Consider the following 230,686-nt stretch of genomic DNA (forward strand, 5'->3'; position numbering starts at 1 on the left):
CGATCTCCGCGAACGGCGCGCGATCCGGGCCGGCAATTTCGACCGTACCGTTCAGCGGCCCGTCGAGCGCGATCTGCGCGACGAGTGCCGAAACGTCCTCCGCCGCGATCGGCTGGAACAGTCCGTCGCCGATGCGGACGGTGCCGCCTTCGGTGCCGAAATCGGCGATACCGCCGATGAACTCCATGAATTGCGTGGCGCGCACGATCGTGTACGGCACGCCCGCTGCCTCGATCGCCTGCTCCTGCGCCACCTTGGCCGCGAAATAGCCGTTCTCCGGCATCCGGTCGCAGCCGACGATCGACAGCGCGACGTGATGGCGCACGCCCGCTGCCACTTCGGCCTTGCCGAGATTGCGTGCCGACGTGCGGAAGAAGTCCAGCACCGCCTGCGGCTCCCACGACGGCGCATTCGCCACGTCCACGACAACGTCCGCGCCCGTCAATACGCCGGCCAGGCCTTCGCCCGTGACGGTGTTGACGCCGGTACGCGGCGATGCAGCAAGCACCTGATGGCCGGCTTCGCCGAGCAGCGTGACGACCCGCGAGCCGATCAGGCCCGAACCACCGATGACAACGATCTTCATCGCAAAATCTCCTGACGAAAGGATTTGACTGAAACGTGCGGAGTACGTGACGGGCGCCGGATCCGATGAATCCGGCCATGACCGTCGCATCGCGTGGCGCAAGTGTGGAAGAATCATGTCCTATCCAGAAGTGCCAAGAATCGTCGATCAGACTGATCCATGCCGCGTCGGCTCCCCTTACCCACGAGACCGTGATGTCTGCGCAAACGCCCGCCCTGACCATCGAAATCGACCGGCAACGCCAGTTGCCCGTCTATCTGCAGATTTGCGAGCGGTTCAGAACAGCGATCGCCGCGGGTCATCTGCGCCCCGGCGATCGCGTGCCCGCGTTGCGCGGGCTGGCGACGCAACTGAACACGGCGCGCGGCACGGTCGAACAGGCGTACACGATCCTGGTCGACGAGGGATATCTGCAAATGCGCGGCGCGGCCGGCACGTTCGTATCGCCGTCGCTGCCGACGTCGCTGACGCGGTCGGCGCCCGCACGTGCCGACGAGCCGGCACGGCACGACCACCCGCCGCCACGGCGTCCGCAGCCGATCGCCGTCGCGATGAGCGGCGAGCCGCGCCCGTTGCAACCCGGGGTCCCGGCGCTCGACGCATTTCCGCGCAAGGTATGGCATCGGCTCGTGTCGCAGCGCGCGCGTGGCGGCGATCGCGCGCTGCTCGGCTACCCGAATCCGGCCGGCTACCGGCCGCTGCGCGAGCACATCGCCACTTATCTGACGCTGTCGCGGGGCGTCGCCTGCGCACCGGAGCAGGTGTTCATCACCAGCGGCTACCGCGCAACGCTGGAACTCGTGCTGCGCAGCCTCGCACGGCCGAACGACCGGGTGTGGTTCGAGGATCCCGGCTATCTGCTCGCACGCGGCTTTCTGTCCGAGACCGGCGTGCAGCTCGTCCCGGTGCCGGTGGACACCGACGGCATCGACGTCGCGCGCGGCATGCAACTGGACGCGCACGCACGCTTCGCGCTGGTGACACCGTCGCATCAGAGCCCGCTTGGCCATACGCTGTCGCTTGCCCGGCGCATCGCGCTGCTCGACTGGGCCGAAAAAATGTCGGGCTGGATCGTCGAGGACGACTACGACAGCGAGTTTCGCTATCTTGGCCGCCCGTTGCAGGCCCTGAAGAGCCTCGACCGGCGGGATCACGTGATCTATTGCGGTACCTTCAGCAAGGCGATGTATCCCGGCTTGCGGCTGGCCTACGCGGTCGTGCCGGAGCGCGCGGTGGAACGCGTCGAACGCGTGGCATGCAGCATGAACGCCGGCTCGCCGACGCTGTTGCAGGCTGCCCTGGCGGATTTCATCGAACAGGGGCACTTTGCCCGGCATCTGAAGCGGATGCGCACGCTGTACGGCGAGCGACGCACGCTGATCGTGCGCGCCTTGCGACAGGTGTTCGGCGAGCGGCTGATCGTCGAATTGCCGCCCGGCGGCATCCAGTTCGCGGTGCGGTTCACCGAGGGCCCGGACGGACCGGTCGACGACGTCGCCGTTGCTGCCCGCGCCCGCGAAGCGGGACTCGCGGTGTTGCCGCTGTCGATCTGGTACATGAACAGCCACACGCAGCAAACACCGCGCGGCCTCGTCATCGGGTTCGCGAACGTCGCCGATGCGGACGAAGCCCAACGTCACGCACACACGCTGCGTGCGTGCCTGGGCCGTTGACGCGCGGCACGCATCGTGCGCAAGTCCGGATTGGTGCCGAAGCGGCAACAGAGTGCGCACGTTCCCGGCACTACTGACCCGCGAGACCCGCGATTACGATGGTTGCCAGACAGGTCCTGCGATGAATCGCCATGCGCAGGCCCGGTAGTCCCGCTTCCACAGATCAGGAGAACGGATCATGACGCAACGCATCAACTACTTTCAGCAATCGCCTGAACTGACCAAGAAGCTCGTGGAACTCGACGGGTTGCTCCAGAAGACGACGATCGAGACGCCGGTCCGCGAGCTCGTCGAGATTCGGGCGTCGCAACTCAACGGTTGCGCGTTCTGCGTCGACATGCACATCAAGACGGCAAAAATCCACGGCGAGCGCGAACTGCGTCTCCATCACGTGGCGATCTGGCGCGAGTCGACGCTCTTTTCGCCGCGCGAGCGTGCCGCGCTCGAATGGACCGACACACTGACGCAACTCCCGTCGCATGGCGTGCCGGACGATCTCTACGAACGCGTGCGTGCCCACTATTCGGAGAAGGAATTGTCGGATCTCACCTTCCTCGTGGGCGCGATCAACAGCTGGAACCGGCTGAATGTCGCGTTCCGCATCGTGCCCGGCTCGTTCGACAAGATGTTCGGGCTCGACAAGGCCAACCTGGAGTGACGACATGAAACGCATCGTGCTTGTTCTCGCACCGCTGGCGCTGTCGCTGCTGATGCCAGCCCAGCCGGCAGCGGCCGCACCGCAAGCCAGGGTGACACAGCTGACCACGGAGCCGTTGCCCGAGTATCCGGGCAAGGAAGTCGAAATGATCGTGGTCGATTATCCGCCCGGCAGTGTCGACCCCGTTCATCGTCACGACGCGCACGCCTTTGTCTATGTGCTCGACGGCAGCATCGTGATGGGCCTGAACGGCGGGAAGGAGGTCACGCTCCACGCCGGCGACACGTTCCACGAAGGCCCGGAGGACGTGCATACGGTCGGGCGGAACGCCAGCAGCACGAAGCCGGCAAAGTTCGTCGTATTCCTGATCAAGCACAAGGGCGCGCCGGTCCTTACGCCCGTGAAATAGCAGGATCGTCATCGCAGCCTTCGCAGGGCGCCCGGAACGCGGGCACCTGCGTACGCTGCGGCAACGCCGGAGCCGCGTGCGTAAAACGCTCAAACGTTCTTGATCGCACTACCTTGCGTGGTGGCGTCGACGAAGTGATCCGCCGGCATCGGACGCCCGAGCAGGAAGCCCTGCAGCGAGTTGCAACCGAGTTTGGTCAGGAACTGCTGCTGCGCGGTCGTTTCAACGCCCTCCGCGACGATCTTCAGGTCGAGTGCCCGGCCGAGCGCGACGATCGCGGAAATGATCGCGGCATCTTCGGTATCGTGTTCGAGATCGCGGATAAATCCCCGGTCGATCTTGAGCTCGCTGGCCGGCAAGCGCTTGAGATAGAGCAGGCTCGAATAACCCGTTCCAAAATCGTCGATGGAAATACGCACGCCCATGTCGTGAAGCTGCTGCAGGATTCTCAAGCTGGCGTCCGCGTCGCGCATCGCGGTGGATTCGGTGATCTCCAGCGTCAGGCAGTGCGGCTCCAGCGCGTGCCGTTCCAATGTGGCCTGCACGACCCGGATCAGGCTCGCGTGACCGAATTGCAACGGTGACAGGTTGACCGCCATCGTCCAGTCGGTCCGGCCTGCATCGCACCACACGCGCATCTGCCGGCAGGCCTCGTCCAGGACCCATTCGCCGATCGGCACGATCAATCCGGTCTTTTCCGCGATCGAGATGAACTGATCGGGTGCGATGAGGCCGCGCGTCGGGTGCATCCATCGCAAGAGCGCCTCGACGCCGATGATCGGCCCGTGGGGCACGTCGAACTTCGGCTGGTAATGCAGGACCAGTTCACGCCGCTCCAGCGCCAAACGGAGTTCCTGCACGATTTTCAAGTGCTCGCGGACATTCGCGTTCATCGATGCTTCGAAGAAACAGTACGCGTTCCGGCCGAGCGCCTTCGCGTGATACATCGCGGCATCGGCGTTGGTCATCAGGTCCCGGAAATCGCTGCCGTTGCCGGGATAAAGCGCAATACCGATGCTGGCCGACACGCGCAATTCGTGCTCGGACACGCGGAACGGTTTCCGGATCACCGCCAATACCTTGTCCGCCACGTCGGCCGCGTCCGCGGGCTCGTCCACCGCCACGACCAGCACGAACTCGTCGCCACCCAGACGGGCAATCGTGTCCTGCGAGCGCAGGTTCGCGCCGATGCGCCGCGCCACGTCGACCAGCAACAGATCGCCGACATGATGGCCATAGGCGTCGTTGACCGCCTTGAATCCATCGAGATCCATGAACATCAGCGCGAAACGCCCCTTCTCGCGGTCGGTGTTCTGGATGGCTTGATCGATCCGGTCTTCGAGCAGCACGCGATTGGGGAGCTTGGTGAGGTTGTCGTGCAGCGCCAGATACGTCAATTCCTGGTTGGCTTCGGCCAGCGACGTCGCCAGTACCGCCGTGCGGGCTTCCAGACGCAGATCGAGGATGGAAACGACCAGCGCGATGGCGAGGATGGCCAACGTGGCAACGACGATGACAAGCGCCAGCCAGCCGGCATCCAGGCGGGAGCCGGCTGCCCCGCAGATGCTGCCTGGCGGGAACCGCGCGGCGGCCATCCCGGTGTAGTGCATGCCGGCAATGGCGGCCCCCATCAAGACGGCGGAGCCCAGATTGAGCAGGCGCACGCGATTCGAGTGGGTCCGCCGAATGAAGACGATCCACAACACGGCGCCCGACGCGACCACGGCAATCGCGACCGACAGGCACACGAGCAACGGATCGTACTGGATGCCCGGCGACATGCGCATGGAGGCCATGCCCGTGTAATGCATACCCGCAACGCCGGCGCCCATCAACATGGCTCCGCCGCCCAGTCGGTGCCACTTCAGCGTGTCCTGGCAGACGAGCCAGAGCGCACACGTGGAGCAGACGATGGCGATCAGCCACGAAAGCACCGTGATGGCCGGATCGTAGCCAATTGGAATCGGCAACGCGAAGGCGAGCATGCCGACGAAATGCATCGACCAGATGCCCGTACCCATCACGCAAGCTCCGCCTACCAGCCACCAGTGTGCGGCGTGCCCTCGAGCGGTTTTGATACGCCCGGCCATGTCCAGCACGGTGTAGGACGCCAGAATGGCGATCAAGAGCGAAAGAAGAACGAGCAACGCGTTATAACTTGTCGGCAGCATTGTTATTTACAGATCGCTTTCAATTCGACGGTGACGAGACCACAGGTTATCCGGTGTCTGCGCAAATTCGCATGAAGGTTGGGCACAAAAGTAAAGCGGTGCCCGAAGGAATGAACTGGTTGTGTGACCAACCAGACGATTCCAGCGACCACCGCTTGCAGGGCGGATCATAAACGCGGCCTCCCGTTCAGGGAAGGATTTACCGCTGCGGGCCGGCGAAGCGCGCAGCCGGGAAGCGATACGCCCGTGCCTGGATTGGCCCAGGCGGAGATTTTACGGGCATCGGCATGCACGCCATCGGGAGACCGTGCGTCATGCTGGCGTCGGCATCTTCGCGAAGTGGTCGTGGACGATGACGCGCGACCGGCGAAACTCGAGATGCATCGACAGCACTGCCATGCGGTGATGCCCTCCCGCCGGGAGAACACCGCCCATCGCAACGATTCCGGGCAAGGAAGCCCGGCACAAGCCGAACGCCGCGCCGTGTCCGGACGGCGAACCGGGCCCGGAAGCCATTCAGCCTGAATGGCCTGGGCACGCGCGCGGAATCTGTCGCCCAGATTCGCGCGGCTGCGTTCACGGCTTCGTCACGACTTACGTGCCGCGGATCGCCCCGACCGTCGCACGCCGCGCGCCGCTCATTCGAACCGGCATGCCGCGCGCGGCAGCGCCGCGAGCGTGTCGCTCGACCATTTCAGAAGGCCGTCGAAGTTGGCGCGGTTGTCCGCCGGACAGAAATCGGCGAGCCTCATGCCGTCCGGGCGCGTGTACTCGACATTGAACACGGCCTTGTTCAGCGCGATGAAGCTCGCGTAGCCGTCGCACTCGTGGAACCTGTTGCACTGCTCGTTGAGCGCCCAGTCGGCGACCTTCGCCATCGCGGTGGCGATCCCCGAACCGTTCTTGAGGCCCATCGACATCCCGCGATCGTGTGCGGCGGCGATCAGTGCCGTGTTGTAACGCAACTGGTCGTCGCGCGTCAGCGGAAAACCCGTTTCCTGCCGATAACTGTCGTCCAGATCCGGTTCGATGCCGTCGCAGCCCTTTTTCTTCGCCCGGTCGAGACGCGCCAGCATCAGGGGCATCAGGATCGCGGTCTGGCGGATGTCCAGCCAGCGCTCATGATCTTCGTATCCTTCGACGGGGTTGCCGAGCACGCTGTCGGGAAACTGGTTCGCATCGCTGCGGCCGTCTTCCCGGCCGCCGGTCTCCATGTAGCAGACGACGTAGATGCCCTTCGCCTTCAAGCGCTGGATCGTCGCCGCGTCGGTCTGCTCCATGTCGACGTCGAACATCTTGCGGGAATTGTTCACGCGGTCGAGCACGGTCTCGTTGATCGTGTTGCCGTCGATCTGCCATTGCCAGCTCGTGCCGGGCGCGAGCGGCTTCCAGGCCGCGGCCGGCGACACGCGCATCGTGGTCGCCGCGACGGTGGTGCCCGGTGCAGACACGTCCCCATCGCCGCCGCACGCGGCAAGCAGCAGCATCAGCGCAATTGAAGCGAGTGATCTTGCAGACATGGCGAATCCTTTGCTTTCTTGGCGGCTTGTCAGGATGCGAGGGTGCGAGGAACACGCGAGCAGCGGAATGCGGGCGATGCATCTGCCGATGCCGCGGTGGTACGGGAATGCGCGAGGCACGTCCGGATGGTAGGCGGGAACGCCGCGCCGATCTGTTCCGATTTGTCGATTTTTGTCGGCGCGGCGGCGGCCACGATCCTGCAGATCAGCTCGCACTTGAGCAGCAGTTGCCGTTCAAGGTAGGCACCCGGCCGTTCCTCCGGTTGCCGGTCGTGGAAACCGGAAACCACGGGAAACTTCGTCGTGATATGGACGGCCCCCGCGGTCTCCTCCCTGGCCAGACTTCATTCATTTTCCGGGCGCCAGGCCGTTGGCAAACCGGTTCGTATAACCGAGCGTACCGACACCGCCGATGGAGTTGCATGTCGACGACGCGGCACCGGGCGGACAATCGACGTCACGGTCGAACGACCAGAAGTGGACCCCCACGAGGCCATTCTGTTTCACGAACTGCGCAACGGTGTCTGCATCCGCCGGCGTAAAGGTTTCGCCGGCCACATCGTTGCCGCCGATCATCGGCGTCAGCTCGATCTGGCTGTACGGTACACCCCAGTGATCGTGCAGGTTCATCGCCGCCTGCAGCGCCGACTGCCCCATCTGGCAGGTGCCGTTCGCGACCACGCAGTTCCCCGCCCCGGCCGACCCGTAATCCATCGTCATCAGGTTGATGGTGTAGTTCTTCAGGCCGGATGCCTGGATGGCCTGCATGACCCAGTCGCCATACACGTTGAAGCTGTCGGGTGCGCTGGCGCCCCAGGAGCCGGCCGTGGTCGCTCCCTGCTGGGAAGGCGCCAGTGTCGCCAGCGTAAAGCTGAAGCGCAGGCCGGGATAATTCTGCTGGGCGACTGCCACGCGCTGCACGAGATCGTTGATCACCTGTTGCGTCTGCCCGCCTTCGATATCGAAATCGATCCCGATGAGGTTGCCCGATGCATAACGATTGATGAAGGTCGCCATGCCCGCATCCGTCCCGCACGTGAACATACCGGCCGCACCGCCGGTGGAAATCACGTAGTTCACGTTGGCCGCGGTGAAAAGCGGCACATTGGCGGACGCCATCGCGCCGCCGTCAACGCCCGCCCAGTTCTCGCTGCCGCATTCGCCGGTCGCAAACGCGAGCGTCAGCGTACGCACACCGGCTGGCAGCACCGACAGCACCGGGCTCAATTGACCGGTCACGTTCGACGAGATGACGTTCGTGTTCCAGTTCATCGAAATCGTCGCGTCCTTGTACGGGCTATATACGAATGCCGGCGCCGTACCGGTACCCGCCCCGCCCGCCGTGGCAGCGCCAGTGCCGAAAGACGACCATGCCAGCAGAAGCGCCAGCGCACCCCTCAAGGTCGATCGCTGCATGAATCCGGATTGGTTGCTCTTCATGTTCATGCCCTCATCGCGTTATACGCATTACCGGCAGCGGTCTTTCACGCAAACCATGCCGGGGAATATTTCAGGAAGACGCGCTTCGTCCATGCGGGCGTAACGGAAAACCGACACGTGACATGGACGTCAATCACTTGCACCATTGATATGCACTACATAATAAATATCGTGATCAGATCAGCCCCGGGGCTTCCCCATCTGATGACCAGGTCATACTTTCACCGCCGTGTAACTGCCTGCGGCGCCGCTCGCAATATCGTGGAAGCTTGCTGCACAGGCTGGCATCGCTGCGCCAGACATCGAAAGCAACGAAAATGAAAGCGAAACCGCATGTGCCTTACGGCTGGTTTCATTTCTCGAACCCTGTCTCTCCGTCACTGGTCCATGATTTCCCCCTTTTCGATTGGCAAAGCTCCGCTCAGGTCGAATTCAAAAAGTCGACCTTACAAATTGCCATCTGAAGACAAATTTCGATATTGATGCTGTTTTTATATCAACGACGTGAAACGCCCCGACTTTGGTCAATGCCGATGCAGCATGTCATGCCTCACGTTCGCGCAAGACCGGAGGTCTGCAAGAACGCGATGCAAGCGGTATCGTCAAGTTGTCACGCCGGCCCGTGATGGCATGCCTTCGGCACGGTGGCGGATACCGATATTTCGGCGGATGATGGAGCGATGATCCAATCCGGCACCCGCATTTCAACTGGTCTGCTACTGGTTATACTACATAATCATCCGGCATCAACCCCGGAATCGATTACTTCAAACAATATCGAAATCCGAAATATTCAATCGATTGCATTGCCATATTGCAATTTTCTCCATTCGACAATTCAAACCGGTATCTCGCAGCCATTTGGCTTATTGTTCAAGTCGACGAGATTCAGGCGATGCGCTCGTGCTTCATCATATTGGCGACCGCCCCGCCATGACGCCATGGTTGCCGTTCCCATCCTTGATGCATTCAACGAAACCGGAGGCAGAACATGACAGTCAATGTTGCCGCCCAAGAATCGACCGGCACCGCCCAACGGGTCACCCGGGTGTACGCCAGACTCCTGCTGGTCGGCTTCGCGCTGACGCCTGCGTATCTGATTGCCTACCTGTACTTCTTCCAGGACCCGTCACTGAAATTCGAGAACCACGCCTTTCACGAACTTGCGATCGCGGCTGCCACGCTTGAAGGCGCATTCGTCACCTATGTCTGCTGGCGGTGCTACAGCCTGTCGGGCGAGCCATTGCTACGCTGGCTTACGCTGGGTTTTCTGGGCTTCTCCCTCATCTATGCGCTGCATGGCATGTTCACCGGCATGGCGCATCACAACCTCTGGTTGTTTCTGCTGTACGGTCCGGCCTCGCGCCTGACCATGTCGATCTTCGCTTTTGTCGGGCAACTCACTTATGGTCGCAAGGCCGACAGCGCAGCGATCCGCGGCCGGCGCCGCACATGGCTTGCCTGGATCGCCGTATTCGGACTCGTCGACGTCGCAGTCGCCGCGGTCGCCTACTCGCCGGTGGCCGGCAACCTGTGGGTACGCCTGTCGATGGAGGGGGGCGCACTGCTGTTCTTCAGCGTGAACGTCATCGCGCTGGCCGTGCGCCGCATCCGTTCGCCGTTGATGACGATCTACGGTATTTCGGTGACGTCGTTCGCACTGTCCTCGCTTGCTTTCATCCTCGCGCGGCCGTGGAATCACATGTGGTGGCTGGCGCATGCGATTTTTGCGGCCGGCTTCTTCCTGCTCAGTTTCGGCGTGGTGCAGGCCTTTCACACAACCCGTTCGTTTTCGAAGATCTACAGCCAGGAAGAACTGTTTGCCCGGTTGAGGGAAGCGATGGCAAGGACGGAGCGAGCGCTGCAGGCGCTTCAACGTACCAACGAAAAGCTCGAGCACCTGGCGGCCACGGACCCGCTCACGGGTGCGGCCAACCGGCGGCAATTCATCGAAAGCGTGGAAGCGGAAATCAACCGGGCAAAGCGCAACGGCGCGCCGTTCTCGTTGCTCGCGCTCGACCTCGACCACTTCAAGGCGATCAACGACAGTTACGGGCATCAGACGGGCGATCAGGTATTGCAACGCTTCGTCAACAAATGCGCCGATGCGATCCGGCCGTACGATGGCGTCGCGCGGACGGGCGGAGAGGAATTCATGGTGCTGCTGCCGCACGCCGCGCTGGACACCGCTCAATCGATCGGCGAGCGCATCCGCACGGCGATCGCGGGCGAGCCGTTCGAAGCAGGCATCGGCGAACCGATCAAGGTCACCGTAAGCGTCGGCGCCTCCGAATTCGGTCGGGACGGCGAGACGATCGACGCGATCCTTCGCAAGGCGGACGAACGCCTGTACCGCGCGAAGCATCAAGGTCGCAACCAGGTGGTCGCCGGGTAGCCGGTTGCCGTATTCGTATCCGTACTCGCCACCGCGTCCCCGGCAGACGTTCTTGCGCGACCCGCATGGTCACGATGCCAAAACCGGGCCGACCCTGGATTGCGCAAGAGTGTGAATCGCATGCCCCCTTCGCCAGGGAATGCGCGGCCGGGTTCGAGAGACACCGCCTCGTCACGTACCGGCATGTCCGCGCCCCCGAAAATCCCGGGTTAGTTTCCGCCCCGGGCTTCTCAACCGGACGAAACCGCTTCCGCAGGCCTCGCCCCTGCCTGCCTGCCGACGGATCGTACACCGACATTCTCGATGCCCCGCCAATACGCTGAGAATGACGGGGCGCCCGGGATAATTCCGTTTTCGAACTCAATCGAATCATGACGCCCCGGGCACCGCCGAACGCGTCATGGCGCAGCAACATCAGAACGGGCTGCGTGTCGTATCGCCATTGGTGAACATCGCGTCGACGACCTGATAAAACGCCATCGCCGTATCCGCCACTTCCCAGACCGCGAGGATCACGTGGTAACCGCTACGCATCGGCAGCCGGCATTGATGAATGGTCGGTTGCTGGGGCACCAGGTTCGCATTCGGGTCCCAGTATGGCTGGCCGGGATTCTGGATCGTGCAGAAAGGCGTGGCCTCGAACTGCGCGCGCGTCAGCTTTTCCGACGGATTCCAGTCGGCGCGTGTAATGAAGTAGTTCCAACGACGCGTCTTGTGCACGGCGCTGAATTCCCATTTGAAGTTCTGCAACGCGCCCGGACGTAACGGGATCTTCTGCCAGCGGCCGGGCGACTGCTCGTTCAGCACGGGCAGCGGGCCGTTCGTGCTGGCGCCGGCGATTTCGCCGTCCATCGGTGGCGCGGCATTCTTCGCATCGTTCGGCGCGAACGGATCCGACAGGCCGCTTTGCGTTGCAGGGAAGAACTTGCCGTTCTCCATCGCGTTCGCGTGCCACGCGTCGACAGGACAGTCCGGATTCTGGCCTTGCGTGCACAGCACGATGCGCGAAGGCGGTTCGGTCAAACGGCCGTGCGCATGCGCACCGACCGCTGTGACCAGTAGTGCCATGCCAGCCAACGAGCGTGGCATCACGGAAGCAACGTATCTGCGGATGATCTGATTCATGATCCCTCATGGCATTGATGTTGGAATGAAGGTGTGCACATCGAGCCCGCCGCAAGATCCCTGACCGAGATTCCTGTCGGCGGGTCGCCGCGCACACCGATCGGCAAAAGCAGAGGTCGAATGAAACCGCGGTAAGCGACGATGCGCGAGCCCCGCACCTTCCTCGCGACCTTGAAACACGTGTATCGAACTTGAACGCAACCCGGAACTACGCTCCGTCCCATGCAATCCCGGAGGCCCGCTCGAGCCCGGGAAGCGCTGAATCTTGATCGCACGGCGGCCCCGTCAACAATCGCGCTGATGACCGTGACGCCACTCGGCATGTTCGCTAGCGGCTGACGGAACGACGCGGTCGACCCAGCCCCGGTAGAACGCGCGGTACTTGAGCACGAGCTTGTCGTACTTGCTGTACGCGCCGCCGCCATCCGGCTTCATCCCGTTCCAGATCTTGACGTCGTACCCTGCAGCCTGTCTGGTCTGGAGTCCGAACAACACGAAGTCGGTCGCGCGACGCAGCACGCCGCCCACCTTCTTGATCGAGATGAGCATGTGCATGACGTTCTTGCCTTCGCTCACCGGCGTCACACACTGGAGCAGCTTGTATTTGGCGTCTCCGTCCAGGGCGACGGTCATGACGCACCCGCCGGGGTAGCCATCGAAGTGCAGGTTCATCTGCGACATGTTCAGGCCAAGCGCGCGCGACAGCATGCCGAGGGGCCCGAAGTACCGGTTCACGGTGAAGTCGATCCCGGCGCCGAACCACGCACCGGCCCGGGCCAGCGACTCGACCTCCGGCCACTGGCGCCAGTCGTCGAAGCGCTTGAGCTCGAAGGCCGAGATCGGGAGCGCGTGGACAGGGGTCGCGTGCTGCGCGTCGTAGAAGTTCTCGACGATCCGCAAAACCGCCGTCGTCGTCTCGAACGCGAAGTGCAGGTGCATGAAGTCGCCGTTGTCGACGTCGGCCGCGGCGATTTCGGGCAGCGGGTGCAGCGGCTGCGGGGAGCCGTACCAGACCCACACGTAGCCGTATCGTTCGGCCGTGACCAACGTCGGCTGGCGCGCCCCGCGCGGGACGGGCTCCAGCTGGCGCACCGCCGTGCTGTGGCCGGGGATATGGACGCACTGGCCCTGCTCGTCGTACTGCCAGTGGTGAAACGGGCACCGGATGCACCCGTCCTTGACCTGCCCGTCGGCGAGGTTCGCACCAAGGTGCGCGCAGTGGCGGTCCATCACCACGGCCCGCCCCGTCGCACCGCGCCACGCCACACACGGCCGGCCGAAGAGCGTCAACTCCGTCGGCTTGTCCTTGAGGTCGCCCGAGCGCATCGCGACGTACCAGCTCGCGGCCAGGCGCGTGGTCGCGTCGTACCCGCCCGACGGATACTCCCTGGTGCCCGCTTGATCCAATTGAACGTCGTTCATCATATTCGTGCCGGTGTCGGTCGACTACTTCAGCGCCAAGCCGATGCGGGTCGTGACGTACGCCCTGAGCAGCGCGAACATCGGGTTGTAGTCGAAGTACCTTTTCACCTCTGCCGGCGCGCTGGTCTGCGTCCAATGCAGCAACTTCATCGCCGGCAGCAGGCTGTACTTCGAGTTGTTGAGCTGCGGCTTGGCCCCGGTGATGCAGTACCCGAAGCCGAACATCGGTTTGGCGAAGTCGCGTTCGTCGATGAGGGCGTGAATCCGCGCCGCGGCCTCCTCGGCCGGTTTGCGCCCGGCGCTCACGGCCTCGACCTCGGCTTTGGCGTCGTTGAACAACTGGTAGTACCCCTCCATGTCCGCGCACAGGTACCCGAGGTACGGGGGGTTGTCGTCGAGGCGATCGAGGTCGCCCTCGTCACGCGACGCACGGAACCTCGCGTGGGCCTGCACGAGCCGGAACTGCCCGAGGATCGTGCCGACCGCCCACAGCCGGTGGAACGCGTCCCACAGGCGGAAGTCCGTGAACGCCGTGTAGCAGCAGCTGACGAAGTCGTCGTTGTGGTCCAGAAGCTTCTGCTGCAGGCGCTCGATGTACTCGAAGCGCTCGGGGGAAAAGTCGTCGTCGCGCAGCGCCTTGATGAGGCGCGCCGCGAGGGCGTGGATGGTCACCGCGGTGTTCTCGAGCCCCCGGGAGAAGAGCGGGTCGATGAACCCGTTCGCGTGCAGCATCAGGCAGTAGCGGTCACCGACGCAGGCGCTCGACGAGAACTGCAGGCGGTCGGTCTTGACCCAGTCGCGCACCGGCACGGCGTCCCGGAACTGCGCCCCGATGCTCGGGAACCGCGCGAGGAATTCGTCGAATTCCTGCTGCGCGGAGATGTCCGTTTTCGGGTAGACGCGCGGGTCGAGCTGCAGGCCGACGCTCACCAGGTTGTTGGTCGAGCGCGGGTGGTTGTTGAACGGAATCACCCAGAGCCAGCCGCCCGCGAACATGTGGTGCAAGGTCCCCTCGTGCCAGCGCCAGCGCTGCCCCTTGACCTTGAAGATGTCGTCGAACGGCTTGACCCCGAGCATGTGGGTGTAGAGGCTGCGCGAGTGCGTCTTGAAGCGGCACGGCTCTTCGCGGAGCTTGAACTTGGTCGCGAGCGGCGCGCGGGGTCCTCCGCAATCGATCATGTACCGGCCGGTGTACCGTTCGCCCTGGGCGGTGGCCACGCCGACGCCGTCCTTGTCTGCGTGATATTCGGTCACGTTCGTCTTCTGGCGGACCGTGCAGCCGTATTTGATGGCGGCTTGCAGCAGGTAGGCGTCGACGTCTTGCCGGTAATAATGGCTCTCCGGCCCCCACGGCAGCTCGGGAATGACGCACTGCGTAAATTCCTTCGGGTCGTGCTCCTGGCCGGGCTTGTGGAACACGAAGCCGAAGTTGCGCTTGATGCCCGTGCTCGACGCGACGTAACGCTGCGTCGCGTAGAACGACGTGATGCGGTCAAGCTCCGGAATGCCGTAGCGATCGGCGATGATGCGGTTCATCAAGGACGTTTCGGGGATCGACGATTCGCCGATCGTGAACCGCGGGTGCGACGACTCCTCGATGATCAGCACACGAAACCGTTGTTTGGCCAGGATCGCCCCCATCTGGGTGCCGGACATGCCCGAGCCGAGGATGATCACGTCGAAGTGGTTGCTGTCGTGCTCGTTCGCGGTGCTCTTCTGAGTCATGGGGGCAAGCTCTCCTGGTGAGATGGAACACATGGCCGCGCGCGTCAGGGGTCAGGTGTCAGGGCCCGTCGAGCGCAGCACGGAGGCGAGACCGAGCGGCCCGCGTGAGCGTCAGCAGATCGCCGAGCATGCTGGGCGCGTACCCCCCGCTGCCGATTGCGGGTCCGCTTCGCCCGGCTTCGTACGTCCGCTCCGCCAGTTTGAGGTGAGGCGCCCGGAAGTGCAGCAGGACCTCGAAGACCCGCTCTAGGGCCGCCAGCCCTGCCCCGACAGACTCGCCCCGCGCGCGGGCCGCTTGCGCCTCGCCGAGCACGCGGTCGACGAGCGCCGGCTCCCCGGCGAACCGGGCGTAAACCGCCCTGAACGCCGGAAGCACGTAGGGCAGGTAGGTCTCCTTGAATTCTCGATAAGCCGGGTGGTCCGATTGCGAGCCCCACAGGACGTGCTCCAGCACGAAGAGGGGCATTTCGACGGCACCGGGGCCGAGGTAGCTCTGGCCTCCGACTCGAATCGGTTCGTAGAAGGGGCGAAGCTCGTCGTAAAAGACTTGCGGCGAGATGAAGCGGTAAGCGTAAACGATCGATTCGACCATTTTCTGAAGATAGGCCGCCAGCTCGTCGCTCCCTTCCGCGAACGCGGGCGACTGCAACGGCACGTCGGACAGCTCGACGATCAACGCGATGGCCGCCTCGAGGGCCGCCATCGAGATGCGCACGCTCTCGAGCAGGTGCGCTTCGTCGCGCAGCCCGGTGTAGCTCCGCTGCGCGTCGGCCGCCGCGGGGTTCCAGACCGTCACATGCAGGAGCGTCTCGCGCGGAGGCAGGTCGGTCGCGCGCGCCAGGTCAAGCAGCACCGGCTCGAGCCCGGGCACCACGTCCACGGGCTCGTGTCCGTGCCGTTTGAGCGACCCCAGGAAGAATCCGATGTCCCGCATCGCGGCGGCGGCTTCGACGAAGCCCCAGCCGGACGGCATCCCATGCGCCGGGAGGAACTCGCGCAACAGACCGACGATGCCGGGCACGTCCTTCTTGCGGTTCAGGCCCGGCAACTGCAGAACGAGCGCCCTCGCCCGCAGCGGATCGCAGGCCGCCACCGTGGCGTGCGTGGCCGCGAATGCGCATGCCCGGCCCAGGGCGCGCTCCACTACAGGATCTCCGGCGTTGCGAGCGCCGGCCCGGACTGGCTGCGAGACAACCCCGCGTCGCCCTCACGCAGCGACCGCAGGTAGTCGTAGTTCGTCGGCAGGCTCGTCCGCAGACGCTCGGCCTCGCGCCGGATGCGGGCGAACATCGCCTCGGCCTTGTCGATCGACTCCGGCCGGTGCCGCAAGAGCGGCAGCGACCGGTCCGGCAGCATGCCCAAGCCGGCGAAGATGCAGTAGTAGTTTCCGTTCAACCAGAAGTTCTTGAATTCGTAGTCGAACGTTTCGTAGTACGTGGCGTCGTCGAACGACGTGGTGGTCAGCGGCAACCCCGCCCTGTAACGTTCAACCTTCTCCCTGATGGCGTCCGAGAGCCGCAAGTCGTGCCGGTTCGCGAGCCAGAACGGTGTGTCGTCGCGCGACGTGGTGAAATAGTGCGCCTGGACGAAATCCCGGCAGTCGTCGAACATGTAGACGATCTCGGCGTTGAACGCGTCTCTCAACCGCGGATCGAACGAGGCATCGGGGAAGTGCTTCACGAGCTGGTAAAGCGCCGCGTAGATAAAGTAGATCCCCGTCGATTCCAGGGGCTCCAGAAAGCACGACGACAGCCCGATCGCGACGCAGTTGTTGACCCACGCCCGCCCGTTGCGCCCGACCCGGAACTTGATCTGGTTGAGCGGCTGCTTGTCCGGGAGGCCCCAGAGGTTGAGGAAGTCGGCAGTGGCCTGGTCGCGCGAGGTGAACTTGCTCGAGAACACGTAGCCGCTGCCGAACCGTCCCAGCATCGGAATCTTCCAGGTCCACCCCGAGTTCATGGCGATCGCGGAGGTGTACGGCTCGATCCCCACGCGCGCGTCGTCGTTGGGCACGGCGCTGGCGACCGCGCTGTCGCACAGCAGGTAGTCGGACATGTCAATGAAGGGCTCCTTCAGGGCCTGGTTGATCAAGAGCCCTCGCATGCCGGAGCAGTCGATGAACAGGTCCGCCTCCAGCGTCCGACCCTCCTTGGTGGACAGGCTGGAGATGTAACCGCGCTCGTTCAGGTGGACCTCCACGACCTCGTCGACCACGCGTTTCACCCCGCGCCCGACGGCCCAGCGCTTCAGGAAATCGGCCACCAGGTGCGCGTCGAAGTGCCACGCGTGGGGCATCTGGCGGGTGCCGTCGGACAGGCACGGTGCCAGCTTGGCGTCGAGCGCCTCGGGCTGCGGATAGCAGGCGTACTCCATCGGCTGCTGGAAGCCGTGTTCGCGCTTGCGCAGCCAGTAGTGGGTAAGCGGCACGCCGTCGCAGTTCGGCACGCTGCCGAACAAATGGTAGAAGTAGTCGTCGCGCGAGGGGTCGGGAGACTTCCTCCAGTTCACGAACTTGATGGCGCTCTTGAACGCGCCGTTCACCTGGGGCATCCACTCCCGCTCCGGTATCCCGAGGAAGTCGAAGAACACCTTCTGCAGATTCGGGATGGTCGCCTCGCCCACGCCGATCCGGGGGATCGCCTCGGACTCGACGAGCGTGATGTTCGCCTGCTGCTGAAGCGCCCGGACGAGGTACGAGGCGGACATCCAGCCCGCGGTGCCACCGCCCACGATGACGATATTCTTGATCGGATTGCTCATGACACGCTTCCCATAGGATTCAAAACCCGAATGGACTTCTGCAACGGTGGTCAATTGATCCGCATTCAGAATAAGCCGACGATTATTTAAATCAAACTGACATATTTGACAGTATTTTTATTTTTCGATCACCAGATTTCATTGCATTCCATCGAAATTCCACACCATCAGCGTCGGGGTGAAATAATTTCGAATTGAAGTTTATATTTGTGAACAGCTTGATGATTAGCGCACGATCACTAAACAGTCCCCACTTGCCCCCGCCAGACGAATTCTCAAAAATTCCGAGTCAATAGCAATGACTATTGCATCTTCTCCGATTTTAATTAGATACATAAAAAATCAAACTCCGAGCCCATATCGCGCAACGAGTAAATGGAACAAGCGCTCCCGGTGTTTCAGAATTTCAAACGCGAGAAAGAAGAGTTGCCAGCGACGCTCTCCACCACCTATGATTCCCTGACAATATTCTGGGAACCTCCTTGGCATAACAATTATGGGTACCGACACCATCGCCTTGCATGCCACGCGAAGTCAAAGAAGAAATTTTTCTCTTGTGCCGTCGGCGCCGCGCTATCGAATATGACGATCATCGGACCGGCGGGACTCGGCCCCGGGGGCGGTAATCAAGCCGGCTGGCAGCGGTACGGTGTCAGGATCCCGGCTGGCCGGCTCATCTCTCAAGGACATCAACAGATCAAGCTCGATCGCGCTCTTTCTCGTCGTCGAAAAATCAAGTTATCGCGTGTGCGTCGACATTCCGGCAGCCCATGACAAATTCACTCTTCGTCACTCTCAGCCATAGCGCAATCAATAATTTCACAAAGTAAATCGTTAGAAAGACGAGGTTAGTCGATGTTGACATTGAGTCCCATTCTAAAAATGTCGTTCTACGTCGCCATTGTGCTGCTGGTACCCGGGCCGACAAACACGCTGCTGCTTTCTGCCGGGCTCAAGCTGAATCTTCGTGGTGCGTGCAGGCTGGTCGCGGCGGAGGCGTCAGGCTATGTGATAGCCATTACCGTATGGGGATTTTTTCTCTGGTCTTTGGCGACGCAATATCCATGGATAGTCAGCTGCGTAAAGTTGATCAGCGCCATGTTCATACTCTACCTCGCAGTGAGTATGTGGCTCAAAGGTGCCAACTTTGATGCGACTGACTCACCGCCGCTGGGGTTCCGAGGGCTTTTCTTTGCGACCTTGATGAATCCCAAGGCTTTGTTATTTTCAAGCGCAATTTTCCCGGAGGCGGCATTCAGATCGCTCGATATTTTCTTGTTGTCGACAGGCGTATTTCTGATCACCCTGATTCCGATAGGACTGGTATGGTCCCGGTCGGGGCGGCTGCTGCTCATGAATCGTGCGGAAGGTCGATTGGCTTCTATCGTGTTACGGTGCTCCTCGCTTGTGTTGCTGACGTTCGCAGCAACGCTGGCCAGTTCCGTGCTCAATCGGTGAGGCGGTCATGGCGCGCGCTTTCCTCCTTGCATTGCCTTCGTCAACACGAACACTAAAACGACACTAAAAATCGCGGCGCGAACCGGTGCTCGGTAAACATCGGCGGCTCGTCGGCGTCGTACGCGCCGATGATCGCGAAAGCCGCGCGCGCCGGGTCACCGGGCGGCTTGCCCGACACCGCGCGTGCCGCCGCGCGGCGCTTACCCGCCGTTTCCGCGTAGTCGTCGATCCGACTCGCGGCTTCAATCATCGAACGCCCCGCCCAGTCGGTGCGAAACGCGCCCGGCTCGACGATCGTCACGCGAATGCCCAGCGGCGCGAGTTCATGAGACAGCGATTCGGACAGGGCCTCGACCGCGAATTTCGTCGCGTGATAGTAGCCAGTTGCGGCAAACGCGACGAGCCCGCCGAGCGACGACATGTTGAAGATGTGGCCGCGGCGCTGCTGCCGCATGCCGGGAAGGATCCGCTGCGTCAATGCGTTGAGGCCTAACACGTTGACCTCGAACTGCGCGCGGATCTCGCGCTCCTCGCCTTCCTAGATCGCGGCGAGATAGCCGCAGCCGGCGCTGTTGACGAGCACGTCGCTCACGCCGAAACGCGATCGCGCCTGTTCGACGGCGCTTGCGATCGAGGCCGGATCGGTGACGTCGAGCGGCGACGCAAGCGCGCGTTCGCCGTACCGGCCGGTGAGATCGGACAGGCTGTCGGGCCGGCGGGCGGTCACAACCGCACGCCGGCCGCGTTCGAGCACGGCGTCGGCAAGCGCACGGCCGAGGCCGGACGATGCGCCGGAAATGAACCACACGGGCGATTGATCGTTCATCGGTTGCTCCTTGGGGAAACGGTGGTTCAGCTCGTCTGGCCCGTCGGCCGGATCGTGAGTTCGTTCACGCTGACGCTCGCCGGCGACTCGATCACGTGGCGTACCGCGCGCCCGATATCCGCCGGTTGCAGCGCGATCGCACGGTATTCGCGCATGAACGCCTGGGTCTGCGCGTGCGTGATCGTGTCTGCCAGCTCGCTTTCGACGACGCCAGGATTGATGCAGGTAATCCGCAGTGCCGGATGCTCCTGGCGCAGGCCTTCCGTCAACGCGCGCACCGCGAACTTCGTCGCACAGTAGACGGCGGCGGTTGGCACCACCGACAGCGCGCCGATCGACGCGATGTTGATGATCTGCCCGGCGCCACGCGCGTCCATGTGCGGTAGCACGGCCGCGATGTTCCACAGGACGCCCTTGATGTTGACGTCGATCATGCGGTCCCATTCGTCGTGATGGCCGGCCGCGAGCGGCGACAGCGGCATGATGCCCGCGTTGTTCACCAGCACGTCAATCCGCCCCCACGTTTCCAGTGCCGCAACCGCGAACGCCTGCGCCGAACGGCGCTCGGTCACGTCGAGCGCGCAGGTCTCGACTGCCGCGCCTGCCACGCGAAGATCGCGCGCGATGGCGTCGAGCCGGTCCGTGCGCCGCGCGCCCAGCATGAGCTTCGCGCCCGGTACGCCCAGCTCGCGCGCGATGCCTTCGCCGATTCCGCTCGACGCGCCGGTGATGAGAATGACTTTGTCCATGACACCTCCCTGTTTCGATGACAGGACGATATCGTTGCTTCTCTGTCGCTTGTAGATGGTGAATACTGGATGGGTTGGTTAGCGTAACTGGACAATGATATGGACCTGAATCTTCTGCCGCTGCTCCTCGCCGTCGCGAAAGAACGGAATTTCCGCGCCGCGGCCGACCGGATGGGCGTCACCCGTTCCGCGGTTAGCCAAGGCATCCGGCGGCTCGAAGACACGCTCGGCGTCGCGCTCGTCGTGCGCACCACGCGGTCGGTTCAGTTGACCGACGCGGGCATGCAGCTGGTTCAATCGCTGGAAGGGCCGCTCGTCGACATCGGCAGCGCGCTCGATGCAACGGGCACGACCGACGCGCCGCGCGGCCATCTTCGGCTCACGGCCACGTCGATCGCCGAACCCTTCCTGTCAGGTCCGTTGCTGGCAAGCTTTGCGGAGTGTTATCCCGACATGACCATCGACGTAACCGTGACGGACGAGGAATTCGATATCGTCGAGCGCGGATTCGATGCCGGGATCCGGCTGGGACAGGTAATCGAGAAGGACATGATTGCCGTGCCGCTGGGCGGCGAGCAACGCGAACGGGCGGCGGCCTCTCCCGGTTACGTCGAGAAGCACGGCGCGCCCCGTCACCCCGACGAGCTCGTCCGGCACCGCTGTATCGGCTGGCGGCTGGCGCCGGAGTTGGCGCCTTACCGCTGGGAGTTCGTGGAAGACGGCCGCCCTTTCGACGTCGCGGTCGAACCACAACTGACGACGAACGATCTGCGCCTGATGCTGCGTCTCGCGCTGGCGGGCGGCGGCATCACGTTCGCCCCCGAGGACTGCCTGCGCGCGCATTTCGACGACGGCTCGCTCGTGCCGTTGCTGGAGGCGTTCCTGCCACCGTTTCCCGGCTTCTTTCTCTACTTTCCGCAGCGGCGCAACATGGTGCCGAAGCTGCGGGCGTTGATCGATCATGTGCGGAAATGGCAAGCACCATTCGGCGCTTGCGATTGACGCATGCCGCCCCACGCGAAGACGATGATGTGCAACCGCCAGACCGGCCCCGGATCGACATACTCCCCCGTTGGCCGGCAATTCAGCGCTTCGTAGACGTAGGCAAAAATAAAGTAGTCGCCGTGCGCGGCGTCGCGAAGATCGTGTCAACTCCCCGCGATGGTGTTGCAGCGCCCAGCCGCAATGGTCACGTGTTGTGCGCCCCCCCGAGTTTGAATTGGCAATCGTGCCGTAGTGGTAAGGTTCCTTTCATGCCGTTCGCCGATGTCTGCGTAAGACAATTCCGAACGTTGGGGCGATCCGATGACCAACAACGCCTATACGACAATGATTCTGGCATCCAGGAAGCGTGGAACCCCGCGGAATTGTCAATGCTCGTCAGCCGACATACCGGCAGTCGCCCGTTGGAATCGAAAAAATTTCTGTTGTATTTACGGCAACTTGCATTTATCACGGCGATCATGACCCGCCGTGTCGCGCGCCGATCGAGCGGCTTCTGCCCGAGGGCCGCCACCGTAATCGCTGACGGCGCAGCAACGAGCGCATTGCAAGTTTTCCATTCATGACGCGCTAATCGAAAACCAGCCCCCGCAGCCTGATCAGGCCGATTTCGGTCGATGATCAAAAGGCGAGCGCCCCCCAACCGGTCGCCCGTCCCCGCCTCACGCCGCAGTTGCTTGCGCCCACGGTGGCGTGTGACGCAGGTGAGCGACGGCAAGAACGTCATGCACATGCTCATCTCGATCAAGAAGGTTGGCGGCGTAATGCACCGCGCGACCGACTTCGTGCTGTTCGGGTTGCAGACCCGACAGGCCGTCGGGTACGACGTCAAGATCTGGAACGGGATGAAGCCGGACGGCGGCGGCGCGTACAGCAAGTACGACAAGCTCGTGCTCAAGTACCGCGCGTTCTACCGCGGCTGGGTCGACCGCGTCGCCGACGCAACCGCTCGACCGCGTCGCCGACGCAACCGCTCGACCGCGTCGCCGACGCGACCGCTCGACCGCGCCGCCGCGAGTGAGCGGCGATGCGTGAGTCGGCGGCCGAGACGGCGTGATGAAACCTGCCGCCGGCGCCATTACACCGCCCGATCCCCGGCGCCCTTACGCGGCCCATCGACACGCCGAGTCGGCAAAACAGCGAGCCCGCGCACCGCCGCCCCGCTCTCGCCCCCCTCCCCGCCGCGGCCCGTGATCTCGTCCAGCGCCCGGTTGTTGGTATACGGCCCGAACACACCGATCGACACCATCACGATCACCATGCTGCCGCCGATCAGCACGAACACGGCCGACACCCCGGCGCGTTCGAGCAGCAGCGCGATGATGAAACTGCTCGCGATTCCCGTCAGGCGGCCGATCGAATGCACGAAGCCGAGCGCGCGCCCGCGGATCTCGGTCGGAAACACTTCCGACTGGTACGCGGTGCCGTTGCTCGCGAGCACCGTATTGGACAGCGTGACGAGCAGCCCGAACGCGATCACGAACGGCGCCTGCGCCGACATCGCGAACGCGGTGCCGAACAGCGCGACGCCGAACGCCGACGCGACGATCAGCCACTTGCGCTCGATCCGGTCGGCGAGCAGGCCCGCCACGAACGGCGACACCGGATACGCGAACGCGATCACGAACGCATACCAGAGGCTTTTCGTGACGCTCGCGCCCTGCGCGGCCAGCAGCGTCGGCAGCCACTGGCTGAAGCCGAAGAAGCCGATGCTCAGGAATGCATTGAACGCGATCAGCATCGCCGTGCGGCCGCGATGTTGCGCATCCCACATCGACGGCGCGCGCTGCGGGGCCGGCGCAGTTGAGGCCGGCGCCGGGACCGCGGGCAGCGGCCGGCCGGATTCCCGCTCGACCGCCTGCTCGAGACGCTGCAGCACGGCTTCGGCCTCGGCCTCGCGGCCGTTGCGGGCGAGCCAGCGCGGCGACTCCGGCAACCGCGACTGCAGCCACCAGACGACGACCGCGCCGCTGCCGCCGAGCAGCACGACCCAGCGCCATCCGGAGATCCCGAGCGGATCGTGCGGCACCCATAACCACGACACCAGCGCGAGCACGGGCATCGCGAGATAACCGACCGCGAAGCACAGCGCGAACGCGCGGCCGCGCACCGCCTTCGGCACCAGCTCGGTCAGGAACGCGCCGATCGTGATCAGCTCCGCGCCGATGCCGCAACCCGCGATGAAGCGGCACACGAGGATGCCGAGCGCATGCGTCTGCACGCACATCGCAAGGCTCGCCGCCGTGTAGAGCAGCAGCGCGCCGGTGAACAACGCGCGCCGCCCGAAGCGGTCCGCGAGGCGCGACACGAACATCTCGCCGACGAACAGCCCGGCAAACGTCGCCGCGCCAAGCGCGCCCTGGTCCGACATGCCGAGTACGCCGTGCGAGCCCGCATGAAAGATGCCGTCGCGGATCAGCCCGGGCGGCAGGTAGGTCATCTGGAACAGGTCGTAGACCTCGAAAAAACCGCCGACGCTCAGGAACAGCACGAGCGTCCAGATGCTGGCCGTCGCGGGCAGGCGGTCGATGCGCGCGGCAATCGACGCCGCATGGGAATGGGACATGGCGACTCCTCGATGATCCGCCCGCGCGGCCGGCGCGAAGCGGCGGACAAGGCGCCGGCGCAGCGTGCGCGCGGCGCCGGCGTTCAGACGGTGGCGACCGGGTTGACCGGCGACCCGACGAGCCCGCGCAGGTGCAGCGGCGGCGCGGTCAGCAGGAAGCGATTGCGCCGGTGCGCGCGCAACCATTCGGCAAGCGGCGTCAGGTGCCATAGCTCGCCGAGATGAATGCCGAGCTTGAACAGGCACAGCTCGTGCAGCGGCATCAGCGCGCCGGGCCGCTCGCGCGCCGATGCATTGCGCGGTCGCTCCTCGACCGCGTGGTTGTCCGCCGCGAGTGCCGCGAGCCCCGATGCGGCGATCCATTCGAGCAGACGCGGGTCGTTGCCGTCGAGCACGCAGCACAGGTCCGGCGCGCCGGGCTCGCCACGCACGTCGGCGTCGAGCAGACGATCGGCGAAACCCGTGTGCACGCACACGATGTCGCCGCGCTCGACGACCACGTCGTCCGCGCGCAGCACCGCCATCCATTCCGCGTAGCCGATCTTGCGCCGCTCGTCGCCGAAGTGGCGGCGCAGGTCGACCAGCACGCCGCGCCCCTGCACGCCGGTTTGCGCCATCACCTCGATGCCGAGCGCACCCGCACCGCCGCGCGGCGCGCCCGCTTCGGGCACGTGGATGTGCTCGTCCATCCGGTAGCCGTTGTAGAACACGCGGGCTGGCTCGCCGTCACCCGCCGGATCGAACAGCGAGCCGACGTGCGACAGCGCATCCCATTGCGTCGAGAACTGCGAGTGCATGCAGAACGAGTCGTCGCAGACCACGTCGGTTGCGTTGGCAACCTGTTCGTCGGCCCGATAGCCGAAGTACGGCTTGTCGCCGAGCAGCGCCGGCATGATCGCCGGCGGCCGGCGCCGTGCGTTCAGACCGCCGCCGCGCGGCACGTCGAGCGGCAGGCTCAGAGAAAACACGCGGCCTTCGCGCACCTCCGCGACGCCGCGCAGCACCGCGTCGGCCGTCAGCCAGTTCAAGCGCCCTTTCTGATCGTCCGGGCCGAAATCGCCCCAGTTCGAGCCGGGCGGCCGATGGGTCCAGCGTGGTTTCATGGTGTCTCCTCCATGCCATATCCAGGGTGTGGCGGCAGGCGCGCACGGCCGTCCTTCGCGGCCGTGTCGCGCCCGAGGTTTCGCGGCTAGCGCGTGCGGATCACGCCCAGCCCGGCGAGCCGCTCGTATTCGTGTTCGCCGAGTAGCGGCAGCAGGATCTCGCGATTGTTCTCGCCGAGCGCGGGCGCCGGCCGGCGGAACGTGCCCGGCGTGGCCGACAGGCGCGGCGTGATGTTGTGCATCGGCAGGCTGCCGACGTCGTCGTCCGGCAGCTCGACGAGCGCCTCGCGTTCGATCACGTAGTGATCCTGAACGATCTGCGCGATGTCCTGGATCGGCCCGACCGTCACGCCCGCTTCTTCGAAAAACGCGAGATTGGCGTCGAGATCGCGCGCGGCGATGAATTCGCCGACGATCGCATCGAGCGCCTCCGCGTGCTGCACGCGCTGCACGTTGGTCGCATAGCGTGGATCGTCGATCAGCTCCGCGCGGCCGATTGCGCGGAACAGCCGCTCGGCCATCGCCTGCGTCGAGCTCGACAGGCACAGCCACTTGCCGTCGCGGGTGCGATACGCGTTGCGTGGCGCGGTGTTCGACGAGCGGCTGCCGGTGCGCGCCTTGATCTCGCCCGTCATCACGTAGTTCGCGGCGGCCGGCCCGAGGATCGACAGCAGCGGCTCGAACAGCGACACGTCGATCACCTGCCCCGCCGCGCCGTGCGCGTCGCGCGCATGCAGCGCGACCAGCACGGCGAGCGCGCCGGACAGCCCGGCCGTCATGTCGCCGAGGAACATCGGCGGCAGCACCGGCTCGCGATCGGCGAAGCCGTTGATCGCCGCGAACCCCGCGTACCCTTCCGCGAGCGTGCCGAAGCCCGGCTTGTGGCGATACGGCCCCGTCTGCCCCCAGCCGGAGATCCGTGCGATCACCAGTTCCGGCCGGATCGCGAGCAGGTCATCCGGGCCGAGCCCCATCTTCTCGGCGACGCCGGGCTTGAAGCTCTCGACGAACACGTCCGCGTCGCGCACCAGCCGGCGGACGATGTCGATCCCCTCGGGCGTGCGCAGGTCGACGCACACGCTGCGCTTGTTGCGCCCGTACACCTTCCAGTTCGTGCTGATCCCGCCCGCGCCGACCGCGCGCAGCGTATCGCCGCGCTCGCTCTCGACCTTCACGACGTCCGCGCCGAAATCGGCGAGCTGCACGCTCAGCATGTTGCCCGCCATCAGGCGCGACAGGTCGACGACGCGCACGCCCGCAAGCGGCCCCTGCGCGCTGGCGTCGAACGGTTTCGGACGGATCGGGCCGGTAGACGCGCGACGGCGCGCGCCGGCCGCGTGCGCGGCCTGCGTGTCGGGAACGAACATGCTTGTCTCCTGGTTGGTGTGTGCGTCGTTCGATACGGACTTCGAAGTGCGCGCTCAACCGCGCGCGGCGCTACCCGAGCAGCGCGCCGAGCTGGTCGGCCGCGCGGAACGCCGCGCCCGCGGCGGGCAGATCGCCGCCCAGCGCATGCGTCAGCTCGGCGGCGGCCGCCTGCACACACGGCAGGTAGTCGGCCAGCACCTTCTTGTTGAAGCGATAGCGCGGCACGCCGAGCGAGATCGCGCCGCTCAGCACGCGACCAACGCCGAACGCCGGGCACGCGATCGCCGCGCTTTCCGGGTCGCGCTCGGCGATCGATACCGCGTAACCCTGCTCGGCCGTCTTCTCGTACTCACCGCCGCGCGTGCCGCTGAACGCGAGCAGCACGCGCCCGGCCGCGCCGACGTCGAGCGGGAAGCGGTCGCCCTCGCGCAGATGCGTGCGCACCGAGCGCTGCGCCTGGATGCGGAACAGGCACACGCGCTGGTCGCCTTCGCGCACGTAGAACGCGGCGGTCTCGCCGGTTTCCGCCGACAGCGTCGACAGGATCGGCATCACGTACTCGCGCAGCTGGAACGACTCGCGATACATCATCCCCAGCTGGAACACGGCGGGCCCCAGCACGTAGCGCCCGTCCGGCAGGCGCTTGATGAAGCGGAACTGCTCGAGCGACTCGAACATCCGCAACAGCGTGCTCATGTTGAGCCCCGTCTCCTCGCTGACCTGCGCGAGCATCAGCCCACCGGGCGCGTTGCCGAACGCCAGCAGCGCAGTCAGCGCGCGGTTGACCGCGGCCACGCCGCCTTCTGCCGGATTGCTTGTCTCCACCTTGCTCATGTCCACCTCGTGCGATGCCGGGCATCCGTGCCGCGCCGTGTTGGCCGGCACTCAAAAAATGAAAGTCACTTTCATTATACGCAGATCATCGATGGCATCAACATGAATCCGCACGGCTTCGTTCGCTCATCGTCGCGCAATCTCCTTGGAAACTAGGCGTTAACGATAATCTTGACGAATGCCATCATCCATCACAAAAATGAAAGTGACTTTCATTTTTAGAGATCGACGATGGATTCTTCGCATCAACCTGCCTGGCGCTCGCTGCTGTACGTCCCCGCCCACATCCCCCGTTTCGTCGCATCGGCCACCGCGAGCGACGCCGACGCGCTGATCCTCGATCTCGAGGACAGCGTCCCGGCCGCGTGCAAGGCGGCCGCCCGCGACGGGCTGGCCGACGCCGTGCCGGCGTTGCGCACGCCCGGCCGCGATGTGCTGGTGCGCGCCAACGGCCCGCTCGACCTGCTGGTGCCCGACCTGCGCGCGGCCGTCCGGGCCGGCGTGGACGGCGTCGTGCTGCCGAAGGTGCGCGGCAGCTCGCACGTCGAGGCGATCGACGAGCTGCTGGCCGCGCTCGAAGAGGAAACCGGCGCCCCGCCCGGCGGCACGCGGATCGTCGCGATCGTCGAAACGCCGCGCGCGTTCCAGGCCATGGACCGGATCGCGCGGGCGTCGCCGCGCGTCGTCGCGATGATGCTGGGCGGCGGCGACTTCGCGCTGAACTGCGAAAGCGGCGCGAGCGCCGACGTGCTGCGCGTGCCGAAGCAGTTGCTGATCATCGCCGCGCGCGCGGCCGGCATCCTGCCGCTCGGCCTCGTCGGCGGCCTCGACGAGCTGCGCGATCTCGACGCGTTCGAGCGCATCGCGCGCATGTCCGCGGAACTCGGTTATGCGGGCGCGACCTGCATCCATCCGCTGCAGGTCGGTGCGCTCAACCGCGCGTTCCGACCCGACGACGACGCGGTGCGCGACGCGAACGCGGTGCTGGCCGCCTACGACGACGCGCGCGCGAACGGGCGCGGCGCGCTGCGCGTCGACGGCAGGATGGTCGACGCGCCCGGCGTCGCCCGCGCGAAGCGCGTGCTCGCGCGTCACGCAGCCGTGCAGGCGCGTACCGGCGGCACGCCCCGGTGATGCACGTGCCGCCCTTCATGGCCGCGCTTCGTCCCGGTGCATGCGCAGGTCGCGCGATGCGCGCGTGCGTCGCGCCACGACGCCACCCGTTCGCCGCGCGGCCCGGATAGCGTCGCCCCGCAGCACCGTCGCGCCGCTCGACCGGTGCGACGCCGCAATCCAATAAATAAACCCACGAAGGAGACAAGCCATGGGCAAGCGGATGTCCGCACTGTGCGGACTGGGCCTCGTATCGGCCAGCGCCTGCGCGCAGAACACGATCACGCTGTACGGCGTGGCCGACGTCTATACAGAATTCCTCACCCACCAGGCCGCGCCCGGCAATAACGCGTCGGCATCGCTCGTGCGGATGGCGTCGGGCGGCAAGAGCGGCTCGCGCTGGGGCCTGAAGGGCGTCGAGGAACTCGGCGGCGGCTGGCAGGCCGCGTTCCGGCTCGAAAGCGGCATCAACCTGAACAACGGCACCGGCACCGGCGCGGGCGGCTTCGACCGCTCCGCGTGGGTCGGGCTGCAGCACGAGCGCTGGGGCGCGCTGCGGCTCGGCCACCAGTACACGACGCTGTTCGACGTCATGGAGCACTATTCGCCGACGGGCGCGTACTCGACGCTGTACGAGCCGGCCGGCGCGATCGTCGGTGTCAACTTCCGCGAGAACAACGTCGCCAAGTACCTCGCGAAGATCGGCGCGCTGACGCTCGAAATGCACTATTCGTTCGGCGGCACGCCCGGCGCGTTCCAGTCGAACGCCGCCTACGGCGCCGGCTTCGACTATGCCGGCGGCGCATTCTCGGTCGCCGCCGCGTTCGACAACGTCAACACGCCGCAGCCGGGCGGTTTCGCGCATTTCCGCCGCTACGCCGCCGCCGCGATCGCGTCGATCGACCGCGTGCAACTGCTGGCCGGCGTCACGCACGGACAGAGCGGCGTCGCCGCGCCATCGGTCGTGACGAGCTACACGTTCTGGTGGGCCGGCGTGCGCTACGCGATCACCCCTTTCCTGCAGGCCATCGGCGCGTTCTATTACGAGGACATCCGCGCGCAGAATCCGCCGAACGCGCAGACGCCCGCACCGCACCCGGCGAACCCGCAGCAGGTCACGCTGCAGTTGAACTACTTCCTGTCGAAGGCCGTCACGGTGTACCTGGCAGGCGGCTACGCGCGCCGCGCCGCGCTCGATTTCGACAACTACAACTACAACTTTCTCCACTACACGCTGGCCGGCGACCGCGCCAGCAGCGCGGGCGCGGCACTCGGCCTGCGCAAGCTGTTCTGAGCCCGCCTCTCCCCCCGTTTCAGGAACCTCCGGAGCCACGCACCATGAACCGCCGCCACTTCCTTTCCACGCTGACCGGCACGGCGCTCGCGCTGCCGTTCGCCCACGCCCGCGCCGGCGCGCTGCCGGCCGCCGGCGTCACCACCGGCCGCCCCGATCTCGCGCAGCAGCTCGCCGACTACGCGGCCGGGCTGCAGTATCGCGACCTCGACGACGCGACGGTCGAGACGATCAAGGCGCACCTGATCGACGCGCTCGGCTGCGCGATCGCCGCTCACGACGAACGCCCGGTGCGGATCGCGCGCGATGTGGCGCTTGCGTCGCCGGGCGGCGTGTCGACCATCGTCGGCACCCGCGAGCGCACGAGCCCCGATCTCGCCGCGTTCGCGACCGGCACCGCGCTGCGCTACTACGATTTCAACGACGCCTACGCCGGCAAGGAGACCGGCCATCCAAGCGACAACATGTCCGCGTGCCTCGCCGTCGCCGAAGCGCAGCATGCGAACGGCCGCGACCTGATCCTGTCGATCGCGATCGCGTACGAGATCGCGTGCCGGCTGATGGACGCCGCCGCGATCAGCCCGCGCGGCTGGGACCACACGTGTTACAGCCTGCCCGCCGTCGCGCTCGCCGCGGGCAAGCTGATGCGCATGCCCGCGCCGCAGCTGGTGCAGGCGGTGAACCTGTCGATCAACAGCCATCTCGCGCTGAACCAGACACGCGTCCAGCAGTTGTCGAACTGGAAGGCGCTCGCCGATGCGGACGCCGCGCGCAACGCGGTGTTCTCGACGCAGCTCGCGCGCGCCGGGCTGACCGGCCCCGCGCCGATCTTCGAAGGCATGGCGGGATTCTTTCCCCAGGTGTCCGGCCCGTTCGCGGTCGATACACACGAATTCGGCGGGCGCGGCGGCGCGTTCCGGATCGGCAAATGCTTCGTGAAGTTCTATCCCGCCCAGGGGCTCACGCAAACGGCGATTCCGGCCGCAGTCGACGTCGCCGCGCAGGTCGGCGACCTGCGCCGCATCCAGCGCATCGAGATCGACACGACCGAGGTCGGCTACGTGACGGCCGGCCGCGACCGCGAAAAATGGGCGCCATCGACCCACGAGACCGCCGATCACAGCCTGCCGTACATCGTCGCGCGCGCGATGCTCGACGGCGACATCACGACCGAGAGCTACCGGCACGACGCGCTGCAGGATCCGGCGCTGCGCGCGCTGATCGAGCGGATCACGGTGCGCGAGGACCCGTCGCTGACCGCGCGTTATCCGGCGCAGGCACCGAATCGCGTGACGGCCGTGTGCGAAGACGGCACGACCTGCACGAAGCAGGTGGACGACCTGCCCGGCTCGCCGACGCGGCCGATGCGGCGCGACGACTACGTCGCGAAGTTCACGAAGAACTGCCGGCGGCACTGGAACCCGGCACAGATCCACGCGGCGCTCGACTACCTGTGGCGGCTCGACGAGCAGCCCGACGTCGCGTCGCTGCCGCCGCTGCTCGTCGTCGGCTGACCGGCGTGCTCGGCCTACGCCTAAGCCTCCGCCGCGACGACGTGCCGCTCGAGCGCTTCCGCGACCTCGACGATGCGGCCGCGCAGCCACGCGTGCGCGTTGCTGCCGTCGTAGCGGCGGTGCCAGTACAGCGACCACGCGACGGGCTCCATCGCGAGCGGCAGTTCGCGGATCACGAGCCGCGCATCGTCGAGGCTCAGCGCGTGCCGCTCCGACATGATCACCGCGTACGGCAGCGCATCCAGCATGTTCGGCACGACGAGCCAGTGCGGCACGTTGAGCGCGATACGCCGCGTGCAGTTCATGGTCGCGAGCAGGTTGTCGATCAGGCTGTGGTCGACCGGGTTGATCGTCACGTTGAGGAAGTCGAGCGCGAGGAATCGTTCGAGCGTCAGCGGCGCGGCCGCGTCCGGATGGCTGCAACTCATCACGCAGACCATCCGGTCATGAAATACGATGCGCGACGACAGCGTGCCCGAATGTTCGAGGCCGGCGCTGATCGCCAGGTCGAGCAGCCCCGATTCGAGCGCGTCGGCGGTCCGGGTGGCACTCATATGCACGACGTCCATGCCGATATTCGGGCTGGTCAATCGCATGCAGCGCAGCAGGGCCGGAAGCAAAAGCAATTCGGTGAGATCCGACATGCGCACCGTAAAATGGCGCTCGGACGTAAATGGATTGAATTGATAATCCGATTCAAATAATTCCTCGATTTGTTGCATGATTTGTCGAATCGGCATGGCCAGCGCCTGCGCGCGCGGCGTCAACTCCATGCCGACCGCCGTGCGCGCGAGGATCTCGTCCTTGAACAGGAATCGCAGCCGCGCCAGCGCGTTGCTGACGGCCGGCTGCGTGAGGCCGACCTTCTGGCCGGCCCGTGTGACCTGCTTCTCCGTCAATAGCGCATCGAGTATGACCAGCAGGTTCAGATCGATCGAACGTAGATTCATGTTTGCGACCATCCACTAAACAGGTTAATCACCGCCTCCGATTACGATTGCGAAATTCTGCAATCGGAGCAATCCCCAGATATTTAGTGCAATGCACAAGAATAGTCCAATCTTGACGTATCTATATTTTTAGGTATCGGACGATATTGGTTAAGTTTTCAAATTAATGGGTCCGTTTCACGTCGATTCTTCTGAATACCGTGCCAATCGGCCATTTAATTCGCGATTTTCGCAACCCTGTCGCGTTGCAAAAAAATGCGGGCGGCCGCCGCCACAGCCGCCGCCCGCAGGCTCAAACGGTCGCGACAGGATTCGCCGGCGCGCCGACCAGGCCGCGGATATGCAACGGCGGCGCGGTCAGCAGAAACCGGTTCCGACGATGCGCATGCAACCAGTTCGCGAGCGGCGTCAGGTGCCACAGCTCGCCGAGGTGAATGCCGAGCTTGAACAGGCACAGCTCGTGCAGCGGCATCAGTGCGCCCGGCTGCGGGAGCGGCTGCGCATTCTGCGGACGTTCCTCGATCGCATGGTTGTCGGCCACGAGCGCGGCCAGCCCCGATTCGTCGATCCATTGCAGCAGCCGCGCATCGCTGCTGTCCAGCACGCACGCGCTCGCGACCGTCGCCGGCGATCCGCCGTCGTCGTTCAGCAGCAGATCGGCGAAGCCGGTGTGAATGCAGACGATGTCGCCGCGCTCGACCTGCACGCGGTCCGCCTCCATCACCTGCATCAACTGCGCGAAGCCGACCTTGGTGCGCGCATCGCCGAAATGACGCCGCAGGTCGATCAGCACGCCGCGCCCCTGCACGCCCGTCTGCGCCATCACCTCGATGCCGAGCGCGCGCGCGCCGCCCGTCGCGTCGCCTTCCTGCGGCACCCGCAGATGTTCGCCCATCCGGAAACCGTTGTAGAACACGATTTCGGGCACGCCGTCGTCGTCCGCGTCGAACACGCCGCCCACGTGCGACAGGCCGTCCCATTGCGTCGAGAACTGCGAGTGCATGCAGAACGAGTCGTCGCAGACCACGTCGGTTGCGTTCGCAACCTGTTCGTCGGCCCGATAGCCGAAGTACGGCTTGTCGCCGAGCAGCGCCGGCATGATCGCCGGCGGCCGGCGCCGCGCGTTCAACCCGCCGCCGCGCGGCACGTCGAGCGGCAGGCTCAGCGAGAACGACAGTCCTTCCCGGACTTCGGCAACGCCCTGCCGTACCTTGTCGGGCGTCAGCCAGTTCAGCCGCCCCTTCTGATCGTCGGGACCGAAGTCGCCCCAGTTCGAGCCGGGCGGCCGCTTTTTCCAGCGCGGTGCATTCAAGATCGGTGTCCTCCTTCAGTACCTGACGTCAGCGCCGCAAGCAGGTCGAGCGGCGCATCGTCGGCGAGCGCCTGCACCGCGTCGCGCAGCGCGAGCGCGCGCTCCATGCCGAGCGCCGAACTCGCCGCCAGCACGAATTTCGCGGTGAGCTCCTGTTCGGTCAGCGGCCGCGAATTCGTGCCCTTGCTCGACTCGATCCGCGCCTCGCGCACCTGCCCGTCGCGCAGCTCGACGCGCAGCACGGCCGGCAGGAAGTTCGGAAAGCGCGTGTCGCACCACGGATCGGCCACGCAGCGCACCTTCGCGGCCAGCGCGCGCCGTGCGGGGTGCTGCGCAAGCGCATCGTCGAAATCGTCGAACCAGACGCCGAGCCCGCCGCCGCCGAGCAGCGCCGCCGCGACTGTGTACGGCCCCGAGAACGCCGCCGCATAACCGGTCGGCGGATTCGCCTTCAGCTCGGCCGGCTCGCCGATCGTGCGCAGCGTCGACGTCGCGACCCGCAGCTCGGCCGACACCACGTCGTCCGCCGTCACGCCTTGCGCCTTCAGCTGCAGCGCCGCGTCGATGCCCGGATGCGTGAAGTGGTTGCACGGATAGGGCTTGAAGATGATCCGGCTCGTCTCCCATTCGTCGCCGAGGCCGCGCAGCACCGCGTCGACGTCGGCGAGGTCGCCGCACCACGCGTGGAAGAAACCGAAGCGGCCTTCGAGCGCGGTCGGCGGCGCGGTTACGCCCGCGCCCGCCAGTTCCGCCGCGCTCACGCCCGCGTGCGCCGCCCAGCCGCAGTGGATCCGCTTCACCGAGCCGCCGGTGCGGTTCGCTTCGAGCAGGCCCGCGCCCATGCTCGCGGCAATGCCGAGCGCCGCCGCGATCTGCGCGGCGTCGAGCCCGAACAGCATCGCCGCGGCCGCCGCCGCGCCGACCGTGCCGCAGATCGACGTCGCGTGCTGGCCGCGCTCGAAGAACACCGAATTGCCGAGCTGCTCGTTGTAAGCGGCGACACCGAGCCGGATGCACACCTCGGTGCCGACCGTGATCGCATCGAGCAGCGCCGCACCCGACGCGCCGCTCGCCTGCGCGGCGGCGAGCGCGGCCGGAATCACGGACGCGCTCGGATGCAGCACCGAGCGCATGTGCGAATCGTCGAAATCCATCGCATGCGCGAGCGTGCCGTTGACGAGCGCGGCGCTCGCGGCCGGCAGCCGGTCGGGCGCGCCGATCACGCTCGCCGGGCCGGTGCCGCCCCAGCGCCGCGCGACCTGCAGCACCGACTGCGCGACCGGTTCGTCGTGCGCGATCAGGCTGTTGCCGACCACGTCCAGCACGCGCGCGGCGGCCTCGACGCGCAGCCTGCGTTCCAGCCCTTCGGCGCGCACCTCCGCCGCAAAGCGGCCGAGCGCGCCGACGATGCCGTCGGGCGGCAAGGGCCGGTTCGTCGCGGCCGCTGCCGGAGCGGAAAGCGTTTCGGGTGTGCTCATGCCAGTGCTCCACTGAGTCGAAGATTGTTCGCGAGCGCGAGCGTCACGCGTGCGTTGGCGATCAGCGGCGGCGCGACCACGCGGCCGTCCGGCAGCACGAACACCGACGACGCCGAGGCCTTGCCTGCCGCCGCATCGACCGCTTCGAGCACGCGCTCGGCCGCGCGGATCTCGTCCTCCGACGGCGTGAACACCTCGTTGATCACCGCGAGCTGCGACGGATGGATCGCGAAGCGGCCGAGGAACCCCATCGATTTCGCGCGCAGCGTCGATTCCTTCAGTCCGTCGAGATCGGGCAGCGTGTGATAGACCGTCTGGATCGGCCCGTTCAGCCCCGCCGCGCGCGACACGACCACGCAGCGCGCACGGCACACCTCGAGCGTGAAGTTGTCGACGCCGATCTGCAGGTCCGCGCGCAGGTCGCTCTCGCCGAGCCCGATCCGTTCGAGCCGCGGCGACGCGGTCGCGAGCTGGTAAGCCGTCTCGACGCCGTACGCCGACTCGATCAGGATCTGGATGCCAGCCTCGCAGCCGAGCGCGTCGAGCCAGCCCGCGACCTCCTGGATATGCTGCGGCAGGTCGCATTTCGGCAGGCGCAGCGCCTGCAGCGCCGGCTGCGCGATCGCCTCGACGTCGTCGCGGCACCACGGGCTGCCGATCGGGTTGATCCGCACATAGGTCGGCTTCGGCGGGCCTTCCGCGAGAATCGCGGCGGCCGCCTGGCGGGCCTCGGCCTTGTGGCTGGCCGGCACGGCATCCTCGAGGTCGAGCACGATGGCATCGGCTTCGCTTGCATACGCCTTTTCCACCACCTGCGCCTTGTGCGCGGGCACGTAAAGGTAACTGCGGTAAGTTGCGCTGGTTTTCATATCACGCCTCGTTCGGTCAAATCGGCGATCTCGCGCCGCTCCAGTCCCAATGCGCCGAATACTTCGTCGTTGTGCGTGCCGCGCGCAGGTCCTCCCCAGCGGATCGCGCCGGGCGTGTCGGACAGCCGGAACGGCACGTTGTGCGTGCGGAACGCGCCAAGCTCCGCGTCGGGCACCGACACGACCGAGCCGAGCGCCGCGTACTGCGGATCGCGCAGCACGTCGGCGACGTCGTAGATCGGCGCGACCGCCGCCTGCGCGCGCTCGAATTCGGCGATCACCTCGTCGCGCGTGCGCTGCCCGATCCAGCCGCCGACCGCCGCATCCAGCTCGTCCGCGTGCTTCGCGCGCTCGGCGCCGTTCGCGAACCACGGTTCGTCGATCAGGTCCGCGCGGCCGACGAGGCGCATCACGCGCTCGGCGATGCTGTGCGCAGACGTCGACAGCGCGACCCACTTGCCGTCCGACGTGCGGTAGACACCGCGCGGCGAATTGTTCGGTGAACGATTGCCTGTACGCTCGGGCACCCGGCCCGTCTGGTCGTAGCTCGCGACTTGCGCGCCCATCGCGGCAAGCATCGTCTCGATGATCGCGAGATCGACGACCTGGCCGCGCCCGGTCTGCTCGCGCGCCTTCAGCGCGGTCATGATCGCGAACGCGGCGGTCAGCCCCGCGACCGTGTCGGCAAGCGGAAACGACGGCAGGAGCGGCGGCCCGTCCGCCTCGCCGGTGATCGACGCGAGCCCGCTCATCGCCTCGGCCAGCGTACCGAAGCCCGGCCGGCTCGCATACGGGCCGAACTGGCCGAAGCCCGTTACCCGCACGAGCACGAGCCGCGGGTTGATCGCGGACAGCACGTCGTAGCCGAGCCCCCAGCGTTCGAGCGTGCCGGGCCGGAAGTTCTCGACGACCACGTCCGCCTGCGCCACCAGTTCGCGGAAGATCCGCTGGCCGTCGGCCGTGCCGAGATTCAGCGTGACCGCCCGCTTGTTGCGCGCGAGCACCTTCCACCACAACGGCACGTCGTCGCGACGCGCGCCGTACTTGCGCGCCGGATCGCCGTCCGGATGCTCGACCTTGATCACGTCGGCGCCGTAGTCCGCGAGCATCGTCGCCGAGAGCGGGCCCGCGAACAGCGTCGCGGCGTCGATCACGCGAATGCCGTCGAGGGGCGCCCGTTTGGACGTGTCCGACGCCGCGCCGGCGTCGACGTCCCCGATTTCCACAGTGGCCATGCCGTTCTCCAGTCAAATGGATTGCACGGCGCGCCGCGCGCCGGCATCGTCTGCATGACTAATCAACATGCAAAGATGCGGGGCGCGGCGCGCGACCTGTCGCTCAGACGGCGTTGATCCGGTAGATCGGGAAATACGTCTGGATCTTCCCGTTCAGGTAGTCGGACGCGAGCTTCGGCACTTCGTCGAAATCGAAGATCTCGGTCGGCTCCTCGCCGATCCAGCCGCTCGTTTCCTGGAAGTCGCGGATCGTGATGCTGTCGTCGTAGCGCCACGCGTGCGTGTGGATGTGCAGGCGGCGGTTGATGCATTCCGTCGCGCGCAGGTTCCACAGGCGCATCCCGGTCTTCCAGCCGACCGTCGTGACGATGCCGGTGCGGCCGACCACGCGCATCGTCGAGCGATACAGCGCGCCGCCGAGGTTGTCGAGGAAGATCGCGACGCCGCGGCCGCCGCTCAGTTCCGCGATCGTCTCCGCGAACACGCGCTCCGACTCGCGATAGCTCGCCTGATACTCGGGATCGGTCTTGTAGCGCTCGTCGTCATACGCGAGATTCGGGAACTTGCGGCGATCGACCGGCGTGATGCCGAGCTTCGCGAGCTCCTCGAGGCGCCGGTCGTTGCTCGCCGTCATCGCGACGCGAAAGCCTTCGCGCTTCGCGAGCTGCAGTTCGGCGAGCGTCGTGCCGCCGCCCCAGCCGAATACCAGGTAGTCGGCCGGATCGACGTCCGGCAACTGCGAGCGCCAGCACGCCGACGCCACCTTCCAGTTGTCCCACGCGGTGAAGTAGCGGCCGTACGTCGCCCATTGCAGCAGCGAATGCCGGCTGTCCGTCGGCACCGCCACGAGGTTGTCGGCGCGCATCTTGGTCCGCTGCGCCATCACGCCGATCGTGCCCGGTGCGTCGTACGCGTAGACGAGTTCGGCGAACCCGTATTCGTCGCGCTTGCCGAACGGCATCACCATGCAGATCTCGCCTTCCTTCAGCGTCTTCACGCCGCGGCCGCGCTCGACGATGCGCACCAGCGCACCGTTGCCGAGCACGATCTTGTCCTCGCGGCGCTGCCGGCAGATGTCGACCGGATTGCGCGACAGCGCGTGGTCGAGGTTCGCTTCCCACGATCCGTACAGCGGCTCGACCAGCACCTCGCCGGCTTCCAGATCGGAGAATTCGAAGGTTTCGCGACGCAGCTCGCCCGCCACGGGCGCCTGCTTCTTGCTCGGTTCCGGTCCTGCGTAAAGAACCCATGCATCGGTCTTGATCATCGTCATGCCTCGTTAAATGGCTCTGTATGAATGGTGCACGCCGAACACGCCGCTTCGTTCAGCGCGAAAACGCCTGCTCCAGTGCCGCCTCCACGTCGGCCGTCGCGGCCACCTGCCCGAGCTTCGGGAAGATCTGCGTCAGCGCGAAGGTCTGCGCGTCGGTGGACGACGTGCTGACCGCGTCGCTGACGACGACGACGTTGTAGTTGTTCTCGTATGCCTGGCGCGCCGTCGATTCGACGCCGATGTTGGTTGCGATCCCGGTCAGCACGATGTCCGTGATGCCGCGCCGGCGCAGCTGCACGTCGAGGTCGGTGCCGGTGAACGCGCCCCACTGGTGCTTCGTCACGACGATGTCGGACGGCGCCACGCCGAGCGCCGGCGCGAACGCGCTCCATTCGGGATCGAGATTCGGCGGCGCCGACGGCGCATCCGTCTTGACCTTCAGCGCCACGCCGCCGTCCGGCTGGTAGCTCGTGTGCACGTAGATGACGGGAAGCTGCAGCGCGCGGAACGCGGTCGCGAGCTCGACCGTTTTCGCCACGACCTGCGCGCCGGTGTACGGCACGACCGGCAGCGACACGATGCCGTTCTGCAGATCGATGGCGACCAGGGCAACCGTGCGATTGAGCGTCGGAATGGACATGTAACACCTCACTTCTGTTGGGAGATGGAAGAAGCGGCGGCATCCAGGTGCCGGCTCGATGCCGCGTTGAGCAGCAGCAGCACGCTGATGACCGCCAGGACAATGGCCAGCTCGCGCAGGCCGCGATCGCTCGCCGGATGGCCGAGCGCCAGCCCGACGAGCGCAAACGACAGGCTGCCGCCGACATACTGCGCGGTGCGGTACAGCCCCGAGGCCGTGCCGATCCGGTCGTGCGGCGCGCTCTGGTAGAGCGCCGCCTGGTTGCCGAGATTGTTGAAGCCGTTCGGTACGCCGAACACGATCGACAGCAGCACGATCGACCAGACCGGCATCGCGCTGGTGAGGAGACTCATCACGACGCTGCCGACGCACAGCATCGCGGAGCCGATGATCAGCACCGGCCGCGAGCCGTGACGGTGTGCGAGGCGGGTCGCGAACATCGTCGCCACGGTGCCGATCCCGGCGACCGGCAGCATCACGAGGCCGGCATCGGCGGCGGACAGGTGCTTGGCTTCCTGCAGCCACATCGGCAGCGCATAGAAGATCGCGTAGAACACCGCGTAGGTGCCGACGCAGCGCAGGTACGTGCTCGTGAGTGCACGGTTGTCGCTCAGCATGCGGATGTCGATCAGCGGCGTCGCGGCCCGCCGCTCGCGCCCGACGAGCATCGGGCACAGAACCAGCGTCGCAACCAGCAGCAGCCAGTCGGGCTCGTGCGTTACCGATTGCAGGAACAGCAGCAGGCTCGCGAGCGTCAGGACGAACAGCGCGACGCCCGGCAGATCCAGCTCCTTCAGCGTGCCCCGCAGCGTGCGGCGTTCCTGCGCGCCGCGCGGGACGACGTCGGCCGGAATCCACAGCCACGCCAGCACGAAGGCCAGCAGCACGATCGGCACGTTGATCCAGAAGATCGCGCGCCAGCCGGCGAACTGCACGAGCGCGCCGCCAAGCGGCGGCCCGAACGCGACGGCCACCTGTGCCGCGACCGAGATCGCGCCGAGGCCGCCCGTCGGCGTCGCGCCGTTCGCGTGTCGCTGCGACCAGGCGCGGATCATCGCCATGCCGGCCGGATACGCGGCGGACGTGCCGATGCCGAGCGCGACGCGCGATGCGATCAGCCACTCGAGCGACGGCGCGAACGGCGCGAGCGCGGACGCGATCAATACGATCGCAAGGCCGATGCAGAAAATCCGCTTCGCACCGAACCGGTCGGCGAGCCGCCCCATCGTCGGCTGGCCGACCGCCGTCGCGAGATAAAGGCCCGACACGAGCCACATCGTGTCGATGCGTTCATGCCCCTGCGGGTTGAACGCCTGCTGGATGCTGACGAGCGCGACCGCGATCATCGACGAGTTCAGCGCGTTGAGCAGCGTCCCGAGCACAATCGGACCCACCAGCCGGGTCGGCAGGCGCAGGCCCGCCGCGCGTGCATTTCCGCCGCCTGCCGGCGGGACGCCGGGGCGCGAGGGTGACGCTTCCGCTGGTCGATCGGGAGTCGTTTTCATGGCATCGTCAAGGAGTGGATTCGCTTCGTTCGAGCAAATTCGAACGTGCGTTCACCTTACCGGGACGATTGCCGTGAATGAAATGGATTGTTGCGATGCACAGATTCGTCGCTTGAATGCAGATCGCGAGCCGGATGTGCAAAAGCGGCCACGGCAGGTCGGGAATAACGACGGAAAACTCGCCGTACCCCTTGTCGGACGGCCTTATCCCGGGAACGCGACGAATCTTGCCGGGTGCATACGAAATGATTTGCCCCGGCGTACCCCCACCGGCTGATGACCGTTTTATGCGGCAGTGCGGCGAGAATTCAGAGCAGTCGCTCTAGACCGGCACGATGAAACGCATATCGCTACGTGGGGTTGAGCCGCCGGGTGGCAACCCGCAGGCTCACACCTTCCCCGCCAGATGAAACCGCGATGCCGGATGCCACAAGCGCACCGACGTCGCGACATGCTCGCCGACCCACGTGGGGCGCCTCAATAACAGACACGGCTCGCCGATTTCCATCACGAGGTGCCGGCGCACCTGCGCGTCGGGCTTCTGCGCGTAGATCCGGAACTCCGCGCGCTGGATCGGCGCAAGCCGCACCATGTAGTGATTCGGCGTCTCGACCGTGAAGTCCTGTTCCAGATACGCGGGATGACCTGATGCGTTTCTTGTAGCCATTTGGCAAGTGAGTTCTCTTTTATCCTGGAAGCAAGGAGAACTCGATGAAGAAGCGATTTACCGACGAGCAGATCATCCGCATCTTGCGAGAGGCCGAGAGGCCAGGCAGTCCGTGGCAAAACGGGTTCGTCGAGAGCTTCAACGGCATACTGCGTGACGAATTGCTGAACCGGGAATGGTTCCGCAGCCGCGCCGAAGCCAAGGTGCTCATCGAACGCTGGCGACAGTTCTACAACGAGCGCCGACCCCATAGCGCACATCGCTATCAACCTCCCGCCACGGTCCGTCGAGCCTGGCTGGATTCCGATACTATCGACGCGAGACTCCCTGCCTGATTGGCTACAAAATTCCGCCGCAGGTCAAATCCACGCTGGGCGCACACGCTGCCGACGTAAGCCGGTTCAGTGATTTCTTCGCGGGAATACTTTCCCGCGGTTTGGCGATGTGTCGTCTCCGCCATGCACGGCGCTCATGCCGCGCATGAAAACTAATCGATTGTTGGCGCCCCGGATCGACGCCGACAATCCGCTTCATGCCCCTCGCTTGCGGTACGGGCCACTCACCCTCCCAACCGACACCCCACGATCCATGAACCATCCTGCCACCGTCTCCTGCATCGCCGAGGCCCGTACGGCCACGGCGGCACCGTTCACTGCCCACCCCCGCACCTGTGGCGAAGCGCTCGTCGACCTGCTCGAGCGCCAGGGCGTCGAATGCGTGTTCGGCATTCCCGGCGTGCATACCGTCGAGCTCTATCGCGGCCTGGCCGAGTCGTCGATACGCCATGTAACGCCGCGCCACGAACAGGGGGCCGGCTTCATGGCCGACGGCTACGCACGCGTCACGGGCCGGCCGGGTGTCTGCTTCATCATCACCGGGCCGGGGATGACCAATATCGCGACCGCGATGGCACAGGCCTACGCGGATTCGATCCCGATGCTGGTAATCTCGAGCGTCAACGCACGGCGCGAACTCGGCAGCGGCGACGGCCGCCTGCACGAACTGCCGTCGCAGCGCGACGTGTTTGCGGGACTCACCGCGTTCTCGCACACGCTGCTCGACGCGGCCGACCTGCCACAGGTGCTCGCGCGCGCATTCGCGGTTTTCGAAAGCGCGCGGCCGCGGCCCGTGCATATCGAAATTCCGCTCGACGTGATCGTGATGCCGGCACCGGCGCTGCCCGCCGCGCCGCTCGCGCTGCCCGCGCGACCCGCGCCGGATGCGAATGCGCTCGGGGCGGCCGCCGACCTGCTCGCGCACGCACGCCGGCCGCTGATCCTCGCGGGCGGCGGCGCCATCCGCGCAGCGGCGGAACTGCGCGAACTCGCCGAACGCCTGCACGCGCCGGTCGCGCTGACGATCAACGCAAAGGGGTTGCTGCCGGCCGGCCACCCGTTGCTGATCGGCTCCACCCAGTCGCTGCCGGCCACCCGCGCGGCGATCCGCGACGCCGACGTGGTGCTCGCCGTCGGCACCGAGCTTGGCGAAACCGATTACGACGTCACGTTCGACGGCGGCTTCGCGATCGACGGCCGGTTGATCCGCATCGACATCGACGCGCAACAGCTGATGCGCAACGCACGCGCGGAAATCGCCATCGCCGGCGATTCCCGGCTGGCGCTCGGCGCGCTGTCGACCCGACTGCACGAACGGCCGGCGCCGACACCCGAGGCCGGCTGGGGCGCGCCTCGAGTGGCCGCTGTACGCGCCGCGATCGCATCCGGCCACGACGGCCCCGCGCGCGCGCAGGCGCGGCTGATCGACACGATCGTCGCGGCGCTGCCCGGCGCGATCGTCGCGGGCGATTCGACGAGCCCCGTCTACGTCGGCAATTTCACGCACGATGCACCGGCGCCACGCAGCTGGTTCAACTCGTCGACCGGCTACGGCACGCTCGGCTACGGGCTGCCCGCCGCGATCGGCGCCAAGCTTGCCGCGCCTGCGCGGCCGGTCGTATGCCTGATCGGTGACGGCGGCCTGCAGTTCACGCTGCCGGAGCTCGCGAGCGCGGTCGAGGCACGCGTGCCGGTGATCGTGATCGTCTGGAACAACCGCGGCTACGGAGAGATCCGCAAATACATGGTCGCGCGCGACATCACGCCGGTCGGCGTCGATCCCTATACGCCCGATTTCCAGGCACTCGCACGCGGTTTCGGCTGCGCGGCGCAAGCAGCCGCGACGCCCGACGCGCTGTCCATGGCGCTGCGCGACGCCGCAACACGCGCGATTCCGACCGTGATCGAAATCGACGAGGCAACCTGGTTCGGTCAGGTGCAGCAATGAGCACGACGCCCGATCTCGCGATCGATCCGCCTCTGCACACGCACCATTTCATCGACGGTACGTGGCGCACGAGCTTCAGCGGCGCGACGCTGCCCGTCGTCGATCCGTCGACGGAAGCGGTCCTCGCCGACGTTAGCGCGGGCGGCGAGGCAGACGTCGAGCGTGCCGTGCAAGCCGCATCGCGCGCGTTTCCCGGCTGGAAACGCACAACCGGCGCCGTGCGCGCGGCCCTGCTCCGCGCGATCGCACGCGGTGTCGAAGCGCGCCGCGTGCGGCTCGCGACACTGCAGTCGCTCAACAACGGCAAGCCATTCGCCGAAGCCGAGATCGACGTCGCGGACGTGATCGCCACCTTCGACTACTACGCAGGCCTCGCGGACCGCCTCGACATGGACGGCGAAACCGAGGTGCCGCTGCCCGGCGGCGACCATCGTGCGTGGATCCGGCGTGAACCCGCCGGCGTCGCCGCGCTGATCGTGCCGTGGAATTTCCCGATGGTGACGACCGCGTGGAAGCTCGCGCCCGCGCTCGCGGCCGGTTGCACCGTCGTGCTGAAGCCGTCCGAGATCACGCCGCTGCCCGAACTCGAACTCGCCGCGATCGTCGCCGAGGCCGGCCTGCCGCCTGGCGTGCTGAACGTCGTGACGGGCACCGGCCACGATGTCGGCGCGCGGCTGTGTGCGCATCCGCTCGTCGCGAAGGTGTCGTTTACCGGCAGCACGGCGGTCGGCGCACAGGTCATGAAAACGGCCGCCGACACGATAAAGGGCGTCGGCCTCGAACTCGGCGGCAAGTCGTCGATCGTCGTGTTCGACGATGCCGATCTCGATCATGCGGTCGAACTGATCGCGGGCGGCGGCCTCTTCAACGCCGGGCAGATGTGTTCGGCAACCTCGCGCGTGCTCGTCGCCGCCCCGCTCGCCCGCGAGCTGATCGCGCGCCTCGCGCGGCGGATCGACGCGACCGTCGTCGGCCCGCCGTTCTCGCCCGGCGTGCAGATGGGTCCGCTGACGAACCGCGCGCAATACGAACGCGTGAAGCGCCACATCGCGCAAGGCCGGGCCGACGGCGCGCGGCTCGTGACGGGCGGCGACGTGCTCGACGGCCCCGGCTACTTCATCCGGCCCGCGCTGTTCGCCGACGTGCCGGCCGACAGCACGCTCTGGTATGAGGAAATCTTCGGCCCGGTGCTGTGCGTACGCGCGTTCGACACCGAAGACGACGCGATCGCGGCCGCCAACGATACCGAGTACGGGCTCGTCGCCACCGTCGTCACGCGCGACACGGCACGCGGCAAGCGGGTCGCCGACGCGCTCGAGGCAGGCGTCGTGTGGATCAACACGCCGCAGCTGATCTATCCGCAAACCTCATGGGGCGGCTACAAGCGCAGCAGCATCGGACGCGAGCTCGGTCCGTTCGGGCTGGCCGCGTTCCAGGAGATCAAGCAGGTCATGTTGCCGGCCCGCTGAGGTCGCGCAGCCCATGCGTTTATGTCATGCCGCGCATGCGGATATTTCGTTTGTTGCGGAAATTTGACCTCCCTACAGTTCATCCACACCCCGCGCCGCCGTTCGGCGAGCGGCATCGAACCACACGGCATCGTTCATCAGGAGACGGCCATGCAACACTTCAAGGTGGGCAGAAGGCAGGTGATCAAAACCCTCGGCACGGCACTCGCCGCATCCGCCCTTCCGATGCCGTTCATCAGTACTGCGAAGGCACAGTCGAGCAGCTTCGCCGGCAAGACGCTGCGCCTGCTCACCTGGTCGGACGATACCGGCGCGGCCGCGCTGCGCAACATCGCGGAAACCTTCAGCAAGCAGACCGGCGCACGCGTGATCGCCGATCGTGCGGACGGCACGTCGGGCATGGTCGCGAAGGTCAAGGCCGCGGGTGAACGGCCGACCTACGATGTCATCACGCTCGCCGGCGTGGGCGCGGCGGGTCTCGCCGATGCGGGCCTGCTCGCGAAGCCGGACCTGAACCGGCTGCCGAACCTGAAGGACGTCGCGCCGCAATACCGCACCGGCGCGAACGGCTTCGGCATCGGCTACCTGCTGTGGTCGGACGGGCTGATCTACAACACGGCGACCGTGAAGAGCGCGCCGTCGAGCTACGAGGCACTGTGGGATCCGAAGTATGCGGGCCGCCTGTTCCTGCCGCCGCCCGAGTGGGCCGAAGCGGTCGACCTCGCGATCATCGCCGCGAAGCTGGCCGGTGGTTCGCAGCAGAACATCGATCCGGGATTCAGGAAGCTCGCGCAGTTGAAGGATCGCGTGATGACGCTCGGCGAAAACCCGAACCAGGTAGCCGACCTGTTCCGCACCGGCTCGCTCGACATCGGCGGCATCTATTCGCCCGCGTTCTTCCCGGACCAGATCCGCAAGCCCGACTACAAGATGGGCGTGACGTACGGGATGAAGGAGGGCTTCGCGACGCAACTGATGTTCACCGTGATCCCGAAGGCGCACCCGGGCGACCTCGACCTGATTCATGCGTTCATCAACCATTCGCTCGACGCGGGCGTGCAGGGCCGGATGGCGGCCGATGTGCTGAACGGCCCGGTGAACGGCAAGGCCGTGATTCCCGCGGAAAGCCGCGCGTTCGTGCCGTCGCCGCAGCAGATCGCGGAGAAGGCCTTGCTGCACGACGACAAGGCGCTCGCGGCCGTCCAGCCCGCGTGGATCAAGCGCTACACGAGCCTCTTCTCGGCATAACGACATGGCCTCCCTGCCCTCCCCCCGCGATGCAGGGTCGGCCGGCGCCGGAACGGCCGGTGCCGGCCCCGACACCGCCGCCGCGCTGGCCGGCATGCCGCCGTGGCTGCTGCTCGCACCGATCCTCGCGTTCCTCGCGGTGCTTGCCGCCGCGACGCTCACGGTGTTGCGAATGAGCGTCGGCGTGTCCGGCGACGAATGGCGGACCTTCACGCTGCAGAACTACGCCGATCTCGCGGATCCGTACTTCACGACGTCGCTGTGGCTCACGCTGCGTCTCGCGTTCCAGAGCATGGTATGCGCGGTGCTGCTCGCGATCCCGGTTGCGCTCGCGATGGCGCGCACCGAATCGCGGCTCGCGCGCCGGCTACTGCTCGCCGGCGTACTGCTGCCGCTGCTCGTGAACCTGCTGCTGCAAGGGTACGGCTGGCTCGTGATGCTCGGCCCGGCCGGGTTGCTCAACCGCGCGCTGCTCGCCACCGGCATGATCGGGCGGCCGCTGCAATTGCTGTACCGCGAGCACGGCGTGCTGCTCGGCCTGATCCAGACCGCGTTCCCGCTCGCGGTGCTGCCGCTGTCGAGCGCGCTGCGCGCGGTGTCCCGCGCGTACGACGAAGCCGCCGCGACGCTCGGCGCGAGCCGCTGGCAAACGCTGCGGCACGTGACGCTGCCGCTCGCGATGCCCGGCCTCGTCTCGGGTGCGCTGCTCGTGTTCGCGTACAACGCCAGCGCATTCGCGGTGCCGCTGCTGCTCGGTGGCCGGCGCGTGCCGATGCTCGCGGTGCTCGTGCACGACCAGGTCGCACCGCTGCTCAACTGGCCGGCCGCATCGGCATCGGGCATCGTGCTGATGGGCGCGACGCTCGTCGTCATGGCGGTTTCCCAGCGCCTCGTGCGCACCCTGCAACGTGCCGGCGAGGTGAACCGATGAACGCCCTGCTCCTGCGCACGCCCATGCCCGGCCGCCTCGGACGCGTAACGGGGGCACTCGCGACGCTCGTGCTGTTCCTCGCCGCGCTGCCGATCCTGACGATGATCACGATGTCGTTCGGCGCGTCGGGCACGCTCGAATTCCCGCCGCGTGAATTCAGCCTGCACTGGTATCGCGCCGCATGGCAGACGTTCGTCTCGTCCGACGCGGGCAGCGCGCAGTCGATGGGCGCCGCGTTGACGACGAGCCTCGTCGTCGCGGTCGCGACGATGCTGATCGCGACCGCCGTGTCGGTACCCGCGGCGTACGCACTGTCGCGCTACCGCTTCCGCGGCAAGACGCTCGTCGAGCAGCTAGTCGCGCTGCCGATCGTCTATCCGCTCGTGATGCTCGGCCTCGCGCTGCTGATCGTGTTCAACGCGCTGCCGGTCGAACTCGGCATCGCGCGGCTCGTCGTCGCCCACGTGATCCTGACGCTGCCGTTCACCGTGAAGAACTGCGCAGCCTCGGTCGCCTCGATCGGCCCCGACTTCGAGGAAGCCGCGTGCCTGATGGGCGCGAGCCCGCGCCGCGCGCTCGTCGACGTCGTGCTGCCGCTGATGCGGCCCGGCATTCTCGCCGGGATGCTGTTCGCGTTCATCGTGTCGTTCAACGAATTCACGGTGACGTTCTTCCTGTACAGCATCGACACGATGACCCTGCCCGTCTGGCTCTACAGCCGCACCGTGTCGTCGCTCGACCCGACCGTGTTCTGCTTCGCCGTGTTCACCGTCGCGATCGACTTCGCACTGATCTGGATGCTCGAAAAACTCGTCGGCGACAAGGGCGTCGCGCTCTGACGCGCGCCCTGCCCCGCTCCCGCCCGCGCAAGGACCCCTCATGACCCAGCTCATCCTCCAGAACGTGACGAAGCGCTTCCATCAGGCGTATGCGGTCGATCACGTCGACCTGTCGGTGCCGGACGGCAAGCTTGTCTGCTTCCTCGGCCCGTCCGGCTGCGGCAAGACCACGCTGATGCGGATCATCGCCGGCCTCGAAACGCCGACCTCCGGCACCCTGACGTTCGCCGGCCACGACCTCACGAACGTGCCCGCCAACCGGCGCGACTTCGGCATGGTGTTTCAGTCGCTCGCGCTGTTTCCGCACATGACCGTCGCGCAGAACATCGCGTACCCGCTGCGGCTGCGCAAGACGGCCAAGGCCGCGCAGGCGCGGCGCGTCGCCGAGTTGCTGGAGTTGATCCAGCTGCCGCACATGGCCGACCGGCTCGTCACGCAACTCTCGGGCGGGCAGCGCCAGCGCGTCGCGATTGCACGCGCGATCGCGTCGTCGCCGCGCCTGCTGCTGCTCGACGAACCGTTGTCGGCGCTCGACGCGAAGCTGCGCGAGGCGATGCAGGTCGAGATCCGACTGCTCCAGCAACGGCTCGGCATCACGACGATCATGGTCACGCACGACCAGCGCGAAGCGATGACGATGGCCGACGAGATCGTCGTGATGGAGAAAGGCCGGATACAGCAGGTGGGCCGGCCGCTCGACATCTACCGCGATCCGGTCAACGAATTCGTCGCCGACTTCATCGGCCTCGGCAACATCCTACCGGTCGCGTGCGACGGAGACGACGCGATCGTGCTGCCGGGCGGACAACGGCTCGCGATCCGGCGCGCGCCCGACGCGCCGCGGGCGGACGACGCCGTGCGCCTGCTGATTCGCCCCGAGGACGTGTGCGTGCGCGCGGCCTCGGTCTCGCCGTCCGCGCCGAACACGCTCGCCGGCACAGTCACGTTCGTTCGTGACGTCGGCGCGTCGATCGAGGCGACGATCGATTGCCGCGGCTTCACGCTGACGGCCGCGACGACGCCGCGCGAAACGCCCGACCTGCACGTCGGCATGCCGGTCGCCGCCGAGCTACCCGCGCATGCATGCAAGCTGATCGCCGCACGCGGCGCCTGATTTCCTGTTCTTTCCCCAGCGCAGCAACAAGGACTCCATCATGAACGCATCGACCCAAGCCCACCGTCTCGTGCGACGCCTGCTCGCCCGCACCGCCCTCGTCTGCACCTGCGCGGCGGGTCTCGCCGCCGTCGCGCCGCTCGCACATGCCGACGCACTCGACACGATCGCGAAATCCGGCGTCGTGCGCATCGGCGTGTTCGAGGACTACCCGCCGTTCGGCTCGATCGGCCCCGACATGAAGCCGCAAGGTTACGACATCGACATGGCGACGCTGATCGGCAAGGCGCTCAACGCGAAGGTCGAGCTCGTGCAGGTCACCGGCGACAACCGGATGGCCTATCTCGCCGACCGCAAGACCGACATGCTGTTGTCGGTCGGACAGACGCCGGAACGCGCAAAGGTAATCGACTTCTCGAACGCCTACGCGCCGTACTACCTCGCGGTATTCGGCCCGAAGTCGCTCGCCGTGAAGGGCACCGCCGATCTCGCCGGCAAATCGGTCGCGGTCGCGCGCGGTACGCTCGAAGACCTGAGCGTCAGCAAGGTCGCGCCGCCGAGCGCGACGATCAAGCGCTTCGACGATCCGAACGGTGCGATCGCGGCGTTCCTGTCGGGACAGGCGCAGCTGCTGGTGGTCGGCAACGACGTCGGCGCGACGATCATCGCGCGTCATCCGTCGATCGATCCGGAACAGAAATTCTCGCTGTTCAGCTCGCCCGATCACGTCGGCCTGAACAAGAACGAAGCGCGCCTGATGCAGAAGGTCAACGACGCGATCGCCGGCGCGAAGAAGAGCGGCACGCTGAACACGTTGTCGCAGAAGTGGCTGCACGCGGCGCTGCCGGCCGACCTGTGATGCGCGCCGCCCCCGCCCCGTATTCACGACGAAAGGCATCGCGATGACCTACGTGTTCGACTTCAGCGATTTCGGCCTCTACGCCGGCATGCTTGCGCGCGGAATCGGCGTGACGCTCGGCCTCACCGCGACCGCCACCGCGCTCGGCGGCCTGATCGGCACCGCCGGCGCATGGACCGCACTCGCCGGCCCGCGCTGGGCGCGTGCGCTCGTCTCGGCCTACGTCGAGCTGATCCGCAATACGCCGTTTCTGGTCCAGTTGTTCTTCATCTTCTTCGGGCTGCCAGCAATCGGCGTACACATCGACGAAGTGCAGGCGGCCGTGCTGGCCATGACGGTCAACCTGGGCGCGTATGCGGTCGAGATCCTGCGCGCCGGCATCGAATCGGTGCCGCAAGGGCAAGTACAGGCCGCAAGGGCGCTCGGGCTGCACGGCCGGCAGGTGTTCGGTCACGTCGTGCTGCCGCAGGCGCTCGCGAATGTGTACCCCGCGCTGCTCGGGCAGGTACTGATCGTGATGCTCGGCTCGGCCGTCGTGTCGCAGATCTCGGTGCCCGACCTGACCTACGCGGCGAACTTCATCCAGTCGCGCAATTTCCGTGCGTTCGAGATCTACATCGTCGTGACCGCAATTTACCTGCTGCTGTCGATCGCGCTGCGTATGTTGCTCAATCGCATCGGCCGGCGACTGTTCTCGGGCCGCACGGCGCACGGCGCGGCCGCCGCACCGCGGCGCACCTGCATTGCCCGCCTCGCGTGGCGCGCCCGCTCCCCTGAAACCGGCCTGTCGACGGAGCGTGCACGATGATCGAATTCACCTTCCAGGATATTGCGTGGAACCTGCTGCTCGCCGCACGCTGGACCTTGCTGCTGTCGCTGATCACGTTCGTCGGCGGCAGCATCGGCGGCTTCGCGCTGCTCGCGATGCGCATCTCGGCGTCGGCCGCGCTGCGCCGCTTCGTGATCCTGTACGTCGAGGTATTCCAGGGCACGCCGTTGCTGATGCAACTGTTCCTAGGATTTTTTGGATTGCCGCTCATCGGCATCGACGTGACGCCATGGGTCGCCGCGTCGGTCGTGCTGACGCTGAACGCCAGCGCCTATCTGGCCGACATCTGGCGCGGCTGTGTCGACGCGGTACCGCGCGGCCAATGGAGTGCGGCGGCAAGCCTTGGCATGACGTGGACTCAGCAGCTGCGCTACGTGGTGTGGCCGCAGGCGTGGAAGATCGCGCTGCCGCCGACCGTCGGTTTCCTCGTGCAGGCGGTGAAGAGCACCGCACTCACGTCGATCATCGGGCTGACCGAACTGACCAAGACCGGCAACATCATCACCAACGCGGTATTCAAGCCGTTTCCGATCTATGCGATGGTCGCGCTGCTCTACTTCGCGATGTGCTTCCCGTTGACGTGGTACGCCCGCGTGCTCGAACGCCGCTACCGCGTCGCGAAGGCACGCTGAACCGGCGCCACGCGCGCCTCATTACGATGCAGGTATCCCCCATGATTTCCATCAGCAACGTTTCGAAGTGGTACGGCCAGTTTCAGGTCCTCACCGACTGCACGACCGAGGTCAACAAAGGTGAAGTGGTCGTCGTGTGCGGCCCGTCGGGCTCGGGCAAGTCGACGCTGATCAAGACCGTGAACGGCCTCGAGCCGTTCCAGCAGGGCGAGATCCTCGTGAACGACCAGTCGGTCGGCAACAGGAAGACGAACCTGTCGAAGCTGCGCTCGAAGGTCGGGATGGTGTTCCAGCATTTCGAGCTGTTCCCGCACCTGTCGATCACCGAGAACCTGACGCTTGCGCAGGTCAAGGTGCTCGGCCGCGGCAAGGACGAGGCGAACGAGAAGGGCATGAAGCTGCTCGATCGCGTCGGCCTGAAGGCGCACGCGCACAAGTTTCCGGGCCAGCTGTCGGGCGGTCAGCAGCAGCGTGTCGCGATCGCGCGCGCGCTGTCGATGGACCCGATCGCGATGCTGTTCGACGAGCCGACGTCCGCGCTCGATCCCGAGATGATCAACGAAGTGCTCGACGTGATGGTCGAACTCGCGCAGGAAGGGATGACGATGATGGTCGTCACGCACGAGATGGGCTTCGCGAAGAAGGTCGCGCATCGCGTGATCTTCATGGACAAGGGCGCGATCGTCGAGGACGACCGCAAGGACGATTTCTTCTCGAATCCGAAATCGGAACGCGCGAAGGACTTCCTCGCGAAGATCCTGCACTGAGCCATGCCGCGGCGCATCCTGCCGTCCGTTCCACGCCAGCCCTTCCGATGAAACGACTTCCTTCCCTCAACGCGCTGCAGATCTTCGACATCGTCGCCCGCAACGGCAGCTTTACGCGCGCCGCCGAGCAGCTGTGCCTGACGCAGGGTGCCGTGAGCCGGCAGATCCTCGCGCTCGAGGGCTTCTACCAGTTCCCGCTGTTCAAGCGCACGCCGAAGGGCCTGACGCTGACGGTGGAAGGCGAACTGCTGCTGCCGACGGTGCGCGAAAGTTTCGCGCGCATCGAAGAGGTGTCGATGCGCCTGTCGCGCCGGCGCACCGAGCTCGCGCTGAAGGTGCCGACTTGCACGATGCAATGGATGCTGCCGCGCATCATGCGGTTCCAGGCCGAGCACCCCGAACTCCAGGTACAGATCACGACGACCTGGGACCATCACGTCGATTTCCGCATGGAACCGTTCGATGCCGCGGTGATCTACGCGGCCGGCGCCGGCCCCGACATGCATGCGATCCCGCTGTTCGACGAGCAGCTGACGCCCGTCTGCGCGCCGGGCCTGCTCGAGCGACAGCCACTGGCCAGTCTCGACGACCTGGCCGATCATACGCTGCTGCATCCGACCCGCGATCATCGGGACTGGAAACGGTGGCTCGACCATGCTGGCGCGCCTCACGTCGATTCGACGCGCGGGTTGAGCTTCGAAACGCTGGACCTTGCGACCCAAGCGTCGATCGACGGTTACGGCATCGCGATCGGCGACCGGACGCTGGTGGACGAAAACGTGGCGGCGCACCGGCTCGTGATGCCGTTCGACATCTCGCTCCCGACTGGGATGGGGTATTACTTCGTGTATCCGGGCGGGTCCGGGCAGCCACAGAAGATCCAGCTGTTCGGCGACTGGATCGCGAGCGAGCGCGCGTGACGTCCCCTCAGGCAGACAGGTCCGCGAACGCAGCATTCTCGACCGCTTGGATGAACCGGGTCATTCAGTTCAGATCGAGTGCGCAGGTCTGCTCGGCATGAAGTCGACTGGGATGACGATGCGAGTCGGAACCTTGACCCTGCCTCGTTTCCACGTACAGCAACGTGTGCAGCGATCGAGCTGGCCTCGTAGTCGACCTGGGTACCTGCTCTTTATCTGACAAGACTCGACGAACACACCCACGCCAAGACCTACGCTCGCGCTTTCCGGATCGGTGGCGGTCGACCGAGAGTGGCGTTCGCCTCATTTGCTCCGGGCGCCACGGTGACCGGCATCCGATCACGCGGCGCCCGCCCGTGCCTGTCAGCGCTTCGCCGGCACCGGCGGCTCGCCCGCCGTCGTCGCGTTGCGCGCCCAGTCGGCGAACTCGGTGTCGTAGCGATTGCCGATGTACGCGACATAGTTTGCGTAGCCGTCGTAATCGCCCACCCGGAAGCGCGACACGATCGTGTCGACGTCCGCGCGATGGCGCTCGAACATGAAACGCGTCGCCATGTAGCCCCACCGGTACGCGCGCGCGACGTAGTCACTCGACGCGTAACGCGTGCCGAGCACGTCCGAGAACCGGTACGCGCCCGTGCGCACCGCGTCGATCGACTCCGGGTTGTCGTTCTTTCTCGACAGATACTCGGCCACGCCTTCGATCCACCACACGGTCGGCTTCGCGGTGCTCACCGAGAAGTCGCCCGCCATGTCGTAGCGGCCATCGAGATAGTGCGTGAACTCGTGCTCGAGGTTCCACACCTTGAACTCGGGCCGCAGCCACGACGCCTCGTGCGCGATGAAGCGCGCCTGGTTGCCGGGCGCGGACGGATCGCCCTCGAGATACATGCCGCCGTTGTCGGTGCTGATGCCGTAGATCACCGACGCGTATTTTCGATAGTTCGCGTAGTCATCGAAAATGACGAGTTCGATCGTGTCGTTGCGATCGCCCGCGACCGGCTTGCGCCCGGTCTTCATCATCCGGTGGAAGTAGTCGTCCTGCTGCGCGACCGCCGTGCAGACGGACCGCAGCTGCGGCATCGTCATGTCCTGCGCGAGAATGCGCACGCCCGCGTTGCACGCGTAGCGATTCGAGAGCACCGCGTCGGCCAGCCGCTTCTTGTAGTCGCAGGTTCCGTAGTCCGCGCAGTGGCCCGGATCGCCGTAGTCGACCGCTTCCGCCGCCGCGAGCCAGAGATCGCTGTCCGCGCCCGTCATGCTCGTCGACGCGAGCATGTCCTGGATCATTTTCTTCACGCGCGGCTTCTGCGTCGGATAGCGGAGGAAGCGAAACGTTTCGCGCGCCGCGTCGGCCAGCTGATAGGCGGCGCTCGTGTTCGACAGGCTCGCGCGGTTCGCGGTGACGAAACGGTTGAGCGTCTCCGGGAGCGTCGCGTCGTTGTCGAGCATCGGCTGCGCGCCGCTGCGCTGGTGCGCGTAGAAGAACACCGTGAGCAAACCGGTGAAGCCGCCCGCCGCACTGCGCTGCAGCAGCGGCGCCGCAGCCTGCGGATTCGCCGCGCTCACGGTGTACGACGCGATGCGGTTCTTCAGCGTCGGCAGGTAGTACGCTTCATCCCGCATGTTCGTGATGAGCTTCATCAGCTCGTTCGCGGTGCTCGGCGCACGCGAATTGTCGCGATAGAGCGCATCGCCCTCCAGGCTTTGCTTGATATACGGGCGCAGCGACACCGCGAGATCCGGAATCGGGTTGGCAATGCCCGATACGTCATATTGGTAATAAGCGGAGCGCAGGTAAATCAGCAAATTGACCAGGATCAAATTGCTCGCGTCGTATTTATAGATTTCCTGCACGAAACGACTCGCGACGGCGTGAACGTTTTCGGCATTGAAAATCTGCGTGGCCTGCGCTTTGTCGACCGAGAACAAGCCGTAATGGCATTCGTAATCGGGAAGATTCGCGATGTAATCGGCGAGCGCCGCGCCGCGATACTGGGTCATCACCGACATGTCGCGGCAATCGGCGCCCGACGCGCTGCGCTTGCTGCGCGTGGCCGGCTGCTTCAACTGCGACGGCTTGGTCAGCGCCGCGCGATCCTGCTGGCTGAGCGGCAGGTTGTACTGGGCCTGTTCGGGCGACACCGGCAGATTCTGCGGCACGCGAGGCATGCGCGCCTGCTTTGGTTGCGTCGTCGGAGACGGCTCGGTATTGGCCGACGCGGCGCCGGCCAGCCCCACGAATACCGACAACGCGACGATGGCCGACCAGCGATGATTATTTTGATGCACCTCGTTAATTGCCACTTTATCTTCTCTCGGTTGTTTTTGAGAAACCAAGATATAACATTACATATTGTAATGTCAATTTAATTGACGCGACGCAGATAAGCCTAGATTGTATTTATTATTCGCCAATAAAAATCTATTTCCGAAATAATTCAGCCGATCGCCCGGGCGTGACCCTAGCCCACAAAACTGTCCCATTTTGAAAGTGGAAAATTCCGGCATGACGTTGTCATCGAGACCAGGAGGTCATGCCGTGAAGAAGAGCAAGTTCACCGACGAGCAGATCACATACGCGTTGAAGCAGGCCGAGCTGGGCACGCAGGTCGCGAAGGTCTGCCGCAAGATGGGGATCAGCGACGCGACGCTTTACAACTGGCGGACGAAGTACGGCGGGCTTTCACCCTCGGAGCTGCGCCGGCTGAAGCGGCTTGAGGAAGAGAACGCGAAGCTCAAGCGGCTCGTGGCCGATCTGTCGCTGGACAAGGCCATGCTGCAGGACGTGCTGTCAAAAAAACTCTGAAGCCTTCTCGGCGCCGTGAGCTTGTCACGGACTTGATGCAACGTTTCGGCGCAAGCCAGCGGCAGACCTGCGCGTTGTTGCAGCTATCCCGCACGGTCTACCGTTACGAGTCGGTCGCGCGGGATCAGAGCGCGCTGGAGATGCGCATCAAGGAGATCACGGAAGTGCGGGTGCATTATGGTGCGCCCCGCGTGTACGTGATGCTTCGCCGGGAAGGCTGGCGGGACAACCATAAGAGAGTAGAACGCGTGTATCGCGAACTGAGCCTTTCGTTGCGCCACAAGCGACCCCGTCGAAACAAATCCGCTCGGCGCCGACGGCCGAAGCAGTCAGTGAACGCAATCAACGAAATCTGGAGTATGGATTTCGTCGCTGACGCGCTGTTTGACGGTCGACGCTTGCGCACCCTCACGATCGTGGACAACTACACGCGGGAATGCTTGGCGATTGAAGTCGATGGCTCGTTGCGTGGTGAGCACGTCGTCGCCGCGCTGACTCGGCTTGCACATCATCGTCCGCTTCCCCGCTATATCAAGGCAGACAATGGCAGCGAATTCATATCGAAGGCGCTCGACAAATGGGCGTACGAGAATGGAGTGGAGATTGACTTCTCGCGTCCTGGCAAGCCGACCGACAATGCGAAGAACGAATCCTTCAACGGACGCTTCCGGGAGGAATGCCTCAATGCGCATTGGTTCTTGTCGTTGGAGGATGCCAGACACAAAATCGAGGTCTGGCGCGAGTACTCTAACGAGGCGCGCCCTCACTCTGCGCTGCAGTGGATGACGCCGGCGGAATTCGCCCGCCAGTGCACCGATCGGTGCCGATTCGGCCCACCCCGAAGAGTCGGAATTTTCCAACTAAGACCGGGACGGAAATTGGGCTAGCCTCAAGCACGCAAACTACGGCAGCACCTGCATCCGTCACGCCAATGATGCAGCAGTACCTGCGCCTTATCTGACAAAGGTTAGCGTAGAAAGTTACGCTGAGACCTACGCTCGCCGCTGTCGAGATCGGTCGTCACTTTATCTCGCGTTGCCCTTCAGTGTCCCAATACGTCCAGTTCTCTGCTTCGGTTCCGTGATCGTAATCCCCAAGGGCGGCTAGTTGTCCGTTTGGATGGAAATCCTTCCAGACTCCGTGCTCAACGCCGTGTTCGTAGGTTCCTTCAGACGCGAGCGTGCCGTCCTCTCTGTATTCAACGAAGAGGCCGTGTCGAATCCATCGCCGCCCATCAGCGGCCAGGTATCTGCTATAGCGGTATCTAAGCGCACCGCTTGGATACAAAATTTCCGCGATGTTCAATTCCACCATTACGCCCTCCGCTTTGCACCTCTTCGTCAGCCAGCACATCATTCAAGACTGCGCCGTAATCGCGACATCATTATGTTGCCCATGTGAGACGAGCATTGCGCGAGCGACTTTGCCAGCTCCTGTTCATAAGGAATGTCAAGACTCTCGACCCCGTGAACAATGCTCCACAGCACTCCCGCCCCATCACTATCGGGGAATCGTTCAAAAAGGCCGAATAGAACACTGAACGACTTTTCCGACACCCCGACGCTCCAGAGATCTTCCAAAAGACGCTCGAGCGGTAACCAGTCCCCACCAGCCGGACTAAATTGGGCGATTTGAGAAAGAACCTCTTGCTCTGACCGAAACGGGCGAAGCTGACTGTCGACGCACATGATGGGTGGTAGATAGCTCGCAAGGGCTTTCGTGTTGACTTGACTGAGGAATTGTTGCCGATCCAGTCCTGGTTGTCGAACATGCACTGCGAGCCGCCCATCGTGATCGGTGACAATTGGCCGGATGGCGAACTTGGAGCGGTCCCGTTCAGGCCACTGGTAAACTCGGGCAGCCGACCGTAGCATCCGAGCCGCCATCGGCTATACACGCCTCCAGGCCGTAGCCCGGGCGCGGCGCCGCCACCGAACGATTCGCAAACCACAAATCGCATATAAATCATAGCTCTACGGTCGGGCGGGGGAGCGTACGATGCAAATTGACGACTTTGCTTCGGACATAGACGAAGTGACGACATTATTTCGGTGAGGTTGTCGATAAAACTGTCAACTCGGACCCCAAGAGCCACGTGCAACGGACACCTCGGATTGACATCTTTGCTTTGCTCTACGGCATGTGACTGGTCTACGGCTTCACGCTTCCCGTCTTGGCCCACCGGGCGATCCCCAGTTCGCACGCGCTCGTGAGCACGACGCCATTGGCCGTGCCATGATAAGTCACCCGATCAGCCGCCCGTGTTGGTTTGGCTTGCGATTAACTTCGCGCCACAAGCCAACTCGTCGCCATCACACGCGGCTGGCTGGCCGTCGAAACAGCCACGACCCGATACCTTCGCGATGGTCGTCGGACCGTGAATTTCGCAAATCGCAGGATCGTGTAAGCGCGCGATCGCTCGACCCTTGATCCGAGAGTGGGGCGCGCCCGACAGGACGCGCCCCCCATGACTATGGGTATCGCCCTCGAGGACGTAGGGTTTATCGCTCACGACTAGCCCCTAAAAATCCCAGCTGAACGTCTGTGGGTTTGCTTTGCGAGACGCTTCGTCCGGAGGTGTCAGCATCACGATCGTGCCGTGAAGCGGGTCGCGCAGGTTCACCAACGCGCTCGTTTTGCCGTCGCCGTAATCCAACATCAGTGCGAGCGCGAGTTGAACCCAAGTCGAGCTCGTCCCGGTGTCGCCTCCAATTCGACGTTGCATGTCGAATGCATCTTTCGGGTCATCCAGATCGATGTGCTGCGGATTGTCGTGGAGCGACTGCACCAGTAGCGCCAACTGGCTGTTCGACGCGCCAGTGTCGTAGAACATGCGGCCCGGCTGGCCGCCAGTCGGAAGTGTGTCCAGTGCCTGCTGCCAACCCGCACGTAGTTTCTCGATTTTTTCGCCCTTCTTCAGCGATTCGCCGTTGCCGTCGCTGAGATCCACCCGTACCGGCCGATGCAGATAGGCCAGCACCGGCCAGTCGTCGTACTCTTTCAACTGCCAGGTCGTCCATGGAATCGGCACCCACGGATTCGGTTTGAAACCTTCCGGCGCTTTCAGCGGCGTGGTCTTCCAAAATTCCGGCAACTTCGATTGCCAGTAGTCCCAGGGCATTTCTTTATGCGTTGATTCGCCGGCAGCGTCGCTTGCTGCCCAATAGGCTTTCTGTTCGGCCCAAAAGTAATTCCATAGCTTGATTACGTCGTACTGCGTCTTGGTGTTGTCGATCGCTTCCGGTGCGTCAACCGTATATGGCCGGATTAGTTTGTCGACACGATCCTTGCGTGTAACCAGCAACGCTACGAAGCTATCGGGGCGTTTCGGTACGAAATTGCCATTTTTACGCTGCTGCTCGACATCTACTTCGCCAGGAGTGCGTAGGTATGCCCGGGTATTCAACCCATCCTCGATCAGCAGCACGACTGCTGGCAGGTCTGGATGCTGATCAAAGAAGTTGAATACACGTGACATTATTTCGTCACCGTGTTCGGTATGGATCTCATCGAGACGAATGTAGACGGTGTTGCCAATGCCGGCACCGTTGTCGGCGCTGCTGATATGCGTTGCCATGCGATCCGCATCAATGTTGTTCTCATCTCTCGGCGGGCCAGCCACGATAACAGGTATTGGCCAGTAATCCGTCCAGTTGCGCAGCGTGTAGCCGAACACATTGTTTTCGCGTTGTCCCTCAGCGGACATCCGCGCCATGGCTTCCCACGGGTACTCTTTCGGATCCTGCAGCAGCAGTTTGCCATTCACACCGGCCTCATCGAGGCGCATCAGCAGCGCGCGCTGGCGGAAGCGATCGACCGTGACGCCGAAGCGGCGGATCTCCAGCGTGAAGCGCGGATCGCGAGCGGCGGCTGCAGCGACCGCATCGTCATGTGCAGCGGCGGCCTGCACTGCTGCTGGATCAAACGAGCGTGGCGTATGTTGGCGCGACCACAGACTGTGGCCGGCATACGCGATGCCGCCGATCAGTGCGATCGGAAGCAGCCAGAGCAGCACGCGTTGAGTCATTGGTATGGTTCCCCAGGATAGAGTGCTGCTCACGGTGAGCAGCTTCAATACGGCGGCCCAGAACAACGCCAGGACCATCATCAGAGCCCCGAACAGGGGACGTTTCGACGCGCGGGTAGAAGATGTGATTGTCATCGCGAATCAGAATTTGTTCCAGAGATCCTTGACGCCTTGTTTGGCATGCTCGAGCGCCCCGTCCAGCCCCTGCTTGGCGGCGTCGGCTTGCTCGCCAATGTATTGCTGGCCGCGCGCCATACCCTGTTGGACCTGGGATTTGACCTGTTCGGCCTGTGCCTTCAGACGCTGATTGCGCTCGTCGATTCGCTTGCGTTCCTGTTCGGCTTCTTGTTTCTTTTTAAAATCCTGCTGTTGCTGGTAGATCTCGCTTACCACCTGCGGCGGCGGCGTCACCGGTACCAGGTGTGGGGCCGGGAACGTCCCGCTGTCGTAGTACTTACAGTTCGCTTCGACGATCTCGCGGGTCGTGGAATCGAGCTGGTTGTATTGTGATTCTGCAATGTTCTTTAGTTTTTTTAAGGATAGTCGCCAGTCCGCGATACCGCGGAGTAGGTTTGCCCAGTCCGGATCATCAATGGCTCGCCCCTGGCCGATGGCGACATCGAACGCGGTGGCGCAGCGGTGATTGCGGCGGCCACTCATAACGGCAGAGTGATAAGAGTCAGGGGAGCGGAAGGTGTTCATGATGCGCACCTTGGCTTCGTTGGGGGTTTCCTGCCGAACGATCTGCAGTTTGCCAGGCTGGAGGGGAAAGGAGCCGGTGACCTGTAGCACGCGGCATCGATCATCCGGATCGCCCTTGCCGGTATTCAGTCGGGTTTCGACTGCGCCACGATCGGGGATCTGACTGCCGATTCCGAAACCGGGCCAGTCGATGGTTTGAAGCGGGAGCTTCTGCAAGGTGCCGGGCCCGCCATCGGTGCTCAATACGGTCTCGGCTTCGAGCTGGTCTAGGGCCTGCTGACCCGGCTCCACTTCGCTCGCACTACCGTCCAGCGGGGTGCGTTGGGTGCCGTCAATGACATTGGCCTGCATTTCCGGCGGAAACGGCGGAGGCAAGGCTTCACCGTTGATGGTGCGGACCGTGCCGACTGGGATGTCGGCGCGTTTGCCGTGCGTTTCGATAACGCCTGAGGTTCCGTGTGCGCTTTCTCCCTTTTCCCGCAACGTGAAGGGGCCGGGGGCATTGCCGACGCGTACCGGTTGGCCGTTGCGCAAACGGCGCGTGAACACGCGTTGACGGAAACTATCGGACAGCAGCCGGACGATTTCGGGTTTCGCACCGTCGCGCGAGGCCGTGACGCTGCGCGAATCGGATAGCCCGGACGCGCCCATGCCGTTGATACCGGTCATAGCGACGGTGGAATCTTCGGGGCAGAAGTACAGGTAGACCTTGCCGCGATTGTCGCGTTCGGCGAACGCTAACGTAGCATTGCCGACGACATCCTGGGGGCCGGTCAGGCGCGTGGCATGCTCGGGGCCCCATTTGGGGCCGGTGATGCCGAAATTGTCGCGCACGACCTTACCCTGACCGTCGGTGGCGGAGAGCTTGTCGAGTGTTGGTGTGCTGTGTTTCGCTTGTGCGACCAACTGCGTGAGATTAGCGAGGGTTTTCGTGCGCGCGTAAGTGGTTTGCTGTGCGTCGCCGGTCTGGCCAAAGCGCTCTGCGAATTCCTGTTCGAGGGTGAAAGGCGAGTCGATCAAGATCAGCGTGTCGGCGGGGCGATCGCCGACACTGCAGGCGTTCGGATTGAGGCCATTGATCAAGAAGGCTTGAGCGAGCAATGAGATCAGGGTGCCCTGACTGTGGGCAATGATATTCACGGTCTCGTCAGGGTTGATGATTCGGATCTGTCGGATGAGTGCAGCCAGTCGGACGGCAGCCAGCACCATGTAATGGCGGCTCGGGGCTTCAAGCAATGGATGGGTGGGGTCGCCCGAGGCATAGTTGAGTGTGGCGGTAAGTTTTCCGCCCATGAAGTGCGAGTTGAACATGCCAGGGATGTCGGTCGTGGCGTTGGCGAAAAAACCGCCGCCCTTGGCACGGTGCACATCCAGGCGGTTGCCGAACTTGTCGACATACTGGCCGTTGACGGTCTGCTTATTGGCATCTTTCGGCAGCTCGTCCTTGTTTGCGCGGACGCCCCAATAGAATGGGATAAGTGGGCTACGAGTATCGGCGGTTTCCTGACGACGATAAAGCACATCGTCAAGGTTTTTCATGAGGTCGGCGGCGGTGACGGGTTTTTTGTTCGGATCGTCATGGGCCATGCGGCCTTGCATATACTCGGCCCCCTTGAGATCGGGTCGCCCGAGCCGATCCTTGAGCCCTTCGCAGAGTCCGCCTTCAACGGTGCCGAAATCGGTACCGAGATCGTTCACGCCGTGAATGAGAATCGTCGTGCACGGAAACCGGTGCTCGACGTCGACCGGCGTATGCGCGTCTTTCGGGAGATTGGATTGCGTAACAGCCTTCTTCTCGCCAACCACGCGCGGGGAATTTTGAGAGCTCGCCATGATTTATCCTTGCGCGTCGAAAACCTGAACATGGGCGATGTGCATCACGTCGCTCTCGGCGAGATTGGTCAACCCTTCGTGATCGGAAACACCCTGAATGACCTGGCCGTTATTCAGCGTGATCTTGTACGGTCGATTCGGGACCGAATGCGGAACCTCGCTCGTATCGGTACCGGGGTATCGCAGCCGGAATTTCTGGCTCGTCGGCGCCTGATTGAAGCCCGGTTGCGCGACGTGATCGGTATCAGGGCCGACGAAATCATGTCCGGCCGTGTGTGCGGTAAATGCACTATTTGAGCCGACCTGGACACCACCTCCGACTTTCACGTAGCTGCCGTCTGCCGCGACCAACCGCAGCGTCTTGCCGCTGATCACGACCTCCCCGTCGACCGCTGTGATCTGCACGCCCTTTTGGGCGACTGCCGACATCACATCCTTCTGTGCCTGCAGTGTCAGCGGCCCCTCGCCGGCAATTGCGCTCACGCCTTCGCCGCGTCCGAACACCTGCACGCCCTGCCCGCCCATGGCGTTTAGCCGCTGCCCGCTCACGAGCTGCATGTGCTGCTGCGCTATTTGATCAACGTTCTCGCCAGCATACGTCACATGGGTTTTCGGCGTTACGTTCACCGATCCACCCGGCGCTCCGAATGCCATCAATGCGGGTGTGCTGGCCGACGAACTGGCGCCGCTATTGGACGCGCCATCGCCTGCGGCCCAATCCTTGAAAGCCGTTGCGACTGCTTGCTGTCCCGCAACGTCGGTGGCCTGTCCGCCGTGCTGGCTGGCATAGTCGCCAAGGGATTTGAAGAGTTGAGCGCACTCGCCGAGGAGTTCGATCAATTCGTCACGATCAAGCTGGTCGCCGCTGGCGCGAGTACGGGCATAGGCGGTGAGCAGGATGCCTCGAGCGGCCCGCACAGCGGCGGCCGCGTCGGTGCGCAGCTCAGCGCCCTCGCCGCGCGCCTGTCCCGTGCCGTTCTCACGCGGATGCGTCAGATCCCCGAGGTTCAACTGAGTATGCGCATGCTCGCTCGCCAACTGTGCGCTGATTTCGTTTGGCGTGTCGTCGAGCCGCAACTGGTTATAGCGCTGCCCCTTGATTTCCTTCGTCTTGATACCCGACACATATCGGTTGCCAGGCAGCGAACCGGTGTGCGTGAACGCCGCCGGCGGATTCGATCCGTTGCCGAGGACAGCGATGATCACCAACCGGTCGGGATCGCCCCCGATCGCGCCGAGCAGGACCTCCATGCCGATGCGTGGAAGAAACGAGGCGCCGAACTGCGTGCCCGCAAGGCTCGAGGCCACCCGGATCGGCGCGCTGTCGCCGGCGTTATCGTTCGTGCCGGCCCCTTGCGCATGGGAATGATCGGCGGGATTCAGACCTTGAATCCGCACGTAGACCCGCCCGAGCTCGTCGGTCACTACCTCATCGCCGTCGCGCGTGACGATGACCCCGGTCAACAAATGGACGGGTGGCAGGTCAATTCTGGGATCGTATGCCGGCGTGATCGGGACGCCGCGGCGCACGCACGTGAAGGTGTTTTCGTAGCGCGTATCCGATTCGGCGGACGAACTGGCCAGCTGGGCCGGCAAAGGTGATACGAGGTTCTTGCTCGCAGCAAAGAGCTGCTGCACGCGTTCGGTCAGCCCCTTCGGCAGGTTGTTCGAGACGTCGTGGCGAATCGACGTGACGACGAACTGGCGCTTGTCGGCCGATTGCATGTCCAGGTCGGGGTCACCCGTCAACGTGATCCACGTGCCGACGGCGAGATCTCGGATCCCGCTCGCGCCGTCGTACTGTTCCGCTTCGAATTGGTGAGCCAGCATGCGTGAGCGAGTAAGGCGATCCTGATCGTTCCACGAGTCGCCCGCATGCGGGACATCGATCGCGACGTCGGTCAGGAGCTTTGCCAGATCGTTGCCGGAATCGCCTTGGTCGACGTCGCCGGCCACGATCGACTCATCGATACGCGCCTTCTTGTAGTCCCATGATGGTCGACTCGCTGCGCCCGGCACCAGGCGCGCGTGCAGCGCGAACAGCGTCACCGTATCGCGCTCTTCGGTGCCTGCGTCGCGCGGGTGAAGACGTACCGTTCCCGCCGGCCCTTCCTGCAACGCATCGGGATTGTCGCAGCAGACCAAGGTGTGCACCGGGGTATCGTCTTCGGAGGTAGAGCCGCCCTTGGCGGACCCTGCCTTGACGAAGATTGAAATCCCTTCGCGACGCAACAACCGCCGCACAAACGCCGCGTCCGACTCGTTCACCTGCCGCGTCAATTCTCGTGCGGGATACCGATCGCGATTCAGGAATGACAGGTCGAATTCGAAGGCGCGCGCGAGCGCCGGACTACGCTGCCGCCATTCGTTGAACATCACCGTGAGGACGTCGACGACACTCTGCTTGCGGAAGACGCGCGAGTTCGTGCGTTTGTCCATCAGAGACAAAGTATCGCAAACGGTCAGCTGGTATACACACAGCTCGCCGTCGCTTTGCCCGATTTGCACGTTCTGAACGATTGCGTTGATCGTCTGCAGCTGGCCGCGGTCGGTCACCAGTCGCAATGAGACCGGCACGCCGATAAACAGTTTGGGCGGTAGGTCGTGTCGCGTCGATACGCACGTGAGATGCCCGTGGATGCCGGTCATCAGCCCTTCGTGAACGTTTGCGTGCTGAAGCGCAAGCAAGCGCCCCAGCGTCCCTTGCAGCCGCCCGAAATTCAAAGCGACCGGACGTCGGTTCCAGTCGACCGCGCCCGACGCGAAGCTACCAAGTGTGTCGCTGATGCTCACTTCGGCCCTCTCAGTTTTATGTTCATATCCGGCGAGCCACAACGTGGCCCACCGTCAATTTTCTGTCAGACGGTCCCGTCTCGCGGCACGAAGTGCCCGCACCCGGTTTCCGGGTTGTACAACGCCAACTGCCCGGCATCGCCGGGAGGTACCGCGATCACATCGACAACGTCGAGCGCCGCGACCGCCCGCCGGAGCGACGCCTCTTCAACGGCCGGCGACGCCAGCCATCGTCGCTGCTTCAATAGCTACCACCGTTTGGTGCTGACGCCATCGTGCAGCCTGGTCTCGAGCAACCCTGAAGAGATGGCCATCGTGATGCACGACGAGCCGGTTCCCGTGGGCAAGCCACGCGAGATGCACGGTGAGCGGCCGCTGTCGAAACTGCCTGAATAGAGGACGCGCCGCGGCAGGTGACTCGACAGCAAGACGCCTTCGACTGCCTTTGCATCGTGTCGCAGCAGGAACACCATCTCCAATAGCGCGTCGAATGGCGACAGGAAACAGCGAACCGCTGGACCGAAATCCGACCGATCGCCCAACACGGACAAGACATCCTTCGGTGCCGGCGTCGTCAGGACATAAACCGGGTGCTCGGGACCCAGCGTCCTCATGGCGTCAATCGGAAGTTTCCCAGCGCTTCCCAAAACATTCGGAATTCGGCTATTAGACCATATGCCGATTTAGCAAAGTCATTCTAGACGGACTGCGCGAATCAGATCGTCAAGCTTTGTTACGCCCACCAGACGGGCGTCACGCATACGCGAAGCTTACAGTTGCCGTAATATTTGACGAGAAATTTCGATGTCGGCCCATTATGGCGGGCCGATTATTGCCGCGCATATATCTAATGGACGGATTGGATCGACCAATTGAATATATGAATATGGGGGTGGCGTCGAATTGCGTTATGGGAAATAACGTTTTGCGCGAGCCGGATCCAGAGAGCATGGTTCCGGCCGCTTGGCAACTTTAGGCGAACGCGCTCTATTTCTCGCCCGTGGACCGATTGCCGGCACCTGACGGCAGCGTGGCCGGGGTGGCGCTACCCGCGATCGCGTCTACGCCGGAAAATTTACGCCGGCGGCCCGGCCGCACCGATCGCTTGACCTGGTCAGTTCGACAGCTCGTCCTGTCCTTCGAGATCAGGAAGGCTGCGTGGGTCGGATTCCGTCACCAACTCCCGATGGAGCCTGACGGCCGCAACCGGCGAGTCGACGACGCCATGGAGAGACGCTCCATCCCACAGCTCGACAGTCCACTTATCGCGCACCCGACAGACACCGATCGTCCAGCCGCTGCGGTGCGAATAACCGTAGTCGCTGACCACCGTGCACCCCAACGCGACCATCGTCTCGCGCTGCTCGAGCATCGGCGCGGTGCTCATGCTCGACTCCCGGGTGTATGTGCCAGGCGTGCGTGCCCGCCCGCGAGGTCGGGCACCAACTGCACGGAAGCTTCACGATTACGACCATCGACCGCTCGATTCGGGTTGTCCATCCTGGTCCCCGCCCGTTCGGCGGCCGAATGCCGCCGAGAACACTGTGTATATATCAGGGGGATGGTCATCAAGCAAAATCCTGCCGGTGGTCGGGTCGCCCACGCCAGCTTCCGATGCCACCACCGTGCGCCGGCGGGCAATGGTGCTAGCGCTTGTCGCGATTCCGTTCAAGCCGCTCGAGCGCCTCGGCGAACACGCCGAGCGGAGCCCCGCGCAGCTGATCGTCGTGCCATGCGATCAGCGCGGCGACGAGCTCGTCCGTCTGCGGATCCAGACACCATTCTCCGCTGTCCCCGCCGCGCTCGAGCGCGTCGTTGATGCCGCGTTCGCTGGCCACCAGGATCTCAGTGCGTAGTTCGCGTTTGCGGGCCTCGTCGATAAGGCGAGCGAGCACGACCATCTGGAGCAGAACAGCGAGTCCGCGCGCCGAACCGGGTGCATGCGCAACGCTTCGAACGCCGCGTGATACTCCAGCGAGAGCTTTTCGGCCTGCTGATGGGGCATCGGAAGCAATAGGGTCTTGGCAAGCTTCGCGTGCGCGGAAGACCTGTGTCGTTGTACTGAGGGTGTTCGTCGGGTGGGCATCGTCATTTCTCGCCTAGCCCTCAATGGGCCTTTGGCAACTTCCTGTAGGCGTGGAGGATCCACGCAAGCCGTCTTCCCCAACTCGGCAAATGCGTGATCTGCACATTGACTGCTCGAGTCGGGATCTTTGTGTGGCGGAGAACGTGCTCACTGTTCCGCCAGATCCTCGAGATCGTCGCATTCATCAAAGAAGTCTCGCTGTCCGGGCAGCGGCGCCGGCGGCCGGCGCGCCGCGCGAGGCCGCGGATGGCCGGTGCGCTTCAGCGTTCGCGCGATCGCGTGCAGCTGCGCCCACATTTGATCCGCGTCAGCGGCCGACAACGTGTCGGCCGCTACCTCGAGTGCCCTGACGAGCGACTCAAGCTGCGCGGGCGCCGCGGTCAACACCGGGCGCGCATCTGCGCGCGCCTGGCTTTCCCGGTAGGCCGCAAGCCAGCGCAAGAGCGCCTTGCGCTCCTCTCGCGTCAACGCGTCGAGCAACCCAGGTGGTACTGGTTCGTCGGCGCGAAACGTGCCGAGCACGTGTTCGCGCCGACGGCCTCTACCCGGCTGCGGTGTGGGTGGTTCTACGCGTAGCACTTTGATCAGGTCACCCTGAGCGCCGTGCTCGGGCGCGGCACAACATTAGTTGCGTGAGCGGGACGCGCGCAGGGGCTTCGCAGGATGTCCCGAAATGAAGGGCAACATGGCCCTTACTATGCTCCCCTTCATTCCGCCGGATCCTACCTCGACATGGACCATTTCGGCGGAGCGCATCGTGCTCCTCTTTCACCGCACAACCGCGCGCGTCCTGACTCGCCCCTGAAGTTTCTACGTAAAAACTGTCAAACTTCCGCGTCCACACGCGCACCACACGTCGGTCACGCCAGCTTGCAAACTCATCCGTCTATCAATGCGCATCAGACGCTCGGTGTGATTCGCGACCGCAGTCAAACAACGCTTGCTTCCCAGCCCGATTTGATCGGCAAGCCAAAGTCCGGATTCGCCACGCGACTCGACGAACACTAAAACGACACCAAAAATCGCAGCGCGAACCGGTGCTCGGTAAAACATCGGCGGCGCACCCGCTAGAAGGCCCTTGCCGGTTGGGGTACGGACGGATTTCACCGCCCCCCACGAAACACCCCAGACATCACAATTCATTTAACTTTGAATCGTGCCTGCGCCGTGAGCCAATATCCGCAAGGCTTCCCGCTCCGGCCCCTCAAATTTGATTCCACGCGTCCCGGCGCGAACACTAAAAAGACACTAAAAAGCGGACGCGAGATACTGCGTGCCGTCTCACCGCCACCCGGGCGCAGCAGCACCGGCCATGTGCCGCGCAGCCGATAGCCACCGCTCCCCGACACAGTCCAACATATCGTCACATATTCTCGCCGTTCAATCTACAGATGCTCGAGCTTCCGAGTACGTCCGATCGCGTCCTTGCGGAGCGAATCAGCAGAGGTGCAAGGCTGTCATGATCGTCTTTCGGGAAACCGAATAACCTTTGCGAGGTTGCCAGCAGCTGTACTAGTCCGCAGTTCAGCTCGGACGGAATTCCTCGTGGCGGGAGAGCATGCCCACTCGATTGTCAATCCAGTGGCTGGAGCCTTTTGGGGGCGGCGTTTCCCCCGGGGGCACGGTGTCGATACCGCCGCGATACCGAAAAACATGTCCCGCACTTAACAGCTTCCGCTGGACCGCACCGGAGAATCCACGCACGCCTTGTTTCAAAAATCGCGGACGCAGGTGTCTTAAGACGATTTGTGAGCGCGGTACCGTCGCTGATACCGCCAGTCCTCGATCCCGTCACAACCGCAATGCCGCGCTAGCCGAGCAACGTAAGACCGGTGTCGAGGCAATATCGGTCGCTTCCGCGTCAGCACATGCACTGTGACCGACGACCCAAGATACCCCCGGCAAGCGGCCGCTCACCTGTCTCCGCAACATCAACCTTCGGTCTGCTTCGCCGTCACTCGTAGGCGTACCTGATTGCGTTTCTCCGGAAAAAGTCGGCCGTAAGTACAATAGTGTTGAGCACGGCCCACTGCTGCGGACGCTTTCTGGCTGCTTTTCCGTTATGAGTTGTGCAGATCCGAATTGCTAAACGAAGCCCGGGGGGGCACAATGGACGACGAAGAGCAGATTCATCGCAACAAGTTGTCGAGCAAGACCTATATCAGTCCGCGGATTTATGTTGACGCACATGAGGCGGTCCGGATCGCCTCAAAGGTGATTGATTCAGACGGGCTTCACTATGCGACAGTGAAGAAGGAAGTCGTACTGCGACGCACAGAAAAAGGGCGCACCGAGATCATCGCCAAGTTTCTCGAATCTACAAGAGACTTGCGTGTCGTGACAATTCAGGCTTTCAATGGCCAGACAGGCGCACCACATAAAACCCATTTTTCGTTTATCGGAGAAGAGATTCCGAAACTGCTCGCTTTCTTTGAGAACATCGCGTCCGTCGAGTTTCCGTCCCAAGACAAAATCAACATCACCGACACTGAACTTAGACGACTCATCTTATCGAAAGAACAAGCTGTCAGCTTGGTTCACGATAACCAAGATGTCTTCTCAGAGATCATCCGCCAGGAGATTACGAAGGAGGATGTTGTCGCTCTCGGTTATCGCAAGCGGCAAGTCACCACATTTGCGAGGTTACTAAGCGAGCCGACCTACTTCGACCAAGTGAAGGCGGCTAAAGGTGTGAAGGGAAACGAAGCTTTATGGCAAGCGTTCTTTGAACGGAATCGATGGATATTCGGGTATGGCCTTAGCTACTTCTTCGTCACAGGGTTCGACAATAGAAAGCTGGAGCAAGTCGTCGAAGGGCATGACTTGATCAACCGCGGAAAGCGGGCCGACGGCCTGATGAAGACGAGGGGCATCGTCAGTTCGCTCTGTTTCGTGGAGATCAAGACCCACACGACCAAGCTGCTCGATTCCGCGCCGTACCGCCCCGGGTGTTGGGCTCCATCGAAAGAACTATCCGGCGCGGTTGCGCAAGTGCAAACCACCGTCGCCTCCGCAATGAGGAGCCTGAGCGAATATCTCCGACCGACGGATGCGCACGGTGCTCCCACGGGCGAAGAGGTATTCAATTTCAAACCGCGGGCCTTCATCGTTGTCGGCTCTCTCGGTGAATTTATCACCGAGCAGGGCGTGAACAAAGATCAGCTTCGGTCATTCGAGCTTTACCGGAACAGCATATCTTCTATTGACATTCTGACTTTCGACGAGCTGTTCGAACGGTGCAGCTTCATCGTGAGATCGGAAGCCGAGCGTACATCAGGCGAAACGTCGCCACATGGCACGGAAAACGAACCGTGACCATGGATCACCGACAATGGAAACCGGCGCAGTGAGCGGACGATTTCTGCTCAGGCGCGCGAAGGGACGGCGACTTCGCCCCCGCTTCGCTCTGCACCAGTTCCGCCTTAGGTCGTCCCATCGACATGCTGATGTCTCCCGTTCCGCTGACGTCAACATGCTACGCGAACATAGATTAGGTAACAACGGAACGGAACACTAGCCGCCCCTGCCCTGGTCGGCACGTCGCCAAGCTTCCATGAATTCCTGAATTTCTGGGTCCGCGCCGGTGGCTGCAACGCTTTCGACGCGCGACCAAAACGCATCCAGGTTCATTAAACCAGCCATGCTTTCAGGGCTGACCTGTGTCACGCGCTTTGCGACCACGTCGCCCATTCCCGCAAAGCCCAGCCCTTGAGTCCGGCCATATGAGGTGAACGCCTTGGCGAGTTGGCGAACGCCGTCATCACGAGCGAAGACTACCTCGCGGACCAGTCGCCTCCACTGGCGGGCACGTCGAGATTTCGCCACACACGCATCCGGCCAGATACCAGCACCGCACAGCGCGACAGACACGGTAATCGGGCGTTGACCGCTGCTCCGTTTCAAATCTACAGCCTCGCCCGCAGGCAGTCGATCGCAACTGGTATTTGCGCAAGCCATGCCACGCGTGCCAACGTCCGGCACCTCCCGGCGCCCACCGGTCGGGACCGGGCTTTCGCGCTGCGCGCCGAGCCGCGTACCGCGTCTCGTCCCTGTCGGACATCAATCCCTGGCGCAGCAGTCAACCCCGCTCATCTTCCAGCCTTCCAGTTATGTCCCTGCCCGGTCAACCCGAGGCACGGCATGCATCCGGCTCCCAGATTCCCGCCCTTGACCCGCGACCGTAGCCGATAGCGGGCGGGCGTCAAGGGGCGAGGGACCGTGTTGCCCGCACCCCTCCCTCGCCTTTCTCCTTGACGCCCGCCCGCTATCGGCTCCTCAAGTCGCACGGGCGGAAATCCGGAAACCTGGCGGCAGCAAGGCCAACCCCGAGTTCCACCGGGAGGTGTTCAGCCGCAACGGCAAGTCACATCCCCTCGCCCGGTTCAAGTCCTCAACCTTGACTCTGGAGATTGCCATGCAACTCGCTTCTTCTTTCCATTACGGCTCCCCGATGCTGCGCGCTGATTCGCCCCTGTCGGACGATCAGATTCGCCGCGTTGCCCCGTCCATCTTCGCGCACGGCAAGCACGAGAGCCGCTCCGAACGCTACACCTACATTCCCACCATCGACGTGCTGCGCGGACTGCGCAACGAGGGTTTCCAGCCTTTCATGGTGTGTCAAACACGCGTGCGACACGACGACCGTCGCGAGTACACGAAACACATGCTTCGGCTTCGTCACGCCGACCAGATTACCGGCGAGGAAGCCGACGAAATCGTGCTGCTGAACTCGCACGACGGCACCAGCAGTTACCAGATGCTCGCGGGCATGCTGCGCTTCGTCTGCCAGAATGGCATGGTGGCGGGCGACAACGTCGCCGATATCCGCGTCCCGCACAAGGGCAGTATTGTCCAGAACGTGATCAACGGTGCATTTGACGTACTCGACTGCTTCGACCTGATCCGCGAGCAAAAGGAAGGCATGCGTGCCGTCACGCTCGACCGCGACGAACAACATGCATTTGCCCGCTCCGCACTTGCGCTGCGCTACGCCCCGACCGACGCAGAGGCACCGGCCCCGGTCACCGACAGCCAGTTGCTCGCCCCGCGCCGCTTCGAGGATCGCCGCGACGACCTCTGGACGGTCTTTAACCGCGTGCAGGAAAACCTCACCAAGGGCGGCCTGCATGGTCGCTCGCGCACGGGTCGCTCGATGTCCACCCGTCCCATCACCGGTATCGACCAGAACGTGAAGCTCAGCCGCGCCCTCTGGATGCTCGCGGATGCAATGCGCCAGATAAAGGCGTAGCTGAGAAAGGCGCAAGAAAACCGCTTTTTCTCCTCATCCATCAGGACTCCTCTCCGGGTCGAGTTCTGATGGAATCCGGTAGTGCCCGGCCCGGAACTTTCTTTTCAACTTTCTGGAGTCAGCCATGCAAGTCCAATCCGAAACCACGACGGTAAACGCCGCCGAGTCGGCTACCGTACTCGAATCGCACTTCGGCAACGAGCAGCCCATCGTGACCGTACCGTATTCCACCCTGCGGCCTTCGCCACTCAATGCGCGCACGAGACCCCTGTCGGGCATTCCTGGCCTCGCCGCCAATATCAGGGCCAAGGGTCTGCTGCAAAACCTCGTCGTCCACGAGATAAAAGGATCGCGCGGCAGGCAACGCAAATATGGTGTGTGCGCCGGTCAGCGCCGCGAGGCCGCGCTCGACCTTCTGTTCGAACAGAAAGACATCGCCGCCGACTACCCGGTCCCCGTGCGGATCGTCAGTGAAGGCGAAGCCCTCGCCATTTCCCTGATCGAGAACACCGAGCGCGAAGGACTAGATCCGTTCGACGTGCTGCGCGCATACCGGATGTTGGCCGAGGAAGGGAGAAGCGTCGATTACATCGCCGCGCTGTTTTCCGCCTCGCCGCTCACGGTCAAGCGGCGCATGAAGCTCGCCAGCGTATCCCCAAAGCTGCTGGCCCTGCTGCGGGAGGACGCGATCACACTCGATCAGCTTGCCGCAATCGCCCTTGCGGACAACCATGAAACGCAGGAACACATCTGGTTCGATGCGAACGAGTGGCAGCGTCAGCCCAACTATCTGCGGCAGGCCATCACGCGTGCCGAGATCGACGCGAGCCGCAGCCGCCTCGTGCGCTTTATTGGCCTCGACACCTACGAAGCAGCAGGCGGGTATGTACGCCGGGACCTCTTCAGTGACGACGGGAATGCGGGCTACATTGCCGATGCCGAACTTCTGCAGCGTCTCGTCGCACAGAAGCTCGACGTAGCCGCAGAAGAAGTGCGCGCCGAGGGTTGGGGCTGGACAGAAACTCGCGTTGAACGCGACGTGCTGGAGCTTAACCGCTACGGCAAGCTGCGCCCCATCCAGCGCCCCTTTACGGACGACGAGCAGCGCGAGATGAATGCCCTCACCGCACTGCAGGACGACCTGGCCGGGAAGCTGGAAGCGCTGTCCGAGGACGATGAAAATGCCTATGAGGAAGCCGACCGCCTTGATGCCGAAATCGGGCGGGTCAACGCCACGATCATCGCACTCGAAAGCCGCGCCCTGGTGTGGGATGCACAGCAGATGGCCGAGGCAGGCGTGTTCGTGATCATCGATCCGCAGGGAAAACTGCTCATCGAGCGCGGTCTCGTGCGGCGCGAGAACAGTGCCGCGCTGGATGCGGCGGGTGCGACCGTCACCGGCACGCCGCAGGCGGAAGCTGCGGACGCGGCAGGTGGCCCTGTACCGAAGCTCAAACCAGTCCACAGCGCTAAACTCTGCCAGCGACTCACCGCGCACCGCACCGTCGCCATCCACGCCGAAATGGTCGCGCAGCCCGCCGTCGCGCTCGCCGCCCTGTTGCAGCATCTCGTTCCCCAAGCGCTGCCTGAGCACTACGGTTACACGTCCGCGCCTGACTATCTGGCGTTATCCGGCGACAACAATCACGACAGCCTGCTGCGCGCGGCAGACGACCTGCCCACCAGTACCGCATGGAACACCATCGAGGCACAGCGCGCCCGATGGGCCGCAGAGTTGCCCTCGAAACGCGCCGACCTGTTGCCGTGGCTCGCAAAGCAGGATCCCGGAACAACACTGCTCGACCTGCTCGCCTTCTGCACCGGCACCCTGCTCGACGGCATCGCGGGCGAGGAAAAGCCGCAGGCGATCAGCGCGCTCGCGGGCGCGCTGCACCTCGACATGACCCGGTACTGGACGCCGACCCGCGCCACGTATTTCGATCACGTCAGTAAGGCGCGCATCGGGGAAGTCGTGTCCGCAGCCGTCTCGCCCAAGGTTGCAGCCGACCTCGGGAAGATGAAGAAGACCGACGCTGCAGCCGCAGCCGAACTGCGGCTGGCGAAGGTCGCGTGGCTCCCGGAAATCCTCACCGATACAGAAATCCCGGTCACGCCGTCATGGGAAGCCCACGACGACGACGACGGGGACGCCGGGGAGGACGAACACGGCCCTGACACCGGCAACGGTCCCGACGACGCGCAGGAGGATGACGACGCTGCCGCCGAGCCCGGAAGCGATCACAGTGGCATCAACAACACGGCTTGCGATGTGCCAGTGTATCCCGCCGCAGCCGCCACGCAGCCGCCGTGGCCCTTCCCGACCGCTACCGGCCTCGAGCACGCTTCATGATGCCGTCGCGTTCATGACAGGCGACATCAAGGAACTATGACCTGTGCGGGCAGACGGCGAACCGTCTGTCCGCACCACATGACTTCCGGAGTAGCGGCCCGCCAGCCCACCCGCTGCTGCCGCGAGCAGAATCACAATCAGCGCTCCAACCACCATCACACGGCACGCCTTCGCTATCCGTCGCGCCGCCATCTGGTCAACCTTTGCGGCGCGCGTCGCCGCCTCACTCATCTCCCGTTCAAACAGCGCTACCGCTGCGTCGAGCTGCTGGCGATGCTCTCGCGTCGCAACGGCTACCGCTCCCACCACCCGGTTTCCCGCTAAGCGCGCGATCCGGTCAGCAGCGCGCCTCGCCTGTGCAACCAACGCCTGTTCATTCATTGCCGCGAGTGTCGCGCGATGCCTCGCCTCGTGTTCAACGACCATACGTTCCGCGAGTTCGATAGTCGCCTTGCAGCGCGCGAGCGCGTCGTGGTGCTGGGCCATCAGTGCATCCGTCGCCTCTCGTGCCTCCTCCCGTATGGCGTCCAGATTGCCCTTGCCTGCCTGCCGGATGCGCTCCGGCATCGCCTCGTAAAGCCGCGCATAGTATTCGAGCACAGCCAGCACCGACCACAGCGCATCGTTGTCGCGCAGGTTCATCGCGGTCGAGACACGACGCATGCGCAGCAGGCTCGCGTCGTCCGGCTTCTCCCCGCTCACGTCATAAAAGAGCCGGGCGAGCGGGTCGACAGGACGTCCGCGCCGCTCCCGCCGCTCAGGCATTGCCAGTCACCCCGGCGAACATCGAGTCGTAGAGCGCCCGCCAGCGCAGCAATTCCGCGCGCTGCCCGATGGGCAACGACTCCGCCGCCTTGCCCACCGACAGGCGCTGACTGCGCAGATCGTCAGCCACGCGATCCGCGAGTTCCGGAAAGTCGAGCGACCTGCCCTTCGCCTCGACACTCTTGCGGATTTTCGAGTCCTGATACAGCACGAACCTATCCGGTGTGCCGTAGTGGCCATTGCGCACAACGTGCGTCATCGCGTCCGGGAAGGTTTCACCGAACTGACGCAGCAGCTCCAGACTGTCGCGCTGCCGGTTGATCACCCAGAACACGATGAGCCGCCTGCCAAGCTCGCCCAGCGTGCTGGCGAGCGTCGCGCCGTAGCGGGCGACGCCATCCTGGTTGCGGGCTGCCGTGCTGACCACCACAACCGCGTCGCGATGCTCGTCGCAGTAGTTCACGAAATTGATCCATCCGTCCGCCTCGTCCAGATCGAACGCGGCGCAATCAATCTCGCCCTGCACGGCCTTCATCACGTCAGGATTTGACGTGTCGTTCTCAACCAGCACGGGCTTGACGCCGCGCCGCTGCAGATGATCGACCAGCGCGAGCGCGACGAGGCTCTTGCCAACACCGCCCTTGCCGCCGCCCACGAGATAGATGGGATTGACTGCCGTATCCATCGCGACTCCTCTACAGATCGTCGGTGTCGGGCCGGATCGCAAATCCGAGTGCACCCTGCACTGGCCCGGATTGCGGTCTGGCTTCCGTCTTTCCCCCATCCTTGCGAACATGCTTTGTCTGAGACGTCGCATCCTGCGCGCGCGATTGCGCCGTGAACGTCTTCTCAGCAGCAGGCGCGCGTGCACCTGCTGCGGACCGCGCAACACCACCAGAGCTACCGCCTTTCCCGGTCGAGCGCAGTGCGTAGCGAATCGTCCCGGCCGTGATATCAAGACCCTGCAGTCGAGCCTGCTCCGCGATCTGTTCCAGCGTATAGCCCTTCGCCTGCGCCGTCCGCACGCGCGCGCGCATGTCCTTCATCGCATCGCGCACCGTCACGCCACGTTCTGTATCCGGCTTCTCTGGCAGCGCATCGAGCGCGCTGGCAAACGCCTCCCATTGCGACTTCGTATAGACCTTCGCAACAGGCATCGTTACCCCCTGAACATAGGCTACGCATCGCTGTGACATCATCGTGCGCACGTCCTGAGCACGCGTCAACACGGCTTTTACGCACTACTTGCCCTCTCAGGAACACACCGGCAGCGAATGGAATGTAGGAGAACAACGCACTTTTTTGCGTATGTGGTGCGCACGCGACACGCTTCACCGACGCATCTAGGAGCGCCGGCGTAGCGCTTGCCGTTCACTCCGGAGACCATCACCTTGACGCCGAATTGTGGTTTCGGTTGTGTCACATGTAAGCATGCAGACTGGACACGCCCAGCCGGGAACTGCTCATGGTGTTTCGCTCTCGTCTGCGCGTTCGATGCTCGCCCCATAGCGCACCGCTTGAATCGCACCGCCCACATGCTTTCACTCGTTCCGAGCGTTGCATTGGCTCCCAGCACACTCTCTCGTTTTGTATTTTCATGCACCTCGCGAAGCGCATCGATCATGCATATATACCCAGCAAATCATTCGCATTTTTGTGAGTACCCAACGCAAGGCAGCGCGCACACTTCACACATTGGGTTCGCCACTGGTTCGCAGTTCGTGACGCACTGGTTGCGCATCCCTTAACACATCGTTTTACGCAATGCGTTGACTCAGACACAACCCCACGTCGCAGCGTCATCGCAAGGGAAACACACGCTGTTCTCCACGGCACGATCGGCCATTTACTCGAAGGCAGAAACGTCTGCGCACGGCGTTTACTCTGGGCCACAAAAAATGCACAGAAAACAAAGGATGGCAGGATAGGCAAGCGCCGGCTTTGGGCGCCATGCACATCACAATCTCCGTCCATCAACCGATGGCACCCCGTAAGAGGCCCCACTATTCGGCGCAATTCAGCGTAGATATCTTGCCCACCATCCAATTTATTGGCTATATTGCCGATAACTTTCGGGAGGATGATATAGATGGCTACGTACTCTGAACTTAAAGCACAAGCGGAAGCTCTATTGCAGCAGGCCGAGGAAGCTCGCCAAGCTGAGCTGGAGACAGTGCTTGCAGAGATCCGCGCACGCGTCGTCGAGTACGGACTGACTCCGGAGCAAGTGTTTGGACGTCAGCGCAGCTCGCGCAAGGCGAGCTCGTCAGGTCAGGGCGCCCCTAGCGCGAAATATCGAGATCCCAAGACGGGAGCAACGTGGAGTGGTCGCGGTCGGGAACCCGGCTGGATCAAAGGCAAAAAACGCGAGCGATTCCTTATCGAGTAATGGTTCGCACATAGCCGAACTCGACTCAATGTCGCTTCGAACCTCTTGTTACTCACGGCCCCTTCAGGCAAACCCCCGAAGGATAGCCGGATGATGCAGGTTCGAAACGCGTCCCCGACTACCCGAGCGCTGGCGCATATACGTCGATCGTCGGCTGACAGCATTACAGCGATCATTGACATGTAGTCAACATCGATAGGGACGCAAATCTTTGAGGCTCATATCGGCTAATCCCAACTAACGACCTCAGGTCATGGCCAGCCTCGAAGTCGGAACACTATCAGCGCCCCCAACACGAATCTCGCTCCCCGTTTCACGCGAAGGTTGAGTGACGGCTGGCCGAATTCCTCCCACAAAAACCGATCATTCTGCCGCTAGCGTCTCAGCATGCGACAGGAGATCACTCCGCCTTCTTTGCGGAAGCTGACCGAAAATGAGAATCAAACGAGCCAGTTCCTCATCGTCAGCATAAAAGAACGCTACCGGGACTCGAAGCACTTCCGCTAAACGCAATGCAAACGCGTAATCGACCTTGTGAATACCAAGCTCGTAGCGATTGATGCGAGTGCTAGCGACAAATCGATCCAAACCCGCCTCAATCCCGAGATGCTTCTGCGACAACCCGGCCGAGAGGCGAGCTTCCTTTAGTCGCGCCCCGAAAACGGAAGAAGACGCCGCAGACATTCCTTGGTAGCTCGTTGTACACGAGGCTACGAATATCGTTGCAAAATGCCCGCTCGGATACTACGATTTTCGTAGCTATCGTGAGCCCGGAAGACCGTCCGACACATCCGCCCTGAGACAACTCAACCGTGCTCGCGGCACAACGGCAGCAGACGCTGCGCCCTGGTGTCAGTTGAACGCTCAACATGCATAGGACGGAAAGCATGCCCATTGATGTCCCGGAGTCTCACAATTGGACTGCGCTCAGTGAACGGGAGCAGCACTGCCTGCTAACGCTCAACGGACAAATAGCGCAGGCGGAACAGTGGATATATCAACGTAGCCAGGAACTTGTCATGGCCTATGGCGTCGCTACTGCACAAGCCCGCCATGCGGACGACGGGAAATTGGGTGAAGATGTAGAACTGATTGCAACCATGCTGTTCCTGCCGCGGGAAGATCATGCTGACCATCTTTCCGTCAACTCCAGCATTGTTGCCAGAATCGATATCCCGATTCTTCCTGTGCCCCAAACCCATGCGAAACCGTCGCACGTCGATCAGCGTGTGATATCTCATTTCCTGGAGCCTCGGAGTAAATGGAATCAGATATTCCTGACTCTGTTCGATGACGCCCTGCAAGGGGATATGGCAAAGCTATTGAGCATTAGCGGACTATGCACCAACATCGCTTTCATTCAGCAAAATTTGTGCCAATGGTAAATATCACCCCTGGTACAAATTATGCAATCCGTGCAATTTTCAAATACATTCATTATTTTTTTGAATTTGTCGCGCCATCGCATATATTTTAATCAGGATTGGAAATCATATTCCAACAAACTCGATATAGCATGGTTTGTAGCCAGTCTCTGGAGAGCGTCGAATGGACTTCATGAAACTTGCCCTCGTCATCGGCATCCTGGCCGTCGCTGCGAAGGGAATCCAATTGTTTAGTCGTCGCTGCCAACGCCGGTTCGGCTGCAGCTTCTTTACGACGCGCGGATTCTGGCTCGCTGCAATCGCTATCAATTTCCTCTGGTGGGGGAACTTTTTCCAGACCACCGCCCCGTTGCGCCATATTCCGCTAATCGGCGGATTGATCCTCCTTGCAATGGGCCTGGCCTTGACTGCATTGCTTATCTTCGAGAACGTACGCGATACCGATCTGCTGCACGGCATCGGCGGATCCGCCCTCCAGCTCACGCTGTTTTTTCCCGTGGCCCTTTACGGCATCCCGCTTCTCATGATCGCGCTGTTCTTCCTGCTCTTCGCAACCTACAAGGGCGCGCCGGCATGGCTTATAGATCGGTAAATGGACGCGCGACAATGCGCCTAAGTTCGCACCATTCGGTGCGTACAAATCGGAGATAGATGATCCGATACTCTGTACAAAAGCAGCGCCGCAGCACCGGCAAGCACCTCGACCTAGCAGGAATGCGAATGTCGGCAAGGCGTCGCTTGCCACCGATCCAAGGTACGAAGGGCATCACCATCCTCCTTCAAGGCTCGATATCCGGCCAAATAGCATCGCGTCGCGTGTCGGGCCCCGGCGTCACGCGCTCCTCACGCAGTGGCTCTCTTGTTGGTCGAGGCTCGGCAACCTGCGGATCGTGCCGCACCGGCATGGCCCGCACGAAATCCACCATGCTGACGGCCATTGCGCGATCTACCCTCCAGGACGACGACGCCATGACCTGCGCAAGCTCTCGCCACGCCTCAAACACCCCACCATGAGCCTTCCGGCCGGCCTCTTTCTGCTCAGCGGTCACGACAGGTCGCCAGTAAGTTGGCACTTCGCCACGGGCTAGCATGTGCGCGCCCCCCTGTTTCGGGTAACGCTGCGTCACGCCACGCGTGCGCCGGGGCGTCGCATTCGCTTCGACTCCATGCTCGCGAAGCTGCTCCGCGAAGCGCTCACGCCAGCGCCGTAGATCCTGTCGGCGTGGGTTGAGCCGCCTTCCATCGGGTCCGCGCACCTGGACGCTCAGATGAACGTGGGGATGAGCTTCATCGTCATGTGCTGCAAACACATACGCGCGCCCGTCCCCGAACTCAACCGCCGCAAAGTCGCGCGCTGCATCGCACACTGCCTGACGGTTCGTCCCCGGTGGCATCGAAAGCAGGATGTTGAATACCTCGCGGCGATGGCTTGTCTGCGGTATCCCCCAACCTCCAAGGTGCCAGGTTCGCACAAGATCGCGGACAGCATCGGCGCCAGTAATCCGATCGCCGTTCTGATCCTCCAGTTCGACCTGCCCATTACGGGAGATATAGCGCAGATGCCGACGCACCGCATCGACGCCCTGGGCGCTCGATGCCTTGTTGGTGATCTTGACCATCACTTCGGGAGTGCGCCTGAGCGTTCGGGCCAGTTGCTCGCGCATTCGCGCGGCGTCATCACTCAAGCCCGCCCGCGAGAGTCGCTGAGCGCGCGTATGTCTGAACGGCTCCTGGAACAACCGGTCGCCCCAGTTCAGGAGCATCGCATCGATGTAGATTTTCGGGTACGCCATGTCACCGACTCCATCGATCCAGATTTGCTCGAATCACGGCCGCAACAGTGTGCAAATGCGCGTCGATCTGCTCTCGAATGACGCGAACCTCCCCGCTCTCATGCGATTCGATACATGCCGCGCCTCTGTCTCGCACCAACTGCCCCAACCATCGGCTGATCGTCGCGAGCTGTTGATTCGACTCCGCCAGCAACCGAATTTCCTGCATCCCGAGCTGCGGTTCTCGCATTAAATTGGCGCGGATCAGTGCCACGATCCAGCGGTTGGGCGTCAAGCTGGACGCGCGCGCACGCAGCCCAACCACATCCAGTTCAGCGAGCGTCAACCTGATCTCGATCCGTGCGCGCGGATCTCCGACACCGCTCCATCGGACTTCCCCCTCGGCTCCCGCATGGCTACCGCCAGCCTCTGTATACAGCGCACCGGCAATCAGATGCCGCGCGCCCTCGCCAACGGTCATGCCCCGTCGCACGCACCAACGGTCCCAATCCGGCCGCATTCCCCCCAGTTCAACACACAGGCGCTCGCGCACACGCATGGCCCCCCCTAGCGCGCCGGCGAGGGATCGGCGGGTGTCCGCTCGATCTCACGCACTGGTGCACGCGCAGTCGCCGGTCGTGCCCGGCGATCCCGTTCCGACGGTGCTTCCGGATCAAAGACCTTCGGCCGCGGCACGGGGATACCCTCGCGGCCAAACACCTCCAGCATCGCTTCCGCACGCTGTTGCACACGCGCAATCGAACGCGCGCTGAATCCCTGCTCCCGCATGGCACCGACCAGCACGGCCAGATGCAGCACCTTGTCCTCATCGGATACGGTGGTACGCCGGGATGCCTGCCGATCCTCGTGCGCTGCCCCGTCTGCACGAACCGCCCCGCTTTCGGATACGCGTCGGTTCGGCGCCGGAGATTCGGCCGCTGTGCGCTCCCGCATTTCCACCTCGACCTGCCAGGTGTTCCGGTAAACGTCCCTCTCCTCCTCGGCCACCACCATACCGCGATCGTCCAGAATCGGCACCTTGACGGTAACAAACCGCCGCCCGAGGTTTTCCAGCATGACATGTTGCCCAGGTTCGGCCCCAGACTCCCGAACCGCACGTTCGAGATCCACACCCCAGACGACGTGGTCCGCTCCCGTCGCGTCGCGAAACACCACGTAGTACGAATCGCTACGGGCGGGATTGTGCTGGTACGGTGCGCCGCCGTGCTCGCGCAGTTCACCGACGTATCTCTTTGGAGCGTCGGGCTCGTCGCCGGCCGCCGCCTGCCGCTCTGGCTGATGCGGCCGTGCCGAACTTGCGCTACTTTGCGATGCCACGGAAGCCGCGTCGACCGTCACACCATGCGGCTCGGCCGCAAACAGGGAGATAGGCACGGGATTGATATGCTCCGGCGGGTCCATCGACGCTCCAGCCGGAGGCAGCGACGCATCCGCCTCGATCCGATTATTGAGGCGCGCCTGCCGCACATCCGCCAGACGCGCCAGATCGGCCGCTTTCGGCTCATAGCCACTCACTTCGATACCGAGCAGCGTGCCCTGCAACCACACTTCGCTGCGAAATGCCTCATGACCCGACACGCGAATACGGCGCCAGGATTTCTCTGACGCCATATCCACCATCGACTCCACCACGTCCGGCCGGTTGTGCTCGGTGACAAGGTACGGCCCCAGATCCTCGAAGGCGAGCTGATACGGTGCGTCCTTCAGGAAATACTGGTTGCCCGCACGGAGGTAGCGCTTGCGCACACGCTCGGGCGCCTGATCCAGCGGCGCACGTGTGGGAACTGCACTTCTTGATGGCGCGCCGGCCGCCGGACGGGGCACGGACGTTCGTTCCGCTTCAACATCATCGCGAATGGCATGATCGCGCAGACGCGCCCGCGCGGCATCAAACTCGTGTCGGCGTCGGACAGAGACGGCGTCCAATGCAGCAGTGTCCAGGCGATCGGCATTGCCGCTGCTAGCCAGCCGCTCAACGGCTCGCGTGCGCCCAGGAATGTCCTGCTCGATCACGTTGATGACCGGATCGGTAGACGACAAGGTTTCAGACATGGTAGGACTCCTTTCTGGTCAGATCCGTATGCGACGGCACATGCGCTCGTCTAACGATCCGGCCCTGGCGGATCTTGCGATGCAGCCCGCTCCTTCGACTGTTCCAGCGCCGCCGCGCGGGCCTCACGCACCCGCGCCCATGACCGCTCGTGCAATCGGTCGAGCATCACTTCCACGTTCGGGCTGAAATTCAGCTCCTGCGCAGATTTCTTGAGCGATCCGACTGCGCGTTCGAGCAAGTCGCGCTGGCGATCCCACGGATAGACCTTCGGCCGGTCAGCGTCGTAGCCCACCTGTAGCTCCGATCCGTTCAGCCGAGCGTTCTCGTCCATCCACCGCAGCCGTTCGGAGACAAACTCCATCTGCGCCTTCGGATGGAAAACGACACTGCGCGTCGCCACCTCCTGGATCAGGTAGTGCTCGGTGTTGAACACCTCACCACGGTACGGCCCGCCGTTCTCCCGCGGGGTGCCCATGCGCAACGGCGTGCCGAAACGGTGCTCAGCCAGCGCTCGAACTTCGTTGGGTACGTCGGCTACCGTGAACAGTGGCTCGCCCACCGGCGGCCGGGTCGACGCAAATCGCCGCGCATCAGTCGCCGGGGCAGCGTCAGCCGGAACGGTCGCCGACGGTTCGCTGGCCGGCTGCTGAGCGTCCGCCGATGCCGGTGTCTGCACCGAGGATTCCGGCGCGGCCGGCTTCGGTGCGCTACGCTTCGACGTGCGACGGCGCGGCGCGTCTTCTTCGGCGTTCAAAAGCTTTTCTTTCACACTGCCCATGACGTCCTCCATCGGTTCGTCCGGCGTCCGGCCGGGTTCAGCATCCGCCGACGGCTCAATGCCCACAGCCACCGGCCCGATCTCACGAAACACGATTTCCCGCAGCCACTCGCCGACGCGCGCAAAGCCCGACAGCACCGCCATGTCACTGAAATCGTTCGGGACCTTGTCACCGATGCGCGCATCGACAGCGAATAGCGGCCAGGCCAAGCGCGCGCTCGATACCTCCGCGGCTTGACGAGCCTTCTCCTCGCCCGGCCCCAGATCACCCAGTACAACGATGTCCGCCTCTGGAAACCGATCGCGCATAGCTTCGGCAACAAGCGGCAAATTCCCGCTCGACAGCGCTGCCAGTGCCAACCAGCCTGTTGCGCGATGCGGGGCCAGCGTTGTCGCCATGCCTTCACCAATCAGGATGGGTGTCGCCGGCACGTCGGCTCCCGGTGCAGGACCGGACATCCAGTACCCGCCTTTCTTCACACCGCCCGCCAGCGATGACTTGTGGCCGAGTTCGTCGATCAGTTCCAGCGTCGATATCGCGCCGCCTATCCATACCGGCACCACCAGTACACGCCCCGAAAGCGGCTGCTCTTCGCTGGCTGGCACGTAGCCGAGCAGCGTGTGCAGTTCAGTTGCCTCCAGTTCACGGAGTGCCGAAACCGGATCAAGACGCTTGCGCACGAGATAGGGGTGGGCCGGGCCAACGGGCCGCGCCCAATCCCAGATAGCCTGCGCCTCACGGGCCACGGCGGCATGCCGGGCCTGCTGGCGCGCTTCCTCTCGCGCCCGACGTTCCAGCACGTCGGAACTCGGAGCCAGCGCGGCCGTCATCTGGTCGGGATAGTGCGATCGCTTCAGATCGAAACCGTGCTGCCGCGCCAGCCAGAACAGCGAAGCGAGCGTCTTGCCGCCCGACTCCTTCACGGATCGCCAGGTGGTTTGGGCCGCACGTTCGTTGTAGTTCCCGGCCGTGCGGCTCCATTCGTCCCACAGCGCGAAACCGGCATCACCGAAGCCGTTCTTGAGCGCGAACGCCATGTCCACCCACGTGCCGTAGTCGTCTGCGGGAATCACGGCAAGCGCGGCACGCGCCCGTGCGGTTTCATCGACGTACGGGGCGCTCATTGCCGGCCTCCATGAGTCGGCACGACATTCGACGGTGGCCGCGAAGCAGATTGCCGTTTCGCGCGTTCACGCTTCAGCGGCGTCAGCTCAGCCACGTCGAGATCCGCCACCGACAAACGGCGCTTCGCATGCGCGACCCGCGCGGCCGGGACACCCAGCAACATGAAGTGCCGATCCACATAGGCCGACACCTCGTCTTCGCTCAGGTCTGCCAGGCTCGCCGGCAGATCACGTGGATCCCAGGCTTGTAGCACCTCCAGATACTCGGCCGACTGGTGACTGAGGCCGATGCCGTCCGAGTCGAGCTCGTCGGGCTGCACCTCACGCAGACGTCGTTCAATTTGGGCACTGAAGCGCGCGAGATTCATCCTCGGTATCGATGGCACAGCCGATACCCGCGAAGCAAATACCGGATCGCGCCAATAGCAGATTCGGTCGGCCAGAATAGGCTTCGTGCTCTCCAGCACGATGATTTCCTTATCGCGGCCCAGTTCCTTCAACTCCTGCGGCAACAACAAGGGCCGGCGCTGCTCGGAAACACTCTCGCTCGAGCCGCCACGGCCACCGAAAATCGCGTTCGAACGGCTCACGCTACGGGACTGGTCCGTGAAAGTGCCGAGCATTTCGGAGTAGTCGTTCGCATCCTTCTGCTCGCGTGGCGCGTAAAGGATCTGCATCGCGTGGTTCGTCAGGAAGGTGCGCGCGTCGGCCCGGCCGTAGACGGATTCGAGCTGCGCCACCGACTGCACGATGGACAACAGGCGCAGGTTGTAACCTGCCATGTAGGCAACTGCGCGCGCGATGATGTGGATCTTGCCGATCGAGGTCATCTCGTCGAGCAGTAGCAAGCACTGGAACCGCAGCGTCGGATCGGCCTCAGGCAACTGCTTCGTGTTGAGATTCACGAGTTGCGAAAACACCAGATTCACGAGCAGCGCCGCCTCGGACAGGTGATCCGGCGTAATGCCGATATAAATCGACATGCGGCGCCGACGCACGTCGCGCAGATCGAAGTCGTTGCCGCTCGTCGCCGCATCGACGATCGGGTTGGCCCAGATAGTGAGCGGCGCGTGGAATGTCGCGAGAATGCTCGCGAGTACCTTGTCGTCGTTCGACAGGAAGCGGTTCAGCGCATCGACGCATGGCCCGGTCAGCAAATTCCGGTGCTGGACGAGCGCACGCTGCAGATATGCCTTGATAGGCATGCCGTTACCGGACGACTGCCGCAGCACTTCGCCCATCGTGACCGGATAATCGGGAACGGACTCGCCCTTGCCCGCCCGACGAGCGTCGCGCCACTCGCACAGCAGCAGCACGATGCCGAGAAACAGGTTGCGCGCCTGATCCTTCCAGAAATCGTCGTGCCCGCCCGGCGGATATAGGGCATAGCCGATCGCGAGAATGTCCCCGACGCGGAACAACCCGTCCGAGATGGCCGACAGCGGGTTGTACCGATGCGTACGACCATCCTCGGCGAACGGATCGAACAGATACACCTCGTGCCCGCATGCGCGCCGGAACCCGGCCGTGACCGCATAATTCTCGCGCTTGATGTCGAGCACCACGACCGAATCGGGATAACTCAACAGGTTCGGGATCACAATGCCGACGCCCTTGCCTGATCTGGCCGGCGCTGCGAGCAACACGAACTGCTGCCCGGTAAAGCGCAGATAACGCCCTCGCCATATCCCGACGACGATAGCTGGCGCCTCTGCTTCGAAGGGGACGCGCGCATTCATAGCAACCCCGCCGCGCGGATTTCCGCTTCGCTGGCAAACCGGGCATTGCCGTAGAGGCGCCGCCGCCCGGTACGCTCGCAAAACGAATACAGCCCCATCGCCGGGCCACCCACGGCGACAAGCACGCCTAGCAGGGCCGAGCCGACCAGACGTCGGCCCCCGTTCGGCATCGAGCCGTCATGCCAGGCCAGCAGCGCATCGAGCCAGCCCCACAGTCCCGCATGGAATGGGTTCAGCCGCAGGCTCGCGTACAGGAAAAATGACGCAACCCACAGCGAGGCCAGCAGCGCACCCGTGACAGCCGCTAGGACTGCGATCGTGGCTAGGGAGGTCTGCACGTGATGTGCTACCGGACCAGCGGTGTCGGAGCGAGTTGAGGATCGACGGTTCATATCCATCCGAGCCTCACTCAAACGCCGTGCGCATCTTGCGCACCGGATCGAACCAGATTTCTGTCATGCCCCAGCGCTTGCCAATCTGTTTTCCCGCGTCGTCATGAAGGACATGCGCCTCCATGTGCGCGACCACGTCGATGGTCAGGAACAACAGGCGCTTCAGCGCAGCATCGTCGTATCCGGCAGCCTCAGGATGCTCTTTCGCCATCAGCGCAAAGCGTTCGATCGCGACCGTCGCACTCGACGCGTGATAGCTGGTAATCGAGCCCGCGTGTCCGGTCGTCAGCAGTTTCAGGAAGTCATAGGCCTCGGCGCCACGCAATTCGGCCAATAGCACCCGGTCGGGCCGCATACGCATCGTGCTCGCGATCAGGTCCGCCGGAGTCACGCGCGCCTGACCGTGACCGCCCTTGCTGTAACGCAGATGGACGCAGTTCTCAATGTGCCGGATGAAGAGCTCCCGCACATCCTCAATCGTCACGATCCGCTCAGTCGACGGAATCGACCGGCAGAGGGTCTTCATGAAACTGGTCTTGCCGGAGCCGGTATTGCCGACGATTGCGATGTTTAGACGTCCGGTCAACGCCAGTTCGAAGAACGCGCCCCAGTCCCGCGCCTCAAGGAACTGGACCAGCTTTCGTTCCGTCGGCCGCAGGACTGGCAGCACCGCATCAAGCCCATCCGGGCGACGCCATACCGTGTCGTCGAACAGCCCTTCGTCGCGATACGCGTCGAGGGTCTTTTCGCGTGCGGACGGACGGCGGATCGTGATTGAGACCGTGCGCGGCGGCACAACGGGTGGTACCACGATCTGGATACGCGCATCACCGGGCAGCAATGCCGAGAGGATCGGATGTTGCGCCGACACCTCCTGATTCGTGAGCGTGGCGACGGCCACCGCGAACGACATCAGGCGCTCGTAATCGAGATCGACGTGGTCGTGGCCGTGCCAGCCGACGTGTGTCTCGGTAAGCACGCGCTGCGGTCGGTTGATGACCAGTTCCGTAACGTCGTGATCCTCGAGTAGCGCCGCGAACGGCCGCATTAGCTCGCGTACCGACGCGTCGTCGGGAAGCCGCTCGAGCACCGTCTCGCCGGGCCGTGCCGGCATGTCGGCTTGGGCGATCACGGTTGACGCCCCGGCTGCAACGCATACACCGAACCGAAATCCAGGTCGCGCGCAACGACGATCGTGAATTCAGCTCCCTGGTTCTGCGTCAGCGTCGGCGGGATGTTGATCGTGCTGTCGAGCACCCGCGTGGCCATGTCGTTGCCCTTCTGCTGCGTATTCTCGTAGACAACGGAGCCGTTGCTGTTGCCACCGCGCGTGGACAGATAGCCAATCGCGTCCTGGGTCAGACCGAGCAGCAGTGCCGCGCCGATACGCGCGCGCCAGTGGTTGTCCACGTAGCCATCGATCCCCATACGGCCAAGCGCATCTGCCACCGGTGAATCGATTTCGACGGTCACGCCGTGGGGCGTCTCGACGCGGGCCGAGAGAATGAAGGTGCGCTTCTGTCCCGCTGACAGATTCGAGCGGTATTGGCTGTTGATCTGCGAGCCGCGCTCGATCAGCACCACCCGCCCGTCGTCCGAATAGACGTTCTTCGTCACCGTGCAGGTCGATAACCCTGCCTCAGTCGAATCGAACGCGGTGTCGCCCGCGCAGTCGATCTTGGCCCCCTGCACAAGAATCAGGCTGCGGTTGCCGAGCATGCCTGCACGCGCCCGCGGCGTGGCGGCCGGGGTCAATGCCTGGACAAGTGTGCCGGTCCCGCCCTGAGCGGATGTGGCAGTCGGCCGGACAAACGCGGTCGCCGCCACTGACGAGGCTCCTTCTGCGACGCCGCCAGGCATACCCTCCGCTGCGGGCATGCCCGTCACACCTCCGCCCTGACCAACCACGCCAGATATGCTGCCCGCTGCGAAAAGCGGCGCATCGTAATAGCTGCGAGCAGGCGCCTGATGCTGAACCGCGACAGGTGGACGGGCGCCGACCGGCGCTGAGGCCGTGGCAGGCGCGCTTGCCACGGATGGCACGGACGCCGCGCTCGCGGCCGCAGGCGCTTCCTTGAACACGCGCCCCTGAGTCGACCTCTCCGCCACGGCATCACGACGTGCTTTCGCTTCCGCGTCGTGACGGGCAAGGAACGTGTGGATAGTCCAGACCGCGCCAACACAAGCTACGAGGAGGATGACAAGCGGCGTCAGCCACCACGCGCGCGGGCGCGTGCCTCGGTACAGCCCGAGCGCTGGCATGCCGCGATCAGCCGAGATCCCGGCATCGCCACCAGATTCCCGGCCATACCCGGTGGAAGCACTATCGACGGGCTCATCTGGTTCGATCGTGTTGCGAGTATCGTCATTCATCATCCCGACTCCGCAGAACACGCTTGACGCCGCTGACCGTTGTGCCGTCACGGGGTGGCACACCATCCATGTCGTACGCGTCGTTCCAGATCCCGACGACCTCGTCGCCGAGCCGCAACACGAAGCGTTTCGCCAACTCGTGAATCACGATCGCGTCGCCTTCCATGTGCTTGTCGACCACGCTTTCCGTGCCGTCATCCGCGACCCGGAAGACCGCCGGGATGCGCCGGTTGCTCGGGATGCATATCCGGGTAAACCGACCGTCGTCCCACGCTGCCGTCGGCGCGATATCGTCCGAATGTGGCATCACCTGCATCGAATACCGGGTGTTCCGCACCTCGGACGGCTCGACAAGGCGCTGGGCGACCAAAGCCGCATCGGCTTCCGCGTGCGTCTGGACCTTCACCTCGTCCGGGTAGACGAAGGTCACGCGATACATCTCGTCGCCATTGCCGAATTTCGATTTCAGGGGCAACACCACCAGATCGAAGCTGTAGCTGCGTTTGTCCGTGCGAATCTCGAGATTCGAGTTATGCGCAGCAAGCTGCGGCTTCAGGTACACGTCGTGGTCGCCCTTGTTCGCCACGACCTGCCAACCGTCGCGATCGCCGGGCGCGACGACCTGGATCTGCTCATGCGGGTTGAGCGCAATATGGGTGGCAAAGCCGCGCTGCGCCTGGATGCGTACGACGGCGTCGGCCGCGTACGCGATCTGCCGCACCCGCGAGTCGTCGGACGAGCCCGGCAGGTCATAGGCACGGGCAGGCAGGCTCACCACTATCAGCGCCACAAGCCAGAAACCAGGAAAAGGCAGTCCTTTCATGGCGCGCCTCCCGATGCCGGGGACGGCGCCAGCGTCGGCTCCGGCGGCGTATATTCGGGATCGCGGCTGTAGGCCGTCACCTTGAAGCCGAACGGATTCGCGACTGCAATGCTTTCGCGGGTAAAGACCGGCGGCCGATAGGTGTAGGCGAGCGAAATAACGAAACGCTGGGTGGGCTCGGCATTCGCCTGACCATTCTTGAACGTCGTGCGCTCGATATGCACGACCGCGTGCCCCGGTTCATCGGGCGGCAGCGTGATCGAGAGAATCCGCACGCGCCGTTCAGTATTCGGGCCGAGTTGCCGGTCCAGCGCATCCGGTCCGCCATAGACGCCGCGGTAGTCGCGCGCGACCACGTCATCGCTCATGGCCAGCACGCTGTCGTAATCCATCTGCAGAAGGCCCCAGCTGTAGCGCTCACGGGCACGCACGTACGCCTCGACCCAGTGCTTGTCCTGAATTTCCTTCGTGTGCACATGACGTGCATCAAGTACGTCGATCACCTGGGACTCACCTGTCAGGCGGTCGACCTCGATTGGTAACGGTACAACCCGGTAGAACGGCACCATGACGGCTAGGGCCGCCACACTGAGCACGGCCACGCCGACGGCCCCGTAAGCGACGTGCCACGCCCGCCGTTCGGACCGCTCCTGCAGGTGCGTAAGCGACGTCTCGATGTCGAGCACGCGCCCATAGTCTTCGTTCGCGTTCACGATCCGGCTCCCACAGTCGATGCGGCGGTCGGTTCCGAGGAGACAGACGACGCCGGAACTCGGACGACGCGGTTGACGGGCACGCGATGCGATCCGTCAGGAATGACGGGCTTGGGCGGTCCTGATGAACAACCATCAATCAGGATGGCGAAATTCATTAGAAGCGCTCCGATCAAAACTTTAGGCATGACCGTCCCCTCAGTTCTCGAACGAAGCCGGAACCATCTGGTCCTGCAACCGAGTGGTATTCCCGGCACGCTTCAGCATCAGTTCGCTCTGCTGTTCGGCAATGAGCTTGTCTTCCGCGTCAGCCAGCATCTTGAAGAGCTGCAGCTTCGTCATCTCGTTGCCGACTGCCGTGGTCTCGGTTTGGATCCGCGCCTGCAGTTCCGCTACGCCTTTGGGATCTTGCGTCACGTCGATCTGCTGCATCAGGCTCTGAATCTGGTTCAGCTCCTGCAGCTCAGTCTGGTACGCCTGTAAACCAAACGCCTTGTCCTGGAACGGCTTGTTCAGCGCGCGCTGGCACACCTGCTGATTGACACCGGTCTGATCCTCACAGTTGTAGATCTGGCTTGCCGTGCGCAGGGCCTGCGCGCTCCCCGTGAGTCCGGCATACCCCCCGTGCTGGACCGCCGTATAGACGCTCTGCCAGTTCGACGGCAGCGAGTTCGCGATCACCGGATTGCTCAGCAGCGCGCCGAACCCGCGCGCACCGACCGTCGACTGGTAGATCTGAATCTCCTGCTGGACCTGCTGCTCGAGTTGGGCCACCGTCGCAATGGCCTGAGCCACGTTCTGCGCGTCGAATACCGGGATGCCCTGGGCATGGCCCTCCGAAGAGACCACCGCCGAGACGAGCGCAGCAGCGGCCACCTTGAATCGTGCTTTCATGACGATCACCTCACTCAAATTCCCTGCTGTCCGAGGTTTGCGCGCGCGGCCCGCTGGTAGGCGGGCATGGCACCTCCCGATGAAGCTCCTGATCCACCACCCGGCCCCGTCCGGTCACGGATCGTGCCGCCCGGACGCGGACCGTTACCGCCTCGGGTGAACGCCTGTCCAATCGCCGTGGCAATCCGGCGCGAGGCGACACCCGCCACGAACGCGCCAAATCCGGAGACGGTGGCGCCACCGGACAGGCCGGATGCCACGGGGGGCAACTGCCAGCCGACCATCGCAAGGAAAATTGCGGTCGCGAACATGCCGAGCGCCGTACCCCAGGCCGCCGACGCTTCCAGCGCGATCTGGCCGGCCGCGACAAGCGCCGTGGCGTTGGTGCCGGGCGCAGATGTCGTCACCCCGAACGGTGCAAGCTCCGTCGAAAACGCTGTCAGGGCCATCCCGAGGAACGCTGCGACAAGCACCTGCAGCAGCGCATAGTTCGCCACCTTGGCCGTCCACGCCTCGAAGAAGCGGGCCGTCGGCGCAAACGCGGCGCAGGCGATGAAGATCGGGCCGATCCCGAGCACGAGGTCGAGCAGCATGCGGCCCATCACGACCTCGAATGCGAGCACGATCAGGAAAATCGAACCGCCCATCGCAGCCACGAACCCGCACACGATGTCGCCAATGCCCGCGGCAAGTCCGCTCGGACTGAGCCCTTCATGGGTGGCCTTTTCGGCATAGGCATCCAGCACCAGATCGATCTGCTGGTCGTAGCAGTCGAGCGTCTCGTAGATGCTGGAGGCGCTGGTGGCCGTCACGCTGCTGCCGCTCACCGATCCGCATCCGGGATTGCCACCTCCCGTGGTATTGGCCGCGCTCTGGATCGTCTGGGCCAGACCCGACGTCGCGCCGCTGACGGCCGTCACGACCTGCCGCTGATAGATGCCGCTACCGAGCGCGAACGTCAGGATCGCGGCAACCTTGAGTCCTCGCCAGGCGAATGAGGGCACGGCTTCGTGTGCCTCGCCCCGCACGATCGCAAGACCGTAGGCGAGGACCCAGATCGTGACCGCCGTTGTGACGACGGGAACGAGTGCGCTGGACAGTGCCGACGAGACGTTCGTCACGTAGGTCGACATGCCGTTCTCGAGCGTGCCACCGATCGCCGTAAAAAGGCCGCTCACCGTGCACCTCCCGCCTGCGCCGCGCGGCGCTTGGCCAGTTGCTCGTGAAAAACCGGCAGCCAGACATCGGGATCGTCGCCGACCTGTGCGCGGATCGTGTCGAGCAATTCGACGTTGTCCGTCGTGCCGGACAGCACATCGAGCACATCGCCCAGCCCCGCGAGATCAAGTCGGCCGATGGCCGAACGATGGCCCTGCTTGACCAGGAACATGCGGCTGTTCTCGCCAAGATTGCGCACAATGTTGAATTCGGCTTCGGTGAGCTTGAAACCGTGCACATAGTCGTCGTAGTCGGCCCGCGGGTTCGGCAGGAAGAAGAACGTCGCACTCTGCTCGATCAGCGTGCGCGCGATATCGCTGCGCAACAAATCGGCAGGCGACTGGGTATCGAAGATCCCCAGGCCGTTCTGTTTGCGAATCGTCTTCTGCTTGTTCTGCGCGAAATCCATGAAAACGGCGTCGCCCAACCGCTTCCAGAATTCCGTCATCACATAGATGAATCGCCGGCCATCGATCAGGCTTTCCGTCAAATGCAGCAGATACATCGTGACGGGCGTCGAGACTTCCGCATCGTCGAGCAGCTCGGTATCGTCGAAGCCGAAGAGATTCGAACGTGCGAGGTTTACCGTATCGGTCGGGTTGTCGAGCACCCAGCCGAGGCGCCCGCCGGCGCACCATTTCGCCAGGCGCGCGTGCAGGCTGTTCTCCCCCACGTTCGGCAGCAGTTGCCGCACCATCGACAGGCGCCGCAGCGGCTTCTCCATACGGGAGACTTCGCGCACGGCGCGCGAAATGTCGAGTTCTTCCCTCGCCGACAACGGCGAGCCCGTATCGACGAGTTTGCGCACCAGCCGCTCCCAGAAGTCGAGCACCGCTTCGTTGGGCACCATCTGGAACGGGTTGAGTCCGGTCGGCTCGCCGCGGCGGAACACCGTGTAGATCCCGCCCATCGCCCGGATTGCGATCTCGGTGCCCCGATCCTTGTCGTACAGCACAGCGGTCAACCCGAACTTGGTCGCCATCGCGAGCAGGAACAGCTCGAGAACCGTCTTGCCCGCACCGGCCTGACCGATGATCTGAGTGTTGGCGAGTGCCTTCTCGTCGGCCGAATCCTGCTTCTCCGGCGTGACGTGAAAATTCAGATACAGCGGCTGGCCGCTCGGCGTCTTGACGATTGTGATCGCCTCGCCCCACGGATTGCCGTCGCGCTTGCCGGTCGCAAAATTGTGCAGACTGGACAGCCCACAGAAATTCCGCGACGTCAGCTTCGCTTCGCGTGGCCGGTAGCGCCAGTTGCCTGGCAGTTGCGCAAACCACGCGGCGTCCGCCACGAGATCGATCAGCGCTGTCTGGAATCCGGCGTCGGCGAGCTGCGTACGGGCCTTCGCGACGTGCTTCGAGACGTCCGCAGGCGTATCGGCCAGCACCGCGAGAGAGTAGTGATATTCGCCGAGCACGAAATCGCCGTTGATCAGATCATTGAGCGCCTGATCCATCGCTTCGATCTGGGAGACGGCCACGTCCTCGCCGGCGATGAGCTGGTTGCGCTGGCGCTCCAACGCTTCCTTCGCGCTGGGTTTATCAAGAATCGTGAAACTCTGCGTCTCGATATATTCGAAGTCCCCGTATAGCAGCCCGTTGAGCATGCCGGGCTCGGATTCCTCCGGATAATCCTTCAGGTCGAGCATCGCGGCGTAACGCGTTGCGGCCGGCATGCGGATCTCGACCTTCTCCACACCCACATACAGACGCGAGGTCGGCAGTGCCTCGCGGATTGCCCCCGAGGGAACGGGCTGCGGCTCCCAGACAGCATTGACGAGGTAGCCGAGCAGTTCCAGTGCCGACGAATACCGGCGCGGCCGCCTCGTATACGGACTGAATTTGCGATAGACCCCGAGCGCCACCGGGTCGTAGGGTTTCAGGCCCGACTCGACCTGGGCGCCAAGCTCGTCCATCACCTTCAACGCTTCCTGCTGGTCGCGCCGAATGTCTTCGCGCGTGCGCCGCGCGGCGCGACTGAAGACACGTCCAAGTTTCGTGCGGTTCGGCCGATAAACGAGCGTCAGATACAGCTCGTTGGCCATCATCCGGTAGCCCGCGAAGCTCGCGTAATAACGCATGGCCAGCTCCTGGCAGAAGCGGTTGCTATACAGCGTGTCAAAGTGATCCGACACACGCCGACGCAGACGGTGCGACCAGAGCGCGACATGGCCGCCGGGTAGTCCCCGCACCAACTGATTGAACCCGTCGTGACGCACGAGGATGTCGGCCGGATCAGCGGCCTCGAACGCGATGCCCGCGAGCTTCCAGATCCGCAGGTAATCGCCCTCGCGCGTCTTGATCACGTGATCCGTGACGTGCGTCGAGTACGGGATGGTGTCGGCAAGCGCCACTTCACGGTTTGCGACGGCGCCGTGTCTCGGGTCGGCCGGCATCTCAGGCCCTCCTCTTCAGCCGGACCGGCATGTAGGCGTGAACGCCCCAGAAGCGGCGATTCCCCTGACGCAGAGCCATACGCAGGCGCAGCGCATATTGCGCGAGGCGCTGGTCGTCGCGGCGCGTGATGACGCGCATGGCGACGAACACCGGGATCATCAGGAACAGCAGTCCGACGCCGAGCGGCGGACTGGCAAGCAATGCCCAGATAGCCGGAATCAGCATGCCGCCGCCAACCATGAGGAATGACACGAGCGGTACACTCCAGAGCATCGCGGGCCGCGTACACCCCTTGAAGACAGGATCCTTGAGCGAGTTCATGATTCGTTGCCCAATCTCAGCTCGTCGGAATCAGCATGCCGGCGATGACCGTCGCGCAACCGACGAAGAGACCGCCGATGAATACGTTTGCGATATCTCCAAACCGGGCGTGCTGAAACATCATCCGGAAACCCGCCCAGATGATGGAAATCGAGCAGATCACGCCGCCCACGCCCAACAGGGTCGTCTGGATCGTGTTCAGCAGCGTATTGACCTGCGAGAGCTGCGCCCAGGCCGGCGAGGCAAACAGTAACGCGACAACCGCGGAGGCGATGCTTCGAGCCGTCTGGCGATCGGAGAGATCCGTGAACCGGACATTTCTGCCACGCTCTTTTCTGATATGTATTCCTAAATTCACGAGAATCTCCTTTCAACCTGTGATAGGTCTTCTATCGTCCGGCCGTTGTCCTAAAACACCACGGCGCTACTGCCTTGCTCGCCGACATTCGTGTCAAAGCGGCTGTCCGGCGACTCCAACACCGGATGGCGAGCCGGCCGTGATTGCGTTCGAGTCGAGAACACCGCAGGGTCATCCGGCACGACAGGAACAGGCCTGATCGCTGGTATGGCCGCATGAGGGGACGGTGGTATTGGAAGTCGAGCGTTACCGACCACTCGCTGCACATAGCCCATGCGATACCCATTCGAGAAGTTGCCGCTTGCGTAGCAGGACAGGCTTGCGCGAAGTGCTATCTGAGGATCATGCCGGCCATCAACCTGCGCGTAGCGCGCTGCCATATAGCAGCCCTGTAGCACCGCGGCACCCACAGCCAGGTTGAGGCAGGGATCGAAAGCGCTCCGCTCGTTCAGTCCGTACGCAGCCCAGTTCGCGCGGTTGACCTGTGCGAGTCCGACGCTGAAATTCCACCCATCGGCAGCGAGCGCGTGGGCAGTCGCCACCGCCTCGGCCTCGCTCGCCGGCTGACGCACCAGTCGACCGCGCACGACGCCGATCGCATAAGGGTTGAAGCCCGACTCGGTTCGCACGATCGCCGCCATCGTGATCGGCGAAACCTGGGGCGCGCACTGCTGCACGAGCGAGGTGAAATCGATCGGCAACATCATTGCCCTCCGCCACCGAAGCTGTTTTGCTGTTCGATCTTCTGCAGAAGGAGCGCGGCAGACTGCGACGGGTCGTACGGCACCTGCGTGCTCCCAGCGCCGTAGAACTCGGTGATCGTCGATCCTGCACCCGCGACATTCCACCAGACGCGGGTATAGAGTTGGTTGTCGATATCGACGTTGATTGCACCGGTGGCACGGCACAGCAGTTCGCTCTGCTCGTGACCGCCCCAGTACAGAAAATCCTCGCGGCAATAGCTGGCACTCGCGAAGGTATTGGTCGCAGACGTCCCATGCGTACCGCCCGCACCGAAATCGCAGGTCGGGAACGGGTCGCCGTGGCGCAATGTGCTCCACAATTTCTCGATCGGCGGCACACATTCGCTGTACTGCTCGGGGCCACCCGGATTCGACAGGCAAATGATGACCTGGCAGCCCCAATTATCGGCATGCGCTAAATCCGGCACGATGATGGACGTACCGGCGAATAGCGCAAGGCCGAACGAACTCCACCGCACTGCATCACGCATCGCGGTCAAACCGCGATCCTTCCAGGCTACGAGACACGTCTTCATGATCCGTCTTCCATCGATATGCACCGATGCACCGGGACGGATGCACGAAGAAAAAGGAGCCCGCGGCGCCGGGAAGGCTTACCGCGAGCTCAAGGGGGATCGGATTCAAGAACAAGAAAACGAAAAGCCTGGAGATTGAGACCTGCAGGCTTTTGTTGAATCACGGCCATCACGCTGACTCGCACACGTCGGTACATCGGGGCCGCTAACGCGTACTCGGTCGTGCTCTCGCACGTTGACCGGAACAGATTGCTAACCTTGTCACGCTACTTCATGACTTCGTCGCAAGCAGGCTGGCAAGTGCCCTCTTCGCGGAGGCCAGTTCGAGTTCGTAGCCGTGCCACGGATATCGCGGGATGCCAAGCCGTCGACATATCACCTCCCGACCAGCGCGCCACAGAAATGCCATGCGCAGCATCTCTTTTTGCCTCGCCGCCAACCGCTGCCACGCCTGCTCGACGAGCGCTGCGTCAGCCGCGTCATATCGACCACGCCCTGCACTGGCCCAGTTATCGAGCCGCGCGTCGAGCGAAAGCGCCTCGGGCTTCTCATTCATCGCAGGCCTCCTCATCGGATGCACGATACCCGGCAGGATCCTCGAGAAACCGTTCGATATCCGAAGCTCGCCAACCGACTGCTCGCTCACCCAGTCGGATCGGACGTGGGAACGTCCCGTCCTGTATCCGCTGATAGATAGTTGAGCGCTTCAGGCCGACTTCGTTTTCAACCTGAGTGCGACGCAATATGGCACCCACGGCCCGCAATTGAACTGGCATGTGTAACCTCCGACTGCCTTGTCCGGGTGAATTCCTGCATGGGTTCCATTGAAGCAGTCGATAGCCCTGACGGGCAATTCCGTCATGCCGTCAGAACGTTCCGTCAGAGAATGAATATCAGCGGTGGCGACCGTCAGATTCGGTTACCGAATCAGGCCTGAGTGCAGCGGCGAAGGTCTGGGCGCTGCGCGACGCTTCTCCATTCGCCTGGGCCTTGAGACTCAGCTTTTCGTCGATTGCACGTGCTACGGTGGAAGACTTAGGCGGCCGATCGGGATCCCACTCCGACCAGTACTCTCGCATGACATCAAAGAGCGCCTGGAGTGTGCGTGTCAGATGAGGAAGATGGACAATTACGCCGCCATCTGAGTCGTCCTCGAAGTTGGGGGCCGGGGAATTGCTCGCTTGCCCCTCAGCGCTAAGTCGCCTCTCGACGCCGGATGCGGACGATCGCTCGAGCCTGCGTTCCAGATGCGTCGCCCAGACATGATGCATGAAGACCGTCCTGGCAATAGCGAGTTCAAGCAATTCAATGCGGCGATCACGCTTACGAAGGCGATCAGTCAGGCGCGTAGTGAGCGCCTTCGATTCTTCGACGCGTCGGCGCCAATAGTCGAGACTCAACTGCCCATCCGGTTCATTCGAGCTTGGATCCGGACGATCATCGGTCGATTCGGGCATTTTTTCGGTCCTCCAACTCCGGTCGAGGCCGCTAGATATCGACATCGATGTCGCGATGTCGACGCGACTGGATCAGCTACCCCAGCTGTCGCTCCTTTGTGATTCATCAAATTTCGTTACCATTCTTCAATAAATTTATTCGCGTCCCTCTTGCAATATCTAATGTGCCAACCCGACATAATTTCGAAGGGAGCGATGTTTTCCGCTGGCGTGGTCTGCGTTGAAAATCGTGATTCGCGTATTCGTTTCACCATTCTGAATGGCACGGTACGCCAGAGACAGGTCAGCGACATAATCACACGGTTGCCAACGCGTCCTCCCTCAGATCCACCGTCATATGCAACATGATGTGGCCCCCCCTCTCCGATCCACACGGACGTGACGTCGAACTGCGCAACTGATCGGACTCGGCATCGGGCTATGGCGCCCGATGATCCATTCAGGCCGCCCGGACAAGACGAGAGCGACCGCCGCAAGCAACAGGCTGCATGAGACCACCACGATCGAATTTAATCCCCGCGCGTGCCGGATCACGACGCCGCCGATCCAGGCGCCCGCGGCATTCCCGATGTTGAAGGCGCAGATGTTGAGCGTCGCACCCACGCCCTTTGTGTGACCGCCGCGTTCATCACCGACGCCTGCAATACCGGAACAGCAGCAAAGCCCGTCATAGCCCACAAGAAGATAATCGCGCCCGCGGCCGACGGGTCATGACCCAGCCTGAAGAAATGCAGCGTCAGAATGGCCAGTCCGGCGAACGAACCGATCTTCACATTGCGCAACCCTCGCTCAGCCAGCCGGCCACCCAGTACACCGCCGACGGTCATTCCCAGCCCGATCAGTAGCAGCACACCGGCAACCTGATGGGCGTCCAATCCTGTCACACCACGCAGTATCGGAGCAATGTAGGTGAAGAAGCAGAAGATTGATGCGGCAAACACCGAGGTCGTCGCGAGGGAATGCAGCATGCCGCGGTTCAGGAACTGCGCGAGCGCACCGCCAGGCACCCTGTTCGAATGTTCGTCGTCTCGCGGCACCAATACGTGCAGACCGACGGACACAAGCGTGCCGAGCATGGCCACGCTCGCGAACACTGTACGCCATCCCGTGTATTGACCGATCGCCGTGCCGAGCGGAACCCCGACGATATTGGCGACGATCAGGCACGAGAACATCAGCTCGATTGCACAAACCGCGCCGCCGTTGCCAACCAGCGTCGTCGCAACGACCGAGCCCACTCCAAAGAATGCGCCTTGCGACAGCGCGGTCAATGCGCGGGCGACGAGCAGCATCAAATAGCTGGACGACAACGCGCACGCGATACTGCCCAGCACGAAAATCACCATCAATACGATGAGTGTTCCGCGGTTGGACAATCGGCGATTGAAAAGCGTCGCCAGCAACGGTGAACACAGTGCCACGCTGAGAGCATAGCCGGTTATGAGCCAGCCGGCCGCCGGCACCGAGATCACGAGACCCGCGGCGATATCAGGTAGCAACCCGAGCACCACCAGTTCGCAGGTTCCGATGATGAACGTTCCCAGGAACAAAACTACGATTGAAGGTTTGAACATACTCGTCTGGAAAGACGACCCGGGCTACGCCGCGCGACGCATCGCGTTAAATCCGCATAGCGACGTGCGGACGCGCAACCGATGCGTTTACACGAACCCGGGGAAGGCACGCTAGCGAGAAGCGGGCCTCGCGGTTCGACATGGGCGACCAGGTATCTCACCGCTCGAGAAACAGCACGATCGAATTCAGATCTGGGCCGTTCCGCCATCGACGTAGAGTGCACTGCCGGTCACATAGCTACTGTCGTCGGATGCGAGAAACAGCGCGGTATCGGCCACCTCGGTCGATTGCCCCATGCGGTTGAGCGGCGACTGCGTGGCCACCGAATCCTGAATGGCCCTCACCTGTTCCTGCGTTTCCGCGAAACCGTTCCAGCCCGGCGTCACGATCGGGCCGACCATCAGGACATTCGCCCGAATGCGCCGCGGCCCAAGTTCGTGCGCCCAGCCGCGAACGAAGCTGCGAATCGCGCCTTTCGTTCCGGCATATACACTGAAAGCCGGCGTACCCTTGTCCGCCGCGTTCGACCCGGTCATCACGATTGACCCGCCATCGCGCAGCAGCGGAAGCGCCTTTTGCACCGTGAACAGCGCCCCCTTCACATTGATCGAGAACAGGCGGTCGAAGTGCGCTTCCGTCACATGCTCGAGCGGTACGAACTCGCCGATTCCGGCATTGGCCGCGACGATATCGACGCCGCCCGCACGCTCGCGCACGACCTGGTAAAGCCGGTCGAGGTCGGCCAGTTTCGATACGTCACCCTGGACCGCGATCGTGTCGCCGCCGATCTCCTTCACCGCAGCGTCGAGTTCGACCTGCCGGCGTCCCGTAATGAACAAGCGAGCACCTTCCAGCGCGAACCGCTTCGCGATTGCAAGGCCAATGCCGCTGTTGGCGCCGGTCACCACGGCGACTTTTCCTTCAAGCTTTCCCATCTGTTCACCCGTTGATTCAAGTTATCGAAAACGTGTCGCCAATATATGGCGACGCTAAGCAACAATATCGATCCGGCGAACCTTGAAAAAGCGGCGAACCTTCAATTCATCATTCAGGATTTCACAATAGTTTTCACGCGAGGAACGACATGCGGCGAGGACCAGTCACTCGGTACCCATCACATTTTCTCCATGGCAAGGGTTCCGCCGTTCTCGAGCGTCGCCAGCAGCCGCCACCTTGCTTCATCGTTGAACTCCCGATGCAATGCCAACCGGTCGGCGCCGAACGACAGCATGACGTTGGCGCAAATCAGTACGCCGCCTGGCCGCAATGTGCGACGCATGGCGGCGACCAGTTCGACGGTTGGGGAAAATCCGTCGAAGAACGCGACGTCATAGACCTGATCGGGCACGGTGCGCATGACATCCTCGAACTTTCCCGGATAAACGAACACCCGGTCGGACAAACCCATTTCCTCGAAATTCTTCCGCGCGATTTCCACGTGGGTCGGATCCATTTCGATCGTATGGACCGTTGCGCCAGGTGCGCCGGTCGCCATGCAGGCTGCCGTGTAGCCGATTGCACACCCCAGTTCGAGAATGCGCTTCGGCTGAAGTTTTTTCATCAGCATGCTCAGCCTGTCTCCATCGTCGAAGACATAGGCCCCGCACCGGTGCTTGATCTGATGACGCCGAGTCATCATATAGATATCCGAAACTTTCATCTCGCCTTCCATCCATCCTCCGCGAAAATGCCGACCTGGTGCAATTTGAAGATTTTTGACCCCTCTCACGGAGACTAGGCGGATCGCTAGCGAGCGATATCACGAATCCACTCCGATTCCTTGAGCACGTCGAAATCCCATTGCACGAAAACCCTGACTCTCGACGCTGGCGGATCCGCCTTGCGCTACAGCACGTACACCGGGGCGTGCGGAATCCGGTCATCGAGCGCGACTTCCTCGAGCACGCCATGCGCGAGATGTTCGGCCACCATCAGTCTCGGCGCCATGATCAGACGGATTCCCTGGACCGCACAACAAAGCAGGTTTGCGCGGGAACCCAACACGGAGATCGGGTGACTTTTCCGCGGAATATCGCTGACTTCACAGTCGCATTCGATGATTCAGTTCGTTGGCTTGCCGGTATTGCCCGAAACACGCAACCCCTGAATTGCCGATTCATATCATCCAGCGTCGCCGGTTTGGCATTTCGCTGGAAATACGCCAGCGCGCCACAAATCACGAACTCCATGTACCCGACCTTTCCCGCCATCATGGCGTTCTCGCCGATCTGTCCTGTCCAGATCGCTCAATCGGCACCGTCTCGCTCGGCTCGTCACCGCGCGGTACCCAGCAGAGGTTGGATATCCGAATTCAGATCGAGGAACTGATGCAGGATCGGGATAGTCAGCTTATTGGCAATGGCGGCAGGCATCGATGTCCTCAGACTCTGGCTGTCACACGCGTCGCGATCCCATCCATCCAGCTTCGCCAGCATCCGGGTGCAGAATGTGTAATACGCCTCCCGCTCGTCGGTCAGGCTGACGCGCCTCGCCGCCCTGACGACGAGGTGCACATCATGATTGTCGTTGAGCTGCTTGTGCGTGACCGTCACGGTCGTTGCCGGCATACCCAAGCCTTCAGCCGCACGCGTCTAGCTCCCCATCTCTACAATTCGACTGAATACGTGAATATTTCTCAGCTTGTCCGTTGCCACCTGTCGGGCAGCCATGTGCATTCAGAACCGCCGCGAATCCGTCCCGATCAGCTTCTTTTCAGTCATATGCTTCATGCTGCAAATTTTTCGGAAGCGCATGAAGTTCACCAAACTCATTGACTTTCCGCCAGACGCGTCGGATCTGCGCCATTCTCCCAGCGAAGCCCGTCACGCGGAATGCGTCATTTCTGTTTTCTTAATTCGGAAAGCGTGAAGAATCGCCTCGTTTCCTTGCCGACAGTGCGCGCCGGCCGTGCTGGCCGGTCTTGGCTGCCGCCATTCGCGTCGGCCACCGCCAATCGCTGCTTCGCCATGAACCCGCTACCGCCCTGGGCAGCCGCGCACACCCGATACGACTTATGCAAGAATGCCGAACAATCGAGTTCGGATGTCGCGAATCGGCGCAACAGGAGGCAGGATGGACCGCCTACGGGCAATGAGGGTATTCGTGCAGGTCGTGGATGCCGGTAGTTTCAACGGTGCAGCCGAGAGCCTCGGCTTGCCAGCCGCCACTGTTACCGTCGCGGTGAAGGATCTCGAAAAGGCACTGGGCGCTCGCCTGCTCAATCGCACGACCCGCAGTTCGAGCGTCACACAGGATGGTGCTGCGTACTATGAGGTCTGCAAACGTGTTCTCGCCGATCTGGATGAGGCCGAGGCACTGTTTCACGATCGGGCTCGCCGCCCGCAGGGGCGGTTGCGTATCGACGCACCGCCATCCATCGCCTACCGGATACTCATCCCGAACCTTGCCGAATTTCGCGAAACCTATCCCGGCATTCAACTGTCGATCGGTATGGGTGACCGCCCTGTCGATCTCATACAGGAAGCCGTCGATGTCGCGATCCGAGTCGGCACGCTCGAAGATTCGTCCCTCGTCGCCCGCAGGCTGGGCAGCGTCGAATTCGTCATTTGCGGCTCGCCCGGCTATTTCGCCCGAAACCCCGCACCCGAGACGCTGGCGGACCTGCAGCGCCATCAGGCCGTCCGCTATTTCTCGACGCAAACCGGCCGGCAGGTCGACTGGACGCTCGATATCGACGGCGAGCAGCGCGCGCTGGACCTGATCGAAAGCGTCGCGGTGAACGATGCCGACGCCTATCTGCAATGCGGCTTGCACGGTCTCGGACTGATCATGACACCCCGCTTCATGGCCGCCCCGCATTTGGCGACGGGGGAACTCGTCGAAATACTGAGCGACGTAGCGCCGAAGCGGATGCCGGTTTCTATCGTCTATCCGCAGAGCAGAATGCTGTCGCCGAAGGTACGCAGCTTTGTCGACTGGGTGGTCGGCGTGTTCGAGCGCACGTTGCTAGCCGGCCGGAGCGACGGATAACGACGCAGAATATTTTGATTATTCACCACCCTACCTGTCGTGCGGCGAGCTCGCCGTACGGCAAGCCCGCTCAACCCGCAGAGATCGCAACGCCACATGTCGCGCCGGCATCGTCGGAAACGAGCAATACGAACGGGCAAGTCTGCGGAACCGACGGTGAACTCGGCATCGTCGCACCGCCGGTCACGCGGGCAGCGCAGCGATATGCGTCAATGCACCGGCAATGGAATCGGCACGTTCCTGCGGTCCGAAACTGAGCCCGTCCGCACGTACGAATGTGATGTCCGACAATCCGATGAACGACAGTACGGCCTTGAGGTAACTTTCCTGATGATCCAGCCAGACGAGATCGGTCGAATCGTAGACACCGCCGCGTGTCGACGCGACATAAGCCTTCCTGCCCGGGGCAAGCAGGCCTTCCGGCCCATGCTCGCCATAGCGGAAGGTCTTGCCGGCAATCACGACCCGATCGATCCATGCCTTGAGCGGCGACGAGATCGAGAAGTTGTACATCGGCGCACCGATGACGACGATGTCGGCAGAAATCAGTTCTTCGATGTAGGCACGACTCGCATCGATTTCTGGCTGCAGGATCTGACTCTGCACCTGGCTGCCCGACAGGGCTGCGAGCACGGTGCCGGTCAGATGCGGCGGCAATTCCCGGCCGAGGTCGTGATAGACGACGTCGGTCACGGGATGAAGTGCTTTCAATCGGCCGGCGATTTCGCCGGAAAGCCGTCGGCTTACCGAGTTTTCGCCCAGCGCGCTCGAATCGATATGTAGGAGTTTCATGGTGGGTTCTCCGTGAGGTTCGCCGGCTTCCGGCGACAAAGACAAGCTGCTTGCGTAACGAGTCATTCGATTCTTCTCGAGGATAAATTCATGCCTCGACCGTCGCGTCCCGATCAAGGCTCGCCCGCCCTGCACCATTCAGCACCAGCGCGAGCAGGCCTCCAGCCATCGAGAGATTCATCATGAAAAAGGTTTGCTGCGTCTGGTCGCCGCCGCCATGAAAGACGATCGCGGCAATGACTGAAAATATCGCGAGACCCAGCGCGGCGACGCGCGTCATCAAGCCGACGATCAACGCGACGCCGCCGAGCACTTCAACGAGAATGACGATCGGTAACAAGCCCTCCGGCACTCCCATGTGCTCCATGTACTGTTGCGTTCCCGCATAGTTGAATATCTTGCTGATGCCGGCGCCGACGTAGACACCGGCGATCAATATGCGCGTGACTACCGACAGGACTACGTTGATCGCCGGTCGTGCCACGAATCCACTCACCGACCTGTTGATGTTTCGCGCCATCTTCACTCTCGCTGTTCGATTTGCCTTGCATGAAATCCCGCGTGACCCGTTGCCTCACGATCGACAACGGTTGACGCAGGCCGCCTCGACGGACGAATACACGACTGGCGTCCATCGCCGCGAGCCGTCGACACCTGCCGAAAGCACGCGCACCCGATCAGGGTTGCCTGCAATGTAGCGGCCGGCAACGATCGCCTCAATTGGCTAACATCGATCGTTAACATCGATTTTCTGGATAGAAACCATGGACCGCAGTCCAAGCCTCGACCAATTGCGCGCGTTGATCGCGGTCGCGGAGACCGGCAGCTTTTCGCAGGCAGCCAGGCGACTCGATCGTGCCCAGTCGGTCGTCAGCTACGCGATAGCGAATCTGGAGGCGCAACTCGGCCTGCCCGTATTCGAGCGCGGCAAGCGCCGCCCGGTCCTCACGCCCACCGGGCATGCCGTGCTCGCCGACGCAAGGCGGCTCGATCTGCTGATGGGGCAGCTGATGGCGAAGACCGCCGGATTGAAGGCCGGCATCGAAGCCGAACTGTCAGTGGCAGTCGACGTGATGTTTCCACTGAACCGCTTTACCGACGCGCTCGCGGCTTTGGCACAGGTATTCCCGACCGTTTCCCTGAACCTGACCGTCGAGGCCTTGGGCGGCGTTCTCCAGCTGGTTTCGGATGGACATTGCGTGCTCGGCATCAGCGGTCCGATCGCAAACTGGCCGGACGCGATCGAATCCGAAGCGATCGGCACGATTGAGCTCGTCACGGTCGCGGCGCCCGATCACCCGCTTGCCCGCGCGACAGAACCGATCGACATTTCGAACGCGCGGGAGCATACGCAACTTGTCCTCACCGATCGCAGCAAGCTGACGGACGGGCAATCGTTCGGCGTGTATGGCACGCGCGTGTGGAAGATGGCAGATCTTGGGGCGAAGCACCGGCTATTGCTTTCGGGCCTCGGATGGGGTTCGATGCCAAGGCATCTGGTCGAGCAGGATCTGCGGGACGGAAGGTTGATCATCGTCCGTCTGTCGGACCGGCAGACAGTCAATTACAGCGTATCGCTGATCCGGCGCGTCGATCGTCCCAGCGGGCCCGCTGCCAGCTGGCTGCGCGAATACCTGCGGCGTGCGCATGACTAACCGCCATCGTTCCACGATCGGGGAGAGTCCGCGAACCGACGGCCAGGAATTGCGCGGTCAAGAGACAGTGTTGACGCTCACCCAGAATTAACCCACCCAGGACTGTAGTTTTCATCGAATTTTGACCCACGTGATTGAATGCCATGCTCAACCTTTGAGCAGGGGATACAGTGGTGATCACGGTGAGCATGCTGCCCAAAATCAGGCGGATGCAGATCATGCACCATCTCGAACATGCAGCGGAAATGATCGGGCGCTTTCTGACAGTCCATCAGGACGGGCATTAGTTCGGGCCGTTCAGCGCGCAATCCGTCGGGCACCGGCCAAGCATGCCTGGGAATCGTCGGCGGATCGTGAAACGCGAGCGATACGAGTGGCACACACATAACCCGCAGCTTCCTACGAGCACTCCGCGCAAGACGCTATCGGTGATGCAGCTGTACACCGTCAGCGGAACCGCCCTCTCTATGCGGCCTCGCTCTCCAGTAGGAGCAGGTTGTCGCATGAGATTGTCAGGGATGCCTCGCTCGCTGGCGACGCCGTCGACTTTTCCATGACGCCTTCACTACCCGCCTGTGTCGGTGAGTATGCGCTAAAGACAGCGATCATGCTTACGGCTACCACAGTTACGGGGAAAGTCAGGATGGCGGCTGCCGCCATTGAACGCCTAAGAATGGTGTCGGAACGACAACGAGTCGGTCAACAAAACGAGGGAGCCGCAATCGCGCCGGCCGCGCTGAGCACGTTCGCCCGAATCGGGCTCAGCGGTCTTATTTTCTTGCGACCCTAAAAATCGCCAGTTGTATTTATGTCAAATATTGACCCTCGTGGACTGTGCATGCTTCGGCTGGCGTCTGTTTAAGCAATTATGTTCCCGCCTTTAAAGTAATTTTGTTCCCAGCCTTCTGGACGAGAAACCAGCAACCGGCTAGGCGACATCACGACTGACGTCCGCGGCGCGGTGTGACTCGAGGTAACCCGCAAAGAAGCAAAGCCCGGACGCGTCGTGCTGCCGCCACTCGCGCGCGCGACACCTTACGGCGTGCGCTGAAGGCGCGTGGCTTGCCGGGCATGCGTCCTCGCTGGCATCCGGCCGCGCCATCGGTGGCAGTCCTAACTGGGGACCATCGGTCAAGAAGCGACGCCGGCACTGGCATCAGTGCGTCGCACCAAAGGCAGATACTTGGGGGGTTTTTCCGGGAGACCGCGGAGCGCATAACCACGCGCAATCCAGCGCACGCAGAGAAGCTACGGCGTGCGAGCCCGCACTGGCTGCGTCATACACACGCCACCCACACGCTGGAGGCCGGTGTGGAACTGGTTATCGTGCGTGACAACCTGCACCACGCTTCGGTGGCAAAAACGTCCGCCTATCTCCATGGGAAAGAGAGGTGAAACGCACGCGCCAAGTCGGCGGAGCCTTCTGGCGTGCGCCGCGCCAATCCCATCGCCAGAGCTTTCCCCGCCCTGCCCGGTAGCCGTACGATTCGTCCGGAATACGGTTGACGGCAAAACAATCCCGGCACAAGAGGTAGTGGCGGGCTCGGTCGACGTTCAGTCGCGTACGCTCATGTTCCGTTTTGATGCCGCAGGTCAGGTGCGCACGTGATCGCCCTGTAGTGGTCTAATGAATCCAGACACTGATTTAGGCGAGGATGCTCGTCATGAAGAGGGTCTGATGACCAGACAACGTCGTTCGTTTTCCCCGGAGTTCAAACAGTAAGCTGCAGGGCAAGGCGATTACGCCGGATCAACAACGTATCCGGGTGCTCGGTCTGTTCTCGCGAAGAACCGCAGGCTGGGCGTTCTCGGCACGCTCTGACGCCGACCTGGTCGTGCAAGCATTGGACATGGCCTATGAGCAGCGCGGCCGACCGCAGGGGTTGCTGTTCCACACAGATCAAGGTGGTCAATACGCCAGCCGGAAGTTTTGTCTGCGCCTGTGGCGCTATCGGACTGACGCTCCCGTCGCCGCACCGCGGAATCGCATCAATCAACCCGCCCTATTCCCTGGATGCTCCGGCATCCAGCAGAAATCCCGTGCTGGACGGGGCGCCAGTCGTTGCACCCATCCTCACATAGATCTATAGCGCCGTACGGCATCCGATCGCGGCCGGTGCGGCGATTCGACGAACTGAGCTCGCGCGCCCCGCCTCAGGGTATTCCCGGTAGGATCATAGGTTTACTTGTTGCGTTTTGTAATCATAAAATGCATTCCGCGCCGCAATTGTCGTCGGCCACGGGGCGCACCCGATGCAGTTCCGCGTGAGCCGCTCTGAGGGAATCAGCCCCGCCCCGCGGTGACGGCTCCCTCACGCGCAAGCGAAAGTGCGAAGGCATAACTCGGACGCGGGAGGATGTAGTCGCGATCTTCGAAGTGAAATCGACTGATAGCATAACTAATCGTAAACCATTGCTCGGGTCGGACTGGATCTGGTCGTGGCTAGTCGGCCGCCCTTTTCAAGTCGAACTTCACACGCAGGGGCGTTTCAGCACCCTGCCGTCCGACGAGCAAGCCAACAAGGAGACAAGTCGTGCAACGAACCGTGCGGACTATCGCAGGGGCTGTATCGATCCTGCTTTCTCTGTACGCGGCGAATGCCGCCGCGGCAGAAAAGATCACCATTATCGTCGGTGGTATCAACAAGCTTATTTACCTGCCCGCGAAGCTTACTGAGTCACTGGGCTACTTTCGCGATGAAGGCCTGGATGTCGACCTGCAGTCGCAGCAAGCTGGTGTTGACGCAGAAAACGAACTCGTCGCCGGCGCAGCTCAGGCGGTCGTCGGCTTCTACGATCACTCGATTGATCTCCAGGCAAAGGGGAAAGAGATCGAGAGCATTGTTCTTTTCGGTCTCGTACCAGGCAGCATGGAAATGGTTCGCACCGATATGGCGCCACAAATTCGGAACATGGGGGACCTCAAGGGCAAGACGCTCGGCGTGACCGGACTGGGTTCATCGTCGGCCTTCATCGGACACTTCCTTTCGGCACGGTATGGATTGAAGACTTCGGACTATTCGACGCTGCCCGTAGGTGCGGGGAACGCCTTGCTTGCGGCAGTAAAGCAACGCCGAGTCGAGGTTGTGTGGAGCACGGAACCCACGACTTCATTGCTGCGCGCGACCGGGGACGCGAAGGTCCTTGTCGATCTGAGCAGCGTCGACGGGACGAAGGCGGCTCTTGGGGGCTTGTACCCGGCATCGAGCCTTTACGTCCAGCGGACTTGGGCCGACACCCATAAGAGTGACGCACAGAAGCTCGCGCGGGCATTTGTCCGGACGCTTCGATTCATCCAGACTCACTCGGCGGAAGAGATTGCGAACAAGATGCCCGCTGACTACTACGGCGGCAACAAGAGCCTTTACGTGAAGGCCCTTCAGGCTTCGATGCCGATGTACTCGCCGGACGGGAAGATGCCTGCTGGCGGACCTGAAACCGTTTTGAAGGTGCTGAGCGAGTTCAATCCGAACATCAAGGGTCGACACATCGATCTCTCCAGGACGTTCACCAACGAATTTGTCAATCAGGCGCAGGCGCCTCACTGATTACCCCTATCCGCTAGGCCAGTAGGCTCGCCTCAAAGGAGCGAGCCTATTACGCATTCATTAAATTAGGAGTACATCACAACTTAAAGACCATCATTTCAGACAAGAGCAGTTTCAACTCATCACTTATAAATCACTAGACCGCCAATAGCTCCACAAATGAACAAAACATTGCTTGCACTCGCCACGCTCGGCACGTTTGCATGCGTTGCGCACGCCCAAAGCAGCGTCACGATGTACGGCATCATTGATGAAGGGATCAACGTCAATAGCAACGTCGGGGGAAAGCACCTGTACAGCATGGCCAGCGGTGTCATGCAAGGTAGTCGATTCGGCCTGCGCGGAGCCGAAGACCTGGGCGGAGGCCTCAAGGCGATCTTCACGCTCGAGAACGGGTTCGACGTGAACAACGGGAAGCTCGGCCAGGGCGGGCTGTTGTTCGGACGACAGGCCTATGTCGGTCTGCGCAGCTCGCAATTCGGTACCATCACCCTTGGTCGACAGTACGATTCGATCGCTGACTACGTCGGCCAGTTTGAAGTCGCATCGCAGTGGGGTGGCAATGTCTCAGCCCACCCCGGCGATCTCGACAACTTCAACAATACCTACCGCAACAACAACACGATCAAGTTTGCGAGCGCCGACTACTCGGGGCTCAAGGTCGGTGCGACCTATAGCATCGGTGGTGTGGCGGGCAATTTCTCTCAGAACCAGATCTGGTCCTTGGGCGCCGGGTACAACAATGGTCCTCTCGCCCTCGGCGTCGCATACCTGAATGCGCGCACACCCTCGAACGCCGGCGGACTTTTCGGTAATAGCACGTCGACATCAACGGCCGCGGCGGTCACGACGCCCGTCTACTCCGGCTTCGTCAATGCAAACTCGTACCAAGTCATTGGCGCCGGTGGCGCATACACCCTCGGTGCGGCGACGCTCGGAGTCACGTACTCGAACATCAGCTTCCGCAATCTCGGCGCGAACGGAGCTACGATCTATCGACACGGCGGCAATGCGAGCTTCAACAACGTCGAAGCAAACTTCAAGTATCAGTTCACCCCCGCACTCCTGGCCGGCGCGGCATTCGACTACACCGATGGTGGCGACGTGACGTTGGCAAATGGTACAAATCAGAAGGGCAGCAAGTACTTCCAGTATTCGATGGGTGTGGACTACTTCCTTTCGAAGCTGACCGACGTATATGTTCTTGGCGTGTACCAGCATGCGTCCGGAATTGGCTCGACGGGGAAAGCAGCTGTTGCCGCGATGAACACCCAGTCGGCCTCGGGCAATTGCAACCAGCTCCTCGCTCGCATCGGCATTCGCCACAAGTTTTAAGCGAGCAGGTAGTTGATCCTCCTTACCGGCGTGCAGTGCGCCGGCAAGGGGCAACGCGAACGGATATCGGCCTGGGATTCTGCGCGTGATCAATGCTCGGAGGTCCCGAGATCCCGCCATGCCATGGCTCGATCGGCGATACGCAGTATCGCGGCCGCCTCAGGCGCCGACAGGCGCAGCCCCAAACCCTTGCGTCCCCCTTAAAAAAGGGGCGAGTCACATTGTTATCCGGCCCTCTCACAAACCAACGCTGAATCGCGCCAAGTTCGACGCAAATGCAATCGCGCCAACGATCGCCAATCCCTTCACACCTGTAAGGAACAGCACTCAGGGCGGTGTAAACACTGAACAACTGCTTTCTTGATTGCGTTTTATGATCATAAAACGCTATACTCAAATCTCGAGGCGGGCTTCGTGCTAGACCCATACCGGAAATCGACGTCATGCGCGTCACGAACTGGATGCCCGTCTCCCCATATCAGCCCTGGCGTCGGCATACGCGGCGCCCCCCCCCTTTTTCTGATCGGAGACGCAGCATGACCCTGAAGACCCCCTCGGGCGCAGCCCTTCTCAAGCCGGAAACGCTCCCGACGCATGAGCGCGGCGGCGGCGCCCGAACGACGCCCCTCGTTTCGCGCGACCTGGGCACGACCAGCTTCATCACGGGATACACCTCGTTTGATCCGGGCGTGGAGATCCCCTTCCATAGCCACAACTGCCAGGAGAGCGTGGTCCTCATGGAGGGCGAAGCGATTCTCGACATTGATGGTCTCGAGTACCAACTGAAGCCTCACGACGTCACGTTCATTCCGCCGAACGTCAATCACCGGTTCCGCAACCTCTCGAAAACGAACCCGATGAAGATCCTCTGGATCTACGCCACACCGGAAGCGACCCGCACGCTCACAGCCACGGGCCAGACGAATCCGGTCGCTGCCGAGCACGCTAACCGCTGATCGAGCGCTTCGGGGTAAGCGAATCACTGGGTCGCTAGGCCGCGTTGCGTCAGGATTCGTGAATTCTCGGACCCAATTTTATTGTTCTGCACTGCTATACGACGCATCACCGCCTTTCTGGAGACCACTTGGCGCTCCACGGCAAGCGACAGTTACTCGAGCCTCGGGCACAGCATCGCCAACTAAATTTTCGGCATCGTCAGGAGATTCAAATGCCATTCACCGTTCAAGCAGAAGGGCTCACCGAATTTGGTACGGCAATTCTGGAAACCTTGGGCGTGCCCCGACAAGACGCGCATCTGCTGGCCGACAGTCTGGTTACGGCCGAGCTTTGGGGTCATTCCTCTCACGGGATGTTGCGCCTTCCCTGGTACGTTGAACGTCTCCGCACGGGTGTCATGACCGCCGTGACTGCTCCTGAAAGGGTGCTTGATGGCGGTGCCGTCTCGATTCTCGATGGCCGTCACGGCATTGGTCAGGTGCTAACGGCGACGGCCGTTCAACTCGGTATCGAGCGAGCGCGCCAATACGGGATCAGCGCGGTTGGTGTACGCAATTCGAACCATTTCGGCACCGCCGCGTACTTCACGCGCGAATCGGCCAAGGCTGGGTGTGTTGCCTTCCTCGCCACCAATGCCAGCCCCGCGATGGCGCCGTGGGGTGGCCGTGAAAAGAGTGTCGGCACCAACCCGTGGTCGATCGCTGCACCGGGTGGCCGCCGTGGTGTCGCGGTGATGGATATCGCCAATACCGCGGTCGCGCGGGGCAAGATCTACCTCGCCGCGGAGCGCGGAGTGCCAATCCCCGATAACTGGGCTGCCGACGAGCAGGGTGTTCCGACGACTGACGCCAGCCAGGCGATTCACGGCCTCATATTGCCGATGGCCGGGCATAAGGGGTACGTCATCTCGTTCATGATGGATGTCCTTGCTGGTGTACTGACCGGCAGCCATTTCGGGTCGAACGTTGTCGGCCCCTACGACGCCACGAAGCCGAGCGGCTGCGGTCATTTGCTGATCACGATCGACATCAAGTCGATGATGCCGGTTGGCGAGTTTGAGCACCGCATGGAGACCTTGATCGACGAGATCAAGGACGTGCCGAAGGCCCACGGCGTCGAGGAAATCTTCTTCCCGGGCGAGCTCGAGGACCGCAACACCGAGAAGCTGCGCGAGACTGGAATCACGCTTGCGGACAACACCTGGCAAAGCATGATCAAACTCGCCGAAGAAACCGACACCCAGCTGCCTCTTCCCGCACACGCTTAATCCCCAGGAGCATTGAATGATCGCGCTTATCGTTTCCCTGAACGTCCACCCGGAACGCCTCGAGGACTTTCTCGCGGCAATCAAGGAGAACGCCACTCGCACGTTCTCCGACGAGCCCGGCTGCAAGTATTTCGACGTGACGCAGGACATCAAGGATCCGCTCCATTTCATCTTCTACGAACTGTACGAAGACGAGGCGGCGATCGACGCGCACCGCGCGGCGCCGCATTTCGCCAGGTGGCGCGAAGCGGCCGACCGGTGTGTGGTGAAGGGCAGTCAGGTCAACACGCTGTGTACCCAGCTATTCCACCACGCCTAATCATGCTGCCGCGTGCAATCAATGCGTGCGGAGAAAGAAGGATCTGAAGGATCAAGTCATGACACTCGTAACTACTACCGTTAATCCCGTCAACGGCGAGGCGCTCGAAACCTATCAAAGCTGGAGCGCCGAACGCATCGACGCTGCCGTGGCCGCTGGCCATGACGCGGCCCAGTCTTGGGGCAAAACGCCGCTCGCCCAACGTGTCGCTGCCGTCCGGCGGCTCGCCGAAGAACTCCGACGTCAAGGCCCGGCGCTCAGCCAACTCGTAACCGTCGAAATGGGCAAGATCGCTGCCGAAGCTGCGGGCGAAGTGGAGAAGTCCGCCGTCACGGCGCTCTACTACGCAGACAATGCGGAACGCATTCTCGGCGACGAGAAAGTCAACATCGAAGGAGTCGACGCGTGGGTGAGCTACGAACCCATCGGTCTCGTGCTCGCTGTCATGCCCTGGAATTTCCCCGTATGGCAAGTCATGCGCTTCGCGATCCCGTCGCTGGCTGCTGGTAACGGCGTGATCCTAAAGCACTCGCCGAACGTGACCGGTTGTGCGTTGGCCCTCGAGCAGCTTTTCGTCGATGCGGGATTCCCGAAGAATCTCGTCACCAGCTTGGTCGTCGCTGAACCGGATGTTCCTCAGGTTATCGACACCCTAATTCGTGACGACCGCGTCGCTGCTGTGACCCTGACCGGCTCGAACCGCGCCGGGGCCGCCGTCGGCGCCGCCGCGGGGCGTGAATCCAAGCGGTCGGTGCTCGAGCTGGGTGGCTCGGACGCATTCGTCGTGCTCGACGATGCGGACGTACCGCGCGCGGTCGAGGCGGCTGTCAAGGCTCGGTTCAATAACGCCGGCCAGAGCTGCGTGTGCGCAAAGCGCTTCATCGTTTCGGAGGCGATTGCCGAGGCATTCACCGAGGAGTTCGTGAAGAAGGTTGAGGCCCTCGTAGTCGGCAACCCCGCCGACTCGGGCACGCACATGGGTCCTCTCGCGCGAGCGGACTTGCGGGACGCGCTCGACAGTCAAGTCAAGCGTTCGCTCGACTCTGGCGCGAAGTTGCTGACGGGTGGCAAGGCGATCGACGGCCCGGGTTATTTTTACGCGCCTACCGTCATTGGCAATACCGCACCAGGTGTTGCAGCGTTCGATGAAGAAACCTTCGGCCCGCTCGCCGTTATTGCTGTCGCGAAGGACGATAGCGATGCAATCCGTTTGGCCAATGCGACCCAATTCGGCCTGTCGATCAGCATCTGGTCGGCGTCCACGGATCGGGCCTTGGCTATTGCCAAGGGCGTCACGACCGGCGCAGCGTTCATCAATGCGATGACTGCATCCGACGCGCGCGTACCGTTCGGCGGCACGAAGAAGTCGGGGTATGGCCGCGAGCTCGCAACGGCAGGGATTCGCGAGTTCACGAATACGCGAACCTACTGGGCGGCCCAGCCGAAGTAAGCCGCGCGTCGCGATATCGAAGAACGGTCCCTGCCGCATCGGCAGGGATCTCGCCATTTCCGCTCGACATCTCGACCAGTCCTGCGCCGATCGCGGGACGCTAAGCGGTGCGTATGTGCTCTTCAGATCGCCGATCGCACTGGCCTTCCCTCTCAAACAAAGGCCCGTACATTCGAATTTCGAATTCCGGCGACCTTGGCCGTACGCGCGCAAGAGCCCGAAGTGAAGCGCGGGCGGCTACCACCGAGATCCAGCAGGTCGCCAATCACTGCTGTACGTCAACCGTAACCGATCGTGAATTGCAACCGGGCCACCAAGCGCCATGCGGCTAGGCTCGTGCTTTCCGTCGTTTGCAGGAACCCTCCGATGCCACGGGCAACGAGGTAGTGCAGCTTCGCGTCTGGATCGAGATCCCGTTCGACCGATTGGCTTCTTCCCTGAGTTGTCCAGGCCGGATTGACAGCACTCGAACTCCGATTCGCCCCGTCCACGTGCACGTTGACGCCGTCCTCGGCAGGACACTGCTCGCTTCGCCGCATGGAAGGCAAATCCGGCGATCGGCTAGGTTGGCCTGAAAGGTTGTGAATGGTCGTAGGTGAAAGATGTCGGATCGCTGAAGGCCAACGACGTTTCTGACCGGTTTCGGGAACGCGCACCGCGCAAGGTAGCGAACAAGATGGTCAGGAACGACGCGAGCGGTACCGGGAGGCGGATGGTACCGATCGGCGGCATGTCTGCGACCGCCGTTCGTCCGGGAATACCGTGGACTGTAGGCGCCTTCCTCGTTTCCCGTGCTGCCGTCTACTGCAACCGTGACGGGGCACTAGTAGTGAGGGGTAGGCGAAACGAGGGATGTCACTGGCACTGGAAGACTTCGCGAACGAGAAATCGCCTTCGCTTGAGCCCTGTCGGACCGAGCACTCGAGCACGACGAGATTGGAATTCTGGCACTGAAATGGGCGGGCACGTGAATGCGCCCGCCCCTGCCGATCACGGGTGTGCGGAAACTGGAGTCTGTGTATGGGAGCTCTGGCCAACCACCGGCGAGCGCGTCATGGTCATCACCACGACCGCACCGACAAGAAGGAGAAGGCCGGCAATGCCAAACGCCCAATCGTAGCTGCCCGTGGCCTGAATCACGTAGCCCGTCGCAATCGGGGCAATCATTCCAAAGATATTCCCCCCGACGACCACGAAGGCCATTGCCTTGGCGACGTGCTTCGCGCTCGGCAGCAGATCATTCAGCAGCGCAAAGTTCAGCGAAGTCGTCGACGCGATTCCCGCCAGGGCGATTGAGAAGATCACGAGCAGCGTGGCGAGACTTGTTGTGAATGGGACCGCAAGGATTGCGGAGCCGGTGAGCATCGCCATTGCAACCGCATTGCGGCGCCGGCCGGATCCAACGCCGCTCTTTTTCAGGTGTCGATCGCTGAGTCGGCCGACAGCGATGCACAAGAGCACTGCCGCGGCATAAGGAACCGCTGCAAGAACGCCCGTGTGGGCGAGCGTCAGATGGCGCGTCGACTGCAGATAGCTCGGCAGCCACGTCAGGAAAAGATACTGCGTATAGACGTTACAGCCTTGCGTGATCGCCAAACCCCAAAGTGTGCGTGACCGGAGCAGCGTGCGCAGGCCGCCGGCGGTACTCGTATCCTCTTCGTCGACGACGACCGGGGTCGAACTGCGCTCACGGAGAATCTTCTCTCTCTCCTCTGATTGCAACCACCGCGCCTTTTCCGGCGAATTGAAGAAAACGAGCCACGCCGCAAGCCACACGAACCCGATGCCCCCAGCGATAACGAACGAGAGCCGCCACCCGAAGGCTGCAACCAGTGCGCCGAGGAGCACCGAACAGATGGCCGGGCCAGCATACGAGCCACTATTGAACATTGAGGTAACCATCCCGCGTTCGCCGGCGGGGATCCACTGTCGGATGACCTTGGCGCCAACCGGATTGCTGGTTGACTCACCCGCCCCCATCACCAAGCGCGCGACCATCAGACTCGCAAAGCTCGTGGCGGCGCCGGTAAGGGCTGTCGCCGCAGACCAGACGAAAATGCCGATCCCAGCCATTCGCTTAGTCCCATACCGGTCGATTAGGTAGCCCATCGGCAGGAGGAATAGCGCGTAGCTCCAGATAAACGAGGAGAACAGGTAGCCCATGCCCACCGCGGAGAGGTTGAACTCATGTTCGATCGGCTTTGCAGCGATCGAAAGGGCAATTCGGTCCATGTAGTTGATCATGGAGAGGGAAAACAGGAAGACGGCGATCCATCCTCGGCGATACGACATGATTTTTCTCCAGCTGCTCTGGCGGTATCGAGCCTGTCCCCGAAACCGCTTTAAGTGTTTTGTGATCACAAAATGCACTTTTGGGTTTAAAAAAACGCCGCGGGCGTCGCGGCGTCTCCTACCTGTTCAATTTCACGATTCTTCGGGGAATACCTCCTGAGCGCGCACCTTCGCCCGGCGCGCGCCATCGATATGCTCTCGAAGCAGCGTCGCGGCCCTCAGCAGATCGTTTTGGGCGATAGCATCTAAGATGGCAAGGTGCTCTTTCGCTTGCCCCTGGCGCGGCTTGCGAGCTCTTGCCTGCCGATACTCGACAAGGCGACGCAAGCGGTCCATGCGACGGACGGATTGGGCGATAAAGCGGTTGCCCGACCATTTCGCGATCGTTTCGTGAAATTCGCTGTTGGCCTCGAAAAGCTCGACCGAGTTCATCGTGAGGTAGCCGGAGCCGGCGATGAACTCCTGCCGCCGGCGCAACTCCTCAAGCTCCACTCGATCAGCTTTGAACATTGGCGACATGACGCCGGTCGGCTCAATGGAGGCTCGGAACAAGTAGCTCTCCTCATACGCGTCCACCGAATCAATCATCGGCATGAATTGCCAACCATGCCCGACCTGCCGCTCCAACCAGCCCTCTTCCTGCATCCTCGACAACACACGTCGCAGTTCGCTGCGCGAAACATCGTACTGGCGCATCAGGTCGGCTTCTGTGACCACGTCAGGAAGCCGGCGCGAAAGACGATCGTCAGCGATCTTCAGGTACAGCGGATTGTCGGGTTCGTTGAAGAAGTGCTCGGCGACCTCCGTCACATCGCGGGCTGGCTGCGCCATGAAAAATCCGCGATTCGCGTCGTAATAAACGACACCGAGCGTCGCCAGATGGTGGAGCGCAACATTCACCGGCGTGCGGGACGTGCCGATTTTTTCGGCAAGCAGGGATTCCGCCAATCGGTCCCCAATAGCTAGATCTTCGCGTCTGGCGAGGGCAATGATTTCCCGTGCGACACGCGTCTGCAAGGGGGTAAGGATCGGGCTTTCGACAGAGCTGTCCATGTGTTGTATGGGCGACAAATGGCCGTTCACCACGGCTGCGTGAGCCGAGGCCAAACTGGTGTGAACAAGCGATTTTGCCATTGCCGCACTCCTCGTGAGTCTCCCTGGCGCTCTGCTCAGGGTAACCACCTGCCTCAAATGCATTTGCGTATTGCGTTTTATGATCATAGAATGCATAAACACGAAACGCAAGCGATGCTTGCTTGCCTTGGAGAAAACCCCGATGTTCGCTTTTTTCGGTCACCGGATGCCCCCACGGCCGGCGCAGTCGGCCGCCGCGGCCGCTCGCGAGATCCTGCCTCTGCAGCTGGCCGTCAGCGACAAGGCTGTCTAATCATGGAACGCACTTTCGCTTTTGTAGGCTGCCGAACGACCCGCGCGCGCAACGCCGAAGGAACCGGCATCTCCGTTTACGAGATCAGTCCATCGGGGAGCTGGCAGCATCTTCAGACACTCGAGCCGTTGGTCAATCCAAGCTTTCTTGCGTTAAACCGGGCACAAGACCGGCTTTATGCCGTGCACGGCGACGAGAATGAAGTGAGCTCCTATCGATTCGATTCCAACTCAGGGCGCCTCAGCGCCTTGAACGTGCGTTCCGGCGTGGGGCGCAATCCGGTGCATCTCGCGTTCTCGCGCGACGGTTCGTCGCTCGTTATCGCTGGCTACGCGACCGGATCTTTGACCCGGGTGCCGATCGCCAGCGACGGCTCGCTTGATTCCCCTTCACTTCCCGTCGTGCTCGAGGGGCGCTCTGGACCGCATCGTGTGGAACAGGTATCGTCCCATCCACATCAGGTGCCGCGCTACAGCACTCGCATGACCGACAGTGACTGGTACATCGTTCCGGACAAGGGACTCGACACGGTCTTCGCCGTCAGATGGTTGCCCGATGGCTCGTCTGTAATCAAATACGCCCGGGCACGCGAAGGCGCTGGCCCCCGACATGCGGTGTTCCATCACGAGCAGCCATATGTTTACGTCGTCAACGAGCTCGACTCAACTCTGACGACCTGGTCGTTCGACGCTTCCACTGGCGATCTCACGGCGGTGAACACCGTTTCGGTAATTCCCGAGGACTACCACGATTGGACCCGAGCTGCGGGGATCGCGATCGCCGCTGACGGCCGGACGCTGTACGTCACGAACCGGGGTCACGATACGATCGCCACCCTTCGCCTCGATTCCGTTACCTGCCTCCCTACCGACGTTGCGTGGACGCCAACCGGGGGATTGTTTCCGCGGTTCCTATGCCTGGGCCCAGACGACAAGACGCTGTATGTCGCGAATGAAAACTCACATTCGATCGTTCAGTTCACGCTCGAATCCTCCAGCGGGCTACCCATTGCAACGGGCCGCCGCGTTGAAACTGGAAGCCCGGTTTGCATTGTCTTCGCTCGCTTCGGCGTGTAGTTGACGGTGATTAATGGCGCTGCCCACTTCGAGACGGGGTATTGATTTGCGCCACGTTGGCAAGGGGCGTCGTTCACAACTGCCGGGTACCAGCGGACCCTAAAGCGCGGACGTGACTATAGTCGCTCCTAACTCAGAATGGCGAGATGAGCGAATTTCGCCTTGTCATTCTGCATACCTTATTAAATACCACGACGGTTTCTCGTCAAACTTGAGATTACATAGGAGACGTCACATGCAACAAGCGAGAGAACTCTCTTCGGATAGCGCCGACATCCGTAGAAGCAGCTTCTGGCCTTACGGCTGGTGGGCAATAGTTGAAGTGCGTATCGGTATTATTCCACTGCCGATCTACCTTCTCCTGATCGCACTCGTTGCTGGCTTCGTTACGACGGGCAAGGTTCCCGGTGAAATATCAATGGCGATCGCGGTTCTCGTGCTCTGCGGTTTCACTTGTGCGGAGATCGGGAAGCGCATGCCCATCTTCAACAAGATCGGCTCCGCTGCGATCGTCGCCACGTTCCTACCTTCGTTTCTCGCGTTTCATCAGTTGCTTCCTGCGAAGTTGATTGGCATGGTGACGAACTTCACGCATGTCAGCAATTTCATGTATCTGTTCATCGCGTCGATTATCGTGGGCAGCATCTTCAGTATGGACCGCGAGGTGCTAATCCGAGGATTCGCGAAGATCTTCTTTCCGCTCGCCGCAGGGTCCATCGTTGGCGGTATCGTCGGAACCATCGTGGGAACCGTACTCGGTCTCGGGACCAAGCACACCCTTCTCTACATTGTGATCCCGATCATGGCGGGTGGCGTTGGCGAAGGGGCGATTCCCCTCTCCGTCGGCTATTCGGAAATCATGAAGATGCCGCAAGGGCCGATATTTGCGGAAGTCTTGCCCGCCGTCATGATCGGCAGCTTGTGCGCGATCCTTTTCTCGGGGGTCCTCAACTGGATCGGTGAAAAGCGGCCGCACCTGACCGGACGCGGGACGCTACAGTCGGCTGCCGATCTGCCGACGACGCCAGTCGCAGAATCGATACCGTCGACTCCCGATGTGAGCACTGTCGCTGCAGCTGCCATTACCGCCATCTCCCTGTACCTGGTAGGCCTCCTCGGACATCGGCTGCTCGGCTTGCCCGCCCCCGTGGCAATGCTCTTCATCGCCGTCTTCATCAAGGTCTGCAGGCTTGTTTCTCCGAATCTCGAAGGCGGTGCACGGATTGTCTATCAATTCTTCTCGACCGCTGTCACCTACCCGTTGCTGTTTGCAATCGGAACTGCAATGACGCCGTGGGACAAGCTCGTCGCTGCCATCAATGTCGCGAATGTCGTCACCATCGCCAGCACTGTGGCGGCCCTGATGGGCACCGGGTACCTGGTCGGAAAGTGGTTGAAAATGTATCCGATCGACACCGCGATCGTGAACGCCTGTCACAGCGGCCAGGGCGGCACCGGCGACGTTGCTATTCTTACGGCCTGTAACCGCATGAGTCTCATGCCTTTCGCACAAATTGCCACCCGAATTGGCGGAGCGATCACGGTCACCTTTACTCTGCTGCTCCTCGCACGCATGTATTAATCGGGGGGCGCCAGGCGCAAACTGCTCCACCTAAATAATCGATTCGTGTAACGCGGCGCCCTTTGCAGGCGCCCTTTTATTGCATACCTCGGATACTCCTCGCTCGCATCCCGTTAGAGTCTACGAATCGTACGCCACCAGCACGTCACTACGAATACTTGGACCGGCGCTTGCCAACAAGGGACCACGCTACCCGACTCTCATCAACGGCGGAGCTTTGACAGGCGCACCCCAGACTCTCTCCGCGTCGTTGGAGAACGCAGCCATCACCGCGCCACCGCCATCGCCTCTCGCCCCATGATCGAGGTGCGCTCGTGTACCAGCTCCCACCCAGCCACTGAAGGTGACGCGTCGCCAGCAGCATTACCGGACCTGGGGTACGTCAGAGCACGCGTGGTCTATACAGCCCCCCCCCGAAGACGCCCTCCGCTTCGTTAGCGACTGGCAGACTCTAACCCATTGTTTTGTCGGGATAATTATTTGTAGCCGCAAGGCAATGCCTTACCAGGCCTAAAGGCGTCTAACCGGAAAAACGCATGGAAATCAAAGGAACCCCGATACCCCGCCGTTTTATTTGGGGCCACAATGAAAAGCCATATCAGGCTTGAAGGCGGCTAACCGGAAAAACGCAAGGGGATCAAAGCCCCCCCCAAAGCGACGTAACAATGCTTGACGTTCGGACTTGAGCAGGCCGCCTAGAATGATTTGACCAAATCGTCATATGATCTAATAGCTGAATTCCGCACGTTTTCATGAGCCTTGCGGCACAACCGTTCAACGATATGAGGACGGCAGATACCGAGCACCTGGTCTACGTTCTCGCGACGCCTGCGGGGGTAGACGTCTCGTCCGTGCTGGCCGATTGTTCTCGGTTCGGACCGGCAGTGCGTTGCTTTCTGTCGCCGTTCGATGCGTTGCTGGAGATGGTGTTCCTGCGGCGTCGGGCATCGGGGACCGTCGAAGCAGTACTGATGTCGAGCCGGCTACCGGCTAGCGTCTTCTACTCTGGGAGGTTTCGACATCGGCCGCTCACCATTCGCGTGGCGTGGCTTGCCCACGAGAATCGGCTCGTCGCAAACCAGGACGGGCTACTTATACGGGCCGCCCGCGATCAGGCTGCACGGTGGCGCTTGAACCCACGATACCGTCCAGCAATGGCAATTGAAGCGGAAACTTGGTTGGTGCTGGACCGGTTGTACGAGTCTGCAGGCCTGTTCGCCTGGGAAGACGTGCTCGAAAATGCTCGACAGTGGGTGGCGGCACCGGCCGTTGCTGAAGCGTCGCTCCGGCGAGCTGTCGCGGCACTCGACGCTGTCGAGTCGATCGTTCTACCAGCGGAAGAAGCTGAGCAGTTGGCGTTGTACGACCCGGAAGCCGGGTGCTGGCACTTCGTGCCGCACGGTGACATCGCGTGACGCTAGGCGAAACAGCGGCTGGCGTCGTGGTTCGCCAGATATGAACAAAAAAAACAGAGAGGGCTGAAGTGAGCATCGGCGACACACTCAGTAGCTTCGCGTCGGGCGCGGTTGACTGGAATCGGCGCCCGGTCGCCTTGAATTTCGGGCGATTGCAAGGGACCTTGGGGCGTTTGCTTGCTCTCCAGCACGCAAACGTTCACGAGGGGCTGATGACCGGCATCAATGGGCATCTCACGTGCGTATCGACAAGACACGACCTACCGCCCAAGCTGTTCATCGGCGTGCCTATCTCACTGCGTCTGGTGACCGACCGCGGCCAGCTGCAGACAATCAACGCGATTGTGCAGAACGTGCAGATCGGACAAAGCGACGGTGAATTGTGCGTTTACCAGCTGACCGTCTGCGATGCCTTATCTCTGATGGACAAACGGACAAACTCGCGCGTCTTCCGCAAGCAGAGTGTCGTTGACGTCCTCACGGTAATGTTCAACGAATGGCGCCAGCGTAGCCCCGCTCTCGCGCGTGCCTTCGAGTTCAATCTGTCATTTCTGAATCGCGAACGTTATCCGGCCCGAGAATTGACCCGCCAGGTCAACGAGTCGGACGCGACGTTTGTGCGACGCTTGTTACGTCGCGAAGGGATTTCGATCTTCGTCAAGGCCGGGCGAGCAAACGGCAGCACGAGCGCCGAAGACGATACCCCTGTCCATACCCTGGTCTGTTGCGACAATCCCGATTCGTTGCAGGAGGCGCCGGCGGGAACGGTGCGCCTTCACCCACGCGATGCCGGTACCGAAGAGCGCGATACGGTCACCCTGTTCGCGCTGCACGCGCGCCTGGTGCCGGGCGCGGCCAGCCGTCCATCGTGGGACTACAAGAAGGCGCGTATCGATGAGTCGACCGTCGCCAGCGCCGTCGACCAGGGCGATGCCGGCAACGATCTGGCGAAACTCTTGACCGACGTGGCGATTGACGTCCCGCATGCGGGCGACTCGTGGGACGATCACGATCGCCTTACTCGCTCGCGCATGCTGGCACACCAATTCGAAGCCGAACAGTACGACGGTGCGAGCGGCATTCGAGATCTCGCGGTCGGCACCTGGGTCACGTTGACGGGTGATCCCGAACTGGACATGCTCTCGACCGACAAGCGGCAGTTCGTCATCACGTCGATTCGTCACGACGTCTCGAACAACCTGCCGAAGGGTCTGACCGAGCGCGTGCAACAGCTCTTCGCGGCGAGCAAGAACCTCTTATCGCCTTCGCCGGCCCAGTTCGCGCCCTCCTCCACCGATTCGGATACGCGTTACGAGAACACATTCACGTGCGTGCGCCGCGGCGTCCCGATCACCCCCGCGTACAACCCAAAGATCGATCTCCCACCGGTACATCTGCTAACGGGCGTCATCGTCACGCGCGACGGCGACGAGGTGGTGACCGACGAGCTTGGGCGAGTCTACGTGCGAATCCATGGCCTGGACCCCGCCGACCACTCGCACGCACAAGGGGCCGGCACGAACGACAACGCCGGAGACAGCGCGCCGATCCGCGTGGCGTCAAGTCTCGCGGGCACGCAGTTCGGGGCATCGTTTCTACCCCGCATCGGCATGGAGGTGTTGCTGGGGGCAATCGGAGGGGATCCAGACCGGTTGGTGATCATCGCGGTCCTGGGTAACGGATCGAACCCGCCGGCGGCGTTCACGCACACCGGCTCGCTGCCCGGCAACCGATATGTATCGGGCATCAAGACGAAGGAAATCAAGGGGCAGCGCTATAACCAGCTGCGGCTCGACGACACGCCGGGTCAAATTTCCAGCCAGTTGGCCAGCGAGCATGCACATTCGCAGCTGAACCTCGGATATCTGACGCAACCACGTCAAGACGGCCAAGGTACGGACCGCGGCGAAGGCGCCGAGCTGCGTACCGACGCGGCCGCCGCGCTGCGTGCAGCGCAAGGCATCTTGCTCACGACGTATGCCCGCTCACAGGCAAGTGGCGGCCAGCTTGATCGTGACGAGCTACTGCAGCTGCTCGGCGAGTGCACCGAGTTGTTCAAGTCCCTCGGCGACTATGCGGGCGAACACGGCGGGCAAGCGACCGACACCACCGGCCAGCAGGCTGTCGCTGCCGCGTTCAAGGGCTGGACGCCCGCCGGCGGAACATCGAGCACCGGAGCCGGGGCCGGTTCCGCGAGCGGTTCGCAAGCGCTGATGGCCTTCGGTGCACAGGCCGGTTCCGTTGCGATCACCCCGAAAACCCACGTGACGTACGCGGGCGAGAACATCGACCAGGTCGCGCAGCAGCACGTCCAGTTGACCAGCGGCCAGCGCATCAACCTGCACGGCGGTCGCGGCGTCGCGATGTTCGCTCACAGCGATGGCGTATCGGCGATTGCGAACCAGGGCAAGGTTACGCTGCAAAGCCAGGCCGACGACACACAGATCGATTCCGCGAAGAACATTCAGTTCACGGCGGCCGACGGCAAAATCACCGGCATGGCGAACGACCAGGTGGTCTTCACGACGTCTGGCGGTGCGTACCTGAAACTGCACGGCAGCGACATCGAGCTCGGGTGCCCGGGCAAGTTCACCGTGAAGTCCGCCGGGCACTCATGGCAGGGGCCGGCCAGCATGAGCACGGACATACCGAAGTTCGATCATGCGCCGCTCGGGCGCGTGCCGAAACTGGTGCGGGCCTCCGATGGGAATCCGATCGAAGGATACGTCGGCGAGGTCCACAAAGCGTCGGGCGAGATCGTGAACGGTCAGACGGACAGCGCGGGCACGATGGCTCCGATCGACCACAATCAGTTCGAACAGGTCGTCGTGAAGTTCTTCAAGAAAGACGCATAACTGAGAGCAAGGGTACAGGTCATGCCAACAACACAACGCACGCCAGCAGCCACTGCCAAGGGTACGGTGCTGCCGAACAAGAAAAAGGAGCTCGTTGCGGTCAAACCAATGCCGCTGCCTGGCGTCGTGATTTTCGTGCATGGCGTCAACTCAGAGGGCGAGTGGTTCGAGGCCGCCGAGGCCGGCCTATGTAAAGGCCTCAACCGCCGACTCGCTCGGCTCGATGATCAGATGGCACACAAGGGGCCCGAAGCCGGGCAGCTTACTCCGGTCAGCTATATCGAGAGCCTGACTCCGGATGGCTACATTAATCCGAACATGGCTTCGCAGACCTACATCAAACCCGATCCGTCGTACTCACCGGTGATTCATTTTCGGTGGGGCTACAAGGCAAATAAGGATGACTTGAAGAAGTACGGCGGAAACGTATTTCTGAACGAACAAAACTACTGGGGTGGTGGTCCGTTTGCGAACGGGTGCTCAAGCCTGCCTGATCTCTGGAACAAGGGCATCAACGATCGTCTATTCTTGATGTTGACTATACAGGCGCTCAATCCCGTCGACGCGCGACAGGTCTATGCGACACCCGAGCGGCATTATGGCGTAATGGCTGCATTGAGACTCGCAAAGCTGATCGAGTCGATTCGAAAGAAGCAAGCGGACTGTCCAATCACGGTGGTGTGCCACAGCCAAGGCAACATTGTGGGTCTGGCAGCTGCATTTCTCGGTGATCGGATGCCTCCCGTCAAGGACGCAAAGGGCAAGCAGGGTGAGTGCGTCGCCGACGCATACGTGCTTGCCAATCCGCCGTATAGCGTAGTCGGTGAACTCGGGACGGACAATTGGGCGCAGCGTGGCATCCAGAACATATACGGCGAGCACGGCCGGGAATCGTATTTCGCACGTATGGCCACGTTGAAGGAATTTTTCGACATCATCAGATGGCGGCCGCGGTGCGAAATGGATCCCGCGGAGATCGACAAGGAGATGGCGAATTCGCGCCCGTCAGCCAAAGGCAAACCGTTCTCTGCGGAAGCGGATCGAGAAGCCCATGGAGTAAGCGGCGGTGCCAAAAAATTCACGTCTGGACGCGTGACGTTGTATTGCTGCCCACACGATCAAGTAATTTCAGCCACTACCGTTCAGGGGATTGGCTGGCGCGGGCTATCAAGTACCGAGATCGAGGAAGCAGGTGGAGTCGGCGTACTTGTACAGCGGGTATTTGCATCTGGCTTCACCATTGGCAAAGACGCTAACCAAGTTTATCGCTACTGGGAAGATGACTGGCGCTATCAGAAGGGAGCAACGCCAGGATTCTGGTTTCCACCGTCGCCTCCAATCAAGCTGTCCTTTGCACGTGCCCTCGGGAAATACAAATCGCTCGGGCGCTTTTTGGATTTCCGATTCCGCGACGGAATCCACATTGTCGATTTTTTTGGGAAAAAATTCCCGGTAAATGCGAATCCGCCAAAAGGCTGGACCGTGCCATGCAATGCACCAAAACTTGACCAACCTTTCGAGCCGGTGGCGATGAAGCACGGGTATCCCATCCAGGCTGTTAAGGATGGTGACAAGGCGGTGAGCTTCTTCAACGAAGGCAACGACCCGCCGGCGTCGGACCGAGATATGTACAAGACCGCAGTGAACAAGCGTGGCGGTGATGCGATTGACCAGTACGCCGGGGCCGCGCCCGCAGAAGGCAACGCAGCCAGCGAAGCCGGGCTCCGGTACGAAATGCACGCGATAGTGCGTCAAACCGCTCGTCGCGAACAAGACGCGGACGGCCCGATGTTTGGTCCGAGCGGCAGCGTAATCTCGGAAACCCCTGGCTATAACACCGCCGACGATCGCACGCGATATGCGAACAGCACGGTGAAGGCCTATCTCGAGAGTACCGAGAAGAACAATCCGACCAACCATTCGATAACAATGACGAATCCGATGCATGCCGAAAAAGCGCTCGCCTATGATGTGGCGATCGGCGTGTGTCGGTTGACGTCGCAGGAATGGGCCGACTTGCGCATTGAGGCCGATTGGCGATTCAGCAGCAGCGTAAGTCAGGCCACTCCAAGCAAGAAATACTCAGAGTATTTCGGTAAAGGAACGATGAACAACACCCCACTCGACGCTTGGGTCAAGAGCGATCCGGATGCCGCGATGCCGAAACGCATCTCGGATGAACGAGACGGGTCGTGGGTGCTCGATGTGTCTCGCTTCCTATGAGTGCGCTGTCTTCGACATGGCCGCGCCGGATCGGCGCTGTGGTGGTGCTGCTGCTGATAGCCTTTGGCGTCGCGGCGCTTTCGCTCTACTATTCGACTCGGGTTGCCGGCCAACCCTTGACACCTGAGGGCTTAATGAAGCAACTGTTAGTGCTGCCGATTTTGATCATAGTGGCTGCCGTGGCGCTCGGCGTCGCCTTCATGAAGTCTCGTGCGCCCAAGGCGGCATCTACTGAAGCGGTGCCCGCTGCCGTTGCAGCACCGGCTCAAAACATGCCGTTTCGTGCACAGGTGGTCGGTCTCGCGTGGCTAAACCCGCTCCAGCGCCGTGACTACCCGACTGAATGGCAGCTACTTTGGACCATGGGGCTCGTCAAGCCGAACGAGCATGACGATATGGTCAAGACCGAGCCGCAGAAGTTCACCACGCTGCAGCCCATCGTTGGTGTTGTCGACGGCAACAACGGTCGAGAAACATTCGACGGCTTCTACGAAAAATACGTCGATCAGCTCCTCACGCTGTTCGGCGAGATCTATGTCATGAACCCGGTGTATTTTTACACCGTCCATTCGAAGAACCCAAAGGAATGGCGCGAACTGGCTGGCACACGTATCGAGTTCGCCACCCCTGAAAAGCGTCTTGATCCGGAAGAGGCTCGTAAATATTTGGTCAAGGAATTTGTCTCGACGTTCGAGATAGGAAACAAGTACTTTCCCGATCTGTGGAGCAAGGATACGCCACCTGACGTGCACATCACTCCTGGCCGACCGAACGCCGGATTTACTTCGCTCAATCGCGCGCTCGACTTCTTGCAGGCCCATCCAGACCAAAGCGTTTGGGTGATGAACTGGGATGCACCAAGCTTCCCGCCAAAAGATGGGCAGATGAACGAGAACATGGTGCTGTTGGTGTTGACGGGACCCGACTTCAAGACCCAACGCGAACCGCTCGCCTGGCTTGGTCGGGCTGCTGTTGGGAACGTGAACGACTTTGAGAAGAAAGCTGGCACGACGCGTGCTGTCGAGGCGTGGAAATCGACCATCGACCAGGCAGCCCACGATGCCGGAGTGCCAACTACCGATCTGCACTATGTGATTCATGACGCCGGCAAGGGTAGCGACGCCGCGTCAGCACGTCTCAGCGCGCTGTCACAGACGTTGACGGAAGTCCTACCCGAGTATGATTACCGAAAGCAGACCTTCAACACGTCTGCGTTACTTGGCGAGATGGGCGCCGGCACCGCGCTGACCGACGTGGCGCTGGCCATAGGTCGTGCGAATCATTTCGGCGGCAATACGTTGGTGGCCGGCACAACCAATGCAGATCACCCGACGGCAGTCGTCATCGTGCCACCGACCAAGCTGAATCCGGTTGATCCGAAGGCGCCGTGGTTCCGCGCACGCGGCGCCGGTTCGGCCTTTCTGCCCTGGTGGGGAAAACGCCATGACGTCGACTACAGCCAATACGAACAGGGCTATACTTTTTAGGTGCTCAGGCGACGGGGTGCGTTCTGCTCGGTCGCCCATAGTCGGCACGTCGACTATTTCGTCACGAGGGAGAAGTATGAATTCGGGGGTGTACAAACAGTCTCGCCATCACCGTTTCTTGGCGTGGGGTGCCGGGATGCTTGTCGCGGGATTCGGCCTCTTCTCTGTCTTTTTCATTTCCCTGGCCATCGGTGTGTTCGATCAGCTTGGGATCAGGATGGACGACGTTTCATTTATTGTCATCGTCGCGGTCGTGATAGCGGCGATCGGACTGACCCTGGTCATCGCGGGGCTTGTGATGGCATTCCGGGCGCGCAGCGGTACCAACCAGACCAAGGTCTCTAGATGATCGTGACGTTGATAGTTCGACGGGATTGTAGGCGGAGTCCACGCCGAGCTTGAACCAGGGGCAGGAGTTTTCATGCGCGGTGTAATTCGGGTTGGGGACGTACACAGTCACGGCGGACTCGTCGAGTCAGGTGCCGCGAACAGCGAGGTCATAGGACGGCCGGTCGCACGAGTTGGCGACCGATGCACCTGCCCGATCCACGGTGAGTGCGTGATAGTCGAAGGTGACGCGGACTTTAACGTCGAAGGGGCCCTTGCATCGTTCGACGGCCACAAGACCTCGTGCGGTGCAGTGCTGATCACATCCCTCCCTACGTCCGGGCGAACGTAGGCTCACCACACAGGCGCTGACCGCCTGTTCCGACCACAACGACCCCGTGTTCGCGCTGCTGGTGTCGCGCGGCCACTACGGGCGAAAGTCACACAGCCAGAGATCAATATGAGCGTGTTTCCTGACTTCGCGCGGGAGATTGCCGACGCGGCGCGAGTGACACATCGAGCCCTTCTCGCGGCACACCCTAACGAGCATTTTTACGCGTTTGCACTCTTCACTGACGGTGGTGCGATGACCGTCGTGCCGGCCGCAAATTCCGATGAAGGGTTGAAGCGGGTCCGCGACCAAATGGAAGTCGCTGACGATGAAGATGCGCCGGAGTTCACATGGGCACCCTCGGAATGGGCGTATGAATCAGCCGAGGCTGATTCGTTCAATCCGCTCTGCAAGAGGCTGGCCGATACGGTACTAAGTCCGAAATTCCAAGAAGCCAAGTTTGGCGAGTTTTTCAAAGACCTCCAACACGACATGATCGAGGCGCTCACGCTGCTAGATCAGGAAGGGTTGTTCGGGACGGGCGCGGAGCGCGAGAAGATCACGCTGTTCGTGTCGATCAGTGACGACGACGGCGACGTGCAATTGGAAAACGAGTCCGCCAAGGTCCTGAATCCCCCTGCCGTATTCAATCGCTTTATCAAGCGCTACGAATAGAGGCAGAAAGGCCGACACGAGATACCGACGAGATTTTGCAAACGGCTAGGTGTTATGCCGTAGGTCATTTACCAATCGGCAGGCTGCTCGAACTCGTCGGCTTCAAAGAAAAAATCTCGTTGACCGGGTGCCGATGACGTCGGTCGGCGCGCTGCGCGTGCCCGCTGTTCGAACAGCGAGATGGGAGGCCGACGCAAGTCCGCGTATCGCACTTCAACGAAACTGCCTCTGCCAGCGATTACGAAGATGCGCGAGAGATCTTCTGGGTGATAGCGGATCGTCACGGACCGGCGTGTTTCCCGCCATGCCGCGAACAAGGGATGCCAATAGCGGATCAGGAAGAGCTTGAGGCCGTCCCGCTGAATGGTCCTGGATGCGACTGGCAGGAACCGGATCAGAAACTTCAGTTCGGCATCCGGTTGAGCTGGCAAGCATCGTGAATCCGCTGCTCGCCATGTTTCCTGCCACTTTTGCGCGGGCTGAAGTCCCAACAAACCGCGGTGGGGGCTGCAGTGATAACGCCTGCCGATCTCGACAGCCAGCCACTGCTCGAACTGCTTCAACGTAAGTGAGGCTGTCTTTTCGGCCTGGCGCGCCTTGCGCCCTTTGACTGACGATCCAGTCGAACCAGGGAGGCCACGCACGCGCTCCATCAAGGTCCTGTTCAGCCGCTCGATGTGGCGACCAAAGTGCGGCTTGCCCAACGGTCGGTACATCAGTTCAATGCCGTACTCGTGGCATCCACTGCGAAGGGCACGGCTTTTGAATTCGGCAGCGTTATCAAGATGAAGCGTTCGAGGGATACCGCGCATCGGCCAGTCAGCCTCGACGCCTAGTCTTTCGAGCCACGGCTCTTTCCGCAGAACTACGCGCGAGAGGAGCAAGCTTACCGTCGCAGCCCCCGGCCTCTCCATTGCGACATAAAAGCCAAGCACACATCTCGTAGCAACGTCGAGAGCCACAGACAGCCACGGTCGACCGATAATCTGTCCGTCCAGTTCGCTAACGAGCAGGATGTCCGCTTGCGTGTGATCAACCTGCACGATATCTAACGGATGTCGGACCTGGAATGTGCCAGGGGCAACTGCAGCGTTCGGGAGGGCAGCTCGTGCCAAAGCATCCTGCTCGCGATACGAGAGCCACCGTCGAGCTATTGTTGACCTGCTCGGAGGCGATAGACCTGCAACGCTGCAGCGACGTTTCACCTCAAGTACAAGATCAGTTGCAGGATGCGCAAGGTGCCGCTGATTCGGGAGCCATTCGTGCACGGCCTCGTCGATGACGCATTCGACGGCGGCGTCCAGTCTGCCCCCGGTCGCCCTACCCGGCTGCCTTGGCTCTAATGTGCTGGCGACCGGATCTGCGAGGAAACGTCGACGCAGGCGATATACGGTGGTGCAGTGAACGCCTAATAGCTGTGCTGCTCGTTCAGCCTGCTGTCGGGAAAGCACGCCGTTGCCAAGCGGTCGAAGCACCCCTGTTCGCCAAGGCTTCTTTGAGAATTTCCGCTAGCAACGTTTCTGAACACGGCTAGCGCTAATAATGAACGCCTACAAGTGGCCTCCATCGTGTTACGGTGCTCCTCGCTCGTGTTGCTCATGTTCGCAGCCACACTGGCCAGTTCCGTGCGCAATCGATGAAGAGGTCATCGCGCGTGCTTTCTGCCCTGCACGTTCTTCATCGGGAGTGCTCGAAACGCACGCGTCGCACCTGCCGCCGGCAAGTGTTGAAGTTCGTGGCGTCTACAAACGGCGTCCGTATCAGGTATTGTCCTCGCGCCACCGGCGAGGGCTGACGCCCGTCAATCGCATGAAGGTCCGCGAGAAATGACTCTGGTCGGCGAAGCCGCATGCATCCGCGATCATGCTCAGCGGCAGGTTCGGATTGCGCATCCATTCCTTCGCCCGTTCGACACGCTGCACGATCAGCCAGCGATGCGGCGGCAGCCCGGTCGTTTGATGAAACGCCTTCACAAAGTAGCCGCGAGAAAGGCCGCACGCGCTCGCCACGTCGGCCAGCCCGATTTTCCCATCGAGGTGTGCGAGCAGGAGTTCCTTTGCGCGTTGCGCCTGCGACGGCGTCAGTTTGCCGTACGTCTTTTCGCGCCGCTCGCTGACACCACCGTAGCGATGCGCGACGTGCGCCTGAAAAGCCAGCCCCACGTGGTCGATGAAGATCTGCGAGGCCTGATCCGGCCGCGCGAGTGCCGGCAGCAGCGAGCGGCCGAGCGCATGGATGATCGAGTCGTTCGCGCTCAGGTGAGGCGGCAGATAAAGCTGCGGACGTTGCCGCCCGCCGAGGTCATCGACGGTTTCCTCGAGGATGTCGCGCGGCAGATGGAAATGAAGGCAATCGAACGCCCCCTTGAGATCCGCCACCCACTCGCGGTCAAGATCGTAGACCGTCACGGTTCCCGCGCCGTACGGCACGAAAGGCGCGCGGCGGCCATCGAGCCACAAGTCCTGTTCGCCGAACGGACGCAACTGCAACACGACGAGATCCGAGTTCTGAAGCTCATAGGGGGTGGTCAGCCCCATGTTCCTGCGCAGGGTTTTCAATCGGACGATGCCGATTTGCCCGTTGGGCAATGCCCGGCTGACGACGGTCTGCCTGACGTCCGCCGGAAGGAAATTGGAGGAAGCTGTGTCCGACTGAGGGGCAGTCATAAGTTGACGCGACGCGGCCAATGACGAGACGCACCAGTCTAGCAAAAGGCGCTGACGCGTGCGCCGGCGCTGCGCGTGCGCTGGTATGATGCGCCGGCCTCCCCTATCGGAATTCGCGATGAAGCTGTCATTCGAAGCGCTCGAAGCCCTGGACGCGATCGATCGCACCGGAACCTTTGCCGAAGCAGCGGAACTGCTGCATCGCGTCCCGTCCGCGCTGACCTACCTGGTGCAGAAACTCGAAAGCGATCTCGGTGTGGCACTGTTCGACCGCAGCGGACGGCGCGCGAAACTCACGCATGCGGGCCGCATCGTCGTCGAGGAAGGCCGGCGCCTGCTGCGCGCGGCCGAGCAGCTCGAAATGAAGGCCCTGCGTGCGCAACAAGGCTGGGAAACGGAAGTCCGCGTCTGTATCGACGAGATCCTGCCGTTCGCGGCGATGTGGCCGTACGTACACCGGTTCTACGCACTCGGGATGGACACGCGGCTGCGGCTGTCGACCGAAGTGCTCGGCGGCGCGTGGGATGCGCTGATTTCGCGCCGGGCGGATCTCGTCGTCGGCGCGGCGGGCGAACCGCCCGAATTGCCGGACATCATCGCGCGGCCGATCGGCTCGCTCAAGCACGTGTTTGCGATCGCGCCGTCCCATCCGCTCGCGTCGCTGCCCGAACCGCTGTCGATGGCGTCCGTCGTCCAGTATCGCGGTGCGGTAATCAGCGATACGTCGCGCGAACTGCGGCCGCAATCGATCGCGATCGATGCAGGCCAGCCGTACCTCGCGGTACCGACGCTGGCGGCGAAACTGGAAGCGCAATGCGAAGGCCTCGCGGTCGGCACGCTGCCCGAATGCACGGCCGCGCGCGGAATCGCCGACGGCAAGCTCGTCGCGCGCCAGGTCACGGGCATGCGCGACACCACGCACTGCTATCTCGCGTGGCGCGGCAACGAAGCGGGCCGTGCGCTGCACTGGTGGGTCGAGCAGCTCGACCGGCCCGATCTGGTCGACCGCTTCACGACGCCGGACTGACACGTCCATTCACGGCCCGCCAGCACGGCGGGCATGCACGTGCGGCTGTCCGCCGCTCGATGACAGCCCCGGGCATCGCACACCTCATGCATCGTCCCGACCGGCGCCGCGCGCCGGGCACAACCACGCCCCCCTCCCCGCCGCTACATCGCGTGCGCCTTTCAGATCGTTTAAGCCTTCGCTCAAGACTTTAATCCGCGCGTCCCCTAACTTAGCGACACGACGCCGACACGCGACAGCGTGCCGGCACGCCTTCGCGCCTCGTCGCGCGAGTATTCACGGGAAACGCCAGATGACAGCCCAGACGAACGACGTCGTGATCGCAGACACGATCTTTTTCAACGGCAAGATTGCGACACAGGACGACAAGCGCTCGTTCGTCACCGCGCTCGCGGTGAAGAATGGCCGCGTGCTGGCGGCCGGCAACGAGCACGCCGTCATGCGTCACGCGCGCGGCGACACGCCGCGCATCGACCTGAACGGCCGCACGGTGATCCCTGGCCTGAACGATTCGCACCTGCACGTGATTCGCGGCGGCCTGAACTTCAACATGGAGCTGCGCTGGGACGGCGTGCCGTCGCTCGCCGACGCGCTCGACATGCTGCGCCGCCAGGTGCAGCGCACGCCCGCGCCGCAGTGGGTACGCGTGGTGGGTGGCTGGAACGAACTGCAGTTCGCCGAACGCCGGCTGCCGACCCTCGACGAAATCAATGCGATCGCACCCGACACGCCGGTCTTCATCCTGCACCTGTACGACAGCGCGCTGCTGAATGCGGCCGCGCTGCGCGCGGTCGGCTACACGAAGGACACGCCCAACCCGCCGGGCGGCGAGATCCGCCGCGATCGCCACGGCAATCCGACCGGGATGCTGATCGCGCGGCCGAACGCCGGCATCCTGTATGCGACGCTCGCGAAGGGGCCGAAGCTCGGCTACGACGACCAGGTGAATTCGACCCGGCACTTCATGCGCGAACTGAACCGTCTCGGCGTGACGAGCGCGATCGACGCCGGCGGCGGCTTCCAGGCGTACCCGGACGACTACGCGGTCATCATGGATCTCGCGAAGCGCGGCGAGCTGACGATGCGCATCGCGTACAACCTGTTCACGCAGAACGCGAAACAGGAGATCGAGGACTTCGCGAAATGGGTAAAGATGACGAAGCCCGGCGACGGCGACGAGTTCCTGCGCGTGAATGGCGCGGGCGAGATGCTCGTGTTCTCCGCCGCGGATTTCGAGGATTTCCTGGAGCCGCGCCCCGATCTGCCCGATACGCTCGAGGCCGAACTGACGGCGGTCGTCCGGTTGCTCGTGCAGAACCGATGGCCGTTCCGGCTGCATGCGACCTATGACGAATCGATCACCCGCTTCCTGAACGTGTTCGAGGCCGTGAACCGCGAGATCCCGTTCAACGGGCTGCGCTGGTTCTTCGACCACTGCGAGACGATCTCCGACGCGAACATCGCCCGAATCGCCGCACTCGGCGGCGGCATCGCGGTCCAGCACCGGATGGCGTACCAGGGCGAGTACTTCATCGCGCGCTACGGCGCCGACGCGGCCACTCGCACGCCGCCTATCCGCGCGATGCTGGCTGCCGGCCTGCCGGTCGGCGCGGGCACCGATGCGACGCGCGTCGCGAGCTACAACCCGTTCGTGTCGCTGTACTGGATGGTGTCGGGGCGCACGGTCGGCGGCACCGCGCTGTACGGCGAACGCAACCGTCTCGACCGGATGGAGGCGCTGCGCCGCTACACCGTCGGCAGCGCGTGGTTCTCGAACGAAGACGACCGCAAGGGCGCGCTGGTGCCCGGCCAGTATGCAGATTTCGCAGTGCTCAACGACGATTACTTCACGGTCGACGAGCCGCAGATCAAATACCTGTCTTCGGTGCTGACGGTCGTCAACGGCAAGGTCGTGCATGCGGACGAGGAATTCACGCCGTTGGCACCGCCGCCGCTGCCGGTCAGCCCGGCATGGTCGCCGGTCGCCGAGTTCGGCGGCTACAGCCGCTATCGCCCGGTGGCCACCGCGCGTGCGTGCATCGACAGCTGCGCGAATCAGTGCGGCGTGCACGCTCACGGCCATCTGAGTGCATGGCGCAGCGACGTGCCCGTGAGCGACGACAAGGGCTTCTGGGGCGCGCTCGGCTGCAGCTGCTTCGCGTTCTGAGCGCCGGCCGCACGGCTGGCCCCTGTTACTGAAACACGCCGGGCGGCTCCGCCGCCCGTCCCCCGTGCGCGCATGCGCCGTGGCCGCACCGCGACCGCTTGCACGCACACCATTCCGGCTACGCCGACCCGACGTCGGTATGGCTCGACACCCGTGCGTCGACAGTCTGTCGACGCCCAATCCCTCCTTGGAGAACTGCAATGCCCATCGCTTCGGCACAACCTGGCAAGACGCTGATCGACCCGACCAACCACACGTTGATCATGATCGACTTCCAGTCGCAAATGTCGTTCGCGACCAAGTCCATCGATCCGAACCTGCTGCGCAACAACACGTCGCTCGTGTCGAAGGCCGCGAAGGAATTCAACGTACCGACGATTCTCACGACGGTCGCCGAGAAAACCTTCTCCGGCCCGATGTATGAGGAAATCACGTCCGTGTTTCCCGAAGAGAAGCTGATCGACCGCACGTCGATGAACACCTGGGAAGACCCGCGCATCGCCGAGCGCGTGAACGCGATCGGCAAGAGCAAGATCGTGCTCGCCGGGCTGTGGACGTCGGTCTGCATCGTCGGTCCGTCGCTGTCGGCGATCGATCAGGGCTTCGAAGTGTACGTGATCGCCGATGCCTGCGGCGACGTGTCCGACGAAGCGCACGAGCGCGCGATGCAGCGCATGATCCAGGCCGGCGCACGCCCGATGACGTCGCTGCAGTACCTGCTCGAACTGCAGCGTGACTGGGCGCGCACCGAAACGTACGCGCAAACCACGAAGACGGCTGCGCAGCACGGCGGCGCCTACGGTCTCGGCATCACGTACGCGAAGACGATGTTCGGCGCAAGCGAAGGTCACTGATCGCCGATGCATGCAGGCGCAAGCAGTCTGTGCGCCTGCATGCGCCCCCGCTTCTGCCGGCCGGCTGCGCGCCGCCGGCAGCGCCGCACGGCCGAACCCGCGTTAACCGCGCGAATCGTGCAGGCGCTTCATTTCCTTCTCAAGCCACGCCATCAGGCTGAACGATGCATGCGTCTTCTCGGCCGGCGGAATCAGCATCCTTTCCTCGGTCGCGATGTGTTCGGTGACGGATTCGCACATCAATCGGCCGAGATCGGGCTTCCTGTCGATCAGCGATGCGAGATCCTCGCTGCGAAGCTGATGGGCGGTCACCGCAGTCACGGCACGGACCGTCGCGTGAAGCCGCGTGCCGGCGAGCACGACCGACTGCCCGATCGCATCGCCCGGCGCCATCCGGCGGACCTCCGCGTCTCCCGTCACGCCCGGCACCGACACCGTCGCGACACCTGATTCGATGATCGTCAGCACGCGCGTATCGGAATTCGACGCATAGATCACCTCCCCCTTGCCGAACGCACGCGATACCAGCGCATCGGCCAGCATCGCCAGATCGTCGTCGTCGACGCGCGCGAACAGTTCGACCGCACGCAGCGACAGCGCGCGACGCGATGTGAAGCGGCCGTCCGGCGCCGTTGCCGGCGCGGTACCCGCGAGTGGACGCCACGCGACGCCCGCAGCCGCCAGATGCCGGTGGGCCAGGTCGTAGAGGCGGTTGCGTACGGCGAGCTTCTTCTCGAGCGTATCGACGTAACAGACGAGTTCGTACTCGATCGCATTCGTCCCGAACACCTTCACGGCGGCGGTCGATGCGGGACTGGCCAGCACGTCGAGCGAACTGGCCGCGGCGCGCTCGAGGGCGTCGATGACGACGGCCGGCCGTACCCCGGGATCGATGTCGAGCGTCAGCGTGACCCCGTGTAGGCCGGCCGGTTCGCTGTGGTTCACGATCGTCGCCCGGGCTGCGGCGCTGTTCGGCACGACGACCAGGTTGCCGAGGCCGTCGATCATCTTCGTTGCGCGCCAGTTGCTTTCGACGATTCGTCCCTCCCGCTCATCGATGGAAACGATATCGTTCGGGCGGAACGGCTGCGTGGTACTCAGAACGAGCCCGGAGAACACGTCGTTCAGCGTGTTCTGGAGCGCGAGACCGAGTATCACCGCCACCGCGCCGGAGGTCGCGACCAGGCCGCTCAACGGCAGGCCAAGCACGTAGCCCAGCGCGGCCACCGCGGCCGCACCGAACACGATGCCCGCCGCGATATCGTGAAAGAGCCGCTGGCTGCGCCACGCTCGCGGCAGCAGCACATGATCGAGCAACAGACTGAATACGATCGCACACTGGAGCCACCACGCGACGCAGAGCGCCTGGAGCGCGAGCCGGTCGAGCGCCCCGGCCGATGCGGGCGCAGCGAGCGGGCTGACGCCGGTCGCGAACAGCACGGACGTCAACGCGGCAAATGCCGCACACCGCCACACCGCCCGGGCCACGGAGCGACCGCGCTCCAGCACGCGCCACGCGACCAGATCAGCCAGCACGATCGGCGCCCCGTAGAGCGCCGTGTCGGAGAGATTCAACATATCGGAACGGAAACAGGGCTCGCCCGGCCATCGGCCGACGGGCCGTCTGCCGACGCGGCGAAGCAGTCATCGGGGGCCTGCGGGCAGTGCCCGCGGTCGCGCTACGTGCGCCGAAGCAGCAGGCCCGGCAGCGTATATCGGCCGGCGCCGGCGATCGCGATCGTGCCGAACAGGATCAGCAGCATCCACGCGAACTGCCCGTCGCGCAGCGACCAGTCCGGATGAACGAACGCGAGCGCCACGACGGTGATGATCATCACCGGGAGCGCCGCGAGTCTCGACCACACACCGACGATCATGAAGACCGGGCACACGACTTCCGCGAAAATCGCGAACAGGATCGACAGCGTGCGCCCGAGATGGAACGGATCCTCGATGACGGCCGCTTCGGCCGTGTAGTGCACGACTTTGGGCAGGCCGTGGACGACGATCAACAGCACGCTGGCAGTCACGCGCAGGAATAGCAGACCGAGGTCGGTCGCGTGGCGGGAAAAATCCGGTTGGGCAGGTTTCATGCAAGGGTCGTCCGGTTGGGCGGGATGCGGTGCCGACACGCGCGGTCGGCGGCGTCACGCAATACGGGCCCCCGAGCGCGGTCGATCGCGGCATGCATGCCGGCGCGCGCCGCTCACGCAATCTACGCGCGCGCCCTGCCGCCGTCCTGTATCGGGTCTGAAACGTTCTGAAGCATGCGCCGGAGCCCCGCCGCGCGATGCGCGCGCCGCGTCACGATTCGCGCAAAGGCGCTTCGACGTCGAGCACATCGAGTCCGAGCGCATGCACCGGCAGCCACGCGTCGTGCACGGTCGGCGTCGATCCGGCCGTATGGGCAAGCGCTGCCGCATAGGCGGTCCGCAATCGCACGCGTGCATCGGTGGATGCCGGTGTCGCATCGGCATCGTGCATCGCGTCGAGCGCCACGCGCGCCCGTTCGTGGCATTCGTCGACGAGCGACAAGTCGAACAGGCACGGCACCGCGACGGCCGCAAGCGCGATGCCGAGCGCCGGGTCGCCGCACGCGGAGAACGCCCAGTCGAGCGCGGCGCGCAGGTTGCCGAGTTCGTGCCGCACCACCTCGAGCCGGGTGCTGCCGCGCGGCCCGTTGCCCGGCTCGTCGCCGCCGGGCGCATGCCTGAATACCTTCAGGAAATAGGCCAGGTGGGCACGTGCCGCTGCCGGGTACTCGCCCTGAATCTCGAGCTGCTGCCGCGCGTAGGCCCGTGTGGTCGTGAGCAGCCGATAGCGCGGCATGCCGTGCATGATCTCGAGGATCAGCAGCGACTTGGACACGAGCCCGGCGATCGTGTCGAGCAGTTCGGCGCCGGCCGGACCGTTCGTGCCGACGATCTCGCGCACGGCCCCGATCGAGAAGCTGTCGCCGAACACACCGAGCCACCGCAACAGCAGCCGCTCGGCATCGCTCAACAGCCGGTAGCTCCAGTCGTACATCGCCTGCAGCGTCTGATGGCGCGGAAGCGCAGTACGAAAGCCGCTGGTCAGCAGCCTGAAGTGATCGTCGAGATGAACGGCCAGCACGTCGATGCCGAGCACGGCAGCACGGGCCGCGGCCAGTTCGATCGCGAGCGGCAGGCCGTCGAGGCGGCGACAGACCGATGCCATCAACGACAGGCTGCGCGCGTCGAGCGGAAAGCGCGGGTCGGCCGCACATGCACGCGCCACGAACAACTGCACGGCGCTTGCGTTCATCGCGTCGTGCTCGGCCGCACGTTCGTCGGGCACGTCGAGCGGCGGTACCGGACACACGCGTTCACCCTGGATGCGCAATGACTCGCGGCTCGTCGCCAGCACGCACAGCCCGTCGTCGGCGTCGGTGAGCGCGCTGGCGATCTGCGCGGCAGCATCGAGCAAGTGTTCGCAATTGTCGAGCACGAGCAGCATCCGGCGCCGCGCGACACTGGCCAGCACCGCATCGAGCGTCAGCGGCCCGGCCGACTGCGCGATGCCGAACGCGCCCGCGAGCACGTCGGGTACGAAGTGCGGACACGCGACCGTCGCCAGCGACACGATGACTGTCCCTTCCGGAAAACGCTTCTCGGCTCGCGCGGCCACCTCGATTGCGATCCGCGTCTTGCCGATCCCGCCCGCGCCGACCAGCGTCACGACGCGTGCGACCTGCAAGGCGGCCAGCACCTCGGCGAGCGTCTCTTCGCGGCCGAACAGCGCGCTCGGCACGGCGGCCGGCCGCAAGGTCGCGAGGCGCGCGGACGGCTCGCCGTCGTCCCGCCCGGCGACCAGCCGATAGCCGCGGCCCGGCACCGTCACGATCAGGTTCCGGTCGTCGGCCAGCGCCTTGCGCAACGATGCGATATGCACCTGCAGGTTGTTTTCCTCCACCACCGTGTGAGGCCAGACGTGCTGCATGATTTCGTCTTTCGATACCAGCGCGCCGTTCGCCCGAATCAATAATTCGAGAATGTCGAATGCGCGGCTGCCGATGCGCAGCAGCTTGCCGTTCGAACGAATTTCACGCCTGTCGAGAAAGACGTGAAGTGTTCCAATCCGGATCATGGAAATTTCTTGTAGATGACGTTCAACTGCGCGCTGCCGAGGGAGTGCGCCTGTCCTGCGTCAATGCTACGGTATTTGCATGACTTAATGATTCAAATAATCAGAATGAAACAATCGAATTTTTTGAAGTAAGCAAAAGACCTTCAACGCCCGTCACCCGATTCAGAGAAACAATCGAGACTGCGCCACAACGCCTTTCAGGCTTGAACCGGACCTGCTTTCACGAATACGTCTACCCAATAACTAATTAAATTATCTTTTTGGTTAAATGCGATTCGTTTCCGGTTTAATTCGAATCGCATTCGACGACGCGTCGTGCCCCCGTCGACAGTGCGGTGCGATCCGGTGATCGCTGCCTCCGGACCTCTCCCCTGCCGGGATTCGGCAGCCGGCCGCGGCGGACGCATGCGATGCATCGCACCGCTTTACGCGTGCGACTGCCTCGCGGCGAATTGGTGGAGCGCCGAAGCAAGGATCATCTCGCCACAGTTCGCCGGACGCTTCGCGCCGCGCCACTGCGGCTTGTAGATCGCGTCTCCGGTCCTGATCGGCTGTCCGGTCAGCGCGCAGCACCCGCGCGCACGCGCCTTGGCACTGATCCAGCGCTGCTCGCCGTATCGGCAGCGGGTCGGGTCGCTCCACGACACCAGGACCGACGAATCGGTCTGTCGTTCGGCGGCAGTGATCGCGCTGCGGCGGCGCGCGGCGCCGCTCGACTGCATCGGCGCGTTGTTCCGATGAAGACGGCGCGAACCGTCCGTGTCCGTCACGCGCGGCATCAACCGGAGGCCCGTGGCGGGCGACGGCCATAGCGACGTGATCATGTGCTCCCAGCGATTGAATTCGTTCATGGCGGCATATACAGGCAAGTGACGAGCGGTCCGGGCGAATCGGGCCCGTTCGCGTTCCGCGAGACGTGTTGCGCCGGCGGCTTGCACCGGTGCAAGCCGCCGCAACGTGCGGCGGGTGGCCCGATGCTGACGATAGTCGCCGCCCGCTGAAGAGTCTCGATGACTCGCTTAATTTTTCTGCGTTGCCGCGATTCCATGCGCGTGCATGGCTGATTCAAGAAAATTCAGCCGGATTTCAGTACGACGCGCACCGCACCGGGATACGCTCCCGACGGCATTCGCTCGTCCGCGCCGCACCAGTCGGCGTACGACGAAGCCGGCCGACTGGCTGCCGGCGGGATGGCCGCAGCCGATCGCCACCGATCCATCATCCCGTGCGGCGTCGCCGCCACATACATCAGGAGTCCAGATGCACCCCGAACAGACCGATTCAGTTTCGTCGGCCCGCCGCCGCGACATGCTGCTGGCCGGCGCGACGGCCGTCGCGGCAGCCGCGGCAGCCGCGCTGCCCTCGATGGCAGCCGCGGCCGGCACGCCTGCCCGCAACCCCTCTTCAGCCCACCCAGGAGCGCACACGATGAACACGATCACCACGAAGGACGGCACGCAGATTTACTACAAGGACTGGGGCACCGGCCGCCCGGTCGTGTTCTCGCACGGCTGGCCGCTGTGTGCCGACGCGTGGGACGCACAGATGCTGTTCCTCGTGCAGCACGGCTATCGCGTGATCGCGCACGACCGCCGCGGCCACGGCCGTTCGAGCCAGCCGTCGCAAGGCAACGACATGAACACGTACGCGGACGATCTCGCGGCGCTGCTGGATGCGCTCGACGTGCGCGAAGCGACGCTCGTCGGTCACTCCACCGGCGGCGGCGAAGTGGCGCGCTACATCGGGCGACACGGCACGAAGCGCGTGGCGAAGGCCGTGCTGATCGGCGCGGTGCCGCCGCAGATGGTGAAGTCGGCCACCAACCCCGGCGGCCTGCCGATGGACGTGTTCGACGGCATCCGCAAGAACGTCGCGGAGAACCGTTCGCAGTTCTACAAGGACCTCGCCGTGCCGTTCTTCGGCTTCAACCGCCCGAACGCCAAGGTGTCGCAAGGCACGATCGACGCATTCTGGTCGCAGGGGATGATGGGCGGCATTCACGGCCAGTACCTGTGCGTGAAGGAGTTCTCGGAAGTCAACTACACCGACGACCTGAAGAAGTTCGACGTGCCGACGCTCGTGCTGCACGGCGATGACGACCAGATCGTGCCGATCGACGATTCGGCGCGACTGTCGTCGAAGATCGTGAAGCATGCGGTGCTGAAGGTGATCGAAGGCGGCTCGCACGGGATGTGCGTCGTGAGCGCCGATCGCATCAATGCGGAACTGCTCGCGTTCCTTCAGGCATAAGCGCGCCGTCTGTCGCCGCGGCGGCTATGCCGTGGCGGCAGACGCCGCTCAGGATTTTTCAGGACATTTCAGATACGCGCGGCATGCTCACGGCGCACGCGCCGGCCGCAGCACCATGCCGATCAGCGCACCGGCGAGCGCGAATGCCATCGCCACGCGGAAGTTGTCGGCCAGCGCGAGCGTGGTCGCCTGCACGCGCACCGCGCGATCGACGAGCGCATAGGCGGCCTGGTTGCCGGTCGCGAGCGTGGCGCCGTGCGACACGAGCGACGCCGCACCGGCCCGCAGCCGCTCGAGCGTTTCCGGATCCGACAGCGACACATGCAGACCGACGAGATTCGAATGGGTTGCCTCTCTGATACGCTGAATCACGGCGATCGCCGTCGTACCGAGCTGCCCGCTCAGCAGGCGCGTCGTCTGCACGACGGCGCCGAACGTCAGCGCATGCTCGGCCGTCACGTGCTTGCCGAAGAAGACGATCACCGACGTGAGCGCCATCGTCTGCCCGAGCGCCTGCAGCAGTTGCGACGGAATGAAATTGGGCTCGGCCCACGCCGGCGTCAGGGACGAACCGAGCGCGAACGCAATCGCCACCATCACGAATCCCGCGACGATCAGCCGGCGCGGATCGAAGCGTTGCAGCAGCAGTGCGACGCACGGCGCGAACAGCAGCTGCGGGATCGCGATCCAGCGCAGCGTATCGCCGATCTGCAACGGACGCAGCCCGTACGTGCTGGCCAGGAACAGCGACGGGATGAAGCTCGTGTTGAGCACGGTGAAGCGCACGAGGCCGACGAGCACGATCAGCAGTGCGATATTGGGCCGCACGAGATAGCTCAGATCGAGGCCTGCACGCGACGACGCGAGCTCGTGGATCAGGAACGCGGCGACCATCAGGATGCCGATGGCCAGCAATGCGACGATCAACGGCGACTGGAGCCAGAACAGCCGCTCGCCCTGGTCGAGTGCGATGCACAGACACGTGAAGCCGCCCGCGCCGAGCAGCATGCCGCGCGCATCGATGCCGGACGCGAAGCGCCTGACCGGCTCGTCGGCGAGCGACAGCATCAGGCACGCGATGAACGGCACGGTCAGCATCGCGTTCTGCCAGAACAACCAGTGCCAGCTCAGGTGCTCGCTGTACCAGCCTTCGAGCGTGGCCGACAGGTTGAGCGACATCTCGAGATTCATCGCATACGCGGCGATGCCGAACGGAATGAGCCGCGGCGGCAGCGTGCGGACGACGAAGCCGATCGTCAGCGGCACGAACACGCCCGACGCAAGCCCGGCGATCGCCTGAAACACGATGAACGCGCCGAATTGCGTGCAGAGCGGCAGCACGCTTTCGGCGCACAGAAACACCACGGCGCCCGCGAGCAGCACGCGGCGTGTGCCGAACACGAACGCCGCCGCGATCGCGAGCGGCCCGACGAACATCTGCGATGCCGAAAATGCGGTGTTGATCCACGCGCCTTCGTCGAAACCCGCGCCGAGTGCGCCGCGCACGTCGGCGAGCCCGAGCGACGTGATGCGCGACGTCAGCGTCGCGATGATCGCGCCGAGCAACACGGCCGCGATTGCCGCGATCGAACGAAACGTAGGGATGTCGGAAGCGGAGCCGGCAGCCGGCACCGCGGCACTACCGGGGGCGAACGTGGTGTTCATCGTCGAGCGGCTCCCGCCTGTCAAGCTGGCGCAAGCATAACGCGATGCGTCGAATCCTGCCCGTACGATGGAGTTTGCCGATCATGACCCCGCCGCCCTCCGATACACCGCCCGCTGTGTCGGCCGCGCCCGTGCGCACTCACGCTCGCAAGCCGCTCATCGTCGCGATCGCGGTGGTCGCGCTGCTGCTCGTCGCGCTGCTTCTGCACGCGTTCGACACGCGCGATCTCGGCACCGACGATGCCTATGTCACCGGTCACCTGCACGTGATCTCGCCGCGTGTGACCGGCACGGTCGAGCACGTGTTCGTCGACGACAACCAGTTCGTCCATGCGGGCGACGCACTCGTGCAGATCGACCGGCGCGACTTCGACGTGCGCGTCGCGGCGCAGCGGGCACGCGTCGCGCAGACGCATGCCGATGCGAGTCGCGCACGGGCGCTGATCGAGCAGGCCGATGCGGCGCTCGTGTCCGCGCGCGCCGATGCCGAAAAAGCCGACCTCGATTACGCCCGCGCGCGCGAACTGACTCGCGAGACGCCGCGCGGCCTATCGAGGCAGGAGTTCGATGCGGCCGATGCCGCGCGCAAGTCCGCTCGTGCGCGCGTCACGGCGGCCGACGCGCAACGGCGCAGCGCGCTGGCTGCGTCGGAGGCCGCCGACGCCGCGTCGACACAGAACGACGCCGAATTGCGCGATGCGCTGCTTCAGCTCGGGTACACGACCGTCGTCGCACCGTCGGATGGTTACGTCGGCAAGAAGACCGTGGAGACCGGCGAGCATGTCGCGCCCGGCCAGGCGCTGCTCACGCTGGTCGAGCCGCATCCGTGGATCGTTGCCAACTTCCGCGAGACGCAGCTTCGGCACGTGCGGGCCGGCGACGTCGTGCAGTTGCGCTTCGATGCGCTGCCGCAGCACACCTTCACCGGCCGGATCGACAGCCTGTCGCCCGCGACGGGCGCCCAGTTCGCACTGCTGCCGCCCGACAACGCGACCGGCAATTTCACGAAGGTCACGCAGCGCGTGCCCGTGAAGATCCTGCTCGACGGCCCTGCCGCGGCGGAGCCGCGCATCCGGCCCGGGCTGTCGGTCGTCGTCACGCTGCGGCACAGCCGCGAATCGCGATGAAGCGCGCATCGGCCCTGCTCGCCGCGAGCCTGCTCACCGCCTGCTCGATCGCGCCGCAACCGCTCGCGCGGGTTCCGCTCGGGCACGACCGGTTCCTGCACGCCGATCCGTCGGCCGAGCGCGCGCCGTCGCCGGACGCGTGGCCCGCGTGGTTCGACGATCCGCAGCTCGGCACGCTGGTCGACGCCGCGCTCGCGCACAACCTCGACGTCCGCGCGGCAGCCGCGCGCGTCGACCAGGTGCAAGCGCTGCTCGGCATGCGCGATGCGGCGCTTGCGCCGGCCGTGCGCGTCGATCCGTCGTTCAGCCGCACGCGCGTGTCCAGCACGGTCGACAATGCACTGCCGAAACGCACGATGCGCAACTGGTCGGTTCCCGTCGCCGCGAGCTACGAAGTCGATTTGTGGGGGCGGCTGCGCGGCGATGCCGACATCGGTGCCCAGAACGTGCTGCAGGCCGCGGCCGATCGCGATGCGGTCCGCCTGCGGATCGCGACCGAAGTCGCCGTCGACTACCTGACGCTGCGCTACGTCGACGACGATCTCGCGACACTCGACAGAGCGATCGGGCTGCGCCGCACCGCGCTCGACGTGATCGCCGCACGCGTGCGGGCCGGTGCCGCGAGCGACCTCGACGCACTGCGCGCGTCGGCCGATCTCGATACGGCACGCGCCGATCTCGCGGACAGCCAGCGGTTGCGCGAGCATCTCGTCGACGCCATCGCGGTGCTGACCGGCGCGTCCCCGACCGCATTCGAGATCCGCACGAGCACCGTGCCCGTGCAGGTGCCCGACGTGCCGGCCGGGCTGCCGTCGACGCTGCTTGCGCGCCGGCCGGACGTGTTCGCCGCCGCGCGGCGCGCCGATGCGGCGTCGCTCGAGCTCGGCATCGCCCGCACCGCGTGGTTGCCGGCGCTGACGCTGACCGCCGATGGCGGCTTCGCGACCCGCGACCTGCGGTCGTTTCTCGACCACAACAGTTCGCTGTGGAGCCTCGGCGCAAACGTCGCGTTGACGCTGTTCGACGGCGGCAAGCGCGCGGCCGCGGTGGCGGCCGCACGCGCCGGCACGGACATCGCCGAGGCGAACTATCGCGCGAGCGCAATCGGTGCATTGCGCGACGTGCAGGACGCGCTCAACGACATCGCCGCGGAAAAGGAACGGATCGTGCGCTACGAAAATGCGGCACGCGCGACGGATGTCGCGGCGCGACTGTCGCTGAGCCGCTACGCGCACGGTTATGTCAGCTACCTCGAAGTCATCGACGCCGATCGCGATGCGCTGAACGTGCGCCGTCAGCTGATTCACAGCCGGCAGGCGCTCGCGATCGCGACGGTGAGTCTCGTGCGTGCGCTGGGGGGCGGCTGGACGCCGCCGACGCGCGCCGCCGTGCGTGCGCGTGCGGCAACGGGCACGCTATCGGTGCATCAGGCCCAATGCAGGCCGGCAGGTGCCGACTGCGCGCCGGCAAACGCCAATTGCGGCAGTGGTACGCACGTCGACGCTCCCGCGGCGAACGCCGCGCAGCGCGCCTGGACGTGGCCCGACTCGCCGGATTCAGCCAGCTTCTCGAGCGCATACGCGCGAACGATCTCGAGTAGCGAATAGCGTTTGGAAAGCCCCATCGGGTGGACGACAAGCAGCGATTTCGACGCGAGACCGACGAGGCAGTCGAGCACCTGCTCGTCGCCCAGTTCGTCGCACGCGGCGAGCGCGCACGCCGCATCGAGCGGGAACGCATCCGGAAACGCCGCGAGCCGGCAGAGCACGGTGCGCTCGGCGGTATCGAGCAGCCGGTAGCTCCATTCGACGGTGGCCCGGAGTGTCTGCTGGCGCGGGTGTGCGGTGCGCAATCCGCCGGACAGCGACAGCAGCGACTTGTCGAGGTCGCCGGCGAGCCCCTGGACACCCAGCGACGCAACACGGGCGGCGCCGAGCTCGAGCGCGAGCGGCAAGCCGCTGAGACGGCTGCACACGGTCGCGACTGCGTCGAGCGTATGCGAATCCGCCGCAATGTCGGTTCCCATCGCACGGGCGCGAGCCAGGAACATCTGCACGGCCCCGCACGCGACGATATCGGCTTCGCTCGCGCCTTGCGCAGGCACGGCGAGCGGCGCGACACGGTAGACATGCTCGCCCGCCACCCGTACGGGCTCGCGACTCGTCACGATCAGCGTCGCGCGCGGGTTCGATCCGGCGATCGCCTCGCACAGGGTAGCCAGCGCATCGACGTGCAGTTCCGCGTTGTCGAGCACCAACACGATGCGTCGCTCGCCGATCGCACGGACGACGTCGGCCGGCACCGCGTCGTGCGCGCCCGGGCGGTCGAGTGCCTCTATCACCGCGCATTCGAGCGCCGTGCCACGCGGCCAGCCCGCGAGATCGATCCGATGCAGCTCGATGCCGTGTGACACCGACCAGGCGGCAGCCACCTCCAGGGCCAGATGCGTCTTGCCGACACCGCCCGGGCCGACGAGCGTCACGAATGCTTCGTGCTCGAGCAGCGCGACCAGTTCGGCAACTTCGTTTTCACGGCCGATCAGCGGACATTTTCGCGGCGATGCGCCCACGCGCGCCGTCGCCGGTCGCACGTCGTCGCCGAACGAGTATTCGGCGAAATCCGACGGTGGCGCGAAGCGGTATCCGCGGCCCGCCTCGGTACGTATCCATCCGTGCTTGCCACCGAACAGCTTGCGCAGCGTCGACACATGCACCTGGATGTTGTTTTCGACCACGACCGTGTTCGGCCAGACGGTACGCATGATCTCGTCCTTCGACACGAGCCTGCCGGCCGCTTTCACCAACAGTTCGAGAATCTCGAATGCCCGTGCGCCGAGATATTTCGGCTGGCCGTCGACGCGTACTTCGCGGTACTCAAGGGAAATCGTCACCTGTCCGAACGTGTACATGGTTGGCACCCGTTTGTGCGCCGCTCGTGCGCCGCTTCTATTGCTGGCAAGCCGCACACGGCCGGGAAAGGCAGTATGCGCTGTCGCCTGCGGCGCCGCATCGCCGGGTGGCATGCGTGACAGGCTTGACCGTATCGTAGGGTGCGCATGCAATGCCAACCACTATCCAATGGTTTAGGATCGCGCGCCGTGGCCCGGGCCCGCCTGCCGGGCATCACGCCGGCGTCGCTCTGCGCCTGGTGGCCCGCCGCGCCGGATGGCATCCCCGGCGAATACGGCTGCTCACGTTATCGGAATGAATAACAATCCGGTTCGCGCGGAAGCCGCCACCTGCCATTTCAGAGGAGCATCACGCGGCAAAAACGATGAACGGAATCAGAAACCACCCGAGCACCCAAACCTCATCATCACCGACATCGAGAATATGTTTTTAATAAAAAGGCGATGTCATTTACGACATGCTTTATTTAATTCATTCTGGATGTTTCGATGAAACGCACGTGGCCGCCGATACTTGCACGCACGCATCAATGCGTCTTCCTGACGCTCATGCGCATGTCGGCACGCCCACCGGAGAAGGCGCCGGTCATGCACCACCTCGTTGTTCCACCCGGGGCTGTGCTGCAACGCCTAAGCACCCGATTATCAACCGATACGACGCATTTCTGCATCATTCCCATTCATCATTGAAAATCGGCAAACAATGGCAAGTTGATTAGTCAACTCGTGCGCGGGCATGAACCCGACACCCGCCTGCCATTCCCGGAACGGCTGATTCTTCCGGATCCGGGAGCGTGGTCACAACGCAGGGTGGGACCCGTCGGGGATGCGTGACCAATACCTTCGTATGATAAGGCGCCCCCCGATTCGGTGTTACGCTTTCGGTCGAGCGTTATAAGCTCTCAACGCTCGTACAAGGAGTCGGTGTGACAACTCGCCCAACCATTGCAGTAGTTGACGACGATGTCGCCGTCCGACATGCCATGGGCGGCTTGCTGCGCTCCCTGGATTTTGACGTGCAGCTGTTCGGAGGTGGCGATGAGCTGCTGCAGTGCGCGTCGCTGCGGTGCCTGTCCTGTGTGATCACCGACGCGAAGATGCCCGGCATGGACGGCTTCGCACTGACCGAGACGTTGCGCGCCCGCAATCTCGAGATGCCGGTCATCTTCATGACCGCATTTGCGCACGAGGGCTTCGCCGAACGTGCGATTGCAATGGGCGCGACGTGCGTCCTTTACAAGCCGTTTCGCGACACGGACATGATCCGGTGCATCGAGAACGCGTTGCGCGCCGGCAGCTGACATGTCTTGCGCGCGATGAAGACGCCATCGGGCCAGCGCGGTGCGTTCACATCGAACCCGCCGTGGCGGCCGCCTCGCCCCCCCCCGCGCATCACCTTGCTGGCACCCGCGCGTCGGCAGCCATGCCGATCTCGTAGCCGCCTCCGGGCAGCGCGCACCTTCCGGCCGTCCCACGCGTTCATCCGCATGTGCGCCTTTCACGCCCCGTTCATCAAGAGCAAGGTTGCCCGGTATACATTCCGATGCGGCGAACGGCACCAACCCATGGTATATAAGGAGCCGGCCATCCCGTTGGCCGGACGCAATGCAATGTTTCGTGAGGCTGTGGCGTGCCCCAATGCCTCACGCGCCCCGTGGGCGCACTGGAGATAGACCGTGACAATCGACAGCTTCGGAACCGCGGATACCGTGGCGAGCGATGAAGCGATGGTGCTCGTTGTCGATGACGACGCGACGCTTCGCGATGCATTGGAAAATATGTTCCGATCGATCGGCGTACGTACCGCCACGTTCGCATCCGCTGCCGAACTGCTGGCCCATGCGTTTCCCGACGTGCCGACTTGCCTGTTGCTCGATGTCAGGCTGCGCGGGCAAAGCGGTCTCGACCTGCAGGGCCGGCTGTCCCGCATGGGTGTGCAGATCCCGATCATCTTCATGACCGGCTACGGCGACATTCCGATGACCGTGGCTGCCATGAAGGCCGGCGCCGAGGATTTTCTGGCGAAACCGTTCCGCGAACAGGCGCTGCTCGATGCCGTGACGGCTGCGCTGGACAAGGATCGACGCCGCCGCCACGCCACGCAAAAGCGCGATGACCTGCAAGCCAGCTACCAGAGCCTCACGCCGCGGGAAACCGAGGTCATGCGCCTGGTCGTGACGGGCCAACTGAACAAGCAGATCGCCGGCGAGCTGGGTATCAGCGAGATCACCGTGAAGATCCATCGCGGCCAGGCCATGCGCAAGATGAAGGCACGCACCTTTGCCGATCTCGTCCTGATGGCCCAGCAACTCGGCATCTGCAACGCGCCGCTCTGACGCTCGCCACGCTGGCCCGCCTGCGAGGTGAATCGTCTAGCGGCCAAGCGGAAGCGTGAACTGAAACACGGCACCGGGGCCTACGTTGGGGCTCGCCCACATCTGCCCCCCGTGCGACTCGACGATCGACCGGCAGATCGCCAGCCCCATGCCCAGGCCATCCGCCTTGGTCGTGAAAAAGGTCTCGAAAACCTGCTCCCGATGTTCCGGCGCCAATCCGACGCCCGCGTCCTCGACGGCAACCAGCACGGCGCCGGACAGGTGCAGGCCGGTGCAGATCAGCAACGCCCGCGGCCGCTCGTCCACCTCCTTCATGGCCTGGATACCGTTCATCAGCAGATTGAGCAGCACCTGCTGGAGTTGCACCCGATCGCCCGAAATCTCCGGCAACCCGTCCATCAGGTCCATCCGGAGCTCGATACGATGGCGACCCAGTTCGCCCCGGACGAGGCCGATCGTATCGGCGATCAACGCGTTCACGTCGACCTGCACCGCGGCACCGGCCGTCTTCTTGAGCAGCGCGCGCATGCCTCCGATGACAGCACCGGCCCGGTGGCCGTCCTCGGAGATTCGCCGCAAGGACTCGCGCACCTCCGGGAGATTCGGCGGTTCACGCGCAATCCAGCGCAAAGCGGCATTGGCATTGGTGACGATGGCGGCCAGCGGCTGGTTGACCTCGTGTGCGATCGACGCGGTCAGCGCGTTCAGCGTCGTCACGCGCATCACGTGCGCGAGTTCGCCCTGCATCTGTTGCAGCGCTTCTTCCGCGCGTTTGCGCTCGGTCAGGTCGAGCACGAACCCGACGCAATCGTTCCGGTCCTCCTGATAAGTCGCGCAGCCGATCAGGACCGGCACGCGGCTGCCGTCCTTCCGGTAGAACTCCTTTTCAAATGGCGGCAACGTGTCGCCGGCCCTGAGTCGCTCGATCAGCGCCGCGTCCCGCGCGAGCCAGTCGGGTGGCGTCAGGTCCGTCCAGCGCAGCGGCGCGGCGGCGAGATCGCTTCGGTCGTAGCCCAGCATGCGAAGAAATGCATCGTTGGCTTCGAGGATCTCGCCGTCCAGGCGCCCGATGCAGATGCCGATGATGTTGGCCTCGACCAGCCGCTGGATCTTTGCTTCCCGCTCGGCGAGGTCGCGGTACAAGCTCGATATCTCGATGGCTGACGCGGCCTGCGAAGCAAGCATCTTCAGCACCGCCGTGCGGGCGGGCACGAAGACATGGGGCGCGAGATTGTTCTCGAGATAGAGCACACCCGTCAACGTGGCCTGCGCGATCAACGGAAGACAGAGGACCGATCGGGCCTGATGCCGCTGCAGGTAGGCATCCGCGGCGAAGGGACCGGGGGCCGACGCATCGTCGAGAATGACATTCTCGCGCGTGCGCACGACATGATGGAGGATCGATGTCGGCAGCGCGGCATCGCTCACGCTTTCATCGCGCAGATGCACCGTGATGGTATCGCCCTGCGTCGTGGCTTCGGCGACGACGCGCTGCCCGTCCGTTTCCGGCAGGATCAGCACGCCGCGTTCCGCCCCGGCCTGCGCAATCGCGGTACGCATCAGCGTGTCGAGCAGCTTGTCGAGGACGATCTCGCCGGAGACGGCCTGCGACACCGATATGACGGTGGCAAGATCCAGATGTTCGACGGGCGCGCCGATCGTCGTCGTCGGCCCCGGGGTGCGCTCGTCGCCCCGCACGTACGGATACAACGCGTCGAGTTGCCGTACCTTGCCGTCGGCGCCCCAGCGAAGATACCCGCGCCGGGCGTCCTGCAGATAGACCCGTGCAATCTTGTCGAAGCCGCGCGCCGCATAGAACCGGCCAGCCAATTCGTTGGCCAGTGCCTGGATATGGACGAAATCGTTGTCGCGCGCGGAGCGAATGGCCTGTTCGTAATCATCCATGGCCTCGCGTTCGCGCCCGGCGAGCCGCGCGATCTCGGCGCCCACCAGGGTGGCGCGCGCGTCGAAATTCTCCGCGCAGAAACCGACCCAGACCAGAAGTTGCCGATGATGAGCGGCCAATGCCGCTTCGTGCGCGGCCCGTTCCGGCCCGCCGCTTTTGTCGCACGACGCCGCCAGCGCCAGCGCGGCATAGAAGTGGTATTCCGCCTGCTCGAAAAACGAAGGCGACGTCCACAGCAGTTGTTCGGCCCGGTTCGCTGCCGCGATCGCGGATGCGTGGTCGCCCGCCAGAAAGCGCGCCTGCAACTTGCGCACCCAGTACCAGCAGGTCGCGAGTGCCGAAGCCGATCCGTTGAGCAGATAGCGTTCGAATTGCGCCTCGTGGAACATCGCGTCGTCGAACGAGCCGAACACCGGCGTCAGGCCGCGCAACATCTTGGCGAGCTGCAGCTGCGGGGTCACCCGGTCGATGCCGAGATTGAAGTTCGCCCGGCGTGCGAAGCCGATCGCCGCGTCGGCTTCCTTCTGGACCTCGACGAGCGGATCGCCGCAAGCGAGGAGCTGCGTAATGAGGTTGTTGCGGGCGAACGACGCATAGGTCAGGTCGCCCAGCGCGCTCGCCACGTCGAAAGCCGACCGTATCAAGCCGCGTGCGCTCCGGATCGGTTGGGTCCATTGCATCACGTGGCCGCCGAACGCCTGGTACACGCGCGCCTTGAAGTAGTCCATGCCGCGCTGCTCGACCAGATTCCGCCCGACCTGGCCGAAACGGAAGGCCGCCTGGTAGTCGCCATAGTGCGGCCCCAGGATCATGCCGAGCCACGCATACGCGAGACAGGACCCGTCGATGTTGCCGAACTGCAGGCTGATATTCGCCATGCGGGCGATGATGAGCGACCCGAGACGCACGTCGGTATACCAGGCCGGCAGCATGAGCGCGGAGAGCACGTCCATCGTCCCGCGGGTGACCGCATCGGTCATGAGCGGCAGGTCCTGCAGCGCCTCGATCGGACGATCGCCCAACTGCTGCCACAGGTGCGCATATTCCAGCAGAACCTCATCGGAGTCGGGGTGCGCGGAACATCGCACGCCCGCGCGATGCAGGTAATCGAGGCCCACCTCGACCGCGCGTTCGCGTTGACCGAGGGCCAGAAAAATCTCCAGCCGCAGCCGGGTGACGGCGGCCAGGTTCGGTAGTGCGGACGCACGGTGCGCCAGATCGGCCAGACGCACGTCGGCATCCGACGAGGCCCCGGTGAGAAACTCGCATTCGGCCCGTTGGAATTCCAGCGCGAATACAAAGTCCGGGCGCGTCTGCCACGCATCGTCCTCCACGAACGCCGCAGCGGCGACCAGATAGGTCAGCGCCGACGCAAACGCGGTCGATGCCTTGGCACGCCGCGCGGCCAGGATATTCAGCTCGGCTGCGTGCCGCCGTTCGTCGGGCGCCGTCATGAGGGCCGCCCCGCGATTGAGCTGGCCGGCGATCTCGAACACACAGTCGGCAAGCGCCCCCGGCGCGGTCCCTGCGGCGAGCCGTCGCCCGATGGCGAGATGCGTCGCCGGCCGCGCATCCCGGGGAATCAGCGCGTAGGCCGCCTCCTGGATCCGATCGTGCAGGAAACGGTAGCTGCCCCCGACACGCATCACGAGTCCCGCGCGTATCGCCGGCCCCAACCCGGCATCGAGTTCCGCGTCGCTGCTGCCCTGGACCATGACCAGCGTCGCGAGCGCGACGTCGTTGCCGAGACACGCCAGTTGCTTCAGCGCATCACGGGTCGCGGCCGGCAGACGCCTGAGCTTGGCAAGCATGAGATCGGCCACATTGTCGGTGAAACCCTGGGCGCGAATCTCCTCGAGATTCCAGGACCATTCCGTGCCGCGCACGAGCAGGCCGTCTTCGGCCAACGCGGCAAGGAACTGGACGGTAAAGAACGGATTGCCGGCGGTTTTCTCGTGCACGAGCCGTGCGAGCGGTTCGGTGTCCGCCGGCGACGCATGCAGGACATCGGCGACGAGGCGGCCGGCATCCTTGCGCTCGAGCGGGCCGAGCACCACGTCGACGATTCGGCCGCCTGCCTCACGGATCGCCGACAGGCGCGGCAGCAATGGCGCGTCCGAATCGACTGCGTTGCTGCGATAGGCACCGATGAACAGCACGTAGCGCACGTCCGGTTGGGTCGTCAGGTGCTCGAGAAGCGCCAGCGTGGCCGCATCCAGCCATTGCAGATCGTCGAGGAACAGGATCAGCGGATGCGCGGGCTGCGCGAACACGCCCAGCAGGCGCCGGAATACGCTTTGAAAGCCGTGCTGCGCTTCGCGGGGCGGCAAGTCCGGCACGGGTGCCTGATGCCCCAGAATCAGCCCGAGCTCGGGGATGAGCGGCACCAGCAAGCCGCCGTGCGAACCGACGGCCTGCGCCAGCGCGGCGCGCCACGGCGCCAGCTCGGCATTGCTCTTGGCCAGCAGCGGACGGATCAGGGCCTGGAAAGCCTGGGCCAGGGTCGCATACGGAATGTCTCGCTTGTATTGATCGAACTTTCCCGACGCATAGCGCACGTTGCTCGACGCAAGCGCGCCGCGCAATGCAAGGACGACCGAGGTCTTCCCGATCCCGGCGTAGCCCGACACGAGCACGAGTTCGGGCATGCCCCGGCTCGCCACCCTGTCGAAGGCCGTGCGCAAGGTGTCGACCTCGTGCTCGCGTCCGTAGAGGCGCGCCGGAATCAACGGGCGGTCGGGCAGGTCGAATTCGCCCAGCGTGAACGAATGGATTCTCCCGTGACGCTGCCATTCGGCCCACGCGCGCCGCAGGTCGGCCTCGAGCGCGGCGGCGGTCTGGTAGCGTTCTTCCGCCGTCTTGGCGAGCAGCTTCACCACGATCGCGGAAAGGACCGGCGGAATCGACTGGACGCGCGCAGCGGGCGGGACGGGGCGCCGGGCGAGGTGGCTATGCAACAGGTCCGTCGGGTCGTCGGCGGCAAAGGGCAGCACGCCCGTCAGCATCTGGTAGAGCGTGACACCGACCGAATAAAGATCGCTGCGCGCGTCGATGGGCCGATTCATGCGCCCGGTCTGCTCCGGGGCCATGTAAGCCGGCGTGCCGGCAATCTCGTCGGGCGGCGCAAAGGCAAGGCGCTCGCGCGACTGGCGCAAGGCGATCCCGAACCCCGTGAGGCGCACCTCCGTCGGCGTATCGCTCACCACGATATGGGCCGGCTTGAGGTCGCGGTGGACCATGCCCCGCTGATGGAGCCGATCGAGGGCCACGGCAATGCCGAGGGCCAGGTCCAGGAAACGGCCGGTCTCCATGGGGCGGCCCAGCAGGCCGGCCAGCGGCTCGCCGCCGGGATCCTCGAGGATCAGCACGGTACGGCCATGCTCGCGCACCAGCGCGATCGGCCTCACTGCCCAGTTGCCGTCGAGCACGTCCTTCAGGCCGTATTCGTGTTCGAGGCGCGCGACGCTGGAGAGCAGTGGATGCCCGGTCGCCAGGCACACGGCCAGGACGGCCTCCGGCTTGCCGTCCGGACCGGGGCGCCGGCCTCTGCCGACCATGCGGTCGCCATCCTGCCAGACCAACTGAAAGTCGGCGCCCGCCGCGGCGCCGAAAGAAAACAATGCGTTCATCTACTGTCCTGCCGGTCTGTTCGGTAACGGCCTCTGATCACGCTCGACCGGGTGTGTCCGACACGAGGTCCGACACGACCGCTGCGCGATCAGACCCGACGAGCCGGTCGTGGCGACCGGGAGGCGCGATTTTGCCACGCCCTTCGGGTGTCGCGACACCCCGCATCACGCGCCGGCGAGCCGATTCACGTCCTCGCCGAGAAACCGGTGCACGAAAGTCACGGCCATCGCCCCCTCGCCGACCGCCGACGCGACGCGCTTGACCGACCCCGACCGCACGTCGCCGGCCGCAAACGATCCCGGCACGCTGGTCTCGAGGTAGTAGGGCCGGCGCTCGAGCGGCCACACGCGCTCGAACGCCGGACAGTCGTACAGATCGCTTCCGGTGACGAGATAGCCGCCCGGATTGCGGATGATGTCGGTATCCCGCGCCCAGTCGGTATTCGGCGCGCCGCCGATGCAGACGAACAGGCGCGTGGCCGGCAGCCGTTCGCGCGTGCCGTCTTCCGAGCGAATCTCGATCGCGTCGAGCCAGCCGTCGCCTTGCAGCGCGGCCACGCTCGACCGGTAGCGGACCTCGATGTTCGGCGTACGCTCGATCCGGTCGATCAGGTAGCGCGACAGCGTGTCGGCGAGCGACGCGCCGCGCACGAGCATCGTCACCTTGCGCGCATGCCGCGAGAAGTTCATCGCGGCCTGCCCCGCCGAATTGCCGCCACCGACGATGAAGACCTGCTCGCCCGCGCACATCGGCGCTTCGCTCGACCCGGCGCCGTAGAACAGCCCGGCATTCAGGAACGCCGGCTCCTCGGGCAAGCCGAGACTGCGATATTCGATGCCGGTCGCGCAGATGTTCGAGCGCGCGACCAGGATCGATCCGTCGGCGAGTTCGACGCGGATCTTGCCGTCGACGAACGTCGCGTGCACCCCCTCGCGCATCGTCAGCAGTTCGACCCCGAACTTGACCGCCTGCTCGCGCGCACGCTCCGCGAGATCCGCACCCGGAATGCCGTCGGGGAACCCCATGTAGTTCTCGATCAGCGAACTCGTGCCGGCCTGCCCGCCCACCGCGCCGCGCTCGATCACGACCGCGCGCAGCCCTTCGGACGCCGCGTAGACCGCCGCCGACAACCCGGCCGGCCCCGCGCCGTAGATCGACACGTCGTATTCGACGAAGCGCGGCCGTGCGACCCAGCCCAGCCGCGCGGCGATCTCGGCCAGGGTCGGCTGGTAAAGCCGCGCGCCGTCCGGAAAGATCACGACCGGCAGCCGGATGTCGCTCAGCGGCGCGATGCCCAGCTCGCGCGCGCAATCGTCGTTGGACGTCAACTCGCACCAGTCGTACGAGACCATGCGCCGCTGCAGGAAATCGCGGATCGCGTAAGCGTCCTTGCTGCGTGCCAGGCCGACGATCCGCACGTGTTGCGACTGATCCATGAGCGCCTCCCGATGATGTCGATGCCGGATGCGGCCAGACCGTTGGCGTACAGCCGGCCGCATTCGCGACTGTACGCGCCGCACGCGCGCCACGCGCCCGCTTCATAACAATTAAGGGGCGGCCTCGATGCGCCGGCGCACAATGCGGCGTATCCGTCCCGCTTGCCGCATCGCGCCGGCCGCGCCGCAAGCGTTACCCCCGCGCCGGTACCGGAGCACAAGATGACCCTCGCCTGTACGCATCTCGACGAAGCACGCGTGTTGGACACCGACAAGGGCTATTGCGAGGCCTGCATCGCGTCCGGCAGCCGCTGGGTGCATTTGCGGATGTGCCTGGCCTGCGGTCACGTCGGCTGCTGCGACTCGTCGCCGAATCGCCACGCGAGCCGGCACTTCCGCGAAACCGGCCACCGGCTCGTCCGCTCGATCGAGCCCGGCGAGCGCTGGATCTGGTGCTACGCGGACGAAGTCATCGCCGGCGAAATGCCGTCGTAACGCGTTGAACGGGGGCGGCCGTGGCGCTGCCGCCCGTCATCCACCCCCGCTCCGATCCGCGGCCGGACACTGTTCAGAACGATTCAGCGCCGCTTCAGGAAATGCTCCGTGCCTCTGCGTAGACTGCCTTCACGAGCTACCGCGCAGGACAGCGCCTGCGCTCCTTATCGACTGCTGGAGTGACCCCATGACCCCTGTCGCCAATCACCGCCGCGTTGCACGATGGTTGCGGACGCATCTAATGACCCTGCACTGCCGACCCGCCTCATCCGGTGGTGCCGCGCATCGCATGACCTGCGACGCACCGCGTCGCGTGGAGCGTACATGAAGCACTCACGACTCTGGCTCGGCGCGGCCGGCATCGCGATCGCGGGCATCGCGGCCGCGATCGCCATCATGGTCAGGCCGTCGATCGCACCGATCGATCCACCCGCCCCCGCTTCATTCGATCCGCAACTGGTGCGCGCCGGCGCACGGGTGGTCGCGCTCGGCGACTGCATCGTGTGCCACACCGCGAAAGACGGCAAGCCGTTCGCGGGCGGCCTGCCGCTCGCGACCCCGTTCGGCACGATCTACGCGACCAACATCACGCCGGATCCCGACACCGGCATCGGCCGCTGGTCGCGCGACGCGTTCGCCCGTGCACTGCGCACCGGCATCGGGCGCAACGGCCAGCCGCTTTACCCGGCGTTTCCGTACATTCATTTCACGCGGATGTCGGACGACGACATTGGCGCCGCGTATGCGTACCTGATGACCCGCGAGCCGGTTCACGCGACGGCGCCGGCCAACGACCTGATGTTTCCGCTGAACTTCCGGCCGCTGGTCGCGTTCTGGAACGTGCTGTTCCTGCGTGAAGGCGCCTATCAGGCCGACCCCGCGCAATCCGCGCAATGGAACCGCGGCAGGATGCTCGTCGACGGGCTCGGCCATTGCGCGTCGTGCCATTCGCCGCTGAACGCGATCGGCGGCGAACAGGGCGGCCGCGCGTTCGACGGTGGCATCGTCGACGGTTGGGAAGCGCCGCCGCTCAATGCACTCGGCCATGCCGCGCGGCCGTGGACGCAGGCGCAGCTCGTCACATACCTGCGCACCGGTCGTGCCAGCGAGCACGGCGCGGCAGCCGGACCAATGCTGCCCGTCACGCGCGATCTCGCGACGGTGCCGGCCGAGGACGTCGAAGCGATTGCCGCCTACCTGCTGTCGATCCAGAAGCCGGCGAATGCCCGCCCACTCGCAGCCCCTGCCGACCGCGCGGCGACGTCGCCGGCTGCGCAGCGCGGCGCGGTGCTGTTCCAGGCGTCGTGCGCGCAGTGCCACGGGCCGGCCGCGCCGATGCAGTCGATCGGCGAGCGTCCGACGCTCGCGTTCAGCACGGCGGTCAACGCGGACACGCCACGCAACGCGATCCAGATGATGTTCAACGGAATCGGCTGGCACGGCGAGGACACGCTGAACTACATGCCATCGTTCATCGACCCGTACGACGACGCGCAGATCGCCGATCTCGCCGCCTACATCCGCGCGACCTATACCGATCGCCCCGCGTGGACGGATACCGGCGCCATGGCCGCCAAGCTCAGAAAAGAGGACACCGCACGATGATTACCCTCACCGTCAACGGCGTGCGGCACACGCTGGACATCGATCCATCCACGCCGCTCCTGTACGCGTTGCGCAACGACCTGCACCTGCACGGCGCGAAATTCGGCTGCGGCCTCGGGCAATGCGGCGCATGCACCGTAATCGTCGACGGCAAGCCGGCGTTCTCGTGCCTGATTCCGGTCTCGGCGATCGGATCGCGCAGCGTGCGCACCATCGAGAGCCTCGGCACCGACGCGCATCCCGGCCCGCTGCAACGCGCATTCATCGAGCATCAGGCCGCGCAATGCGGGTACTGCATCGCCGGAATGATCATGCGCGCGCAGTCGCTGCTCGAACGCAATCCGAAACCGAGCGAACAGGAACTGCGCACGCACATGGAACCGAACCTGTGCCGCTGCGGCACGCACATGCGCATCCTCGCGGCCGTGCGCTCGGTCGCCGGACTGCCGGCCCCGGAACCCGCTTCCGCCCCCGTTACGATCAGCAAGGCACTGTGATGAATTCCCACGACGATATCGACGAAGGCCGCCGGCACTTCATCGTCTCCGGTGCGCTGTTCGTCGCGTTCAGCCTCGCACCCACGGCGCGTGCCGCCGCGCAGATGGTGATCGCCGACGAAGGCGCGGCCGTCCATGTGGCGAAGGCCACGCAGGCGCTCGCGGGCAGCCTGAAGACCACGCCGCTGCTCGATGCGTGGATCAAGATCGCGCCCGACGGCAAGGTCACCGTGTTTACCGGCAAGGTCGAGCTCGGCACCGGCGTGCGCACCGCGCTGCTCCAGGTCGCCGCCGAGGAACTCGACATGAAGCCGTCGCTGATCACGTTCCGGACCGCCGACACCGGCGCGTCACCGGACGAGGGCTTGACCGCCGGCAGCCACACGATGGCGGACAGCGGCTCGGCGCTGCTGAACGCGGCCGCGCAGGTGCGTGCGCTGCTGGTGGACGGCGCGGCGAAGCGCTTCGGCGTCGAGCCGCGCATGCTGACCACCGCCGACGCGGTGATCAAGGCGCCCGACGGTCGCACGATGACCTACGGCGACGCGATCCGCACCGTCGATCTCCACCGCAATGCGACGCCCACGTCGCCACTGAAGAATCCGGCCACGTTCGCGGTCATCGGCACCTCGCTGCCGCGCGTCGACATCCCGAACAAGGTCACCGGCGGCGTCAGCTACGTGCAGGACATGCAGTTGCCCGGCATGCTGCATGCGCGCGTCGTGATGCCGCCGGTGTACGACGCGAAGCTGTTGTCGTTCGACGAAGCCGCGATCCTGAAGTTGCCCGGCGTCGTGCGGATCGTGCGCAACGGCAGCATGCTCGCGGTGGTCGCCCAGGGCGAGTGGCAGGCGGTGGTCGCGCAGCGTGCGCTCGCCGCCGGCTGCCGCTGGTCGCCCGGCCGTGCGCTGCCGGATCGCAACACGGTCCACGCGGATCTGAAGCGGATCTCGACGCAGCGCATCGAGATCGCCAACACGCATGCGGCCACCGCGCCGGCCACGAAGACGCTGAGCGCGACGTTCCTGAAGAACTACCTGCTGCACGGGTCGATCGGGCCGTCGTGTTCGGTCGCGCATCTCGAGAACGGGTCGATGACCGTGTGGACCCATTCGCAGGGTGTCTACCCGCTGCGCGACGCGCTCGCGGAGATGCTGTCGATGCCGAAGGCGAGCATCCGCTGCATTCATACCGAGGGGTCGGGCTGCTACGGGCACAACGCCGCGGACGACGCGGCCGCGCACGCCGCACTGATCGCCGCCGCGATGCCGGGCAAGCCGATCCGCGTCCAATGGATGCGCGAACAGGAACACACGTGGGATCACTTCACGCCCGCGATGGTCACCGAGGTCAGCGCATCGCTCGATGCGGGGGGCCGCATCGTCGACTGGCACTACGCGCTGTGGAGCAGCTCGCACAACGAGCGGATCGTCAACGCCGGCCGGCTGCTGCCCGCGCGCATGCTGGAGCCGCCGTTCGTCCCCGCGCCGTCCACGCCGATGCTGCAACCCGAAGGCGGCGCCGATCGCAACGCGATTCCGCTGTACACGCTGCCGAACCAGCACATCGTCAACAACTTCTCGCCGACGATGCCGCTGCAGACCTCCGCGATGCGCTCGCTCGGCGCGCACACCAACATCTGGGCGATCGAAAGCTTCATGGACGAGCTCGCGCACGCGGCCGGCGTCGATCCGGTCGAATTCCGGCTGCGCCACATGGACGACCATCGCGCGCGCCAGGTCATCAAGCTCGCTGCGGCTCACTTCGGCTGGCCGCGGCCGCCGCGGGCGCGCAACCGCGGCGTCGGCTTCGCGTTCGGCAAGTACAAGAACCTGATGGCCTACGTCGCGATCGCGGTCGAGGTGTCGGTCGTCCCGGAAACCGGCCAGGTGACGCTCGAGCACGCGGAAGTCGCCGTCGATGCGGGCCAGATCGTGTCGCCGGACGGCATCCGCAACCAGATCGAGGGCGGCATCGTGCAGGCCGCGAGCTGGACGCTGTACGAGGCGCTGAAATACGACACCGAGCGCATCCGCAGCTTCGACTGGAGCAGCTATCCGATCCTGCGCTTCTCAGCCGCCCCGCAGAACGTGAAGGTGCATCTCGTCAATCGCCCCGGCGCGCCGTTTCTCGGCGCAGCGGAGGCGTCGATGGGGCCGACCGCGGGCGCGCTGGCCAACGCGATCTTCGATGCGACCGGCCAGCGCATGCGCGAGATGCCGTTTGCCGGCGACGCACTCAGAAAGCGCATCGACGCATAGCGCGCCGATCGATACCCGACACTCACAACGACAGCGCCGGCACGCACCGGCGCGGCAAGCCGACAGGCTGGAGAACTTCCGACGATGGATACCTTGCTTTCGATGCGCGTGTTTACGCGCATCGTCGAAACCGGCAGCTTCACGCGCGCGTCGGACACGAGCGGCCTCACGACGCCGCGCGTGTCCGCGCTGCTCAGCGCCCTCGAACAACACCTCGGCTGCCGGCTCCTGAACCGCACCACGCGCCGGATCTCGCTGACCGAGGACGGGCAGGCGTACTACGAACGCTCCGTCGCGGTGCTGCGCGAGATCGACGATATGGAAGCGTCGGTCTCGCAGGCGCGCAACGTGCCGCGCGGCCGGCTGAGGGTGAACCTGCCGCCGGCCATGGCCAAGCAGGTCGTGGTGCCCGCGCTGCCGGCGTTTCTCGACGCGCATCCGGGCATCATGATCGAACTCGGCGTGACCGACCGGCAGATCGACCTCGTCGGCGAAGGGCTCGACTGCGTGGTGCGCATCGGCGCGCTCGACGACTCGGGGATGATCGCGAAGCGGATCGGCAGCCTGACCACCTGCACGTGCGCGTCGCCCGCCTATCTCGCCCGCTTCGGCGAGCCGGAGACCGTCGACGATCTCGCGCAGCACGTCGCGGTCAGCCACATCTCCGCCGATACCGGCCGGCCGCGCGCGTGGGACTACGTCGTCGACGGCAAGCCGCGCGTCCTGCAGCTATGCGGCACGGTTGCCGTCAACGATGCGGACAACTACATCGAGTGCGGCGTTGCCGGCATCGGGCTGATCAAGACGTCGCTGTACCTGGTCGAGCCTTACCTGAAGTCCGGCCGGCTGCGCGAAGTGCTGACCGGTTTCAACGCGCCCGCCCGGCCGATCTCGGTGCTGTATCCGCCCAATCGTCACCCACCCGTGAAGCTCAAGGTGTTCGTCGACTGGCTCGAGGGCCTGTTCGAGCAGATTCCGACGCTGCAGGGCAAGCGCGGCTGACCCCGCACGGCGCGGCACCTTTGCGTGCCGCGCAACGCTCGATTGCGCGCCGGCCCGATTCCGGTTTTATCGACCGATCAATAGCATTGACGTCAATGCGGTGCACCGTACCGCGCCCGGTCGAAGCGCCTTGCCGGCATGGTGCCCGCCGTTCTCTCATCTCCAGGAGTCGACCATGTCAACCGAATCCACGTCGCTCGCGTCGCCCGCGCACGGCGCCAAACTCACGCAGGGCCTGATCCTGCTGTTCGCCTTCAGCTGTGGCGCGATCGTCGCGAACCTGTATTACGCGCAGCCGATCACCGAACTCATCGCGCCGGGCCTGCACATGTCCGGCGACACCGCGAGCCTGATCGTGTCGCTGACGCAGATCGGCTACGCGCTCGGCCTGTTCTTCATCGTGCCGCTCGGCGACCTGCTCGAAAATCGCAGGCTGATGATCGTGACGGCCGTCGTGTCGATCGCCAGCCTGGCGGCGGCGGCGTTCGTCCACACCCCCGGGCTGTTCCTCGCGATTTCGCTGCTGATCGGCTTCAGTTCGGTGGCCGTTCAGATCCTGGTGCCGCTCGCCGCGCACCTCGCGCCCGACCATTCTCGCGGCCGCGTCGTCGGCACGATCATGAGCGGGCTGCTGCTCGGTATCCTGCTGGCGCGGCCGCTGTCGAGCGTCGTCGCCGACGCGTTCGGGTGGCGCTTCGTGTTCGCGGCGGCCGCCGTGCTGATGACGCTCGTCACGGCCGTGCTCGCGCTGACGATTCCGTCGCGCCAGCCCGACCATCGCGCGACCTATTTCGAGCTGATCGGCTCGCTGCTGCATCTGGTCCGCACGATGCCGGTATTGCGCCACCGCGCGTTCTACCAGGGCCTGATGTTCGCGTCGTTCAGCCTGTTCTGGACGGCCGTGCCGATCGAGCTGACGCGCCACTACGGTCTGTCGCAAACGGAGATCGGCCTGTTCGCGCTGGTCGGTGCGATCGGCGCGACGTCGGCGCCGGTGGCCGGCCGGCTCGCGGACGCCGGTCATACGGTGCGCGCGACGCTGATCGCGCTCGTCGCCGGCGCGCTGTCGTATGCGATCGGGTTCGTGCACGGCACCGGCCTGTACGGACTCGTCATCACCGGCATCGTGCTCGACTTCGCGGTGCAGATGAACATGGTGCTCGGCCAGCGCGAGATCTACGCGCTGCACGCGGCGAGCCGCAATCGCCTGAACGCGCTGTACATGACGAGCATCTTCGTTGGCGGCGCCATCGGCTCCGCGCTCGCGAGCCCGCTGTACGAGCATGGCGGCTGGCCGCTCGTCGCCGCCGTGGCCGGTGTCTTCCCGGTCATCGCGCTCGCGCACTACCTCGTGATCGGGCGGCCGCACGCGCAACGTCACGCCCAACGCTGATCCACCGCACGTCAACCCGACCCGAACGCGGGGCGCGCCGCCGCCCCGCCCCACGTCAAAAGAGAGGAGTCCACCATGTCTTCCCTGCTCAGTGCCTATGATCTGCGCGGCCTCGCGCTTCCCAACCGTGTCGTGATGGGCCCGATGACGCGTTCGCGCGCGCCGTCGCACGGCCTGCCGACCGAACTGATGGCCGAGTACTACGCGCAACGCGCGTCAGCTGGGCTGATCGTGACCGAAGCGACCAACGTCAGCGCGGCCTCCGCCGCATTCGAACTGACACCGGGGCTCGTCGACGAAGCGCAGGTCGCCGGCTGGCGGCAAGTAACCGGCGCCGTCCATGCGAACGGCGGGCGCATCTTCGCGCAGCTGTGGCACGGCGGGCGGGTCAGCTCGCTGACGCTGCTCGGCGGCGCCGCCCCGCTGTCGCCGTCCGGCGTGAACGACGACCTCGAACAGCTGCAGGTATGGGCGCAGTTGCAGAACGGCTATTACACGAAGATCCACGCGACTCCGTCGCGGGCGATGACGACCGACGAAGTGGTCGCGACCGTCGACGCATTCCGGCGCGCGGCCGCGCGCGCGATGGCCGCGGGCTTCGACGGCGTCGAGATCCATGCGGCCAACGGCTACCTGCCGCACCAGTTCCTGTCGTCGACGCTGAACCGCCGCGACGATCGCTACGGCGGCTCGGTCGCGAACCGCGCGCGCTTTCTCGAGGAAATCGTCGACGCGGTCGGCGGCGTGATGCCGTTGAGCCGCGTCGGCGTGCGCATCTCGCCGTACGCGAAGTACAACAACGTGCGCGATGCCGATCCCGACACGACCTATGCCTACGTCGGCCGGATGCTCGACGAAGCCGGCGTCGCCTATCTGCACGCGGCCGACACCAACGGCTGGAGCGGCGAACCCGACCTGCCGCGCATCGTCGAGCACGCGCGCCGGTCGTTCGGCGGCACGCTGATCGTCAACGGCGGCATTGCGCCGGACACGGCGAACGCGCTGATCGACGCGGGCGACGCCGATCTCGTCGCCTTTGCACGCGCCTATATCGCCAACCCGGATCTCGTGGAGCGCATCACGGCGCACGCACCGCTGGCGCAGCCGAAGTCCGTCGGCTGGTATGGCGGCGACCGCGCGGGTTACGTCGACTATGCGCGGCACGATGCGGTGGCGTCGAACCCGTAAGCACGCACGCAACGTGCGATGCGCGGGCTGCCGGGGCCGTGTCGCGTGCGGCCGGCCGCCCGGCGTTCTGCCGCGCAGCCGGACCGGCACCGTCACGCGTCGTTCCACCGCGCGCCCAGCACACGCCCGCAGAAATTCGGCCGATGAAAATCCGGGTCGGCACGTTCGAGCACGTCTGCGCTCCACGTGCCGAACGTCGACAGCGGCCGATGTTCGACGCCGCGTGCGACCGTGTCGAGAAACGCTTCGCGAAAGCCGCTGCCGCGCGGGTAAGCCGCAAACAGCGCCGCGCGCTCGTCGGCGGTATAGGTGTCGAAGCCGGTCCCCATCAGGTCCGTCGACACGGCCGATGCCAGTGCGCGCGCGAGCGGCGATACACGGGTGGCCACGCCGGGGGTCGTATGCAGCGCGATCGCGCACCACACGTCGTCGCGCATGCGACGCGACCGGCGATGCCGCAGCAGCAGCGCATGCGCGGCATCCGCGCTGTCGAGTTCGTAGCGTTCGGTGGAACGGCAATACGCGGTGCTCAACCCCATGTTCGCGTACATCGCGGCGACGTACAGCGCGTCGGCATCGCATGTATCATCCGCGCGCCGCGCGGCAAGCGACGCGAACACGAACACGCGGGCCGCATGCTCGGCGAGCGCGGCAGGCAACGACGCACGCGCCGCATCGGCCGCCTCGATCGCAAGCGGCGTGCGCGGAATGCGAACGCCGGCGATTTCCTCGCCGGTTGCGAGTGCGGGCCTGTGCGCAACATTCATCCTGTCTCCTTCGTGCCCCGCGCACGGGGGCGGAAAATCGTTCAATGCGATGCGCGGCCCCGATCACCGGGAACCGCGCATCGGCACGCGCCGGCTAGAAAGCGACGCAGCGCCAGCCGAACGCCTCGCAGCGATCGGCGGCGGCGCTCGCGCTCGCGCTCGGATAGCGCGGCCGCGCGAAGCGGCGTCCGTGGCCACGCGCGCGACACGCATCGATGCCGGGTTCCGCGCACGCGTCACCCGCCGTCGATGCGCGCGGATGACCGCGCGCGTCGGTACCGGTCACGTCATCGGTGCCGCCTTCGGCGACCGGCGACCACCCGGGGCTCACGGGCGGCGGCGGTGGCGCAAGCGGCGAGAATTCCGCTTCCGCGTGCACGACCTTGCCGTCGACGACCGTCAGCACCGACGACAGTTGTGGAATGCGCGGTGCGTCGATCGTGAAATAGTCGTCGCTCAGCACCGCGAAATCGGCGTACCGGCCAGGCACGAGCGCGCCCTTGCCGTGCTCGTCGGCGGAGAACCACGCGCTGCCGACCGTATGGCGGCGCAGCGCCTCCATCCGGCCGAGCCGGGTACGCGCCGGATACAGCACGGTGCCACCGACGGATCGCCCCGACACCATCCAGTACAGCGCGACGAACGGGTTGTAGCTCGCCGCCCCGGTCGCACCGGAGCCGATGCCGACCGGCAACCCGGCCGCGAGCATCGCGCGAATCGGCGGCGCACGGGTGGCCGCGGCGGCACCATGGCGCGCGATGAAGGCTTCGCCCTGGAACGCCATGCGCGGTTGCACGATCACGCCGCCGCTCAGCGCCGCGATGCGGGCGATATTGGCGTCCGACATCGTTTCACAGCGATCGAAGCACCAGCGCAATCCGTCGAACGGAATCTCGCGATTCACCGCTTCGAACACGTCGAGGAAGCGGCCGATCGATTCGTCGTAGGTCGCATGCAGCCGAAACGGCCAGCGGTGGCGCACGAGCAGCCGGACGACGGCCGTCAGGTCCGCTTCGACCGACGCGGGCAGCTCGGTGCGCGGTTCGAAGAAATTGCCGAGGTCGACCGCGGCGAACAGCAGCCGCTCCCCCGCGCCGTTCGCGCGCAGGAAAGCGTCGCCGTCGCCGGGCGCCGTCAGTGCAATCCATGCCGCGAAGTCGTCGATTTCGCGGCCGGCTTGCCGCGCGCCGAGCGCGTACGCGATGCGTGTCGTCAATTCCCCGCGTCGCGCGAGCGTCATGACCGCCGCGTAGTCGTCCGGATACGCGAGGCCGTCGCCGCCCGCGTCGATCGCGCTCGTCACGCCGACGCGATTCAGTGCGCGCATGAACTGCCGCATCGAGTTGATCCGGTCGTCGGCGGCCAGCGCCGGCGCGTGTTCGAGCGCGGCGCCCAGCACCGCCGGGTCCGGCCGCGCCAGCAGCAGGCCGGTCGGCCGCCCGTAGCGGTCGCGCCGCAGTTCGCCGCCCGGCGGATCGGGCGTGTCGCGCCCGTAGCCGATCGCGCGCAGCGCGGCCGCGTTCAGCCACGCGCTGTCACCCAGGTGCTGGATGAACACCGGCGTATCGGGCGCGATCGCATTGAGCTCGGCCGCCGTCGGGCCGCGCTTTTCCGCGAACTGCAGCGCAGTCCAGTCGCCCGCCACGCGTACCCACTGCGGCGCCGGCGTGCGCCGGACCTGCCGGCGCAGCAGGTCGAGCGCGTCGGCAAGCGACGGTACGCCGTCCCAGCGCAACTCGAGGTTGAAGGTCTGGCCGCCGCGAATCACCTGCAGGTGCGCGTCGACCAGGCCGGGGATCACGGTGCGGCCGTTCAGGTCGATACGGGTCGTGTCGCCGTGCGCATGACGCAGGATGTCGCGATCATCGCCGGTCGCGACGATGCGCCCGTCCTTCACGGCGAGCGCGCTGACGAACGACCGCCGATCGTCCTGGGTCGCAATCTTGCCGTTGAAGACGACGAGGTCCGCCGAGCGCGCGGGTTCCGTCGCGCTAAGCACCGTCAGGCCTCCCATGCGCCGCGGCCGCGGTCAGCGGGCGCGTCATTGAAGGCGCGACCGCACCCGGATCGCACGCATCGGCACGCACGCCGCCATCGCGCAGCCGCGCGGCTGCACCGGATGTGCGCATCGCTATACCACCTGCTGCGCCGCATCGGCGGCATCGCGTCGCGCGTGTGCCCAACCCGGCGCGGGCGGCGCGTCCTGACGCACGAAATTCTGGACCCGCAGCAAGCGGCGCACGTCGTGCGCGCGTGACCGCGGATCGAAATCCAGCGCGACGCCGGCGACCAGCGTCGACGCCTGCGCGATGCGCCCGCGCTCGATCAGGTGATCGGCGAGATCCAGCGAGCTGCACAGCGCCCACATGGCGGCGCCCTGCGCATTCGCGGTCTGGATCGCCATCTGCAAATGACGATGCCCGTCCGCCTCGCAGGCCACCGCGAGATCCGCGGTGACGTTACGCGCGTGTTCCAGCATGGCGACGCCTCGCACGCGCAGCAGTTCGGGGACGAACAGATGCTCGCCGTGCGCACGGCAGCGCGCAAGTGTCGCGTCGAGCCGGGTGCGCGCCTCCGCCGCGCGGCCGGTGCGCACGAGCCCCTCCGCATACGCGACGATCAGCGGCACGAGCAGGCGCCGGAACCCGCTCGCCTCGACGCGCCGCAGCGCGGGTTCGAGCCGCGCGAGTCCCGCGCCCGGGTGGCCGGCCTGGATGTCGAACTGGCCGGTCAGGCATTCCGCGTGACTGCGCCAGATGTCGAAGCCGTGCGCATCGGCGGTCGCGCGCAGCGTCGCAAGATAGTCGGACGTGATGTCGTGATCGCCGTAGCGCAGCGCGATCGGCACGGCCGCCGCGCCGAGCACGACGCACAACGCGAGCGGCGACCCGCTGCGGCGCGCGCATTCGACCGCTTGCGCGGCGATCCGCATCGCCGGTTCGGGCTCGCCCTGCATCCAGACGAGCCGCGTGAGCATCGTGCGCGTGAGCGTCGCCACGTCGACCCCCAGCGCCGCTTGCGCGCACGACGGTTCGCCCGCGTCGGCAAGGCCGGCCGTCGCGGCCTCCAGCCGCTCGCGCGCCTGCGCATGCTCGCCGAAGTAATGCAGCGACGTCGCGACCATCGCGCTCGCCAGCCGCCGCTGCGACGGGTCGCCGCGTCGCTCGGCCGCGCGCTCGAAGCGGGTCGCGTAGCGCAGCGATTCATGAATGTCCGACTGCGTCAGCATCGTGTTCCACAGCCCGACCAGCGCGCGCGCGTCGAACGCGTCGTCGCCGATGTGCGTCGCGAGGCCGAGCGTGCGGTCCCACATCGCGGCGGCGGCCAGCGTGTCGCCATCGGTGTGCAACACCGCCGATGCGCAGGCCGCCCGCAGCCGCATCTCCAGCGCCGCGTCGACCGGGGCGGCGGCGCTCGTGTCGAGCGCATCGAGCACCTGGCGCGCGCGCGCCGCGCATTCGCGCATCCGTGCCGGCTCCAGCAGCGCGCGCGCCAGCAGGTCAGGCTCGGGCACGCTCTCGACCGTCGCCGCCGGTTCGGTGGCGGCCCCGGCACGCGTGCCCGCCGGTGCCTCGTCCGGCTGCGCCGCGCTTGCGGGCGCCGCCGTGCGCGCCGGCGCATGCTCGCGCTCGTACTGCGCGTGGCGCTCGGCGATGCGTTCGAACTCGCCCTCGTTGTGCAGCTTTTCCAGCGCGTACGCGCGCATCGATTCGGTCAGCCGGTAGCGCGCATACGCACCGTGGAATTCGACGGTCACCAGCGATTTCGCGACCAGTTCGCCCAGCACCGCGATCATGTCCGAGGCCGACGTGCCGGGCTCCGCGGCGACCATGCGCGCGGCGTCGAACGTATACGGCCCGATGAAGCACCCCATCCGGCGAAACAGCGCACGCGCGGCCGGATCGAGCAGCACGTAGCTCCAGTCGAACGTCGCCCGCAGCGTCTGGTGACGCGGCAGCCCCGAGCGCAACCCGCCCGTCAGCAGGTTCAGCCGGTCGTCGAGACGCGAGGCGACGACCGCGAGCCCGAGCGTCGCCACGCGCGCCGCGGCCAGTTCGATCGCGAGCGGCAGCCCGTCAAGGCGCCGGCAGATGTCCGCCATCAGCCGCACGCCGGCTTCGTCGACAGGGCAGTCCGGTGCGGCCGCACGCACGCGCTCCAGGAACAGTGCAACGGCCGAGCAGCGGACGATGTCGTCCACGGTTGCAGCATCGTCCGGCACCGCGAGCGGGCTCATACGCAGTACCGCTTCGGCCGAGATGTGCAGCGGCTCGCGGCTCGTTACCAGGACACGCAGCGAATTCACGGCCGACGTCAGCGTTTCGACGAGGCTCGCGACCAGATCGACGATGTGTTCCGCGTTGTCGAGCACGAGCATGCAGCGCGACGCGGCGAACGCGTCGCCGATGCGCTCGCCGGTGGGTACGCCGTCCATATCGAGCCCGAGTTCGGCCGCGATCGCGCTCAGCATGTCTTCGTGCGTCGATGCGCGTGCCAGCTCGACAAACAGCACGCGCATGCGCGTGCGGCTGCGCGCATCGTGCGCGACGCGCATGGCGAGGCTCGTCTTGCCGATGCCGCCCGCGCCGACGAGCGTCACGACCGGCGTGCGCTCCAGCATGCCGGCGATCTGCGCGATTTCGGCGTCGCGTCCGACGAGCGGCGCCATCAACGACGACGCGGCGGAATCGGGCAACGTGTCGGCCCCGGTCGTGTCGAGCGCTTCGGCCACGGGCACGGGCGACGGGCTCGTGACCAGCAGGTAGCCGCGCCCGGGCACCGTCTTGATCAGATCGCGATTCGCACCGAGTGCCTTGCGCAGCGTCGCCACATGCACCTGAAGCCGGTTTTCCTCGACGATCAGGCCGGGCCAGACCGCATCCATGATGTCGTCTTTCGACACGACCGAACCGCTCGCGCGGTGCAGGACTTCGAGAATGTCGAGCGCGCGCGCACCGATGCGCAGCGACGCGCCGTGACGGCGAATGTCCCGCTGCGCGAAATCCACCGACAAAGTTCCGATCTGGATCATGGCCGCCTCCGGGTACCTCAGGATGACCGCCGGGTGAACGCGGCAGTTCACCCGGCAGCAAGTCCAAGTCCGGCGCGCTGTCGCGCCGGACGGAAAATTTCGAAATCCGGGCCGAGTGTAGACGGACACCCGGCGAAAATCTTGAAGGAAAATGCGCTGCTCATGCATGCCGGTTCGCCTGATCGGTGCGATCACTTGCGTGTAAAAGTAGGTCGCTATATTCTCCCGGGCCGCTCACGCATGCGATTTGCCGTGATACGCGGCAACTGCACGCCAGCACCGAAAGCAATTTGTCAGGGACGCGAGCGGACGTTTGTGCAAATTCATTTTGAACATTCGCGTGCCCATCTAAACTGGACTCGTCATTTCGCGCTCTGAGTCCCTCGCCGGGAAATTCCATGTCAGACTCCGTCAACGCAGCGCCGGTGGCTCCGCCCGCGCCACCGCCGAAAGACACACTCGGCTGCGTGGCGAGCCTGCTGTCGAAGGACATCGAGACGGCGGCCGGCGGCCTGAAGCTCCACCGCAAATGCATGCGCGAAGCGCACGTCGAACACATCGAGATGCCCGCATGCGATCGCGGCTTCCTGGTCGGCGTGTCGCTGAACGGCGGCCACCGCCGCACGCTCTACGGACGCGCAGGCGCGAGCGAGCGACGGTTCCAGCATCACTCGATCTACATCCGCGACTTCTCGCGCCATTTCCATGCCGACCTGTACGGTAATTTCGACTTCGTGCTGGTCGAACTGCCGCACGCCTATCTCGAGCACGTCAGCCGCGAGCACGGCAGCCATCCGGTCGGCGGCCTGACCTGCCGTCCCGACGTGCGCGATCCGGTGCTCGGCCATCTCGCCCACGCCGTGGCGGACAGCCTCGATGCGCCGGGTCCGCTGAATGCGCTGTTCGTCGAGCAGGTGGGGCTGGCAATGGGCACGCATCTCCTGCGCCGCTACGGCCGTGCGCAGGTGCGCGACCTCGAGCGCAAGGGCGTGCTGTCGCCGGCAAAGGTGGCGCTCGCCAAGGAGCTCCTGATGGAAAGGGCTAACCTTGGCGTGTCGATCGAGGAAGTGGCGAATGAGTGCGACCTGTCGCGCGGCTATTTCATCCGCGCGTTCTCGCGAACCACCGGCCGCACGCCGCACCAGTGGTTGCTCGAACAGCGCGTGATGCGTGCACGGGACCTGATCGAGACGTCCGGCATGACGCTCGCCGAGATCGCGGTCGATTGTGGTTTCTCGGACCAGAGCCATCTGAACCGCGTCTTCACGCGGCTCATCGGCCATCCGCCCGGCGCGTGGCGCCGCGCGCGCTCGCGCTGAGCGCCTCCACGCGGCAGGCCCGCTCGGACCGCCGCGGATGCATGCCGCAAAGAGTTCTTCATGTTGTCTCCGTGACTGCTCATGCGCGCCGGCCGGTCATGAATGGCAAGACCCGCGCGACACGCGTTGCCGCGCAGGTTATCGGACCCCGCCGCGAAAATCCTGAGCCACACCTGAATTGTTCTGAAGACCCGGCGCACGGGCGCGGCTGCCAGCCTGCCCGGCGCTAGAATGCGAACCGCATGCAACACGACGTTGCGACACGCACAAGGGCGAGCCCATGGACAAATTCTCCGCGCTGCGCGCATTCGTGGAAGTCGCGGAAGCCGGCGGCTTCTCGAGCGCCGGGCGGCGCCTCGAGCTCGCCGCTTCATCGGTGGTGCGCGCGGTGGACGCGCTCGAGGCCTCGCTCGGCACGGTGCTGTTCAACCGCACGACGCGCCAGGTGACGCTGTCCGATGCGGGCGCCGTCTACTACGCACGCGCGAAGCGCGTGCTCGAGGAACTCGCCGAGGCCGACGCGCTCGTGGCCGATCGCGGCGACGCGCCGTCCGGACCGCTGCGCGTATCGGTCCCGGTCGCATACGGGCTGCGCCGCATCGCCCCTCACGTCGCGGCTTTCCTCGCGCGCCATCCGAAGCTCGATATCGACCTGCAACTCACCGACGAACGGGTCGATCTCGTGACCGGCCGGATCGACGTCGCGATCCGGCTCGGCGACGCGGCCCCGACCGCGGACGTCGTCGCCCGGCCTCTCGGCACGTTCCGGCGCTACGTGGTCGCGAGCCCCGACTACCTGAACATGCGCGGCACGCCCGCGACGCCGGGCGAACTGGTCGATCACGCGTGCCTGCGCTTTCACTTCGGCGTCGACCAGCAGGCGTGGATGTTTGCGGGCCCGCAAGGGACGACGCAGGTCATCGTCGCCGGACGGCTCAAATCGAATCACAGCGAGGTACTGCGCGAAGCCGCACTCGACGGCGCCGGCATCGCACTGCTGCCCGACTGGCTGGTCGACGCGGACCTCGAAGCGGGCCGTCTGCAGCGGCTGTTCGAACCCTACGACGTCACCCCCGGCTCGGCGCGCGCGGTCATCACCGCGCTCTACCTGCCGAACCAGCGCGGCTCGAAGCGCGTGGCCGCGTTCATCGACTTCGTCGAAGCGCTCGCGCGCGGGCAGTCCTGACGCGCGGGCCGCGTCACCAGCCGAACTTCGCCTCCATGCCGACGTAGTCGGCATTGCGAGCGCCGAGCGCGCGGATCGACGAGCCGAGCTGGAAGTGCACGGCCTCGAGCGCCAGCGCGACGTTCGCGTCGACGAGCCAGTCGACGCGCGCCTGCGCGTACATGCCGGTCCACGCACTGCCCTTGCCGGCCGTGCCCGGTACGGCCGCCATCCCCTGCCCGTAAATGGCGTCGGCTGTCGTCTGGCGCCACAGGAAGCCGACGGCGGTGAGCACCGTCACCGAGCTGGTCGGCTTGAACGTCAGCGACGGCTTCACGTGAATCAGGTTGCTGTACCCGGTATAGCCGGCGAGCGTGAAGTAATAGCCGTTCGGAAACATCGGGTTGAACGTGCCGACGCGGCGGTCACCCGGATGCGCGTCACCCGACGCGCCATCGACCTGGATACCGAGACGCGGCGTGCCGGGCGTCTTCGCGAACGTATAGCCGCCCAGCGCGCCGAACGCCCATGCCCCGATCGTGTCCTGCCCGACGTGACCGGTCTGCAGCATCGCCTCGACGTCCCAGTCGAGCCCGTTGGCCTTGCCCGCGTAGCGCATGTCGAACACGTCGCGGCGCTCCGTGCCTGCTGCATCCGGATAGCGCGCGTTGTCGCGCGTATAGCGCGACCAGTACGCGGACAGATCGCCGGGCCCCGTGCCGTTGCGCTCGACGCGCACGCCATCGAATCGCAGGTGCCGGTTCGACACGTCGTCGAACGCCGCGTCGTTGCGATACTGCACCGGACGCGTCACGTAGCCGATCAGCCGCCACTTGCCGATTTCATAATCGGCCCACAGCGCATCGAATGCCTGACGCACGTTCGGGCCGTCACGCACCGACACGAAGCGCTGCAAGTCGAACGCCATCTCCTGCCTGCCGATCCGCGTCTTCAACGTGCCAGCGCCCACCTGGTCGACATACGCGACGAACGCCTGCTCGATGTCGAGCTGATCCTTGTCGACCGCGCCGACCGCGTTCTTGCCGAACGGCCGCGCATCCACGAACTGGACGAACGCCTGCAGATGCCCGCGATAGCGCAGGTCCGCATGCACGTTCGCACGCTGGATCACGTAGTTGTCGTCATGCGCGGCGCCCAGGCCGAACAGCGGCGCGTTGTTCAGCTCGAACCGCTCGCGCAGGTTCGCGCCGAGCGACAGGTAGGTCGACGGGTCATCGCCGAGCGGCACGTATTTCAGCGCGTCGAACGGCTTGCGCGGCACACACGGATTCGCGAGTACCGACCAGTCCTCCTGCCAGCGGTTGAACAGCACGACGGGCCGCTTCGCGGTGCACGTGGATGCACCGGCAGCGGCAGCCGGCGCCGCGGCGGCCGGCGCATCGGCACCGGCCGCCGTGCCCGCATGCAGCACGACGACGCCCGCCAGCACGGCGCACGGCAGCGTGTCACGCCACGATCGCTTCATCGGCCTGCGCACCGCTATTTCGTCCGCGCGTGGATTTCGGCAACGTAGCCGCCCGGAAACTGCACGAGCGCAGCATCACGGCCCTCCGACGCGAACGGCGGCACGAGTACGGTCACGCCCGCGGCTTCGGCCTGCTTCAGCGTCGCGGCGAGATCGGATACTTCGTACCCCGTCATCTCGCGGCCGAACGGGTAAGGCAGGTGGCCATCCGTCGCGAGCACGGTCATCTTGCCGAAGCCCGATTCGATGCGGATGCGGCGGTACGTGTCGTTCGGCCGGCCGATCTCGATACCCGGCGCGTGACGCACGTCCGACACGATCTTGCCGTGCGAGAACGCGACGAAATCGCGCGCGAGCTTGCTTGCGGTTTCCGGCGAGACGTAGACGCGATTCTCCGGCACGGTCTGCAGCGGATCGTAATTCGGCGCCTGCGTGTGCCAGTAGAGCTGCATGTTCACACCACCCGGCCAGCGGATGATCGCATCCCGCCCGATCGGATCGGGGAACGTCGAGACGACCACATCGGCGCCATGCGCGCGCGCCGACTTCACCGCGACGTCCATGTCCGTGACGAGATAGCCGGTGCGTTCCGCGCAGAACGGGTACGGGATCGGCGTCTTGAAGCCGAACACCGAGATCGTGCCGACCGGCGTGAGCACGAGCTGCGACATCGTCTGGCTCGGCGTCGGCGTGACCTGGAACACGCCCTGCTTCGATTTCTTGCCGCCGAACGTCGCGACGAAGCTGTCGGTGAAGCGGTCGAAGTCTTCCGGCGCCACGCAAACGTGCGTCGTGTCGTACTGCGGGCCGACCGCGACGGCCGCGGACCGGGCCGCGGCGGCCGGCCGGGCCATGTCGTCCAGGTGCGTTTCGTCGGCAACCGCCGGCGCAGCCGCCAGCAGCGCGGCGAACACGGTCGACGATGCGGCCGTCAGGCGCAGCATGCTGCGCAGGGTCAGTGAACTCATCGGTTTCTCCTCGAGGGTGGTGCGTGCAGCGTGACGCCGCGCGCGAATTCAATATTCAGCGGGATGCGGGACGCTCGTCGGAGCGGCCGGATCGATAGGTGAGAAACCCCAGCACCGCGAGCGGCAGCGCCAGCGCCCAGAACGCGGCGTACAGATAGGCGGTCGCGCCGGCGCCCGCGCCGAGCGCGAAACCCGCGACCGGCGGCAGCGTGCGCCGCAGCCGTGCGCGTGCGGCCGCCCGTTCGGCGGGCGCAGCGATCGGCACGAGCCAGTCGAACGCGTCTATGACGGCCTGCGTGACATTGCCCGTCATCACGGTGTTCGCGACGACCGAGCGCGCGGTCAGCCGGCCGTGCGCGTTCTGCACGCCCATCGCCGCGGCACCGAGCAGCCCGCACACGATCGTCACGGGCGCATCGGCGCTGGCGATCGGCGACGCCGCCACGCCCGCCAGCATGAAGCCGGCCAGCAGGATCGTCTGTAGCGCGTACAGCGAGCACGCCCGCGCGCCGTGCCCGCGCACGCGCATCCGGTGGTCGAGCATGCGGGCGGCGACGATCCCGGCGATGAACGCGGGAAACGCGAGCCACTTGATCACGAGCCCCTGCCCGACACTTGCGAGGCCCGAGCCGATCAGGATGAAGTTACCGGTGACGTGCGCGGTGAACAGACCGAACAGTGCGACGAAGCCGAGCGTATCGACATAGCCCGCGATCGACGCAAGCAACACGTCCTCGCCCTGCACGCGATCGGGTGCGGACGCGCCGCTTGCCGCTAGTTGACCCGGTTGCATGACGCACTTTCCTTCGTCTGGCCCGACGCACCCGCGTCCTGGACTTGTGCGGCCGGCGGGCGCAACTGCGCCTGCACGAACGGGATCGCGTGCTCGCCGACGACGATGCCCAGCAGGCCCGCCAGGGCGATCAGCGGCGGCGCGGGCGATTGCACGCGCACGAGGTAATACAGCAGGCCGACTGCGATGCCGGCCCCCAGCGAAATCAGATAGGGCATGGTCCGTTCCAGTTGCGGCGCACGAACCGGGCCGGCCGAGCGGCGCCCGGTTCGTGCGGCGATTCGGGATCAAGACTAGGGAACGCCGTCCTGAAAGTCTTGGCGGCGAACTGAAATCTTCTGAATCCGCCGGGCCGGCCGGCGCGCGTTGCTGTTTTTCGATCGATAAGCGCAGAATGGCCGCACTCGGGCGCCGACGTATGACCGAAGCAACGCGCAATGCGGCCTCCCGCGTGCGCGTGACGGCCGACAACGCGTCGTTCGGCACGCCGGCGGTGCTGAAGCGCGCCGCCGGCGCGGCCCGCGAGGTCCGGTCGATTCAGAACGATTCAACCTCGGCGTCCATCGCGTGCCCTATGCTCGACGTGGCATCGGACGGTTTTGCCGCATCCCGCGTCGTCCGGACCGATCGCACGCGTCATCACCGGGAGAACCCATCATGGAAGGCGGATCGTGCCGAAAGGCCGTCATCGTCGGCGGATCCGTCGGCGGCCTGTTCGCCGCGACCGCGCTGCGCGCAAGCGGCTGGCACGTCGCCGTGTTCGAGCAATCGCCGCACGAACTCGACAGCCGCGGCGGTGGCATCGTGCTGCAGCCGCCGATCGAGCGCGCGTTCGCGTTCGGCGGCGTGGCGCTGCCGCGCGACGCGGGGGTCGACTCGATCGACCGGATCTACGTCGACGCGCACGACCGTATCGTGCAGCGCTTCGAGATGCCGCAAACGCAGACCGGATGGAACGTGATCTACACGGCGCTGAAGCGCGCCATGCCTGACGGCATCGTCCACGCGGGCGACGCGTTCGAGCGGTTCGAGCAGGACGGCGAACGCATCACCGCGCATTTCTCGAGCGGCCGCATCGAGACGGCCGACCTGCTGATCGGCGCGGATGGCGGGCGCTCGACGGTGCGCGCGCAGTTGCTGCCGGCCGTGCGGCCGTCGTATGCGGGTTATGTCGCCTGGCGCGGGCTCGTCGACGAAAGTGCGCTGCCCGAGCAGGTGCTGGTTCTGCTGCGCGAACGCTTCACGTTCCAGCAAGGCGGCGCCCATCAGTTCCTCACTTATCTGGTGCCCGGCGCGAACGGCGCGATCGAGCCCGGCAAGCGGCGCGTGAACTGGGTGTGGTACCGGCGTCTCGCGGATGAACGGCTGCCGTCGCTGTTCCTCACCCGCGACGGCACGCAGCGTGACGGGTCGCTGCCACCCGGCGCGATGCGCGACGACCACCGCGCGGAACTCGTGGAAGCCGGCAACCAGTTGCTCGCGCCGACGCTTGCCACGCTCGTCGAGGCGACATCCGCCCCGTTCGCGCAAGCCATCCTGGATCTCTCGGTCCAGCGCATGGCGTTTGGGCGCGCCGTCCTGCTCGGCGACGCCGCGTGCCTCGTTCGCCCGCACACGGCGGCAGGCGTCGCGAAAGCGGCGGACAACGCGGTCGGCCTCGCCGAAGCATTGCACGGTGCCGCACACGGCACCGCGTTCGACGCCGCGCTGGCGGGCTGGGATACCCGTCAGCGGGCCGCCAGCGCGGTGCTGGCCGCGCGCGGGATCGCGCTCGGCGCGCGCCTGATGGGCGCCGCGTAAGCATGCGCCGCCCGCGCGCCACGCGCCGGGCACGACAAATCAGGTGCCGGATTCTGCAGAGGATTCAGCGCTGCCGGCGCGGGTCACGCCCGACGATGGATCCTGCGCGAACGCGACAAACCGGTGTGCCGATGGTGAGGGCGAGCAAGGCGGCTGCAATCCGCTTGCGATTCGTGATGAAACCCCCGGTAACGATTTGAAGGGGACGCATCGTCGATGCGTCGCCGGCCACCCCTCGGATCGCGACAGAAAACCGGATGCCCGGCGTTTTTTTGTGCTGCTATCCTGTCCGGCAGCCCATCTCCGCCGCGCCGATCCCCGCGACTCCACGCCGTGCAAGGCGCTTCAATCGCGAGCCGGTCTCGGCAGACCTTCTACTGAATCGCATGGAGCTTCGCCATGCTACGCACGTTCACCCAGCTCTGTCAGCCGGCCAACAAGGCTCTGCTCGTGGCAGCCGACGACGGCCATGCGCTGCTGACCGGCAGCGGCACCTACGCGATGCCATGGCATTGGCACGACTGCCTGATGTTCATCCTGCCCGGCCACGGCACCGTCGAACTTTGCCACGAAGACCGTCGCGCGGGCACCTGGCTCTCGCAGGATCGCTTCGCAGTCGTCCCGTCAGAGCGGGCGCATCAGACGCGCGCCGGATGCTCGTCACACACACACGTAGCGGTCTATGTCACGGGCGAGGCACTGCACAAGCTGGATACCGGCGTGGGCTCGCTCAACGAATTCCGCCGCCGCACCCGCACGCCGATCCTCGTGCGCAGGACCGCCGCGATTCGCGCGCTGCAGGAGCTTTCGCAGCGCAGCGACATGGGTAACTACGGTAGCGCGGCAACCCGCCAGGCGTTGTCGTCGGCACTGTTGATGCAGTGCATCGGCGAGGTCATCGCCGGAAAAACGGAACTGGGGACCTCACCGCGCGAGCACGGGATGGCGGTGGTTGCCGACATCGAAGCCTTCGTGGTCCAGCACGCCGACCAGGAGATCCCCCTCGACCTGCTGGAAGCGCGTTTCGGCATTTCCCGGCGCCACATCACGCGTCTGTTCCGCGAACGCACCGGACTCTCGATCGGCGAGTTCCAGCAGCACAGGCGTTACGACAATGCTCGCCGCCTGCTTGCCGAGACGGATCTGCCGATCGGCGAAGTGGCGTTTCGCGTCGGCTTTGAAAGCGGCGCGGCCCTCGCACGCGCGATGCGGCGCATTGGCGGCCATTCGCCTTCCGATCTGCGCGCGAAGCTGGCCCGTTCGGTCAAAACGTAGGGCCCGTTCGGACGCGCGACGCGGCGCCGTCCCCCGTAATCTGACCGGACAGAAACACATCCCCCGGTCAGCGGGGCGCACTCCGCCATGTCTTTGCGTCATCCAGTCGAACTCGTCAGCGTGTTTGCCGCCGGTCCCGGCGGTGGCAACCCGGCGCCCATCGTGATTGACGCCGCCGGCATGTCTGATTCGGACATGCAGGCCGTCGCGCAGCGCTACTGTCACGAAAGCGGCTTCGTCCTGCCCGCCCCGTCCGGCTCCCATTGCGACTACGAATTCCGCTTCTGGGTCCCGAACCACGAGATGTCGATGTGCGGCCACGCCACCGTTGGCGCAGTCTGGCTACTCCATCAGAACGGACAGCTTCGCCGCGACCGGCTGACCGTCAAGACGCTCAGCGGCCCGGTCTCGGTGCGCATCAACGGACTCACGAACCAGGGCGCTGCCGTCGAAATCTCCCAGCCTGTAGGCCGTGTCGAACCGCTGCCGCAGCCGCAACGCAACCAGGACGAAATCCTCGATGTACTCGGCATCAGCCGTGCCCAGCTCGCGCCCCTGCCGATCCAGAACGCCTGTACCAGCCGGGTCAAGACGCTGATTCCGCTCGGCAGCCCCGCCGTTCTCGACGCCCTCCAGCCGCGTTTCGACAAGATCGAGGCCCTGTGCGCACGCATCGGTTCGACCGGGCTCTACCCGTACGCAACCTTCGATGCCGGTAGGCAGATCTTCGATGCCCGACAGTTCCCGCGCGCTTCGGGCTATCCCGAGGATGCGGCGACCGGCATCGCGGCCTCCGCGCTGTCCTTCGGACTGCTCGCCAATGGCATGGTGGAAGCGTCCACGCGGACCATCACGGTGCGGCAGGGACGCGCGATGAAGCGCCCGTCGCAAATCTCGGTGCGATTCGGCGTCGAGTCCGGCCGTGTGGACGGCTGCTGGCTCGGCGGCGACGTTTGCTTCGAAACGCACATCGGGGCGGCGTCATGACGATCCGTATCGCGGACCGGGTCGCGCAACTCGGCATGACCATGCCACCCGCGCCGTCGCCGCGAGGCGCCTACGTAAGCGTGGTGATCCATCACGACATCGCTTACGTCAGCGGCCAGGTCAGCCGCGTCGGCGAACAGGTCATCGCCGGCCCCGTCGATCACGCCACGCCGCCCGACGTCATCACGCACGCGGCGCGGACCTGTGTGCTGCGCGCGTTGAGCGCGCTCGCGGCGGCGCTGCCGCCCACGACGACGGTTGAACGCATCCTTTTCTTGCGAGGTTTCGTCAACGCAGTACCCGGCTTCGTGAACCACGGCCAGGTGATGGACGAAGCTTCATGCCTGCTGCACGAGATCTTCGGCGACAAGGGCATGCATGCGCGATCCGCGATCGGCGTCGCCGGCCTGCCGGGCGGCGGCCTCCTCGAAATCGAACTCACTGTCTCACTCACGCGCGGGTCCGCTTCTCGCGCAGCGTAGCGCAACGCCATAACAAGACATCGGATTGCCCCGAAAGCGGCATTTCCGTCGCGATCACTCAACGTGGAGGAAACCATGAATCGACGTCAATTGCTGCAACTGGGCCTCGCCGCCGGGCCCGCTATCGTGTTGTCCCGTACCGTGCGGGCGGCCGATGCCGAACTGGTGGTCGGGTCCAACGTGGGCGCGCCGCCGTTCGCGTTCAAGCAAGGCGACACGTATTCCGGATTCGACGTCGAGGTCTGGCGCGAAGTGGCGAAGGGATTGAACCGCAAGTGGCGCTTGCAACCGATGGAATTCGGCGCGCTGATCCCGGCGCTTCAGACCCACAACCTCGACGTGATCGTCTCGCAATTGTTCATCAAGCCGGAGCGGCAGCAGGTGATCGATTTTTCCACGCCGTACTACAAGAGCGGCCTGATCGCGTTGACGCGCATCGACAACACCAGCATCCGGACGCCGGCCGATTTTGCCGGCAAGCGCATCGGCACCGAGACGGGCACGGTGGCGGTCAACTACATCAAGGAGCACATCAAGGACGCCACGCTGGACCAGTTGCCCAGCATCAACAACGCCCTGCTCGCGCTGGAAGCGGGCCGTACCGACGTCGTCGTCTACGACAAGCCGCAACTGCTCTACTACGCGAACACAGCAGGAAAGAACAAGGTCAGGGTGATCCTGCCGGCGCTGGAAGGCCTCGACGTCGGCATGGGCTTCCAGAAAGGCAGCCCGCTCGTCGCAGCGGCCAACGTGCAACTCGCTGCGATGAGGGCCGACGGCAGGCTCGCGGCACTGAACCGGAAATGGTTCGGCGAGGCGTTGTCATGAGCTTCGACTGGACGGCTCTCGTTGCGGCATTGCCGGATCTGCTGCAAGGCCTGCGGCTGACCCTGCTGATCGCGCTGAGCGGGCTGGCGGGTGGCGTCGCGCTCGGGATCCTCACGGGTGTGACGCTGACCTACGGCAGCCGGGCCGCGGTGTTCCCGGCCCAGATGTACGTTGCCCTGATTCGCGGCACGCCGATCGTGGTTCAGGTGATGTTCGTCTACTTCGCTCTGCCGATCATGATGAACATGCGCATCAGTGCGACCAGCGCCGCCATCATCACGTTGATCGTCAATGCCGGCGCCTATAACGCGGAGATCATCCGTGGTGCGCTCGACGGCGTGCCGGGCGGGCTGCGCGAGGCCGGCATGGCGATGGGGCTGCCGTTTCACAGAACGCTGGCGCATGTCATTGCCCCCCTCGCGTTTCGACGCGCACTGCCGGCCATGGGGAACCAGTTCGTCAACCTGGTCAAGGACACCTCGATCTTTCTCGTCATCGGCGTGGGCGAACTGACGCGCAGAGGACAGGAAATCATGGCCGAAAATTTTCGGGCGGTGGAGATCTGGACCGCGGTTGCGATCATCTACCTGCTCGTCATCAGTCTGCTCGCACTGGGTCTGCGAGTGCTCGAACGGAGAGTGCGTCTGCCATGAGCATGATCGAATTTCAGCAAGCCTCGAAGCGTTACGGTCAGCACGTCGTGCTGCATCCGCTGGATCTCACGATCGAACGAGGCGAGGTCGCCGTCATCGTCGGCCCGTCGGGCTCCGGCAAATCGACGCTGCTTCGTTGCATCAACGGGCTCGAGACCATCAGCTCGGGCGATCTGCGCGTCGACGACATCAGCGTACTCGGCTCGGCCCGCGACGTCAGGCGCATCAGGCTCGAAGCCGGCATGGTGTTCCAGCAGTTCAATCTGTTTCCGAATCTGACCGCGATACAGAATGTCATGTTCGGACCGATTCGCGCGCGCGGCCAGACCAAAGCCGAAGCGCGTGACATCGCCGGCGCGCTTTTGCAGAAGGTTGGGCTGTCCGAACGCATGCATCACTATCCGTCGCAGCTGTCCGGCGGGCAGCAGCAACGCGTGGCAATCGCGCGAGCACTCGCCGTCCAGCCCAAGCTGATGCTCTTCGACGAACCGACTTCGGCACTCGATCCCGAATTGCGCCACGAGGTTCTCAAGGTCATGCAGACGCTCGCTTGCGATGGCATGACGATGGTCGTCGTGACTCACGAAATGGGCTTTGCACAGCGCGTGGGTTCACGCCTGCTCTTCATGGAAGCCGGCCGTGTCGTGCACGACGGCAAGCCCGTCGAGATGCTGTCCGCCCCGCCCGGGGAGCGCTTCTGCGAGTTCCTTCAGCACGTTCATTGATGGTCGTGCCATTCACGCTGTACGCCACAGGAGTCTGCGGTCAAGATGAACCCATCACGTTTTGAAAACGATTACGGCTTCCGCCGCGACAGTGTCCGGCACGACAACTGGCGCGACGCGCCATGGAATGTCTGGGCCTTTCGCCATGTGCACGAAATCATCCCGACAGCGCGAATTCCCGCCACGCAAGGGCTCGTTGAAGAACCCGCGGTCAGCGCCGATGCGCTCATCGAACACGGATTCGTGGTCCATGGCGAACGTCGCACGATCGGGCGGGTCTTGCGACAGACCTCGACCGACGCCATCGTCGTGATGCGAGCCGGGCGTATCGTCGCCGATTATCATGCACCGCACTTCACGCTGCAAAGCCGCCACATCCTGTTTTCGGCCAGCAAGTCGGTTGCCGGCCTTCTCGCAGGCATGGTGGTCGGCGACGGCCTTCTGGACCCCGAAGCACCCGTGGCGCAGTACGTTCCCGAACTCGCTCGCTCGGCTTTCGGCGATGCGCGCGTCCGGCATGTCCTGGATATGCGCACCAGCCTCGCGTTCAACGAGGATTATCTCGACCCCGAAGGTATCTATGCGCGCTATCGGCGGGCAGGCCTGCTGGACCCGCGCCGCGAAGGCGAGCCCCCGGAGACGGTGATTGACCTGCTGGCCTCCCTGCCCAAAGGCGCGGGCGAACATGGCGGCCCGTTTCATTACTGCTCGCCCAACTCGGACGTGCTCGGCCTCGTGATCGAGCGTGCGTCGGGCCGGCGCTACGCCGACTTCGCGGCCGACCGTCTGTGGCGACCGCTGGCACTCCGGCACGACGGTTGCATCACGGTGGACATTGCCGGCACGGCCCGCTCCGGCGGTGGCTTGTGCATGACCGTGCGCGATCTGGCCAGAATCGGCGAGCTGGTACGTCTGGGCGGTATCGTCGACGGTCGCCGGTTGATCCCTGAAGACTGGATGACCGATACGCTCACGGGCGGCAGCGCGCAGGCGTGGCGACAAGGCAATTTCTCGAGCTGGCTGCCAAACGGCAAGTACTGCAACAAGTGGTATCAGGTGGGCAATCGCAGCGGCGCGTGCTTCGCGATCGGGATTCATGGCCAGTGGCTCTATGTCGACCCGCTACGTGAAACGGTCATCGCCAAATTCTCGTCACAGCCCCAACCGACCCATGACGAGGTCAAGCTGCTGAATCTCGCGATGTTCGAAGCGATTGCGACGATGGCGTGAGGACTCTTGATAGCCGGCAGCTGTGCTTTCCGCACGGATGGTTCGCTTCGGTATGTGTGATCGTTTCCTGTATAGGTGGTCACGCGTTGTGCGAAACCTGAGTTCGAGCGGACCGTCACGCTGTAGTGGTAAGGTTCCTTATCTCTCTGGTGCGCTCATCCCGACGACAGGATCGGCATGGGACAGCGAATGGCGGCTCTAGCGACCGCAACGGGAGCTGGTACGTGCGTCGCAACCGGCAGAAACGAGAGCAACAATTGACATTACCAACACTGCATCGTCGCCACTCAACAAAATTCGACGAGGTTTGGTGACGTTTGACGGCATGCTCGGGCACAACGAGCCGAGGGACAGTCGCTCCGCGGTCGTTTGCGCTGGCGGTACAATGGTCGCGAGTCGCGGGATCCTTAGCGAAGTCAGGCCTACCAATCGGAGGAGACTTGAGCGAGAACGCGCAGGTGCTTGCATTCGCAGACGCCGTCGCCGAGGCCGTATTCGACGGTTATACGCTGATAACCAGATACGTGACCCTATTGGCTGGCGGCAAGCGCCAGATCTGGGCCGCCGTGCTGGAGGCAACCCCCGCTAAGCCTCGCCCGGAATACTGCTTTCGGCTCGAGATCGAAGACGTGGCCGTCGGCCACGCAGAAGTGACAATTGAGAATGTGACGGATCTCGTTGGCGCGCTCAAGACGGCAAGTGTCGGGCGTCTCGAGATCGACGGCCAGCAACTCGACCTCATCGGCCGTGACATGGAACAGACCGAGATTCCGCTCCACTATCAATTGCATAACACCACTTGGGAAGTGGGCATCTCCGATCACATTCGAAGTCAAGAATCCTAGATTCGGCGAGCTGCCGACTCGCAACAGAGAGTACTTTGACACGTCGCTACGGCTCGCGGACCCGCCGTTTGATGGTCTTGACGATGTTGCTGGGTGGCTTGGTCTCAAAGTGACGGGGCAAGTTCAGCCCTCTATCTCTATTGTCGTTCATCCCGCTGCTGATCTGCTGCTGGACGCTTCCAAGCTGAAAGACAACCGGCTCATGCTCGTGATCGAGGCGGTTTCGCATCTTGACCCGAACGCCATGTCGGTCATGGTGCGCGAAGCGCCTGGATTGGGAGTGCAAACACGAAAACGGCTCTCCGATAGGATTTTATGGACTCAGGACGGCGACAAGAGGATAGGCAACTTGACCGTCGATTTGCGGAATGCACACGCAGCCTTGGTGATGTTGGTCGTGGGCAAACATACGGTTCGGCGTCACTGGTTTACGGATCCAGCCAAGGCACCCAATCATCGGCTGTCGACGATGAACCATTTCGACCACGGTCTCCGCAAGCTGGTCGAGGCATTGCGAGGCAATTCCAACCAGCAGAATGAGTTCGAGAAAGCCGTTGCAGCCCTACTCTTTCTACTTGGCTTTATGGTAGGTGCACCGAGCGAGAGCGAAGCGCCGGACTTGATTGCCGTCACTCCAGCAGCTCGCTTGCTCCTCGTGGAGTGCACGGTCAGTGTGAAGGACATTCACACGAAGATGGGGAAACTAGTAGACCGGCGTGAGTCGCTCAGAAATGCGCAGCGCACTGCGAACCCGATGAGCGAACCTATCGCGGTCCTAGTATGCAAGGCACCGCGAGCAGGCATTGCTAACGCGGCCGACGCTAAGAAGCACGGCGTAATTCTTTGGGCAGGCGAACAGATAGAAGAGGCAATCGCTCGTGCTGTCGTGCCGAACAATCCAGACGAAATAATGGAGCAGGCACTCGAATCACTCTGGGACGATACCACCGCGCCATCGTCGGGCAATGCGTAACTCAAGGGCTATGGCATCGGCCATCCATCCGGCAGTCCCGCCATCCCAGACCATACTTTCATGTCGGGGAAGATCTCATGCCAACTGTTTTCCAGCAGGCGGCGGCGCAGCTTGGTCACCTCGGGGAATGCCTCATGTGCGAGAGCGCTGAGCTGGAAATGACGGTTAGGTCGCCGCTTGGCGGCTGAGCAGTACCTCTCTATGCCGAGCTGATTGATGTCTTGCCCGGCGATTTCAAGCTCAGCGATCGACGTGAAAAAGAACGGCATCGCTTCTACCCATGACGTCGGGAGATTTTTTGCTTCTAGGCGCCGCTTCACGAACTCGAGAAGCCGATCGAACGCCATTGGCCACATCAAGTACCAGTCTTCGTAGGTCACGACCATGGGGTAGACCGGCCGCCCATTGGGAACCCACTTAGATACGCCCTTGACGGCGTCGTTGATGTTCACATAGAGCTTGACGATGTCTTTGGCCATTTCGTCGAGCGATTTATCGTATTCGTCGCCGTCGCCTGTTTCCTTGGCATTCTGCGGGAGTCGGCGAGTCTTGCATTCGATGAATAGATTGGCTGTATCGTCGCTGACGATCCAGTCGACGCCGTGTCGCTGCTGCCCGTCGACCACGTACGGTTGCTCGCCCGAGATGTTGAATCGACCTGTGTCAAAGGCGTTCTCCAAGACACGCCCCACATATCGTTCGAATGCATGGCCATACTCGTGTCCGAAATCTATTTGCGACTGGTTTTTGCCGTTGACGAGGTCGTAGAAGAGCCCTTCGGTTGCTCGGCGAAGCAGCAGGTGCGGGAAAGGGCACCAGTATTCGCTTGGGCGGCTCCGGTCGATGTTGATGAGCGGTGTAGCTTCCAACGGGTTAAAGGTTAGTGCCCATCGCGTATCGTGCTTTTGGACGGCCTTAAGCGCTTCGCGAAGACGTTCCGCAGTGGTGCCGCAAATCTTAAAGAACGCGTCGCGCTGGGCGTCGCGTACATCGAACGCCAAATAATCTTGTGTGGCAAGCGTACCCGGTTGCTTGATCCCGGCGCCGGCGATCGCAATCGCCAACAGATACATTGCGCGTACAGAGACACCGGTGCTCCGCTCGAGCAGCTTCGACAGTGTAGGATCGCTGTACACATGCCATGCGCGGAACAGTCGCGCTTCATCCCTTGTGTGTTGCCATCGAAGTTGCTGATGAATCGTCCTGTGCAAAATCCCTTGAGCGAGATTCGATGCCCCATCTTCGATCTCGAGCTTAGCTATTTCGTCGTTAAGCGTGCGAAGATGGTCAACGAACTGGGTCAGTCCATCCAGCGTTGACAGGGGCTGCTCGGATCCTCGCGCATGCAACACGATTTCACGGCACAGCGTGTGCAGCTCCCACACGTACACGTCCCGCGCCCGGCCAAGGACATCTGTACGTAGTTTTAGCACGCCGGTATTTGGATCGACATTCCGCTGGTAGTGCCAGATTGCGTGGAGCGAAGGCTTAATGGCCAGCTTGGCTATTCGATTGCGAAATTTTTTGTAGGTCTCGTACATGCAAACTGATGGATGGTCGGACGCGACTCGTGAAAGCAAATTTAACGGCCAATGCGCTATTGGTGAAAAAGGCAGGTTGAAATGTTATCGTGAATGTCCCAACCCGATGTCTGGCCGGTTTCGCCCTGCGGACACTCACCGACCGCAATCTACGTGTCGCTTCAGGCTATCTACCGCCCGACGCAGTCGTTCGCGCCGAGCTGGCCAACGCCGGCAGTGCAGCGCGTGCGGTCGGTCGCCCGCCTCCGCTGAACTCGCGGCGTCGGTCAGAAAGCCGACATTCGAGCGTCAGCGGCAGTCATGCGTCAGATGCCAGTACTCACGTACAACGGAAATCGCCCGGAAAGCGCGCCCTGTTCGCTCCGCGTATGTCCGCTGATCACTGGCGCGGCGTTGCCGTTGGCCGCCACATGCGCCAGCGAACTAGGATCGGGTTAGGTTTCGTGCTAGTCGGAACAGCTCTGCTTGGTAAAGCGCGTCGTGCAAGGCGTCGTGGTCGCCTTGAAGCGTAGGATTCAGCCTGCGTGCCATCGCGCTTGAGCGGGTGTCCTGCCACGAGCTGCCCGTCGCGCCCATGTACAGCGCCTTGATATCCACGGCCGTGAATCCGAACGGATTCGCGCCCGTGAATCGGTGGAAGTAATAGTTGACGAACGACCAGTCGAAAGGAGCATTGAGACCGACGAAGACCGGAAGCTCCCATTCGGTGCATTGCAAGCCGATCCAGACTGCGAAGTTCTGCATCGCGTCACCGGGGGAGAGCCCATCCTTGGCAAGCTTCTCCAGCGACAAGCCCGTGACCTTGAGGGCCTCCGGAACGAAGTTGTCGTTGATGGGCCGGAAGGAACACGAGAACGTCCTGCTTGGATCGTCTACCAAGCAAGCACCTAGCGTCAGCATACTGAATTCGCCGGGAATGGGGCCGGCGGTCTCGACGTCAACTGAAATGAAGACCTCTTGCTTGGTGGTCATGGGTTCTCCGTTCGTGCTGCAATTGCCCAGCGCGGTCAATCAGCCAGCGCTGGTGATGGGGACGTCAACAGAAGTGCCTGTTCAAGATGAGTGAAAGTCAGCGCAGTGTCCGGGAAGGCAAGCGCTACAGCCGCAGGGTAAACGCGCGTCCGTATGTCAGAGTAGGTCCAAGAGGGTTTGGCACCCAATGCACCCGTCGATGCCACCAAGGATGCGATCTGCTCCGACGTGAAGCCCAAGTCCCCAAGGTCCATCTCGAAGAGCTCCTTGCGCTGACCGGCGTCGGGCCGGCGGAAATGCTCGACGACCGCAGCACGGCGTTGGATGGCAGGATCGAGTACAGACATCCGGTTGGTGCACAGGATCGTGAAAATGCGACCCTTGCTAGCCCGCAGTTCATCAATGGCCTGGATTAGCGTGTTCACCGCCACCTTGTCTTCGTGGTGACTCTGATCCTGGGCGCGGGTCGCTGCCAACGAATCGCCCTCGTCTATGATCAGAATAGCCCGGCGGTCCTTTCCGATCGACTTCTTAATCTCGGCGAAAGCCTCCGAGATCAGGGTGCCCATCTCACCGACGCTACCCTTGCCGCGGACCCGGTTGCTCAGCTTGAAGAGCATTGAATCCTCGGTCTTGGAGTCCTTGGCGATGCGGTTGCCGATGGCCTCCGCCATAGCCGATTTGCCCGTGCCCACATCGCCATAGAAGATGGCGAACGGGTACTGGTCGCGCAGCGTTTCCACCAGCGCAAGGCGCTTACCATGGTGCTTCTTGCTCCAGGCCTCGACCTGATCGAGGTTGATAAGCAGCTGTAGCTGCTTGCTGACCTTGAGGTAGAGGCTCTCGAAGCCGAGCAGCCCCTTGGCCTTCGCCGTGATGTCGGCATTGGGAAGAACGAACTTGCTCTCGAAGACGGAAGTGCTCACGTGAAGTCCTTGCGGCTGACGCCGAATCCATTGCTGCTGTAGTCCCGGGCGCTGTTCTCTTTGAGCGTCGAGTGGCTTGTGCTAACGTCGGTGGGCGACCAACTGATCTTGAGCTTCGGCTTGGTCGCCTCCTTCAACGCTGGCGTGTAGTCGCTGGTGTAAGTCAAGATGATCCGCAGGGACGGCTGGCTCACCTCCGGCCATAAAACTCCACCGGCTCGCGAGGGCGTCAGGTCGCTGCTACCAATTTGGACTACGTACTGCACCGCCTTGACCTCGATGCCGCCGCTGAGCAGCGTGACGTCAGCCATCTTCAGGAAGCCGCGCTGCGCTAGGTACTCGACGTCGTGACCGTACTTCGCGGCCTCGGCCTCGGTCATGCTCTTCGAGCTCTCGGCGATCATTCTCAGGTCAGTCGTGAACTTGCGGACCACCTTCGTTACGTCTTCGCTCGTATAAGAAAACGTCTTGGTGCTGCTGCTGGAGCCGCTCATTCGTCGTCCTCCACCTTGAATCGTGGGCCAAAAATCTCTTTCCAGACGTCCAGGTCATCGTCAGCCGAGGCTGTGTGAGCGGCTTCCCATGACTCGTTCGCAACGCTGATAATCTCGAGGCGCTCCGCCTCGGTGATCCTGGATGCCACGTTGTTGCTGTTGTTGACCGGGTCGATGATCACCACAGGATCAGTGAACTTCACTGCGGGCTTGTCGCGGTTCTCGACGAAGTCGATACGCTCCTTCAGCTCGGACTTCGCGATGTACAGGAGGAAGTCCCTGAAACGCTGTTCGATGCTTGCACCAGTGCCGTTCTTTTCCAGTAGGTGCGCCATGATCAGCTCGATATGGAACGACTTCAGGCCCGGTGGCTTCATATGGTTCTTCCACCGCTTGGCCAGCCGGATCAGGGTTCTGAAGTGCGCGTCGGCGTCCTTGCGCTTGGCCACGAACTGGATCGAGCAAGGCGCGCAGGTCAGACTCTTGGAGCCGTCCTGGATATCGAATTGCCAACCGAAATCTGCGCGGGTGGCGTCCTCCAGCACAGGGACGATGTCCACTGCCAGGCCTGAGCCGACAAAGGTCACCGTTGCAGCTCGCCGCTGGATCTCGAAGTCTTCGACTTTCTTGGTCGGGTAGATCTTGATAAGCAGCTGATAGATCGTCTCGCTCAACTCGGCGAACGTCTTGTGGTCGACGTCCTCGCCAGTGATGTAGAACACGACGTCCACATCCACAGGATCGTCATTGGTCTTGCGCAGAATGGTGTACTTCGCGAACGAACCCGCCTTGACCACCTTGGTGACGGTCAGCTCAGAACGGTTCTCGACGTGCTTGCGCAGCTCCTTGATCAGGCGCTCGACCTGCTCGTGATACTCGGTGCGCTTCTGCTGCGTCAGGCGCAGCACATTGCTGTCGTACCAAAGCAGTTGGGTATTCGTTAAAGGCAAGGTGGTCTCCTACTAGTGCTCTGCGGCGCGCCTGACCGCGTTAGTGAACGGGGAGCGACTCCTACGAGCCCAGCCCAAACGCGACCATGTCGGCTGCAACGATGGCAGCGGCCCTGGACGCTAGCTCGTGAAATGAGTTGTCTTTCTTTGTATCGCCGAAATCGCTTATTCCTCGGATCACGAGCGATGGAACGCCGTGCTGTGTGCATGCGGCGAAGATGCCGACGGCCTCCATTTCGGCCACCTCCACCTTGCCGTGAAGTTCGCGCAGCTGACGGAACTTTTCGGGATCACGAAAAAGTTTCTCTCCGCTTGCGATGGTTGCCGCCTTGGGCATCACCTCCGTGGCAACATCTCCAGCCTTTGATGTCTCGGGGTATTGCAATCCCTGTTTCTTCCATGCTTGAGTCAGGCGCTCGGTGACCGAGCGTGCCGAGGCGAGATAGTTCGATACGTCCTGCTGGATGCCGAAGGCGGGGCGGTACGTCTCTGGGCGTGCTTCGGTAAGACCGCCCGCCACCAACGCAGCACCTTCGTAGGCAACAACGCGGTCCGAGATGACCACGTCGCCCAGAGCCGTCTTCTTTTGCAAGCCGGCGGCTATGCCGATCATGATGACCAGCTTGGGCCTGAACTCCATTAGCAGCGTTGCTGTTGTCGCTGCGGCGTCAACGTTGCCCGCGCTGCCAAACGTCGCGATGGTGCATGTTGCGAGGTTCCCCTTCGTTGTCTGCAATTGGGCGCGCCAATGGTTCTGGCCTATGTCGGTCTTCGCCGCAGGTGTTTCCTCATCGACTCCGAAAGCGATCTTGGCCGCGCTCAGCTCAATGGGCAGCGCTGTTAGCACGAGTACATCTGTTGGGGCCGCATACGCCTCGGCGACGAGTTCGCCCTCTAAGATTGCGACCACTCCGGCAGCAATCTCTGCGACTTGCAGGACGGGTTCGTCAAGGGAGAGCGCTGGTGTCTTGGACACCGCGCACGCGCCGGTGTGGCTCAAGAAGGACAGGGGGGCCGACATAAAACGTCTATGCAGGCCGAGCGCGCCTTCGCCATCTTCGCTATTGGCACCGATCTTCAGATCCATTGGGTAGATCGGCAGCCCAAGCTTCATCATCTTGTACGCTCGGTCGGAAACACCCTTGCCGCCCCCGAGGGCAATCATTCCCACAGCGTGGGCAGCCTGTGCGTCACCGACATTGCCGCCGGTAACCACCTCATCCGGTATGACGTCGACCCGTGCTAGCCCACGATGCGAGAGTTTCGCAATCAGCGCCCGCTGTTCAGCATTCATGCTGTCGCGCCGGTGCCTTTCCGCCAGCACGATGACCACGCGTGGCAAGGCGGACTCGCCCGGGTGGCAAACATCAATCTCGCGCAGGATTGTCCAATCGAAGATCAACGGCTGGTTGCTTTCGTTGACAGGCTCTGCTGCCGTGTAGACGACAAAGCCATCACCAGCTTCTAACACCTTCTTGGTAATTTCGCGGACGAACGCGTGCGCTCTATCGAGCAGCGCTGGTGCCGCGGACCGAGAGGCGCTGCCGGCCAGCAGAAAATACCTCGGTTTGTGATTTGACTGATTCATTCGGCTGTGGAAGACCGCCGCTCAATCAGCCAATGGATGCGAAGCGAATATTGCAAGGCAGGCTCGCGCAGCACACGGCTGTTGGCTGGTGCCCGTACGTGCTTTGCTTTAGCCTCCACTTGCTGTCGCCGGTGTCTTCTCTCTGTCTTGTTTTAGGATTAGTGAGTGTAACAAGATGTTTCTGTCCATCGCAACGACAGTTTCCATTGTGCTTTCCTCGTGCCGACATGCAAGCCGGATCTGCTGACGGCTCGTGCGCAGCGCTGGCCTCCCCGGTTAGCCACGCTTCAGGTAAATAGGGACACTTAATGTGCGCTACCTTAGCCAGCCTCCATTTCTTAGCTGCTCAGCTAAACTGGCCACTTTTGCTAAAGTATAGCCTTTGTTCTATCCTATGCTGATCAGCAAAATTACCATCCCTGCTTACGCCAATGGAAAAACCTGCTCAGAGTCAGAAGGTGACGGCCCGCATCGCCTACGAGGCCGAGGTCGCGGGCGAGCTCTGCGCCGCTCTCGCAGAAGCCACAGATGGGCAGATCGTCACCCGCCAAGCCGAACAGCCGACCGGAGACAGATTGAGGCTCGATCTCCTGATCACGCTTCTTGCCGGCGGCAAATCGGCCGATATCGCCGTGGAAACGCTTCGCCACGCCTATCCGCGGGATATCCGAGAGGCGATCTGGAGGCTCGACGAATACAAGCTCGCGTCCGAGCGCCCGCAGGACTTGCTGACCATGGTTGCTGCTGAGTCGCTGAGTCCTGGCGCAAGGGACATGCTCCGAAAGCGCGGGGTTGGCTATTTCGAGCGGAATGGCAACCTGTTTCTGCGTTGGCGCAGTTGGTTCATCAACATCGAGCGCCCGGAGCTGGCGTCGGCAAGGAAGGCGGTCACCGCACTGTTCACCGACGCACGCGAAATGGTCGTTCACGCGCTGCTGGAGCACCGAAACGAATGGATTACCGGGGGCGACCTCGCCTATATGACTAAGAGCTCCTCCTATACGTGCTCCGTGGTGCTGCAGGAGTTGGAGCGGCGTGAATGGTGCGAGTCCGTTGGTGCTGGCCGCACGATTCGACGACGATTGATTAAACCGAGGCAACTGCTGGACGCATGGGCCGAGCACTGGACAAAGCGCAAGGAGCAACGCACCCGCTGGTACTCTTTTGCGGATCGCCCCGAGGCGCTGCTTACGCACTTGTCGTACAAGCTCAGCAAGAGCGGGGTCCCGTTCGACTACGCGTTTACTGGCACGGCCGCCGCAAACCTCTACGCTCCGTTGCTTACCAGCGTAGATACCGCCGAGATCATCGTCTCGCCGGGGCACGCTGAGCAGCTTGCGAAAACGCTTCAACTCAAGCCAGCCGACAAGGGCGCAAATGTCACTCTGGTCGAGCGCACCGGCGCAAGCTTGTTGTTTCGCGACTTACGCGGCGTACGTCCCGATGAGTATCCTTCCTATTTCGCCAGTCCTTTCATCCTCTACCTCGACCTGCTCGACGGCCGCGGCAGAAATAAGGAATTGGCCCAACACGTTCTAGAACGACTGGAGTTATAAATGGCCAATGGAGCCAAACCAGCCAACGCCACAGGCTACGACGCAGACGTGACAGCCGCATGCGAGCGCACCTTGCTCACCCTGCTCGGCGCATTCGGCAGCCTAAAGAATACGTTGCGGCTCGTGGGAGGTCTGGTGCCACGGTACCTTACGCCTGAAGCGCCGCCTGACGTGCCCGCACACGCCGGAACCTCTGACGTCGACGTCGTCCTCAACATTCAAGTGATCGCCCAGGGCGATGGCTACGCTGCATTGGCCGACCAGCTTGCTGCGCGCGGATTCGAGCGGCACGTGAATCCTGAAAACGGTAGGCCGTCTTCGTGGCGGTGGCAGCGGCGAGTGAACGAGCATATGTTTGTGCTCGTTGAGTTCCTTCGCGACGCTGGCGACGCGCAGCCCGGGAAACCGGTAAACGTCGACGGTGAACGTGTCTCCGCGCTAGCCGTAAAGTATGCCGGCATCGTGCATGAATGGTTTCAGGAACGGGAGATCACGGGCAAATTGTTGGACGGTGGAGGTATCTCTACTGAGCTGGTTCGCTTTGCCGACGTGCCTGCCTTCGTCATTCTGAAGGCCTTGGCGCTAGACGACCGCATGGAAAACAAGGATGCGGCCGACCTCATCCATGTGCTGCGGTACGCGGGGAAGATCGACGAGGTTGCCGAACAGTTCGTGCAGCGCGCGTTGTCGCAGACCCACCCCGGCGCGATCGAAGCAGGACTCTCGGCCCTGCACCGCCGCTTCTGCGATGACGAACATGGCGAGGGATACGAAAAGGTCGGATCAGTCGGTTACGCGAAATTCCACTACCAGGCCGACGATGATGCCTTGGTGCGAGACCAGCGCTTCGCGTCGGGCCTCGTTCAAGCGCTCCTTGATGAATTCAACGCCAAGCTCGCGGAACGCCAGCCAAAGACTTGAAGCCGTTCGCTTTCTAGGGGAATCACCCGAACTTCGCGAGCGACGCCGGAAACCGACTACCCGCCCACGGCAGGCGATGTGTAAGGCGTAGCCGCAGAACTTGGCGCACACAACGTTCGGTAGGCTCGGAGGGCGTACCCCTCCGATCACAAACGGCACCACTATCGACTGCACCGGCATCATCGAGACGCGGGCCACGGTCGCCCCTGCAAGCATGACGTCGAATAGATCGTGCGAAACACCCGACCAGGCACGCCGGCGTCTCTTCCCAGCCGTTCAAGTAGGACCTGCTGACCACGTGGTCGTCCAGTATCAACGTGAGGGCGCCTACCTCGGAAACGTGCGTCCGACCAGCGTTCCAAGCGGCAGAGCTCGATGCAGAAGTCGCGCTTGAGCGGAACGTCGAGATACATCCGTATCCTCAGGCGGGTTCAGCTCAATTCTCTCCGCATTGCGGAGAGAATTGGTTCGTCAGGAAAGACCTAAGCACACCCACGCATTGACGCACTGCTGCTCGCTCCAGCCACCTCCATACTAGGCGGTCGGCGCATAGGCAAGCGCCGGAGCAATCTGTTGCGAATTGTCGGCGCGCTCCCCGCGCCGCACATCCTCCCGAACATGACGGCCGACCTGCAATAGAGCAACGTCAATGCAACATTGACGGCGACCGCCGCGCCGGCCCGCACGGCATTGATCATATGGTGAACGTCAGCCAACAGGGAAGCAGAGATCAGCTCGGTCACCTTATCGGGATCGAAGAAATCGGTGCAGGCAGACAGCGCCAAGCCATGGCCACGTTACCGGAATCTCGACAGCGGCGGAACTCTGGCGAGCGCGCTCCCGTATTCTCCCCGCGCCGCAGGGAGAATTCGCCCACCGTCATCTTCCGGCTGCCGGCGGCGAGATCGGGCGGGCATGCGCACTTGCCGCGTCCGCAGCAGCCGCTCCCGCTGCGGTAGATACAAAATTAAAACGAGTCACGAAATCAGCGCAAGGATATGCTTGCCCCGAAATGAAGGGGAACATAGCCCTTACTATGTTCCCCTTCCCTACTGGCCCTCGGAATTGCTCGCTTCAGTGGCCCCACAGTTTCACTCGGACAACCACGCACAACCTCCCTCGATTTCTAAAGTTTCTATGTAGAAACTGCCGATGCCCGCCAGCGACATGCATTAAGTAGGCGCGCTATCCGCGCCGCGATACGGTTCGCCCTCGCTGGCAGCGCAAGTGCAATCTCGTTTGAGTCACTCGCCAAAGGACAAGGCGGCGGACCCCAATAAATTACCCGGGATGGATCATGGGAAGATCCATCTGCACCCAGTCACCATCGTTCCGGAGCGCCGCCGCACACGGTGCGGTTGAGAGCAGTACGTAGTCACCGACAGCGTGCGTCACGCCACTTTCGCTCGCACGGGCGACCGTTACGGTTGCGATTTGATACCCGCGTTTACGCAGCTCGCACACACGTGCACGAGGATCGAGGATGTCGAGGAAGCGCATTGCCTCCACGGTAGTAACGCGGCCGAAAGCAGAGAAAGCCTGAAGCAAGCGTTCGCGCTGCCGGCTCGCACTATTGCCAGGTTGTCGAGCCAAGATCACCCTCAGTGCCGTCGCCATCGTAGTTGCATCAACTCGTGCCATGCTTTTCCTTCTAGTTGTGAGCATGGACACGATGTTCGCCTAGCATCCCGCAAACCCTGCTACGTCAATCTCGCCGCCTCGAAGGGAGAAAGCGTCCGGACGAAATTGACGCCAAATGCCTAGGTATTTCATCCGGCGGGCTGTTCAAGCTGTGCGGTCGCGATGCCAAACTCGTCTGCGAGTTCCATCAATGTCGCCACCGTGACGGTCGCGGCAGTCGGATCGGTGAGCGATCGGAGCAACCGCAACGCCTCTACGATTTTCTCGCCATCTGACCTACTGTCGCCCCCAATCAACGGAGTCGACACTGGATTCACGCTGACCCGGCTAATCAGATGGTGAGTCGCATTTTCGCTGGCGATACCCGCCATTCTTTCGGAAGCCGCCTGAGCGGCAATCGTCGACCTCACTGCGGGTGTGAGAATCGAGCGAATCGTGCGATCACTCGTCTCCTCCCAAGCAAGGACCGTAGCCACCATCAGAAATTTCGTCGGGAAACTTGAGCTAAGCACGTACAACGAATGGGCAAGGTGGAGCACAAATGCCCGTCGATCTCCTAGCGGCAAACGGCCCGCCGATCGCGGCGGCACGCGAGAAGGTGCGGCACAAATACGGCTAAGTGGTTCGCGAAATGCCGGATCCGTCCGATCTCCGATGACCCATGGCCCGGCCGAATCAAGGTCCGCCTCGAAGGCAGAAGCCGAGGCCTGCAGCTTTCTGACCTGGGCAACAGTCGGAGCCAGTTCAGCCTCTTTCCCCTCGACGCACGCCAAATACGCTCTCGCGACCGCCTCGGCCACCTTCACTCCGAATACCGTCGACCGCGTCATGGGCGTCGCGTCGAAAAAGGTGCGGCTATCGCGATCGTCGCGCAAGTAGCGACACCAATCGTCGGCTCCCCTTTTTTGCGGCTGCGTAGCCAAGAACGTTTGTGCACGCGCGATTGTATCCGCGAGCGTTTGATTATCGATGGCAAGGACAGTCACGGGTTGCTCCCGGTTCTTATTACGGTTCGATCAAGGCTGAATGCCGTCGATTGTAGCCTGCGGAGTCGCCGCCCCCCAGCAACCGCGGACACCGAAATGCCGAAGACGGACCTATAACCGTGATAACTCGTATTATCAGGGTTACATCTTTCCCTGCTCCCTCTCCGGAGGAAGGTATGCTCTGATTACGGCGCGAACAGAAAACGTACGTTTTCCGTACCCGTGCCAAGCAATACCGACAGACGGTCACCCCATCGCCGCCACGCATCGCGCATCTGCGCGTCATAATCGAACTGCAGATAGATCCGATCAAGCGGATCATTTCGTGCATGGTTTAGACATCGATGCACGATGCTTTCCGGAATGCCCAGCGATTGCATCATCGTTGCGCACGTCCGACGCAAGTCATGGCATTTCCATTGACCACCCGGGACAATGAGCGCATCGGTTGCCCTCGTGCGGCCTTCGGTCGGCGCATCCTTCGGGCGTTGCCGATCACGGATCGCCCCGCAGGTCGTATGGATACTGACGTGTGGCAGTTTGCCCTTTTCCGACGGGAACACATATTCGCGGCGTGCGTCACCTTCCGGTACGCCGGCACGCACCACTTGCTGAGCTGCAAATTGTGCGAGGACAAAATCGGACAGGTGAATCGTGATCGTCGCATTCGACTTCGTATGTTCCTTTGGAATGGTCCACGTCCGTGCCTTGAAGTCAAGATCGGCCCATCGCGTCAGGACTGTTTCGCCGACGCGTGTTCCGCAAGCGAGCATCACCCAGACCGCTGACGCAATAGAGCGTGGAAGCCGAGCGGCCGGAATCAGTTCACCGAGCGCACAGATTTCGTCATCCGTAAGTGTCCGATTACGCTCGTTGTCACGCACCGGGTCGTAATCACCTGAAACGACATCCTCTTTCGCAAGCGCGAGCACATCGCAATCGATCAACAAGCGCTTCCACGGCTGATTACGCCCGCCCCACCGAATCATTTGTTGGATGGTTACCAACATCTCGACCGCTTGCCGGTTGCACCCCCCATCGGAAATCGCGGTAAGCAACGGCAGAACGTTCGACGCAAACACGCCTGCGATCCTGTGCGCACGAATGGTCGGCAGCACATGCTTCTCCATCGCACCTCGAAGCGACTTACCGCCATCCTTTCGGCCTTTCTTTCCGCGTTTCTTGTTGATCGTCGCGAACCACGCATCGAATAAGTCGCCGAACGTGAGGTCCGCCGTCACCGCTTGTTCAACCTTGGCCTGGCGTTCACGCTTCTTCGCTTCGAGATAGTCCACACCGTCGCGCGCCTGTGAACGAATCGTCTCAGCCGCTGCGCGCGCATCCTCTAGCGATAACTGCACATCGGTTGTCGAGCGCGCCCACGTCTTGCCGAGCGGCTTATCGCGTTGCTTGCCATTGATACTGACGCGAACAAACCAAGTTTTCCCGCCGGCCGGCCCCACGCGCAGGAACAGTCCACGCCCATCCGACAGGAAATACCGCTTTCCGGTCGCCTTCGCAGCTTCGATTTGCCTGACCGTCAATGCACCCATGATCGCCCTCCATCGATATCGTGACCCGATCGGCCCGCGCATCCTAAGCAGAGCCTACCCCACGCCACGAACACTAAAAAGACACTAAAAAGTTGCGGCTCGTGCGGGATTTCCGCGGAAGTGGGCGGACCATGAATTTCCCGCAAACCCTTGTCAGGCGGGGCTCTGACGGGTTTCTGCGGAACTGACCGGAACACCCGGAAAGTAATCACAATTCATTTAACTTTCCGTGAGGACTTCGACACCGGCCGTTGCCTACGATGGGCGCATGTTTTCAGGACCTGCTTTCAGGAGCCCGTCATGCCTACCCGCAGACATTTGCTGTTCGCCGGCGCCACCGGCCTTGCCGCGCTCGCGGCGCTGTCCTCCGCCGGTCGCCGCGCGCTGGTCGGCCGCGCGTTCGCCGCGCCGCCGGCCGGCGCACCGAAGGCCCCCCCTTTCGAGATCACGCTCAGCGACGCCGAATGGCATCGCCGGCTCACGCCCGCCCAGTACACGATCCTGCGCGAAGCCGGCACCGAGCGGCCATACAGCAGCCCGCTGAACGACGAGCACCGGGCCGGCACGTTCGCCTGTGCCGGCTGCGGCCTCTCCCTGTTCTCGTCCGCCACCAAGTTCGACAGCCATACGGGCTGGCCGAGCTTCTGGAAGCCGCTCGACCACGCGGTCGGCACCGACGCCGACACCACGTTCGGCATGGTCCGCACCGAAGTGCACTGCCGCCGCTGCGGCGGCCATCTCGGCCACGTGTTCGACGACGGCCCGCCGCCGACCGGCCTGCGCTACTGCATGAACGGCCTCGCGCTCGCCTTCCACCCGGCCGCCGCCTGATCCGGCCCCACTCCCGACCGACTGGAGAACGCACCATGCTGCTCATCGTCCTTGCCTATCTCGGCGGCGTGCTCACGATCCTGAGCCCGTGCATCCTGCCCGTGCTGCCGTTCGTGTTCGCGCGCGCCGACCAGCCGTTCGTGCGCACCGGCCTGCCGCTGCTCGCCGGCATGGCGCTCACGTTCGCCGTCGTCGCGACGCTTGCCGCCGTCGGCGGTGGCTGGGTCGCGCAAGCCAACCAGGCCGGCCGCTGGATCGCCATCGTGCTGCTCGCCGTGTTCGGGCTGACGCTGCTGATGCCGCGCTTCGCGGAACACCTGACGCGCCCGCTCGTCGCCGCCGGCAACCGGCTCACCGGGTTCGCGCAACGCGACGGCCGCCCGGCCGGCCCTGCGTCGTCGCTGCTGCTCGGCGTCGCGACGGGCCTGCTGTGGGCGCCGTGCGCCGGCCCGATCCTCGGGCTCGTGCTCACCGGCGCCGCACTGCGCGGCGCGAGCGTCGGCACGACGCTGCTGCTCGTCGCGTATGCGGCCGGTGCGGCGACGTCGCTCGGCGTCGCGCTCGTGATCGGCGGCAAGGTGTTTGCCGCGATGAAGCGCTCGCTCGGCGCCGGCGAATGGATCCGGCGCGGGATCGGCGCGGCGCTCCTGGCGGGCGTCGGCGCGATCGCACTCGGCCTCGATACGGGTGCGCTTGCCCAACTGTCGACCGTCACGACGGGCGGCCTCGAGACGAAGCTCGTCGATCGCCTCGGCGGACGCTCGAACCGCGCACCAGCCGCGCTGGACGCGACCGGCAACGCAACCGACAACACCGCCGGCAACGCAACCGGCGGCGCAATGATGGCCGCGGCGGCCGATGGCGCACCGGCCGATGGCGGTGCGATGGCCGGCAGCGCAATGATGCGCGCGGCTGTCACGACACCGGCCGCGCTGCCCGTCGAAGGCACGCTGCCGTCGCTCGACGGCGCCGTGCAATGGCTGAACTCGCCGCCGCTGACGGCCGCCGGCCTGCGCGGCAAGGTCGTGCTCGTCGATTTCTGGACGTACTCGTGCATCAATTGCCTGCGCACGCTGCCGTACACGAACGCGTGGGCGCACAAATACGCGCCGTACGGGCTCGTCGTGATCGGCGTACACGCGCCGGAGTTCGCGTTCGAACGCGACATCGGCAACGTGAAGAAGGCCGTGCACGACCTCGGCATCGACTACCCGGTCGCAATCGACAACGGTTATTCGATCTGGCGCGCATTCAACAACGAATACTGGCCGGCGCACTACTTCATCGACGCGCAAGGGCGCGTTCGTCATCACCACTTCGGCGAAGGCGAATACGCGCAGTCGGAACGCGCGATCCAGTCGCTGCTCGCGGAAGCCGGCCATCCGGAAGCGCTGAACGTGCCGCTCGGGCTGACCGGGGCACCCGCGAAAGGCGCACTCGCGGCGGCCGACAGCGCGGACGTCCGCTCGCCCGAAACCTATGTCGGCTATGCGCGCGCGGAGAGCTTCGCGTCGCCGGGCGGCGCGGTACGCGATGCAGCACACCGCTACGCCGCGCCGGCCCGGCTGGACCTCAACGACTGGGGCCTCGCGGGCACCTGGAGTGTCGGCGCCGAGCGTGCGTCGCTCGCCGCGCCCGACGGCCGGATCGTCTACCGGTTCCATGCGCGCGACCTGCACCTCGTGCTTGGCCCGGGCGCAAACGGCCGGCCCGTGCGCTTTCGCGTGACGCTCGACGGCGCGGCGCCCGGTACCGCGCACGGCGCCGACGTCGACGCGCAGGGCTACGGCACGATCACCGGCCAGCGTCTGTACCAGCTCGTCCGGCAGCCGGGTGCGGTCGCCGACCGCACGTTCGCGATCGAGTTTCTCGATCCGGGTGTCGATGCGTACGCATTCACTTTCGGTTGATCGCATGCGCCGCCATCCGGCCGCCGCGCTCTCCGACCCATTCAAAAGGAGCAAACGATGATCCCGATCTCCACCCGCGATGCCGCAGCGCGACGCCGCGCGACTTTGCTGCGCCGCATCGGCGCCGTCGCCGTCGCGGCCGCCGCCGTGTTCGGCTACCAGCGCATCGTCAATTCCGCCGAGCCGATGCGCACGGTGCCCGCGCCGACGCTCGACGAAACGCCCGGCGCGGCGCACGAAGAAACGGCCGTGCTCGCTGGCGGCTGTTTCTGGGGCGTGCAGGGCGTGTTCGAGCACGTGAAGGGCGTGAAGCAGGTCACGGCGGGCTATGCCGGCGGCGCATCCGAAACCGCGCACTACGCACTCGTCGGCTCGGGGCTGACGGGGCACGCGGAATCGGTTCGCATCGTCTACGACCCGACGCAGATCACGTACGGCCGGCTGCTGCAGGTGTTCTTCTCGGTCGCGCACGATCCGACCGAACTCAACCGGCAGGGCCCCGACGAAGGGTCGCAGTACCGGTCCGCGATCTTCCCGACCACCGCACAGCAACGCGCGGTCGCGACCGCGTACATCGCGCAGCTCGGCACCGCGCACGTGTTCCCGGTGCCCGTCGTCACACGGGTCGAGGACTACAAGGGGTTCTATCCGGCCGAGGCCTATCACCAGAACTACCTCGAACTGCATCCCGACGCGCCGTATATCGCGTTCAACGACCTGCCGAAGGTCGCCGGGCTGAAGCAGCGCTTCCCGGCGCTGTACCGTTCCGACGCGGTGCTGTGGCGCGAGGCCCGTTCCTGACCGCCAACCGGCCGCGTGACGGAAGACCACCCGCCGCACGGCCGTACGTGACCGGTACGCGCCGCCTGCGAACCGGTTTGCGCCGCATCAACGAACCCCCGGCCGCCATGCCGGGGCAAACCCGCATCGCGTCCGCCGCGGCGGGCAACTTCGCGTAGACTTCTCCAGATCCCCGCCGCTTTTTGCGGCGCCCGGACCACCCGCCCAGCCAGGAGGCGTCACGCATGCTCGCAGTGCCCTTGCCTGACAGCAACACCGTTGGAGAATCGTCCTCCGGCGCGACCGTGCGCGACCTGCGCCGCGTGCCGATTCACCCCGATCACTGGTACCCGCTCGCGTGGTCGCGCGAGCTCAAGCGCGGCAAGACGCTCGGCGTGCATTTTGCCGGCGAGCCGATCGTGCTCGTGCGCACCGAGTCCGGCGCCGTGTACGCACTCGAAGATCGTTGCGCGCACCGCCAGGTGCCGCTGCACGCGGGCGTCGTCAGCGGCGAAACGCTGCGCTGCTGCTATCACGGCTGGACCTACGCGTGCGACAGCGGCCGCTGTGTCGACGTGCCCTACCTCGGCCGCGAACGCTTGCCCAACGGCGTACGTGCGTATCCGTGCCGCGAGGCACATGGGCTGATCTTCGTGTTCCCGGGCGACGCGACGCTCGCCGAAGAACGGCCGTTCCCCGCACTCGAATCGGCGGACGACCGTGCGTACAAGACGCGCCGCTTCGGCCGCGAGGTCAAGTGCCACTACTCGTTCATGCACGAGAACCTGATGGACATGAACCATCAGTTCCTGCACCGCAAGCAGATGGGACAGATGCGCGCGCGCTCGGTCGGCCGCCGCCGCGGCGACGACTGGGTCGAGGTCGACTACACGTTCGCGCGGATGGAAGGCAAGCAGCCGGTCGGCGAAGCGCTCGTGTTCGGCGCGAGCAAGAAGCCCGCTGACCAGTCCGACAAGAGCGTGATGACGGTACGCACCGGCTACCCGTACCAGACGCTGCAGATCCGGTCGAGCGAAGGCACGCTCGTGATGGATCTGTGGATCGTCTACGTTCCGCTCGACGCCGAGCAGCGGACCAACCGCACGTTCGGACTGCTGTCGATCCACAAACCCGGCATCCCGTTCGCACTCGATCTCGCGTGGCCACTGCTCGTGTGGTTCACCGAACGCATCTTCCGCGAGGATCGCTGGATCGTCGAACGCGAGCAGGAAGCGCACGATCGTCAGGGCGCCGACTGGAACCACGAGGTGTTTCCGGTCATCAACGAGCTGCGCGACCTGCTGCGCCAGTGCGGCGCGCGCACCGTGATCCCGATCCGCGAGACGCGCGAAGGCGCGTGACGCATGCGGCGCGCCGCGATGCGCGCCGTTACAGGCTGAACGCCCCCGGCAGCAACGCACGGGCCGTCGTGACTTCGACGGCCCCTTTCAGGTTGGCCAGGATCACTTCGATATCGGGCAAGCCGATCTCGATGATCACCTGACGGCATGCGCCGCACGGCGCGATCGGGCCGTCCGTGTCGCCGACGACCGCGAGCCGCGCGAAGTCGCCGGGACGATAGCCGGCGGCGATCGCCGAAAACATCGCCGTGCGTTCCGCGCAATTGCACAGTCCGTAGGACGCGTTCTCGACGTTGCAGCCGTGGAAAACCGTCCCGTCGCGCGCCTGCAGCGCCGCGCCGACCTTGAAACGCGAATACGGCGCATACGCGCGTTCGCGCGCCGCCTTGGCCTGCTCGATCAGTTCGTCTCGTTCCATCGAAATGGTGCCTCCGGGAGTAGGGTCAGCCGATCTGCCGGTAAAGGGTCGGCGGCGCTTCGCCGGTCTCGCCGAGCACGTAGCTGCGCCGGACCGCGTCCACCGCATGCGCCGCCGACGCGTGATCGTGCGCGTGCACGTAGCCGAGCGGCTCGCCGGCCTCGACGCGCTGCCCGATCTCCGTCAGCGCCGTCAGGCCGACGCTGACGTCGATCGCGTCCTCCGCACGCGTGCGGCCACCGCCGAGTGCGACGACCGCCAGCCCGAGCCCGCGACAATCGACCCGCTGCACCACGCCGGCCGCAGGCGACGCAACCGGCACGATCACCGCCGCCCGCGCCAGATGCCGGGCGGGCGCGTCGATCAGGTCCGCGGGGCCGCCGAGCGCCACGACCATTCTCGCGAAGCGTTCGGCCGCCGCGCCCGAATCGAGCGCCTGCTGCAGCTTCACGCGCGCGTGGGCGACATCGCGTGCCAGCCCGCCGGTGACGAGCAGCTCCGCCGACAGCGCCATCGTCACGTCATGCAGACGCGCCGGGCGCGACTTGCCCGTCAGGTAGTCGATCGCGCATGCCACCTCGAGCGCGTTGCCCGCGCACGGCGCGAGCGACTGGTTCATGTCGGTGAGGATCGCAGTCGTCTTCATGCCCGCACCGTTGCCGACGTCGACGATGCTGCGCGCCAGTTCCGCCGATTTCTCCGCGGTCGGCATGAACGCGCCGGAGCCGACCTTCACGTCCATCACGAGCCCGTCGAGCCCCGCCGCAAGCTTCTTCGACAGGATCGACGCGGTGATCATCGCGACCGACTCGACGGTCGCCGTCACGTCGCGAATCGCATAGATGCGCTTGTCGGCCGGCGCGAGCCGCTCAGTCTGGCCGATGATCGCGACGCCGACCTCGCGCACCGTGCGGCGAAACGCATCCGTCGCGGGCATCACGTCGTAGCCGGGAATCGCGCTGAGCTTGTCGAGCGTGCCGCCGGTGTGGCCGAGCCCGCGCCCCGAAATCATCGGCACGTAGCCGCCGCACGCAGCCACCATCGGCCCGAGCATCAACGACACGACATCGCCGACGCCGCCCGTCGAATGCTTGTCGATCACCGGCCCGTCGAGATCGAGCGCACGCCAGTCGAGCACGTCGCCGGAATCGCGCTGCGCGAGCGTCAGCGCGACGCGCTCGTCGGTGCTCAGGTCGTTGAAATACACGGCCATCGCGAACGCCGCCACCTGGCCCTCGGTCACGCTGCCGTCGGTCACGCCGCGCACGAACGCGGCGATCCCGTCGCGATCGAGCGGCTGCCCGTCGCGCTTCCTGCGAATGAATTCCTGCGGTAGAAACATCGTTTCCTCTCTTCGAACGGTCGGAGTCTACTGCACGGTTCAATGCAGCGAGAAGAACAGGCCGGCAATCGCCGCGCTCATCAGGTTCGACAGCGTTGCCGCCGTCAGCGCGCGCAAGCCGTGCCGTGCGACTTCCGAGCGGCGCTCGGGCGCGACCGCGCTGAAGCCGCCCGCGAGAATCGCGATCGACGAGAAGTTCGCGAAGCCGCACAGCGCGAACGACACGATCGCGAGCGTCTTCGGGTCGAGCACCTGCAAGCCGGCCGCCGCGACGTGCTCGCCGCCCTTCAGGTACGGCGACAAGTCGCCGTACGCAACGAATTCGTTGAAGATCAGTTTCTCGCCGATGAAGTTGCCGGCCAGCGTCGCATCGTGCCAAGGCACGCCGATGACCCACGCGAGCGGCGCGAACAGGTGGCCGATGAGGCCCACCAGCGTGACCTGCGGAAAGCCTGCGAACGCGGCCGCGCCGCCGACGATCAGGTTCATCAGCGCGATGAGTCCGACGAACGCGATCAGCATCGCGCCGACGTTGATCGCGATCCGCAGGCCGACCGACGCACCGGACGCCGCGGCCTCGATCACGTTGGCGGCCCGCTTGTCGTCGAAATCGAGACCGTCGACCACGATGCGGCTCGGTTCGACGGTCGGAAACAGCAGCTTGCCGAACAGCAGCCCGCCCGGCACTGCCATGAACGATGCGGCGAGCAGGTATTCCATCTTCACGCCGAGGCCGGCGTAGCCGACCAGCACCGAGCCGGCGACCGACGCCATGCCGCTCGCCATCACCGTGAAGATCTCGGCGCTCGTCATGTTCCGCACGAACGGCTTCACGAGCGCGGGCATCTCGCTTTGCCCGAGAAAGATCGTCGCAACGGCCGAACACGCTTCGATGCGGCTCACGCCGAGCACTTTCGCGAGCCCCGCGCCGAGGATCGCGACGATCCACTTCATCACGCCGATGTAGTACAGCACCGAGATCAGCGCGGTGACGAAGATGATCATCGGCAGCACGCGCAGGCCGAACACGAACCCGCCGTCGCCGAACAGCTGGAACATCCGGGCATCGACCAGCCCGCCGAACACGAACGCGATGCCGTGATTGCCCATGTCGAGCACGCGATTGACGCCGTTCGCGGCCCCCGCCAGCGCCGCGCGGCCCGACGGCACGAACAGCACCAGCGCGCCGATCGCGAACTGCGTGAGCAGCGCGGCGATCATGGTCCGGCCGCTTACCGCACGGCGATTGTTCGACAACAGATAGGCAACCAGCAACAGGAACAGCATACCGAGGAGACTGCGCAGAATATCCACCTTGTGCTCCTTTCTCACTATTTGAACTGTCCGGCGGGCGGCCCTGGCCCGCGGCCCCTGTGCGGGGTTGGTGGATGTTACTCGCTGGATATGCACGCCTGCAACGCCGACAAAAACGCTGTCGCCATTGCCGTCGATCGTTTCCTGTTTCGCATCCCGGTTATTTGATCAGTTATTCTATCTATTTTGCACAAAACGTATGCGGGGCGTGCCGTTCGCCGCCCGAACGGACACGCCCCGCATGACCCGCGCCGCTCAGCCGGCGCGTTCGACCGGATGCGGTTCGCGCAGCCGGTTCGCGATCCGCGCGGCCTCGTAGTAGCCGGCCGCAGGCGGGCGCTTCAGGTAGCGGCCCGCGCCGCGCACCGCGCGCAGCTCACCGTCGGCCCACGCGAGCGCGCCGCGCGTGAGCGTGTGCGTCGCGACGCCCTGCACCGTCATCCCCTCGAACACGTTGAAGTCGACCTGCTGGTGATGGGTCTTCACCGAGATCGTCTTCGTCGCGGCCGGATCCCACACGACGAGGTCGGCATCGGCGCCGACCTGCACGGCGCCCTTGCGCGGATACAGGTTGAAAATCTGCGCGGCGTTCGTCGACGTGATCCGCACGAACTCGTTCGGCGTGATGCGGCCGTGATTCACGCCGTGATGCCACAGCACCGACATGCGGTCCTCGACGCCGCCGCAGCCGTTCGGGATCTTCGTGAAATCGTCACGGCCCATCGCCTTCTGCGACGCGCAGAACACGCAGTGGTCGGTCGCCGTCGTATGCAGCTGCCCCGACTGCAGCCCGCGCCACAGCGCCTCGCGGTGCTCGGCCGAGCGAAACGGCGGGCTCATCACGTGCGCGGCCGCACGCGTCCAGTCCGGGTCGCGATAGACGGCCTCGTCGATCACGAGGTGGCCCGGCAGCACCTCGCCGAACACGCGCAGCCCTTCGCTGCGCGCGCGCGTGATCACGTCGACCGCATCCTTTGCCGACACGTGCACGATGTACACGGGCACGCCGAGCACCTGCGCGATGCGGATCGCGCGGTTCGCGGCCTCGCCCTCGACCTCCGGCGGCCGCGACAGCGGATGCGCCTCCGGCCCGGTCATCCCGCGCGCGAGCAGCGCCTTTTGCAACTGGAACACGAGCTCGCCGTTCTCCGCATGCACGGTCGGCAGCGCGCCGAGCTCGAGCGAACGCGTGAAGCTGTTCACGAGCACCTCGTCGTCGGCCATGATCGCGTTCTTGTACGCCATGAAGTGCTTGAAGCTCGACACGCCATGCTCGCGCACGAGCGTGCCCATGTCGCGGTGCACGCTCTCGTCCCACCACGTCACGGCCACGTGGAAGCCGTAATCGGAAGCCGCCTTCTCGGCCCAGCCGCGCCATTCGCGGAACGCGTCCATCAGCGGCTGCTTCGGGCTCGGGATCACGAAATCGATGATGCTCGTCGTGCCGCCCGCCAGCCCGGCGGCCGTGCCCGAGTAGAAATCGTCGCTTGCCCTCGTGCCCATGAACGGCAGTTCCATGTGCGTATGCGGATCGATGCCACCGGGCATCACGTACTGGTCGTGCGCGTCGACGACGGTTGCGCCGGCCGGCGCATCGATCGTCTCCGCAATCTGCAGGATCGTGCCGCCGTCCTCAGGGTCCGCACAGAGCACGTCCGCGCGATAGGAGCGGTCCGCATCGACCACCGTGCCGCCGCGAATCAGGATTGCCATTTCGTTGCCTCCTCGTTGACTGTCGGGTGCCGCATGCCGCGCTTGCATCGCATGCCGTGTGCGTCATGCGCTCGCGATCTGCGCGCGCTGTCCGGCGCGCCACTTCATCCAGGTGCCGTACACGCCGGACGCCAGCACGAGGCCGACGAACCACGCGTACGTATAAAGCGTGTTGAAGAACGCCGGCACGTTCGGGAACGACGCCGGGAATGCCGTGTGCAGGAAGCCGGGCAGGTTCGGCAGCACGCCGACCGCGAGCGCGGCCAGCGCGGCCGGGTTCCAGCCGTGCGCATAGCTGAAGCCGCCGCGCTCGTCGAACAGCGCGCGCGTGTCGAGCCGCGTGCCGCGAATCAGGAAGTAGTCGACCATCAGGATGCCCGCGACGGGCCCGAGCAGCGCCGAATAGCCGACGAGCCAGGTAAAGATATAGCCGTCCGTCGTCGCGAGGATCTTCCACGGCATCATCACGATCGCGATCGTCGCGGTAATCATCCCGCCGGTGCGGTACGAGACGGCCTTCGGCCACAGGCTCGAGAAATCGTAAGCAGGGCCCACGAGATTCGCGGCGAGGTTGCAGCACATCGTGTCGAGCGTGAGGATCACGAGCGCGATGCCCACGCCGATGCCCGTCATCCGGCTCGTCAGGTCGATCGGATCCCAGATCGCGTTGCCGTAGATCACGACGGTGGCCGACGTCACGACGACCGACACCACCGACAGCAGCGCCATCGGCAGCGGCAGCCCGATCGACTGCCCGATCATCTGGTCGCGCTGCGAATGCGCGAAGCGCGTGAAATCGGGGATGTTCAGCGCGAGCGTCGCCCAGAAGCCGACCATCGCGGTCAGGCCCGGCCAGAACGTCGCCCAGAACAGGCCGGCCTTCTTGCCGCCGGCCGCGAACTGCGACGGCGCCGACAGCATCGAGCCGAAGCCGCCCGCCTTCGACGTCGCCCACCAGACGAGCGCCACGCACATCACGACCTTGATCGGCGCGGACCAGCTTTCGAGCCAGCGGATCGAATCGGTGCCGTGCCAGATGAAGTAGATCTGCAGCGCCCAGAACACGAGGAAGCACGCGAGCTGCCCGACCGAGATGCCGACGAGCGGCAGCGCCGCGCCGTGCAACGCATTGCCGGTCAGGATGTTCAGCAGCGTGTAGATCGCGCTGCCGCCGAGCCAGGTCTGGATGCCGTACCAGCCGCATGCGACGATCGCCCGCAGCAGCGCCGGCAGCTTCGCGCCCTGCGTGCCGAACGACGCGCGCACGAGCACCGCGTACGGAATCCCGTGCTTCGCACCCGCATGGCCGATCAGCAGCATCGGCACGAGCACGATCAGGTTGCCGAGCAGCACCGTCGTCACCGCCTGCCACGGCGACATGCCCTCCTGAATCAACCCGGCCGCAAGCATGTACGACGCGATGTTCATCACCATCCCGACCCACAGCGCCGCGAAGTGATACCACTTCCACGTGCGCTGCGCCGGCGTCGTCGGCGCGAGGTCGTCGTTGTACAGGTTGCCGCCCGGCGCCGCGGCGCTGTCGGGATCGGCGGGATTCGCTGCGTGATTCATCGAACGCACTCCACGGAGAACGCCAGTGCCGGCATCATGCGATGCCGGCCCGGGTGGAACGAAAAGCGGCGGTGCGGGAAGTCCCGCGCCGCCGGACGCCGGTCAGGCAGCCTTCTTCGCGTGCTTCTCGGGCGCCGCCGCCGCACCTGCACTCGCATCCGCGCTCGCCGGATTGTTCGGATGCGTGGTCCAGTTCGCGTAGTCGCCCGTATCGACACGCTCCATCGTGATGCATTGCTCGACCGGACACACATGCATGCAAAGATTGCACCCGACGCACTCCGAATCGACCACTTCGAAGTGCCGCACGCCGTCCTTCGTCGCCGTGATGGCCTGGTGCGACGTATCTTCGCACGCGATATGGCACAGCCCGCACTGGATGCAGCGGTCCTGGTCGATGCGCGCCTTGATGTCGTACTTCAGGTTCAGGTATTTCCAGTCGGTCACGTTCGGCACCGCGCGGCCGCGGATGTCGTCGAGCGTCGCATAGCCTTTCTCGTCCATCCAGTTCGACAACCCGTCTGCGAGGTCCGACACGATCCGGAATCCGTAATGCATCGCCGCGGTGCACACCTGCACGCTGCCGGCACCGAGCACCATGAACTCCGCCGCGTCGCGCCATGACGAGATGCCCCCGATGCCCGAAATCGGCAGGTTCGGCGTTTCCGGGTCGCGTGCGATCTCGGCGACCATGTTCAGCGCGATCGGCTTGACCGCCGGGCCGCAATAGCCGCCGTGCGTGCCCTTGCCGTCGACGGTCGGCATCGGCGCCATGTGATCGAGATCGACCGCGACGATCGAGTTGATCGTGTTGATCAGCGACACGCCGTCCGCACCGCCCTTGTATGCGGCGCGCGACCCCATCCGGATATCGCTGATGTTCGGCGTGAGCTTCACGAGGCACGGCAGCTTCGTGCCTTCCTTCACCCAGCGCGTGACCATTTCGACATATTCGGGCACTTGCCCGACGGCCGCGCCCATCCCGCGCTCGCTCATGCCGTGCGGGCAGCCGAAGTTGAGTTCGACCGCATCGGCGCCGGTATCCTCGACAAGCGGCAGGATCCACTTCCAGTCGCGTTCGTTGCACGGCACCATCAGCGATACGATCAGCGCGCGGTCCGGCCAGTCGCGCTTCACCTGCGCGATCTCTCTCAGGTTCACGTCGAGCGGCCGGTCGGTGATCAGCTCGATGTTGTTCAGCCCCGCGATGCGCTGGCCGTTCCATTGCACGGCGCCGTAGCGCGAACTGACGTTGACGACGTGCGGATCGAGCCCGAGCGTCTTCCACACGACGCCGCCCCAGCCCGCCTCGAAGGCGCGGTTGACGTTGTAAGCCTTGTCGGTCGGCGGCGCGGACGCCAGCCAGAACGGATTCGGCGAAGTGATGCCTGCGATGGTGCAACGAAGGTCGGCCATGGTCGGCTCCGTGAGAATGGGGTCGTGTTCGATGTGCTTGCAGTGCGCCGCGCGTTCAGGCCGCCTTTGCGTCGCGCGCGGCGAGCGCCGCGTCGATCGACGCGGCCGCGCGCTTGCCGTCCTGCACGGCCTGCACCGTGAGGTCGATGCCGCCCGTCGCCGCACAGTCGCCGCCGGCCCATACGTCGTGCAGCGCCGTGCGCCCGTCGGCATCCACCGCGATGCGCGAACTGTCCGCCGTCAGCAACGCGGCGGCGACACCGTCCGGCACCAGCGTCTGGCCGATCGCCTTCAGCACCATGTCCGCATCGACGGTGAAGCGCTCGCCCGATGCGGCCTCGAATTCGACACCCGTCACCTGCCCGTTCGCGCCCGCCATGCGCACCGGCTTCGCGTGCGTGACGAGCGTGACGCCGCACTTCTGCGCGAACTCGCGCTCGGCCCACGTCGCGCTCATTGCCTCCACGCCGCGCCGGTACACCATCGTCACGCGCTCGGCGCCGAGCTTGCGGCTCTGCACGGACGCATCGATGGCCGTATTGCCGCCGCCGATCACGACCACGCGCCGCCCGACCGGCACTTTCTCCAGCGTGTCGGCCTGCCGCACCTGCTCGATGAAATCGACCGCATTCATCACGCCGCCCAGCTGCTCGCCATCGATCGCGAGCGCCCGCACGCCGCCGAGCCCCATTGCGAGGAATACCGCGTCGTGCTGCTCACGCAGCGCGTCGAGCGTCACGTCTCGCCCGAGCGCAACCCCGGTTTCCAGCGTGATGCCGCCGACCGACAGCAGCCACTCGACTTCGCGCTGTGCGAAATCGTCGACGGTCTTGTACGCGGCGATCCCGTATTCGTTGAGGCCACCGGCTTTCGGGCGCGCGTCGAACAGCGTGACGCGATGCCCGGCAAGCGCGAGCCGGTGCGCACACGCGAGTCCGGCCGGCCCGGCGCCGACCACCACGACATGACGGCCCGTATCGGGCGCGCGCCGGAACTGCACCGCACCGGTTTCCATCGCCCAGTCGGTCGCATGCCGCTGCAGCGCGCCGATCGCAACCGGCTGCGCATCCTGGTGGTTACGCACGCAGGCGCCTTCGCACAGGATCTCGGTCGGGCACACGCGCGCACACATCCCGCCGAGCGGATTCGCGGACAGGATGTCGGTCGCGGCGCCTTTCAGGTTGCCGTTGCCGATCTTGCGGATGAAGCTCGGGATGTCGATCTGCGTCGGGCACGCCTGCACGCATGGCGCGTCGTAGCAGTAGTGACAACGGCTCGCGGCGGCCGCCGCGGCAGTCGGATCGAGCAGCGGCGCGATATCGGCGAATTCGCACGAGAGTTGCGTGGACGACAGGCGATGCGCGGCGATATCGCCGGTTGGCTTGGTGGTCATACGCGTTCCTTCGACTGAGTGGAGACAAAGCCGTCCCCGCCGGCTGCAAACGCACAGTCGGGGCGGTCATGCTGAGGAATCCTGTGTTCAGGCGATACGCAGCCTCCCGGCTGCTATGACCGATCCATCATGAAGCCGGCTCGCATGCGCGCGACAGCATCGCGTGCAGCAGCACGTTCGCGCCGGCCTCGATCCATGCGGGCGTCGCGTCCTCGATCTCGTTGTGGCTGATGCCGTCGACACACGGCACGAACACCATCGACGTCGGCGCGACCTGCGCCAGATAACACGCATCGTGGCCCGCACCCGACACGATGTCGCGATGCGAATAGCCGAAGCGATCGGCCGCGCCGCGCACGGCTTCGACGCAGGCGGCATCGAACGCGACCGGCTTGTAGTAGAAAATCTGATCTAGTTCGGTCTCGAGCCCGATGTCGGCCGCAATGCGCGCGACGCCGTCGCGCAGCGCGGCGTCCATCTTCGCGAGCACGGCGTCGTCCGGATGACGGAAATCGACCGTGAAGAACACGCGCCCGGGAATCACGTTGCGCGAGTTCGGGTGAACCTGCATCATCCCGACCGTCGCACAGCCGAACGGCGCATGATCGAGGCCGATCCGGTTGACGAGATCGACCACACGCGACGCGCCGAGCAGCGCATCGCGGCGGCGCGGCATCGGCGTCGGCCCCGCGTGCGCTTCCTGGCCGGTGAACGTGATCTCGTACCAGCGCTGCCCCTGCGCGTCGGTCACGACGCCGATCGTCTTGCATTCCGCTTCGAGAATCGGCCCCTGCTCGATATGCAGTTCGAATGCCGCGTGCAGCTTGCGACCGCCGCACGGCACGTCGCCCGCGTAGCCGATGCGCGCCAGTTCCTCGCCGATCGTCTTGCCGTCCACATCCTTGCGCGACAGCCCGTATTCGAGCGGGAACACGCCCGCGAACACACCGGACGCGACCATCGCGGGCGCGAAGCGCGAACCTTCCTCGTTGGTCCAGATCACGACCTCGACCGGATGCTCGGTCTCGATCCCGTGATCGTTGAGACTGCGAATCACCTCGAGGCCGCCGAGCACGCCGTAGATGCCGTCGAAGCGGCCGCCGGTCGGCTGCGAATCCGCGTGCGAGCCCGTGACGACCGGCGCCGCGTCGGCCACGCGGCCCGCACGGCGCATGAATACGTTGCCCATCGTATCGACCGTCACGGTGCAGCCGGCGGCCTTCGCCCAGCCGACGATCAGGTCGCGGCCGGCCTTGTCGAGATCGGTCAGCGCGAGGCGGCACACGCCGCCCTTCGGCGTCGCGCCGATCTTCGCGACTTCCATCAGGCTGTCCCACAACCGCTTGCCGTCGACCTTGATCGACGTGTCGAAAGCTGCCCGCTTCACTGTTTCCGATACCGCGTTCATTCGTATCGCTCCTGTGGGGTCGGTAATGTTTTCAGCCCGGTCTGTGCCGGTGCGTGCGATGCCTGTTCCGGGGCATGTCCGCCCAAGTGCGGTGCATGTTCCCGTCGTTCGCGAAACGCATCAAATCCTGTCCGATTGGACAGGTTTTAGACGATCAAAATGACCAGCGCAACGTCTTTCTTGCATGACGCGACAGAGCGAGAAACGTGCCATCGCAATGCAGCATCGCCACGCACGCGCGGCATCCGCACGCGTGCGTTCGACGCGGATCAGCGGCTAGAATGAAGCCCAACGCGGCATGCCCGCCGCGCGAGGGTAACGATGAGACATGACGAGGCGGCAACCGAAGCCACCGACCGAGACGAAACGTCCGCGCCTTTGCGGCGACGCAAGGCGCACATCCGCGAGTCCAACGAAGCGCATCTGCTCGCCTGTGCGGAGGCCGTATTCGCGGAACGCGGGCTCAACGGCGCGAGCACCGCGATGATCGCGGAGCGTGCCGGTTTGCCGAAAGCCAACCTGCATTACTACTTCCCGACGAAGCTCGCGCTGTACCGTCGCGTGCTCGACGACTTGTTCGAGGACTGGCATCGCGCGGCCGGCTCGTTCGAGGCCGATGACGATCCGGTGGAGGCGATCGCCGGCTACGTGCGCGCAAAGATGGCGCTGTCGCAACGGCGACCGCTCGGCTCCAAGGTGTGGGCCAACGAGATCATCCACGGCGCGGAGCACATGCAGGACATCCTGTCGGAACGCGTGAGGCCGTGGTTCGACACGCGCGTGAGCGTGATCGACGGCTGGATCGCGCGCGGGCTGCTCGCGCCGATCGATGCGCATGCGCTGATGTACCTGATCTGGGCGACCACGCAGCACTACGCGGATTTCGATGCGCAGATCCGCGCGCTGAGCGGCAAGCGCACCTTCACGAAGAAGGCGTTCGACGAGAGGACCGAACAGGTCGTGCGGCTCGTGATCCGCGCATGCGGCGCGGTATCGCCGAAGGCAAGTTCTCCGGAATAAAAAACGGGCGACGGGTATCGCGCAAGTCCGCCCTGCGCGATACCCGTCGCCCGCGTTGCAGCGTGCGTATTCGGCGATACGTTACGCGATGCGCTCGATCGCGATGGCCGTCGCCTCACCGCCGCCGATGCACAGCGATGCGACGCCGCGCTTCAGGCCATACGTTTCGAGCGCGGCCAGCAGCGTCACCATCACGCGCGCACCCGATGCGCCGATCGGATGCCCGAGCGCGCACGCGCCGCCGTGTACGTTGACCTTCTCGTGCGGCAGGTCGAGGTCGCGCATCGCGGCCATCGGCACGACCGCGAACGCTTCGTTGATCTCGAACAGGTCGACGTCGCGCAGGTTCCAGCCGGTTTTCTCGGACAGCTTGCGCAGCGCGCCGATCGGCGCGGTCGCGAACAGGCCCGGCTTGTCCGCAAACGTCGAATGCCCGACGATCACGGCCTTCGGTGCGAGGCCGAGGCGCTCGGCTTCGGAGCGGCGCATCATCACGAGCGCAGCCGCGCCGTCCGAGATCGACGACGCGTTCGCGGCCGTCACCGTGCCGCCGTCGCGGAACGCCGGCTTCAGCGTCGGGATCTTGTCGAGCTTCGCATTGCCCGGTTGCTCGTCGATCGACACGACGCTTTCGGTCTTGCCGGCCTTCACGGTCACCGGCGCGATCTCCGACACGAAATGCCCTTCGGCGATCGCGCGCTGCGCGCGCGTGAGCGATGCGATCGCGAACGCATCCTGCGCCTCGCGTGTGAACTGGTACGCCTGCGCGCAATCCTCGGCGAAGGTGCCCATCAAACGGCCCTTTTCGTACGCATCTTCGAGCCCGTCGAGGAACATGTGGTCGAGCACCTGCCCGTGACCCATGCGCATCCCCGCGCGCGCCTTCGGCAGCAGATACGGCGCATTCGACATGCTCTCCATCCCGCCCGCGACGGCCACCGCCGCCGAACCGGCCAGCAGCAGGTCATGCGCGAACATCGCCGCCTTCATCCCCGAACCGCACATCTTGTTGACCGTGGTCGCACCCGCGCCGAGCGGCAGCCCGGCCTTCAGCGCGGCCTGCCGCGCCGGCGCCTGGCCCTGGCCGGCCGGCAGCACGCAGCCGAACACGATTTCGTCGATACGCTCGGCCGGCACGTTCGCGCGCTCCAGCGCCGCGCGAATGGCGACCGCGCCAAGGTCGCTCGCGCTGGCCGCCGCCAGGTCGCCCTGAAAACCACCCATCGGCGTACGCGCCGTGCCAACGATTACGATCGGATCCTGAGTCGTCATGATTCGCTTCCTCCAGTGTCAGCGCGGTGCCATGCGCAACGCGCCATCGAGACGGATGACTTCGCCGTTCAGCATCGTGTTTTCGGCGATGTGGCGCACCAGCGCCGCAAATTCTTCCGGGCGGCCGAGCCGCGGCGGGAACGGCACGCTCTTGCCGAGCGCGTCCTGCACGTCCTGCGGCATGCCGGCCATCATCGGCGTCGCGAAGATGCCCGGCGCGACCGTCACGACGCGAATGCCGAAGCGCGCGAGTTCGCGCGCGACCGGCAGCGTCATGCCCACCACGCCGCTCTTCGATGCAGCATACGCCGCCTGCCCGATCTGCCCGTCGAACGCGGCGACCGATGCGGTGTTGACGATCACGCCGCGCTCGCCTTCCGCGTCGGCGTCCTGCTTCGACATCGCTTCGGCGGCCAGCCGGATCATGTTGAACGTGCCGACCAGATTGATCGATACCGCACGTGCGAAACGCTCGAGCGAGTGCGGGCCGTCGCGGCCAACCACCTTCTCGCCCGGCGCGACGCCCGCGCAATTGACGAGCGCGTCGATACGGCCGAATGCATCGCGCGCGGCGGCGACGGCCGCCTGGCCATCGGCTTCGCTCGTCACGTCGGTCTTCACGAAACGCGCGGCCGCACCGAGTTCGTTCGCGAGGCTCGCGCCCGCATCGTCATTGACGTCCAGCAGCACGGACTTGCCGCCTTGCTCGACGACCATGCGCGCCACCGCGGCGCCAAGGCCCGAACCGGCGCCCGTAATCATAAAAACGCGATCCTTGATATTCATTCGCAGTCCATATTCAGGGTTGAGCGGCCTTCTCGGCTTCCATCTTGCGCAGCACGAAGCGCTGGATCTTGCCGCTCGGGGTTTTCGGCAGCGCGTCGACGAAGTCGATCGCGCGTGGATAGGCGTGAGCGGACAGCCGCCGCTTCACATGCAGGCTCAGTTCCTCGGCCAGTTCAGGCGTACCGTCGAAGCCTTTCGACAGTACGACGAACGCCTTCACGATTTCCGTGCGCTCCGGATCGGGCACGCCGATCACGGCCGCTTCGCTGACGGCCGGATGCTCGATCAGCGCGCTTTCCACGTCGAACGGGCCGATCCGGTAGCCGGACGACGTGATCACGTCGTCCGCGCGGCCGATGAAGCTCACGGTGCCGTCCGGCTCCAGTTCGACGTTGTCGCCCGTCCGGTAATAGCCACCCGCGATCGCCGGCGTGTCCTGCTGCCAGTAGCCGCGGAACCACAGCAGCGGCGAGCGCGCGATGTCGATCGCGAGGTTGCCGGGCTCGCCGGGGCCGAGCTCGCGGCCCGCTTCGTCGAGCACCGCGACCCGGTAGCCCGGCATCGCGAAGCCGGCGGAACCGACATGCACCACGTGTGCGAGACCGTGATGGTTGTTCACGACCATCCCGAGCTCGGTCTGGCCGTAGTGATCGTAAATCGGCGCACCGAGCGCCGCGTCGAACCAGCGCACGACCTCCGGATTCAGCGGTTCGCCCGCGCTGCTCACCACGCGCAGCTTGCCCTTCACGCGCGCCGCCGCTTCCGGTCCGGCGGCCATCAGCATCCGGTACGCGGTCGGCGAGCCGGCCAGGCTCGTGATGCCGAGCCGTTCGATCACGTCGTACGTGCTGTCGACCGTGAAGCTGCCTTCGTAGAGCGTCGTCGCATGGCCGAGCACCAGCGGGCCCGTGATCGCGTAGTAGAGGCCGTACGCCCAGCCCGGATCGGCGATGTTCCAGAACCGGTCGCCCGCGCGCAGGTCGACCGCGTCGCGCGTGTACGCACCGAACGCGAGCAGCGCGTACAGCGGCACCGGCACGCCCTTCGGCAAACCCGTCGTGCCCGACGTCGACATCATCATGAACAGGTCGGACCCCTTGCGCAGCACCGGTTCGAACGTGTCGGACTGCGCGTCGAGCGCCGCGCGGAAATCGATGTCGCGCTCCGGCAGCGTGTCGCCCGGTTCGCGCACCGTCGCGACCGGCGGGCAATCGGCGATCTCGTCGAGCTTCGCGCGATTCGCGACATTGGTCACGACGAGGCGCGCATCGCTCATGCGCAACCGGTGCTCGATCGCCTTCGGGCCGAACGCGGTGAACAGCGGCTGGTAGACGGCGCCCGCGCGCCACGTGCCGAGGATCGTCGCGACAAGCTCCGGCGTGCGCGGCAGCAGGCCGGCCACCACGTCGCCCGGCTTCACGCCCTGCGCGACGAGCAGGTTCGCCACGCGGGCCGACAACGCCTGCATCTGCGCGAACGTGAAGCGGTGGTGCTGCCCGCCGATATCGATCCAGTCCAGCGCGACCGCGCCCGCCGTCGCGTGCCGGTCGCAGCATTCGACGCACGCGTTCAGGCCGCGCTCCAGGTCGCCGTGCAGTTGCGCGGCGGCGGTCTCGATACTGAACCGGGCCACGGCGTCGGCGTAGGCCGGCACCGCCCGGGCGGTAGCTCCATCAGGCATGCGTGTCTCCTGTGCGTTATGACCGCCGGCGAGCCAGGGGCGCGACGGGGATACATCGATAGTAGACAGCCCGTACATTGCAATCAATGACAAACAGAATCTAGAATCGTGATCGCTTTTGCCATGTCGGGAGGATGCAGGAAAATGGGGCCGCAGATGATTTCGCCGGATTTCGTCGACGATGCGCTCGCGAGCCTGCGCCGGCGGCACATCGCGACGGCGCCTGTGCTGCGCGCCGCCGGCCTGCCGGCCGCCGTGCGCGAGCCCGTCACGCCGCTGCAGTACGGCCGGCTGTGGCTGGCGATCGCCGGCGTGCTCGACGACGAATTCTTCGGGCTCGCCGCGCGCCCGATGCGGCGCGGCAGCTTCACGCTGCTGTGCCACGCGGTGCTGCACGCCGGTACGCTCGAGCAGGCGCTGCGGCGCGCGCTGCAGTTCCTGCGCGTGGTGCTCGACGAGCCGCACGGCGCGCTCGTCGTGGCCGACGGGCAGGCGCAGATCGTGCTGACGCAATCGGGCGCGCCATATCCGGCGTTCGCGTACCGGACCTTCTGGCTGATCCTGCTCGGTGTCGCGTGCTGGCTGACCGGCCGGCGCATCCCGCTGCAGCGCATCGATTTCGCTTGCCCGAGCCCCGATCAGCGCAGCGACTATCACCAGTTCTTCGGCGTGCCCGTGCATTTCGACCGGCCCGACAGCCGGCTCGCGTTCAATGCCGCGTATCTCGCGCTGCCGACGATCCGTTCCGAGCAGGCGCTGAAAACGTTCCTGCGCGGCGCGCCCGGCAACCTGCTGGTCCGCTACCGGCACGATACGGGCTGGGTCGCGAAGACACGCGCGCACCTGAAGGCCTTGCCGGCCGCCGAGTGGCCCGACTTCGACACGCTGGCCGTGCGCCTCGGCACGACGCCCGCGACATTGCGGCGACGCTTGCGCAGCGAAGGGCAAAGCTTCGCGGCGATCAAGGACGAGTTGCGCGGCGCGCTGGCCCAGTCGCTGCTGCGCGGGCACGCGCTCAGCGTCGCGGAGATCGCGGTCGAACTCGGCTTCACCGAGCCGAGCGCGTTTCATCGCGCGTTCCGCAAGTGGACGGGCACGAGCCCCGGCGCATTCCGGCGTGACGTGCATGCGGCTGAGGTGGAGCCTTGAAGCGCGTGCGGTTGAACCGGGACGCGTGCGAAAGTCGCGGGGCGCCCGTCCCGCGACGCCGATACGCCGCGAACATCTGCGAGTTTCGCACCGGCAAGCTCGGCCATGACCTCCGGCGTGAAGCGTCTGCGGACGTTCGTGCCGTAACGTCACGCGGGCGCCGACACCACGAAGCGCTCAGTCGACGCTCGCCGCGACACCCTGCAACGGCCGCGAGAACAGCTTGCAACCCGCGTAGTAGACGAGCGATGTCAGCGACAGGCCGACGATCCACGATACGTCCGCACCGCCAAGCCGGCTCGCCAGTTCGCCCGTATAGAGGTCGGTCGCCATGAATGGCGCCTGCGCGACGATGCCGATGAAATACGACCCGACGGCGATCGTGTTGAAGCGTCCGTAGATCCCGCCGTCCTGCCGGAAGAACGAATCGACGTCGTACTCGCCGTGACACACGAGGTAGTAATCGACGAGGTTGATCGCGGTCCACGGCACGAGCACGTACAGCAGCAGCAGGATGAAGTTCGTGTAGCCGGCGAGGAAATTGTCCTGTCCGAACAGCGCGATCGCGAGCGCGATGCCGCACAGGACGATCGCGGTGATCGCGCGCGCCCGCGCCTTGCCCGACCACGACGGGAAGAGCGTCTGCAGCACGGTGATGGCCGACAGCGCGCCGCAATACAGCTCCATCGCATTGCTGGCCGCGATGCCGAACGACAGCACGACGATCACGAGCACGCTGATGCCTTGCGTGAGGCCCGTGAGGCCGCTCACGACGTTGCCGTCGGGCGTCGCGAGGCCGACCAGGCAGCCGAGCAGCATCGGGAAGAACGAGCCGAGCACGCAGCCCCAGTAGCTCGACCAGAACGCGCTGCGCGGCCCCGTGTCGGGCGGCAGGTAGCGCGAATAGTCCGACACGTAGGGCGCATACGCGATCTGCCACAGCGCGGCGACCGACATCGCACCGAGAAAACCGGACAGGTTCAGCGAATGCTTCGAGAACGTATCGCCCGGCAATCCGTGCACGAAGATGATCCACACGAATGCGAGCACGAGCACGCTGCCCGAGCACCAGCTCAGCAGTCGCGCATACGCGTGGATCAGCTTGTAGCCGTAGATCGACCCGAGCAGGCTGATCAGCCCGATCACGACGACGCCCGCATCGAGCGGAATAGCCGGGCTCAGGCTGTGCAGCGCCTGCCCGCCGAACACGCAGTTCGACGCGAAGAAGCCGACATACATCACGACGACCAGCGCGACCACCAGCAGAGCGCCAAACGACCCGAACTGCCCCCGTGTCTGAATCATCTGCGGCACGCCAAGCTGCGGCCCCTGCGCGGAATGCAGCGCCATGAACACTGCGCCGATCAGGCTGCCGGTGAGTGTGGCCAGCGCGGCCCACCAGAACGGCTGCTTGAACACCGTCGTCGCGAGCGATCCGGTGACGATCGTCAGCATCATGATGTTCGACCCGAACCAGATCGTGAACAGGTCCTTCGCGCTGCCGTGCCGCTCGGTCAGCGGGATCGGCTGGATGGTGCTTTCCTCGAGATGAGCAATGGACTCGCCCTGACTCATTTCGTCTCCTTGTCTATGTCGTGATGTGTGTCGGCTCGCGGGCGGCGATGTTTTCTGCATTCCTCATTAATTGAAAAAAGATGAAACGGCATCTCACCGAATCACCGCCCTTGATACCCGAACTTCCGTGCCCCTGACTGCCGCTCCGAATACCGCACGAAGTCGACCAATCTCGGTCGCGATACGCGCTCCCGTCCGTCAATCACCGGAACGAAAGCGCGCCGCTCAACCCGTCAGCAGCCGATCCCCAGCACTTCGCGCGCGGTTGCATCCACCGCCTTGCGCATCGTGCCGACCAGTTCGTCGATCTGCGCGTGATCGATCACCAGCGGTGGCGCGACGATCAGGCGCCCGTTCGTCGAACGCACGATCGCACCGAGTTCGAAGCCGACGGTCCGGCTGTGCCAGGTCAGGTCCGCTTCGTTCGCGAAGCGCTCGCGCGTCGCCTTGTTCTTCGCGAACTGGATCGCGCCGACCGCCCCCGCGCCCTGGATCTCGCCGACGAGCGGATGACCGTCGAACGCGTCGCGCAGCGCCTTCTGCAGATACGGGCCCGTATCGGTCTTCGTCCGCTCGACGAGCCCGTCGCGCTCGAGCACGTCGAGGTTCGCCAATGCGACCGCAGCCGCGACCGGGTGCCCCGAATAGGTCAGCCCGTGCGCATAGACGCCGCCCTTGTCGACCAGCGCATCGCCGACGCGCCGACTCATGATCAGGCCGCCCATCGGCACATAGCCCGACGTCAGCCCCTTGGCCATGCAGATCAGGTCAGGCTCGAAGCCGAAGTGACGATGCGCGAACCACTCGCCGGTGCGGCCGAAGCCGCCGATCACTTCGTCCGCGCAGAGCAGCACGTCGTACTGGCGGCAGATGCGCTCGATCTCCTGCCAGTAGCCGTCCGGCGGAAAAATCATCCCGCCGGCGCCCTGGAATGGCTCCGCGACAAACGCGGCGACGCGGTCCGCGCCGATCTCGAGAATCTTGCGCTCGAGCGACAGCGCCGCCTGCTTGCCGAACGCCTCGGGGCTCAGGTCGCCACCGTTCGCATACCAGTAAGGTTCGTCGACGTGCGTGACGTTCGGAATCGGCAGGTCGCCCATTTCATGCATGAACGCCATGCCGCCCAGCGATGCGCTGCCGACCGTCGACCCGTGATAACCGTTCACGCGCCCGATCAGCACCTTCTTCTCGTGCTTGCCCATCACGTCCCAGAAGCGCCGCACCGTGCGGATCAGCACTTCATTCGATTCGGAACCCGAATTGGTATACACGACGTGGCTGAAGCGATTGCCGAGCAGCGCGAACAGCCGCTCCGACAGCTCGATCACCGACGGGTGCGTCGTATGAAAGAACATGTTGTAGTAGGACAGTTCCCTCATCTGCCGCGCGGCGGCATCGATCAACTCCGGGCGGCCATAGCCGACGTTGGTGCACCACAGCCCGGACATGCCGTCCAGATAGCGGTTGCCGTCGTTATCCCATAGATATACACCTTCGCCGCGTACCATCACGCGCGCGCCCTCTTCGTTCAGCGCCTTCTGGTCGACGAATGCATGCAGGTGATGCGCGGCGTCGCTGCGTTGATAGTCCTGCGTCGTACGATGCGGAAAGTTGGGCGCATTCATGAGCGAGTCTCCGGTTCGTTGTATGGATGAAAATCGTTGACGTGCAGCGCGGTGCGGCCGCCAGCGGCCCACCGCATCGAATCAGTAGCTGATCCAGGTCGTCTTGAGTCCCGTGTACTTGTCGATCGCGTGCAGCGACAGGTCGCGGCCGAAGCCCGACTGGCGGAACCCGCCGAACGGCGTTTGCGCGCTCAGCGCATCGACCGTGTTGACGGACACCGTGCCGGCGCGCAGCCGGCCCGCTACGCGATGCGCACGCGACAGGCTGCCGGTCCACACCGACGCGGCAAGGCCGTAGATCGAGTCGTTCGCGAGCCGCACGGCCTCGTCCTCGGTATCGAACGCCATCACCGACAGCACGGGCCCGAAGATCTCCTCGCGTGCGATCGCGTCGCCAGGCATCACGTCGATGAAGATCGTCGGCTCGATGAAGTAGCCCTTGCCGTCGACACGCGGTGCGCCGCCGCCGATCGCGAGTGTCGCGCTGTCGCGGCCGCGCGCGATCCACTCACGCACGCGCCGGTGCTGCTGTTCGTCGACGATCGCGCCCATCCCGCTCGCCGGGTCGAGCGGATCGCCCGGCATGAACGCGGCCGCATGCGAGATCAGCCGGTCGACGAACGCGTCGTGGATCGAGCGCTGGACCAGCAGCCGCGAGTTCGCGGAACACACTTCGCCCTGGTTGAAGAAGATGCCGAAGCACGCCTTGCGGGCGGCAAGGTCGAGATCGTCCGTATCGTCGAACACGAGGTTCGGGCTCTTGCCGCCGCATTCGAGCCACACCTGCTTCATGTTCGACTGCGCGGCGTATTCGAGGAATTTCTTGCCGACGGCCGTCGATCCCGTGAACGCGAGAACGTCGACGTCGGGATGCAGCCCGAGCGCGCGCCCTGCGGTCTCGCCGTAGCCCGGCACGACGTTCAGCACGCCGGGCGGCAGGCCGGCCTCGAGCGCCAGTTCCGCGAGACGCAGCGCGGACAGCGGCGATTGCTCCGCCGGCTTCAGCACGATGCTGTTGCCGGCCGCGAGCGCCGGCGCCACCTTCCACGCGACCATGTCGAGCGGAAAATTCCACGGCACGACCGCGCCGACCACACCGAGCGGTTCGCGCGTGACGACCGCGAGGTTGCCGGGGTCGGTCGACGCGACTTCACCATGCAGTTTGTCGACCGCTTCGCCGTACCAGCCGAACAGGCCGCCGGCGGCCGGCACGTCGATGCTGAACGCGTCTGCGACGCGCTTGCCCATGTTGAGCGAGTCGAGCAGCGCGAGTTCCTCTCCATGCGCGGCGATGAGCTCACCGAGGCGGCACAGCACGCGCTTGCGCTCGGCCGGTGCGCAGCGCGACCAGACACCGGACTCGAACGCGTTGCGTGCGGCGCGCACCGCGTCATCGACATCCGGCGCGTCGCACGATGCGACCTCCGCGATGACGGCCTCGGTCGCCGGATTGATCGCGGCGAACGTCCGGCCGCTGCGCGCCGGCACGCTGCGGCCGCCGATATGGGCGAGCGTTCCCGGGACGACCTGCGCCGCGAGACGTCTCCAGTCCGCGTGCTGATGGTGTTCTGCTGAAGTTGGGTTCATTCAAGACTCCGTTGTGACGACCAGGCGCGTGTGCGTTGTTGTCCGCCTGGGTTCGACCCGGCGACGGTGCCGGCGGGCACGGCCGACTTTCATGTCAGCCGTGATGCGCAGCCGTCGTCCGGTTGGCAAACTGTCGGTCAACAAAAAGAGATTTGAAAGAACAGTTTTTCTTCTCACTGAAGAGGTTATTTCTATTCATTTGACTGTCGTGCAGTGGGTTTTCCTGTCACCGCGCCGTCCCGGTGCCGTTTGTTGGTGTCCGCGCGCATCGGCTTTCCGCTGCGATTCAACGTCCTGCGCGCGGCGATACGCGATGCGCACGACGTTGCGCCCCGATCCGTCAGACCACATACTGGTCGGCCAGTCCGAACGAGGTTACGTCGATGGTGGGTGTCGATCAGGGTGCCGCTTCGGTCTTTGGCGTGATCGGAACGGCCGTGTCCCTGCTGGCGGCCATTCCGTACGCGCTCGCGATCTACCGGCGCACCGTTCGCCCGCATCTGTTCACGTGGCTCGTGTGGTCGGTCGTCACGGCGATCGCGGCTGTCGGCCAGTTCGTGGCCGGCGCGGGACCGTCCGCATGGTGCACGGCGGCGATTGCCGTCACGTGTTTCCTGACGCTGGTCGCCAGCCTGTTTCGCGGCGAACGCGGCTGGACGGCCGTCGACTGGTTGTTTCTGTGCGCGGCGCTGTCGGCCATTCCGCTGTGGGTGCTGACCGACGATCCGACGGTCTCGATCTGTCTGGTCACGCTGATCGAGCTTGCGGGTCTCGGCCCGACCGTGCGCAAGACGATTCGCGATCCGTGGAGCGAGAGCCTCGCCTATTTCGCGCTGTGCGTGCTCAAGTACGCGCTGGCGTTGCTGGCACTGAGTACGTGGAGTGTGGCGGTCGCGTTCTATCCGGCCGTCAACCTCCTCGCGTCGATCGGCATCTGCATGGTGATGCTGGTGCGGCGTCAAACGTTGTCGAACGCGCGCTAGGCACGATCCGTCACCACGGTGTGCCCAACCGCGACCCTTCCGGAATGATGCGAGGCCCTGACATGGATGCAATCCGTACAGTCGTCGAACCTTTTGAAGCCGCGCTGCGCGCGGCGATGCTGGCCAACGATGTCGAAACGCTCGACGCATTGCTCGACGACGCGCTGGTATTCACCGTTCCGACCGGGCAGGTCATCTCGAAGGCGGACGATCTGGCCGCGCATCGCGCGAAGCTGCTGCGTCTGGAGAAACTCGACGTCCACGACATGCGCGCATGCGCGATCGACGAGATGATCCTGACCACGACGAGGGCGACCCTCGCCGGCCATTTCGACGGCGCGGCGTTCGACGGCACGTTTGCCTATACGCGCCTCTGGCGCCGCGCGGGCACCGGCTGGCGCGTCGT

Annotated in this window: 187 protein-coding genes and 7 pseudogenes (2 of these 194 running past the window's edge); 87 read left to right on the forward strand and 107 right to left on the reverse strand. The window is 64.2% G+C overall.

Translation table 11 applies throughout. The features are described 5' to 3' along the window. Positions 1-586, reverse strand: partial view of an SDR family oxidoreductase gene (locus OHZ10_RS35735; protein ID WP_174993667.1) — the 5' portion only. 158 nt of this gene lie to the left of the window's left edge; only the first 586 of its 744 coding nucleotides appear in the window; it begins with the start codon at positions 584-586; the stop codon falls past the left edge of the window. A 194-nt stretch (positions 587-780) separates the two neighbouring features. Here OHZ10_RS35735 and OHZ10_RS35740 point away from each other — a divergent pair, with 194 nt between their 5' ends. The 3 genes from OHZ10_RS35740 (at position 781) to OHZ10_RS35750 (ending at position 3,326) form a co-directional block, all read left to right on the forward strand. After that, on the forward strand, positions 781-2,259 hold the full coding sequence (locus tag OHZ10_RS35740) for a PLP-dependent aminotransferase family protein (RefSeq protein WP_342706025.1): 1,479 nt from the start codon (positions 781-783) through the stop codon (positions 2,257-2,259). Positions 2,260-2,437: 178 nt separating this feature from the next. Next, positions 2,438-2,917, forward strand: a complete 480-nt coding sequence (locus OHZ10_RS35745) for a carboxymuconolactone decarboxylase family protein (RefSeq protein WP_059242281.1) — start codon at positions 2,438-2,440, stop codon at positions 2,915-2,917. A 4-nt stretch (positions 2,918-2,921) separates the two neighbouring features. Beyond that, positions 2,922-3,326: a cupin domain-containing protein gene (locus OHZ10_RS35750; RefSeq protein ID WP_059242283.1), complete on the forward strand. Its 405-nt coding sequence runs from the start codon at positions 2,922-2,924 to the stop codon at positions 3,324-3,326. An 89-nt stretch (positions 3,327-3,415) separates the two neighbouring features. Here OHZ10_RS35750 and OHZ10_RS35755 read toward each other — a convergent pair whose 3' ends face one another. The 3 genes from OHZ10_RS35755 to OHZ10_RS35765 all read right to left on the reverse strand — a co-directional run bounded on the left by OHZ10_RS35755 (position 3,416) and on the right by OHZ10_RS35765 (position 8,457). Further along, a complete protein-coding gene (locus tag OHZ10_RS35755; RefSeq protein ID WP_340626174.1) occupies positions 3,416-5,497 on the reverse strand; it encodes a bifunctional diguanylate cyclase/phosphodiesterase in 2,082 nt (693 codons plus the stop codon). Positions 5,498-6,135: 638 nt separating this feature from the next. Next, complete coding sequence (locus OHZ10_RS35760) at positions 6,136-7,233, reverse strand: endo alpha-1,4 polygalactosaminidase (RefSeq protein ID WP_342706026.1); 1,098 nt, start codon at positions 7,231-7,233, stop codon at positions 6,136-6,138. A gap of 132 nt (positions 7,234-7,365) precedes the next feature. Then, positions 7,366-8,457 carry a glycosyl hydrolase gene (locus tag OHZ10_RS35765; protein WP_174993685.1) on the reverse strand — a complete coding sequence of 364 codons (1,092 nt, stop codon included), beginning with the start codon at positions 8,455-8,457 and terminating at the stop codon, positions 7,366-7,368. A 991-nt stretch (positions 8,458-9,448) separates the two neighbouring features. On the opposite strand from OHZ10_RS35765, the gene OHZ10_RS35770 reads away from it, so the two are divergent. Further along, positions 9,449-10,852, forward strand: a complete 1,404-nt coding sequence (locus tag OHZ10_RS35770; protein WP_059242290.1) for a GGDEF domain-containing protein — start codon at positions 9,449-9,451, stop codon at positions 10,850-10,852. 414 nt (positions 10,853-11,266) lie between these two features. Here OHZ10_RS35770 and OHZ10_RS35775 read toward each other — a convergent pair whose 3' ends face one another. The 5 genes from OHZ10_RS35775 to OHZ10_RS35795 form a co-directional block, all read right to left on the reverse strand. Beyond that, on the reverse strand, positions 11,267-11,941 hold the full coding sequence (locus tag OHZ10_RS35775; RefSeq protein WP_059242527.1) for a lytic polysaccharide monooxygenase: 675 nt from the start codon (positions 11,939-11,941) through the stop codon (positions 11,267-11,269). A gap of 321 nt (positions 11,942-12,262) precedes the next feature. Beyond that, the gene (locus tag OHZ10_RS35780; protein WP_059242529.1) at positions 12,263-13,399 is read right to left on the reverse strand and encodes a Rieske 2Fe-2S domain-containing protein; all 1,137 of its coding nucleotides are present in this window, start codon (positions 13,397-13,399) and stop codon (positions 12,263-12,265) included. Between the two features lie 24 nt (positions 13,400-13,423). After that, positions 13,424-15,124, reverse strand: coding sequence for an NAD(P)/FAD-dependent oxidoreductase (locus OHZ10_RS35785; RefSeq protein WP_342706517.1), 1,701 nt, complete (start codon positions 15,122-15,124; stop codon positions 13,424-13,426). Between the two features lie 58 nt (positions 15,125-15,182). Next, entirely contained in the window at positions 15,183-16,268 is a 1,086-nt protein-coding gene (locus OHZ10_RS35790; RefSeq protein WP_342706027.1) for a monodechloroaminopyrrolnitrin synthase PrnB family protein, read from the reverse strand. Further along, the gene (locus tag OHZ10_RS35795; RefSeq protein ID WP_342706028.1) at positions 16,268-17,884 is read right to left on the reverse strand and encodes a tryptophan halogenase family protein; all 1,617 of its coding nucleotides are present in this window, start codon (positions 17,882-17,884) and stop codon (positions 16,268-16,270) included. Before OHZ10_RS35795 ends, OHZ10_RS35790 begins: the two co-directional genes overlap by 1 nt. A gap of 375 nt (positions 17,885-18,259) precedes the next feature. Here OHZ10_RS35795 and OHZ10_RS35800 point away from each other — a divergent pair, with 375 nt between their 5' ends. Beyond that, entirely contained in the window at positions 18,260-18,658 is a 399-nt protein-coding gene (locus OHZ10_RS35800) for a hypothetical protein (RefSeq protein ID WP_155627365.1), read from the forward strand. A gap of 81 nt (positions 18,659-18,739) precedes the next feature. After that, positions 18,740-19,342, forward strand: coding sequence for a LysE family translocator (locus OHZ10_RS35805; protein WP_081052135.1), 603 nt, complete (start codon positions 18,740-18,742; stop codon positions 19,340-19,342). 52 nt (positions 19,343-19,394) lie between these two features. On the opposite strand, the pseudogene OHZ10_RS35810 reads toward OHZ10_RS35805, so the two are convergent. Both OHZ10_RS35810 and OHZ10_RS35815 read right to left on the reverse strand, forming a co-directional pair. Next, positions 19,395-20,168: pseudogene (locus tag OHZ10_RS35810) on the reverse strand (oxidoreductase). Positions 20,169-20,194: 26 nt separating this feature from the next. Then, positions 20,195-20,917, reverse strand: coding sequence for an SDR family oxidoreductase (locus OHZ10_RS35815; RefSeq protein WP_342706029.1), 723 nt, complete (start codon positions 20,915-20,917; stop codon positions 20,195-20,197). Positions 20,918-21,016: 99 nt separating this feature from the next. Between OHZ10_RS35815 and OHZ10_RS35820 the strand changes: the two genes are divergently transcribed. Further along, a complete protein-coding gene (locus OHZ10_RS35820; RefSeq protein WP_059242301.1) occupies positions 21,017-21,919 on the forward strand; it encodes a LysR family transcriptional regulator in 903 nt (300 codons plus the stop codon). Positions 21,920-22,614: 695 nt separating this feature from the next. Then, positions 22,615-22,884 (forward strand): annotated as a pseudogene (locus OHZ10_RS35825) (Rieske 2Fe-2S domain-containing protein); the annotation flags it as partial. A gap of 113 nt (positions 22,885-22,997) precedes the next feature. Here OHZ10_RS35825 and OHZ10_RS35830 read toward each other — a convergent pair. From OHZ10_RS35830 to OHZ10_RS35845, 4 genes are all read right to left on the reverse strand, one after another. Continuing rightward, on the reverse strand, positions 22,998-24,485 hold the full coding sequence (locus OHZ10_RS35830; protein ID WP_342706030.1) for an MFS transporter: 1,488 nt from the start codon (positions 24,483-24,485) through the stop codon (positions 22,998-23,000). A gap of 83 nt (positions 24,486-24,568) precedes the next feature. After that, a complete protein-coding gene (locus tag OHZ10_RS35835; RefSeq protein WP_059242305.1) occupies positions 24,569-25,588 on the reverse strand; it encodes a cyclase family protein in 1,020 nt (339 codons plus the stop codon). 86 nt (positions 25,589-25,674) lie between these two features. After that, positions 25,675-26,955 carry a CaiB/BaiF CoA transferase family protein gene (locus OHZ10_RS35840; RefSeq protein WP_256087565.1) on the reverse strand — a complete coding sequence of 427 codons (1,281 nt, stop codon included), beginning with the start codon at positions 26,953-26,955 and terminating at the stop codon, positions 25,675-25,677. 70 nt (positions 26,956-27,025) lie between these two features. Beyond that, the gene (locus OHZ10_RS35845) at positions 27,026-27,790 is read right to left on the reverse strand and encodes an IclR family transcriptional regulator (RefSeq protein ID WP_342706031.1); all 765 of its coding nucleotides are present in this window, start codon (positions 27,788-27,790) and stop codon (positions 27,026-27,028) included. Between the two features lie 231 nt (positions 27,791-28,021). Here OHZ10_RS35845 and OHZ10_RS35850 point away from each other — a divergent pair, with 231 nt between their 5' ends. The 3 genes from OHZ10_RS35850 to OHZ10_RS35860 all read left to right on the forward strand — a co-directional run bounded on the left by OHZ10_RS35850 (position 28,022) and on the right by OHZ10_RS35860 (position 31,711). Continuing rightward, positions 28,022-28,924 (forward strand): HpcH/HpaI aldolase/citrate lyase family protein, encoded by a 903-nt coding sequence (locus tag OHZ10_RS35850; RefSeq protein ID WP_174993651.1) that lies wholly within the window; start codon positions 28,022-28,024, stop codon positions 28,922-28,924. A 190-nt stretch (positions 28,925-29,114) separates the two neighbouring features. Then, entirely contained in the window at positions 29,115-30,197 is a 1,083-nt protein-coding gene (locus tag OHZ10_RS35855) for a porin (protein WP_059242314.1), read from the forward strand. 44 nt (positions 30,198-30,241) lie between these two features. After that, positions 30,242-31,711, forward strand: coding sequence for an MmgE/PrpD family protein (locus OHZ10_RS35860; protein WP_342706033.1), 1,470 nt, complete (start codon positions 30,242-30,244; stop codon positions 31,709-31,711). Between the two features lie 20 nt (positions 31,712-31,731). Here the strand turns inward: OHZ10_RS35860 and OHZ10_RS35865 are convergent, their stop codons facing one another. The 9 genes and pseudogenes from OHZ10_RS35865 to OHZ10_RS35905 all read right to left on the reverse strand — a co-directional run. Continuing rightward, the gene (locus tag OHZ10_RS35865; protein WP_059242531.1) at positions 31,732-32,661 is read right to left on the reverse strand and encodes a LysR family transcriptional regulator; all 930 of its coding nucleotides are present in this window, start codon (positions 32,659-32,661) and stop codon (positions 31,732-31,734) included. A 292-nt stretch (positions 32,662-32,953) separates the two neighbouring features. Continuing rightward, positions 32,954-33,973 (reverse strand): cyclase family protein, encoded by a 1,020-nt coding sequence (locus tag OHZ10_RS35870; protein ID WP_174993648.1) that lies wholly within the window; start codon positions 33,971-33,973, stop codon positions 32,954-32,956. After that, positions 33,970-35,451 carry an MmgE/PrpD family protein gene (locus OHZ10_RS35875; RefSeq protein ID WP_174993647.1) on the reverse strand — a complete coding sequence of 494 codons (1,482 nt, stop codon included), beginning with the start codon at positions 35,449-35,451 and terminating at the stop codon, positions 33,970-33,972. The genes OHZ10_RS35870 and OHZ10_RS35875 overlap by 4 nt, the downstream gene beginning before the upstream one ends. After that, complete coding sequence (locus tag OHZ10_RS35880) at positions 35,448-36,320, reverse strand: HpcH/HpaI aldolase/citrate lyase family protein (protein ID WP_059242321.1); 873 nt, start codon at positions 36,318-36,320, stop codon at positions 35,448-35,450. The genes OHZ10_RS35875 and OHZ10_RS35880 overlap by 4 nt, the downstream gene beginning before the upstream one ends. Further along, a complete protein-coding gene (locus OHZ10_RS35885; RefSeq protein ID WP_155627366.1) occupies positions 36,317-37,555 on the reverse strand; it encodes a CaiB/BaiF CoA transferase family protein in 1,239 nt (412 codons plus the stop codon). Before OHZ10_RS35885 ends, OHZ10_RS35880 begins: the two co-directional genes overlap by 4 nt. 103 nt (positions 37,556-37,658) lie before the next feature. Then, entirely contained in the window at positions 37,659-38,822 is a 1,164-nt protein-coding gene (locus OHZ10_RS35890; protein ID WP_059242533.1) for a quinone oxidoreductase family protein, read from the reverse strand. Between the two features lie 58 nt (positions 38,823-38,880). Further along, a complete protein-coding gene (locus OHZ10_RS35895) occupies positions 38,881-39,468 on the reverse strand; it encodes a hydrolase (RefSeq protein ID WP_048246495.1) in 588 nt (195 codons plus the stop codon). Positions 39,469-39,476: 8 nt separating this feature from the next. Next, positions 39,477-40,973, reverse strand: coding sequence for an MFS transporter (locus OHZ10_RS35900; protein ID WP_342706034.1), 1,497 nt, complete (start codon positions 40,971-40,973; stop codon positions 39,477-39,479). Positions 40,974-41,361: 388 nt separating this feature from the next. Then, a pseudogene (locus OHZ10_RS35905) lies at positions 41,362-41,613 on the reverse strand (UTRA domain-containing protein); the annotation flags it as partial. A gap of 128 nt (positions 41,614-41,741) precedes the next feature. On the opposite strand from OHZ10_RS35905, the pseudogene OHZ10_RS35910 reads away from it, so the two are divergent. The 12 genes and pseudogenes from OHZ10_RS35910 to OHZ10_RS35965 all read left to right on the forward strand — a co-directional run. Then, positions 41,742-41,975: pseudogene (locus tag OHZ10_RS35910) on the forward strand (integrase core domain-containing protein); the annotation flags it as partial. Between the two features lie 253 nt (positions 41,976-42,228). Continuing rightward, positions 42,229-43,923: a 5-guanidino-2-oxopentanoate decarboxylase gene (locus OHZ10_RS35915; RefSeq protein ID WP_342706035.1), complete on the forward strand. Its 1,695-nt coding sequence runs from the start codon at positions 42,229-42,231 to the stop codon at positions 43,921-43,923. Next, positions 43,920-45,392, forward strand: coding sequence for an aldehyde dehydrogenase family protein (locus OHZ10_RS35920; protein ID WP_342706036.1), 1,473 nt, complete (start codon positions 43,920-43,922; stop codon positions 45,390-45,392). Before OHZ10_RS35915 ends, OHZ10_RS35920 begins: the two co-directional genes overlap by 4 nt. 150 nt (positions 45,393-45,542) lie before the next feature. Then, complete coding sequence (locus tag OHZ10_RS35925) at positions 45,543-46,640, forward strand: ABC transporter substrate-binding protein (RefSeq protein ID WP_342706037.1); 1,098 nt, start codon at positions 45,543-45,545, stop codon at positions 46,638-46,640. 4 nt (positions 46,641-46,644) lie between these two features. After that, a complete protein-coding gene (locus OHZ10_RS35930) occupies positions 46,645-47,571 on the forward strand; it encodes an ABC transporter permease (protein ID WP_342706038.1) in 927 nt (308 codons plus the stop codon). Beyond that, a complete protein-coding gene (locus OHZ10_RS35935; protein ID WP_059241013.1) occupies positions 47,568-48,410 on the forward strand; it encodes an ABC transporter permease in 843 nt (280 codons plus the stop codon). Before OHZ10_RS35930 ends, OHZ10_RS35935 begins: the two co-directional genes overlap by 4 nt. A gap of 40 nt (positions 48,411-48,450) precedes the next feature. Beyond that, positions 48,451-49,524, forward strand: coding sequence for an ABC transporter ATP-binding protein (locus tag OHZ10_RS35940; protein WP_174993643.1), 1,074 nt, complete (start codon positions 48,451-48,453; stop codon positions 49,522-49,524). A gap of 40 nt (positions 49,525-49,564) precedes the next feature. Continuing rightward, positions 49,565-50,383, forward strand: coding sequence for a transporter substrate-binding domain-containing protein (locus OHZ10_RS35945; protein WP_059241015.1), 819 nt, complete (start codon positions 49,565-49,567; stop codon positions 50,381-50,383). 43 nt (positions 50,384-50,426) lie between these two features. Next, positions 50,427-51,191: an amino acid ABC transporter permease gene (locus OHZ10_RS35950; protein WP_342706039.1), complete on the forward strand. Its 765-nt coding sequence runs from the start codon at positions 50,427-50,429 to the stop codon at positions 51,189-51,191. Continuing rightward, positions 51,188-51,844, forward strand: a complete 657-nt coding sequence (locus tag OHZ10_RS35955; protein WP_174993641.1) for an amino acid ABC transporter permease — start codon at positions 51,188-51,190, stop codon at positions 51,842-51,844. Before OHZ10_RS35950 ends, OHZ10_RS35955 begins: the two co-directional genes overlap by 4 nt. 41 nt (positions 51,845-51,885) lie before the next feature. After that, positions 51,886-52,611 carry an amino acid ABC transporter ATP-binding protein gene (locus tag OHZ10_RS35960; RefSeq protein WP_342706040.1) on the forward strand — a complete coding sequence of 242 codons (726 nt, stop codon included), beginning with the start codon at positions 51,886-51,888 and terminating at the stop codon, positions 52,609-52,611. Between the two features lie 47 nt (positions 52,612-52,658). After that, entirely contained in the window at positions 52,659-53,531 is an 873-nt protein-coding gene (locus OHZ10_RS35965) for a LysR substrate-binding domain-containing protein (protein WP_342706041.1), read from the forward strand. A gap of 363 nt (positions 53,532-53,894) precedes the next feature. Here the strand turns inward: OHZ10_RS35965 and OHZ10_RS35970 are convergent, their stop codons facing one another. Continuing rightward, the gene (locus tag OHZ10_RS35970) at positions 53,895-55,823 is read right to left on the reverse strand and encodes a collagenase (RefSeq protein ID WP_342706042.1); all 1,929 of its coding nucleotides are present in this window, start codon (positions 55,821-55,823) and stop codon (positions 53,895-53,897) included. Between the two features lie 250 nt (positions 55,824-56,073). Here OHZ10_RS35970 and OHZ10_RS35975 point away from each other — a divergent pair. Continuing rightward, positions 56,074-57,204, forward strand: a pseudogene (locus tag OHZ10_RS35975) (IS3 family transposase). Between the two features lie 156 nt (positions 57,205-57,360). Here OHZ10_RS35975 and OHZ10_RS35980 read toward each other — a convergent pair. The 5 genes from OHZ10_RS35980 to OHZ10_RS36000 all read right to left on the reverse strand — a co-directional run bounded on the left by OHZ10_RS35980 (position 57,361) and on the right by OHZ10_RS36000 (position 65,695). After that, complete coding sequence (locus tag OHZ10_RS35980; RefSeq protein ID WP_081052145.1) at positions 57,361-57,654, reverse strand: toxin-antitoxin system YwqK family antitoxin; 294 nt, start codon at positions 57,652-57,654, stop codon at positions 57,361-57,363. A 937-nt stretch (positions 57,655-58,591) separates the two neighbouring features. Further along, complete coding sequence (locus OHZ10_RS35985; RefSeq protein ID WP_174993638.1) at positions 58,592-58,852, reverse strand: PAAR domain-containing protein; 261 nt, start codon at positions 58,850-58,852, stop codon at positions 58,592-58,594. A gap of 9 nt (positions 58,853-58,861) precedes the next feature. Then, positions 58,862-60,502, reverse strand: a complete 1,641-nt coding sequence (locus OHZ10_RS35990; RefSeq protein WP_342706043.1) for a type VI lipase adapter Tla3 domain-containing protein — start codon at positions 60,500-60,502, stop codon at positions 58,862-58,864. 6 nt (positions 60,503-60,508) lie between these two features. Then, a complete protein-coding gene (locus OHZ10_RS35995; protein WP_342706044.1) occupies positions 60,509-62,902 on the reverse strand; it encodes a T6SS effector phospholipase Tle3 domain-containing protein in 2,394 nt (797 codons plus the stop codon). 3 nt (positions 62,903-62,905) lie between these two features. Then, the gene (locus tag OHZ10_RS36000; RefSeq protein ID WP_342706045.1) at positions 62,906-65,695 is read right to left on the reverse strand and encodes a type VI secretion system Vgr family protein; all 2,790 of its coding nucleotides are present in this window, start codon (positions 65,693-65,695) and stop codon (positions 62,906-62,908) included. A 114-nt stretch (positions 65,696-65,809) separates the two neighbouring features. On the opposite strand from OHZ10_RS36000, the gene OHZ10_RS36005 reads away from it, so the two are divergent. Further along, on the forward strand, positions 65,810-66,091 hold the full coding sequence (locus OHZ10_RS36005; RefSeq protein WP_342706046.1) for a hypothetical protein: 282 nt from the start codon (positions 65,810-65,812) through the stop codon (positions 66,089-66,091). A 718-nt stretch (positions 66,092-66,809) separates the two neighbouring features. Here OHZ10_RS36005 and OHZ10_RS36010 read toward each other — a convergent pair. The 3 genes from OHZ10_RS36010 to OHZ10_RS36020 all read right to left on the reverse strand — a co-directional run bounded on the left by OHZ10_RS36010 (position 66,810) and on the right by OHZ10_RS36020 (position 68,261). Beyond that, positions 66,810-67,082 (reverse strand): hypothetical protein, encoded by a 273-nt coding sequence (locus OHZ10_RS36010; RefSeq protein ID WP_342706047.1) that lies wholly within the window; start codon positions 67,080-67,082, stop codon positions 66,810-66,812. 259 nt (positions 67,083-67,341) lie between these two features. Next, positions 67,342-67,590: a hypothetical protein gene (locus tag OHZ10_RS36015; protein ID WP_342706048.1), complete on the reverse strand. Its 249-nt coding sequence runs from the start codon at positions 67,588-67,590 to the stop codon at positions 67,342-67,344. 338 nt (positions 67,591-67,928) lie between these two features. Further along, positions 67,929-68,261, reverse strand: a complete 333-nt coding sequence (locus tag OHZ10_RS36020) for a hypothetical protein (protein ID WP_233464288.1) — start codon at positions 68,259-68,261, stop codon at positions 67,929-67,931. A gap of 1,629 nt (positions 68,262-69,890) precedes the next feature. Between OHZ10_RS36020 and OHZ10_RS36025 the strand changes: the two genes are divergently transcribed. Then, positions 69,891-71,096 carry a Shedu immune nuclease family protein gene (locus OHZ10_RS36025; RefSeq protein WP_342706049.1) on the forward strand — a complete coding sequence of 402 codons (1,206 nt, stop codon included), beginning with the start codon at positions 69,891-69,893 and terminating at the stop codon, positions 71,094-71,096. Between the two features lie 198 nt (positions 71,097-71,294). On the opposite strand, the gene OHZ10_RS36030 is transcribed toward OHZ10_RS36025, so the two are convergent. After that, the gene (locus tag OHZ10_RS36030) at positions 71,295-71,651 is read right to left on the reverse strand and encodes a hypothetical protein (RefSeq protein WP_342706050.1); all 357 of its coding nucleotides are present in this window, start codon (positions 71,649-71,651) and stop codon (positions 71,295-71,297) included. Positions 71,652-72,195: 544 nt separating this feature from the next. Between OHZ10_RS36030 and OHZ10_RS36035 the strand changes: the two genes are divergently transcribed. Together OHZ10_RS36035 and OHZ10_RS36040 are read left to right on the forward strand one after the other, a co-directional pair. After that, positions 72,196-73,029 (forward strand): DUF932 domain-containing protein, encoded by an 834-nt coding sequence (locus OHZ10_RS36035; protein ID WP_342706051.1) that lies wholly within the window; start codon positions 72,196-72,198, stop codon positions 73,027-73,029. 124 nt (positions 73,030-73,153) lie between these two features. Continuing rightward, positions 73,154-75,379 (forward strand): ParB/RepB/Spo0J family partition protein, encoded by a 2,226-nt coding sequence (locus OHZ10_RS36040; protein ID WP_342706052.1) that lies wholly within the window; start codon positions 73,154-73,156, stop codon positions 75,377-75,379. Here the strand turns inward: OHZ10_RS36040 and OHZ10_RS36045 are convergent. Genes OHZ10_RS36045 through OHZ10_RS36055 form a run of 3 tightly spaced genes read right to left on the reverse strand, consistent with a single transcriptional unit; the run spans position 75,374 to position 77,301 of the window. Then, the gene (locus tag OHZ10_RS36045; protein WP_342706053.1) at positions 75,374-76,144 is read right to left on the reverse strand and encodes a hypothetical protein; all 771 of its coding nucleotides are present in this window, start codon (positions 76,142-76,144) and stop codon (positions 75,374-75,376) included. The genes OHZ10_RS36040 and OHZ10_RS36045 overlap by 6 nt on opposite strands. Continuing rightward, positions 76,137-76,829, reverse strand: coding sequence for a protein mobD (locus OHZ10_RS36050; RefSeq protein ID WP_342706054.1), 693 nt, complete (start codon positions 76,827-76,829; stop codon positions 76,137-76,139). The genes OHZ10_RS36045 and OHZ10_RS36050 overlap by 8 nt, the downstream gene beginning before the upstream one ends. Before the next feature lie 10 nt (positions 76,830-76,839). After that, on the reverse strand, positions 76,840-77,301 hold the full coding sequence (locus OHZ10_RS36055; protein WP_342706055.1) for a hypothetical protein: 462 nt from the start codon (positions 77,299-77,301) through the stop codon (positions 76,840-76,842). 932 nt (positions 77,302-78,233) lie between these two features. On the opposite strand from OHZ10_RS36055, the gene OHZ10_RS36060 reads away from it, so the two are divergent. Further along, positions 78,234-78,533, forward strand: coding sequence for an H-NS histone family protein (locus tag OHZ10_RS36060; protein WP_342706056.1), 300 nt, complete (start codon positions 78,234-78,236; stop codon positions 78,531-78,533). 363 nt (positions 78,534-78,896) lie between these two features. Here OHZ10_RS36060 and OHZ10_RS36065 read toward each other — a convergent pair whose 3' ends face one another. Next, on the reverse strand, positions 78,897-79,217 hold the full coding sequence (locus OHZ10_RS36065) for a helix-turn-helix transcriptional regulator (RefSeq protein WP_342706057.1): 321 nt from the start codon (positions 79,215-79,217) through the stop codon (positions 78,897-78,899). A 203-nt stretch (positions 79,218-79,420) separates the two neighbouring features. On the opposite strand from OHZ10_RS36065, the gene OHZ10_RS36070 reads away from it, so the two are divergent. Both OHZ10_RS36070 and OHZ10_RS36075 read left to right on the forward strand, forming a co-directional pair. Further along, positions 79,421-79,918, forward strand: a complete 498-nt coding sequence (locus OHZ10_RS36070) for a hypothetical protein (protein ID WP_342706058.1) — start codon at positions 79,421-79,423, stop codon at positions 79,916-79,918. A gap of 163 nt (positions 79,919-80,081) precedes the next feature. Next, on the forward strand, positions 80,082-80,510 hold the full coding sequence (locus tag OHZ10_RS36075) for a hypothetical protein (protein WP_342706059.1): 429 nt from the start codon (positions 80,082-80,084) through the stop codon (positions 80,508-80,510). A gap of 187 nt (positions 80,511-80,697) precedes the next feature. Here OHZ10_RS36075 and OHZ10_RS36080 read toward each other — a convergent pair whose 3' ends face one another. From OHZ10_RS36080 to OHZ10_RS36195, 24 genes are all read right to left on the reverse strand, one after another. Next, the gene (locus tag OHZ10_RS36080) at positions 80,698-81,711 is read right to left on the reverse strand and encodes a relaxase/mobilization nuclease domain-containing protein (RefSeq protein ID WP_342706060.1); all 1,014 of its coding nucleotides are present in this window, start codon (positions 81,709-81,711) and stop codon (positions 80,698-80,700) included. Between the two features lies 1 nt (position 81,712). Continuing rightward, entirely contained in the window at positions 81,713-82,171 is a 459-nt protein-coding gene (locus OHZ10_RS36085) for a plasmid stabilization protein (RefSeq protein ID WP_342706061.1), read from the reverse strand. A gap of 86 nt (positions 82,172-82,257) precedes the next feature. Further along, the gene (locus OHZ10_RS36090) at positions 82,258-83,763 is read right to left on the reverse strand and encodes an LPD7 domain-containing protein (protein WP_342706062.1); all 1,506 of its coding nucleotides are present in this window, start codon (positions 83,761-83,763) and stop codon (positions 82,258-82,260) included. Between the two features lie 50 nt (positions 83,764-83,813). Further along, complete coding sequence (locus tag OHZ10_RS36095; protein WP_342706063.1) at positions 83,814-85,667, reverse strand: PriCT-2 domain-containing protein; 1,854 nt, start codon at positions 85,665-85,667, stop codon at positions 83,814-83,816. Next, a complete protein-coding gene (locus tag OHZ10_RS36100; protein ID WP_342706064.1) occupies positions 85,664-87,406 on the reverse strand; it encodes a type IV secretory system conjugative DNA transfer family protein in 1,743 nt (580 codons plus the stop codon). Before OHZ10_RS36100 ends, OHZ10_RS36095 begins: the two co-directional genes overlap by 4 nt. After that, complete coding sequence (locus OHZ10_RS36105; protein ID WP_342706065.1) at positions 87,403-87,804, reverse strand: hypothetical protein; 402 nt, start codon at positions 87,802-87,804, stop codon at positions 87,403-87,405. The genes OHZ10_RS36100 and OHZ10_RS36105 overlap by 4 nt, the downstream gene beginning before the upstream one ends. A gap of 7 nt (positions 87,805-87,811) precedes the next feature. Further along, positions 87,812-88,912, reverse strand: a complete 1,101-nt coding sequence (gene virB11, locus OHZ10_RS36110; protein ID WP_342706518.1) for a P-type DNA transfer ATPase VirB11 — start codon at positions 88,910-88,912, stop codon at positions 87,812-87,814. A 14-nt stretch (positions 88,913-88,926) separates the two neighbouring features. Continuing rightward, positions 88,927-90,171, reverse strand: a complete 1,245-nt coding sequence (virB10, locus tag OHZ10_RS36115; RefSeq protein ID WP_342706519.1) for a type IV secretion system protein VirB10 — start codon at positions 90,169-90,171, stop codon at positions 88,927-88,929. After that, the gene (locus tag OHZ10_RS36120; protein ID WP_342706066.1) at positions 90,164-90,994 is read right to left on the reverse strand and encodes a TrbG/VirB9 family P-type conjugative transfer protein; all 831 of its coding nucleotides are present in this window, start codon (positions 90,992-90,994) and stop codon (positions 90,164-90,166) included. The genes virB10 and OHZ10_RS36120 overlap by 8 nt, the downstream gene beginning before the upstream one ends. Next, positions 90,991-91,707, reverse strand: coding sequence for a type IV secretion system protein (locus tag OHZ10_RS36125; protein ID WP_342706067.1), 717 nt, complete (start codon positions 91,705-91,707; stop codon positions 90,991-90,993). Before OHZ10_RS36125 ends, OHZ10_RS36120 begins: the two co-directional genes overlap by 4 nt. A gap of 198 nt (positions 91,708-91,905) precedes the next feature. Beyond that, complete coding sequence (gene virB5, locus OHZ10_RS36130; RefSeq protein WP_342706068.1) at positions 91,906-92,601, reverse strand: P-type DNA transfer protein VirB5; 696 nt, start codon at positions 92,599-92,601, stop codon at positions 91,906-91,908. 14 nt (positions 92,602-92,615) lie between these two features. Continuing rightward, positions 92,616-93,779: a type IV secretion system protein gene (locus OHZ10_RS36135; protein ID WP_342706069.1), complete on the reverse strand. Its 1,164-nt coding sequence runs from the start codon at positions 93,777-93,779 to the stop codon at positions 92,616-92,618. After that, positions 93,776-96,214 carry a VirB4 family type IV secretion/conjugal transfer ATPase gene (locus tag OHZ10_RS36140; protein ID WP_342706070.1) on the reverse strand — a complete coding sequence of 813 codons (2,439 nt, stop codon included), beginning with the start codon at positions 96,212-96,214 and terminating at the stop codon, positions 93,776-93,778. The genes OHZ10_RS36135 and OHZ10_RS36140 overlap by 4 nt, the downstream gene beginning before the upstream one ends. Before the next feature lies 1 nt (position 96,215). After that, positions 96,216-96,536, reverse strand: a complete 321-nt coding sequence (locus OHZ10_RS36145; RefSeq protein WP_342706071.1) for a VirB3 family type IV secretion system protein — start codon at positions 96,534-96,536, stop codon at positions 96,216-96,218. Between the two features lie 16 nt (positions 96,537-96,552). Next, the gene (locus tag OHZ10_RS36150; protein WP_342706072.1) at positions 96,553-96,894 is read right to left on the reverse strand and encodes a TrbC/VirB2 family protein; all 342 of its coding nucleotides are present in this window, start codon (positions 96,892-96,894) and stop codon (positions 96,553-96,555) included. 50 nt (positions 96,895-96,944) lie between these two features. Then, on the reverse strand, positions 96,945-97,598 hold the full coding sequence (locus tag OHZ10_RS36155) for a lytic transglycosylase domain-containing protein (protein ID WP_342706073.1): 654 nt from the start codon (positions 97,596-97,598) through the stop codon (positions 96,945-96,947). Beyond that, complete coding sequence (locus tag OHZ10_RS36160) at positions 97,598-98,173, reverse strand: hypothetical protein (RefSeq protein ID WP_342706074.1); 576 nt, start codon at positions 98,171-98,173, stop codon at positions 97,598-97,600. Before OHZ10_RS36160 ends, OHZ10_RS36155 begins: the two co-directional genes overlap by 1 nt. A gap of 271 nt (positions 98,174-98,444) precedes the next feature. Further along, the gene (locus OHZ10_RS36165; protein WP_342706075.1) at positions 98,445-98,729 is read right to left on the reverse strand and encodes a hypothetical protein; all 285 of its coding nucleotides are present in this window, start codon (positions 98,727-98,729) and stop codon (positions 98,445-98,447) included. Then, the gene (locus tag OHZ10_RS36170) at positions 98,722-98,949 is read right to left on the reverse strand and encodes a helix-turn-helix transcriptional regulator (RefSeq protein ID WP_342706076.1); all 228 of its coding nucleotides are present in this window, start codon (positions 98,947-98,949) and stop codon (positions 98,722-98,724) included. Before OHZ10_RS36170 ends, OHZ10_RS36165 begins: the two co-directional genes overlap by 8 nt. 117 nt (positions 98,950-99,066) lie before the next feature. Next, a complete protein-coding gene (locus tag OHZ10_RS36175) occupies positions 99,067-99,630 on the reverse strand; it encodes a hypothetical protein (RefSeq protein WP_342706077.1) in 564 nt (187 codons plus the stop codon). 530 nt (positions 99,631-100,160) lie between these two features. After that, positions 100,161-101,204, reverse strand: coding sequence for an MFS transporter (locus OHZ10_RS36180; RefSeq protein ID WP_342706078.1), 1,044 nt, complete (start codon positions 101,202-101,204; stop codon positions 100,161-100,163). Between the two features lie 186 nt (positions 101,205-101,390). Then, positions 101,391-102,140, reverse strand: coding sequence for an SDR family NAD(P)-dependent oxidoreductase (locus tag OHZ10_RS36185; protein WP_342706079.1), 750 nt, complete (start codon positions 102,138-102,140; stop codon positions 101,391-101,393). Positions 102,141-102,319: 179 nt separating this feature from the next. Next, complete coding sequence (locus tag OHZ10_RS36190; RefSeq protein ID WP_342706080.1) at positions 102,320-102,877, reverse strand: O-methyltransferase; 558 nt, start codon at positions 102,875-102,877, stop codon at positions 102,320-102,322. Positions 102,878-103,478: 601 nt separating this feature from the next. Continuing rightward, the gene (locus OHZ10_RS36195) at positions 103,479-103,772 is read right to left on the reverse strand and encodes a hypothetical protein (RefSeq protein ID WP_342706081.1); all 294 of its coding nucleotides are present in this window, start codon (positions 103,770-103,772) and stop codon (positions 103,479-103,481) included. A gap of 505 nt (positions 103,773-104,277) precedes the next feature. Here OHZ10_RS36195 and OHZ10_RS36200 point away from each other — a divergent pair. Further along, complete coding sequence (locus tag OHZ10_RS36200; RefSeq protein ID WP_342706082.1) at positions 104,278-105,195, forward strand: LysR family transcriptional regulator; 918 nt, start codon at positions 104,278-104,280, stop codon at positions 105,193-105,195. A 183-nt stretch (positions 105,196-105,378) separates the two neighbouring features. On the opposite strand, the gene OHZ10_RS36205 is transcribed toward OHZ10_RS36200, so the two are convergent. Together OHZ10_RS36205 and OHZ10_RS36210 are read right to left on the reverse strand one after the other, a co-directional pair. Then, positions 105,379-105,987 carry an FMN-dependent NADH-azoreductase gene (locus tag OHZ10_RS36205; RefSeq protein ID WP_342706083.1) on the reverse strand — a complete coding sequence of 203 codons (609 nt, stop codon included), beginning with the start codon at positions 105,985-105,987 and terminating at the stop codon, positions 105,379-105,381. An 88-nt stretch (positions 105,988-106,075) separates the two neighbouring features. Beyond that, complete coding sequence (locus OHZ10_RS36210) at positions 106,076-106,507, reverse strand: DoxX family protein (protein WP_342706084.1); 432 nt, start codon at positions 106,505-106,507, stop codon at positions 106,076-106,078. A gap of 244 nt (positions 106,508-106,751) precedes the next feature. Between OHZ10_RS36210 and OHZ10_RS36215 the strand changes: the two genes are divergently transcribed. The 9 genes and pseudogenes from OHZ10_RS36215 to OHZ10_RS36255 all read left to right on the forward strand — a co-directional run bounded on the left by OHZ10_RS36215 (position 106,752) and on the right by OHZ10_RS36255 (position 116,518). Continuing rightward, positions 106,752-107,642 carry a LysR family transcriptional regulator gene (locus tag OHZ10_RS36215; protein ID WP_342706085.1) on the forward strand — a complete coding sequence of 297 codons (891 nt, stop codon included), beginning with the start codon at positions 106,752-106,754 and terminating at the stop codon, positions 107,640-107,642. 1,071 nt (positions 107,643-108,713) lie between these two features. Beyond that, positions 108,714-109,037 carry a site-specific integrase gene (locus OHZ10_RS36220; RefSeq protein ID WP_342706086.1) on the forward strand — a complete coding sequence of 108 codons (324 nt, stop codon included), beginning with the start codon at positions 108,714-108,716 and terminating at the stop codon, positions 109,035-109,037. Between the two features lie 371 nt (positions 109,038-109,408). After that, a pseudogene (locus OHZ10_RS36225) lies at positions 109,409-109,732 on the forward strand (DDE-type integrase/transposase/recombinase); the annotation flags it as partial. Positions 109,733-110,176: 444 nt separating this feature from the next. Beyond that, positions 110,177-111,190 (forward strand): ABC transporter substrate-binding protein, encoded by a 1,014-nt coding sequence (locus OHZ10_RS36230; protein ID WP_342706087.1) that lies wholly within the window; start codon positions 110,177-110,179, stop codon positions 111,188-111,190. A 159-nt stretch (positions 111,191-111,349) separates the two neighbouring features. Continuing rightward, the gene (locus tag OHZ10_RS36235; protein ID WP_342706088.1) at positions 111,350-112,525 is read left to right on the forward strand and encodes a porin; all 1,176 of its coding nucleotides are present in this window, start codon (positions 111,350-111,352) and stop codon (positions 112,523-112,525) included. A 536-nt stretch (positions 112,526-113,061) separates the two neighbouring features. Next, complete coding sequence (locus OHZ10_RS36240; RefSeq protein WP_342706089.1) at positions 113,062-113,481, forward strand: cupin domain-containing protein; 420 nt, start codon at positions 113,062-113,064, stop codon at positions 113,479-113,481. Positions 113,482-113,693: 212 nt separating this feature from the next. Then, on the forward strand, positions 113,694-114,749 hold the full coding sequence (locus tag OHZ10_RS36245) for an Ldh family oxidoreductase (protein WP_342706090.1): 1,056 nt from the start codon (positions 113,694-113,696) through the stop codon (positions 114,747-114,749). A 16-nt stretch (positions 114,750-114,765) separates the two neighbouring features. Next, positions 114,766-115,068: a putative quinol monooxygenase gene (locus tag OHZ10_RS36250; protein WP_342706091.1), complete on the forward strand. Its 303-nt coding sequence runs from the start codon at positions 114,766-114,768 to the stop codon at positions 115,066-115,068. Positions 115,069-115,126: 58 nt separating this feature from the next. Further along, a complete protein-coding gene (locus OHZ10_RS36255) occupies positions 115,127-116,518 on the forward strand; it encodes an aldehyde dehydrogenase family protein (RefSeq protein ID WP_342706093.1) in 1,392 nt (463 codons plus the stop codon). A gap of 990 nt (positions 116,519-117,508) precedes the next feature. Here the strand turns inward: OHZ10_RS36255 and OHZ10_RS36260 are convergent. Further along, a complete protein-coding gene (locus OHZ10_RS36260; RefSeq protein WP_342706094.1) occupies positions 117,509-118,810 on the reverse strand; it encodes an MFS transporter in 1,302 nt (433 codons plus the stop codon). Between the two features lie 132 nt (positions 118,811-118,942). Next, entirely contained in the window at positions 118,943-119,944 is a 1,002-nt protein-coding gene (locus tag OHZ10_RS36265) for a GntR family transcriptional regulator (RefSeq protein WP_342706095.1), read from the reverse strand. Between the two features lie 255 nt (positions 119,945-120,199). Here OHZ10_RS36265 and OHZ10_RS36270 point away from each other — a divergent pair, with 255 nt between their 5' ends. The 9 genes from OHZ10_RS36270 (at position 120,200) to OHZ10_RS36310 (ending at position 132,168) form a co-directional block, all read left to right on the forward strand. Further along, positions 120,200-121,273, forward strand: a complete 1,074-nt coding sequence (locus OHZ10_RS36270) for a lactonase family protein (RefSeq protein ID WP_342706096.1) — start codon at positions 120,200-120,202, stop codon at positions 121,271-121,273. A 235-nt stretch (positions 121,274-121,508) separates the two neighbouring features. Further along, positions 121,509-122,855: a 2-hydroxycarboxylate transporter family protein gene (locus OHZ10_RS36275; RefSeq protein ID WP_342706098.1), complete on the forward strand. Its 1,347-nt coding sequence runs from the start codon at positions 121,509-121,511 to the stop codon at positions 122,853-122,855. A 752-nt stretch (positions 122,856-123,607) separates the two neighbouring features. After that, a complete protein-coding gene (locus OHZ10_RS36280) occupies positions 123,608-124,270 on the forward strand; it encodes a hypothetical protein (protein WP_342706099.1) in 663 nt (220 codons plus the stop codon). Positions 124,271-124,338: 68 nt separating this feature from the next. Further along, the gene (locus OHZ10_RS36285; RefSeq protein WP_342706100.1) at positions 124,339-127,125 is read left to right on the forward strand and encodes a type VI secretion system Vgr family protein; all 2,787 of its coding nucleotides are present in this window, start codon (positions 124,339-124,341) and stop codon (positions 127,123-127,125) included. A 21-nt stretch (positions 127,126-127,146) separates the two neighbouring features. Then, complete coding sequence (locus OHZ10_RS36290) at positions 127,147-129,348, forward strand: T6SS effector phospholipase Tle3 domain-containing protein (RefSeq protein ID WP_342706101.1); 2,202 nt, start codon at positions 127,147-127,149, stop codon at positions 129,346-129,348. Continuing rightward, the gene (locus tag OHZ10_RS36295; protein ID WP_342706102.1) at positions 129,345-130,835 is read left to right on the forward strand and encodes a virulence factor; all 1,491 of its coding nucleotides are present in this window, start codon (positions 129,345-129,347) and stop codon (positions 130,833-130,835) included. The genes OHZ10_RS36290 and OHZ10_RS36295 overlap by 4 nt, the downstream gene beginning before the upstream one ends. A gap of 76 nt (positions 130,836-130,911) precedes the next feature. After that, on the forward strand, positions 130,912-131,184 hold the full coding sequence (locus tag OHZ10_RS36300) for a hypothetical protein (protein WP_342706103.1): 273 nt from the start codon (positions 130,912-130,914) through the stop codon (positions 131,182-131,184). A gap of 72 nt (positions 131,185-131,256) precedes the next feature. Then, on the forward strand, positions 131,257-131,514 hold the full coding sequence (locus OHZ10_RS36305) for a PAAR domain-containing protein (protein WP_342706104.1): 258 nt from the start codon (positions 131,257-131,259) through the stop codon (positions 131,512-131,514). A gap of 108 nt (positions 131,515-131,622) precedes the next feature. After that, positions 131,623-132,168, forward strand: a complete 546-nt coding sequence (locus OHZ10_RS36310) for a DUF4303 domain-containing protein (RefSeq protein WP_342706105.1) — start codon at positions 131,623-131,625, stop codon at positions 132,166-132,168. Between the two features lie 68 nt (positions 132,169-132,236). Here the strand turns inward: OHZ10_RS36310 and OHZ10_RS36315 are convergent, their stop codons facing one another. Both OHZ10_RS36315 and OHZ10_RS36320 read right to left on the reverse strand, forming a co-directional pair. Then, positions 132,237-133,211: a transposase family protein gene (locus OHZ10_RS36315; protein WP_342706106.1), complete on the reverse strand. Its 975-nt coding sequence runs from the start codon at positions 133,209-133,211 to the stop codon at positions 132,237-132,239. Between the two features lie 717 nt (positions 133,212-133,928). Then, entirely contained in the window at positions 133,929-134,834 is a 906-nt protein-coding gene (locus tag OHZ10_RS36320) for an AraC family transcriptional regulator (RefSeq protein WP_340626190.1), read from the reverse strand. A gap of 118 nt (positions 134,835-134,952) precedes the next feature. Here OHZ10_RS36320 and OHZ10_RS36325 point away from each other — a divergent pair, with 118 nt between their 5' ends. From OHZ10_RS36325 to OHZ10_RS36335, 3 genes are all read left to right on the forward strand, one after another. Beyond that, a complete protein-coding gene (locus tag OHZ10_RS36325; RefSeq protein ID WP_340626191.1) occupies positions 134,953-135,861 on the forward strand; it encodes a LysR family transcriptional regulator in 909 nt (302 codons plus the stop codon). Positions 135,862-136,153: 292 nt separating this feature from the next. Continuing rightward, the gene (locus tag OHZ10_RS36330) at positions 136,154-138,028 is read left to right on the forward strand and encodes an amidohydrolase (RefSeq protein WP_340626192.1); all 1,875 of its coding nucleotides are present in this window, start codon (positions 136,154-136,156) and stop codon (positions 138,026-138,028) included. A gap of 200 nt (positions 138,029-138,228) precedes the next feature. Next, positions 138,229-138,882 carry a hydrolase gene (locus OHZ10_RS36335; RefSeq protein WP_342706107.1) on the forward strand — a complete coding sequence of 218 codons (654 nt, stop codon included), beginning with the start codon at positions 138,229-138,231 and terminating at the stop codon, positions 138,880-138,882. Between the two features lie 102 nt (positions 138,883-138,984). Here OHZ10_RS36335 and OHZ10_RS36340 read toward each other — a convergent pair whose 3' ends face one another. From OHZ10_RS36340 to OHZ10_RS36360, 5 genes are all read right to left on the reverse strand, one after another. After that, entirely contained in the window at positions 138,985-140,460 is a 1,476-nt protein-coding gene (locus OHZ10_RS36340; protein WP_340626194.1) for a mechanosensitive ion channel family protein, read from the reverse strand. Positions 140,461-140,561: 101 nt separating this feature from the next. Further along, positions 140,562-140,975 carry a DoxX family protein gene (locus OHZ10_RS36345; protein ID WP_342706108.1) on the reverse strand — a complete coding sequence of 138 codons (414 nt, stop codon included), beginning with the start codon at positions 140,973-140,975 and terminating at the stop codon, positions 140,562-140,564. Positions 140,976-141,186: 211 nt separating this feature from the next. Beyond that, positions 141,187-142,989, reverse strand: coding sequence for a winged helix-turn-helix domain-containing protein (locus tag OHZ10_RS36350; RefSeq protein ID WP_342706109.1), 1,803 nt, complete (start codon positions 142,987-142,989; stop codon positions 141,187-141,189). Between the two features lie 425 nt (positions 142,990-143,414). Then, positions 143,415-143,840 carry a DUF3331 domain-containing protein gene (locus tag OHZ10_RS36355; RefSeq protein WP_340626310.1) on the reverse strand — a complete coding sequence of 142 codons (426 nt, stop codon included), beginning with the start codon at positions 143,838-143,840 and terminating at the stop codon, positions 143,415-143,417. Between the two features lie 168 nt (positions 143,841-144,008). Continuing rightward, complete coding sequence (locus OHZ10_RS36360; RefSeq protein ID WP_342706110.1) at positions 144,009-144,434, reverse strand: hypothetical protein; 426 nt, start codon at positions 144,432-144,434, stop codon at positions 144,009-144,011. On the opposite strand from OHZ10_RS36360, the gene OHZ10_RS36365 reads away from it, so the two are divergent. Continuing rightward, the gene (locus OHZ10_RS36365) at positions 144,418-145,239 is read left to right on the forward strand and encodes an alpha/beta hydrolase (RefSeq protein WP_342706111.1); all 822 of its coding nucleotides are present in this window, start codon (positions 144,418-144,420) and stop codon (positions 145,237-145,239) included. The genes OHZ10_RS36360 and OHZ10_RS36365 overlap by 17 nt on opposite strands. An 87-nt stretch (positions 145,240-145,326) precedes the next feature. On the opposite strand, the gene OHZ10_RS36370 is transcribed toward OHZ10_RS36365, so the two are convergent. Continuing rightward, on the reverse strand, positions 145,327-146,904 hold the full coding sequence (locus OHZ10_RS36370; RefSeq protein ID WP_340626198.1) for an MFS transporter: 1,578 nt from the start codon (positions 146,902-146,904) through the stop codon (positions 145,327-145,329). An 83-nt stretch (positions 146,905-146,987) separates the two neighbouring features. Here OHZ10_RS36370 and OHZ10_RS36375 point away from each other — a divergent pair, with 83 nt between their 5' ends. Both OHZ10_RS36375 and OHZ10_RS36380 read left to right on the forward strand, forming a co-directional pair. Then, positions 146,988-148,031: an HlyD family secretion protein gene (locus OHZ10_RS36375; RefSeq protein ID WP_340626199.1), complete on the forward strand. Its 1,044-nt coding sequence runs from the start codon at positions 146,988-146,990 to the stop codon at positions 148,029-148,031. After that, the gene (locus tag OHZ10_RS36380) at positions 148,028-149,638 is read left to right on the forward strand and encodes an efflux transporter outer membrane subunit (protein ID WP_342706112.1); all 1,611 of its coding nucleotides are present in this window, start codon (positions 148,028-148,030) and stop codon (positions 149,636-149,638) included. Before OHZ10_RS36375 ends, OHZ10_RS36380 begins: the two co-directional genes overlap by 4 nt. Before the next feature lie 1,037 nt (positions 149,639-150,675). Here OHZ10_RS36380 and OHZ10_RS36385 read toward each other — a convergent pair. Next, positions 150,676-151,053: pseudogene (locus OHZ10_RS36385) on the reverse strand (winged helix-turn-helix domain-containing protein); the annotation flags it as partial. Between the two features lie 812 nt (positions 151,054-151,865). Here OHZ10_RS36385 and OHZ10_RS36390 point away from each other — a divergent pair. Both OHZ10_RS36390 and OHZ10_RS36395 read left to right on the forward strand, forming a co-directional pair. Further along, the gene (locus tag OHZ10_RS36390) at positions 151,866-152,240 is read left to right on the forward strand and encodes a response regulator transcription factor (RefSeq protein WP_340626201.1); all 375 of its coding nucleotides are present in this window, start codon (positions 151,866-151,868) and stop codon (positions 152,238-152,240) included. Positions 152,241-152,666: 426 nt separating this feature from the next. Further along, complete coding sequence (locus tag OHZ10_RS36395; protein WP_340626311.1) at positions 152,667-153,275, forward strand: response regulator transcription factor; 609 nt, start codon at positions 152,667-152,669, stop codon at positions 153,273-153,275. Positions 153,276-153,311: 36 nt separating this feature from the next. On the opposite strand, the gene OHZ10_RS36400 is transcribed toward OHZ10_RS36395, so the two are convergent. Then, entirely contained in the window at positions 153,312-158,810 is a 5,499-nt protein-coding gene (locus OHZ10_RS36400; RefSeq protein ID WP_342706113.1) for a trifunctional serine/threonine-protein kinase/ATP-binding protein/sensor histidine kinase, read from the reverse strand. A 165-nt stretch (positions 158,811-158,975) separates the two neighbouring features. Beyond that, positions 158,976-160,247 carry an NAD(P)/FAD-dependent oxidoreductase gene (locus OHZ10_RS36405; protein ID WP_342706114.1) on the reverse strand — a complete coding sequence of 424 codons (1,272 nt, stop codon included), beginning with the start codon at positions 160,245-160,247 and terminating at the stop codon, positions 158,976-158,978. Between the two features lie 222 nt (positions 160,248-160,469). Between OHZ10_RS36405 and OHZ10_RS36410 the strand changes: the two genes are divergently transcribed. The 7 genes from OHZ10_RS36410 (at position 160,470) to OHZ10_RS36440 (ending at position 168,688) form a co-directional block, all read left to right on the forward strand. After that, positions 160,470-160,742 (forward strand): UBP-type zinc finger domain-containing protein, encoded by a 273-nt coding sequence (locus tag OHZ10_RS36410; RefSeq protein ID WP_340626204.1) that lies wholly within the window; start codon positions 160,470-160,472, stop codon positions 160,740-160,742. 324 nt (positions 160,743-161,066) lie between these two features. After that, positions 161,067-162,347, forward strand: coding sequence for a c-type cytochrome (locus OHZ10_RS36415; protein ID WP_340626205.1), 1,281 nt, complete (start codon positions 161,067-161,069; stop codon positions 162,345-162,347). Further along, positions 162,344-162,844: a (2Fe-2S)-binding protein gene (locus OHZ10_RS36420; protein ID WP_340626206.1), complete on the forward strand. Its 501-nt coding sequence runs from the start codon at positions 162,344-162,346 to the stop codon at positions 162,842-162,844. The genes OHZ10_RS36415 and OHZ10_RS36420 overlap by 4 nt, the downstream gene beginning before the upstream one ends. After that, positions 162,844-165,105 (forward strand): xanthine dehydrogenase family protein molybdopterin-binding subunit, encoded by a 2,262-nt coding sequence (locus tag OHZ10_RS36425; RefSeq protein ID WP_340626207.1) that lies wholly within the window; start codon positions 162,844-162,846, stop codon positions 165,103-165,105. Before OHZ10_RS36420 ends, OHZ10_RS36425 begins: the two co-directional genes overlap by 1 nt. Positions 165,106-165,189: 84 nt before the next feature. Further along, the gene (locus OHZ10_RS36430; RefSeq protein ID WP_340626208.1) at positions 165,190-166,107 is read left to right on the forward strand and encodes a LysR family transcriptional regulator; all 918 of its coding nucleotides are present in this window, start codon (positions 165,190-165,192) and stop codon (positions 166,105-166,107) included. A gap of 175 nt (positions 166,108-166,282) precedes the next feature. Next, positions 166,283-167,500, forward strand: a complete 1,218-nt coding sequence (locus tag OHZ10_RS36435; RefSeq protein WP_340626209.1) for an MFS transporter — start codon at positions 166,283-166,285, stop codon at positions 167,498-167,500. A 75-nt stretch (positions 167,501-167,575) separates the two neighbouring features. Next, positions 167,576-168,688 (forward strand): alkene reductase, encoded by a 1,113-nt coding sequence (locus OHZ10_RS36440; protein WP_342706115.1) that lies wholly within the window; start codon positions 167,576-167,578, stop codon positions 168,686-168,688. A gap of 92 nt (positions 168,689-168,780) precedes the next feature. On the opposite strand, the gene OHZ10_RS36445 is transcribed toward OHZ10_RS36440, so the two are convergent. From OHZ10_RS36445 to OHZ10_RS36455, 3 genes are all read right to left on the reverse strand, one after another. Continuing rightward, entirely contained in the window at positions 168,781-169,455 is a 675-nt protein-coding gene (locus OHZ10_RS36445) for a phosphohydrolase (RefSeq protein ID WP_342706116.1), read from the reverse strand. 94 nt (positions 169,456-169,549) lie between these two features. Next, positions 169,550-171,454, reverse strand: a complete 1,905-nt coding sequence (locus OHZ10_RS36450) for an amidohydrolase (RefSeq protein ID WP_342706117.1) — start codon at positions 171,452-171,454, stop codon at positions 169,550-169,552. 132 nt (positions 171,455-171,586) lie between these two features. After that, positions 171,587-174,487, reverse strand: a complete 2,901-nt coding sequence (locus OHZ10_RS36455) for an ATP-binding protein (protein ID WP_342706118.1) — start codon at positions 174,485-174,487, stop codon at positions 171,587-171,589. A 398-nt stretch (positions 174,488-174,885) separates the two neighbouring features. Here OHZ10_RS36455 and OHZ10_RS36460 point away from each other — a divergent pair, with 398 nt between their 5' ends. Together OHZ10_RS36460 and OHZ10_RS36465 are read left to right on the forward strand one after the other, a co-directional pair. Then, a complete protein-coding gene (locus OHZ10_RS36460) occupies positions 174,886-175,806 on the forward strand; it encodes a helix-turn-helix domain-containing protein (protein ID WP_340626250.1) in 921 nt (306 codons plus the stop codon). 280 nt (positions 175,807-176,086) lie between these two features. Further along, entirely contained in the window at positions 176,087-176,992 is a 906-nt protein-coding gene (locus OHZ10_RS36465) for a LysR family transcriptional regulator (RefSeq protein WP_342706119.1), read from the forward strand. Positions 176,993-177,005: 13 nt separating this feature from the next. On the opposite strand, the gene OHZ10_RS36470 is transcribed toward OHZ10_RS36465, so the two are convergent. The 4 genes from OHZ10_RS36470 to OHZ10_RS36485 are packed head-to-tail and all read right to left on the reverse strand — an operon-like array spanning position 177,006 to position 180,436. Beyond that, positions 177,006-178,457, reverse strand: a complete 1,452-nt coding sequence (locus OHZ10_RS36470; RefSeq protein WP_342706120.1) for an alginate export family protein — start codon at positions 178,455-178,457, stop codon at positions 177,006-177,008. A 14-nt stretch (positions 178,458-178,471) separates the two neighbouring features. Further along, positions 178,472-179,425, reverse strand: a complete 954-nt coding sequence (locus OHZ10_RS36475; RefSeq protein ID WP_342706121.1) for a glyoxalase — start codon at positions 179,423-179,425, stop codon at positions 178,472-178,474. A 55-nt stretch (positions 179,426-179,480) separates the two neighbouring features. Then, positions 179,481-180,218, reverse strand: coding sequence for a YoaK family protein (locus tag OHZ10_RS36480; protein WP_342706122.1), 738 nt, complete (start codon positions 180,216-180,218; stop codon positions 179,481-179,483). Continuing rightward, positions 180,200-180,436: a DUF1427 family protein gene (locus OHZ10_RS36485; RefSeq protein WP_340626255.1), complete on the reverse strand. Its 237-nt coding sequence runs from the start codon at positions 180,434-180,436 to the stop codon at positions 180,200-180,202. The genes OHZ10_RS36480 and OHZ10_RS36485 overlap by 19 nt, the downstream gene beginning before the upstream one ends. 439 nt (positions 180,437-180,875) lie before the next feature. Between OHZ10_RS36485 and OHZ10_RS36490 the strand changes: the two genes are divergently transcribed. The 10 genes from OHZ10_RS36490 (at position 180,876) to OHZ10_RS36535 (ending at position 190,016) form a co-directional block, all read left to right on the forward strand. After that, positions 180,876-182,018 (forward strand): FAD binding domain-containing protein, encoded by a 1,143-nt coding sequence (locus tag OHZ10_RS36490; protein WP_342706123.1) that lies wholly within the window; start codon positions 180,876-180,878, stop codon positions 182,016-182,018. Between the two features lie 399 nt (positions 182,019-182,417). Continuing rightward, entirely contained in the window at positions 182,418-183,293 is an 876-nt protein-coding gene (locus tag OHZ10_RS36495) for an AraC family transcriptional regulator (protein WP_342706124.1), read from the forward strand. 87 nt (positions 183,294-183,380) lie between these two features. Continuing rightward, complete coding sequence (locus tag OHZ10_RS36500; RefSeq protein WP_340626258.1) at positions 183,381-184,280, forward strand: PhzF family phenazine biosynthesis protein; 900 nt, start codon at positions 183,381-183,383, stop codon at positions 184,278-184,280. After that, positions 184,277-184,762, forward strand: a complete 486-nt coding sequence (locus OHZ10_RS36505) for a RidA family protein (protein WP_340626259.1) — start codon at positions 184,277-184,279, stop codon at positions 184,760-184,762. The genes OHZ10_RS36500 and OHZ10_RS36505 overlap by 4 nt, the downstream gene beginning before the upstream one ends. A gap of 75 nt (positions 184,763-184,837) precedes the next feature. Beyond that, positions 184,838-185,590 carry a transporter substrate-binding domain-containing protein gene (locus OHZ10_RS36510; protein ID WP_340626260.1) on the forward strand — a complete coding sequence of 251 codons (753 nt, stop codon included), beginning with the start codon at positions 184,838-184,840 and terminating at the stop codon, positions 185,588-185,590. Continuing rightward, positions 185,587-186,243, forward strand: a complete 657-nt coding sequence (locus OHZ10_RS36515; RefSeq protein WP_340626261.1) for an ABC transporter permease subunit — start codon at positions 185,587-185,589, stop codon at positions 186,241-186,243. Before OHZ10_RS36510 ends, OHZ10_RS36515 begins: the two co-directional genes overlap by 4 nt. Next, the gene (glnQ, locus tag OHZ10_RS36520) at positions 186,240-186,968 is read left to right on the forward strand and encodes a glutamine ABC transporter ATP-binding protein GlnQ (protein WP_340626262.1); all 729 of its coding nucleotides are present in this window, start codon (positions 186,240-186,242) and stop codon (positions 186,966-186,968) included. Before OHZ10_RS36515 ends, glnQ begins: the two co-directional genes overlap by 4 nt. Before the next feature lie 45 nt (positions 186,969-187,013). Continuing rightward, positions 187,014-188,198 carry a serine hydrolase gene (locus OHZ10_RS36525; RefSeq protein WP_342706125.1) on the forward strand — a complete coding sequence of 395 codons (1,185 nt, stop codon included), beginning with the start codon at positions 187,014-187,016 and terminating at the stop codon, positions 188,196-188,198. A gap of 440 nt (positions 188,199-188,638) precedes the next feature. Further along, positions 188,639-189,043 (forward strand): hypothetical protein, encoded by a 405-nt coding sequence (locus OHZ10_RS36530; protein WP_342706126.1) that lies wholly within the window; start codon positions 188,639-188,641, stop codon positions 189,041-189,043. Positions 189,044-189,152: 109 nt separating this feature from the next. Then, positions 189,153-190,016, forward strand: a complete 864-nt coding sequence (locus OHZ10_RS36535) for a hypothetical protein (RefSeq protein ID WP_342706127.1) — start codon at positions 189,153-189,155, stop codon at positions 190,014-190,016. An 8-nt stretch (positions 190,017-190,024) separates the two neighbouring features. On the opposite strand, the gene OHZ10_RS36540 is transcribed toward OHZ10_RS36535, so the two are convergent. The 6 genes from OHZ10_RS36540 to OHZ10_RS36565 form a co-directional block, all read right to left on the reverse strand. Continuing rightward, positions 190,025-191,557: a hypothetical protein gene (locus OHZ10_RS36540; protein WP_342706128.1), complete on the reverse strand. Its 1,533-nt coding sequence runs from the start codon at positions 191,555-191,557 to the stop codon at positions 190,025-190,027. A gap of 423 nt (positions 191,558-191,980) precedes the next feature. Then, positions 191,981-192,529, reverse strand: coding sequence for a 3'-5' exonuclease (locus OHZ10_RS36545; RefSeq protein WP_226212716.1), 549 nt, complete (start codon positions 192,527-192,529; stop codon positions 191,981-191,983). Between the two features lie 35 nt (positions 192,530-192,564). Next, entirely contained in the window at positions 192,565-193,455 is an 891-nt protein-coding gene (locus OHZ10_RS36550) for an ATP-binding protein (RefSeq protein WP_342706129.1), read from the reverse strand. After that, positions 193,452-193,949 (reverse strand): hypothetical protein, encoded by a 498-nt coding sequence (locus OHZ10_RS36555; protein ID WP_301835863.1) that lies wholly within the window; start codon positions 193,947-193,949, stop codon positions 193,452-193,454. The genes OHZ10_RS36550 and OHZ10_RS36555 overlap by 4 nt, the downstream gene beginning before the upstream one ends. After that, positions 193,946-194,899 carry a CBASS oligonucleotide cyclase gene (locus OHZ10_RS36560; RefSeq protein WP_342706130.1) on the reverse strand — a complete coding sequence of 318 codons (954 nt, stop codon included), beginning with the start codon at positions 194,897-194,899 and terminating at the stop codon, positions 193,946-193,948. The genes OHZ10_RS36555 and OHZ10_RS36560 overlap by 4 nt, the downstream gene beginning before the upstream one ends. A gap of 61 nt (positions 194,900-194,960) precedes the next feature. Continuing rightward, positions 194,961-196,487: a 5'-methylthioadenosine/S-adenosylhomocysteine nucleosidase gene (locus tag OHZ10_RS36565; protein WP_342706131.1), complete on the reverse strand. Its 1,527-nt coding sequence runs from the start codon at positions 196,485-196,487 to the stop codon at positions 194,961-194,963. 431 nt (positions 196,488-196,918) lie between these two features. On the opposite strand from OHZ10_RS36565, the gene OHZ10_RS36570 reads away from it, so the two are divergent. Continuing rightward, entirely contained in the window at positions 196,919-198,043 is a 1,125-nt protein-coding gene (locus OHZ10_RS36570; RefSeq protein WP_342706132.1) for a type IV toxin-antitoxin system AbiEi family antitoxin, read from the forward strand. Next, positions 198,044-198,964, forward strand: coding sequence for a hypothetical protein (locus tag OHZ10_RS36575; protein ID WP_006761200.1), 921 nt, complete (start codon positions 198,044-198,046; stop codon positions 198,962-198,964). It begins immediately after the preceding gene. 1,281 nt (positions 198,965-200,245) lie between these two features. On the opposite strand, the gene OHZ10_RS36580 is transcribed toward OHZ10_RS36575, so the two are convergent. The 3 genes from OHZ10_RS36580 to OHZ10_RS36590 all read right to left on the reverse strand — a co-directional run bounded on the left by OHZ10_RS36580 (position 200,246) and on the right by OHZ10_RS36590 (position 203,144). Beyond that, positions 200,246-200,605, reverse strand: coding sequence for a helix-turn-helix domain-containing protein (locus OHZ10_RS36580; RefSeq protein WP_342706133.1), 360 nt, complete (start codon positions 200,603-200,605; stop codon positions 200,246-200,248). 128 nt (positions 200,606-200,733) lie between these two features. Then, positions 200,734-201,591, reverse strand: a complete 858-nt coding sequence (locus tag OHZ10_RS36585) for a hypothetical protein (protein ID WP_342706134.1) — start codon at positions 201,589-201,591, stop codon at positions 200,734-200,736. 185 nt (positions 201,592-201,776) lie between these two features. Then, positions 201,777-203,144, reverse strand: a complete 1,368-nt coding sequence (locus OHZ10_RS36590) for a site-specific integrase (RefSeq protein ID WP_342706135.1) — start codon at positions 203,142-203,144, stop codon at positions 201,777-201,779. A gap of 300 nt (positions 203,145-203,444) precedes the next feature. Here OHZ10_RS36590 and msrB point away from each other — a divergent pair, with 300 nt between their 5' ends. From msrB to OHZ10_RS36610, 4 genes are all read left to right on the forward strand, one after another. After that, positions 203,445-203,975 (forward strand): peptide-methionine (R)-S-oxide reductase MsrB, encoded by a 531-nt coding sequence (gene msrB, locus OHZ10_RS36595; RefSeq protein WP_059241029.1) that lies wholly within the window; start codon positions 203,445-203,447, stop codon positions 203,973-203,975. Positions 203,976-204,010: 35 nt separating this feature from the next. Then, positions 204,011-205,885, forward strand: coding sequence for a cytochrome c biogenesis protein DipZ (locus OHZ10_RS36600; RefSeq protein WP_342706136.1), 1,875 nt, complete (start codon positions 204,011-204,013; stop codon positions 205,883-205,885). Between the two features lie 57 nt (positions 205,886-205,942). Beyond that, entirely contained in the window at positions 205,943-206,686 is a 744-nt protein-coding gene (gene msrA, locus OHZ10_RS36605) for a peptide-methionine (S)-S-oxide reductase MsrA (protein ID WP_059241031.1), read from the forward strand. 224 nt (positions 206,687-206,910) lie between these two features. Next, a complete protein-coding gene (locus tag OHZ10_RS36610) occupies positions 206,911-208,026 on the forward strand; it encodes an aromatic ring-hydroxylating oxygenase subunit alpha (protein ID WP_059241032.1) in 1,116 nt (371 codons plus the stop codon). Positions 208,027-208,054: 28 nt separating this feature from the next. Here OHZ10_RS36610 and OHZ10_RS36615 read toward each other — a convergent pair whose 3' ends face one another. The 8 genes from OHZ10_RS36615 to OHZ10_RS36650 all read right to left on the reverse strand — a co-directional run bounded on the left by OHZ10_RS36615 (position 208,055) and on the right by OHZ10_RS36650 (position 218,602). After that, entirely contained in the window at positions 208,055-208,444 is a 390-nt protein-coding gene (locus OHZ10_RS36615; protein ID WP_059241033.1) for a cytidine deaminase, read from the reverse strand. Positions 208,445-208,469: 25 nt separating this feature from the next. Next, positions 208,470-209,786: a thymidine phosphorylase gene (gene deoA, locus OHZ10_RS36620; RefSeq protein ID WP_059241034.1), complete on the reverse strand. Its 1,317-nt coding sequence runs from the start codon at positions 209,784-209,786 to the stop codon at positions 208,470-208,472. A 39-nt stretch (positions 209,787-209,825) separates the two neighbouring features. Then, complete coding sequence (locus OHZ10_RS36625) at positions 209,826-211,100, reverse strand: NupC/NupG family nucleoside CNT transporter (RefSeq protein WP_059241035.1); 1,275 nt, start codon at positions 211,098-211,100, stop codon at positions 209,826-209,828. 255 nt (positions 211,101-211,355) lie between these two features. Next, the gene (hydA, locus tag OHZ10_RS36630; protein ID WP_340626270.1) at positions 211,356-212,813 is read right to left on the reverse strand and encodes a dihydropyrimidinase; all 1,458 of its coding nucleotides are present in this window, start codon (positions 212,811-212,813) and stop codon (positions 211,356-211,358) included. 63 nt (positions 212,814-212,876) lie between these two features. Next, a complete protein-coding gene (locus tag OHZ10_RS36635; protein WP_342706137.1) occupies positions 212,877-214,385 on the reverse strand; it encodes an NCS1 family nucleobase:cation symporter-1 in 1,509 nt (502 codons plus the stop codon). 102 nt (positions 214,386-214,487) lie between these two features. After that, on the reverse strand, positions 214,488-215,801 hold the full coding sequence (preA, locus tag OHZ10_RS36640; RefSeq protein WP_256087590.1) for an NAD-dependent dihydropyrimidine dehydrogenase subunit PreA: 1,314 nt from the start codon (positions 215,799-215,801) through the stop codon (positions 214,488-214,490). A 55-nt stretch (positions 215,802-215,856) separates the two neighbouring features. Further along, positions 215,857-217,194 (reverse strand): NAD(P)-dependent oxidoreductase, encoded by a 1,338-nt coding sequence (locus tag OHZ10_RS36645; RefSeq protein ID WP_342706138.1) that lies wholly within the window; start codon positions 217,192-217,194, stop codon positions 215,857-215,859. Between the two features lie 127 nt (positions 217,195-217,321). Beyond that, on the reverse strand, positions 217,322-218,602 hold the full coding sequence (locus tag OHZ10_RS36650; protein WP_059241039.1) for a Zn-dependent hydrolase: 1,281 nt from the start codon (positions 218,600-218,602) through the stop codon (positions 217,322-217,324). A gap of 321 nt (positions 218,603-218,923) precedes the next feature. Between OHZ10_RS36650 and OHZ10_RS36655 the strand changes: the two genes are divergently transcribed. Beyond that, entirely contained in the window at positions 218,924-219,622 is a 699-nt protein-coding gene (locus tag OHZ10_RS36655; RefSeq protein WP_342706139.1) for a TetR/AcrR family transcriptional regulator, read from the forward strand. Positions 219,623-219,703: 81 nt separating this feature from the next. Here the strand turns inward: OHZ10_RS36655 and OHZ10_RS36660 are convergent, their stop codons facing one another. The 3 genes from OHZ10_RS36660 to OHZ10_RS36670 are packed head-to-tail and all read right to left on the reverse strand — an operon-like array spanning position 219,704 to position 223,361. Then, positions 219,704-220,894 carry an acetyl-CoA C-acyltransferase gene (locus tag OHZ10_RS36660; RefSeq protein ID WP_059241041.1) on the reverse strand — a complete coding sequence of 397 codons (1,191 nt, stop codon included), beginning with the start codon at positions 220,892-220,894 and terminating at the stop codon, positions 219,704-219,706. Positions 220,895-220,912: 18 nt separating this feature from the next. Further along, the gene (locus tag OHZ10_RS36665; RefSeq protein WP_059241042.1) at positions 220,913-221,680 is read right to left on the reverse strand and encodes a 3-hydroxyacyl-CoA dehydrogenase; all 768 of its coding nucleotides are present in this window, start codon (positions 221,678-221,680) and stop codon (positions 220,913-220,915) included. 13 nt (positions 221,681-221,693) lie between these two features. Then, positions 221,694-223,361 (reverse strand): acyl-CoA synthetase, encoded by a 1,668-nt coding sequence (locus tag OHZ10_RS36670; protein WP_174993623.1) that lies wholly within the window; start codon positions 223,359-223,361, stop codon positions 221,694-221,696. 144 nt (positions 223,362-223,505) lie between these two features. On the opposite strand from OHZ10_RS36670, the gene OHZ10_RS36675 reads away from it, so the two are divergent. Continuing rightward, positions 223,506-224,510 (forward strand): AraC family transcriptional regulator, encoded by a 1,005-nt coding sequence (locus OHZ10_RS36675; RefSeq protein WP_256087594.1) that lies wholly within the window; start codon positions 223,506-223,508, stop codon positions 224,508-224,510. Positions 224,511-224,687: 177 nt separating this feature from the next. Here the strand turns inward: OHZ10_RS36675 and OHZ10_RS36680 are convergent, their stop codons facing one another. The 3 genes from OHZ10_RS36680 to OHZ10_RS36690 all read right to left on the reverse strand — a co-directional run bounded on the left by OHZ10_RS36680 (position 224,688) and on the right by OHZ10_RS36690 (position 229,297). Then, a complete protein-coding gene (locus OHZ10_RS36680) occupies positions 224,688-226,085 on the reverse strand; it encodes a cytosine permease (protein WP_342706140.1) in 1,398 nt (465 codons plus the stop codon). 233 nt (positions 226,086-226,318) lie between these two features. After that, positions 226,319-227,710 (reverse strand): aspartate aminotransferase family protein, encoded by a 1,392-nt coding sequence (locus tag OHZ10_RS36685; protein ID WP_342706141.1) that lies wholly within the window; start codon positions 227,708-227,710, stop codon positions 226,319-226,321. 81 nt (positions 227,711-227,791) lie between these two features. Further along, a complete protein-coding gene (locus OHZ10_RS36690) occupies positions 227,792-229,297 on the reverse strand; it encodes an aldehyde dehydrogenase (protein ID WP_342706142.1) in 1,506 nt (501 codons plus the stop codon). Between the two features lie 383 nt (positions 229,298-229,680). Between OHZ10_RS36690 and OHZ10_RS36695 the strand changes: the two genes are divergently transcribed. After that, positions 229,681-230,280: a hypothetical protein gene (locus tag OHZ10_RS36695; RefSeq protein ID WP_059241048.1), complete on the forward strand. Its 600-nt coding sequence runs from the start codon at positions 229,681-229,683 to the stop codon at positions 230,278-230,280. A gap of 62 nt (positions 230,281-230,342) precedes the next feature. After that, on the forward strand, positions 230,343-230,686 hold the 5' portion of the coding sequence (locus OHZ10_RS36700) for a nuclear transport factor 2 family protein (protein WP_059241049.1). The gene runs 28 nt beyond the window's last position; only the first 344 of its 372 coding nucleotides appear in the window; its start codon is at positions 230,343-230,345; its stop codon lies off the right edge, out of view.

The sequence above is a fragment of the Burkholderia arboris genome (assembly GCF_038723655.1).
GTDB classification, from domain to species: Bacteria; Pseudomonadota; Gammaproteobacteria; order Burkholderiales; family Burkholderiaceae; genus Burkholderia; species Burkholderia arboris.

Excerpts from the sequence above, each read along its gene's own strand:
- OHZ10_RS35740 (WP_342706025.1), top strand. The coding sequence starts at position 781 with ATGTCTGCGCAAACGCCCGCCCTGACCATCGAAATCGACCGGCAACGC.
- OHZ10_RS35745 (WP_059242281.1), top strand. The coding sequence starts at position 2,438 with ATGACGCAACGCATCAACTACTTTCAGCAATCGCCTGAACTGACCAAG.
- OHZ10_RS35750 (WP_059242283.1), top strand. The coding sequence starts at position 2,922 with ATGAAACGCATCGTGCTTGTTCTCGCACCGCTGGCGCTGTCGCTGCTG.
- OHZ10_RS35755 (WP_340626174.1), bottom strand. The coding sequence starts at position 5,497 with ATGCTGCCGACAAGTTATAACGCGTTGCTCGTTCTTCTTTCGCTCTTG.
- OHZ10_RS35765 (WP_174993685.1), bottom strand. The coding sequence starts at position 8,457 with ATGAAGAGCAACCAATCCGGATTCATGCAGCGATCGACCTTGAGGGGT.
- OHZ10_RS35770 (WP_059242290.1), top strand. The coding sequence starts at position 9,449 with ATGACAGTCAATGTTGCCGCCCAAGAATCGACCGGCACCGCCCAACGG.
- OHZ10_RS35775 (WP_059242527.1), bottom strand. The coding sequence starts at position 11,941 with ATGCCACGCTCGTTGGCTGGCATGGCACTACTGGTCACAGCGGTCGGT.
- OHZ10_RS35780 (WP_059242529.1), bottom strand. The coding sequence starts at position 13,399 with ATGAACGACGTTCAATTGGATCAAGCGGGCACCAGGGAGTATCCGTCG.
- OHZ10_RS35785 (WP_342706517.1), bottom strand. The coding sequence starts at position 15,124 with ATGACTCAGAAGAGCACCGCGAACGAGCACGACAGCAACCACTTCGAC.
- OHZ10_RS35795 (WP_342706028.1), bottom strand. The coding sequence starts at position 17,884 with ATGAGCAATCCGATCAAGAATATCGTCATCGTGGGCGGTGGCACCGCG.
- OHZ10_RS35800 (WP_155627365.1), top strand. The coding sequence starts at position 18,260 with ATGGAACAAGCGCTCCCGGTGTTTCAGAATTTCAAACGCGAGAAAGAA.
- OHZ10_RS35805 (WP_081052135.1), top strand. The coding sequence starts at position 18,740 with ATGTTGACATTGAGTCCCATTCTAAAAATGTCGTTCTACGTCGCCATT.
- OHZ10_RS35815 (WP_342706029.1), bottom strand. The coding sequence starts at position 20,917 with ATGGACAAAGTCATTCTCATCACCGGCGCGTCGAGCGGAATCGGCGAA.
- OHZ10_RS35820 (WP_059242301.1), top strand. The coding sequence starts at position 21,017 with ATGGACCTGAATCTTCTGCCGCTGCTCCTCGCCGTCGCGAAAGAACGG.
- OHZ10_RS35830 (WP_342706030.1), bottom strand. The coding sequence starts at position 24,485 with ATGTCCCATTCCCATGCGGCGTCGATTGCCGCGCGCATCGACCGCCTG.
- OHZ10_RS35835 (WP_059242305.1), bottom strand. The coding sequence starts at position 25,588 with ATGAAACCACGCTGGACCCATCGGCCGCCCGGCTCGAACTGGGGCGAT.
- OHZ10_RS35840 (WP_256087565.1), bottom strand. The coding sequence starts at position 26,955 with ATGTTCGTTCCCGACACGCAGGCCGCGCACGCGGCCGGCGCGCGCCGT.
- OHZ10_RS35845 (WP_342706031.1), bottom strand. The coding sequence starts at position 27,790 with ATGAGCAAGGTGGAGACAAGCAATCCGGCAGAAGGCGGCGTGGCCGCG.
- OHZ10_RS35850 (WP_174993651.1), top strand. The coding sequence starts at position 28,022 with ATGGATTCTTCGCATCAACCTGCCTGGCGCTCGCTGCTGTACGTCCCC.
- OHZ10_RS35855 (WP_059242314.1), top strand. The coding sequence starts at position 29,115 with ATGGGCAAGCGGATGTCCGCACTGTGCGGACTGGGCCTCGTATCGGCC.
- OHZ10_RS35860 (WP_342706033.1), top strand. The coding sequence starts at position 30,242 with ATGAACCGCCGCCACTTCCTTTCCACGCTGACCGGCACGGCGCTCGCG.
- OHZ10_RS35865 (WP_059242531.1), bottom strand. The coding sequence starts at position 32,661 with ATGAATCTACGTTCGATCGATCTGAACCTGCTGGTCATACTCGATGCG.
- OHZ10_RS35875 (WP_174993647.1), bottom strand. The coding sequence starts at position 35,451 with ATGAGCACACCCGAAACGCTTTCCGCTCCGGCAGCGGCCGCGACGAAC.
- OHZ10_RS35880 (WP_059242321.1), bottom strand. The coding sequence starts at position 36,320 with ATGAAAACCAGCGCAACTTACCGCAGTTACCTTTACGTGCCCGCGCAC.
- OHZ10_RS35885 (WP_155627366.1), bottom strand. The coding sequence starts at position 37,555 with ATGGCCACTGTGGAAATCGGGGACGTCGACGCCGGCGCGGCGTCGGAC.
- OHZ10_RS35890 (WP_059242533.1), bottom strand. The coding sequence starts at position 38,822 with ATGATCAAGACCGATGCATGGGTTCTTTACGCAGGACCGGAACCGAGC.
- OHZ10_RS35895 (WP_048246495.1), bottom strand. The coding sequence starts at position 39,468 with ATGTCCATTCCGACGCTCAATCGCACGGTTGCCCTGGTCGCCATCGAT.
- OHZ10_RS35900 (WP_342706034.1), bottom strand. The coding sequence starts at position 40,973 with ATGAAAACGACTCCCGATCGACCAGCGGAAGCGTCACCCTCGCGCCCC.
- OHZ10_RS35915 (WP_342706035.1), top strand. The coding sequence starts at position 42,229 with ATGAACCATCCTGCCACCGTCTCCTGCATCGCCGAGGCCCGTACGGCC.
- OHZ10_RS35920 (WP_342706036.1), top strand. The coding sequence starts at position 43,920 with ATGAGCACGACGCCCGATCTCGCGATCGATCCGCCTCTGCACACGCAC.
- OHZ10_RS35925 (WP_342706037.1), top strand. The coding sequence starts at position 45,543 with ATGCAACACTTCAAGGTGGGCAGAAGGCAGGTGATCAAAACCCTCGGC.
- OHZ10_RS35930 (WP_342706038.1), top strand. The coding sequence starts at position 46,645 with ATGGCCTCCCTGCCCTCCCCCCGCGATGCAGGGTCGGCCGGCGCCGGA.
- OHZ10_RS35935 (WP_059241013.1), top strand. The coding sequence starts at position 47,568 with ATGAACGCCCTGCTCCTGCGCACGCCCATGCCCGGCCGCCTCGGACGC.
- OHZ10_RS35940 (WP_174993643.1), top strand. The coding sequence starts at position 48,451 with ATGACCCAGCTCATCCTCCAGAACGTGACGAAGCGCTTCCATCAGGCG.
- OHZ10_RS35945 (WP_059241015.1), top strand. The coding sequence starts at position 49,565 with ATGAACGCATCGACCCAAGCCCACCGTCTCGTGCGACGCCTGCTCGCC.
- OHZ10_RS35950 (WP_342706039.1), top strand. The coding sequence starts at position 50,427 with ATGACCTACGTGTTCGACTTCAGCGATTTCGGCCTCTACGCCGGCATG.
- OHZ10_RS35955 (WP_174993641.1), top strand. The coding sequence starts at position 51,188 with ATGATCGAATTCACCTTCCAGGATATTGCGTGGAACCTGCTGCTCGCC.
- OHZ10_RS35960 (WP_342706040.1), top strand. The coding sequence starts at position 51,886 with ATGATTTCCATCAGCAACGTTTCGAAGTGGTACGGCCAGTTTCAGGTC.
- OHZ10_RS35965 (WP_342706041.1), top strand. The coding sequence starts at position 52,659 with ATGAAACGACTTCCTTCCCTCAACGCGCTGCAGATCTTCGACATCGTC.
- OHZ10_RS35980 (WP_081052145.1), bottom strand. The coding sequence starts at position 57,654 with ATGGTGGAATTGAACATCGCGGAAATTTTGTATCCAAGCGGTGCGCTT.
- OHZ10_RS35990 (WP_342706043.1), bottom strand. The coding sequence starts at position 60,502 with ATGACAATCACATCTTCTACCCGCGCGTCGAAACGTCCCCTGTTCGGG.
- OHZ10_RS35995 (WP_342706044.1), bottom strand. The coding sequence starts at position 62,902 with ATGGCGAGCTCTCAAAATTCCCCGCGCGTGGTTGGCGAGAAGAAGGCT.
- OHZ10_RS36010 (WP_342706047.1), bottom strand. The coding sequence starts at position 67,082 with ATGAGCACCGCGCCGATGCTCGAGCAGCGCGAGACGATGGTCGCGTTG.
- OHZ10_RS36025 (WP_342706049.1), top strand. The coding sequence starts at position 69,891 with ATGGACGACGAAGAGCAGATTCATCGCAACAAGTTGTCGAGCAAGACC.
- OHZ10_RS36035 (WP_342706051.1), top strand. The coding sequence starts at position 72,196 with ATGCAACTCGCTTCTTCTTTCCATTACGGCTCCCCGATGCTGCGCGCT.
- OHZ10_RS36040 (WP_342706052.1), top strand. The coding sequence starts at position 73,154 with ATGCAAGTCCAATCCGAAACCACGACGGTAAACGCCGCCGAGTCGGCT.
- OHZ10_RS36045 (WP_342706053.1), bottom strand. The coding sequence starts at position 76,144 with ATGCCTGAGCGGCGGGAGCGGCGCGGACGTCCTGTCGACCCGCTCGCC.
- OHZ10_RS36050 (WP_342706054.1), bottom strand. The coding sequence starts at position 76,829 with ATGGATACGGCAGTCAATCCCATCTATCTCGTGGGCGGCGGCAAGGGC.
- OHZ10_RS36055 (WP_342706055.1), bottom strand. The coding sequence starts at position 77,301 with ATGCCTGTTGCGAAGGTCTATACGAAGTCGCAATGGGAGGCGTTTGCC.
- OHZ10_RS36060 (WP_342706056.1), top strand. The coding sequence starts at position 78,234 with ATGGCTACGTACTCTGAACTTAAAGCACAAGCGGAAGCTCTATTGCAG.
- OHZ10_RS36065 (WP_342706057.1), bottom strand. The coding sequence starts at position 79,217 with ATGTCTGCGGCGTCTTCTTCCGTTTTCGGGGCGCGACTAAAGGAAGCT.
- OHZ10_RS36070 (WP_342706058.1), top strand. The coding sequence starts at position 79,421 with ATGCCCATTGATGTCCCGGAGTCTCACAATTGGACTGCGCTCAGTGAA.
- OHZ10_RS36075 (WP_342706059.1), top strand. The coding sequence starts at position 80,082 with ATGGACTTCATGAAACTTGCCCTCGTCATCGGCATCCTGGCCGTCGCT.
- OHZ10_RS36080 (WP_342706060.1), bottom strand. The coding sequence starts at position 81,711 with ATGGCGTACCCGAAAATCTACATCGATGCGATGCTCCTGAACTGGGGC.
- OHZ10_RS36085 (WP_342706061.1), bottom strand. The coding sequence starts at position 82,171 with ATGACCGTTGGCGAGGGCGCGCGGCATCTGATTGCCGGTGCGCTGTAT.
- OHZ10_RS36090 (WP_342706062.1), bottom strand. The coding sequence starts at position 83,763 with ATGTCTGAAACCTTGTCGTCTACCGATCCGGTCATCAACGTGATCGAG.
- OHZ10_RS36095 (WP_342706063.1), bottom strand. The coding sequence starts at position 85,667 with ATGAGCGCCCCGTACGTCGATGAAACCGCACGGGCGCGTGCCGCGCTT.
- OHZ10_RS36100 (WP_342706064.1), bottom strand. The coding sequence starts at position 87,406 with ATGAATGCGCGCGTCCCCTTCGAAGCAGAGGCGCCAGCTATCGTCGTC.
- OHZ10_RS36105 (WP_342706065.1), bottom strand. The coding sequence starts at position 87,804 with ATGGATATGAACCGTCGATCCTCAACTCGCTCCGACACCGCTGGTCCG.
- virB11 (WP_342706518.1), bottom strand. The coding sequence starts at position 88,912 with ATGCCGGCACGGCCCGGCGAGACGGTGCTCGAGCGGCTTCCCGACGAC.
- virB10 (WP_342706519.1), bottom strand. The coding sequence starts at position 90,171 with ATGAATGACGATACTCGCAACACGATCGAACCAGATGAGCCCGTCGAT.
- OHZ10_RS36120 (WP_342706066.1), bottom strand. The coding sequence starts at position 90,994 with ATGAAAGGACTGCCTTTTCCTGGTTTCTGGCTTGTGGCGCTGATAGTG.
- virB5 (WP_342706068.1), bottom strand. The coding sequence starts at position 92,601 with ATGAAAGCACGATTCAAGGTGGCCGCTGCTGCGCTCGTCTCGGCGGTG.
- OHZ10_RS36140 (WP_342706070.1), bottom strand. The coding sequence starts at position 96,214 with ATGCCGGCCGACCCGAGACACGGCGCCGTCGCAAACCGTGAAGTGGCG.
- OHZ10_RS36145 (WP_342706071.1), bottom strand. The coding sequence starts at position 96,536 with ATGAACTCGCTCAAGGATCCTGTCTTCAAGGGGTGTACGCGGCCCGCG.
- OHZ10_RS36155 (WP_342706073.1), bottom strand. The coding sequence starts at position 97,598 with ATGTTGCCGATCGATTTCACCTCGCTCGTGCAGCAGTGCGCGCCCCAG.
- OHZ10_RS36160 (WP_342706074.1), bottom strand. The coding sequence starts at position 98,173 with ATGAAGACGTGTCTCGTAGCCTGGAAGGATCGCGGTTTGACCGCGATG.
- OHZ10_RS36165 (WP_342706075.1), bottom strand. The coding sequence starts at position 98,729 with ATGAATGAGAAGCCCGAGGCGCTTTCGCTCGACGCGCGGCTCGATAAC.
- OHZ10_RS36170 (WP_342706076.1), bottom strand. The coding sequence starts at position 98,949 with ATGCCAGTTCAATTGCGGGCCGTGGGTGCCATATTGCGTCGCACTCAG.
- OHZ10_RS36175 (WP_342706077.1), bottom strand. The coding sequence starts at position 99,630 with ATGCCCGAATCGACCGATGATCGTCCGGATCCAAGCTCGAATGAACCG.
- OHZ10_RS36180 (WP_342706078.1), bottom strand. The coding sequence starts at position 101,204 with ATGTTCAAACCTTCAATCGTAGTTTTGTTCCTGGGAACGTTCATCATC.
- OHZ10_RS36185 (WP_342706079.1), bottom strand. The coding sequence starts at position 102,140 with ATGGGAAAGCTTGAAGGAAAAGTCGCCGTGGTGACCGGCGCCAACAGC.
- OHZ10_RS36190 (WP_342706080.1), bottom strand. The coding sequence starts at position 102,877 with ATGGAAGGCGAGATGAAAGTTTCGGATATCTATATGATGACTCGGCGT.
- OHZ10_RS36195 (WP_342706081.1), bottom strand. The coding sequence starts at position 103,772 with ATGCCGGCAACGACCGTGACGGTCACGCACAAGCAGCTCAACGACAAT.
- OHZ10_RS36200 (WP_342706082.1), top strand. The coding sequence starts at position 104,278 with ATGGACCGCCTACGGGCAATGAGGGTATTCGTGCAGGTCGTGGATGCC.
- OHZ10_RS36205 (WP_342706083.1), bottom strand. The coding sequence starts at position 105,987 with ATGAAACTCCTACATATCGATTCGAGCGCGCTGGGCGAAAACTCGGTA.
- OHZ10_RS36210 (WP_342706084.1), bottom strand. The coding sequence starts at position 106,507 with ATGGCGCGAAACATCAACAGGTCGGTGAGTGGATTCGTGGCACGACCG.
- OHZ10_RS36215 (WP_342706085.1), top strand. The coding sequence starts at position 106,752 with ATGGACCGCAGTCCAAGCCTCGACCAATTGCGCGCGTTGATCGCGGTC.
- OHZ10_RS36220 (WP_342706086.1), top strand. The coding sequence starts at position 108,714 with ATGCGTCCTCGCTGGCATCCGGCCGCGCCATCGGTGGCAGTCCTAACT.
- OHZ10_RS36235 (WP_342706088.1), top strand. The coding sequence starts at position 111,350 with ATGAACAAAACATTGCTTGCACTCGCCACGCTCGGCACGTTTGCATGC.
- OHZ10_RS36240 (WP_342706089.1), top strand. The coding sequence starts at position 113,062 with ATGACCCTGAAGACCCCCTCGGGCGCAGCCCTTCTCAAGCCGGAAACG.
- OHZ10_RS36245 (WP_342706090.1), top strand. The coding sequence starts at position 113,694 with ATGCCATTCACCGTTCAAGCAGAAGGGCTCACCGAATTTGGTACGGCA.
- OHZ10_RS36250 (WP_342706091.1), top strand. The coding sequence starts at position 114,766 with ATGATCGCGCTTATCGTTTCCCTGAACGTCCACCCGGAACGCCTCGAG.
- OHZ10_RS36255 (WP_342706093.1), top strand. The coding sequence starts at position 115,127 with ATGACACTCGTAACTACTACCGTTAATCCCGTCAACGGCGAGGCGCTC.
- OHZ10_RS36260 (WP_342706094.1), bottom strand. The coding sequence starts at position 118,810 with ATGTCGTATCGCCGAGGATGGATCGCCGTCTTCCTGTTTTCCCTCTCC.
- OHZ10_RS36265 (WP_342706095.1), bottom strand. The coding sequence starts at position 119,944 with ATGGCAAAATCGCTTGTTCACACCAGTTTGGCCTCGGCTCACGCAGCC.
- OHZ10_RS36270 (WP_342706096.1), top strand. The coding sequence starts at position 120,200 with ATGGAACGCACTTTCGCTTTTGTAGGCTGCCGAACGACCCGCGCGCGC.
- OHZ10_RS36275 (WP_342706098.1), top strand. The coding sequence starts at position 121,509 with ATGCAACAAGCGAGAGAACTCTCTTCGGATAGCGCCGACATCCGTAGA.
- OHZ10_RS36280 (WP_342706099.1), top strand. The coding sequence starts at position 123,608 with ATGAGCCTTGCGGCACAACCGTTCAACGATATGAGGACGGCAGATACC.
- OHZ10_RS36290 (WP_342706101.1), top strand. The coding sequence starts at position 127,147 with ATGCCAACAACACAACGCACGCCAGCAGCCACTGCCAAGGGTACGGTG.
- OHZ10_RS36295 (WP_342706102.1), top strand. The coding sequence starts at position 129,345 with ATGAGTGCGCTGTCTTCGACATGGCCGCGCCGGATCGGCGCTGTGGTG.
- OHZ10_RS36300 (WP_342706103.1), top strand. The coding sequence starts at position 130,912 with ATGAATTCGGGGGTGTACAAACAGTCTCGCCATCACCGTTTCTTGGCG.
- OHZ10_RS36305 (WP_342706104.1), top strand. The coding sequence starts at position 131,257 with ATGCGCGGTGTAATTCGGGTTGGGGACGTACACAGTCACGGCGGACTC.
- OHZ10_RS36310 (WP_342706105.1), top strand. The coding sequence starts at position 131,623 with ATGAGCGTGTTTCCTGACTTCGCGCGGGAGATTGCCGACGCGGCGCGA.
- OHZ10_RS36320 (WP_340626190.1), bottom strand. The coding sequence starts at position 134,834 with ATGACTGCCCCTCAGTCGGACACAGCTTCCTCCAATTTCCTTCCGGCG.
- OHZ10_RS36325 (WP_340626191.1), top strand. The coding sequence starts at position 134,953 with ATGAAGCTGTCATTCGAAGCGCTCGAAGCCCTGGACGCGATCGATCGC.
- OHZ10_RS36330 (WP_340626192.1), top strand. The coding sequence starts at position 136,154 with ATGACAGCCCAGACGAACGACGTCGTGATCGCAGACACGATCTTTTTC.
- OHZ10_RS36335 (WP_342706107.1), top strand. The coding sequence starts at position 138,229 with ATGCCCATCGCTTCGGCACAACCTGGCAAGACGCTGATCGACCCGACC.
- OHZ10_RS36340 (WP_340626194.1), bottom strand. The coding sequence starts at position 140,460 with ATGTTGAATCTCTCCGACACGGCGCTCTACGGGGCGCCGATCGTGCTG.
- OHZ10_RS36345 (WP_342706108.1), bottom strand. The coding sequence starts at position 140,975 with ATGAAACCTGCCCAACCGGATTTTTCCCGCCACGCGACCGACCTCGGT.
- OHZ10_RS36350 (WP_342706109.1), bottom strand. The coding sequence starts at position 142,989 with ATGATCCGGATTGGAACACTTCACGTCTTTCTCGACAGGCGTGAAATT.
- OHZ10_RS36355 (WP_340626310.1), bottom strand. The coding sequence starts at position 143,840 with ATGAACGAATTCAATCGCTGGGAGCACATGATCACGTCGCTATGGCCG.
- OHZ10_RS36365 (WP_342706111.1), top strand. The coding sequence starts at position 144,418 with ATGAACACGATCACCACGAAGGACGGCACGCAGATTTACTACAAGGAC.
- OHZ10_RS36370 (WP_340626198.1), bottom strand. The coding sequence starts at position 146,904 with ATGAACACCACGTTCGCCCCCGGTAGTGCCGCGGTGCCGGCTGCCGGC.
- OHZ10_RS36375 (WP_340626199.1), top strand. The coding sequence starts at position 146,988 with ATGACCCCGCCGCCCTCCGATACACCGCCCGCTGTGTCGGCCGCGCCC.
- OHZ10_RS36380 (WP_342706112.1), top strand. The coding sequence starts at position 148,028 with ATGAAGCGCGCATCGGCCCTGCTCGCCGCGAGCCTGCTCACCGCCTGC.
- OHZ10_RS36395 (WP_340626311.1), top strand. The coding sequence starts at position 152,667 with ATGGTGCTCGTTGTCGATGACGACGCGACGCTTCGCGATGCATTGGAA.
- OHZ10_RS36400 (WP_342706113.1), bottom strand. The coding sequence starts at position 158,810 with ATGAACGCATTGTTTTCTTTCGGCGCCGCGGCGGGCGCCGACTTTCAG.
- OHZ10_RS36405 (WP_342706114.1), bottom strand. The coding sequence starts at position 160,247 with ATGGATCAGTCGCAACACGTGCGGATCGTCGGCCTGGCACGCAGCAAG.
- OHZ10_RS36410 (WP_340626204.1), top strand. The coding sequence starts at position 160,470 with ATGACCCTCGCCTGTACGCATCTCGACGAAGCACGCGTGTTGGACACC.
- OHZ10_RS36415 (WP_340626205.1), top strand. The coding sequence starts at position 161,067 with ATGAAGCACTCACGACTCTGGCTCGGCGCGGCCGGCATCGCGATCGCG.
- OHZ10_RS36420 (WP_340626206.1), top strand. The coding sequence starts at position 162,344 with ATGATTACCCTCACCGTCAACGGCGTGCGGCACACGCTGGACATCGAT.
- OHZ10_RS36425 (WP_340626207.1), top strand. The coding sequence starts at position 162,844 with ATGAATTCCCACGACGATATCGACGAAGGCCGCCGGCACTTCATCGTC.
- OHZ10_RS36430 (WP_340626208.1), top strand. The coding sequence starts at position 165,190 with ATGGATACCTTGCTTTCGATGCGCGTGTTTACGCGCATCGTCGAAACC.
- OHZ10_RS36435 (WP_340626209.1), top strand. The coding sequence starts at position 166,283 with ATGTCAACCGAATCCACGTCGCTCGCGTCGCCCGCGCACGGCGCCAAA.
- OHZ10_RS36440 (WP_342706115.1), top strand. The coding sequence starts at position 167,576 with ATGTCTTCCCTGCTCAGTGCCTATGATCTGCGCGGCCTCGCGCTTCCC.
- OHZ10_RS36445 (WP_342706116.1), bottom strand. The coding sequence starts at position 169,455 with ATGAATGTTGCGCACAGGCCCGCACTCGCAACCGGCGAGGAAATCGCC.
- OHZ10_RS36455 (WP_342706118.1), bottom strand. The coding sequence starts at position 174,487 with ATGATCCAGATCGGAACTTTGTCGGTGGATTTCGCGCAGCGGGACATT.
- OHZ10_RS36460 (WP_340626250.1), top strand. The coding sequence starts at position 174,886 with ATGTCAGACTCCGTCAACGCAGCGCCGGTGGCTCCGCCCGCGCCACCG.
- OHZ10_RS36465 (WP_342706119.1), top strand. The coding sequence starts at position 176,087 with ATGGACAAATTCTCCGCGCTGCGCGCATTCGTGGAAGTCGCGGAAGCC.
- OHZ10_RS36470 (WP_342706120.1), bottom strand. The coding sequence starts at position 178,457 with ATGAAGCGATCGTGGCGTGACACGCTGCCGTGCGCCGTGCTGGCGGGC.
- OHZ10_RS36475 (WP_342706121.1), bottom strand. The coding sequence starts at position 179,425 with ATGAGTTCACTGACCCTGCGCAGCATGCTGCGCCTGACGGCCGCATCG.
- OHZ10_RS36480 (WP_342706122.1), bottom strand. The coding sequence starts at position 180,218 with ATGCAACCGGGTCAACTAGCGGCAAGCGGCGCGTCCGCACCCGATCGC.
- OHZ10_RS36485 (WP_340626255.1), bottom strand. The coding sequence starts at position 180,436 with ATGCCCTATCTGATTTCGCTGGGGGCCGGCATCGCAGTCGGCCTGCTG.
- OHZ10_RS36490 (WP_342706123.1), top strand. The coding sequence starts at position 180,876 with ATGGAAGGCGGATCGTGCCGAAAGGCCGTCATCGTCGGCGGATCCGTC.
- OHZ10_RS36495 (WP_342706124.1), top strand. The coding sequence starts at position 182,418 with ATGCTACGCACGTTCACCCAGCTCTGTCAGCCGGCCAACAAGGCTCTG.
- OHZ10_RS36500 (WP_340626258.1), top strand. The coding sequence starts at position 183,381 with ATGTCTTTGCGTCATCCAGTCGAACTCGTCAGCGTGTTTGCCGCCGGT.
- OHZ10_RS36505 (WP_340626259.1), top strand. The coding sequence starts at position 184,277 with ATGACGATCCGTATCGCGGACCGGGTCGCGCAACTCGGCATGACCATG.
- OHZ10_RS36510 (WP_340626260.1), top strand. The coding sequence starts at position 184,838 with ATGAATCGACGTCAATTGCTGCAACTGGGCCTCGCCGCCGGGCCCGCT.
- OHZ10_RS36515 (WP_340626261.1), top strand. The coding sequence starts at position 185,587 with ATGAGCTTCGACTGGACGGCTCTCGTTGCGGCATTGCCGGATCTGCTG.
- glnQ (WP_340626262.1), top strand. The coding sequence starts at position 186,240 with ATGAGCATGATCGAATTTCAGCAAGCCTCGAAGCGTTACGGTCAGCAC.
- OHZ10_RS36525 (WP_342706125.1), top strand. The coding sequence starts at position 187,014 with ATGAACCCATCACGTTTTGAAAACGATTACGGCTTCCGCCGCGACAGT.
- OHZ10_RS36540 (WP_342706128.1), bottom strand. The coding sequence starts at position 191,557 with ATGTACGAGACCTACAAAAAATTTCGCAATCGAATAGCCAAGCTGGCC.
- OHZ10_RS36545 (WP_226212716.1), bottom strand. The coding sequence starts at position 192,529 with ATGACCACCAAGCAAGAGGTCTTCATTTCAGTTGACGTCGAGACCGCC.
- OHZ10_RS36555 (WP_301835863.1), bottom strand. The coding sequence starts at position 193,949 with ATGAGCGGCTCCAGCAGCAGCACCAAGACGTTTTCTTATACGAGCGAA.
- OHZ10_RS36565 (WP_342706131.1), bottom strand. The coding sequence starts at position 196,487 with ATGAATCAGTCAAATCACAAACCGAGGTATTTTCTGCTGGCCGGCAGC.
- OHZ10_RS36570 (WP_342706132.1), top strand. The coding sequence starts at position 196,919 with ATGGAAAAACCTGCTCAGAGTCAGAAGGTGACGGCCCGCATCGCCTAC.
- OHZ10_RS36575 (WP_006761200.1), top strand. The coding sequence starts at position 198,044 with ATGGCCAATGGAGCCAAACCAGCCAACGCCACAGGCTACGACGCAGAC.
- OHZ10_RS36580 (WP_342706133.1), bottom strand. The coding sequence starts at position 200,605 with ATGGCACGAGTTGATGCAACTACGATGGCGACGGCACTGAGGGTGATC.
- OHZ10_RS36590 (WP_342706135.1), bottom strand. The coding sequence starts at position 203,144 with ATGGGTGCATTGACGGTCAGGCAAATCGAAGCTGCGAAGGCGACCGGA.
- msrB (WP_059241029.1), top strand. The coding sequence starts at position 203,445 with ATGCCTACCCGCAGACATTTGCTGTTCGCCGGCGCCACCGGCCTTGCC.
- OHZ10_RS36600 (WP_342706136.1), top strand. The coding sequence starts at position 204,011 with ATGCTGCTCATCGTCCTTGCCTATCTCGGCGGCGTGCTCACGATCCTG.
- msrA (WP_059241031.1), top strand. The coding sequence starts at position 205,943 with ATGATCCCGATCTCCACCCGCGATGCCGCAGCGCGACGCCGCGCGACT.
- OHZ10_RS36610 (WP_059241032.1), top strand. The coding sequence starts at position 206,911 with ATGCTCGCAGTGCCCTTGCCTGACAGCAACACCGTTGGAGAATCGTCC.
- OHZ10_RS36615 (WP_059241033.1), bottom strand. The coding sequence starts at position 208,444 with ATGGAACGAGACGAACTGATCGAGCAGGCCAAGGCGGCGCGCGAACGC.
- deoA (WP_059241034.1), bottom strand. The coding sequence starts at position 209,786 with ATGTTTCTACCGCAGGAATTCATTCGCAGGAAGCGCGACGGGCAGCCG.
- hydA (WP_340626270.1), bottom strand. The coding sequence starts at position 212,813 with ATGGCAATCCTGATTCGCGGCGGCACGGTGGTCGATGCGGACCGCTCC.
- OHZ10_RS36635 (WP_342706137.1), bottom strand. The coding sequence starts at position 214,385 with ATGAATCACGCAGCGAATCCCGCCGATCCCGACAGCGCCGCGGCGCCG.
- preA (WP_256087590.1), bottom strand. The coding sequence starts at position 215,801 with ATGGCCGACCTTCGTTGCACCATCGCAGGCATCACTTCGCCGAATCCG.
- OHZ10_RS36645 (WP_342706138.1), bottom strand. The coding sequence starts at position 217,194 with ATGACCACCAAGCCAACCGGCGATATCGCCGCGCATCGCCTGTCGTCC.
- OHZ10_RS36650 (WP_059241039.1), bottom strand. The coding sequence starts at position 218,602 with ATGAACGCGGTATCGGAAACAGTGAAGCGGGCAGCTTTCGACACGTCG.
- OHZ10_RS36655 (WP_342706139.1), top strand. The coding sequence starts at position 218,924 with ATGAGACATGACGAGGCGGCAACCGAAGCCACCGACCGAGACGAAACG.
- OHZ10_RS36660 (WP_059241041.1), bottom strand. The coding sequence starts at position 220,894 with ATGACGACTCAGGATCCGATCGTAATCGTTGGCACGGCGCGTACGCCG.
- OHZ10_RS36665 (WP_059241042.1), bottom strand. The coding sequence starts at position 221,680 with ATGAATATCAAGGATCGCGTTTTTATGATTACGGGCGCCGGTTCGGGC.
- OHZ10_RS36670 (WP_174993623.1), bottom strand. The coding sequence starts at position 223,361 with ATGCCTGATGGAGCTACCGCCCGGGCGGTGCCGGCCTACGCCGACGCC.
- OHZ10_RS36675 (WP_256087594.1), top strand. The coding sequence starts at position 223,506 with ATGGGGCCGCAGATGATTTCGCCGGATTTCGTCGACGATGCGCTCGCG.
- OHZ10_RS36680 (WP_342706140.1), bottom strand. The coding sequence starts at position 226,085 with ATGAGTCAGGGCGAGTCCATTGCTCATCTCGAGGAAAGCACCATCCAG.
- OHZ10_RS36685 (WP_342706141.1), bottom strand. The coding sequence starts at position 227,710 with ATGAATGCGCCCAACTTTCCGCATCGTACGACGCAGGACTATCAACGC.
- OHZ10_RS36690 (WP_342706142.1), bottom strand. The coding sequence starts at position 229,297 with ATGAACCCAACTTCAGCAGAACACCATCAGCACGCGGACTGGAGACGT.
- OHZ10_RS36695 (WP_059241048.1), top strand. The coding sequence starts at position 229,681 with ATGGTGGGTGTCGATCAGGGTGCCGCTTCGGTCTTTGGCGTGATCGGA.